At 65.0% G+C, this 228562-nt stretch carries 209 protein-coding genes and 2 tRNA genes (1 of these 211 cut by a window edge); 106 read left to right on the top strand and 105 right to left on the bottom strand.

What is annotated here, in order from left to right:
* The 6 genes from cpaB to V6M50_RS19635 all read left to right on the top strand — a co-directional run.
* On the top strand, positions 1-1004 hold the 3' portion of the coding sequence (gene cpaB / locus V6M50_RS19660; protein ID WP_332820272.1) for a Flp pilus assembly protein CpaB. The gene continues 31 nt to the left of window position 1, outside the view; only the last 1004 of its 1035 coding nucleotides appear in the window; its start codon lies beyond the left edge, outside the window; it ends in the stop codon at positions 1002-1004.
* A gap of 1 nt (position 1005) precedes the next feature.
* The gene (locus tag V6M50_RS19655) at positions 1006-2562 is read left to right on the top strand and encodes a type II and III secretion system protein family protein (protein WP_332820271.1); all 1557 of its coding nucleotides are present in this window, start codon (positions 1006-1008) and stop codon (positions 2560-2562) included.
* A gap of 25 nt (positions 2563-2587) precedes the next feature.
* Positions 2588-3232, top strand: a complete 645-nt coding sequence (locus V6M50_RS19650; protein WP_332820270.1) for a CpaD family pilus assembly protein — start codon at positions 2588-2590, stop codon at positions 3230-3232.
* Positions 3229-4500, top strand: coding sequence for a pilus assembly protein CpaE (locus V6M50_RS19645; protein WP_332820269.1), 1272 nt, complete (start codon positions 3229-3231; stop codon positions 4498-4500). Before V6M50_RS19650 ends, V6M50_RS19645 begins: the two co-directional genes overlap by 4 nt.
* A gap of 57 nt (positions 4501-4557) precedes the next feature.
* Complete coding sequence (locus tag V6M50_RS19640) at positions 4558-5526, top strand: type II secretion system F family protein (RefSeq protein ID WP_332820268.1); 969 nt, start codon at positions 4558-4560, stop codon at positions 5524-5526.
* Between the two features lie 102 nt (positions 5527-5628).
* The gene (locus V6M50_RS19635) at positions 5629-6576 is read left to right on the top strand and encodes a type II secretion system F family protein (protein WP_443030548.1); all 948 of its coding nucleotides are present in this window, start codon (positions 5629-5631) and stop codon (positions 6574-6576) included.
* A gap of 56 nt (positions 6577-6632) precedes the next feature.
* On the opposite strand, the gene V6M50_RS19630 is transcribed toward V6M50_RS19635, so the two are convergent.
* Positions 6633-7634 carry a fumarylacetoacetate hydrolase family protein gene (locus V6M50_RS19630; RefSeq protein ID WP_332820266.1) on the bottom strand — a complete coding sequence of 334 codons (1002 nt, stop codon included), beginning with the start codon at positions 7632-7634 and terminating at the stop codon, positions 6633-6635.
* A 58-nt stretch (positions 7635-7692) separates the two neighbouring features.
* Positions 7693-8106 carry a hypothetical protein gene (locus tag V6M50_RS19625; protein WP_332820265.1) on the bottom strand — a complete coding sequence of 138 codons (414 nt, stop codon included), beginning with the start codon at positions 8104-8106 and terminating at the stop codon, positions 7693-7695.
* Positions 8107-8201: 95 nt separating this feature from the next.
* On the opposite strand from V6M50_RS19625, the gene V6M50_RS19620 reads away from it, so the two are divergent.
* The 5 genes from V6M50_RS19620 (at position 8202) to V6M50_RS19600 (ending at position 10595) form a co-directional block, all read left to right on the top strand.
* On the top strand, positions 8202-9488 hold the full coding sequence (locus V6M50_RS19620; RefSeq protein WP_332820264.1) for a sensor histidine kinase: 1287 nt from the start codon (positions 8202-8204) through the stop codon (positions 9486-9488).
* Between the two features lie 188 nt (positions 9489-9676).
* A complete protein-coding gene (locus V6M50_RS19615; RefSeq protein ID WP_058538446.1) occupies positions 9677-9883 on the top strand; it encodes a cold-shock protein in 207 nt (68 codons plus the stop codon).
* A gap of 3 nt (positions 9884-9886) precedes the next feature.
* Positions 9887-10150, top strand: coding sequence for a translation initiation factor IF-1 (gene infA / locus V6M50_RS19610; RefSeq protein WP_056374851.1), 264 nt, complete (start codon positions 9887-9889; stop codon positions 10148-10150).
* A gap of 43 nt (positions 10151-10193) precedes the next feature.
* Positions 10194-10334: a hypothetical protein gene (locus V6M50_RS19605; protein WP_332820263.1), complete on the top strand. Its 141-nt coding sequence runs from the start codon at positions 10194-10196 to the stop codon at positions 10332-10334.
* A 48-nt stretch (positions 10335-10382) separates the two neighbouring features.
* Positions 10383-10595: a hypothetical protein gene (locus V6M50_RS19600; RefSeq protein WP_332820262.1), complete on the top strand. Its 213-nt coding sequence runs from the start codon at positions 10383-10385 to the stop codon at positions 10593-10595.
* Between the two features lie 13 nt (positions 10596-10608).
* Here V6M50_RS19600 and V6M50_RS19595 read toward each other — a convergent pair whose 3' ends face one another.
* Entirely contained in the window at positions 10609-11958 is a 1350-nt protein-coding gene (locus tag V6M50_RS19595) for an aspartate aminotransferase family protein (protein ID WP_332820261.1), read from the bottom strand.
* 129 nt (positions 11959-12087) lie between these two features.
* Here V6M50_RS19595 and V6M50_RS19590 point away from each other — a divergent pair, with 129 nt between their 5' ends.
* The 7 genes from V6M50_RS19590 (at position 12088) to V6M50_RS19560 (ending at position 20242) form a co-directional block, all read left to right on the top strand.
* Positions 12088-13434 carry a glutamine synthetase family protein gene (locus V6M50_RS19590; protein WP_332820260.1) on the top strand — a complete coding sequence of 449 codons (1347 nt, stop codon included), beginning with the start codon at positions 12088-12090 and terminating at the stop codon, positions 13432-13434.
* Positions 13435-13447: 13 nt separating this feature from the next.
* Positions 13448-14716, top strand: a complete 1269-nt coding sequence (locus V6M50_RS19585; RefSeq protein WP_332820259.1) for an NAD(P)/FAD-dependent oxidoreductase — start codon at positions 13448-13450, stop codon at positions 14714-14716.
* Positions 14717-14739: 23 nt separating this feature from the next.
* Positions 14740-16131: a glutamine synthetase family protein gene (locus V6M50_RS19580; RefSeq protein WP_332820258.1), complete on the top strand. Its 1392-nt coding sequence runs from the start codon at positions 14740-14742 to the stop codon at positions 16129-16131.
* Positions 16132-16234: 103 nt separating this feature from the next.
* Entirely contained in the window at positions 16235-17341 is a 1107-nt protein-coding gene (locus tag V6M50_RS19575; protein WP_332820257.1) for an ABC transporter substrate-binding protein, read from the top strand.
* A gap of 21 nt (positions 17342-17362) precedes the next feature.
* Positions 17363-18268, top strand: coding sequence for an ABC transporter permease (locus tag V6M50_RS19570; RefSeq protein WP_332820256.1), 906 nt, complete (start codon positions 17363-17365; stop codon positions 18266-18268).
* Entirely contained in the window at positions 18268-19110 is an 843-nt protein-coding gene (locus tag V6M50_RS19565) for an ABC transporter permease (RefSeq protein WP_332820255.1), read from the top strand. Before V6M50_RS19570 ends, V6M50_RS19565 begins: the two co-directional genes overlap by 1 nt.
* Position 19111: 1 nt before the next feature.
* Positions 19112-20242, top strand: coding sequence for an ABC transporter ATP-binding protein (locus V6M50_RS19560; protein WP_332820254.1), 1131 nt, complete (start codon positions 19112-19114; stop codon positions 20240-20242).
* A 38-nt stretch (positions 20243-20280) separates the two neighbouring features.
* On the opposite strand, the gene V6M50_RS19555 is transcribed toward V6M50_RS19560, so the two are convergent.
* The 4 genes from V6M50_RS19555 to V6M50_RS19540 all read right to left on the bottom strand — a co-directional run bounded on the left by V6M50_RS19555 (position 20281) and on the right by V6M50_RS19540 (position 24747).
* Positions 20281-21219 carry a DUF808 domain-containing protein gene (locus V6M50_RS19555; protein ID WP_332820253.1) on the bottom strand — a complete coding sequence of 313 codons (939 nt, stop codon included), beginning with the start codon at positions 21217-21219 and terminating at the stop codon, positions 20281-20283.
* 159 nt (positions 21220-21378) lie between these two features.
* The gene (locus V6M50_RS19550) at positions 21379-22752 is read right to left on the bottom strand and encodes an aspartate aminotransferase family protein (protein WP_332820252.1); all 1374 of its coding nucleotides are present in this window, start codon (positions 22750-22752) and stop codon (positions 21379-21381) included.
* A gap of 205 nt (positions 22753-22957) precedes the next feature.
* On the bottom strand, positions 22958-23698 hold the full coding sequence (locus tag V6M50_RS19545) for a gamma-glutamyl-gamma-aminobutyrate hydrolase family protein (RefSeq protein ID WP_332820251.1): 741 nt from the start codon (positions 23696-23698) through the stop codon (positions 22958-22960).
* A 77-nt stretch (positions 23699-23775) separates the two neighbouring features.
* Positions 23776-24747 (bottom strand): glucokinase, encoded by a 972-nt coding sequence (locus V6M50_RS19540; protein ID WP_332820250.1) that lies wholly within the window; start codon positions 24745-24747, stop codon positions 23776-23778.
* 152 nt (positions 24748-24899) lie between these two features.
* Here V6M50_RS19540 and V6M50_RS19535 point away from each other — a divergent pair, with 152 nt between their 5' ends.
* The 9 genes from V6M50_RS19535 to cobA all read left to right on the top strand — a co-directional run bounded on the left by V6M50_RS19535 (position 24900) and on the right by cobA (position 36458).
* Positions 24900-25760 carry a class I SAM-dependent methyltransferase gene (locus V6M50_RS19535; protein ID WP_332820249.1) on the top strand — a complete coding sequence of 287 codons (861 nt, stop codon included), beginning with the start codon at positions 24900-24902 and terminating at the stop codon, positions 25758-25760.
* A gap of 44 nt (positions 25761-25804) precedes the next feature.
* Positions 25805-26386 carry an ANTAR domain-containing response regulator gene (locus V6M50_RS19530; protein ID WP_332820248.1) on the top strand — a complete coding sequence of 194 codons (582 nt, stop codon included), beginning with the start codon at positions 25805-25807 and terminating at the stop codon, positions 26384-26386.
* On the top strand, positions 26383-27594 hold the full coding sequence (locus V6M50_RS19525; RefSeq protein WP_332820247.1) for a CmpA/NrtA family ABC transporter substrate-binding protein: 1212 nt from the start codon (positions 26383-26385) through the stop codon (positions 27592-27594). The genes V6M50_RS19530 and V6M50_RS19525 overlap by 4 nt, the downstream gene beginning before the upstream one ends.
* Positions 27595-27854: 260 nt before the next feature.
* Positions 27855-29063 (top strand): nitrate/nitrite transporter, encoded by a 1209-nt coding sequence (locus V6M50_RS19520; protein WP_332820246.1) that lies wholly within the window; start codon positions 27855-27857, stop codon positions 29061-29063.
* A 2-nt stretch (positions 29064-29065) separates the two neighbouring features.
* A complete protein-coding gene (locus V6M50_RS19515; RefSeq protein WP_332820245.1) occupies positions 29066-30268 on the top strand; it encodes a hypothetical protein in 1203 nt (400 codons plus the stop codon).
* Positions 30268-32745: a nitrite reductase large subunit NirB gene (gene nirB, locus V6M50_RS19510; RefSeq protein ID WP_332820244.1), complete on the top strand. Its 2478-nt coding sequence runs from the start codon at positions 30268-30270 to the stop codon at positions 32743-32745. Before V6M50_RS19515 ends, nirB begins: the two co-directional genes overlap by 1 nt.
* A complete protein-coding gene (gene nirD, locus V6M50_RS19505) occupies positions 32742-33083 on the top strand; it encodes a nitrite reductase small subunit NirD (protein WP_332820243.1) in 342 nt (113 codons plus the stop codon). The genes nirB and nirD overlap by 4 nt, the downstream gene beginning before the upstream one ends.
* Positions 33083-35680, top strand: a complete 2598-nt coding sequence (locus tag V6M50_RS19500) for a molybdopterin-dependent oxidoreductase (protein ID WP_332820242.1) — start codon at positions 33083-33085, stop codon at positions 35678-35680. Before nirD ends, V6M50_RS19500 begins: the two co-directional genes overlap by 1 nt.
* A complete protein-coding gene (gene cobA / locus V6M50_RS19495; RefSeq protein WP_332820241.1) occupies positions 35670-36458 on the top strand; it encodes a uroporphyrinogen-III C-methyltransferase in 789 nt (262 codons plus the stop codon). The genes V6M50_RS19500 and cobA overlap by 11 nt, the downstream gene beginning before the upstream one ends.
* Before the next feature lie 80 nt (positions 36459-36538).
* Here the strand turns inward: cobA and V6M50_RS19490 are convergent.
* The 6 genes from V6M50_RS19490 to V6M50_RS19465 form a co-directional block, all read right to left on the bottom strand.
* A tRNA-Arg gene (locus V6M50_RS19490) sits at positions 36539-36615 on the bottom strand.
* A 44-nt stretch (positions 36616-36659) separates the two neighbouring features.
* Entirely contained in the window at positions 36660-37187 is a 528-nt protein-coding gene (locus V6M50_RS19485) for a DUF1254 domain-containing protein (RefSeq protein ID WP_332820240.1), read from the bottom strand.
* A 1-nt stretch (position 37188) separates the two neighbouring features.
* Positions 37189-37764: a DUF1214 domain-containing protein gene (locus V6M50_RS19480; protein WP_332820239.1), complete on the bottom strand. Its 576-nt coding sequence runs from the start codon at positions 37762-37764 to the stop codon at positions 37189-37191.
* A gap of 5 nt (positions 37765-37769) precedes the next feature.
* Positions 37770-40430 carry a pyruvate, phosphate dikinase gene (gene ppdK / locus V6M50_RS19475; protein ID WP_332820238.1) on the bottom strand — a complete coding sequence of 887 codons (2661 nt, stop codon included), beginning with the start codon at positions 40428-40430 and terminating at the stop codon, positions 37770-37772.
* Positions 40431-40533: 103 nt separating this feature from the next.
* Positions 40534-42732 (bottom strand): glycine--tRNA ligase subunit beta, encoded by a 2199-nt coding sequence (glyS, locus tag V6M50_RS19470; RefSeq protein ID WP_332820237.1) that lies wholly within the window; start codon positions 42730-42732, stop codon positions 40534-40536.
* The gene (locus tag V6M50_RS19465) at positions 42729-43610 is read right to left on the bottom strand and encodes a glycine--tRNA ligase subunit alpha (protein ID WP_332820294.1); all 882 of its coding nucleotides are present in this window, start codon (positions 43608-43610) and stop codon (positions 42729-42731) included. Before V6M50_RS19465 ends, glyS begins: the two co-directional genes overlap by 4 nt.
* 275 nt (positions 43611-43885) lie before the next feature.
* Here V6M50_RS19465 and V6M50_RS19460 point away from each other — a divergent pair, with 275 nt between their 5' ends.
* From V6M50_RS19460 to V6M50_RS19420, 9 genes are all read left to right on the top strand, one after another.
* On the top strand, positions 43886-44215 hold the full coding sequence (locus V6M50_RS19460) for a UrcA family protein (RefSeq protein ID WP_332820236.1): 330 nt from the start codon (positions 43886-43888) through the stop codon (positions 44213-44215).
* A gap of 247 nt (positions 44216-44462) precedes the next feature.
* A complete protein-coding gene (locus tag V6M50_RS19455) occupies positions 44463-44675 on the top strand; it encodes a helix-turn-helix transcriptional regulator (protein WP_332820293.1) in 213 nt (70 codons plus the stop codon).
* The gene (locus V6M50_RS19450; RefSeq protein WP_332820235.1) at positions 44668-45099 is read left to right on the top strand and encodes a hypothetical protein; all 432 of its coding nucleotides are present in this window, start codon (positions 44668-44670) and stop codon (positions 45097-45099) included. Before V6M50_RS19455 ends, V6M50_RS19450 begins: the two co-directional genes overlap by 8 nt.
* Before the next feature lie 65 nt (positions 45100-45164).
* Positions 45165-46118: a TraB/GumN family protein gene (locus V6M50_RS19445; RefSeq protein ID WP_332820234.1), complete on the top strand. Its 954-nt coding sequence runs from the start codon at positions 45165-45167 to the stop codon at positions 46116-46118.
* A gap of 53 nt (positions 46119-46171) precedes the next feature.
* Positions 46172-47014 (top strand): TraB/GumN family protein, encoded by an 843-nt coding sequence (locus V6M50_RS19440; RefSeq protein ID WP_332820233.1) that lies wholly within the window; start codon positions 46172-46174, stop codon positions 47012-47014.
* A gap of 109 nt (positions 47015-47123) precedes the next feature.
* Positions 47124-47768, top strand: a complete 645-nt coding sequence (locus tag V6M50_RS19435) for a 50S ribosomal protein L25/general stress protein Ctc (RefSeq protein WP_332820292.1) — start codon at positions 47124-47126, stop codon at positions 47766-47768.
* 57 nt (positions 47769-47825) lie between these two features.
* Entirely contained in the window at positions 47826-48395 is a 570-nt protein-coding gene (gene pth / locus V6M50_RS19430) for an aminoacyl-tRNA hydrolase (protein ID WP_332820232.1), read from the top strand.
* Positions 48392-48832: a GNAT family acetyltransferase gene (locus V6M50_RS19425; RefSeq protein WP_332820231.1), complete on the top strand. Its 441-nt coding sequence runs from the start codon at positions 48392-48394 to the stop codon at positions 48830-48832. The genes pth and V6M50_RS19425 overlap by 4 nt, the downstream gene beginning before the upstream one ends.
* Before the next feature lie 129 nt (positions 48833-48961).
* The gene (locus V6M50_RS19420) at positions 48962-50839 is read left to right on the top strand and encodes a PhoX family protein (RefSeq protein ID WP_332820230.1); all 1878 of its coding nucleotides are present in this window, start codon (positions 48962-48964) and stop codon (positions 50837-50839) included.
* Between the two features lie 63 nt (positions 50840-50902).
* Here the strand turns inward: V6M50_RS19420 and V6M50_RS19415 are convergent, their stop codons facing one another.
* Positions 50903-51559 (bottom strand): CAP domain-containing protein, encoded by a 657-nt coding sequence (locus V6M50_RS19415; RefSeq protein WP_332820229.1) that lies wholly within the window; start codon positions 51557-51559, stop codon positions 50903-50905.
* A 133-nt stretch (positions 51560-51692) separates the two neighbouring features.
* Between V6M50_RS19415 and ychF the strand changes: the two genes are divergently transcribed.
* Positions 51693-52790 (top strand): redox-regulated ATPase YchF, encoded by a 1098-nt coding sequence (gene ychF, locus V6M50_RS19410; protein WP_332820228.1) that lies wholly within the window; start codon positions 51693-51695, stop codon positions 52788-52790.
* Between the two features lie 507 nt (positions 52791-53297).
* On the opposite strand, the gene V6M50_RS19405 is transcribed toward ychF, so the two are convergent.
* The gene (locus V6M50_RS19405; RefSeq protein WP_332820227.1) at positions 53298-53699 is read right to left on the bottom strand and encodes a MerR family DNA-binding protein; all 402 of its coding nucleotides are present in this window, start codon (positions 53697-53699) and stop codon (positions 53298-53300) included.
* A 32-nt stretch (positions 53700-53731) separates the two neighbouring features.
* Between V6M50_RS19405 and V6M50_RS19400 the strand changes: the two genes are divergently transcribed.
* The 3 genes from V6M50_RS19400 (at position 53732) to V6M50_RS19390 (ending at position 57364) form a co-directional block, all read left to right on the top strand.
* Positions 53732-54478 carry a MauE/DoxX family redox-associated membrane protein gene (locus V6M50_RS19400; protein ID WP_443030546.1) on the top strand — a complete coding sequence of 249 codons (747 nt, stop codon included), beginning with the start codon at positions 53732-53734 and terminating at the stop codon, positions 54476-54478.
* 81 nt (positions 54479-54559) lie between these two features.
* Entirely contained in the window at positions 54560-56125 is a 1566-nt protein-coding gene (locus tag V6M50_RS19395) for an alkaline phosphatase D family protein (protein ID WP_332820225.1), read from the top strand.
* A gap of 42 nt (positions 56126-56167) precedes the next feature.
* A complete protein-coding gene (locus V6M50_RS19390) occupies positions 56168-57364 on the top strand; it encodes a nucleotide pyrophosphatase/phosphodiesterase family protein (RefSeq protein ID WP_332820224.1) in 1197 nt (398 codons plus the stop codon).
* Here V6M50_RS19390 and V6M50_RS19385 read toward each other — a convergent pair whose 3' ends face one another.
* Together V6M50_RS19385 and V6M50_RS19380 are read right to left on the bottom strand one after the other, a co-directional pair.
* Complete coding sequence (locus V6M50_RS19385; protein WP_332820223.1) at positions 57365-57901, bottom strand: homogentisate 1,2-dioxygenase; 537 nt, start codon at positions 57899-57901, stop codon at positions 57365-57367.
* A 10-nt stretch (positions 57902-57911) separates the two neighbouring features.
* Complete coding sequence (locus V6M50_RS19380) at positions 57912-58223, bottom strand: winged helix-turn-helix transcriptional regulator (protein WP_332820222.1); 312 nt, start codon at positions 58221-58223, stop codon at positions 57912-57914.
* A 119-nt stretch (positions 58224-58342) separates the two neighbouring features.
* On the opposite strand from V6M50_RS19380, the gene V6M50_RS19375 reads away from it, so the two are divergent.
* Positions 58343-58669 carry a nuclear transport factor 2 family protein gene (locus V6M50_RS19375; protein WP_332820221.1) on the top strand — a complete coding sequence of 109 codons (327 nt, stop codon included), beginning with the start codon at positions 58343-58345 and terminating at the stop codon, positions 58667-58669.
* Positions 58670-58674: 5 nt separating this feature from the next.
* On the opposite strand, the gene mutL is transcribed toward V6M50_RS19375, so the two are convergent.
* A complete protein-coding gene (gene mutL, locus V6M50_RS19370) occupies positions 58675-60486 on the bottom strand; it encodes a DNA mismatch repair endonuclease MutL (RefSeq protein ID WP_332820220.1) in 1812 nt (603 codons plus the stop codon).
* 199 nt (positions 60487-60685) lie between these two features.
* On the opposite strand from mutL, the gene V6M50_RS19365 reads away from it, so the two are divergent.
* The 7 genes from V6M50_RS19365 to V6M50_RS19335 all read left to right on the top strand — a co-directional run bounded on the left by V6M50_RS19365 (position 60686) and on the right by V6M50_RS19335 (position 69063).
* Entirely contained in the window at positions 60686-61732 is a 1047-nt protein-coding gene (locus V6M50_RS19365; protein ID WP_332820219.1) for a rod shape-determining protein, read from the top strand.
* Positions 61733-61749: 17 nt separating this feature from the next.
* Positions 61750-62643 carry a rod shape-determining protein MreC gene (mreC, locus tag V6M50_RS19360; protein ID WP_332820218.1) on the top strand — a complete coding sequence of 298 codons (894 nt, stop codon included), beginning with the start codon at positions 61750-61752 and terminating at the stop codon, positions 62641-62643.
* On the top strand, positions 62640-63161 hold the full coding sequence (locus tag V6M50_RS19355; RefSeq protein ID WP_332820217.1) for a rod shape-determining protein MreD: 522 nt from the start codon (positions 62640-62642) through the stop codon (positions 63159-63161). Before mreC ends, V6M50_RS19355 begins: the two co-directional genes overlap by 4 nt.
* Before the next feature lie 6 nt (positions 63162-63167).
* Positions 63168-65075, top strand: a complete 1908-nt coding sequence (mrdA, locus tag V6M50_RS19350) for a penicillin-binding protein 2 (RefSeq protein ID WP_332820216.1) — start codon at positions 63168-63170, stop codon at positions 65073-65075.
* Complete coding sequence (rodA, locus tag V6M50_RS19345; protein WP_332820215.1) at positions 65072-66178, top strand: rod shape-determining protein RodA; 1107 nt, start codon at positions 65072-65074, stop codon at positions 66176-66178. Before mrdA ends, rodA begins: the two co-directional genes overlap by 4 nt.
* Positions 66179-66302: 124 nt before the next feature.
* Positions 66303-66378, top strand: a tRNA-Lys gene (locus V6M50_RS19340).
* A 501-nt stretch (positions 66379-66879) separates the two neighbouring features.
* A complete protein-coding gene (locus V6M50_RS19335; protein ID WP_332820214.1) occupies positions 66880-69063 on the top strand; it encodes a calcium-binding protein in 2184 nt (727 codons plus the stop codon).
* A gap of 40 nt (positions 69064-69103) precedes the next feature.
* Here the strand turns inward: V6M50_RS19335 and V6M50_RS19330 are convergent, their stop codons facing one another.
* Entirely contained in the window at positions 69104-73915 is a 4812-nt protein-coding gene (locus V6M50_RS19330) for a beta strand repeat-containing protein (protein WP_332820213.1), read from the bottom strand.
* 245 nt (positions 73916-74160) lie between these two features.
* Here V6M50_RS19330 and V6M50_RS19325 point away from each other — a divergent pair, with 245 nt between their 5' ends.
* Positions 74161-76314, top strand: a complete 2154-nt coding sequence (locus V6M50_RS19325; protein ID WP_332820212.1) for a type I secretion system permease/ATPase — start codon at positions 74161-74163, stop codon at positions 76312-76314.
* Positions 76311-77705 carry an HlyD family type I secretion periplasmic adaptor subunit gene (locus V6M50_RS19320; protein ID WP_332820211.1) on the top strand — a complete coding sequence of 465 codons (1395 nt, stop codon included), beginning with the start codon at positions 76311-76313 and terminating at the stop codon, positions 77703-77705. The genes V6M50_RS19325 and V6M50_RS19320 overlap by 4 nt, the downstream gene beginning before the upstream one ends.
* Positions 77706-77752: 47 nt before the next feature.
* Here V6M50_RS19320 and V6M50_RS19315 read toward each other — a convergent pair whose 3' ends face one another.
* From V6M50_RS19315 to V6M50_RS19295, 5 genes are all read right to left on the bottom strand, one after another.
* The gene (locus V6M50_RS19315; protein WP_332820210.1) at positions 77753-78565 is read right to left on the bottom strand and encodes a nuclease; all 813 of its coding nucleotides are present in this window, start codon (positions 78563-78565) and stop codon (positions 77753-77755) included.
* Positions 78566-78764: 199 nt separating this feature from the next.
* On the bottom strand, positions 78765-80000 hold the full coding sequence (locus V6M50_RS19310; protein ID WP_332820209.1) for a YdcF family protein: 1236 nt from the start codon (positions 79998-80000) through the stop codon (positions 78765-78767).
* 26 nt (positions 80001-80026) lie between these two features.
* Positions 80027-82477 carry a TonB-dependent receptor gene (locus V6M50_RS19305; RefSeq protein ID WP_332820208.1) on the bottom strand — a complete coding sequence of 817 codons (2451 nt, stop codon included), beginning with the start codon at positions 82475-82477 and terminating at the stop codon, positions 80027-80029.
* 232 nt (positions 82478-82709) lie between these two features.
* A complete protein-coding gene (locus V6M50_RS19300) occupies positions 82710-83993 on the bottom strand; it encodes a glycoside hydrolase family 130 protein (RefSeq protein WP_332820207.1) in 1284 nt (427 codons plus the stop codon).
* Positions 83994-84002: 9 nt separating this feature from the next.
* Positions 84003-86273 (bottom strand): glycosyltransferase family 4 protein, encoded by a 2271-nt coding sequence (locus V6M50_RS19295; protein WP_332820206.1) that lies wholly within the window; start codon positions 86271-86273, stop codon positions 84003-84005.
* A 303-nt stretch (positions 86274-86576) separates the two neighbouring features.
* On the opposite strand from V6M50_RS19295, the gene hutC reads away from it, so the two are divergent.
* Complete coding sequence (gene hutC / locus V6M50_RS19290) at positions 86577-87341, top strand: histidine utilization repressor (protein WP_332820205.1); 765 nt, start codon at positions 86577-86579, stop codon at positions 87339-87341.
* Between the two features lie 4 nt (positions 87342-87345).
* Here hutC and V6M50_RS19285 read toward each other — a convergent pair whose 3' ends face one another.
* The 8 genes from V6M50_RS19285 to V6M50_RS19250 all read right to left on the bottom strand — a co-directional run bounded on the left by V6M50_RS19285 (position 87346) and on the right by V6M50_RS19250 (position 96039).
* Positions 87346-88080 carry a hypothetical protein gene (locus V6M50_RS19285; RefSeq protein WP_332820204.1) on the bottom strand — a complete coding sequence of 245 codons (735 nt, stop codon included), beginning with the start codon at positions 88078-88080 and terminating at the stop codon, positions 87346-87348.
* Positions 88077-88781 (bottom strand): hypothetical protein, encoded by a 705-nt coding sequence (locus tag V6M50_RS19280; protein WP_332820203.1) that lies wholly within the window; start codon positions 88779-88781, stop codon positions 88077-88079. Before V6M50_RS19280 ends, V6M50_RS19285 begins: the two co-directional genes overlap by 4 nt.
* Before the next feature lie 11 nt (positions 88782-88792).
* Positions 88793-91486, bottom strand: coding sequence for a TonB-dependent receptor domain-containing protein (locus V6M50_RS19275; RefSeq protein WP_332820202.1), 2694 nt, complete (start codon positions 91484-91486; stop codon positions 88793-88795).
* A gap of 314 nt (positions 91487-91800) precedes the next feature.
* The gene (locus V6M50_RS19270) at positions 91801-92907 is read right to left on the bottom strand and encodes a copper resistance protein B (protein ID WP_332820201.1); all 1107 of its coding nucleotides are present in this window, start codon (positions 92905-92907) and stop codon (positions 91801-91803) included.
* A complete protein-coding gene (locus V6M50_RS19265; RefSeq protein WP_332820291.1) occupies positions 92904-94709 on the bottom strand; it encodes a copper resistance system multicopper oxidase in 1806 nt (601 codons plus the stop codon). The genes V6M50_RS19270 and V6M50_RS19265 overlap by 4 nt, the downstream gene beginning before the upstream one ends.
* Positions 94710-94769: 60 nt before the next feature.
* Entirely contained in the window at positions 94770-95336 is a 567-nt protein-coding gene (locus V6M50_RS19260) for an RNA polymerase sigma factor (RefSeq protein WP_332820200.1), read from the bottom strand.
* Positions 95333-95773, bottom strand: a complete 441-nt coding sequence (locus tag V6M50_RS19255; RefSeq protein WP_332820199.1) for a periplasmic heavy metal sensor — start codon at positions 95771-95773, stop codon at positions 95333-95335. The genes V6M50_RS19260 and V6M50_RS19255 overlap by 4 nt, the downstream gene beginning before the upstream one ends.
* Positions 95773-96039, bottom strand: a complete 267-nt coding sequence (locus tag V6M50_RS19250; RefSeq protein ID WP_332820198.1) for a hypothetical protein — start codon at positions 96037-96039, stop codon at positions 95773-95775. Before V6M50_RS19250 ends, V6M50_RS19255 begins: the two co-directional genes overlap by 1 nt.
* A gap of 149 nt (positions 96040-96188) precedes the next feature.
* Between V6M50_RS19250 and copC the strand changes: the two genes are divergently transcribed.
* Positions 96189-96566, top strand: a complete 378-nt coding sequence (gene copC, locus V6M50_RS19245; protein ID WP_332820197.1) for a copper homeostasis periplasmic binding protein CopC — start codon at positions 96189-96191, stop codon at positions 96564-96566.
* 4 nt (positions 96567-96570) lie between these two features.
* Positions 96571-97515, top strand: a complete 945-nt coding sequence (gene copD / locus V6M50_RS19240; RefSeq protein ID WP_332820196.1) for a copper homeostasis membrane protein CopD — start codon at positions 96571-96573, stop codon at positions 97513-97515.
* A 51-nt stretch (positions 97516-97566) separates the two neighbouring features.
* Here copD and V6M50_RS19235 read toward each other — a convergent pair whose 3' ends face one another.
* On the bottom strand, positions 97567-98508 hold the full coding sequence (locus tag V6M50_RS19235) for a hydroxymethylglutaryl-CoA lyase (protein ID WP_332820195.1): 942 nt from the start codon (positions 98506-98508) through the stop codon (positions 97567-97569).
* Positions 98509-98627: 119 nt separating this feature from the next.
* Between V6M50_RS19235 and V6M50_RS19230 the strand changes: the two genes are divergently transcribed.
* On the top strand, positions 98628-99803 hold the full coding sequence (locus V6M50_RS19230; RefSeq protein WP_332820194.1) for a CaiB/BaiF CoA transferase family protein: 1176 nt from the start codon (positions 98628-98630) through the stop codon (positions 99801-99803).
* Entirely contained in the window at positions 99800-100504 is a 705-nt protein-coding gene (locus tag V6M50_RS19225; protein WP_332820193.1) for a glutathione S-transferase family protein, read from the top strand. The genes V6M50_RS19230 and V6M50_RS19225 overlap by 4 nt, the downstream gene beginning before the upstream one ends.
* 3 nt (positions 100505-100507) lie before the next feature.
* Here V6M50_RS19225 and V6M50_RS19220 read toward each other — a convergent pair whose 3' ends face one another.
* Positions 100508-101233 (bottom strand): glutathione binding-like protein, encoded by a 726-nt coding sequence (locus V6M50_RS19220; RefSeq protein WP_332820192.1) that lies wholly within the window; start codon positions 101231-101233, stop codon positions 100508-100510.
* 1 nt (position 101234) lies between these two features.
* Positions 101235-101741: a DUF3237 domain-containing protein gene (locus V6M50_RS19215; RefSeq protein WP_332820191.1), complete on the bottom strand. Its 507-nt coding sequence runs from the start codon at positions 101739-101741 to the stop codon at positions 101235-101237.
* A gap of 122 nt (positions 101742-101863) precedes the next feature.
* Between V6M50_RS19215 and V6M50_RS19210 the strand changes: the two genes are divergently transcribed.
* Complete coding sequence (locus V6M50_RS19210) at positions 101864-104101, top strand: TonB-dependent receptor (protein WP_332820190.1); 2238 nt, start codon at positions 101864-101866, stop codon at positions 104099-104101.
* Positions 104102-104179: 78 nt separating this feature from the next.
* A complete protein-coding gene (locus V6M50_RS19205; RefSeq protein ID WP_332820189.1) occupies positions 104180-104890 on the top strand; it encodes a glutathione S-transferase N-terminal domain-containing protein in 711 nt (236 codons plus the stop codon).
* A gap of 98 nt (positions 104891-104988) precedes the next feature.
* Here V6M50_RS19205 and V6M50_RS19200 read toward each other — a convergent pair whose 3' ends face one another.
* Positions 104989-105756 (bottom strand): SDR family NAD(P)-dependent oxidoreductase, encoded by a 768-nt coding sequence (locus tag V6M50_RS19200; RefSeq protein ID WP_332820188.1) that lies wholly within the window; start codon positions 105754-105756, stop codon positions 104989-104991.
* Positions 105757-105865: 109 nt separating this feature from the next.
* On the opposite strand from V6M50_RS19200, the gene V6M50_RS19195 reads away from it, so the two are divergent.
* From V6M50_RS19195 to V6M50_RS19165, 7 genes are all read left to right on the top strand, one after another.
* Entirely contained in the window at positions 105866-107161 is a 1296-nt protein-coding gene (locus tag V6M50_RS19195; protein WP_332820187.1) for a spinster family MFS transporter, read from the top strand.
* Positions 107158-108045: an SDR family NAD(P)-dependent oxidoreductase gene (locus V6M50_RS19190; RefSeq protein WP_332820186.1), complete on the top strand. Its 888-nt coding sequence runs from the start codon at positions 107158-107160 to the stop codon at positions 108043-108045. The genes V6M50_RS19195 and V6M50_RS19190 overlap by 4 nt, the downstream gene beginning before the upstream one ends.
* Positions 108046-108056: 11 nt before the next feature.
* Positions 108057-108452: a nuclear transport factor 2 family protein gene (locus tag V6M50_RS19185; protein WP_332820185.1), complete on the top strand. Its 396-nt coding sequence runs from the start codon at positions 108057-108059 to the stop codon at positions 108450-108452.
* Positions 108453-108463: 11 nt separating this feature from the next.
* A complete protein-coding gene (locus V6M50_RS19180) occupies positions 108464-109111 on the top strand; it encodes a carboxymuconolactone decarboxylase family protein (RefSeq protein ID WP_332820184.1) in 648 nt (215 codons plus the stop codon).
* Positions 109108-110034 carry an SMP-30/gluconolactonase/LRE family protein gene (locus V6M50_RS19175; RefSeq protein WP_332820183.1) on the top strand — a complete coding sequence of 309 codons (927 nt, stop codon included), beginning with the start codon at positions 109108-109110 and terminating at the stop codon, positions 110032-110034. Before V6M50_RS19180 ends, V6M50_RS19175 begins: the two co-directional genes overlap by 4 nt.
* Positions 110035-110097: 63 nt before the next feature.
* Positions 110098-110715 carry a glutathione S-transferase family protein gene (locus tag V6M50_RS19170; RefSeq protein WP_332820182.1) on the top strand — a complete coding sequence of 206 codons (618 nt, stop codon included), beginning with the start codon at positions 110098-110100 and terminating at the stop codon, positions 110713-110715.
* 22 nt (positions 110716-110737) lie between these two features.
* Positions 110738-111331 (top strand): VOC family protein, encoded by a 594-nt coding sequence (locus tag V6M50_RS19165; RefSeq protein WP_332820181.1) that lies wholly within the window; start codon positions 110738-110740, stop codon positions 111329-111331.
* 224 nt (positions 111332-111555) lie between these two features.
* Here the strand turns inward: V6M50_RS19165 and V6M50_RS19160 are convergent, their stop codons facing one another.
* Complete coding sequence (locus V6M50_RS19160) at positions 111556-113121, bottom strand: long-chain-fatty-acid--CoA ligase (RefSeq protein ID WP_332820180.1); 1566 nt, start codon at positions 113119-113121, stop codon at positions 111556-111558.
* Positions 113122-113207: 86 nt separating this feature from the next.
* Here V6M50_RS19160 and V6M50_RS19155 point away from each other — a divergent pair, with 86 nt between their 5' ends.
* Positions 113208-114260: a cobalamin-independent methionine synthase II family protein gene (locus tag V6M50_RS19155; RefSeq protein ID WP_332820179.1), complete on the top strand. Its 1053-nt coding sequence runs from the start codon at positions 113208-113210 to the stop codon at positions 114258-114260.
* An 84-nt stretch (positions 114261-114344) separates the two neighbouring features.
* Here V6M50_RS19155 and V6M50_RS19150 read toward each other — a convergent pair whose 3' ends face one another.
* The 6 genes from V6M50_RS19150 to V6M50_RS19125 are packed head-to-tail and all read right to left on the bottom strand — an operon-like array spanning position 114345 to position 121023.
* The gene (locus tag V6M50_RS19150; protein WP_332820178.1) at positions 114345-115037 is read right to left on the bottom strand and encodes an alpha/beta fold hydrolase; all 693 of its coding nucleotides are present in this window, start codon (positions 115035-115037) and stop codon (positions 114345-114347) included.
* Positions 115037-115957: an NAD(P)-dependent oxidoreductase gene (locus V6M50_RS19145; RefSeq protein ID WP_332820177.1), complete on the bottom strand. Its 921-nt coding sequence runs from the start codon at positions 115955-115957 to the stop codon at positions 115037-115039. Before V6M50_RS19145 ends, V6M50_RS19150 begins: the two co-directional genes overlap by 1 nt.
* Positions 115954-117252: a phosphopyruvate hydratase gene (gene eno / locus V6M50_RS19140; RefSeq protein WP_332820176.1), complete on the bottom strand. Its 1299-nt coding sequence runs from the start codon at positions 117250-117252 to the stop codon at positions 115954-115956. Before eno ends, V6M50_RS19145 begins: the two co-directional genes overlap by 4 nt.
* Positions 117249-118229, bottom strand: coding sequence for a phosphotransferase family protein (locus V6M50_RS19135; protein WP_332820175.1), 981 nt, complete (start codon positions 118227-118229; stop codon positions 117249-117251). The genes eno and V6M50_RS19135 overlap by 4 nt, the downstream gene beginning before the upstream one ends.
* Positions 118230-119360, bottom strand: coding sequence for an alpha/beta hydrolase (locus V6M50_RS19130; protein ID WP_332820174.1), 1131 nt, complete (start codon positions 119358-119360; stop codon positions 118230-118232).
* A gap of 28 nt (positions 119361-119388) precedes the next feature.
* Positions 119389-121023, bottom strand: a complete 1635-nt coding sequence (locus tag V6M50_RS19125) for a long-chain-fatty-acid--CoA ligase (RefSeq protein ID WP_332820173.1) — start codon at positions 121021-121023, stop codon at positions 119389-119391.
* 151 nt (positions 121024-121174) lie between these two features.
* Between V6M50_RS19125 and V6M50_RS19120 the strand changes: the two genes are divergently transcribed.
* Positions 121175-121612 carry a MarR family winged helix-turn-helix transcriptional regulator gene (locus V6M50_RS19120; protein WP_332820172.1) on the top strand — a complete coding sequence of 146 codons (438 nt, stop codon included), beginning with the start codon at positions 121175-121177 and terminating at the stop codon, positions 121610-121612.
* On the opposite strand, the gene V6M50_RS19115 is transcribed toward V6M50_RS19120, so the two are convergent.
* Both V6M50_RS19115 and V6M50_RS19110 read right to left on the bottom strand, forming a co-directional pair.
* Positions 121609-122184 (bottom strand): NADPH-dependent FMN reductase, encoded by a 576-nt coding sequence (locus tag V6M50_RS19115; protein ID WP_332820171.1) that lies wholly within the window; start codon positions 122182-122184, stop codon positions 121609-121611. The two genes, V6M50_RS19120 and V6M50_RS19115, sit on opposite strands and share 4 nt — an antisense overlap.
* 74 nt (positions 122185-122258) lie before the next feature.
* Positions 122259-122765, bottom strand: coding sequence for a MarR family winged helix-turn-helix transcriptional regulator (locus V6M50_RS19110; RefSeq protein WP_332820170.1), 507 nt, complete (start codon positions 122763-122765; stop codon positions 122259-122261).
* 127 nt (positions 122766-122892) lie between these two features.
* On the opposite strand from V6M50_RS19110, the gene leuD reads away from it, so the two are divergent.
* Positions 122893-123477: a 3-isopropylmalate dehydratase small subunit gene (gene leuD, locus V6M50_RS19105; protein WP_332820169.1), complete on the top strand. Its 585-nt coding sequence runs from the start codon at positions 122893-122895 to the stop codon at positions 123475-123477.
* Here the strand turns inward: leuD and leuC are convergent.
* On the bottom strand, positions 123474-124892 hold the full coding sequence (gene leuC, locus V6M50_RS19100) for a 3-isopropylmalate dehydratase large subunit (RefSeq protein ID WP_332820168.1): 1419 nt from the start codon (positions 124890-124892) through the stop codon (positions 123474-123476). The two genes, leuD and leuC, sit on opposite strands and share 4 nt — an antisense overlap.
* A gap of 228 nt (positions 124893-125120) precedes the next feature.
* Here leuC and V6M50_RS19095 point away from each other — a divergent pair, with 228 nt between their 5' ends.
* Complete coding sequence (locus V6M50_RS19095) at positions 125121-125897, top strand: 2-keto-4-pentenoate hydratase (RefSeq protein WP_332820167.1); 777 nt, start codon at positions 125121-125123, stop codon at positions 125895-125897.
* Between the two features lie 38 nt (positions 125898-125935).
* Here V6M50_RS19095 and V6M50_RS19090 read toward each other — a convergent pair whose 3' ends face one another.
* Together V6M50_RS19090 and V6M50_RS19085 are read right to left on the bottom strand one after the other, a co-directional pair.
* Entirely contained in the window at positions 125936-127225 is a 1290-nt protein-coding gene (locus tag V6M50_RS19090) for an acyl-CoA dehydrogenase family protein (RefSeq protein WP_332820166.1), read from the bottom strand.
* A 10-nt stretch (positions 127226-127235) separates the two neighbouring features.
* The gene (locus V6M50_RS19085; RefSeq protein WP_332820165.1) at positions 127236-128588 is read right to left on the bottom strand and encodes a phosphotransferase family protein; all 1353 of its coding nucleotides are present in this window, start codon (positions 128586-128588) and stop codon (positions 127236-127238) included.
* Positions 128589-128789: 201 nt separating this feature from the next.
* Between V6M50_RS19085 and V6M50_RS19080 the strand changes: the two genes are divergently transcribed.
* Entirely contained in the window at positions 128790-129722 is a 933-nt protein-coding gene (locus V6M50_RS19080; protein WP_443030545.1) for an EamA family transporter, read from the top strand.
* 284 nt (positions 129723-130006) lie between these two features.
* Entirely contained in the window at positions 130007-131158 is a 1152-nt protein-coding gene (locus V6M50_RS19075) for a helix-turn-helix transcriptional regulator (protein WP_332820164.1), read from the top strand.
* A 141-nt stretch (positions 131159-131299) separates the two neighbouring features.
* Here V6M50_RS19075 and V6M50_RS19070 read toward each other — a convergent pair whose 3' ends face one another.
* Together V6M50_RS19070 and V6M50_RS19065 are read right to left on the bottom strand one after the other, a co-directional pair.
* Positions 131300-131992, bottom strand: a complete 693-nt coding sequence (locus tag V6M50_RS19070; RefSeq protein ID WP_332820163.1) for a UTRA domain-containing protein — start codon at positions 131990-131992, stop codon at positions 131300-131302.
* Entirely contained in the window at positions 131989-133338 is a 1350-nt protein-coding gene (locus tag V6M50_RS19065) for a formimidoylglutamate deiminase (RefSeq protein ID WP_332820162.1), read from the bottom strand. Before V6M50_RS19065 ends, V6M50_RS19070 begins: the two co-directional genes overlap by 4 nt.
* A 56-nt stretch (positions 133339-133394) precedes the next feature.
* Here V6M50_RS19065 and hutI point away from each other — a divergent pair, with 56 nt between their 5' ends.
* The 5 genes from hutI (at position 133395) to V6M50_RS19040 (ending at position 138945) form a co-directional block, all read left to right on the top strand.
* A complete protein-coding gene (gene hutI, locus V6M50_RS19060; protein ID WP_443030547.1) occupies positions 133395-134591 on the top strand; it encodes an imidazolonepropionase in 1197 nt (398 codons plus the stop codon).
* Positions 134588-136108: a histidine ammonia-lyase gene (gene hutH / locus V6M50_RS19055; protein ID WP_332820160.1), complete on the top strand. Its 1521-nt coding sequence runs from the start codon at positions 134588-134590 to the stop codon at positions 136106-136108. Before hutI ends, hutH begins: the two co-directional genes overlap by 4 nt.
* The gene (gene hutG / locus V6M50_RS19050) at positions 136108-136911 is read left to right on the top strand and encodes an N-formylglutamate deformylase (protein WP_332820159.1); all 804 of its coding nucleotides are present in this window, start codon (positions 136108-136110) and stop codon (positions 136909-136911) included. Before hutH ends, hutG begins: the two co-directional genes overlap by 1 nt.
* The gene (gene hutU / locus V6M50_RS19045) at positions 136908-138563 is read left to right on the top strand and encodes a urocanate hydratase (protein ID WP_332820158.1); all 1656 of its coding nucleotides are present in this window, start codon (positions 136908-136910) and stop codon (positions 138561-138563) included. The genes hutG and hutU overlap by 4 nt, the downstream gene beginning before the upstream one ends.
* 106 nt (positions 138564-138669) lie before the next feature.
* On the top strand, positions 138670-138945 hold the full coding sequence (locus V6M50_RS19040) for an HU family DNA-binding protein (protein ID WP_332820157.1): 276 nt from the start codon (positions 138670-138672) through the stop codon (positions 138943-138945).
* Positions 138946-139041: 96 nt separating this feature from the next.
* On the opposite strand, the gene V6M50_RS19035 is transcribed toward V6M50_RS19040, so the two are convergent.
* The gene (locus tag V6M50_RS19035; RefSeq protein WP_332820156.1) at positions 139042-139800 is read right to left on the bottom strand and encodes an AraC family transcriptional regulator; all 759 of its coding nucleotides are present in this window, start codon (positions 139798-139800) and stop codon (positions 139042-139044) included.
* Between the two features lie 176 nt (positions 139801-139976).
* Between V6M50_RS19035 and V6M50_RS19030 the strand changes: the two genes are divergently transcribed.
* Together V6M50_RS19030 and V6M50_RS19025 are read left to right on the top strand one after the other, a co-directional pair.
* On the top strand, positions 139977-140948 hold the full coding sequence (locus V6M50_RS19030) for an alpha/beta hydrolase (RefSeq protein ID WP_332820155.1): 972 nt from the start codon (positions 139977-139979) through the stop codon (positions 140946-140948).
* A gap of 67 nt (positions 140949-141015) precedes the next feature.
* Positions 141016-142023: a histone deacetylase family protein gene (locus V6M50_RS19025; protein ID WP_332820154.1), complete on the top strand. Its 1008-nt coding sequence runs from the start codon at positions 141016-141018 to the stop codon at positions 142021-142023.
* A gap of 49 nt (positions 142024-142072) precedes the next feature.
* Here V6M50_RS19025 and V6M50_RS19020 read toward each other — a convergent pair whose 3' ends face one another.
* Entirely contained in the window at positions 142073-144280 is a 2208-nt protein-coding gene (locus V6M50_RS19020; protein ID WP_332820153.1) for a TonB-dependent receptor, read from the bottom strand.
* A 261-nt stretch (positions 144281-144541) separates the two neighbouring features.
* Here V6M50_RS19020 and V6M50_RS19015 point away from each other — a divergent pair, with 261 nt between their 5' ends.
* On the top strand, positions 144542-146719 hold the full coding sequence (locus V6M50_RS19015; RefSeq protein ID WP_332820152.1) for a S9 family peptidase: 2178 nt from the start codon (positions 144542-144544) through the stop codon (positions 146717-146719).
* Between the two features lie 4 nt (positions 146720-146723).
* Here the strand turns inward: V6M50_RS19015 and V6M50_RS19010 are convergent, their stop codons facing one another.
* Positions 146724-147515 (bottom strand): sulfite exporter TauE/SafE family protein, encoded by a 792-nt coding sequence (locus tag V6M50_RS19010; RefSeq protein ID WP_332820151.1) that lies wholly within the window; start codon positions 147513-147515, stop codon positions 146724-146726.
* Positions 147512-148870 carry an ATP-grasp domain-containing protein gene (locus V6M50_RS19005; RefSeq protein ID WP_332820150.1) on the bottom strand — a complete coding sequence of 453 codons (1359 nt, stop codon included), beginning with the start codon at positions 148868-148870 and terminating at the stop codon, positions 147512-147514. Before V6M50_RS19005 ends, V6M50_RS19010 begins: the two co-directional genes overlap by 4 nt.
* A gap of 383 nt (positions 148871-149253) precedes the next feature.
* Here V6M50_RS19005 and V6M50_RS19000 point away from each other — a divergent pair, with 383 nt between their 5' ends.
* Positions 149254-150222 (top strand): GGDEF domain-containing protein, encoded by a 969-nt coding sequence (locus V6M50_RS19000; RefSeq protein ID WP_332820149.1) that lies wholly within the window; start codon positions 149254-149256, stop codon positions 150220-150222.
* Between the two features lie 123 nt (positions 150223-150345).
* Here the strand turns inward: V6M50_RS19000 and V6M50_RS18995 are convergent, their stop codons facing one another.
* The 21 genes from V6M50_RS18995 to coxB all read right to left on the bottom strand — a co-directional run bounded on the left by V6M50_RS18995 (position 150346) and on the right by coxB (position 174817).
* A complete protein-coding gene (locus V6M50_RS18995; RefSeq protein WP_332820148.1) occupies positions 150346-151638 on the bottom strand; it encodes a sugar MFS transporter in 1293 nt (430 codons plus the stop codon).
* 45 nt (positions 151639-151683) lie between these two features.
* Entirely contained in the window at positions 151684-154167 is a 2484-nt protein-coding gene (locus tag V6M50_RS18990) for a glycoside hydrolase family 3 protein (RefSeq protein ID WP_332820147.1), read from the bottom strand.
* A gap of 102 nt (positions 154168-154269) precedes the next feature.
* On the bottom strand, positions 154270-155466 hold the full coding sequence (locus tag V6M50_RS18985; protein WP_332820146.1) for an MFS transporter: 1197 nt from the start codon (positions 155464-155466) through the stop codon (positions 154270-154272).
* Entirely contained in the window at positions 155459-156523 is a 1065-nt protein-coding gene (locus V6M50_RS18980; protein WP_332820145.1) for a LacI family DNA-binding transcriptional regulator, read from the bottom strand. Before V6M50_RS18980 ends, V6M50_RS18985 begins: the two co-directional genes overlap by 8 nt.
* Positions 156523-157473 carry a glycoside hydrolase family 16 protein gene (locus tag V6M50_RS18975; protein WP_332820144.1) on the bottom strand — a complete coding sequence of 317 codons (951 nt, stop codon included), beginning with the start codon at positions 157471-157473 and terminating at the stop codon, positions 156523-156525. The genes V6M50_RS18980 and V6M50_RS18975 overlap by 1 nt, the downstream gene beginning before the upstream one ends.
* Positions 157470-158969, bottom strand: coding sequence for a tryptophan halogenase family protein (locus tag V6M50_RS18970; RefSeq protein ID WP_332820143.1), 1500 nt, complete (start codon positions 158967-158969; stop codon positions 157470-157472). The genes V6M50_RS18975 and V6M50_RS18970 overlap by 4 nt, the downstream gene beginning before the upstream one ends.
* The gene (locus V6M50_RS18965; RefSeq protein WP_443030544.1) at positions 158966-159997 is read right to left on the bottom strand and encodes a cupin-like domain-containing protein; all 1032 of its coding nucleotides are present in this window, start codon (positions 159995-159997) and stop codon (positions 158966-158968) included. Before V6M50_RS18965 ends, V6M50_RS18970 begins: the two co-directional genes overlap by 4 nt.
* Complete coding sequence (locus V6M50_RS18960; protein WP_332820142.1) at positions 159990-160709, bottom strand: SapC family protein; 720 nt, start codon at positions 160707-160709, stop codon at positions 159990-159992. The genes V6M50_RS18965 and V6M50_RS18960 overlap by 8 nt, the downstream gene beginning before the upstream one ends.
* 12 nt (positions 160710-160721) lie before the next feature.
* Positions 160722-162257: a tryptophan halogenase family protein gene (locus V6M50_RS18955; RefSeq protein ID WP_332820141.1), complete on the bottom strand. Its 1536-nt coding sequence runs from the start codon at positions 162255-162257 to the stop codon at positions 160722-160724.
* 105 nt (positions 162258-162362) lie between these two features.
* Positions 162363-165347 (bottom strand): TonB-dependent receptor, encoded by a 2985-nt coding sequence (locus tag V6M50_RS18950; protein ID WP_443030543.1) that lies wholly within the window; start codon positions 165345-165347, stop codon positions 162363-162365.
* A gap of 181 nt (positions 165348-165528) precedes the next feature.
* Positions 165529-165906 carry a PRC-barrel domain-containing protein gene (locus V6M50_RS18945; protein ID WP_332820139.1) on the bottom strand — a complete coding sequence of 126 codons (378 nt, stop codon included), beginning with the start codon at positions 165904-165906 and terminating at the stop codon, positions 165529-165531.
* A gap of 140 nt (positions 165907-166046) precedes the next feature.
* Entirely contained in the window at positions 166047-166925 is an 879-nt protein-coding gene (locus V6M50_RS18940) for a class I SAM-dependent methyltransferase (protein WP_332820288.1), read from the bottom strand.
* Between the two features lie 4 nt (positions 166926-166929).
* Entirely contained in the window at positions 166930-168327 is a 1398-nt protein-coding gene (gene thrC, locus V6M50_RS18935; RefSeq protein WP_332820138.1) for a threonine synthase, read from the bottom strand.
* A 27-nt stretch (positions 168328-168354) separates the two neighbouring features.
* Positions 168355-168996: an SURF1 family protein gene (locus V6M50_RS18930; RefSeq protein WP_332820137.1), complete on the bottom strand. Its 642-nt coding sequence runs from the start codon at positions 168994-168996 to the stop codon at positions 168355-168357.
* The gene (locus tag V6M50_RS18925) at positions 168989-169426 is read right to left on the bottom strand and encodes a DUF983 domain-containing protein (protein WP_443030542.1); all 438 of its coding nucleotides are present in this window, start codon (positions 169424-169426) and stop codon (positions 168989-168991) included. Before V6M50_RS18925 ends, V6M50_RS18930 begins: the two co-directional genes overlap by 8 nt.
* On the bottom strand, positions 169386-170261 hold the full coding sequence (locus V6M50_RS18920; RefSeq protein WP_332820135.1) for a cytochrome c oxidase subunit 3: 876 nt from the start codon (positions 170259-170261) through the stop codon (positions 169386-169388). Before V6M50_RS18920 ends, V6M50_RS18925 begins: the two co-directional genes overlap by 41 nt.
* 80 nt (positions 170262-170341) lie before the next feature.
* A complete protein-coding gene (locus V6M50_RS18915) occupies positions 170342-170899 on the bottom strand; it encodes a cytochrome c oxidase assembly protein (protein ID WP_332820134.1) in 558 nt (185 codons plus the stop codon).
* An 8-nt stretch (positions 170900-170907) separates the two neighbouring features.
* Entirely contained in the window at positions 170908-171057 is a 150-nt protein-coding gene (locus V6M50_RS18910) for a hypothetical protein (protein ID WP_332820133.1), read from the bottom strand.
* Positions 171054-171965, bottom strand: a complete 912-nt coding sequence (locus tag V6M50_RS18905; protein WP_332820132.1) for a heme o synthase — start codon at positions 171963-171965, stop codon at positions 171054-171056. Before V6M50_RS18905 ends, V6M50_RS18910 begins: the two co-directional genes overlap by 4 nt.
* 59 nt (positions 171966-172024) lie before the next feature.
* Entirely contained in the window at positions 172025-173698 is a 1674-nt protein-coding gene (gene ctaD, locus V6M50_RS18900; protein ID WP_332820131.1) for a cytochrome c oxidase subunit I, read from the bottom strand.
* 15 nt (positions 173699-173713) lie between these two features.
* On the bottom strand, positions 173714-174817 hold the full coding sequence (coxB, locus tag V6M50_RS18895) for a cytochrome c oxidase subunit II (RefSeq protein ID WP_332820130.1): 1104 nt from the start codon (positions 174815-174817) through the stop codon (positions 173714-173716).
* 231 nt (positions 174818-175048) lie between these two features.
* Here coxB and pyrE point away from each other — a divergent pair, with 231 nt between their 5' ends.
* Genes pyrE through V6M50_RS18865 form a run of 6 tightly spaced genes read left to right on the top strand, consistent with a single transcriptional unit; the run spans position 175049 to position 179821 of the window.
* The gene (pyrE, locus tag V6M50_RS18890) at positions 175049-175630 is read left to right on the top strand and encodes an orotate phosphoribosyltransferase (RefSeq protein ID WP_332820129.1); all 582 of its coding nucleotides are present in this window, start codon (positions 175049-175051) and stop codon (positions 175628-175630) included.
* Positions 175627-176694, top strand: coding sequence for a serine hydrolase domain-containing protein (locus V6M50_RS18885; protein ID WP_332820128.1), 1068 nt, complete (start codon positions 175627-175629; stop codon positions 176692-176694). The genes pyrE and V6M50_RS18885 overlap by 4 nt, the downstream gene beginning before the upstream one ends.
* The gene (locus V6M50_RS18880; protein ID WP_332820127.1) at positions 176691-177428 is read left to right on the top strand and encodes a pyridoxine 5'-phosphate synthase; all 738 of its coding nucleotides are present in this window, start codon (positions 176691-176693) and stop codon (positions 177426-177428) included. Before V6M50_RS18885 ends, V6M50_RS18880 begins: the two co-directional genes overlap by 4 nt.
* On the top strand, positions 177425-177826 hold the full coding sequence (acpS, locus tag V6M50_RS18875; RefSeq protein WP_332820126.1) for a holo-ACP synthase: 402 nt from the start codon (positions 177425-177427) through the stop codon (positions 177824-177826). The genes V6M50_RS18880 and acpS overlap by 4 nt, the downstream gene beginning before the upstream one ends.
* A gap of 7 nt (positions 177827-177833) precedes the next feature.
* The gene (gene lepB / locus V6M50_RS18870) at positions 177834-178688 is read left to right on the top strand and encodes a signal peptidase I (RefSeq protein WP_332820125.1); all 855 of its coding nucleotides are present in this window, start codon (positions 177834-177836) and stop codon (positions 178686-178688) included.
* An 11-nt stretch (positions 178689-178699) separates the two neighbouring features.
* Positions 178700-179821 (top strand): AI-2E family transporter, encoded by a 1122-nt coding sequence (locus V6M50_RS18865; RefSeq protein ID WP_332820124.1) that lies wholly within the window; start codon positions 178700-178702, stop codon positions 179819-179821.
* Between the two features lie 92 nt (positions 179822-179913).
* Here V6M50_RS18865 and V6M50_RS18860 read toward each other — a convergent pair whose 3' ends face one another.
* Entirely contained in the window at positions 179914-180468 is a 555-nt protein-coding gene (locus V6M50_RS18860; protein ID WP_332820123.1) for an FKBP-type peptidyl-prolyl cis-trans isomerase, read from the bottom strand.
* 348 nt (positions 180469-180816) lie between these two features.
* Positions 180817-181023: a 30S ribosomal protein S21 gene (gene rpsU / locus V6M50_RS18855; protein ID WP_037510267.1), complete on the bottom strand. Its 207-nt coding sequence runs from the start codon at positions 181021-181023 to the stop codon at positions 180817-180819.
* 291 nt (positions 181024-181314) lie between these two features.
* On the opposite strand from rpsU, the gene V6M50_RS18850 reads away from it, so the two are divergent.
* The 4 genes from V6M50_RS18850 (at position 181315) to V6M50_RS18835 (ending at position 185222) form a co-directional block, all read left to right on the top strand.
* The gene (locus tag V6M50_RS18850) at positions 181315-182079 is read left to right on the top strand and encodes a class II aldolase/adducin family protein (RefSeq protein WP_332820122.1); all 765 of its coding nucleotides are present in this window, start codon (positions 181315-181317) and stop codon (positions 182077-182079) included.
* Between the two features lie 27 nt (positions 182080-182106).
* Positions 182107-182652 (top strand): (2Fe-2S)-binding protein, encoded by a 546-nt coding sequence (locus tag V6M50_RS18845; RefSeq protein WP_332820121.1) that lies wholly within the window; start codon positions 182107-182109, stop codon positions 182650-182652.
* 134 nt (positions 182653-182786) lie between these two features.
* A complete protein-coding gene (locus V6M50_RS18840; RefSeq protein ID WP_332820120.1) occupies positions 182787-183788 on the top strand; it encodes an RcnB family protein in 1002 nt (333 codons plus the stop codon).
* Between the two features lie 153 nt (positions 183789-183941).
* Entirely contained in the window at positions 183942-185222 is a 1281-nt protein-coding gene (locus V6M50_RS18835; protein ID WP_332820119.1) for a metal-dependent hydrolase family protein, read from the top strand.
* Between the two features lie 13 nt (positions 185223-185235).
* Here the strand turns inward: V6M50_RS18835 and V6M50_RS18830 are convergent, their stop codons facing one another.
* A complete protein-coding gene (locus tag V6M50_RS18830; RefSeq protein WP_332820118.1) occupies positions 185236-187794 on the bottom strand; it encodes an EAL domain-containing protein in 2559 nt (852 codons plus the stop codon).
* 228 nt (positions 187795-188022) lie between these two features.
* Here V6M50_RS18830 and V6M50_RS18825 point away from each other — a divergent pair, with 228 nt between their 5' ends.
* On the top strand, positions 188023-189054 hold the full coding sequence (locus V6M50_RS18825; RefSeq protein WP_332820117.1) for a fatty acid desaturase family protein: 1032 nt from the start codon (positions 188023-188025) through the stop codon (positions 189052-189054).
* 37 nt (positions 189055-189091) lie between these two features.
* Here V6M50_RS18825 and V6M50_RS18820 read toward each other — a convergent pair whose 3' ends face one another.
* The 5 genes from V6M50_RS18820 to V6M50_RS18800 all read right to left on the bottom strand — a co-directional run bounded on the left by V6M50_RS18820 (position 189092) and on the right by V6M50_RS18800 (position 192795).
* Entirely contained in the window at positions 189092-189580 is a 489-nt protein-coding gene (locus tag V6M50_RS18820) for an asparaginase domain-containing protein (protein ID WP_332820116.1), read from the bottom strand.
* Positions 189580-190065: a DUF3291 domain-containing protein gene (locus tag V6M50_RS18815; RefSeq protein WP_332820115.1), complete on the bottom strand. Its 486-nt coding sequence runs from the start codon at positions 190063-190065 to the stop codon at positions 189580-189582. Before V6M50_RS18815 ends, V6M50_RS18820 begins: the two co-directional genes overlap by 1 nt.
* An 11-nt stretch (positions 190066-190076) precedes the next feature.
* Positions 190077-191678 carry a lysine--tRNA ligase gene (locus V6M50_RS18810; RefSeq protein WP_332820114.1) on the bottom strand — a complete coding sequence of 534 codons (1602 nt, stop codon included), beginning with the start codon at positions 191676-191678 and terminating at the stop codon, positions 190077-190079.
* 71 nt (positions 191679-191749) lie between these two features.
* On the bottom strand, positions 191750-192286 hold the full coding sequence (locus V6M50_RS18805; RefSeq protein ID WP_332820113.1) for a DUF4199 domain-containing protein: 537 nt from the start codon (positions 192284-192286) through the stop codon (positions 191750-191752).
* 98 nt (positions 192287-192384) lie between these two features.
* Positions 192385-192795: a response regulator transcription factor gene (locus V6M50_RS18800; protein WP_332820112.1), complete on the bottom strand. Its 411-nt coding sequence runs from the start codon at positions 192793-192795 to the stop codon at positions 192385-192387.
* Positions 192796-192896: 101 nt separating this feature from the next.
* Between V6M50_RS18800 and V6M50_RS18795 the strand changes: the two genes are divergently transcribed.
* Entirely contained in the window at positions 192897-193265 is a 369-nt protein-coding gene (locus V6M50_RS18795) for a PilZ domain-containing protein (protein ID WP_332820111.1), read from the top strand.
* A 3-nt stretch (positions 193266-193268) separates the two neighbouring features.
* On the opposite strand, the gene V6M50_RS18790 is transcribed toward V6M50_RS18795, so the two are convergent.
* Complete coding sequence (locus tag V6M50_RS18790) at positions 193269-193703, bottom strand: hypothetical protein (protein WP_332820110.1); 435 nt, start codon at positions 193701-193703, stop codon at positions 193269-193271.
* Between the two features lie 123 nt (positions 193704-193826).
* On the opposite strand from V6M50_RS18790, the gene V6M50_RS18785 reads away from it, so the two are divergent.
* Together V6M50_RS18785 and V6M50_RS18780 are read left to right on the top strand one after the other, a co-directional pair.
* The gene (locus tag V6M50_RS18785) at positions 193827-196550 is read left to right on the top strand and encodes an ATP-dependent DNA helicase (RefSeq protein WP_332820109.1); all 2724 of its coding nucleotides are present in this window, start codon (positions 193827-193829) and stop codon (positions 196548-196550) included.
* A gap of 57 nt (positions 196551-196607) precedes the next feature.
* Positions 196608-197159 carry a SixA phosphatase family protein gene (locus tag V6M50_RS18780; protein ID WP_332820108.1) on the top strand — a complete coding sequence of 184 codons (552 nt, stop codon included), beginning with the start codon at positions 196608-196610 and terminating at the stop codon, positions 197157-197159.
* Between the two features lie 45 nt (positions 197160-197204).
* Here the strand turns inward: V6M50_RS18780 and V6M50_RS18775 are convergent, their stop codons facing one another.
* The 5 genes from V6M50_RS18775 to rpmF all read right to left on the bottom strand — a co-directional run bounded on the left by V6M50_RS18775 (position 197205) and on the right by rpmF (position 200253).
* Positions 197205-197594, bottom strand: coding sequence for a MerR family transcriptional regulator (locus V6M50_RS18775; RefSeq protein WP_332820107.1), 390 nt, complete (start codon positions 197592-197594; stop codon positions 197205-197207).
* Positions 197595-197608: 14 nt separating this feature from the next.
* Positions 197609-197902: an integration host factor subunit alpha gene (locus tag V6M50_RS18770; RefSeq protein ID WP_332820106.1), complete on the bottom strand. Its 294-nt coding sequence runs from the start codon at positions 197900-197902 to the stop codon at positions 197609-197611.
* Positions 197903-198054: 152 nt separating this feature from the next.
* The gene (locus tag V6M50_RS18765; RefSeq protein ID WP_332820105.1) at positions 198055-199020 is read right to left on the bottom strand and encodes a beta-ketoacyl-ACP synthase III; all 966 of its coding nucleotides are present in this window, start codon (positions 199018-199020) and stop codon (positions 198055-198057) included.
* Positions 199017-200051, bottom strand: a complete 1035-nt coding sequence (gene plsX, locus V6M50_RS18760; RefSeq protein WP_332820104.1) for a phosphate acyltransferase PlsX — start codon at positions 200049-200051, stop codon at positions 199017-199019. Before plsX ends, V6M50_RS18765 begins: the two co-directional genes overlap by 4 nt.
* Positions 200052-200073: 22 nt before the next feature.
* A complete protein-coding gene (rpmF, locus tag V6M50_RS18755) occupies positions 200074-200253 on the bottom strand; it encodes a 50S ribosomal protein L32 (protein ID WP_011541714.1) in 180 nt (59 codons plus the stop codon).
* A 417-nt stretch (positions 200254-200670) separates the two neighbouring features.
* Between rpmF and V6M50_RS18750 the strand changes: the two genes are divergently transcribed.
* Positions 200671-201111 carry an MAPEG family protein gene (locus tag V6M50_RS18750; RefSeq protein ID WP_332820103.1) on the top strand — a complete coding sequence of 147 codons (441 nt, stop codon included), beginning with the start codon at positions 200671-200673 and terminating at the stop codon, positions 201109-201111.
* Positions 201112-201145: 34 nt separating this feature from the next.
* Here the strand turns inward: V6M50_RS18750 and V6M50_RS18745 are convergent, their stop codons facing one another.
* Positions 201146-201811: an MBL fold metallo-hydrolase gene (locus V6M50_RS18745; protein ID WP_332820102.1), complete on the bottom strand. Its 666-nt coding sequence runs from the start codon at positions 201809-201811 to the stop codon at positions 201146-201148.
* An 85-nt stretch (positions 201812-201896) separates the two neighbouring features.
* Here V6M50_RS18745 and V6M50_RS18740 point away from each other — a divergent pair, with 85 nt between their 5' ends.
* Positions 201897-202322 carry a GFA family protein gene (locus V6M50_RS18740; protein WP_332820101.1) on the top strand — a complete coding sequence of 142 codons (426 nt, stop codon included), beginning with the start codon at positions 201897-201899 and terminating at the stop codon, positions 202320-202322.
* Between the two features lie 28 nt (positions 202323-202350).
* Here the strand turns inward: V6M50_RS18740 and V6M50_RS18735 are convergent, their stop codons facing one another.
* Genes V6M50_RS18735 through ygfZ form a run of 3 tightly spaced genes read right to left on the bottom strand, consistent with a single transcriptional unit; the run spans position 202351 to position 204347 of the window.
* The gene (locus tag V6M50_RS18735; RefSeq protein ID WP_332820100.1) at positions 202351-202917 is read right to left on the bottom strand and encodes a retropepsin-like aspartic protease family protein; all 567 of its coding nucleotides are present in this window, start codon (positions 202915-202917) and stop codon (positions 202351-202353) included.
* Positions 202918-202968: 51 nt separating this feature from the next.
* Positions 202969-203589, bottom strand: a complete 621-nt coding sequence (locus tag V6M50_RS18730; RefSeq protein ID WP_332820099.1) for a hypothetical protein — start codon at positions 203587-203589, stop codon at positions 202969-202971.
* A 32-nt stretch (positions 203590-203621) separates the two neighbouring features.
* Positions 203622-204347: a CAF17-like 4Fe-4S cluster assembly/insertion protein YgfZ gene (ygfZ, locus tag V6M50_RS18725; RefSeq protein ID WP_332820098.1), complete on the bottom strand. Its 726-nt coding sequence runs from the start codon at positions 204345-204347 to the stop codon at positions 203622-203624.
* 56 nt (positions 204348-204403) lie between these two features.
* On the opposite strand from ygfZ, the gene pyrC reads away from it, so the two are divergent.
* Positions 204404-205429: a dihydroorotase gene (gene pyrC / locus V6M50_RS18720; protein WP_332820097.1), complete on the top strand. Its 1026-nt coding sequence runs from the start codon at positions 204404-204406 to the stop codon at positions 205427-205429.
* Here the strand turns inward: pyrC and rarD are convergent.
* The gene (gene rarD, locus V6M50_RS18715; RefSeq protein WP_332820096.1) at positions 205426-206343 is read right to left on the bottom strand and encodes an EamA family transporter RarD; all 918 of its coding nucleotides are present in this window, start codon (positions 206341-206343) and stop codon (positions 205426-205428) included. The genes pyrC and rarD overlap by 4 nt on opposite strands.
* A 28-nt stretch (positions 206344-206371) precedes the next feature.
* On the bottom strand, positions 206372-206593 hold the full coding sequence (locus V6M50_RS18710; RefSeq protein ID WP_332820095.1) for a hypothetical protein: 222 nt from the start codon (positions 206591-206593) through the stop codon (positions 206372-206374).
* Positions 206594-206771: 178 nt separating this feature from the next.
* Here V6M50_RS18710 and V6M50_RS18705 point away from each other — a divergent pair, with 178 nt between their 5' ends.
* From V6M50_RS18705 to V6M50_RS18695, 3 genes are all read left to right on the top strand, one after another.
* Positions 206772-207170, top strand: coding sequence for a glycine zipper 2TM domain-containing protein (locus V6M50_RS18705; protein WP_332820094.1), 399 nt, complete (start codon positions 206772-206774; stop codon positions 207168-207170).
* 152 nt (positions 207171-207322) lie between these two features.
* On the top strand, positions 207323-207877 hold the full coding sequence (locus tag V6M50_RS18700; RefSeq protein WP_332820093.1) for a GNAT family N-acetyltransferase: 555 nt from the start codon (positions 207323-207325) through the stop codon (positions 207875-207877).
* A gap of 136 nt (positions 207878-208013) precedes the next feature.
* Entirely contained in the window at positions 208014-208763 is a 750-nt protein-coding gene (locus tag V6M50_RS18695) for a hypothetical protein (protein ID WP_332820092.1), read from the top strand.
* Between the two features lie 116 nt (positions 208764-208879).
* Here V6M50_RS18695 and V6M50_RS18690 read toward each other — a convergent pair whose 3' ends face one another.
* On the bottom strand, positions 208880-209632 hold the full coding sequence (locus V6M50_RS18690; RefSeq protein ID WP_332820091.1) for a thiazole synthase: 753 nt from the start codon (positions 209630-209632) through the stop codon (positions 208880-208882).
* Positions 209633-209654: 22 nt separating this feature from the next.
* A complete protein-coding gene (thiS, locus tag V6M50_RS18685) occupies positions 209655-209855 on the bottom strand; it encodes a sulfur carrier protein ThiS (protein WP_332820090.1) in 201 nt (66 codons plus the stop codon).
* An 81-nt stretch (positions 209856-209936) separates the two neighbouring features.
* Here thiS and V6M50_RS18680 point away from each other — a divergent pair, with 81 nt between their 5' ends.
* From V6M50_RS18680 to V6M50_RS18665, 4 genes are all read left to right on the top strand, one after another.
* Positions 209937-210389, top strand: coding sequence for a type II 3-dehydroquinate dehydratase (locus V6M50_RS18680; RefSeq protein WP_332820089.1), 453 nt, complete (start codon positions 209937-209939; stop codon positions 210387-210389).
* A gap of 71 nt (positions 210390-210460) precedes the next feature.
* On the top strand, positions 210461-210934 hold the full coding sequence (gene accB / locus V6M50_RS18675) for an acetyl-CoA carboxylase biotin carboxyl carrier protein (RefSeq protein WP_332820088.1): 474 nt from the start codon (positions 210461-210463) through the stop codon (positions 210932-210934).
* A gap of 8 nt (positions 210935-210942) precedes the next feature.
* Positions 210943-212304, top strand: a complete 1362-nt coding sequence (accC, locus tag V6M50_RS18670; protein WP_332820087.1) for an acetyl-CoA carboxylase biotin carboxylase subunit — start codon at positions 210943-210945, stop codon at positions 212302-212304.
* Between the two features lie 72 nt (positions 212305-212376).
* Positions 212377-213738 (top strand): L,D-transpeptidase family protein, encoded by a 1362-nt coding sequence (locus tag V6M50_RS18665; RefSeq protein ID WP_332820086.1) that lies wholly within the window; start codon positions 212377-212379, stop codon positions 213736-213738.
* Between the two features lie 101 nt (positions 213739-213839).
* Here the strand turns inward: V6M50_RS18665 and V6M50_RS18660 are convergent, their stop codons facing one another.
* Complete coding sequence (locus V6M50_RS18660) at positions 213840-214547, bottom strand: murein L,D-transpeptidase catalytic domain-containing protein (protein ID WP_332820085.1); 708 nt, start codon at positions 214545-214547, stop codon at positions 213840-213842.
* A gap of 207 nt (positions 214548-214754) precedes the next feature.
* Here V6M50_RS18660 and V6M50_RS18655 point away from each other — a divergent pair, with 207 nt between their 5' ends.
* The gene (locus V6M50_RS18655) at positions 214755-215099 is read left to right on the top strand and encodes an arsenate reductase family protein (RefSeq protein ID WP_332820084.1); all 345 of its coding nucleotides are present in this window, start codon (positions 214755-214757) and stop codon (positions 215097-215099) included.
* Between the two features lie 142 nt (positions 215100-215241).
* Here V6M50_RS18655 and V6M50_RS18650 read toward each other — a convergent pair whose 3' ends face one another.
* Together V6M50_RS18650 and recF are read right to left on the bottom strand one after the other, a co-directional pair.
* Positions 215242-215562 carry a hypothetical protein gene (locus V6M50_RS18650; protein ID WP_332820083.1) on the bottom strand — a complete coding sequence of 107 codons (321 nt, stop codon included), beginning with the start codon at positions 215560-215562 and terminating at the stop codon, positions 215242-215244.
* A gap of 65 nt (positions 215563-215627) precedes the next feature.
* Positions 215628-216737 carry a DNA replication/repair protein RecF gene (recF, locus tag V6M50_RS18645; protein ID WP_332820082.1) on the bottom strand — a complete coding sequence of 370 codons (1110 nt, stop codon included), beginning with the start codon at positions 216735-216737 and terminating at the stop codon, positions 215628-215630.
* A gap of 112 nt (positions 216738-216849) precedes the next feature.
* Here recF and V6M50_RS18640 point away from each other — a divergent pair, with 112 nt between their 5' ends.
* Together V6M50_RS18640 and V6M50_RS18635 are read left to right on the top strand one after the other, a co-directional pair.
* The gene (locus V6M50_RS18640; RefSeq protein ID WP_332820081.1) at positions 216850-217122 is read left to right on the top strand and encodes a hypothetical protein; all 273 of its coding nucleotides are present in this window, start codon (positions 216850-216852) and stop codon (positions 217120-217122) included.
* A 57-nt stretch (positions 217123-217179) separates the two neighbouring features.
* Complete coding sequence (locus V6M50_RS18635) at positions 217180-217359, top strand: PspC domain-containing protein (protein WP_332820080.1); 180 nt, start codon at positions 217180-217182, stop codon at positions 217357-217359.
* 119 nt (positions 217360-217478) lie between these two features.
* On the opposite strand, the gene V6M50_RS18630 is transcribed toward V6M50_RS18635, so the two are convergent.
* From V6M50_RS18630 to V6M50_RS18610, 5 genes are all read right to left on the bottom strand, one after another.
* Positions 217479-217799 carry a 1-deoxy-D-xylulose-5-phosphate synthase gene (locus V6M50_RS18630; protein ID WP_332820079.1) on the bottom strand — a complete coding sequence of 107 codons (321 nt, stop codon included), beginning with the start codon at positions 217797-217799 and terminating at the stop codon, positions 217479-217481.
* Positions 217800-217899: 100 nt separating this feature from the next.
* The gene (locus V6M50_RS18625; protein ID WP_332820078.1) at positions 217900-218604 is read right to left on the bottom strand and encodes a TonB-dependent receptor; all 705 of its coding nucleotides are present in this window, start codon (positions 218602-218604) and stop codon (positions 217900-217902) included.
* A 115-nt stretch (positions 218605-218719) separates the two neighbouring features.
* Positions 218720-223003 (bottom strand): DNA-directed RNA polymerase subunit beta', encoded by a 4284-nt coding sequence (gene rpoC / locus V6M50_RS18620; RefSeq protein WP_332820077.1) that lies wholly within the window; start codon positions 223001-223003, stop codon positions 218720-218722.
* A gap of 55 nt (positions 223004-223058) precedes the next feature.
* Positions 223059-227237, bottom strand: coding sequence for a DNA-directed RNA polymerase subunit beta (rpoB, locus tag V6M50_RS18615; RefSeq protein ID WP_332820076.1), 4179 nt, complete (start codon positions 227235-227237; stop codon positions 223059-223061).
* A 445-nt stretch (positions 227238-227682) separates the two neighbouring features.
* The gene (locus V6M50_RS18610) at positions 227683-228351 is read right to left on the bottom strand and encodes a DUF4197 domain-containing protein (RefSeq protein WP_332820075.1); all 669 of its coding nucleotides are present in this window, start codon (positions 228349-228351) and stop codon (positions 227683-227685) included.
* Positions 228352-228562: the final 211 nt, after the last annotated feature.

Genomic DNA, 228562 nt, shown 5'->3' with positions numbered 1-228562 from the left:
GCGCGCTGGTCATTGCCATCGGCGCGGCGTTCGGGGTCAACCAGATGATGCGCGGGGCCTCGGCTCCGCCGGCTCGCGCAGCCGCGGCGCCGGACATTACCGGCCCGATGATCCTTGTCGCAACGCGCCAGCTGCCCCTGGGCACGATTATCGGCCCGGACAGCTTTCGTTTCCAGCCCTGGCCGAAGGAGCTGGTCGAAAAGGCCTATTTCCTGAAGGAAAAGACCGACGTCAATACGCTGGTCGGCACCGTTGTGCGCTATCCGATTACAGCGGGTCAGCCGTTGACGCAGGGCGCGCTGGTCCATCCCGACGATCGCGGCTTCCTCGCGGCGGCGCTTGGCCCCGGCATGCGCGCCGTGACGGTCAAGGTGTCGCAGGAACAGGGCGTCGCCGGTTTCGTCTTTCCGGGCGACCGCGTCGACGTGCTGCTCGCCCAGACCATCCAGGTCAAGGAAGGCAGCTCCTATCCCGACGAACAGCTTTACACGGCCGAAACGATCGTGCGCAACGTTCGCGTGCTCGCTACCGACCAGCGCTTTGACGCCGAAGACGAAACCGGCAAGACCCCGGTCCGCACCTTCGGCTCGGTGACGCTCGAGGCGACGCCCGAACTCGCCGAACGCATCGCGGTCGCGCAGAGCATGGGCAAATTGTCGCTCGCGCTCCGCCCGCTCGCCGAAAGCAGCGGCGAACTGGAATCGGCGATCGCATCGGGCGAAATCAGCGTTCCCGAAAAGGGTGGCGCCGCGGCCGAACGCCGCATGCTGGCGCAGGCCCAGGCTCGCCCGACGACCTCCAAGACGGCGACCACCGGCGGCGATGTTTCGCGCTTTTGGGTCCCGGTGCGCGGCCGCGTTGGTGGCGATGGGCGCCCGCAACCGATGGTAAACAGCGCCCCGTCGGCACCGTCTCGCAGCTATGGATCGGCATATGGTGGCGGACCGGTCGTTCGCGTCACGCGCGGCGACAAAGTCACCGAAGTTCCGGTTGGGGGTAAGTAAGATGAACAGCAAAGCCAATTTCAAGGCGGCGGCACTCGCCCGCACCCTGGCGATCGGCCTCGTGGCAGCCGCCCTGGTCTCTGCTCCGTCGCAGCAGGCGGCGGCGCAGGCGACCCAGAATGCGAACAGCAGCATCGACCTGTCGGTCGGCCGCGGCCGCCTGATCAGCTTGCCCGCCGCCATGTCCGACGTCTTCGTCGCCAATGACGAGGTTGCCGATGTCCAGGTCCGCTCGGGCCGCCAGCTCTATATCTTTGGCAAGAAGCCGGGTGAAACCAGCATCTATGCCACCGATGCCAGCGGCCGGGTCGTCTATTCGACCGTCGCCCGCGTCGGCAACAATATCGAGACGATCGACCAGATGCTGTCGCTCGCGATGCCCGATGCAAGCATCTCGGCCAACACGATGAACGGCTTTGTGCTGCTCACCGGCACGGTCCAGTCGCCCGACGATGCCGCCGAGGCCGAACGCCTGGTCCAGGCCTTTGTCGGCGAGGGGACGAAGGTGCTTTCGCGCCTGCGTACCGCGACCCCGCTGCAGGTCAATCTGCAGGTCCGCATCGCCGAGGTCAATCGCACGCTGGTCAAGGAAATCAGCGGCAATCTTTTGACCCGCGACAACGACGGGGCGCTGGGCAACGGCTTCCTTGGCGGTATATTCGGTGGTCGCTCCGCCGGGACGATCACCGATGTTCCCTACCCGACTGCGGTATTCCCGGGTAGCCCGGTTCCGCGGCCTTATGATCCGATTACCGGCCAGCCGGTCAACCGATCGATCATGAGCACAAGCTATGGGATCGCCAACGCTGCAGGCAAGCGGAGCCTCGCGGGCGCCGGGCGTCTGTTCGGGCTCGACCTGATCGCTTCGCTTGATATCGGGGAACGCTCCGGCATGGTCGTGACACTCGCACAGCCGAACCTGACCGCCATTTCTGGCGAAACCGCCGACTTCCTGGCGGGCGGCGAATTCCCGGTCCCGATCCCCGGCAACCTCGCCGGCACGACGATCGAATATCGCAAATATGGCGTCAGTCTGGCCTATACGCCGACGGTGCTGTCGAACGGCCGGATCAGCCTGCGCGTTCGTCCCGAAGTGTCCGAACTGTCGACCGAAGGCGCGATCGAGATGGAAGGGTTCCAGATCCCTGCGCTGACGATCCGCCGAGCCGAGACGACGGTCGAACTCGGATCGGGCGAAAGCTTCATGATCGCGGGCCTGATGAACAACCGTTCGATCGGCGCGATCGACAAGATGCCCGGCCTGGGCGACGTGCCCCTGCTCGGCATGTTGTTCAAATCGGACAGTTTCCGCCGCGGCGAGACCGAACTGGTCATCGTGGTGACGCCCTATCTGGTCCAGCCGGTGTCGGCGAACGACATCAAACTGCCCACCGACGCCTATCAAAACGCCAATGACCTGTCGCGGCTGCTGCTCAACCAGGAGAGCGAAGGCGTGACGGGCGGCGACCGGCCGAAACCGCGGCTCGACACCAATGTCGGCGACGCCGATCGCCCGCGGGGCAGCGGCGACGCGTCGCCCGGCTTCAGCATCAAGTGACGCGCTGGATTTCAGGAGCAAAGTGATGAAAAAAATCGCAACTTGGACGGTCCTGGCTCTGGCCACGTCGCTCGCCGGGTGCACCGGCGCCGCCCACAGCAATCGTAGCCTGGATTCGGTGCATCAGCCGGTCGTTCGCAACAATATCTACCAATTCGATGTTGCCGCTTCAAACGGCGAACTTGCGCCCAGCGAGCAGGGCCGCCTGCAGGGCTGGCTCGACGCGATGGGTGCACGCTATGGCGACCGCATCGCGATCGAGGATCCGTCGGTCTATGGCGCCGGTTCGGCGCAGGCGACCGTTCGATCGATGATCGAACGCCGCGGGCTCCTCCTGAGCGGCGATGTTCCGGTGACCACGGGGCCCGTGCCGCAAGGCCACCTGCGTGTGATCATCACGCGCGCCTCGGCCTTTGTGCCCGGCTGCCCCAATTGGGAAAGCAAATCGGCGATCAATGTAACCAACGCGACGTCGTCCAACTATGGTTGCGCGACCAACAGCAACCTCGCCGCGATGGTCGCCGACCCCAATGATCTGATCAAGGGTGCTCGCAACGACCGCCACGATCCGTCGGCCGCCACCCGGGCGATCCGTACCTATCGCGAGAAGCCTCAGACGGGCGCAGGCGAACTCAGCGGCGAAGAAACCAGCAACGGAGGTGGCAAGTGAACGCTCCTTTCAAAGCGGCAGGACTGCGTGATCCCTTCAACGCCTTTGTCTGCGACGACGATACGCTGGAGCTGATCCGCGCCGCAGCCAACGACATGGGCTGGCCGATCGAAAAATGTAACAAGGGCGGCCTGCGCAACGCCGTGCAGTCGCTGTCGGTGTCCGCCAGCCCGAACATCCTGTTCGTCGACATGTCCGAATCGGGCGATCCGATCAACGACATCAACGCGCTCGCCGAAGTCTGCGAACCAGGCACGGTCGTGATCGCGGCCGGCCAGGTGAACGACGTTCGCCTGTACCGCGACCTTCTGTCGAGCGGCATCCAGGACTATCTGCTGAAGCCGCTGTCGCTCGAGCAGGTGCGCGAATCGCTGACCATGGCGCAGGCCATGCTGACGGCGCCGAAACATGCCGACATGCAGGACGACAAGCCGCACCATATGATGGCCGTGGTCGGGGTCCGCGGCGGCGTGGGCGCATCGCTCGTGTCGACCTCGCTCGCCTGGGCGATCAGCGAACAGGCCGGCCGCCAGACGGCGCTGCTCGATCTCGACGTCCATTTCGGCACCGGCGCGCTGACGCTCGACCTCGAACCCGGCCGCGGACTGATCGATGCGATCGACAATCCCAGCCGCATCGACGGGCTGTTCATCGAACGCGCGATGGTGCGGGCGTCGGACAAGCTCAGCCTGCTGTCGGCCGAAGCGCCGATCCACCAGCCGGTGATGACCGACGGTTCGGCTTTCTTCCAGCTGGAAGAAGAATTGCGGGGCGCGTTCGAGATGACGATCGTCGACATCCCGCGCCAGGTCCTCATCCCCTTCCCACACCTGGTGTCGGAAGCGGGCACGATCCTGCTCGTCAGCGATGTGACGCTCGCCGCAGCGCGCGATACCATTCGCCTGCTGTCCTGGTTCAAACAGAATGTGCCCGGCGCCCGCGTGATTCTGGTCGCCAACAAGTTCCAGAACGCGGTCGGCGAACTGTCGCGCAAGGAATTTGAATCCTCGATCGAACGCCAGATCGATGTCGTCATTCCGTTCGACCCGAAACTGGTCAGCCAGTCGGCCAAGCTCGGCAAATCCTATGCCGAGATCTGCAAGGGAACGAAGTCGGCGCAGGTGTGGAACAATCTGATGCGCCTCATCCTCGACGGCGCCGACGTCGAAGCCGAAGAGGCGCAGGTTGTCGCAAAGGGCAAGTCGGGCGGATCGCTGCTCGGCAAGCTTGGTTTGATGAGCAAAAAGGGCGCGAAACAGGCGGTATGACGCTCCGCCTGACGGGTCGTCACCTCCACCAGCGATAGAAGCGGACATCAGCCGACCATGAATCTGCCAGTCATCCTTATCATCGCCGGGGCCTTCCTGGCCTTCGCCCTCCTCGTGATCCTGCTTGGCGGCCCGTCGGCCGGCAAGGCAAAGCTGCGGCGGTTGGCAACGGTCAAGGATCGTCACGCGGCGTCGACCGAGGCGGTCGTGGCGGCGCAGATGCGCAAGACCATTCAGTCGGTCGGCGGCGGCAATTCGACCTTGACCAGCCTGATGCCGCGCCGCGAAGAGATGGAAAAGCGGCTGCGCCGGACCGGTAAGGGATGGACGCTCACCCAGTATATGCTGGCGTCGATGGCCTTGTTCGTGGTCGCCACGGGCGGCATGCTCGTGGTGCGTGCCCCGATATTGCTGGCCGGAATGATCGGGTTGATGCTGAGCCTCGGCTTGCCGTACCTCGTCGTCGGCCGCGCCATCAAAAAGCGCGTCGCAAAGTTCAACGCCCGCTTTCCCGATGCCATCGACCTGTTGGTCCGCGGCCTGCGCTCCGGCCTTCCGGTCACCGAGACCTTCCAGGTGGTGAGCCAGGAACTTCCCGGACCCGTTGGCGAGGAATTCAAGGGCGTCATCGAACGCATCCGTATCGGCAACACGATGGAAGCGGCGCTGCAGGAATCGGCCGTGATGCTGGGGACACCCGAGTTCCAGTTTTTCTGCATCACGATTCAAATCCAGCGCGAAACGGGCGGCAACCTTGCCGAAACGCTGGCCAACCTCTCCGACGTTCTGCGCAAGCGCGCGCAGATGAAATTGAAGATCCGCGCCATGTCGTCGGAAGCGAAGGCGTCGGCCTATATCGTCGGGGCGTTGCCTTTCTTCGTGTTCGGCGTCGTCTGGTCGATGAATCCCAGCTATCTGGCGGGCTTCTTCTACGAACAGCGGCTCATCATCGCGGGATTGGGCGGCCTGGTCTGGATGAGCATCGGCGCCGGCATCATGGCCAAAATGATCAGCTTTGAAATCTGAGGGGCGGAACAAGTGAACAGCAGCCTCGTTCTTTCTTCCGCCTTCACCGGAGCCCAGAGCGGCCCGACGCTGCTCGGCGTCGATGTCGTCTGGGCCGGCACGATGCTGGCCGCGGTCGGTGTGTTCGCCGTCCTGTTCGCGATTTACAATGCGCTGACCGTCCGCAATCCGATGACCAAGCGGGTCAAGGCGCTCAACGAGCGCCGCGAGCAGCTCAAAGCCGGTATCACCGCCTCGACCGCGAAACGCCGTGCCAAGCTGGTCCGCAAGAACCAGACCGCCGACAAGATGCGCACCTTCCTCGGCAAGCTCCAGGTGCTGCAGGAAGAACAGATCAAGGACGTCCAGCAAAAGCTGGCGCAGGCCGGTATCCGGTCGAAGGATCTGGCGGTCGCGGTCATTTTTGGCCGCATGGTCCTGCCGATCATATTCGGCGGCCTCGCCGCCTTCCTGATCTATGGGGTCGAGATGTGGCCCGACCTGACGCCGTTCAAGCGCTCGGGCGCGACGATGGCCATGCTGGTGCTCGGCTATAAGGCGCCCGACCTGTTTGTGGCGAACAAGCGCACCAAGCGCACCGACGCGATCCGCAAAGGCCTTCCCGATGCGCTCGATCTGCTCGTCATCTGCGCCGAAGCGGGCTTGACGGTCGACTCTGCCTTTTCGCGTGTGTCGAAGGAACTCGGCCGCGCCTATCCCGAACTGGGCGAGGAATTTGCGCTGACGTCGATCGAACTCGGCTTTTTGACCGAACGGCGCCAGGCCTTCGAAAATCTGGCCTATCGCGTGAATCTGGAATCGGTGAAGGGCGTGGTCACGACCATGATCCAGACCGAGAAATATGGCACGCCGCTGGCCAGCGCACTGCGCGTCCTGTCGGCCGAATTCCGCAACGAGCGCATGATGCGCGCCGAAGAAAAAGCGGCGCGCCTGCCGGCGATCATGACCATACCGCTGATCCTGTTCATCCTGCCGGTGCTGTTCATCGTCATTCTTGGCCCGGCGGCCTGTTCGCTGAAGGATGCGATGTCCGGCGGCAGCTTCGGCTGACGGCCAAGCCGGGATTCCATGACTTCAAGGGGCGGGCCTCGACCCGCCCCTTGAAGTCATGCCACCTGCTGTTCGATCGCGCCGAAAATGCTGTGGTGCCGTTCGTCATCCATCCAGATGCGGACCGTATCGCCCTTTTGCATGAACGGCGTTTTCGGCTCGCCCTGCTGGATCGTTTCGACCGTCCGGACTTCGGCAAGGCAACTGTAACCAAGGCCGCCCGCCGCGATCGGTTTGCCGGGACCGCCATCGGCATCGCGGTTCGACACGGTGCCCGACCCGATGATCGTTCCGGCGCCCAGATCGCGCGTCTTCGCCGCATGGGCGACCAGCGCCCCGAAATCGAAGGTCATGTCGACGCCCGCGTCGGCGCGGCCAAGCGGCTGGCCGTTGAGGTCGACGCAGAGCGTTCCGTGCAGCTTTCCATCCTTCCAGCGTTCGCCGAGCGCACCCGGCGTCACGAACACCGGCGACATCGCGCTTGACGGCTTCGACTGGAAAAAGCCGAAACCCTTGGCGAGTTCGGCCGGGATCAGCCCGCGCAACGACACGTCGTTGGTGAGGCCGACGAGCAGGATCTTTTCTCGCGCGCCCGCCGCATCGATGCCCGCGGGCACATCGCCGGTCACGACGACCACTTCGGCTTCCATATCGCAGCCCCAGGCGGGATCCCCGAGCGGGATCGGATCGCGCGGACCCAGGAAGGCATCGCTGCCGCCCTGGTACATCAGCGGATCGTGCCAGAAGCTGTCGGGCATCTCGGCGCCGCGCGCCTGGCGTACCAGTGCGACATGGTTCACATAAGCGCTGCCGTCGGCCCATTGATAGGCGCGCGGCAACGGCGACGCCGCATCGCGCTCATGGAAGCGTTCCTTGGGAATGGCGTCATGGTTGAGGTCTTCGGCGAGCGCCGCGAGGCGCGGCGCGGCATAGGCCCAATTGTCGAGCGCGGCCTGCAACGTCGGAACAATCTGGCCGGCGTCGGCATACCAAGCGAGATCGTCCGAAACGACGACGAGGCGCCCGTCGCGACCCTGTTTGAGCGAAGCTAGTTTCACGAATTTTCCTTTGCCTGACGATGCGGCTGAACCGACGTCGCCTGCAAGGGAGCGAAAATCAGCGCGACGTCGTGATCGATGCGAAACAGGTAAAGCCGCTCTGCCCCGCCTGCAAGCGCCGGATATATTGGAGGTACGCCTGCGACTGATTATAGCTTGTTCCGGGCAGCGTCTGGCCGCGGAAAGCGCGCTTCACTTCTTCGCCCGTGAACGGTCGGGGCGACCCAGGAAATGCGCCCTTGGTTCCCGGCGGCACCAGCTTGCCCGCGGCGTCGATATATTTTCCGGCACCGGTCGGGCCCGGCACGGGGATCTGGCAATTCATCACCGACACGGCGGTCTGCGCAAAAGCGGGCCGGATCGTTAGCGCGGCCGACACGCCGACGGCGCCCAGCGCCAGCATCCGCCGCCGCGAGGGAATGGCTTCTTCCGTTTCCACGGGATTTTCGGCCGGAATGTCGCTGTTCTCCATGACCGGCGCATAACCCAATGAAGCGCCAAGGAAAAGCAAAAGACCGACCAGCAGGTTCTACATCCCTCTTTGGGACATTTGATTTTCAAGCGTTAATGGCCGCAAACATCCTTGCGCTCGCCCCTCGCTTTGTGCGAGGCGCGGCGGCGATGTTCGATCGCCTGTCCAGCCTTGTCATCGCCTTGACGCTGGTCGTCATCGCGGCAATTTTTGCCGCATTGACCGGGGGCGACCCCCTGTCGATCGCGATCATGGCGATCGCGGGGTTCGTCGCAGCCGCCACGGTCTATAGCGCGCTTCCGGCGGCGCGGCCCGATACGCAGGGCGCGGCCCCAACCCCGGCTGAAGCACCGCTCATCTCGCTCCTCCGTCACCCCGACTTCGCGCATTGGGTCGATCAGGAGAAGGAACCGCTGCTCGGCACCGCCGACAGTATCGTTACCATCGCCAATGACGCCGCGATCCGCTTGCTCGGCCGGCACATCGTCGGCGCCGACGTTCGCACCGCGATCCGCCATCCCGCCGCGACCGACTGGCTATCGCGGATCAGTGAAAACGCGCCGCTCGAAACGATCAACCTGATCGACTTTCCGCGCCCCGGCCAGCGCTGGACGATGCGCATCGCCGCGCTGTCGGGCAGCGAACATATCCTCTTCCTGTCCGACCGTTCGGCGATCGATGCCGCGGACCGGATGCGATCGGACTTCGTCGCCAACGCGAGCCACGAACTGCGCACACCGCTCGCCGCGATCCTCGGCTATGTCGAAACGCTGCAAGATATGAACGGCGAGACCGACGCGCCGACACGCCACCGCTTCCTCTCGATCATCGAACGCGAGGCGCGGCGGATGCAGCAGCTGGTGATCGATCTCCTTTCGATCTCGCGCGTTGAGGCCGACCGGTTTCGCCGCCCCACGACCCCGGTCGACCTTGCCACCATCGTCGGGACGACGATCGCGCAGCTCCGCGACAGCGAGCAGCCGCGGATGAAGGACGTGGTCGCCAAGCTGGGGGACGATCCGCAGCCGATGCTGGGCGACGAGGCGCAGCTGGGGCAGCTCGCGCACAATATCATTTCGAATGCGATGAAATATGGCCATGCCGGGACACCGGTGACGGTCGAACTGGTCCGCGAAGGCAGCCGCGTGCGGTTGTCGGTGAGCGACGAGGGCGACGGCATCGCGCCCGATCACCTGCCCCGCCTCACCGAGCGATTCTATCGCGTCGACGAAGCACGCAGCCGTTCGGTGGGCGGCACCGGCCTCGGCCTCGCGATCGTCAAGCATATCAGCGAGCGCCACCAGGGGCAGCTCGACATCGACAGCGAAGTCGGCAGGGGCACGCGGGTTTCGGTCACTTTCCCGCTGCTTGCCAAAGGCTGAGCGCCAGCGGCCCGAAGCGCGAATCCTAGCCTATCCTTGACTTTTCGCGCATCAAGGCCCATCTTCGGCAAGCTATCGTCGCCTACGACGGAATTTTTTGCCTGAACGGCGGACACTTCCATCCTCACGCTACCTGGCGCCATCGGCATGAGCCGGTGGTAACTCCGATTCCGTGAAAGGAACGACCCATGCCCATCGGCACCGTAAAATTCTTCAACACCGAAAAAGGTTATGGCTTCATCGCCAACGAGGATGGTTCGGGCGACAATTTCGTCCACATCACCGCCCTCGAGCGCGCCGGGATGACGACGCTGAACAAGGATCAGCGCGTTTCCTATGACCTGGAAACCGACCAGCGCGGCAAAGTCGCCGCCGTCAACATCCAGTCGGCCTGATCTTTGGCCAAAGAGGAACTACTGACCCTCGACGGCCAGATCGATGAGATTCTTCCCGACGGACGCTTTGGCGTCGTCTTGGAGAATGATCATCGCATCATCGCTTACACGGCAGGCCGGATGCGACGTTTTCGCATCCGGTCAGTCGTCGGCGATGCCGTCCGCGTCGAAATGACGCCGTATGACCTGACCAAGGGCCGCATCGTATATCGCGATCGCGGCGCCGGTCCGGCCGGCGGCGGCCCCCGCAAGGGCAACCGGCGCTGATTTTCAAACAACAGCAAAAATAGAATAACGAATACAGGATAATATGAATTTCAAATTACATGCTTTCCCCTCCCTCCTTCGGCCCTTTGCCGCCATCGATGCGCAGGCCGACAAGGCAGCACGGCGATCGCCGACGCTGTCGCGGCGCGAACTGCGCCGCCTGATCGCCCAAATGGTCGACTGATTTCTCCCGGACCGACTTTCAACCCACCACAGCCCAAGGATAGCCGCCATGTCGAACACCAGCGATTTCTACCTGATCCAGGCGGACAAATGCGCGGCCGACGCGGCGGAAAGCAGCTTGTCGCAGGTTCGCGACCGCAATTTGCGCGCCGAACAGGCGTGGCGCACGATGGCCGAGCGCCTGATCCAGACCGAAGCGACGCGCGCGCGCCAAGCGGCGCTCACAGCCGCTAAAGCCGAAGCGAACGCAACCGCCGACTGACGGGGGTTTCCCGTCAGTCGATGCGGTCGAGCAGCTCCGCAATCTTCCGGAACATCTCGTCGATCTCGGTCTTCTCGACGATCAGCGGCGGCGACAGCGCGATGATGTCGCCGGTTGCGCGGACGAGCAGACCATTATCGAAACAGGCATGGAACAGCTCCATCGCGCGCGCTGTCGGCGCGCCGGGGCGCGGCTCCAGCTCGATCCCCGCGACAAGACCGATCGTGCGAATGTCGATGACATGGCACTGCCCTTTCAGGCCGTGCGCCGCATCCTCCCAATAGCTGCCGAGTTCGGCCGCGCGGTCGAACAGACCGTCGCGCGCGTAGAGATCGAGCGTGGCGAGACCCGCAGCGCTCGCGAGCGGATGCCCCGAATAAGTATAGCCGTGGAACAGCTCGATCCCGCCGGGCGCGCTCTCGATCACTGCATCGTGCAGTTCGCGCTTCACCGCGACGGCACCCATGGGCACCGTCGCGTTGGTAAGCCCCTTTGCCATGGTGATGATGTCGGGCGTCACGCCCCACTGCCCCGCCGCGGTCGCGCCGCCGACACGGCCGAACGCCGTGATGACTTCGTCGAAAATCAGGATGATGCCGTGCGCGTCGCAAATGTCGCGCAGCCGCTGGAGATAGCCGACCGGCGGCACGAGCACACCGGTTGAGCCCGCCATTGGCTCGACGATTACGGCCGCGATCGTATCAGCACCGTGCAGGTCGACGAGCCGCTGGAGATCGTCGGCAAGCTCGGCCCCATGCTGCGGGAAGCCGCGGGTGAACGCGTTGCGCGCAAGATCGTGGGTATGGCGAAGGTGATCGACGCCCGGCAGCCCGCCGCCGAAGGCGCGGCGATTGTTGACGAGCCCGCCGACGCTGATCCCGCCAAAGCCGGTGCCATGATAACCGCGCTCGCGCCCGATCAGCCGGGTGCGTGTCCCCTGCCCCTTGGCGCGCTGGATCGCGAGCGCGATTTTAAGCGCAGTATCAACCGATTCGGAACCACTGTTGGTAAAGAATATCCGGTCGAGCCCATCGGGCATCAACGCCGCGAGCCGCTGCGCCAGTTCGAAGGGTAGTGGATGGCCGAGCTGAAATGTCGGGGCGAAATCAAGCGTCGCCGCGGCTTGCGCGATCGCCTCGGTGATCTCGGGCCGGCAATGCCCGGCATTGCTGCACCACAGCCCCGAGGTGCCATCAAGGATCGCCCGCCCGTCAGCGCTCTGGTAGTGCATGCCGCTCGCCGACACGAGCTGGCGCGGGTTCGCCTTGAACGCGCGATTGGCGGTAAAGGGCATCCAGAAGGACGCCAGCGGATCATTCTCACCCTTCACCACGCACTCTCCCGGCCAGCCGAACCCGCACATAGTGACCGCCGCCCGCTATGCTGGCAATCTCGAAAATGGCCGATAACAGCCCCTCTGGCGCTTCGTTCCACTTCACGATAGGCTGCCCCCCGCACAAACGGGCCGGCTCCGCGGCCCAATCGGGGGCTCATGTCAGTCAATCTGGAACAATGGATCAGCGACCATAAGATCGACGAAGTCGAATGTATCGTCCCCGACATCAACGGGGTCCAGCGCGGCAAGGTGCTGCCGGCCAAGAAGTTCCTGTCATCGGTCAAGGACAAGTCGCTGCGCATTCCGGGCAGCGTCTTCATCTGCACGATCGACGGCCATTACCCCGAGGACATCGACGACATCTGGGACAAGGATCCCGACAAGATTTTGATCGCCGACCCGAGCACGATCTGCGTCGCGCCGGGCTTCACCTCGCCCACCGCCTTTGTCATCGCCGACGCCTATAATGGCGATGGCAGCGAGGTCGATATTGCGCCGCGCACGATCCTGAAAAAAGTGCTCGGCCTCTACGCCGAAAAGGGCTGGAAACCGATTATCGCGCCCGAGGTCGAATTCTACCTCGTGTCGCAGAACACCGACCCCGATTTTCCGCTGACCCCGCCGGTCGGCCAGTCGGGGCGGAGCGAGACCGCGAGCCAGCCTTACGGGCTGGAGGCGATGAACGAATATGAGGACATCATCGATCATATCTATGACGATTGCGAGCTGATGGGGCTCGACATCGACACGATGATCCACGAGATGGGGGCCGCGCAGCTCGAGGTCAATTTCGAGCATGGCGACCCGCTACGGCTTGCCGACGAAGTATTCCTGTTCAAGCGTGTCGTGCGCAACGTCGCGAAACAGCACAATGTCTACGCGACCTTCATGGCCAACCCGATGGCGGGCCAGCCGGGCAGCGCGATGCATATCCATCAATCGGTGGTCGATGCGACAACCGGCAAGAACCTGTTTTCGACCGCGAACGGCCGCGATAGCGCGATGTTCCGCAGCTATATCGCCGGGCTGGTGCGCTATATGCCGCAAATCTCCCCGCTGTGGGCGCCCAATGTGAACAGTTTCCGCCGCATGCGCCCCGACAGCGCCGCGCCGATCAACGTCCAGTGGGGCGAGGACAACCGGTCGTGCGGGTTTCGCGTGCCGATTTCGGACAAGGCCAATCGCCGTGTCGAAAACCGCCTGCCGGGCGCCGACAGCAATCCCTATCTCGCGATCGCCGCCTCGCTGATCTGTGGCTATATCGGCGTTATCGACCGCATGGTGCCGGCCAAGGCGATCACGGGGAGCGCCTACAACCGCGCACGCACCCTGCCGCGCACGCTGGAGGCGGCGCTCGACCGATTCGCTTCGTGCAAGAAGGTGCGCAATCTGCTCGGCGACGATTTCTTCGAAATCTTCTTCGCCGTGAAGGATTATGAGCTGTTCAACTACCAGTCGGTCGTGTCGAGTTGGGAACGCGAACATCTGTTGATGCGGGTCTGACCCGCGCCCGGCCATGAGCGACCCGCTTGCCAACAGCTATTATGCCGCGACCGCGCACGAGTGGCGGCCACGCAGCGGTATCCGGGGCGACGCGCGCTGCGACGTCGCGGTGATCGGTGGTGGGTTCACGGGACTCAGTGCCGCGCTCGCCTGCGCGGAGCGCGGATTTTCGGTCATTCTCGTAGAAGCCGGGCACGTCGGCTTCGGCGCCTCGGGGCGCAACGGCGGGCAGCTCATTCCGGGCCTCCGCTGGAATGCGTCGGAACTGGAAGAAGAATTCGGTAGCGAGCGCGCTGACGCGCTATTCGACCTCTGTTGGCGCGCCAACCGCGTAAAGGCGCGGATCGCAAAGCATGGCATCGATTGCGATCTCAAGGCGGGGCATCTGGAAGCGGCGTGGACGCCAAAGGATTTCGACGCGATGCGACGCGAAGCCGGCTATCTGGCAACGCGGTTCGGCTATGAAAGCGAAGTCGTCGCAAAGGCCGACATGGCCGCGCATGTCGCGACCCCGCTTTATCACGGCGGCATCCACGACCCGCAGGGCGGACATTTCCATCCGCTGAACTATGCAATTGGTCTCGCGCATGCCGCCGAAGCTGCAGGGGTCAGCATCTGGGAAAGTCAGCGCGCCTACCAGATGGTGAATACGATCGATGGCCTCAGCGTATTGACCGACTGGGCGGACATCGACGCCCGTTACGTGATCAACGCGACCGACAGCTGGATCGGCGAGGTCGAACCCGACCTCGGCCGCTACACCGTACCGATCATGAACTATAATATCGCGACCGCGCCGCTCGCGAATGCCGATGCACTGCTGCCGAGCGATGCGGCGGTGGCTGACAGCCGGTTCGTGCTCAACTATTTCCGCCTGTCGGCCGACAAGCGCCTGATCTTTGGCGGCGGCGAGCGTTATTCGCAGACGCCGCCGCGCGACATCGCCGCCTTCGTTCGGCCTTTCATGGCGCAGGTCTTCCCACAGATCGCCGACACGAAGATCGACTTTGGCTGGGGCGGGGCGGTGGCGGTGACGATGAACCGCCTGCCCCACATCGGTCGCGACGGGAATATCTTCTACGCCCACGGTTTTTCGGGGCATGGCGCGCTGGTGACGACGCTCGCGGGCGAGTTGATCGCCGAGGCGATGGCCGGGACCGCCGAGCGGTTCGACGTGCTCGCAAACCTGCCCTCACGGCCCTTCCCCGGCGGAAAATGGCTCAGACGCCCCCTCGCTACGCTGGGATTGCTCTGGTATGCGCTGCGCGATCGGCTCGGATGACGCAGATTTCAGGAGGTTTTCATATGTCGAAGTCATCGGGCGTGATCGCGCCATGGTCGGAAGCCGAAGCTTTCTTCAAGGCCCATCCGGACGTCGATTCGATCGAGATGATCTATACCGACATGGGCGGGGTGCCGCGCGGCAAGCGGCTGCGCCAGCATGAGGTGCTCGCGGTGTATGAGAGCGGCCGCATGTTTCCGGGGTCGATCACGGTGGTCGACATCACCGGGCAGGACACCGTCGAAACCGGGCTCGTCTGGGAAGATGGCGACGCCGACCGGTCGATGAAGCCGATCCCCGGCACGCTTGTCCGCACGCCCTGGGGCGGCGAGAATGCCGCACAATTCCTCGTCGGCTTTTACGAACTCGACGGCACCCCGCACGACCTCGACCCGCGCCACGTGTTGGGGGGCGTCATCGACCGTTTCGCCGCCGATGGATTGACTCCGGTGCTCGCGGTCGAACTGGAGTTTTACCTCGTCGACCCGCGCCGCGCGCGCGACGGATCGATCCGTCCCGCTCGTCCCGGCTACAGCCGCGACGCGCCGCGCAATGTTGAAGTCTATGGCCTGCGCGAACTCGACGATTTTCGTCCCTTTTTCGACGCGCTTTACGCCGCGACCGATGCGCAGGACCTGCCGCTCGAAAGCGCGATTTCGGAGTTTGCGCCGGGCCAGTTCGAACTCACCCTGCGCCACAAGCCCGATGCGCTACGCGCCTGCGACGATGCGATCATGTACAAGCGGCTCGTCAAGGCTATCGCGCAGCAACATGGCCTCGAGGCGACCTTCATGGCCAAGCCCTTTGCCGAACAGGCGGGCAGCGGCATGCACATCCATGTCTCGGTCGACGACGTCAAGGGCAGCAATATCTTCGCGAGCGACGACCCCGAAGGCGCCCCGGCGCTGCGTCATGCGATCGGCGGGATGATCGGCACCGTCGGCGACGCCTTTGCGCTCTTCGCCCCGCACGCGAACAGCTATCGCCGCTTCAAGGCGAACAGCTATGCCCCGGTCGCCCCGACATGGGGCGTCAACAATCGGACCGTATCGTTCCGCATCCCCGCCGGCCCGCCACCGAGCCGCCATGTCGAGCATCGCGCGTGCGGCGCCGACGCCAACCCCTATCTGGCGGTCGCGGCGGTGCTCGCCGGAATGCACCACGGCATGGCCACCCAGGCCGATCCCGGCGCGGCGGTGGTCGGCAACGGCTATGATCGCGATGCCTCGGGCGACGACAAGCCGCCGTCGAACTGGTTCGCCGCAGTCGATCGCTTTCATGGATCGACGCTGATGCGCGATTATCTGGGCGCACGGTTCGTCGACATGTTCAGCATCGTGAAGCGCGTCGAACAGGACCGCTATTTCAGCGTTGTGCCGACGCTCGATTACGACTGGTATCTGCGCAACTCCTGAACCGGCGTAACAATCTTTCAAAGATTCGTGCTGCACCGCAAAATAACCTCTTTCCAAGCCGGTTTTATTGAGTCAGCTTGACGTCACAAACAGGGAGGCCGTCATGGATCTGAACGAACTGCTCGCACAAGGCCGAGGCCGCCGCTCACTGCTGCAGGCGATGGGGGTCGCGGCGATCGGGATCAGCTTCGGCGGCCTCGCGGCGTGCAGCAAGGGCGAAGGCAAGAAGCTCGCCAACGGCGAAGAGGCGCAGCTGAATTTCTATAACTGGGACACCTATATCGGCGAGACGACGCTCGACGATTTCAAGGAAACGACCGGCGTCGATGTGAAGATGGACCTGTTCGACAGCAACGACGTGCTATTCGCCAAGTTCAAGGCCGGCAATCCCGGTTACGACGTGATCGTGCCCTCGAACGACTTTGTCGAGCGCATGGCGCGGGCCGGCATGCTGCTGCCGATCGACCAAAAGCAAATCCCGAACATGAAGAATATCGACCCGGCCTTCATCGACGTCGATTACGACAAGGGTCGCAAATTTTCGATGCCCTATACCTGGCTCACGCTGGGGATCGGCTATCGCAAATCGAAGGTGAAGGCGAAACCCGACAGTTGGAAACTGCTGTTCGATAGCCCCGAATATGCCGGCCGTATCTCGTGGCTGTCCGAAGCCGGCGACATGTTCCGCCTCTATGGCAAATATCTAGGCAAGTCGGTCAATGCGCTCACCCCTGCCGACATCGCGACGATCGAAGCGATGATGATCAAGCAGAAGCCCAATGTGAAGAATTTCCATTCGGACGACGGGCAAGACTTGCTGATGAAGGGCGACGTCGACCTGGTGCTCGAGTATAATGGCGATATTGCGCAGGTCATGGCCGAGGACGACGATATCGACTTTGTTGTGCCGAAGGAGGGCAGCCAGCTCAATTCGGATAACCTCTGCATCCCGAAGGGTGCGCCGCATCCGAAAAATGCTCACGCCTTCATCAATTATCTGCTCGATGCCGAAGTCGACAAGAAGATCACCGAGACGATCCTTTTCCCGACGCCGAACGCCGCCGCGAAGGCGTTGATGCCCGCCAGCTACAAGAACAACCCGGTGATCTTCCCGCCCGCCGACGTGCTCGCGAAATGCGAATATGCGGCGTATAATGCGGAGCTTCAGCCACTCTACGAAGAAGCCTTCACCCGGGTGCGGGCGGCATAGGATAACGGGAGGCAGCGGGGGGTGGCCGAACAGGACTGGAAACAGAACAAGCGCGTGTTCGCCGCGGTTTCGCTGCCGACATTGTTCTGGGTTACCATCTTCTTCGTCATCCCGATGCTCATCGTCTGGCAGTATAGCTTTGGCGAAAAGGTCGGCGAAACCGGTTTCGAATTTTCGGGCACGCTCGACAATTACAAGCGCGCGACCGAATGGCTGTACCTCACCATTTTCGGCAAGAGTTTCGCGGTCGCGGCGCTCGTCACCTTGATCTGCCTGATCATCGGTTTTCCCGTCGCGATGGCGATCACCTTCGCCAGCGAGAAATGGCGGCCGTGGCTGCTGCTCGGCATCATGCTGCCCTTCTGGACCAACCTGCTCATCCGCACCTATGCGCTGATGATGCTGCTCGGCACGCAGGGCTATGCGAACAAGGGGCTCGGCGCCTTGTGGGAGGGGACGAGCTGGATCAAGACGCTCGCCGGGCTCCAGCCGCTCCCGACATGGGAACCGGTGCAACTGCTCTTCAACAATTTCGCGGTCGTCTTCGGGCTCGTCTATGTCCACCTGCCGTTCATGGTGCTGCCGCTTTACGCGGCGCTCGACCGGCTCGACCGCAGCCTGATCGAGGCGAGCCTTGATCTGGGCGCGGGACATTTCCGCACGATCATGCGCATCGTCGTCCCGCTCGCGGCACCGGGTATCGTCGCGGGGGTGATGATTACGCTGATCCCGGCGCTAGGCGCCTATCTCACCCCCGACCTGATGGGCGGGACCGACAGCCAGATGATCGCCAATGTCATCGAGCGCCAGTTCAAGAAGGCGAATGACTGGCCCTTCGGCGCCGCGCTGTCCTTCCTGCTCATCTATGCGATGTTCGCGCTGATCGCGATCCAGTCGATGCGCAAGAAAGTGCCGGAGGCTCCCTGATGGCGCTGTTTGCCAGCGCGCCGGTCGCGCCGCTCGAATATAGCCGCACGCTGTGGATGCGCCTGTGGGTCGGCACGGTGATGCTGTTCCTCTATGCGCCGCTGATCGTGCTGATGATTTTCAGCTTCAACGACAGCAAGCGCAACGTCGTGTGGCGCGGTTTCACGACCAAATATTATGAAAAGGCGATGGGCAACGATCAACTCGTCGAGGCGCTGGTCAATTCGCTGACCATCGCGGCGCTCGCGACGGTGGCAAGCCTTGTGCTGGGCGCGGTTGCCGCGGTGATGTTGTGGCGTTTCCGCTTTCCACTGAAAGCCGCGATCGACGGGACGATTTCGCTGCCGATCATCGTGCCCGAAATCTGCATGGGCGTTGCTTTCCTGATGTTCTTTGCCGCGGTCGACTGGCCGACCGACCTCGTCTGGCCTTTCAATCTCGGCGCGATCACCATCGCGCACATCACCTTCTGCTTCCCCTTCGTCACCATGGTCGTGCGATCGCGGCTCGCGACCTTCAACCGCGAGCAGGAGGAAGCGGCGAAGGATCTGGGCGCGAGCGAGTGGCAGGTATTCCGCGACGTGCTGATCCCGCATATCAAGCCAGCGCTCGTCGCGGGCGCATTGCTGTCCTTCACGCTCAGCCTCGATGATTTCGTCATCACCTATTTCACCAGCGGCCCCGACACGATCACCTTCCCGGTGAAAGTCTATTCGATGGTCCGTTTCTCGGTGACGCCCGAGGTCAACGCCGCCTCCACCCTACTCATCCTCCTCACCGTCATCCTGACCTTCGCCGCGCTGAAGCTTCAGGGCGTGAAGGCCATTGCGGAAACCCATTGATATGACCGACACCGCCCGCCCGATCATTCAAATTCAGAACGTCTCCAAACGCTTTGGCAGGGTGACCGCGGTCGATAATGTCAGCCTCGACATCCTCGCGGGCGAATTTTTCGTGCTGCTCGGGCCCTCGGGCTGCGGCAAGACGACCTTGCTGCGTATGATCGCGGGTTTCGAGCTGCCGACCGAGGGGAAAATCCTGATCGACGGGCAGGATATGGCCGGCATCCCGCCGAACAAGCGGCCGGTGAACATGGTGTTCCAAAGCTATGCCGTCTTCCCGCACATGAGCGTCGCCGACAATGTCGCCTATGGCCTGAAGATCGCCGGGGTAAGGGGCGGCGAGGTCAAGGACCGCGTCGCCGAGGCGCTCGAGCTGGTCAAACTCGGCGGGTTCGAGGCGCGCATGCCCGACCAGATGTCGGGCGGCCAGCGCCAGCGCGTTGCACTCGCGCGCAGCCTGGTGATGCGGCCCAAGGTGCTGTTGCTCGACGAACCGCTGTCGGCGCTCGACGCGAAGCTGCGCGCGCAGATGCAGTTCGAGCTGTCGGAATTGCAGGAAAAGGTCGGCATCACCTTCGTCACCGTCACCCACGACCAGGATGAGGCATTGTCGATGGCGTGCCGGATCGCGGTGATCAACAAAGGCGATGTGGCACAGCTCGCGACCCCGTCGGACCTCTATGAATATCCCGCCAACCGCTTTGTCGCCGATTTCGTCGGGTCGGTGAATATCTTCGAGGGCAAGCTGACCCTCGACGATCCCGACAAGGCGGCGGTCGATTGCCCGGGGCTGGGCAAGGTCTATCTCAACCACGGCGTTACCGGCCCGCACGGCGCCGATGTGTGGATCGCCCTCAGGCCCGAGAAAATCTACCTCCACGTTCCCGGCGAGGGCAAGGCGGTGCGCGCCGCGGCACAGGACGCCCCCGACGGCTATAATTTCGCGCGCGGCAAGATCAAAGGCATGAGCTACCTCGGCGACATCACCTTGTTCGATATCGAGCTCGAATCGGGCGCGCGCATCCGCGTATCGCGGCCGAACCTTTCGCGTCACGACCAGGAAGATTTCACCTGGGGCGACAAGGTCAGCATGCACTGGCGCGCGGATAGCCCGGTGGTTTTATTGGGGTAATTCTATCGTCACCCCGGGCTTGATCCGGGGTGTCGAAATTAGTGGGACTTCTTCTTGCCTGGCAACAGATGGAGCGCGCCGACGATCACCCCGCCGAGCACCAACCCGAACACGCCCGCCCCGCCCGCGTTGATCAACCATTCCCACACACTCGCGCCGGGCAAATTGCCCGCAACGGCATGCGCGAAATCGTGGAGGCCGTGGCCAATATTGCCGATGCGATATTCGTCGAGGCCGTGAATGAAGATCTGGCCGCCAACCCACAGCATCGCCGCGGTGCCGATCAGTGCGAGCGCCGCCAAAAGCTTCGGCATGAAATCGACAAGCCCGCGCCCGATTGCCCGCCGCGCGCTGTTGCCTTCCTTCGCCATATGCAGGCCAATGTCATCCATCTTCACGATCAGGCCGACGACGCCATAGACCGCAATGGTGATCGCCACCGCGACCACCGCGAGCGTCGCCGCGCGCATCGCAAAATGCTCGTCGAGCACTTCGTTCAATGCAATCACCATGATTTCGGCCGAGAGGATGAAGTCGGTGCGCACCGCACCCTTCACCATCGCCTCCTCATGATCCTTGTCGGCGACGATCGCCGCATCCTCGGCGAGGCTGGTCTTGTCCTCCTGCAACGAATGCAGCACCTTTTCGGCGCCCTCAAAGCAAAGATAGGCGCCGCCGATCATCAACAGCGGGGTGATCGCCCACGGGACGAAGGTCGACAGCACGAGTAGCGCGGGCAGGATCAGCACCAGCTTGTTGAAGATCGACCCCTTGGTGATCCGCCAGATGATCGGCAGTTCGCGATCGGGGGTGAAGCCGGTGACATAGCGCGGGGTCACCGCGGTATCGTCGACCACCACCCCCGCGGCCTTGATCCCCGCCTTCGACGCCGCGGCGCCGATGTCGTCGATGCTTGCGGCGGCGACCTTGGCAATGGTCGCAATATCGTCGAGCAGGGCAAAAAGGCCGGAGGGCATGGGGTCTTGGTCTTTCTTCTAATGCGAGCCTTCCCCCCTAAACCGTTCGCCCTGAGCTTGTCGAAGGGCTGTTCTTTTCTTTTGACGGCGCCAAGAGAAAGAACGGTGCTTCGACAACGCCGGATCAGGTCCGGGGACGAACGGATTGAGAAGGAAGCTCTATAACGCGCGGAGTTTCGGCAGCACCTCATCGAGAGATTTGCGGATGATGGCAACTATCTCGTCGATCTGTTCGGTCGAAATGACGAGCGGCGGGCACATCACCAGACTGTCGCGGATACCGCGCACCATCAGCCCATTCGCGATGCAGGCGTCGCGCGCCACCGGCCCTGCCGTGCCTTCGGCGCCGCCGAAGCGCGCACGCGTTGCCTTGTCCGCAACGATCTCGACCGCGCCGAGCAGGCCGATCGAGCGCGTTTCGCCGACGAGCGGATGATCGTTGAGCGTCGCCAGCGCCTTGGCCAGATGCGGGCCGGTGACGTTGCCGGTGCGCTCGACCAGCTCCTCGCGCTCGATGATCTCGATATTCTTGAGCGCCACCGCGGCACAAACCGGATGCCCCGAATAGGTGAAGCCATGGACGAAATCGCCGCCGGTCTTGAGCACCTCGACGACATGCGCCGCGACCGCGGTCGCCGAAATGGGCAAATATCCCGACGATAGCCCCTTCGCCATCGGCATCAGGTCGGGGGTGAAACCCATCGTCTCGTGGCCCCACATCTTACCGGTGCGGCCAAAACCGCAGATCACTTCGTCCGACACGAGCAGCAGGCCATATTTGCGCACCACCGCCTCGACCTTGGGCCAATAGCCCTTGGGCGGGATGATGACGCCACCCGCGCCCTGCACCGGCTCGCCGATGAAGGCGGCGCAATTTTCGGGGCCGACCTCGAGGATCTTGTCCTCGATCGCCTGGACGCAGGCGTCGCAGAACTCGTCCTCGTTCATCCCCTGCGCCTCGCCATAGGCATAGGGCTGGCGGACATGTTCGACGCCGGGGATCGGCAGGTCGCCCTGGACGTGCATCGCCTTCATGCCCCCCAGCGACACGCCCGCGACGGTCGAACCATGATAGGCGTTCCAGCGGCTGATGAAGACGGTGCGCTTCGGCTCGCCCTTCAGCTTCCAATAATGGCGCACCATGCGGAACACCGTGTCGTTCGCCTCGCTGCCCGAGGCGTTGAAGAAGATATGCGGCAGGCGATTGTTGGTGAGCGAGGCGATCTTCGCCGCGAGCGTCACTGTCGGCGGCGTCGCGGTCTTGAAGAAGGTGTTGTAGAAGGGCAGCTCGCGCATCTGCGTCGCCGCCGCCTCCACCAGCTCCTCGCGGCCATAGCCGACATTGACGCACCAGAGGCCCGCCATGCCGTCGAGGATGCGATGGCCGTCGCCGTCGTGGATGTAACAACCCTCGGCATGGGTGATGATGCGGCTGCCGCCGAGCTGTTCGATTTCGGCCCAGTCGGCCTGTGCCGGAAGGTGGTGCGCGACGTCGAGGCGGCGCAGTTCGGCGATGTCGTGATTGCGGGGCATATTTGGTTCTTCCTCAAACCCCCCTCCCGCTTGCGGGAGGGGTTAGGGGTGGGCGCGCGCGTCGGCGCGCCGGAAAGGACGAGAGGATGGAAGCTCGGCTGTGGCTCATCCCACCCCCAACCCCTCCCGCAAGCGGGAGGGGAATCCAGTCAGGGAGAAAAGCCCAGCCGCGCGAGGTAACGATTATAGCGGGTGACGCGTCGGTTCATAAGGCCCCCCTCAGCGCCTGCCCGAGCAGGCGAAAATAGGTCTGGCTTTCCGCATTGGCGTCGGTCGCCCATTCGGGATGCCATTGCACCGCGAGCAAGGGCGCGCCATTCGGCCGCGCGCTGAAGGCTTCGACGAGCCCGTCGGGCGCGCGCGCCTCGACATTCAGCCCGTCGGCGAGCCGGCCCACGCCCTGATAATGGACCGAATTCACGTCGAGCGAAGGCGTGCCATAGGCCGATGCCAGCATCCCGCCCTCGACCAGATCGACATGGTGGCGATAATCGAACATCGCATCAAATAGCGTGCCGTCGGGGGTGTGGTGGCGCAGCAGATCGCCGTTCGTCGCGGTGTCGCGGCGCAACGTTCCGCCAAGCGCGACATTGATGTCCTGAAAACCCCGGCAGATACCGAACAGCGGCCGCTGCGCCGCAATCACCGCCTTGACCAGGTCGCGCATCATGCGGTCGCGGTCGGGGTCGAACGGCCCTTCGCCCGTCTCATCCTCGCCATAACGTGCCGGCTCGACATTCGACGGCGATCCGGTGAGCAGCACGCCATCGAGCCGGCCGACGATCTCATCGGCGCGCATATAGTCGGGGAGCGAAGGAATGAGCAGCGCCGCGCAGTCGGCATGGCGCATCGCCGCCTTGGCATAGCGGTTCATCACCGCCTGCGCATATTCGGCGCCGACCTGCCGGTTACAGGCGATGATGCCGAGGACGGGGCGGGCGGACACGAGCGACGGAATCCTTCAAAAGATGAAGCTCCATTGCTGCCGATTTTCGCGCCGCTTCGCCAGCGGAATTTGCGAATTCAGGCGTATTGGCGCGCGAAAGCGGCGGCTGCGCCGAACAGGCCCGGTTGCGGATGGGTGATCAGCTTGACCGGGAGCGCGGACATGAAGCCCTCAAAGCGCCCCTTTTCGATGAAACGTTCGGGAAAACCCGAGCGCACGAGGCTGTCGCGGATGCGCAGTCCAAGGCCGCCCGCGATGACGACACCGCTCGCGCCTTGTGCCAGCGCAAGGTCGCCCGCGACGCTGCCCAGCGACAGGCAGAAACGATCAACCGCTGCCGCAGCGAGGCTGTCGCCGCCGCTCAGCGCGTTGGTCCAGATCGCTTTGTCATCGAGCCGCGGGATCGCGCGCCCTTCGAGGGCGGCGAGCGTTTCATAAATGTCAACGATGCCGGGACCCGAGACGATCCGTTCGATCGACACGCGCCGGTGTCGCTTGCGCAGCCGCGCGAGGATCGCATCCTCGATGCTGTCGAGCGGCGCGAAGTCGATATGCCCGCCCTCGGTCGCCTGCACGCGATAATCGGGGCCATCACGCCAGATATGCGCAACGCCTAGACCCGTACCAGGCCCGATGATGGTGATCGTACCGGTTACGGGAAGCGGTTCGTCGGGGCCGGTCAGCCGCTCGAAATAGCTGTCGTCCGCCTGGGCCACGGCATGGCCCACCGCCTCGAAATCATTGACGAGCACATAGCGGTCAACGTTCATCTTCTCGCCGATCAGCGCCGGGCGGATGATCCACGGATTGTTGGTGAAACGGATAATCTCGCCGCGCGTCGGCCCGGCGATCGCGATCGCCACCGCGCGCGGCAGCGCCCCGCCCTGCTGACGCTCGAAGTCCTGCCACGCGGTCTGGAAGCTCGCATGATCCTTGGTATGCAGTGTCGTCGCCTCGCCGAGCGACCTCACGCGGCCCGCCTCGATCTCGGCAATCGCAAAGCGCGCGTGGGTTCCGCCGATGTCGACTGTGACGATCCGTTCGCTCATGACTCTCCCTTGCCGGTCCATCGCGGCCGGCGCGTGATCCGGAATGTCGCATGGCCTCCGGCGATGCAACAAGGCATAGCTATGCGCGCGCCTTGCACTTTGCCCGCAACGAGCCTAGTTGCGAATTACTCGCAATAATGGAGATGGAACCGATGCCGGAGACCCAGACCGCGCCGACCCACGACTGGAACGGCGACAGCGGCGACCGTTGGGCAGCCAATATCGAGCGGTTGGACCTGATGCTGGAAGATTTCGGCGAGGCCGCGATCCTTGCCGCCGATGCCCGGCCCGGCGAGCATATACTCGACATCGGTTGCGGTTCCGGCACCTCGACATTCGCGCTGGCAAAACAGGTCGGACCCGCGGGTCATGCGCTGGGTGTCGACATATCCGAGCAGCTGATTGCAATCGCGCGCGCAGCGGCCCCGACCGCTGCGCCCGTCGCGTTTCGCTGCGCCGATGCAGCCAGCGCGCCGTTGCCGCAGCAAGCATTTGACCTGCTCTTCTCGCGCTTCGGTGTCATGTTCTTCGACGATCCGGTAGCGGCGTTCACCCATATGCGCCGCGCACTGAAACCCGGAGGCCGCCTCGCCTTCGTCTGCTGGCGCGGCGCGCAGGAGAATGACTGGGTCCGCCTGCCGATGGCGGCGATCCGCGACATCGTCGAGCCCGCCCCGGCCGACCCCTATGCCCCCGGTCCCTTTGCCTTTGGCGACCGCGACCGACTGGCGGGCATCTTGATGGCGGCCGGTTTTGCCGACGTCGACATCGCGCCGTTCGACGCCAAGCTCGCTTACGGGCACGGCGCCACGCGCGACGAGGCAATCGACGATGCGCTGGACATGGCCTTCCAGGTCGGTCCGCTGTCGCGCGCGCTGGCCGACCAGCCCGACGATATTCGCGCCCGCGCGGCGATGGCCGTCCGCGCCGCCTTTGCCGAACAGCCCGGCGACACGTCGGTGCTGATCGACGGCGCGGTGTGGATCGTGACGGCGTGTAATCCAGTCCCATAATCATCGAGCTGGCAGATTCGCGAACGGCGACGTAAGGCGCGGTCATGCGGATCGCGATCATCGACACCAGCACGACGCGCGCGGCCATCATCTCCGATGGTCTGCGCGAGGCTGGTCTCGATGACCTTGTGCTGATCGATCCGGCCGGTCCGCTGGTTGCCCAGGTCGAAGCGGCGAAACCCGAAGTCGTGCTGATCAACCTCGAAAACCCCAGCCGCGACCTGCTCGAGGATTTTTTCGCGATGTCGCGCGCACTCGCCTGGCCTATCGCGATGTTCGTCGACCAGAGCGATGCCGAGGCGACGGGCGCGGCGATCGACGCGGGCGTGTCGGCCTATGTCGTCGACGGGCTGTCGAAGCAGCGGATCAAGCCCGTCATCGATCTTGCCGTGCGCAGGTTCCAGGCCTTTTCGCGGCTGCAGCGCGAACTCGACGAGGCAAAGAATGCGCTCGCCGAACGCGCGACGATCGATCGCGCCAAGGCCATCCTGATGAAGCGGCGCGGGATCGACGAGCCCGCAGCCTATGCGCTGCTGAGGGGACAGGCGATGCGCACCAACCGCCGGATCGCCGAGATCGCAGAAGCGATTGTGACGAGCGATGCGCTCTTGGGAGACATGGAATGAGCGCCGAAACATTCCGCATCGGCTTCCTGCCGCTGGTCGATGCCGCGCTGCCGATCCTTGCACATGAACTGGGGTTCGCCGCGCGCGAAGGCGTGAATATCGAGCTGGTCCGCGACATGACCTGGGCGACGGTGCGCGACCGGCTGCTCTATGGCCATACCGACGCCGCGCATATGATCGCGCCGCTCGCGATCGCCACCGCGCTCGGCCGCGACCGGCCGGCGGTGTCGATGGCGGTGCCCTTCGTGCTCGGGCTCAACGGCAATGCGGTGACCTTTTCGACCCAGCTCGCAAAGGATGTGGGGCTTGGCGAAACGCTCGGCGATCCGGCGACCATCGGCGCGGCGCTGCAGCGGGTGGCGGCAGCGCGAAAAATAGCGGGAAAGCCACTACGCTTTGGCGTCGTGCATCGCTATTCCAGCCATAATTATATGCTTCGCTATTGGCTCGCGGGCGTGGGCATCCGCCCCGACACCCATATTGACATCGTCGTCACCAGCCCACCCTTTGCCGCCGATGCGCTCGCCGCGGGCGAGGTCGACGGCATCTGCGTCGGCGAGCCGTGGAATTCGATCGCGGTAGAGCGCGGTGTCGGGCATATCGCACTCGCAACCGCGCAAATCTGGCGCCGCGGCGTCGAAAAAGTCCTCGCGATGCGCGATGCGGTGATCGACGAGCGGCGCGATGCGGTCGAGGCGCTGCTGCGCGCGCTCCATGCGGCCGCCGCCCATTTCGTCGAGCCCGGCACCGCGGAGGAAAGCGCCGATATATTGGCGCGACCCGAATATCTGGGCGCCCCGCGCGATGCGATACTGCGCGCGATCACCGACCGCATCCGCCTCGTCCCCGGCGGCGAACCGATCCATTACCCCGATTTCATGTTCCAGCACCGCGAAGCCGCCAATTTCCCGTGGCGCAGCCAGGCCGCGTGGCTCTATTCGCAAATGCTCCGCTGGGACGGCGCGGCGTATTCGGCAACCGATGCCGCGACCGCGGCCGCCGTGTTCCGGCCGGACATTTACCGCGCCGCGCTCGCGGGCTCGGGCGCGCCGCTGCCGGGAGCGAGTTCGAAGCTCGAGGGCGGCATCGACACGCCGCTTGGCGCGGGTTCGGTGCAAGGCCGCCTGCTCCTCGGCAGCGACCGCTTTTTCGACGGGCGCGCCTTCGACCCCGACGATATTCAAGGCTATCTTGCTGATCTTCCCTAAGTTTTACCCGGCAGCGAATTTTATGCTGCACCTGCGAAATAACAGGTTGCACGGATAGGGCGAATCAGGCAGTTTAAATGCACTCGGCAGGGCTGCCGGGGCAGGACAAAGCGGCTACGGCTCCAACGACGGGGCCGGTCCGCGCGGCAGGCAGGGAGCCTTTTCCCTGCACTCCAACAGGCAATGAAGCCGTCAGGATGCGCCCGCGTGGCCGCCGTCCTGGCGGCTTTTTTATTGCCCGTCGTACAAGGGGACGGACGATGACGAATAAATCGAGTTTCTGGGCAAGCGGACATTGGCCGACGCTGGTCGCGGCCTTTCTCTATTTCGACCTCGCTTTCATGGTGTGGGTCATCCTCGGGCCGCTCGCTCCCGCCATTTCCCAGGATTTGGGGCTGACCCCGGCGCAAAAGGGGCTGATGGTCGCGCTGCCAACGCTCGCCGGGGCGGTGCTGCGGGTCGTCAACGGGTTGCTCGTCGACCGCATCGGCCCGAAACGCGCCGGCGCGATCAGCCAGGTCATCGTGATTGTCGGATTGTTCCTCGCCTGGCTCATGGGCGTTACGAGTTTCACCGGCACACTGGCGCTCGGCGTGGTGCTGGGTTTCGCCGGGGCAAGCTTTGCGATTGCCCTCCCGCTCGCGAGCCGTTGGTATCCGCCCGAGCATCAGGGGAAAGCGATGGGCCTCGCCGGCATGGGCAATTCCGGCACGGTGCTCGCCGCCCTGTTCGCGCCCGGTCTTGCGGTAATGTTCGGGTGGAACGCCGTGCTCGGCCTCGCCTGCATCCCGCTGACGATCGTCTTCTTCGTCTATCTCTTCATGGCAAAGGACGCACCGAACGCCCCGGCGCCCAAGAAGCTCGCGCATTATTTCGAACCGCTCAAGACCGCTGATGCCTGGTGGCTGATGGCTTTCTATTCGGTGACCTTCGGCGGCTTCGTCGGGCTTGCCGCCTCGCTACCGATCTATTTCACCGACCAGTTCCACCTGACCCCGGTCATGGCGGGATATTGCACCGCGGCGTGCGTGTTCGCGGGGTCGCTGGTGCGGCCGATGGGCGGCGCGCTCGCCGACCGGATCGGCGGAGTGAAGGCGCTGATGATGGTCTTCGTCGTCGCCGCGCTGGCGATCGCGGGGGTTCCGCAGGCGGACACGCTGCCCGCCGCGCTCGGTCTGTTCGTGATCGCGATGCTCGCGCTCGGAACGGGCAATGGGTCGGTTTTCCAGCTGGTGCCGCAACGCTTCTCGGCCGAGATCGGGGTGATGACGGGGCTCGTCGGCATGGCGGGCGGCGTCGGCGGCTTCTACCTCGCCTCCTCGCTCGGCTTCGCCAAACAGTGGACGGGCAGCTTTGCGCCGGGCTTCTATATCTTCGCAGGGCTCGCGGTGGCCGCACTCGCCGCGCTGATGTTCGTGAAGGGCCAATGGCGCGCGACATGGGGCGCGGCCGAAGGCGTGCGGATCTAGCCATGAACCGCACCCTTATCTTGCTGCTGGCGCTCGCGCCGGCCGGGGCGGCCCATGCCCAGGAGATCGTCCTCAAGCCGCTCGGCGAAGCGCGCCTACGCCATGAGAGCGTCGACCAGGACGGCCTTGCCGCCGACGCGGAGGCCCTGACGCTCCGCGTCCGCGCCGGGGTCGAGGCCAAGGCGGGTAGCTGGTCGGCGCTGGTCGAGGGGCAAGGCAATCTGGGACTTGTCGACGACTATTTCGACGGGCTCCACGGCGCCGCCACCCGTCCGCTGATCGCCGATCCCGACAACATCGCCCTCACCCGCGCGCAGATCCGCTATGCGTCACCCGCTTTCGCCCTCACCGCGGGGCGGCAGCGGCTGGGCTTCGACGACGAGCGTTTCGTCGGCAGCGTCGGGTTCCGCCAGAACGGCCAGAGCTTCGACGCGATGCGCGCCGAGATTACACCGATCAAGGGTGTGAAGGCCGATTTCGCCTATGCGTGGAGCGTGCGGACGATCTGGGGCATCGATGGCGCCGGCGCGCGGCAACAGGCGGTGTCGGGCGACAATTTCTTCGGCAATGTGGGTGTCGCCACGCCCGCCGGAAAACTCTCGGCTTTCGCCTATCTCGTCGATCAAGATGAGGCGGCGATGCAGGGATTCCGCATGTCGAGCCAGAGCTATGGCGCCCGCCTCGATGGAACGCAGGCGCTCGGCAAGGCGAAGCTGGCGTACCAGCTCAGCTATGCCCGCCAGTCGGATTGGCACCGCAATCCCAATGACTATGGCGCGGATTATTATCTCGCCGACGTCGCGGTCGATTTTGGAGGCCCCCGGGTCGGCGTCGGGTACGAAATACTCGGCGCCGACAAGGGGATAGCGCTCACCAGCTTCCAGACCCCGCTCGCGACGGGGTTCAAGTTCCAGGGCTGGGCCGACAAATTCCTGATCACGCCGCCCGACGGCATCCGCGATCTCTATGCGAGCGCGGGCTGGGGCTGGAAAGCGGTCGGGCCGCTGAAAGCCGTGACGCTGCAGGCGGCATACCACGACTATCGCAGCGACCGCGCCAGCCGCGCCTATGGCGATGAGATCGACCTGCTGGCGAGCGCGAAGCTCGGCAAAGTCACCGCCGCCGCGCGCTACGCGCATTACAACGCCGACGGTTTTGCGACCGACACCGACAAATTTTGGCTGCAACTGGACTGGATGCTTTGATGGAACACTACCCCCTCAAGCCCGAGGCCGACACGCGCGACCACCTCGTCGTGATCGGCAACGGCATGGCCGGCTGCCGCGCGGTCGAGGAACTCCTCGCGCGCGATCCCACGCGTTACCGCGTGACGATCTTTGGCGCCGAGCCGCGGGTCAATTACAACCGCATCATGCTCTCGCCGGTGCTCGCGGGCGAAAAGAGCTTCGACGACATCGTGATCAACGATGCCGACTGGTATGCCGCGAACGGCATCGCGCTGGTAGCGGGCGATCCGGTTGCAGCGGTCGATCGCGCCGCGAAGACGGTGACGACGCGCGGCGGCCTGATCGAAAGCTATGACCGCCTGTTGATCGCCACCGGTTCCGATCCGTTCATCATCCCGGTGCCCGGCAAGGATTTGCCCGGGGTGATCGCCTTTCGCGACATGGACGACGTCGACACGATGCTCGCCGCCGCGAATGCCGGGGGCGATGCCGTCGTGATCGGCGGCGGGTTGCTCGGGCTCGAGGCCGCGCACGGCCTGAGCCTGCGCGGGATGAAGGTCACCGTCATCCACCTGATGCCGACGCTGATGGAGCGCCAGCTCGACGAAGCGGCGGGGTGGCTGCTCAAGCAGGCGCTCGAAGCGCGCGGGCAGACGATCCTGACCGGCGCCGACACCGCCGAGATTGTCGGCGACGGCAAGGTCGAGGGGGTGAAGCTCAAGGACGGGACGCTGATCCCCGCCAGCCTCGTGGTGATGGCGGTCGGCATCCGTCCCTCGACCCAGCTCGCGCGCGAGGCCGGGCTGGCGGTCGGGCGCGGCATCCAGGTCGACGATCATATGGTCACCAGCGACCCGCATGTGCTCGCAGTCGGCGAATGCGTCGAGCATGACGGGCAGGTTTACGGCCTTGTCGCACCGCTGTGGGACATGTGCCGCAGCCTTGCCGACGGGCTCGTCGAAAAGCCGACGGGCTATCGCGGATCGGTGACCTCGACCAAGCTCAAGGTGTCAGGGATCGACGTCTTCTCGGCGGGCGACTTCTCCGGCGGCGACGGGTGCGAGGACATCGTGCTGCGCGACGCCAGCCGCGGCGTCTACAAGCGCGTGATCGTGAGGGACGACCGCATCGTCGGCGCAGTGCTCTATGGCGATACCGCCGACGGTAGCTGGTATTTCGACCTGCTCAAGAAACAGGAGGATGTCTCCGACCTTCGCGAGCTGCTGATCTTCGGCCAGGCCTTCGCCTCGGGAGGGGGCGCGGCGGACCCTAAGGCGGCCGTTGCAGCGCTCTCGGACGATGCCGAGATTTGCGGCTGCAACGGCGTCACCAAGGGCCAGGTCGTTTCGTGCATCGCCAAGGGCGCGCACAGCCTCGATGCGGTGCGCGGCACCTGCAAGGCGTCGGCGAGTTGCGGTTCGTGCACCGGCCTCGTCGAAACCCTGCTCGCGCTGACACTCGGCGACGAGGTGCAGGCGGGGCCCAAGACAATGTGCAAATGCACGAGCTTCGGCCACGACGATGTCCGCCGCGAGATCGTCGCGCAAGGCATGCGTTCGATTCCCGAGGTGATGCAGCAGCTGCACTGGACGACCCCCGACGGTTGCTCTTCGTGCCGCCCGGCGCTGAATTATTATCTGCTCTGCGCACTGCCCGGCGATTATCTCGACGACCAGCAGAGCCGCTTCGTCAACGAACGCCTTCACGCCAATATCCAGAAGGACGGCACTTACTCGGTCGTCCCGCGCATGTGGGGCGGGCTCACCAATCCGACAGAGCTGCGCGCGATCGCCGATGTCGTCGAGAAATATGATGCGCCGATGGTCAAGGTGACCGGCGGCCAGCGGCTCGACATTTTCGGGATCAAGAAGGAGGATCTGCCCGCGGTGTGGGCCGACCTCAACGCTGCGGGGATGGTGTCGGGGCATGCCTATGGCAAGGCGCTGCGCACGGTGAAGACCTGCGTCGGGTCCGAATGGTGCCGCTTCGGCACGCAGGATTCGACCGGGCTGGGCGTCAAGATCGAGCGGATGAGCTGGGGCAGCTGGATGCCGCACAAGTTCAAGATCGCGGTGTCGGGATGCCCGCGCAACTGCGCCGAGGCGACGATCAAGGACTTCGGCATCGTGTGCGTCGACAGCGGTTACGAACTCCATGTCGGCGGCAACGGCGGCATCCACGTCCGCGCCACCGACCTGCTCTGCAAGGTCGCGACCGAGCAGGAGGCGATGGACCATTGCGCCGCCTTCATCCAGCTCTACCGCGAGGAGGCGCGTTACCTCGAGCGCACCGCGCCTTGGATCGAGCGCGTCGGCGTCGACTATGTGAAGGCGCAGATCGCCGACGATCCGGTCGGCCGCGAGGCGCTGCGCGCGCGTTTCCTCTACTCGCAGAGCTTTTCGCAGGACGATCCCTGGGCGCAGCGCGCCGAGGGCGCCGAGGCCGAGCATCATGCGCCGATGGCGCGCTTTACCCCGCAGGAGGCACTCGTATGACCACCGCAGAATGGCTCGACATCGGCTGGGTCGATCAGATCCCGGTGCGCGGCAGCCGGACGGTGCAGGTCGCGGGCGGCGACGACATCGCAGTGTTCCGTACCGCCGAGGGCAAGGTTTTCGCGCTGCTCGACCGCTGCCCGCACAAGCATGGGCGCCTCAGCCAGGGCATCGTCCACGGCGGCGCGGTCGCCTGCCCGCTGCACAATTGGCGGATCAGCCTGTCGACCGGCGAGGCGCTCGGCGAGGATAAGGGTTGCACCCCGACGGTGCCGGTCAAGATCGACAGCGGCCGCGTCCTCATCTGCCGCGCGAGCACGTTGAAGGCCGCCGCCTGATGGTCGAGGCCGTCCGCACCACCTGCGCCTATTGCGGCGTCGGCTGCGGCATCCGCGCGACCGTCACCGGCGCGCGCCAAGTGGAGATTGCAGGCGACCCCGATCATCCGGCGAACCGCGGGCGGCTCTGTTCGAAGGGCACGCATTTGGGCGAGACCGTCGGACTCGACGGCCGCCTCCTCCACCCCATGATCGGCAAGAAGCGCGCGAGCTGGGACAAGGCGCTCGACCTCGTCGCGAAGAAGTTCAAGGACACCATCGCGCGGCACGGCCCGAACAGCGTCGCTTTCTACGTCTCGGGCCAGCTCCTCACCGAGGATTATTATGTCGCGAACAAGCTGATGAAGGGATTCATCGGCACCGCGAACATCGACACCAATTCACGCCTCTGCATGTCGAGCGCGGTCGCGGGCCATATGCGTGCCTTCGGCGAAGACATCGTCCCCGCGACCTACGACGATCTCGACGCCGCCGATCTGATCGTCCTTGTCGGGTCGAACACCGCCTGGTGCCACCCGATCGTCTATCAGCGCATCCGCGCGCGCTGCGAGGCGGGGGCGAAGCTGGTCGTCATCGACCCGCGCCGCACCGAAACCGCCGAAGAAGCCGACCTTCACCTGCCCGTCCGCCCCGGCAGCGACATCGCGCTGATGAACGGGCTGCTGCAATATTGCCGCGAAGCGGGCGCGACCGACGAGGAGTATCTTGCCGCGCATGTCGCGGTGCCCGCCGATTTCTGGGACCAGCTTGGAGAGGGGAACGACCTGTGGTCGGTGGCGCGCACGTGCGACGTGCCCGCCGCCGACCTCAGGCGTTTCTATGAGCTGTTTGCGGCCACTCCGCGCACGGTCACGATGTTCAGCCAGGGGATCAATCAGTCGACGTCGGGCACCGATCAGGTGAACGCGATATTGAACGTCCATCTCGCCACCGGCCGCATCGGCAAGCCCGGAGCCGCGCCCTTCTCAATCACCGGCCAGCCCAACGCGATGGGCGGGCGCGAGGTTGGCGGGCTCGCCTCGACCCTCGCCGCGCATATGGATTTCGCACCCGAGAGCCGCGCGCGCGTCCAGCGCTTCTGGGCCGCGCCGGCGATGGCAGAAAAGCCCGGGTTGAAGGCGGTCGATCTGTTTCGCAGTATCGGCGAGGGGCGCATCAAGGCACTGTGGGTGATGGCGACCAACCCCGCGGTGTCGATGCCCGACGCGAATCGCGTGCGCGAGGCGCTGGCGGACTGCCCCTTCGTCGTCGTCAGCGACGTCATCGAGCAAACCGACACCGGCGCTTTTGCGCATGTCCGCCTGCCCGCCGCCGCGTGGGGCGAGAAGGACGGCACCGTCACCAACAGCGACCGCACGATCAGCCGCCAGCGCGCGCTATTCGCGCTCCCCGGCGAGGCGATGCCCGACTGGTGGATCGTCAAGGAGGTCGCGCGGCGCATGGGGTGGAAAAACGCCTTCACCTACGATCGGCCCGCCGACATCTGGCGCGAGCATTGCCGGCTGTCGACCTATGACAATGACGGCGCACGCCTGTTCGCGCTGCCCGGCGGGGGACAAGGCGGCAATGCGGCTTATGACGCGATGACGCCGTTTCGCTGGGGCGGTGACCATATCTTTTCCGACGGACGCTTTCCCACCGACGACGGACGCGCGCGGCTGGTTTCGATCGCGCAAAAGCCCCTGCCCGCGCCGCTCGTCAAATGGCCGCTGACGCTCAACACCGGCCGCTATCGCGACCAGTGGCACAGCATGACACGCACTGGCCTTGCCCCCAAATTGGCGCGCCACCGCGAGGAACCGCTGGTCGAAGTGCATCCGGGCGATGGCGCGCGGCTGGGGCTGACCGATGGCGGGTTGGCGCGCGTCGCGACGCCGCAGGGCGACAGCATCTATCGCACCATCTTCAGCAGCGGCCAGCGGCCGGGCGAATTGTTCGTGCCCATTCACTGGACCGACCGCACGAGCAGCGGCGGGCGCACCGGCCTGCTCTCGCGCCCGCTGGTCGATCCGATTTCGGGCCAGCCGGGGTTCAAGTCGACCCCCGCCTCGATCGCGGCGGTCGCGACAAAATGGCGCGGCTTCCTGTTGCTGGCGCGCGAACTCGCCGCCCCCCCCGCCTGTCTGTGGGCCACGCGCGTTGCGGTTCCTTCGGGCGCGTTGTGGGAGCTCGCCGGCAACGGCGACCTTGGCCGCATCGAGGCGCTGCTTCCGAGCGGCGAACGGATCGAAGCGCGGGACGCGGCGCGCGGCACACGCCGCGTCGCCGTCGTAGCGGGCGGGCGCCTCGCCGGCGCGCTGTTCGTGACCGAAAGCGGCGAGTTGCCGCCGCGCGACTGGCTGATCGCGCAGCTGACCGCGCCCGACGTCGCTCCGACGCTGCTCGCCGGGCGGGCACCGGGAGTGCAGGCCGATCGCGGGCCGATCGTCTGCGTCTGCTTCGACATCGGATTGAAGACGATCGCCGCGGCGATTCGCGACCAGAGCCTCACCGACGTCGCGGCGATCGGCGGCGCCCTGGGCGCCGGGACCAATTGCGGTTCATGCCGCCCCGCGCTGGCGCGCATATTGGCCGAGGAGACAAGCGATGCAGCCTGACGATTTCGCGCCGGGCACCGTGTGGCTGGTCGGCGCCGGCCCCGGCGATCCCGAGTTGCTGACCCGCAAGGCCATCCGGCTGATCGAAACTGCCGATGTGGTGTTCACCGATGCGCTGGTCGGCCCCGCCGTAGTGGCCCTGATCCCGCCGCATATCGAGCGCGTCAGCGTCGGCAAGCGATCGGGACGTCATTCGAAGGATCAACGGTCGATCGACGCGCTACTTGTGGCCGCCGCGCTGTCCGGACGGCGCGTCGTGCGCCTGAAGGGCGGCGATCCGTCGCTGTTTGGACGCTCGGCGGAGGAAATGGCGGCGCTGCGCGCGGCGGGCTGCGCCGTCCATGTCTGCCCTGGCGTAACCACCGCCAGCGCCGCGGCGGCGTCCGCGGGCATATCGCTGTCGCTGCGCGGCGTCGCACGCGATGTCCGCTTCGTCACGGCGCATAGCCGGCGCGGCGCCACACTCGACCTCGACTGGACAGCGCTGGCCGCCTCTGGATCGACGCTCGCCTTCTACATGGGACGCGACGCCGCGCCCGAAATCGAGCGCGGCCTGCGCGCGGCGGGAATGCCCGCCGCGACGCCCGTGCTCATCGCCTGCAATGTGAGCCTGCCCGACGAAAAGCAGCTCGCGACGCGGCTCGATCTGCTCGGCCTCGCCACCCGGGCGCTGGCCGCCGATGCGCCGACGCTGATCCTTGTCGGCGAGGCGGTGGGGCAAACCGGGCGCCCGGCGGCGATCGTCGCCGTTCCGGAAACGACTGCCCGCTGCAAATAGGCCCAAACGGCACCGCCACGGCTGCGCGATCGTCAAAAAACTCCCCTTAGGGGGAGGTTTATTGCAGTTTTGAGGGGAAATGGCGCACCCGGAACGATTCGAACGTCCGACCCCCAGATTCGTAGTCTGGTGCTCTATCCAGCTGAGCTACGGGTGCGTGGAGAGGCGCCTTTAAGGGGTGGGGCGCAGGGGCGCAACCCCCTATTTCAGCTTTGTGACCGTGGCGCAGGATGACTGGCGGCGCGCGGCATCGAGCGCACCGATTTCCGCCGGATCCTTCAGCAACAGCCGGATCAGCGCGATGCCGCGATCATAGTTCGTGCGCACGACTTCGGCGCCCTTGGGCACCGCCTGTCCGCCCCGCGCCAGAACGATTCGATACGGCTTGCCGCCCGCCTCGACATCGTTGCGCACGAAGATGACGTCGGTCGCGGCATCGAAGATGCTGAGCGAGCTGTAGCGCCCGGGCACCGGCGTCACATCGACCGCGAGCGGCCCTGCCGACAGGTCATAGGGGCAGGTCGAATAAGCAAGGTCAGGGCTCGGCCGCACGACCGGCTGGCGCTCGGGCGTCGCGAGATTGCCATAGGCCATGCGGTTGATGCCGCCCTGCCCCAATCGGTCGACCGCGACATTCATCAGGCCATAAGGGATGGCGGCGATTGCCGCGTAGCCCGTGGCGACAGCGACGAGGAGGCCGAAGGCGAGCGGGCCAAGCCAGTTACGCATCTCAGCAGCCCTCCTTCACGATTTGGGGAAGCGCGGCCTTTTTCGGATCGGCGCGGAAGCCCTTGCCGGGATTGTACATGCGCAAGGTCAGATGGAAGGGCTGGCCTTTCGCTCCGGGGAGCCATGCGCCCTCGGCCGGTTTGGTCGGCGCTATGGTAACGCGCCATTCGCCCCTGGCGTCGAGCGCGACATTGGCGCCGTTGACCGACCAGATCTTCGCCGGGTTGGCGACGAGATAACCCGCCTCGTCATAAATGGTGACGCTCCACCAGCGCGCATCGAGCGGAGTGCCGGAGAGGCGGTAGCGGCAATTTCCGTCGAGCGGTCCGCCCGCGGCGTCGGTCTTGGCCGACCAATAGACGGTTTCCTTTGCCGGGAGCGCGAGGAGGCCGGCGCGCGCGACGGCGGCACGAGTGACCGGATCGGTCGCCTTGGTGCCGTAGCCGAGCGAGGTCGTCCACGGACCGTTGACGATCGCGCCGCTGCTGAGGCCGCTGCCGGTCATCCACCAGGCGGCGCCGAGACCCACCGCCAAGCCGCCCACCAAAGTGATCGTATAGCGGTGCCAGCTCTTCATGCGCCCTATCCCCGTTTCAGTGCCGCCTGTGCTGCCGCCAGACGTGCGATGGGCACACGGTAGGGCGAGGCGCTGACATAGTCGAGGCCGGTTTTTTCACAGAAGTGGATGCTCGGCGCGTCGCCGCCATGCTCGCCGCAAATGCCGAGCTTGACGTCGGGGCGCGTCTTACGGCCGCGTTCCGCCGCGAGCTCGATCAGCTGGCCGACACCCTCGACGTCGAGGCTGACGAACGGGTCGGTCAGGAATATCCCCTTGTCGACATATTGCGTCAGGAAGCGGCCCGCGTCGTCGCGGCTGATGCCGATCGTCGTCTGCGTCAGGTCGTTGGTGCCGAAGCTGAAGAATTCTGCGGTTTCGGCGATCTCGCCCGCCATCAGCGCGGCGCGCGGCAGTTCGATCATCGTGCCGACGAGATAGGCGATCTCGCGGCCCTTTTCGGCGAACACCGCCTTGGCCTGGGCGTCGACGACCGCCTTCATCAGGTCAAATTCGCGGCGCGTCGCGACCAGCGGGATCATCACCTCGGGGATCGGCGCGGCGCCGGTTTCGGCGGCGACGTCGCACGCCGCCTCGAAGATCGCGCGCGCCTGCATCTCGTATATTTCGGGATAGGTCACGCCAAGGCGGCACCCGCGATGACCTAGCATCGGGTTGAATTCGTGGAGTTCGTTGGCGCGTGCTTTCAGCGCCTCGATACCCACCCCTGCAGCCTCGGCCACGTCGGCAAAGTCCTCTTCGCGCGTCGGCAGGAATTCGTGGAGCGGCGGGTCGAGCAGGCGGATGGTGACGGGCAGACCCGCCATCACGCCGAAGATCGCGGCAAAGTCGCCGCGTTGCTCGGGGAGCAATTTCGCGAGCGCGACGCGGCGGCCGGCTTCGCTGTCGGCGAGGATCATCTCGCGCACCGCAGTGATGCGCGCGGCGTCGAAGAACATATGCTCGGTGCGGCAAAGCCCGATGCCCTCGGCGCCGAAATCGCGCGCGACCTGGGCGTCCTGCGGCGTTTCGGCGTTGGCGCGCACCTTCATGCGGCGGACCTTGTCGGCCCACACCATCAGCGTGCCGAAATCGCCGACGAGTTCGGGGAGCAGCGTCTTGACTTCGCCCGCCATCACTTCGCCGGTCGAGCCGTCGAGGGTCAGGATGTCGCCTTCGCGAAGTTCACGTCCGGCGACGCGGAGCACGCGCGCGTTGCCGTCGATCGACAGCCCGCCGGCGCCCGAGACGCAGGGACGCCCCATGCCCCGCGCGACGACCGCGGCGTGGCTGGTCATCCCGCCGCGCGCGGTCAGGATGCCCTTTGCCGCGTGCATGCCGTGGATGTCCTCGGGCGAAGTTTCGACACGGACGAGGATCACCGCTTCGCCCATTTCGGCGGCTTTTTCAGCGCTGTCGGCGGTGAACATGATCTTGCCCGACGCCGCGCCGGGGCTGGCGGGCAGCCCCTTGGTCAACACGTCGCGCGGCGCATCGGGATCGAGCGTCGGGTGGAGCAACTGGTCCAGCGCTCCCGGATCGACGCGGCCGACGGCTTCCTCTTCCGAAATCAGCCCCTCGGCCGCCATGTCGACGGCGATCTTCAGCGCTGCCTTCGCGGTGCGCTTGCCCGAACGCGTCTGGAGCATCCAGAGCGTCCCGCGCTCGACGGTGAATTCGATGTCCTGCATGTCGCGATAATGGCGCTCGAGCGTGTCGAAAACCTGGCCGAGTTCGGTGAAGGTCTCGGGCATCGCCTCTTCCATCGAGAGCGGCTTGGCGCCCGCTTTCTCGCGCGCAACCTTCGTGAGATATTGCGGGGTGCGGATGCCCGCGACGACGTCTTCGCCTTGGGCATTGATCAACCATTCGCCGTACCAGGCGCGCTCGCCGGTCGCGGGGTCGCGCGTGAACGCCACGCCGGTCGCCGAGGTGTCGCCCATATTGCCGAACACCATCGCCTGTACATTGACCGCGGTTCCCCATTCGGCGGGGATCGAGTTCAGCCGGCGGTAGACTTTCGCGCGATCGCTTTCCCAGCTCGCGAAGACGGCGCCGACCGCGCCCCACAGCTGGTCGTTCGGTTCCTGCGGAAACGGCGCGCCGGTCTCGCGCTCGACGATCGCCTGATATTCCTTGACGAGCGCCTGCCAGTCTTCAGCCGACATCTCGGTGTCGAGGTAGAAACCCCTGTCTTCCTTGGCAATTTCCAGCGCTTCCTCGAACTCGGCATGGTCGAGGCCCATGACGACGTCGGCGTACATCTGGACGAAGCGGCGATAGCTGTCCCATGCAAAACGCGAATCGCCCGACGCGTCGGACAGGCCGACGACGGTCTTGTCGTTGAGCCCGAGGTTGAGGACAGTGTCCATCATCCCCGGCATCGACACGCGCGCGCCCGAGCGAACCGAGACGAGCAAAGGATCGGCGGGATTGCCGAACTTCTTGCCGGTGATGCCTTCGATATGCGCGATGCCCGCGGCCACCTCTTCGATCAGCCCCGCGGGGAATTGCTCGCCATTGGCATAATAGGCGGTGCAGACGTCGGTGGTGATCGTAAAGCCCGGGGGCACGGGCAGGCCGATCGAGGCCATTTCGGCGAGGTTAGACCCCTTGCCGCCCAGCAATTCCTTCGAGCGTTCGGCCGTCGTCGCGTCGCCGCCGAAAAGATGCACCATCGTCGTCATATGTAGCTCCTGCTGCCCCGGGGAGGAGGTTGCGGCTGGATAGGGTTGAGAAGGCTTATCGTCGATTCAGTTTTACTTCGTTCGCTGCAATGCGGCCGGTGCGTCAGCTCTCGATCTTCGAGAAATCGGCGACGCCATGCACCGCGCCGGTAAATCGCGCGAGCAGGCCGAGGCGATAGGCGCGGACCGCTTCATCGGGGTCGTTTACCATTACGCCGTCGAAAAAGGAGTCGATCGGGCCGCGGAGCGTTGCGAGCGCGGCCATGGCGTCGGTGAAGCGTTCTTCGGTGACGGCAGCGGAGGCCGCGGGTTCGGCGGTGTCGAGGGCCTTGAGCAAGGTCGCATCGGCATCGGTCGGCGGCGACGTGGCCGCGGTGGCGGTCATCTCGCCCGCCTGTTTCAGGATATTCGCAGCGCGCTTGTAGCCTGCGAGCAGGTTGGTGCCGTCCTCGGTCGCCATGAAGGCCTGCAACGCCTTCACGCGGGCGAGAAGACGAACGAGATCATCCTCGCCGCCGAGCGCGAACACCGCGTCGATCAGGTCATGGCGGACGCCGGCTTCGCGCTGCTGGACCTTTAGACGATCAGCGAAGAAATCGAGGAGTTCGGTAGTCCCTTCCCCCGCCTTCATCACAATTTTGTGGCCCTCTTCAGTTGCGCTCGGCAATGAAGTTCGCAAAGCCGCCACAAGCGCCGCGTTCGCAGCGGATTCTCCAAAGCTGGACTTCAGCTGAGTGAACAATCCGGCAGCGACTTTGGTGAGCGAAGGTTCTGATCTTTTCAGCAAATAGATGGCATGCTGAAATAGCGGTTCACCTAGCTGCATACGAGTATTTTCAGCCATAAGCAGTTGGATTACCCCAATAGCAGCCCGTCGAAGGGCAAACGGGTCTTTTGATCCGGTTGGCTTCAAATCGTATCCAAAAAACCCAACCAGCGTATCCAGCTTATCCGCCAGCGCCACGGCCACCGTCACCGGCGCAGTCGGTACGTCGTCGCCCTGCCCGACCGGCTTGTAATGGTCGCGGATCGCATCGGCGACCGCGTCGGGCAAGCCTTCGGCGCGGGCGTAATAGCCGCCCATCAGGCCCTGCAATTCAGGAAACTCGCCGACCATTTCGGTGACGAGGTCGGCCTTTGCCAGCTCTGCCGCCTGCCGCGCGAGCGCGGGATCGCAGTTCGGGACGATGCCTTCGCTCGCCAGCCATTCGGCGAGCTTCGCGACGCGCTCGACCTTGTCGGCGACGGTGCCGAGCTTTTCGTGGAAGGTGATGTTCGCCAGCTTCTCGGCGTGCTGCGCGAGCGTCTTCTTCTGATCCTGTTCCCAGAAGAAGCGCGCATCCGAAAGCCGCGCCGCCAGCACCTTGCGGTTGCCCGCGACGATCTCCGCGCCGCCATCGACCGCGTCGATGTTCGCGGTGCAGACGAAGCCGTTCGCCAGCTTGCCGCCCGCATCGTTCACGACAAAATATTTCTGGTTCACGCGCGCCGTCAGCTGGATGACCTCGGGCGGCACTTCCAGAAACGCTGCGTCGAAGCGGCCGAGCAAAGGAACCGGCCATTCGGTGAGGCCGGCATTCTCGATCACCAGCCCCTCGTCCTCGACGAGGCTCAGCCCGACGTCGGCCGCGGCCTTGGCGGCGCCGTCGCGGATGATCGACTGGCGTTCCTCATGGTCGACGATGACGTGGCAGGCGCGGAGCTTCTCGGCATAGTCGGATGCCGAGCCGATGGTTATCTCGCCCGGGCAGTGGAAGCGGTGGCCGCGCGTCGCGAAACCCGCCGAAATCCCGCTAACTTCACACGGAATCAGGTCTTCGCCGAAGATTGCGACGATGCCCGATAGCGGGCGCACCCAGCGCAGGCTTTCGCTGCTGGCGCTTTCCTTGCCCCAGCGCATCGACTTGGGCCAGGCGAAGGCGCGGACGATCGCGGGGATTGCGTCGGCGAGCAGTTCGGCGGTTGCGCGGCCGGGTTTGTCGATGACGGCGAAGTACACGCCGTCGCGGTCTTCGAGCTGATCCTGCGTCAGCCCGGTCTTGCGCAGGAAGCCCTCGAGCGCCTGCGGCGGCGCGCTGCTACGCGGGCCTTTCAGCTCCTCGCTGACCGCGGCGGTCGCTTCGGGCAGGCCCTTGGCGATCAGCGCAAGGCGGCGCGGGGTCGACCAGATGGTGAGTTCGCCGGCTTCGATGCCCGCAGCGGTCATCTGGGCGCGGAACTGCTTGTCGAGCTCGGCGCGCGCGCCGGCCTGCATCCGGGCGGGGATTTCCTCGCTGCGCAGTTCGAGAAGAAAGTCGGTCACAGCGTCCACCCCGGATATTTAGCGGTCCAGCGTTCTGACTGGCTGTCGATCCACGCCTTGCAGCTGCCCTTTGCGAGGTCGCGGACACGCGCCATATAGTTGGCGCGTTCCTGCACGCTGATCACGCCGCGCGCCTGAAGCAGGTTGAACAGATGGCTCGCCTCGATCGCCTGGTCATAGGCCGCGAGCGGCACGCCGGCTTCGATCGCGCGCTGGCATTCCGCCTCGGCGGCCTTGAAGCCCGCGAACAGGCTATCGGTGTCGGCGACCTCGAAATTCCATTTCGAGAACTGCTTTTCATTCTCGAGGAAGACGTCGCCATAGCTGATCCCCGATACATCGCCGACGGGATCGGAGAAGCGGAGGTCGTACACATTGTCGACATTCTGGATATACATGGCGAGGCGTTCGAGCCCGTAGGTGAGCTCGCCCGCGACGGGCTTGCAGTCGAAGCCGCCCATCTGCTGAAAGTAAGTGAACTGGGTGACTTCCATCCCGTCGCACCAGACTTCCCAGCCAAGCCCCCACGCGCCGAGCGTCGGCGATTCCCAGTCGTCCTCGACGAAGCGGATGTCGTGGAGCAGCGGATCGATGCCGATCGCCGCGAGGCTGCCCAGATATTGGTCTTGCAGGTCGGCGGGCGATGGCTTCAGGATCACCTGATACTGGTAATAATGCTGGAGGCGGTTCGGGTTCTCGCCATAGCGGCCGTCGGTCGGCCGGCGGCTCGGCTGGACATAGGCGACGTTCCACGGCTCGGGACCGAGGCTGCGCAGCGTCGTTGCCGGGTGAAAGGTGCCCGCCCCGACGCGCATGTCATAGGGCTGCAAAATCGCGCAGCCGCGCGCACTCCAATAGGCATGCAGCGTCAGGATCATGTCCTGAAAGCTGAGTGGTGTCTTGTCCGCCCCTTCGGCCACGGCCGCAATTCCTTCGCAGGTGCAAAATCGTCGCCGCATTGGCGCAGCGGGGGCGCAGGGTCAAGGCTCCCCGCCGCGCGCTTCATCACGAAAATGCGCGACTTTGTCAGGGTTCCAGAACTTTTTGTAAGGCGTTGTTGACATAGTCAGCGAATCGCGACATATAGTCATGGAAACCTGACATAAAGACAGGTGGACGTGACCCATACCAAGCGATCCAAGGAGATATAGATATGTTGACCCGCACGATGATCCTCGCCCTCTCGCTCACCATCGGCGGCCTTCCCGCCGTCGCGGCCGAAACCGAAAGCGCATCCGCCACCGTCCGCGTCGACGACCTGGACCTGACCCGCGCAACCGATCGCGAACGCCTCGACGTCCGCCTGAAGAATGCCGCGCGCCGTGTTTGCCACTCGGGTCTTCGCGGCCTGACCGAAGCCACCCGGACGTCGCTGTGCGTTTCCGCAGCCCTCGCGCACGCCGAACCGCAGGCCGCACGAGCGATTGCCCAGGCGCAGGGCGGCACCAGGCTGGCGCTCCTGATGGTTCAGGCCGCCCGGTGACGGGCCGGATAGCCATTCGACGGTTTCGTCCTGGCCACACCTCCCCGGTAGCGGCCGACGACCTGAGCTGGAGCGCTCTCGCGGACGATGGCGCTCCAGTCTCCTGCTCCACGAATGACCGCCCCCGATCGTCCGCCGCGAACCCGGTCACGCCGAACCCATCGAGACAAAAAATTCCCCTTCCCCGACATTTCAATGCTCTATGGGACGCGATACGGGTTCGGGTGAAAATGCTGGCGAGGCGCCGATGAACAACAAATTGAAAGTGCTGCGCGCGATGCGAAACTGGAGCCAGGCCGAGCTGGCCGACCGGCTCGATGTTTCGCGGCAAGCAGTGAATGCGATCGAAACGGGAAAATACGACCCGTCGCTCCCGCTCGCTTTCAAGCTCGCGCGGCTGTTCGAGATGCCGATCGAGGAAATCTTCGATGATGAATTTGAAGGATCCAACAATGTCTGAGCGCGAAAAAGCTAAGCGCCCGATGTCGCCGCGCCGCAAGCGTTACCTGACGGCGATCGGTCTTTCCGGACTGATCGGCATCATCATGGGGGCGTGGTCGCAAGTCGACAATTTCGACGAACACGCAAGGTTTGCATTACTCAACAATTCGCCACTGACGCCCAGTTTCGCGATCGGCGCGTCGATCCTCTGGATTGTCGGGCTGATTGTGTGCCTCTTTATCTATCACCGCGCCGTCGATGACCATGAAGAGCGCGCTTATCTGTGGGCGGGCCTCGCTGCCTGGTACACGTTCGTCCTGTCGGCGCCGACATGGTGGGTGCTGCATCGCGCCGACCTTGCCCCGCCCGTTGACACGATGCTGCTGTTTTTGGGCGCCATGCTCGTCAATTGCGCCGTATGGCTGTGGCTCAAGTACCGCTGATCTTTTCCCTCTCCCCTTCCCCATCCCCTCCGGCCATAAGGCCAGCAATGAAAGGTGATTTCTCCATGAAAACCTGGTTCAAGATGCTCGCCACCACCTGTGTGGCCGTCCCCTTCGCGCAGTGCGCACTGATCCCCGGCGGCAATATCGCCTCCGCCGCCGAACCTGCCGCAACGGTCGCGCCGGCGGCGAGCGCCCCGGCAATGACCGACGCCGACCCCGCGCTGTGGGTGGTCAAGGATGCGGACACGACCATCTACCTGTTCGGCACCGTCCATGTGCTGAAGCCGGGCCTGAGCTGGTTCGACGAAGCGGTAAAGACCGCCTTCGATAAATCCGACCAGCTGATGCTCGAATTGGTGATGCCCGACGATCAGGCGGCGGTCGCGAAAATGATGATGCCGATGGCCATGGACACGACTGGCAAAACCATCCCGTCGCGCCTGACCGAAGGAGAGCTGAAAGCCTATCAGGCGGCGATCACCGGTTTCGGCCTGCCCGCCAACGCCTTCGACACCTTCGAACCCTGGTTTCCGGCGATGACCTTGTCGGTGCTGCCGCTGACCAAGCTCGGTTATGATCCCGAGCAGGGCGCCGAGAAGCTGCTGACGAAATTTGCCAAAGCGGACGGCAAGCCGATCGCGGGGCTTGAAACACTGGAAGAACAGCTCGGCCTTTTCGATACTTTGCCCGAAACGCAGCAGGTCGCCTTCCTCAATTCGGTGGTCAAGGATCTCGACAAGCTCGGGCCGACGCTCGACAAGATGGTCGTGCTGTGGGCCAAGGGCGATCCCGACGGGCTGGCCGTGGCGATGAACGAAAGCATGGCCGCGACCCCCGAGCTCGCCAAGACGCTATTGTGGGACCGCAACGCCCGCTGGGCCGACCAGATCAAGACGCGAATGGACCAGCCCGGCACCGTCTTCGTCGCGGTCGGCGCGGGGCACCTCGCGGGCGAGAAGAGCGTGCAGGATTATCTGAAGGCGCGCGGGCTGACCGCAACGCGGGTCCAATATTGAAGCGCGACAGCCATCTTGGCCGGCATCGGGGTCGCCGTTTTGCGGCGGCCCTTTTGCCGTGCCTGCTTCTGGGCTGCAGCACCGCCGAGCCAGGGCCGCAGGCGCGCCCGGCGATGTGGCTGGTCGAGGATGCCGACACGCGCATCTATGTGCTCGGCACGATGCACGCGCTGCCCCGCGGCACCGACTGGGACGAGGGCAAGGTCGCGGGTGCAATTCGCGAGGCCGACGAACTGGTGGTGGAATTGTCGCCCGCCGAACTCGCCGCCGCCGGCGATATGTTCCAGAAACTCGCCCCCCGCAACGCGCCGCTCGCGATGGAAGCCCGGCTCTCGGGCGCGGCGCTGACCCGCTATCGCGCGCTGGAGGCGAGCGGGGACGGATTCGGTGGCGAGAGGTTCGACGACTGGGCGGTGATGGTGCTGATGGGACAGCGCGTCGCCCGCAATGCCGAACTGTCGTCCGCCGACGGCGTCGAAACCAGGCTGACCGCCGAATTCGAGGCGGCGGGCAAGCCGATCGGCGGGCTTGAGACCGCAGAGGCCCAATTGATGCTGTTCGAAACGCTCGACGCCGCGACGCAGCGCGCGCTGTTGACCCGCGCCGCCGAAGAATCGGGCGACGCGGTGAAAGAGGTCGGCATCCTGACCGCCGCCTGGGCCTGCGGCGATGTCGCGGCGCTGGACAGGGTGATCAACGAGGATGTCGACGCCGTGCCCGCGGCGCGCAAGGCGATCATCACCGACCGAAACCGGCGCTGGAGCGCGTGGGTGAAGACGCGGATGGGGCGACCCGGAACGGTTCTGATGGCGGTCGGCGCGGGGCATCTAGTGGGGAGTGACGGGGTTCCGGCGATACTGGAGGCCGAAGGGATGAAGGTCAGCCGTGTGCAATGAACGCACCTACGCTTGCATTTCTGCCACTTCCCCGCTAAGCGCCGCCGCTTCCGTCCATGGTCATCCCTGGAGGCGTGGCGGACTGTGAAATCTGTTTCGGAGAAAAATGATGAGCGACCAGCTGGTGCTGTCGGCCGAGACGCGTGATCGCGGAGGCAAGGGAGCCTCGCGTGAACTGCGTCGTAATGGCCGCGTCCCCGCCGTTGTCTATGGCGGCAAAGAAGAACCCCTGATGATCCACGTCGAAGAAAAGCTGCTGATGAAGCAGCTGATGACGGGTCACTTCATGAACTCGATCGTGATGATCGAAGTCGATGGCAAGCAGGTGCGGACCCTGCCGAAGGACGTCGCTTTCCACCCGGTCAAGGATCGCCCGATCCACGCCGACTTCCTGCGCATCAGCAAGGATGCCAAGGTCCAGGTCGCGGTTCCGGTGCTGTTCATCAACGAAGAAGCCTCGCCGGGCCTGAAGCGCGGCGGTGTGCTCAACATCGTTCGCCACGAGCTGGAACTGATCTGCGATTCGGACAAGATGCCCGACGACATCCAGATCGACGTCACCGGCTATGATGTCGGCGATTCGATCCACATCAGCAACGTGACGCTGCCCAAGGGCAGCGAAAGCGCGATCACCGACCGCGATTTCACCATCGCAACGATCGTTGCCCCCTCGGCGATGAAGTCGAGCGAAGGCGACACGACGGTCGATAGCGGCGAAGAAGCTGCCGCTGCCGAAGGCGGCGAAGAAGCCTGATCTTATTCGGGTGGCCCCTCCCCCGGCGGGAGGGGCCTTCCACGAAAGGCACTAGCGATGCAGCTCTGGGTCGGCCTTGGCAATCCCGGGCCCCAATATGCGATGCACCGCCACAATGTCGGCTTCATGGCCGCCGATGTCATCGCCGATGTCCATGATTTCCCCACGCCCGCGAAGAAATTCCAGGGCTGGATCCAGGACGGGCGCATCGGATCGCAGCGCATCCTGCTGCTCAAACCCGGCACCTTCATGAACGAAAGCGGCCGCAGCGTGCGCGCCGCGCTCGATTTCTATAAATTGACCCCGCAGGACGTCACCGCCTTCTACGACGAGCTCGACCTTGCGCCGATGAAGGTCAAGATCAAACAGGGCGGCGGCGCGGCGGGCCACAACGGCATTCGCAGCATGATCCAGCATATCGGCGATGATTTCCGCCGCGTGCGCATCGGCATCGGCCATCCGGGGCACAAGGACCGCGTGACCGGCCATGTGCTGGGCAATTATCACAAGAGCGAGATGGAGCCGCTGATCGACCTGCTCGGCGCGATCGCCGCCGAAGCGAAGTGGCTCGCCGACGGCGACGATGTGCGGTTCCAGAGCGATCTGGCGCTGCGTTTGCAGCTGTGATCTCCATCCGACCGGCAACGGCAGCCGATCGCGATGCCGCGGTCGGGATTTGGGAAGCATGCGGGCTCACCCGTCCGTGGAACGACCCTTTTGCAGACTTCCAGCGAGCGCTGGATCATGTCGCATCGACAGTTATCGTGGCGGAACAAGACGCGCGGATTGTCGGCACTGTCATGACCGGCTTTGACGGGCATCGCGGGTGGATTTACTATCTGGGGGTCGCACCGGATCGGCGCGGGCGCAGCGCGGCGCGACAATTGCTCGAAAGCGCCTGCGACTGGTTGCGGCTTTGCGATTGTCCGAAAGTCGAACTGATGCTTCGCGCGGGCAATCCTGCCGAACAATTCTATGAACATCTTGGCTGGGAACGACAGGATGTCCACGTGTTTGGCCGGTGGCTGGACCGGGCGCCGATCGGTGGCGAGCCGCCCCTGTAACACGAGCGTCACGCAAATCCTGTTTTCCCGACATGGTGAAGCCACGGAGCTGACACCTCTCTCTGCAATCGGTGCGCCACCTCATAGCCGGGCTGTCCAGCCCGGGGCTCAACCGAAACAGGGGACTGCATGTCACATCTTACCGACGAAGCCCGCGCGCCTTATCGCGGCGAAACCACCGACCTTTGTGCGCCCGACAGCCTCGAGGCGATCGTAGCCGAAAATCCGTCGCGGCGGACGCTGCTGCGGAACGGCCTGCTCGGGCTGTCGGTGCTTCCCGCCGCGGCGCTGGCGGCGTGCGGCGACACCAGCGGCGATCCCACCGTCACGCTTCCGCCTGCTCCGACCCCCACCCCCACACCGACCCCGACGCCGACGCCGGGCAGCTTTGTGGTGACGTTCGCCGCGGTCGCCGCCAACCAGAACGACGCCGTGACGGTTCCCGCCGGTTATACGGTCGATGTGCTGCTGAAGGCCGGCGATTCGGTCGAGGCAGGCACGCCCTATTCGGGCAGCTTCCCTACCCCCGCGGTCGCCGAGAAATGGGCCGGCGGCAACCATGACGGCATGGAATATTTCGCCTTTCCGGGCGTCGACGCCAACAACCGTGGCATCCTCGCGATGAACTACGAATATCCCGATTTCAACATATTGATGGCGGGCAGCTATAACGCAGCGACCGCCACCGCCGACCAGAAAGCGATCGCGCTGTCGGCGGTCGGGATCGGCGTCGTCGAGATTTCCAAGGGCAGCGACGGAAAATGGGCGGTCCAGGCCGGATCGACCTATAACCGCCGCTATACCGGCAACAGCAGCTACCGCGCCGGCGGCCCCGCCGCGGGCCTGCTGTCGGGGTCGATCAAGGGCATGCTGAACAATTGTGCGAGCGGCCGCACTCCGTGGGATACATACCTGACCTGCGAGGAGACGACCGACAATTATCTCGACCCGACGCAGCCCGCGCGCGATTATGGCTGGGTGGTCGAGATCGATCCGCTGCGCGAACTGGCCGCGCCGACCAAGCGCACCGCGATGGGTCGCTTCAGCCACGAGAATGTGGCCTTCATGACGAACAGCGACCGCCGCGTCGCCTTTTACATGGGCGACGATTCCACACCGGGCTGCATCTATAAATTCGTGCCCGACCGGGCGTACAGCGCATCGAACCGCGCGGCGAACACCGACCTGCTCGACTATGGCACGCTGTATGTCGCGCGTTTCAACGGCAACGGCACGGGCGAGTGGCGCGCGCTGGTCGTCGGACAGAACGGCCTGACCGCGGGCGCCTCGGATCCGGGCAATGTCAGCCAGAGCACGACGCCGCCGGCACCGACGATCGTCAATTTCAACAATCAGGCCGATGTGCTGATCAACTGCCCGTCGGCAGCCCGCGTCGCCGGCGGCACCGTGATGGATCGTCCCGAATGGGTGACCGTCGCCCCCGACAACAAGGCGGTCTTCGTGACGCTGACCAACAACAGCGGCCGCCGCGTCACCGACCCGATGAACCCGCGCGTCACCAACCTGCACGGGCACATCATCAAGTTCCGCGAAGAAGGCGATTCGCCGCTGGCGACGAAGTTCAGCTGGGAAATCTTCCTCACCGCCGGCGATCCGTCGCTGGCGTCGGGGGGCAGCAACCTGGTCGGCAATATCAATGGCGACACCTTCTCCAGCCCCGACGGGCTGCGCATCGACCCGCAGGGCCGCATGTGGGTGCAGACCGACCATAGCGTGCCGGGCAACTCGGGTGTCGCGGGCCGCACCATCGACCAGGCCTTTGGTCACAATGCGATGTTCTACGTCGACCAGGTGAGCAAGCAGTCGAAGCGCTTCCTCGTCGGCCCGCTGGGCTGCGAGATCACCGGCCTTGCCTATACGCCCGACCTCAAGACCTTCTTCGTCAACATCCAGCATCCGACCGGCAACTGGCCGGTCGCCGGCCAACAGCCGCGTTCGTCGACGATCGTCGTGCGGCGGACCGACAGCCAGCCGGTTGGCGCCTGATTGAAATGCGCCGCCTACCCCTCCGACGGGGGTGGGCGGCTGCGTTTTTTCCAATGCGGAACGTCAGCCGCCGGCCCTTTTCGGGGGCGGCGGCGGCGATCCGTCGGGGGTTTGCGACATCAGTATCACGCACATCGTCCGGTGCACCCGGTGCGTCCCGCACCCGACGCCGGCGTAGCGGTGCGTCGGACGGAGCAGGCTGTGGCGGTGGCCGCGGCCGGGCACACCGTCATCGATCAGCAATTGATCGACCACCCCCTCCGGGCTGTGGTGGCCATAGGTGATGACCTCGTTGACATAGGGCCCGCCGCCGCGCGCCTTCATCCGCTCGCCGGGGCCGCGGCCATTCGTGTAATGGCCGACCGCGCCCGAGCGCGACTGGGCCGCAACATGGTCGGCGGCGGCGCGCGCCAGCGTATCGCTCCACGTCATTTCAGGCAGCGGCTTTTCGTGGCGCAAATCGCGGATCGCCTCGTCGACCGCGGCGACCCCCTCGTTCGTCATGATGTCGATTTCGCTGCCTTCTTCGGCGATCAGCAGCTTGCCCTCAAACCGCGGACGATAGTCGCGCAAGAAATCGGCATAGGCGGCGGGGTCGCTGCGAAAGTGATTGAGTTCGGCAAGGACGCCGGCCTCGAAACGGCTGGAGGCGGCAGCGGCGCCCGCCGCGCCAAACGCCAGCGCCAGTGCGGCGGCCGCCCATCGATAGTGTTTCGTCATAATGCAGACGATAAAGGCGCAAGGCTGAACCTGCCGCAACCATAATCTGGCGCGTGCCAAAGACTGGCGTCGGGGCCAAGTTGGCGCTAGGGGCGCTGCAACACCGGCCGCACGCCGGCTACACGGAGTTTTTATGGGTTTCAAATGCGGGATCGTCGGATTGCCCAATGTCGGCAAGTCCACCCTGTTCAACGCGCTGACCGAAACGGCGGCGGCGCAGGCGGCCAACTATCCCTTCTGCACGATCGAGCCGAATATCGGCAATGTCGCGGTGCCCGACGCGCGGCTCGAAAAGCTGGCGGCGATCGCGGGCAGCAAGAAGATCATCGCGACCCAGCTCGCCTTCGTCGACATCGCCGGCCTCGTGCGCGGCGCGTCGAAGGGCGAAGGGCTGGGCAACCAGTTCCTCGGCAACATCCGCGAAGTCGACGCGATCGTCCATGTCCTGCGCTGTTTCGAGGATGACGACATCCAGCATGTCGAGAACAAGGTCGACCCGGTCGCCGATGCCGAAACGGTCGAAACCGAATTGCTGCTCTCCGACCTCGAAAGCCTCGAAAAACGCGTCCCCGCGTTCGCCAAGAAAGCCGCACAGGGCGACAAGGAATCGAAAATCGCCGCCTCGGTGCTCGGCCAGGCGCTCGAGCTGCTGCGCGAGGGTAAGCCCGCGCGGCTGACCGATCCCAAGGATGAGGAAGAGGCCCGCGTGCTGCGCACCGCGCAACTGCTGACCTCGAAACCCGTCCTCTATGTCTGCAACGTCGACGAGGGCAGCGCCGCGAACGGCAACGCCTTTTCCGAAAAGGTCTTTGCCAAGGCGGCCGCCGAAGGCGCGCAGGCGGTCGTCGTTTCGGCGGCGATCGAAAGCGAGCTGGTGACGATGGACATGACCGACCGGCTCGAGTTCCTCGAAGAAATGGGCCTCCACGAAACCGGCCTCGCGCGCGTTATTCGCGCGGGTTACGAGCTGCTCCACCTCATCACCTTCTTCACCGTCGGGCCGCAGGAAGCGCGCGCATGGACGGTCCACACCGGCGCCACCGCCCCCGAGGCCGCGGGCGAGATCCACAGCGATTTCCAGAAGGGCTTCATCCGCGCCGAGACGATCGCTTATGACGATTATGTCGTGCTCGGCGGCGAAGCGCGTGCGCGCGAAGCGGGCAAGCTGCGCGCCGAGGGCAAGGCTTATGTCGTGCACGACGGTGACGTCATGCATTTCCTGCATAGCTGATCCGGCTTCTTATTCCCTTTCGACTGCCTGCCTGCGGCAGTGGCTGAGGACGGGGTGGTTCGATATCCCGCGCGCGGCGGCATGCGCCCTGGATCGGGCCGGCTTATAGGCCGTTGCGACAGCCCGGCCGACGCGGAAATATATTCCAAAGTTCAGGAAAATTCACGCTATCCGCTCCCTGATTTGCCTCCCTGGGCGTGCTGGACGCGATCGGCGGTCCCACCGTTGCCACTCCCGCACGCCGGGCAGCGACCGCTTTTGTCCACATATTGAAAGAGCCGGATGAAGGCTGACACAGCCAGATAATGTAGGACAGCGTTTATTTTGGCGAGCGGCCGATGACGGCCTTGGCGTGGGAAGTGGTCGGTTGTTATCCCGGCTTCGCCATCCCGGACCTGATCCGGGATCCATAGCCGCGCCGTCGTCATGGATCCCGGATCAAGTCCGGGATCCATGACGATGAAGGGAAGGGCAGCTTCCGGTCGTTAGCCGAGGTTGCGGAACGGTTTACGGTTCGAATGCCGCCAGGATCGGGCATGGTCCCTTGTCGCTCGCCGCGCATTGGTCGGCGAGGCGTGCGAGGGCGGCGCGCGTTGCTGTCATTTGTACGATCTTTTCGTCGAGCACCTCGATCCGCTGCCGCGCCAGCGTCCGCACGCGCACCCGGTCGTCGCTGGCCTCCAACGCGAGCAGTTCGGAAATTTCATCGAGCGTGAAGCCCGACGCCTGCGCCGATCGGATGAATTTCAGCCGCCTGAGGTCATCCTCGCCATAGCGGCGGATCCCGCCGCCCCAGCCGTCGCCGCCGCTGCGCGCGGGTATATCGAGCAAGCCGCGGCGCTGGTAATAGCGCACCGTTTCGACCCCGACGTCGCCCGCCTTCGCCAATTTCCCGATCGTGAGCTGCACCGCTTGACTCCGTACTATGGTACGGACGCTATATGGGGTGCATGACAAAACAAGCAACACTCCATCGCATGGTCATGCCGGGTCACACCTGCCCCTATGGCCTCAAGTCAAAACATCTGCTCGAAAGGAAAGGCTTTACGGTCGACGACCAATGGCTGACCACGCGCGAGGAAACCGACGCGTTCAAGGCCAGGCATGGCGTCAAAACGACACCCCAGACCTTCATCGACGGCGTGCGCATCGGCGGCCACGACGATTTGCGCCGTCATTTCGGGCTGAAGGTCGCCGACCCCGATGCGGTGAGCTACACACCCGTGATCGCGCTGTTCGCGATGACCGCGCTGATGGCGCTTGCGGCGAGCTTTGCCGTCGAGGGCGACGCTTTCACGTTGCGCGCAGCCGAATGGTTCATCTCGTTCAGCATGATCGTGCTCGCGCTGCTCAAATTGCAGGATGTAGACAAGTTCGCGACGATGTTCCTGAACTATGACCTGCTCGCGAAACGCTGGGTGCCCTATGCGAGCATCTACCCCTTTGCCGAGGGACTCGCCGGCGTGCTGATGACCGCGCACGCGCTGCCCTGGCTGTCCATCCCGGTCGCGCTGTTCATCGGCGGGATCGGCGCGACGTCGGTGTTCAAGGCGGTCTATATCGACAAGCGCGAACTTAAATGCGCTTGCGTCGGCGGCAGCAGCAAGGTGCCATTGGGCTTCGTCTCGCTGACCGAAAATGTGATGATGGTCGCGATGGCGCTGTGGATGGCGCGGATGTGGGTGTAACCGGCGCAGCCATCGGTCATTGATGAAACGCATGGCTCGGCTATCGAGGGGCATCGATTCGCGCCCTTACGGAGCCCAGCCATGTATAACCGCCGCCACTTCCTTGCCGGGGCGACCCTCGCCGGCCTTGCGGCCCCCGCGATCGTCCGCGCGCAGGGCATATTGCGCGACTTCCCCTTCAAGCTGGGCGTCGCGGCGGGCGATCCGGCGAGCGACGGTTTCGTCATCTGGACGCGCCTCGCCCCCGAACCGATGGAGCGCCACGGCGGGATGCCGCTGGCGAACGTGCCGGTCGAGTGGGAAGTCGCGAGCGATACGGGCTTTCGCGATGTCGTGGCGAAGGGCACCGAACTCGCACGGCCCGAGCTCGGGCACAGTGTTCATGTCGAGGTCGCGGGGCTCCAGCCCGATCGGCCCTATTATTACCGCTTCACCGCCGGCGGCGAACGCAGCCTACGCGGCCGCGCGCGCACCCTGCCCGCGCCCGGCGCGCGCACCGATGCGCTGAAGTTCGGCGTCGCGGGCTGCCAGCATTTCGAGGCGGGCTTTTTCGGCGCCTATCGCCACCTCGCGCGCGAAGATCTCGCCTTCGTCTATCATTATGGCGACTTCATTTACGAATATAGCGAGGAATATCTGTTCAACACGGGGCTGCCGACGCGGCCCGTGCGCCAGCATGCGTTTCGTGCGCTTGTCGACCTCGACGATTTCCGCACCGCCTATTCGCAGCAGCTTGGCGACATCGACTTGCAGGCGGCGCGGTCGGTTCACGCCTTCCTGTCGAGCTTCGACGATCATGAAATCCGCAACGACTGGGTCTCGGACCTCGACAACTGGAAAATGGGGCTCGACGGCAACGATCCCGACGCGGCTTCGCCCGAAGTCTTCATGCTGAAGAAGCAGGCGGCGATGCAGGCGTGGTACGAGCATATGCCGGTGCGCAAGGCGCTGCTGCCGCGCGGCGGGATGGTCGCGCTGAACCGCGAGCTGCGCTACGGTGATCTGATGGCGATGCAGTTGCTCGACACGCGGCAATATCGCACCGACCAGCCGTGCGGCGACGGGTTCAAGCCCGCATGCCCCGATGTGTTCGCCAAGGACGCGCAGGTGCTGGGCCGCGCGCAGGAGGAATGGCTCGGCCGCAACCTCGGTGCCGGCGGCGCGACGTGGAACGCCTTTGCCCAGCAGATCACGATGATGTCGCTCGACCGGCGGCGGAAGGACGACGAGCCGAAGAAGATCGTGAACCTCGACAGCTGGGCGGGTTATGAGGCGCCGCGCGAACGCGTGCTGTCGCGCATGGCGGGGCTCAAGAATAATGTCGTGCTGACCGGCGACGAGCATCAGAATTTCTGCGGCGACCTCGTCCGACAAGACAAGGTCGTCGGCGCCGAATTCGTCGCAACGTCGATTTCGAGCGGTGGCGACGGCAGCGACAAGCGGGGCGGCACCGATACGTTCCTGGCGCTCAACCCCGAGCTCAAATTCGCGAACGACCAGCGCGGCTATATCGTGTGCGACGTCAACCGCGAGGCGTGGCAAACCCATTTCATGGTCGTCGACAAGGTGACGACCCCGGTCAACACGCTGTCGAAGCGCGCGACGGGCGTCGTCGAAAATGGCGTCGCCGGGATCAAGATGGCGTGAGCTGTCGCCGGGGCGTCACACAACGGCCATAGCGGAGCAGCCATGATACGCTTTGCCTCGCTACTACTGTTCTCGCTGCTGCTCACCTCCGCGCCCGCGCAGGCGCAGGAGGCGCGCAAGCCCGTCACCATATTGATCTCGATCGACGGCTTTCGCGCCGATTATCTCGATCGCGGCATCACACCCAACCTGTCGCGGCTCGCGGCCGAGGGTGCGCGCGGCAAGCTGCGCCCGTCCTTCCCGACCAAGACCTTTCCCAACCATTATGCGATCGTCACCGGTAAGCGGCCCGACAATAATGGCATCACCGGCAACAATATGCTCGATCCGCGGCGACCGGGGGTGAAGTTCAGCCTCGGCGATCCGAAGCAGGCGCTCGATCCCTTTTGGTGGGACGAAGCCGAACCCGCTTGGATCACCGCGGGCAAGGCGGGGGTGCGCAGCGCGACGATGTTCTGGCCGGGGAGCGAGGTTGCGATCCACGAGGTACGGCCGCCCGACTGGCTGCGCTATGACGAACATGTCGGCTACGCACAGCGGGTCAACACGGTACTCGACTGGATGCGCCGCCCCGCCGACATCCGTCCGGCCTTTGCCACCCTCTATTTCGAAGCGGTCGATGGTGCGGGGCATGAATTCGGACCCGATAGTGCCGAAGTGAATGCCGCGATTTCGAACGTCGACGCCCGCATCGGCGATCTCGTCGCCGGGCTCGCGGCGATGGGCCAGCCCGCGCAGATCATCGTCGTCGCCGATCATGGTATGCGCGCGATCGACGAAAGCCGCGTGATCCAGCTCGCCGACATGATCGATTTGCCGAGTATCATCGCGGTCGAAACCGGCCCCTACGCCGCGATCGAGCCCGCTGCCGGCACCGACGACCGCGTTGCAAAGGCACTGCTGAAACCGCACGACCATATGACCTGCAACCGCCGCGAAGAGCTGCCCGAACGGCTCCATTATGGCCGCAACCCGCGCGTCGCCGCGATCATCTGTATCGCCGAACCCGGCTGGTCGATCCTCGCGGGTCCACCGACATGGCCCGTCAAGGGCGGCGCGCACGGTTATGACAATCAGGACCCCCAAATGCTGGCGCTGTTCGTCGCGTCCAACGCCGGGCTGTCGGGCGATGTCGGCATCATCGACAATATCGAGGTCTATCCGCTGCTGATGGAGCTGGTCGGCGTCGCGCCGCTGCCGAGCGACGCGGCGGGCGTGCTCGTCAAGGCGCGGCGCTGATCAGTCGCGCAGCACCGCCATCGCGTGGATCGATGCCGTCGGCGCGTTGACAATCTGGAGCAGGTAACGCCCCTGCGTCACATCGAATTCGACCATCTTACGAATGCCCGAGCAGGCGGGACCGTGCCCGTGCGCGACCGATTTCACCCTGGCGCCGTCGCGCACCATGTCGATCCACGCCCCGGCATCGAGGGCAACGACCAGCCGCCCCGGCTTTTCGACCGCGATCGGGATCATGCCGCCGAATTTGTGAACGTCGGGCTTGCGTTCAGAGGCGATGCCGTAGCGCAGGCTTTCGAAGCGATGCAGCGGCAGTTCGGTCTTCGCCGGCCCCAGGAGTGACCAGTCGGCCGCGAGATCGGCGCCATAGGCATAGATCGTCCTGCTCGACGCGGCGCGCGCCCAGTCGGCGAGCTCGGGCGGCAGGACGGGTGTGGCGGGGCATGCAGCGGGAGCTTCGGCAGCAGCAGCCGGGTCCATGGCCGGAATGCTGCCGATCATGGCGGCCAGTGCCGGAATTCCATACCAAAGCCGCATCTCCAACCTCCTATTGCCGTTCGGGTCGCTGCTCCGCCCAGGTGAGGATGGCGTCGAGCGCGGGGCACAGCGCCTGCCCCCAGTCGGTGATGCCATATTCGACCTTGGGCGGCACCTGATGGTGCACGATCCGGCAGACGATGCCGTCGCTTTCCATCTGTCGCAACTGCTGGATCAGCATTTTTTGCGAGATGCCGGGGATCGCGCGTTCCAGATCGGAAAAACGCAGCAGCTTGCCGCCAAAAAGATGGAAGAGGATGATGAACTTCCAGCGTCCTTCCAGCATGCGAAAGGCCTGCTCCACACCGGCGGCGGCGCTCATGGCGGTATATCCGGCCTTACCCAAAGGTCAGTACCTTACTTTTTCGTGTGTTCTTGTCATTTGGAAAGCTTAGAAACATCTAGGGGCAGAGACAATCAACGATGCAAAAGGACCCCGCCATGCCGCTTGATATTCCCAACCCCATCGCCGCCTATTTCGCCGCCGACCGCCACGATGCCGAGGCGGTAGCCGCCTGTTTCACCGACGGCGCGATTGTGAAGGATGAAGGACGGACGCATAGCGGAAAAGCCGAGATCGCGGCTTGGAAGCGCGATATTGCGGCGAAAATCAGCTACACCAGCACGCCCATCGCAATCGCCGCGCAGGACGGAAAAACCGTCGTCACCTGTCACATCGTCGGGAATTTTGCGGGCGGTGAGGTCGACCTCCGGCACTTCTTCGTCACCGACGGTGAAAAGATCTCGTCGCTGGAAATCATCCCCTGAACGGGTCACTTCCTCCCGAACAATTTCTCGACATCGTCCATCGCCAGCTTCACCCAGGTCGGGCGGCCGTGATTGCACTGGCCGCTGTGCGGCGTCACCTCCATCGTGCGGAGCAGCGCGTTCATCTCGGCGACGCTGAGCGTGCGGCCGGCGCGGACTGAGCCGTGGCATGCCATCGTTGCCGCCACCAGTTCGAGGCGTTCGCTGAGGCCGAGCGCGGCGTCGTAACCCGCGAGGTCATCGGCGATGTCGGTGACGAGTTTGCGGCAATCGATCGCGCCAAGCATCGCCGGCGTGGCGCGGACCATTACCGCGGCGGGGCCGAAGCGTTCGAGTTCGACGCCGAGCGCGGCGAGCTGCGGCGCGGCGGCTTCGAGCCGGTCGCACGCGGGCTCGTCGAGTTCGACGACTTCGGGGAGTAATAGCCCCTGCGAGGACACCGCCTGCCCGCTCATGCCGCGGCGCAGTTGCTCGAGCACGAGCCGCTCGTGCGCGGCGTGCTGGTCGACGATGACGAGGCCGTCCTCGGCCTCGGCGACGATATAGGTGCGCGCGATCTGGCCACGCGCGATACCGAGCGGGTGGGCTTCGACTTCGGGCGGCGGCGCGAACGCGACCTCAGCGCGGCCGGCGAGCGGCGCGGCCGACGCGAAGGGCGTGATGCGGTCATAGACGCGCGCGACATCCGCGGCGGCAGGCGCGATGTCGGCGCCGAACAGATGCACCGCAGGCTCGGTACGGTGGCCGAACAGGAAACCCGTCGCAGGCTCAGGCGCGACCGGTTCCTGCTGCCACGCCGCCAGCGCGGCTTCGGCGGGGCGCTGGACGCTGCGGAAACCATGCTCGTCGAGCGCGCGGCGGAGGCCGCCGACGATCATGCCGCGAATGAGCTGCGGGTCGCGGAAGCGCACCTCCGTCTTGGCCGGATGGACGTTCACATCGACCTCGCCGGTCGGCACGTCGAGGAAGAGCGCGACGACCGGATGGCGATCGCGCGCGAGCAAATCGGCATAGGCGCCGCGCAGCGCCCCGACGAGCAGCCGGTCCTTCACCGGGCGGCCGTTGACGAACAGATATTGATGGTCGGCGATACCGCGATTGTAGGTCGGCAGGCTGATGACGCCGCCCAGATGCACCTCGCCGCGGTCGACATCCACGCCAATGCTGTTCGCAGCGAGATCCCGCTGCGTCAGCGCTGCGACGCGCGTCAGCTGATCCTGTCCGCCCTGCACGTCGAGCACGCGGCGCCCGTTATGCTCGACGGTGAAGCCGACGTCGGGCCGCGCCATCGCGAGCCGTTTCACCACATCGATGCACGCGGCATATTCGCTGCGTCCGCTGCGCAGGAATTTGCGCCGCGCCGGTACGCGCGCGAACAGATCCTCGACGACGACGCGCGTGCCTTTTGCGAGCGCCGCGGGCCCTTCGGCGGTCACCGCGCCATTGTCGACGACGCGCCGCCAACCGTCGCCGCCCGCCACGCGGCTTTCGAGCGTCAGCCGCGCAACGCTGGCGATCGAGGGCAAAGCCTCGCCGCGGAACCCCAATGTCGTAACGTCCTCGATCGCATCGTCGGGCAGCTTCGACGTCGCATGGCGTTCGAGTGCGAGCGCCATGTCGGACGCGGTCATTCCGCAGCCGTCATCCTCGACTTCGAGCCGCGAAATCCCGCCCTCGGCGATTCGCACCGAAATGCGAGTCGAACCCGCGTCGATAGCGTTTTCAACCAGTTCTTTGAGCGCTGCGGCGGGTCTTTCGACCACTTCACCGGCTGCGATCCGATTTACGAGCTTTTCGGGCAGGCGACGTATTGACATGGAGCCTCTCCTAGCGCAGTCGGACGCAAATCGCGACCCACCCGCACAGCCCGATCTTCCTGTCCAGCCAGCCGTCCTCGGCAGAGCCGGAATCTCCCCCAGATTTGGTCCTGTTGTCGGCACGGGAACGCACAATATTTTGACGACGGTGGTGCGGCCCGTTCGAAAGCCGCGCTGTCGATGACAGGAAGCAGTATCGATGTCCTTCTTTTCCCGCTGGTTCAAATTCAATTCCCAAGACATGGCAATCGACCTCGGCACCGCGAACACCGTGGTCTACGTACGCGGTAAAGGGATCGTCCTGAACGAACCTTCGGTCGTCGCGGTCGAGACGATCAACGGGATCAAGCGGGTCAAGGCAGTCGGCGACGACGCCAAGCTGATGATGGGCAAGACCCCCGACAGCATCGAGGCGATCCGCCCGCTGCGCGATGGCGTCATCGCCGACATCGACGTCGCCGAACAGATGATCAAGCATTTCATCACCAAGGTGCACGGCGGCAAGCCCAACGCGTTTCGCAGCCCCGAAATCGTGATCTGCGTGCCCTCGGGCTCGACCAGCGTCGAACGCCGCGCGATCCGCGACGCGGCATCGAACGCCGGCGCGAGCGAAGTGTGGCTGATCGAGGAGCCGATGGCGGCCGCGATCGGCGCCGACATGCCCGTCACCGAACCGATCGGTTCGATGGTCGTCGACATCGGCGGCGGCACGACCGAAGTCGCGGTGCTTTCGCTGCGCGGCCTCGCCTACACCACGTCGGTCCGCGCCGGCGGCGACAAGATGGACGAAGCGATCGTCTCCTATGTCCGCCGACACCATAATCTGCTGATCGGCGAAGCGACCGCCGAACGGATCAAGAAGGATTTCGGCATCGCGCGCACCCCCGCCGACGGCGTCGGGCTGACGATCCACATCAAGGGCCGCGACCTGGTGAACGGCGTGCCCAAGGAAATCTCGATCAACCAGGCGCAGATCGCCGAAGCACTGTCCGAACCGATCGGCACGATCGTCGAGGGCGTGCGCATCGCGCTGGAAAACACCGCCCCCGAGCTGGCGGCCGACATCGTCGACCAGGGCATCGTGCTCACCGGCGGCGGCGCGCTGATCGCCGAGCTCGACGAACTGCTCAAGGACGCGACCGGGCTGCCGGTCACGGTGGCGGACGATCCGTTGACCTGCGTCGCGATCGGCACCGGCCGCGCGATGGAGGATCCGGCCTTCCGCGGCGTGCTGCAGCAAGCCTGATCGGGTAAAGCTGAACCATGGTCCGCCCGGCACATCAACGTCCGGGGCAATCCCGAAAGGCCCAGTACAGCCTGTTCGTTGCCTATGTCATTGCGGTGACCGGGGCGGTGGCGGGTTTATTGCTGGCGATCCTGTCGGTCGTTGACCCCATCGGCTTTGCCCAGCTGCGCGTGGCAAGCCAGGAAGTCACCGCGCCCGTCGCGCGCATTTCGCGCTCGATCATCGGATCGATTTCGGGCATCGACGACACCGTCGGCGCCTATGTCAGCGCCGGGACGCAGAACCGGCGGCTGCGCAAGGAGCTCGCCGACACCCGCCGCGAGCTGGTCGCGACAAGTTCGCTGCAGGAAGAAAACCGCCAGCTGAAGGCGCTGCTGAAGCTGCAGGAAACCGACAAGACCGCGCTCGCAAACGGCTATCTCCTGACCTCGACATCGACGAGCAGCAAGCGCATCGCGCTGCTCAGCATCGGCCGCAACCTGGGCGTCGCCTCGGGCCAGCCGGTGATTGGCGCCGACGGGCTGATCGGCCGCGTATTGAGCGCCGGGCCATCGGTGTCGCAGGTGCTGCTGCTGACCGATGTCGACAATATCGTCCCCGTCCGCCGCGCGCGCGACGGCCTGCCCGCGCTGGCCAATGGCCGCGGCAACGGCGACCTCGACATCCGTACGCTCAATATCGCCAACAACCCGTTCAAGCCCGGCGACATCCTCGTTACCTCGGGCACCGGCGGGCTCTATCCGCCGAATATCCCGGTCGCGATCGTCGTGCGGCGGCAGGATGACGGCGCGCTCGCACGGCCGCTCGCCGACCCGGCAAAGGTCGACGCGGTGTCGGTGCTGCGCCCCTATACCCCCGACAATATCGAGGCCCAGGCCGCGCCGGCTCCCAACCCGGGCGGCGTGCCATGAACAAGGCCGCAGCCCGCCTCGGCGAGCCGGCGTCGCTGTGGCGGATGCGGATGGTGCCCGTGGCGACGGTGATGTTCGCCTCGGCGCTGCCGCTGATGCTGCCGCTCGTTGCCAACTCGCCGGTGCTTCCGCCGCTGGGCCTCCTGTTCTTCCTCTGCTGGCAGTTGCTGCGCACCGAAATGTGGCCGGTGTGGATCGGGCTTCCGCTCGGGCTATGGGACGATCTGTTCAGCGGCCAGCCGATCGGCACCGCGGTCGGCCTGTGGACCCTCGCCAGCATTGCGATCCATTATTCGTCGCAGCGCATCTATTGGCGCGGTTTCCTGCATGATTGGGCGATCGCCGCGCTGCTGGTCGCGATCGTCCAGTCGCTCGCGGCGTTGATCGTCCATCCCGACGCACCAACGGGCCGCGTGCTGGGCCTCGTCGTGCCGCAGATCGTCGTTTCGGCGCTGCTGGTGCCGCTGTTCATGCGACTGACGGGCAAGTTTGACAATTTCCGACTGAGACGCCGATAATCCCCCATGCCGCGCAAGAAGAGTCCACCGATCACCGAAGCTTTTAGGGGCATTACCTTCACCCGCCGCGCGCTTGTCGTTGGCGGGGCGCAAGCGGCCGTCGGCGTCGCGCTCGCGGCGCGCATGGCCTATATTTCGATTGTCGACAACGACCGCTACGTCCTTGAATCCGAAAGCAATCGAGTCAATTTGACGCTGGTGCCGCCGCGGCGCGGCTGGATCGTCGACCGCCACGGCAAGGCGCTGGCGAACAACCGTGTCAGCCTGCGCATCGACATCATTCCCGACCGTCTGCACAACAAGGACCTGGTGCTGGGGCAGATCCAGACATTGCTGCGGCTCGACGGCGACACGATGGAGCGGATCAACCGCGACCTGAAGGCGGCATCGGGGTTCCAGCCCGTCGCGGTCGCCGAGGACATGACCGAGGCCGAATATAGCTCGATCCTCGTTCGCCTGCCTGAACTGCCCGGAATCGCGCCGCAGCGCGGCTTTGCCCGCAACTATCCGACCGGTGCCGCGGTCGGCCACCTGATCGGCTATGTCGGCGCCCCGACCGCCGAGGAATATCGGCAGGTCAAGGATCCGCTCTACATCACGCCCGGGTTCAAGACCGGCAAGGACGGGCTCGAGAAATATTTCCAGCCGATGCTGCGCGGCGACCCCGGTGCCAAGCGCGTCGAGGTGACCGCGCGCGGCAAGGTGGTACGCGAACTGGGCGTCAAGCCCGACGCGCAAGGCAAGACCGTGCACCTGACGATCGACGCCGACCTGCAGGAATTTGTCGCGCGGCGCATGGGGCGCGAGTCGGGCGCGGCGGTCGTGATCGATTGCCAAAACGGCGACATCCTCTCCTTCGTCTCGATGCCCAGCTTCGACCCCAACAGTTTTTCGGACGGCATCAGCAACAGCGAATATAGCTGGCTGCGCGCCGACGATCACCAGCCGCTGATCAACAAGGCGACGCGCGGCCTCTATCCGCCGGGATCGACGCTGAAACCGATGGCCGCGATTGCGGCGATCGAACATGGCGTCGATCCCAGCGAGCGCCATACCTGTGTCGGCGGCTATCGCCTCGGCAGCCGCTTCTTCCGCTGCCTCGGCGTGCACGGCAGCCTCGACATGCCCTCCGCGATCATGAAAAGCTGCAACAGCTATTTCTACTGGCTCGCCCACCGGCTCGGCTATGACGCGATCGCTCCGACCGCGAAGCTGATGGGCCTCGGCGAGGAGTTCCAGCTCGCGGGCAGCAATCAGCGTTTCGGCACCATCCCGGACAGTGCGTGGAAGATGCGCAAATATGACCAGCCATGGTCGGCGTCCGATTCGCTCAACGCGGTCATTGGACAGGGCTATGTCAGCGTGAACCCGCTCCAGCTCGCGGTCATGGCGTCGCGGATCGCATCGGGTCGCCGGCTTTATCCGCGCCTGATCAATCGCGAATTCAAGAACGAGCCCCTGCCCTTCTCGCCCGAAGCGCTCGCGGTCGCGCGCCACGGCATGGACCTCGTCGTCAACGGCGCCGGCACGGCGGTGCGCAGCCGCCTGCCGCTCGACGGCATCACGATGGCGGGCAAGACCGGGACGGCGCAGGTACGCGGGCTCGGCACGGGCAATGGCAAAGGCGGCACCTGGAAATTTCGCGATCACGGCCTGTTCATCGGCTTCGCGCCGGTCGTCAATCCGCGCTATGCCACCGCCGTCGTGATCGAGCACGGCTTGGGCGGTGCGCGCGCCGCCGCGCCGGTGGCCAAGGATTTCATGACGTTCCTCTTTGACCGCGAAAAGGCGATGGCGGCGCTCGAGACGTTCGAGGCCGGTTGGGGCGGCACGATCAAGGAGCGGATGGACCGCGACTATGCCGCATGGAAATCGGGCGCGTCGAGCGATCCCGAGCCCGGGGTGCCGCAATGATCCCCGTCCCGCCAGCCATCCAGCGGATCCCGTGGAAACTGATCGCCATCCTCGGCGGCATCACCGGTTTCGGGCTGCTCGTCCTCTATTCGGCGGCGGGCGGCAACTGGTCGCCATGGGCGTTACAGCAGGGCATCCGCTTTCTCATTTTCCTGACAGTGGCGCTTGTGATCGGGCGCTTCCCGCTCCGTATCTTCGAGGATTTTTCCTATCTCGCCTATATCGGCGTGCTGATATTGCTGATCGCGGTCGAGCTTTTGGGCTTCGTCGGCGGGGGCAGCCAGCGATGGCTCAATCTCGGCTTCATGAACCTGCAGCCGTCCGAGCTGATGAAGGTGGCGATCGTCGTCGCGCTCGCGCGCTTCTATGCGCAATTGCCACCGGGAAATATGCGGACCTTTACCGCGCTTTGGCCCGCGCTGGTGATGATCGGAATTCCGGCTGCGCTTGTCATGCTGCAACCCGACCTTGGCACCGCATTGTCCATCTGTATCGGCGGCGTGATCGTGATGTTCGTCGCCGGCCTGCCCTTCTGGTGGTTCGGGAGCGCCGCGGTCGCGGGCGCGGCGGCGCTGCCCATCCTTTTCTCCTTCCTCCACGACTATCAGCAAAAGCGCGTGCTGATCTTCCTCGACCCCGAAAGCGATCCCTTGGGCGCGGGCTATCATATCAGCCAGTCGAAGATCGCGATCGGATCGGGCGGCATCGGCGGCAAGGGCTTCCTCAACGGGTCGCAAAGCCACCTCGACTATCTGCCCGAAGGCCACACCGACTTCATCTTCGCGACCATGGCGGAGGAATGGGGGCTGATCGGGGGCCTTGCGCTGCTGTTCGGCTTCTTCCTGCTGCTGCGCTGGTCGACGCGTGTCGCGCTACGCGCGCGGACGCGTTTTGGCCAGCTGACCGCGGCGGGGCTGACCATGACGATCTTTTTCTACATCGCGATCAACCTGATGATGGTGATGGGCCTGGCGCCGGTCGTCGGGATCCCCCTGCCGCTCTTTTCCTATGGCGGCTCGTCGATGCTGACGATCATGACCTGCGTCGGCATCATCCTCGCGATCGAAAACGACAGCAAAACGGGCACGCGGCGCTTTCACTGACAAAAAACTTCGGGAAAAAAGATGCCGGGGCATTGCCATCCCCACAGAGCCATGATAGCGGGCCGCTCGCTTCGCAGCAAAGAGGGCTTCTTCTTCGCTGCAGGGCACGCCGAAAACCGGCAGTGGACGCATAGCTCAGTTGGTAGAGCAGCTGACTCTTAATCAGCGGGTCCTAGGTTCGAGCCCTAGTGCGTCCACCATTATTTTCAAAGACTTAGGCCGCGTTTTTGATCTAGATTTCGTGCTGATTTTATGCCCGTAATCACCGGGCAATCACGCTCAGTTCGCTCAAATCCCTGCGCCTGATGTCGGACAGCTTCATATTTCCCAGTGCGGGAACGGCATGCTGGATCAACATCGCTCGCATCCGTTGCCAATCCTTCCAACGTCGTTTCAGATAGCCTTCGGTAAAGGCTTTCGCGTAGGTGGCGAATCTAGTTCGACCTCGCGACGTCGGCGTTCACGTCTTTTGAGGACAGGATTCTTGCCCTTGTCGATCTGTCCCCCAAGCGCTGGATGAGGTTACACCCCAGCGAATTTCCCTGCCAGGCAGCAAGCCCCGCAATCGAGTCAGAATTCCACGACGGTCCATCGCAATAACCTCTCCGATGGTCAGGATAATGCTGGCTTAACCATATCGCAGTGCAGCATGGTGACTTGATCGAGGTTAACCTCGTCGCAACAGTAAGGGGTCGTTCGCCATGCCAAGCCTGTACATCTCGCCTGCCGGATCCGGGGACAAAAGCGGCAGCGATATCAACAACGCAGCGTCGATCGGTTCGCTCAACACAATGATCGGAAAGGCGGGGCCGGGGGGCGAGGTGCTGCTGCTGGCCGACCAGGGCGACTACAACGTCACCGGCATCCTCGGCATCACCCGCGGCGGGGCGGAGGGCCAGTCGGTAGTGGTGCGCGGCATCGATTCCGGCGGTAATGCCATGGCCGCGCATTTCGCCGGCTCGCGCCCGGCCGATTGGCAGGCGGGCGATGCCTCCGGCAACGAGCTGTTCAAACTCGGCACCGGCGCGGACAATCTCGAATTCCGCGACCTCAGGATCGACAATGTCGGCACGGCCTTCCGCGTCACCGCCGATCTCAGCAATCTCCATATCGAGGATGTCGACGCGAACAATGTCCGCCGCTTCTTCGAGGATTATTCCAGCGCGCCTTCGGGCACCGCGACGATCACCGGGCTGACGATCCGCGATGTCGACGTGCAGGGCTTCTCGAGGGTCGCGATCCGCCTCCAGTACGACACCAACAATGTGGTGATCGACAATGTCACGGCGGACATGGCCGGGCAAACGGGCGACGACCTGCCCGCGGGCGTCCATCTCGACGGCACCGTCCATAACGTCACGCTCAGCCAGGTGGTGATGGAGAATATCCAAAGCACCGCCGGCGCCTATTTCAACGGCGACGGCTTCGCGAGCGAGCGCGGCGTCTATGACGTGCGCTTCATCGACACGGTCGCGCGCGGCAACAGCGACGGCGGCTATGACCTCAAGTCGAGTGGCACCCTGGTCGTCCGCGCACTCAGCGAGGAGAACGGCCGCAACTACCGACTCTGGGGCGATGCGACGCTGATCGACTCGGTCGGCCTGAACCCGGTGCTGCGCGGCGGCATCTCCGAGCAGAACCAGCTCTGGCTCGACGACGACGCCAACGTCACCGTGATCGGCGGGCGCTTCGATGATGCCGGATCGCGCACCAAGGTGATCTCCTCGCTGGGGCAGCTCAATTTGCAGGGCGTCGAGATCACCCGGTCCGAACTCTCGACGCTCGCCACGCGCGATTCGCTCCCCGGCCTCAGCGGCGCCGAGACGATCCGCGAAACGCTGACCGTCGATCAGGGTGGCGCCTCGCCCGGCGCGACCGACTATATCGCGCTGCTTCCCCTGCCCGCCACCGCCACGGCGGATGCGCTGCAGGGCACCGCAGGCGACGACATCTTCCTTGTCGACGACACCGGCGACCGGATCATCGAGGCGGCCGACGCCGGGTTCGACCGGGTCGAGACGACGCTGGGCAGCTACACGCTCGCCGGCAATGTCGAGCAACTGATCCGCCGCGGCGCCGCCGATTTCACCGGCAATGGCAACACGCTCGCCAACGCGGTGATCGGCGGCGCGGGCAGCGACACGCTGGGCGGGCTCGGCGGCAATGACGACATCGCGGGCAATTCGGGCGACGATTGGCTCGTGGGCGGCAATGGCGAGGATCTGCTCCGGGGCCAGTCGGGCGCCGACATGCTGCTCGGCGGTTGGCAGTCGGACACGCTCACCGGCGGCACGGGCGCGGACCGGCTGGTCGGCGACCAGGAATGGCTGAGCAGCCAGGGCGCCAACGACCGGCTCGACGGCGGCGACGACGCCGACCTGCTGATCGGCGATGCGACCAATGTCTATGGCAGCGGCAAGGGGGGCAGCGACCGGCTGACCGGCGGCGCGGGCGACGACATCCTGATCGGCGACGGTGACGTGATGACGGACAGCGCCAGGGGCGGCGCCGACACGCTGGAGGGCGGCGACGGCAATGACTGGCTCTATGGCGACAGCCGGGAGTCGACCGCGACGGTAGCCGGCGGCGCCGACAAGCTCTATGGCGGCGACGGCCCCGATCACTTGATAGGCGGCGGCGGCAACGACCTGCTTGCGGGCGGCGCGGGCGCCGACTGGTTCGTGTTCGCGCCCGGCTCGGGCGCCGACGAAATCAGCGACTTCATCTCGGGCGCGGACCATATCGATCTCAGCGCTTTCGACATCGCGTATGAGCAACTCGGTTTCACGACGAGCGCGGACGGCGTCCGCATCACCATGGGCACGGACAGCATCTTCGTCCGCGGCGCGCAGGCGTTTTCGCCCAACGATTTCGTCTTCGGCTGACGCGTGCGTGCGGAGGCGCGCCGCACGGCTGGCGCGCGGCTCAGCCGAAGACGAAGTCCGCCTGATCGAGCGCGGCGACGCCGCGCACGAAGATCGTATCGGTGCCGCCCAGCTGGATCGTCACCCCCGCGCTGCTGGTGGTGAAGCGCAGCGCCTCATAGGCGATGTCGAAGGCGCTGAGGTCGATCCGGTCGGCCTCGGCGCCGCCGCGGGTGAAATCGGTGATCTCGTCGGCGCCCGAGCCCAACGCGAAGACGAACCGGTCAGCGCCCGCGCCGCCGGTCAGCTTGTCCGCCCCGCCCCGCGCGCCAGCCGCCATGTTCACCGCGTCGCCGTAGAGCACGTCGTTGCCGAGCCCGCCGATCAGCGTGTCCGCGCCGCCGACCCCGTTCACCGTCATGCTCATCCCGTCGCCGACCAGCACGTCATCGCCATCGCCACCGTCCAGCGTGTCCCTGGCGACGAGCGACGAGATCCATTCAGTATCGCCAACCAGAAGGTCGTTGCCCGCGCCGCCATATAGCCGGTCGGTCTGCTGCCCGCCGTACAGCGTGTCGTCGCCGTCCTCGCCGAAGAGCATATCCTCGTTCTTGCCGCCATCGAGCCGGTCGGCGCCAATGCCTCCCCGCAGCGTGTCGTTGCCGTCGTCGCCGGAGAGCGCGTCGTCGCCTTCGCCGCCGGTCAGCACATTGGCCCCAACGCTGCCCAGCAGCACATCCGCAAAGGCCGAGCCCTGCGCATTCTCGATACTGACCAGCCGGTCGCCCATGGCATCGCCGCCCGTCGCGGTCTGGGCGCGCAGGTTGACCAGCACGCCGCCGAGCGAGCCGGCATATTCCACCGTGTCCGATCCCGCGCCGCCATCGAGCACATCGCCGCCCGCCCCGCCACGCAGCACGTCCGCGCCGTCTCCGCCGGCCAGCCGATCCTCGCCGCCGCTGCCAACGACGAAATTGTCGAGCGCATTGCCGGTCATCGTAGCACCGATCGTCCCGGTATAGACCAGCTCCTCGATATTGGCGCCGAGCGTGTAGCTGGTCGCGGCGGTGCGGATGCGGTCGCGTCCCTCCCCCGCCGCCTCGATCACCTGGTCGCCCGCCTCATAGACGACATAAAGGTCGTTGCCGATGCCGCCGCGCATCACGTCATTGCCGCCGCCGCCGTCGAGCTGGTCGTCGCCCGCCCCGCCGACCAGCAGATCGTCGCCGCCGCGCCCATAGAGCATGTCGCCGGCCAGCGGATCGTCGCTGCCGGTGATGCTGTCGGAATAGTTGGAGCCGATCACCGTCTCGATGCCGAGCAACCGGTCTCCCTCCGCCTCGCCGCCGTGATTGACGTTGGTGACAAGGTTCACGGTGATCGCGGCGGACTTGGTATAGTCGACCTGGTCGCGCCCCGCCCCGCCGTCGAGCAGGTCCGCGCCCGCGCCGCCCACCAGCTTGTCGTCGCCGTCGAGCCCGTAGAGCGCGTCATTCAGCGCCTTGCCGTAAAGGCTGTTATCGAGCGCATTGCCGGTGCCGGAAAAGCCGCCGCCGCCGGTATAGCTGAGGTCTTCGACGCCATCGGCGAGCGTCAGCGACGACAGGCCCGTGCGCACGATATCGAGCCCGCCGCCGACCGCCTCGGTCACCTGGTCGCCTTCATTGTCGACCACATAGGAATCGTCGCCCATGCCGCCGATCATCACATCCGCGCCCGCGCCGCCGTCCAGCGTGTCGTTGCCCGCGCCGCCCTCGATCCGGTTGGCGTTCGCGTCGCCCGTCAGCGTGTCGGCGAAGGCGCTGCCCACTACGCCTTCGATCCCGGCGATATTGTCGCCCTGTGCATCGCCGCCCGAGAGGACATTGGTCGCCAGGTTGACCTTCACTGCCGCGGCGCTGCCCGCATAGACCGCGATGTCGAACCCGCCGGCGCCGTCCAGCCGGTCGCCCCCTGCGCCGCCGGCCAGTATCTGGTCCGCCCCGTCGCCGACGATCGTATCGGCGAAGCCCGTGCCGATAAAACGCTCGATCCCGTCGAACCGGTCGCCTTCGGCATCGCCGCCGCTGCTCGCACCGGTCTGGAGGTTGATCGAGACGGCACCCGCATTGGCGCTGTAGTCGACCGTGTCGATACCGTCCCCGCCGATCAGCACATCGGCGCCCGCGCCGCCCTGGAGCAGATCGTCACCGCCGCGCCCTTCGAGCCGGTCCGCGCCCGCGCCGCCGTACAGCGCTTCGGCGGCGCCCACCCCCACCAGCGAATCGCCGAAAGCCGAACCGACCAGCGCCTCGATGCTCGTCAGCCGGTCGCCCGCCGCATCGCCGGTGCCGCCCTGCACCGACAGGGCAAGATCGACCTGCACCGCCGCCGCCGAGCCCGAATAGTCGGCGGTATCGAGGCCGTCGCGCCCATTGATCAGGTCCGCGCCCTTGCCCCCGACCAGCCGGTTGTCGCCCGCATCGCCGTTCAGCGCATCGTCGAACGCCGAGCCGATCAGGCCTTCGATCGCGACGAGGCTCACCCCGCCCGAAGCCGTGCCCGCCTCAAGGTCCGCCGTCACGGCGCCCGCGCTGCTCGAAAAGTCGGCAACGTCAGTGCCCGCTCCACCGTCGAGCCGGTCCGCCCCGCCTTTGCCGGCCAGCCGGTCGTCCCCGGCGCCGCCCGACAGCGCATTGGCCGCGCCATCGCCGACCAGCACGTCGCCAAAGCCGCCGCCGACCAGATTCTCGATCCCCGCCAGCACATCGCCCTGGGCATCGCCGCCGCTGCCGGTGCCGCCCAGCACCGCGTTCACCGCAGCGCCGCTCGCCGAATAATCGGCGGTGTCGATCCCGGCGCCGCCGGTCAGCCGGTCCGCGCCCGCACCGCCGATCAGCACATTGTCGAAGCCGTCGCCGGTCAGCACATCGCCGAGGGCCGAGCCGATCAGCCGCTCGACCCCCTGGAGCCGATCGCCCTGGGCATCGCCGCCGATCCCGGTGCCGGCGACAAGGTCGATCGTGACCGCGCCGCCGCTGCCCGAATAATCCGCGCTGTCGAACCCGGCGCCGCCGATCAGCGTGTCGGCACCTGCCCCGCCGACCAGCAGATCGTCGCCGCCGCGCCCGTCGATCCGGTCGTCGCCCGCGCCGCCGCCGATCGAGTCCGCGCCGTCATCGCCCGACAGCGTATCGGCAAAGCCCGAGCCGCGCACCGCCTCGATCCCGATCAGCCGATCGCCCGCCGCCTCTCCGCCGCTTGCCGCGCCATTGGCGAGATCGACGACCACCGCCGCGCTGCTGCTGCCATAATCCACCCGATCGATCCCGGCCCCGCCATCAAGCAGGTCTGCGCCCGCGCCGCCATCGAGCATGTCATCGCCGGCACCGCCCGAAAGCGTATCGTCGCCCGCGCCGCCGAACAGCAGGTTCGCGCCCGCGTCGCCCGCAAGGACATCGGCGAAGGCCGAGCCTTTGACACCCTCGAACCCGTCGAACAGGTCGCCCGCGGCATCCCCGCCACTGGCGGTGAGGCGCAGCAGGTCGATCCGCACCCCGGCGACGCTGCCGGTATAGCTGAGCAAGTCGTATCCCGCGCCGCCGACCATGATGTCCCGCCCTGCGCCGCCTTCGACATGGTCGTCGCCGGCATTGCCGACCAGCATATCGCTGCCCGCGCCGCCGATCAGCGCATCGGCGCCCGCCGGGCCGCCGATCAGGTCGTCTCCGGCCGTCCCAGCGGCCACCACCACGCGCTGCCCGTCCAGGGTCAGCACCGATCCCGTGCCTTTCTTCGAGGTCACCGTGCCCGCACCGGTGGCGAGGCCATAGTCGCGCACCGTCAGCGCGCCATTCCTCTCGGCGAGGTTGAACAGCGTCGGCGAGCCGGGATCGGAGAAGAACGCCCCGTCGATCGTCGCGCTCGCGCCTTCGGCCAGCCAGATATGCTCGCGATTGCCCCCGGCGAGCGGCGCGCCGGCGTCGAGGCTGACGATGTTGCTGAGCTGCGCGCCCGTGCCCCACAGCCGGATGTTGCGGCCGTTGCCAGAGACGATCGCGCCGTCGACCACGATATTATCGCTCTTCAGATCGAGCCCGCCATCACTGTTGCCCGTGGCGATCACGTCGCGGAGCGTGATGTCATAGGTGCCGCGCTCGGTCGCGAAACCGTCGCCGTTGCGATAGTCGTTCACCGTGTCGAGCGTATTGCGCATGGCGACGCGATCGATCGTCACGTCGTGCGCGGTGCCGGTGATGTGGACGCCGATCGCGAAATTGTCGCCGTCCTGAAACTGGCTGTCACCGCGCACATCCTCGATCAGCACGTTGCTGCTGTCGTACTGGACGCGGATCGCACCCTTGGAATAGCCGTTCACCGCGACGTCGCGGATCGTCAGTCCGGTGATCGTCGCGCTGGCATTGGCCCCCGAGACCATATTGTCGAAGAAGCGGGCGACGTTCGCGGCGTCGACATGCTCGATCGCCAGGTTACGCACATCCGCGCCAACGCGAAAGGCCGTGCCGACATTCTCGAAGGCCAGGTCGCTGAAGCGCAGATTGTTCGCGCCGCCGAGCAGCCGAAAGACCTCCTCGCCCGAGGGACTGGCCGGATCGAACGGTTCAGCCCTGGTGCCGGTGATCGTCGCCGCCATCGCATTGCCCGCGCCATCGACCCCGCGGATCGTCACCGGCGCGCTCGCCGTCCCGCCCGCGACGATCGCCAGCGCCCCGGTCGGCGCGGTATAGGCCCCCTGGTCGGCGAGCAGCAGCACCTGTCCGCCCGGCCCCGCCGCCGCGATCAGCTGCGGCAGGTCGTCCAGCGTCGCGGCGTTCGCGGCGCTCGAGCCGTCGCCCGAACCGCTGCCGGTCGGTGAGATGTAGAGCGTAGGCATGATAAGGCTCCCGTCATAGGCCCGAAAAGTCGCCCCCGCGCAATCGCGACCAAACAGCCCGCGACGGCACCCGGGTCAACCATATGCTGCACCTGCGAAAGCCGAATCGCCCCTTTGCTCCGACGACCGGAGCCGCTGGCGCCTTCGCTCTCCGGGCTTTGGCCGCTACCAAGGATCGCGCCGGACGATTCACTTGCCGCACCCGCAGATTGTCGACGCCTGAAGAACCCGATCGGAGACGCACTGTGCAGCAGGACCTGTCCCTCGGTACGTCGGAGCCGCCCGCGGACGACGGGCTCGCTGCCTTCGCCCTGATCCTCGCCATGCACCGCATCGCCGCAGACCCCGCCGAGCTGCGCCACAGCCTGGGCCATGCCGACCCCGTCACGGCATCCGATCTGGTGCGCCTGGCAAAGCGCATCGAAGGCGTCCGCGCCCGCGCCACGACCGGCGATTTCGAGCGGTTGAAGCGCCTTCCCATGCCGGTTATGGCCAGCGGCACCGAGGGCTGGTTCGTGATCGGCCGCGTCGGCGAGGATGCCGTGGCGATCCAGCGTCCCGGTGCTGCGATCGAGCGCTGGGACCGCGCCGCGCTGGAGGCCCGCTGGTCGGGCGCGCTGCTCCTCGTCGCCACCCGCGATTCCGCGCAGGTTGCCGCGCCCGCTTTCGACATGACCTGGTTCGTCCCCCAGATCGTCAAATATAGAAAGCTGATCGGCGAGGTCCTGCTGATCACCCTCGCGCTCAACCTGCTCGGCCTCGCCGCGCCGCTCTTCTTCCAGAACGTCGTCGACAAGGTGCTGGCGCACAATAGCCTGGCAACGCTGCAGGTGCTCAGCATCGGGCTGGTGATAGTCTCGCTCTGGGAAGTTGCGTTCGGCTGGCTGCGCACCCGGCTCTATTCGGAGACCAGCCAGAAGCTCGATGTCGAGCTGGGCAGCCGCCTCTTTCGCCACCTGCTCCGCCTGCCGCTCGCCTGGTTCGAGAATCGCCGCGTCGGCGACACCGTTACCCGCGTCCGCGAGCTGGAGACGGTACGCGAGTTCATGACCAACGCCTCGCTCACCGTGCTGGTCGATCCGCTGTTCACGATCGTCTTTCTCGTCGCGATGTGGCTCTATTCGCCCCTGCTCTTCTTCATCGTCGCGCTCACCCTCCCCGCCTACGTCATCGTCTCGCTGTTCGTCACCGGTCCCTTGCGCCGCCGGCTCGACGAGAAATTCGCGCGCGGCGCCGCCAACAACGCGCTGCTCGTCGAGAGCGTCTCGGGCATGCAGACGCTCAAGGCGGCCGCGGTCGAGCCGCAATGGCAGGACCGCTGGGAACGCCAGCTCGCCGCGTACAGCGCCGCCAACCAGCGGGTGATCAACCTCGGCAATTCGGGCAGCCAGGCGGTCCAGCTCATCTCCAAGCTAAGCCTCGCCGCGATTCTGTTCTTCGGCGCGCAGCAGGTGATCGCCGGCGCGCTGACCATCGGCGGGCTGGTCGCGTTCAACATGTTCGCCCAGCGCGTCTCCGGCCCGGTCATCCGCATGGCGCAGCTCTGGCAGGACTTCCAGCAGGTCCGCCTCTCGGTCCAGCGGATGGGCGACATCCTCAATACCGGCCCCGAGCCCGGCGCCGGATCGCGCACCGCCCTGCCTGCGCTCGCCGGCCATGTCCGCTTCGAGAATGTCCGCTTCCGCTATGCCGCCGACGGCCCCTGGACATTGGACGACATCAGCTTCGATCTGCCCGCCGGCGCCACGCTCGGCATCGCCGGCGCCTCGGGCTCGGGCAAATCGACACTCACCAAATTGCTCCAGCGCCTCTATCTACCCGCAAGCGGCCGCGTGCTGGTCGATGGCGTCGATGTCGCGCAGATCGACCCCGCCTGGCTGCGCCGCCAGATCGGGGTGGTGTTGCAAGAGAATATCCTGTTCAACCGCTCGATCCGCGAGAATATCGCGCTCGCCGATCCCGTCACGCCGATCGAGCGGGTCATGACCGCCGCCCGCCTCGCCGGCGCGCACGACTTCATCCTGGAGTTGCCGCGGGGCTATGACACGATCGTCGAGGAGCGCGGCGTCAATTTCTCGGGCGGCCAGCGCCAACGCCTCGCCATCGCCCGCGCGCTGATCACCAACCCGCGCCTCCTGATCCTCGACGAGGCGACCTCGGCGCTCGATGCCGAGAGCGAGGAGATTGTTCAACGCAACCTCAAGGCGATCGCCGCCGGGCGTACCGTACTGATCATCGCGCATCGTCTCTCCGCGATCCGCCAGTGCGACCGCATCCTGACGCTCGACAAGGGGCGCATCGTCGAGAGCGGCACGCATGACGAGCTGCTCGGCCTCGGCGGCCGCTATGCCGCGCTCCATCACCGCCAGATCGGCGTTCAGGCGGGGGCCGCGGCATGAACGCGCTCACGCGTCACTGGACGGCCATCCGCGATGCGCTCGACAATGAGCGCGCGCGGTCGCGCGGGGTTCTGCGCACCGAGGAGGCCGACTTCCTTCCCGCCGCGCTCGAAGTGATCGAGCGCCCCGTGTCGCCGACCGCGCGGGTCACTAGCTGGCTATTGCTCGGCCTGCTCGCGGTCGCGCTGCTCTGGCTGGTCCTTGGCCGGGTCGACGTCGTCGCCTCGGCGCCGGGCAAGCTGGTCCCCGCCGACGATGTGAAGCTGATCCAGCCTGGCGCGGCGGGGATCGTCCACGCCATATTGGTCCGCAACGGCCAGAGCGTCCGCGCCGGCCAGCCTCTGGTCGAGCTCGATCCCACGGTCTCGGATGCCGACACGGCGCAAGCCAGCAACGCGCTGGAGACCGCCGCGCTCGACGCCGCGCGGCTGCGCGCTGTGCTTTCCGCGCTCGACGGCCAGGGTCTGCGCTTCACCCCGCCCGCCGGAACCACGGCCGACGTCGCCGCCACCCAGATCGCGCTCGCCCGCGCCCAGCTCGCCGAGATCCGGGCGGGTAGCCAGACGCGCGCCGCCGACACCGAATCCGCCCGCGCGGCCCGGGCCGAGGCAGAGATCCAGGCGGCCAAGCTCGCCGAGACCCTCCCGCTGCTCGACGAGCAGATCGCCGCCAACGAGACGCTGCTCGAAAAGGGCTATGTCTCGAAGCTGCGCGTGATCGAAATGCGCCGCCAGCGCCTCGTCGCCGCGCGCGACCGCGACGCCGCCCTCGCCACCGCGCGCAAGGCGGAGGCGCAGATCGCGGTGGCCGGCGGCAATTCGAGCCAGTCCACCGCCGAGGCCCGCGCCCGCATCCTCGCCGATCTCGCCAGGGCCGAGAGCGACGCGCGGCTGCGCAAGGAGGAGCTGACCAAGGCGACCAGGCGCGGCAGCCTCCAGCGCCTCGTCAGCCCCGTCGACGGCACGGTCACGCAACTGGCCGTCCACACCGTCGGCGGCGTAGTCGAGGCGGCCAAGCCGATCATGGTGATCGTGCCGGCGCGCGGGAAGCTGGTCGCCGAAGTGGCGATCGCCAACAAGGATGTCGGCTTCGTCCGCGCCGGCCAGCCGGTCGCACTCAAGATCGAGGCCTTTCCCTTCACGCGTTACGGCGCCGTGCCGGGCAGGCTCGAGCAGATCAGCTCGGACGCGGTACAGGATGAGAAGCGCGGACTGATCTACACCGCGCGGGTGACGCTGGACCGCGCGACGATCGTGCGGGATGGTGCAACGATCCCCCTAACTCCCGGCATGGCGGTCACCGCCGACATCCGCACCGGCCGCCGTTCGCTCGCCTCCTATCTGCTGAGCCCAATCGACGAGATCCGCACGACGGCGGCGCGGGAGCGCTAACGCCTTCTCCCGCGCGAAGCGGCCAATCGCACCGCATGTGAACGCGCTCAGAGACTGGGCGCAGAACCGGTTGCCGGATTGTAGCGAGGATTTGCAGGATCAAGCGGGGACGGATTCACCTGAGCGGGCGGTTCGGCGCTCTCGGTCCATGCGCGGTAGATCATGTCCCTCAGCATCGCAGCGCCTGCTGCCGCCCGGCCGTAGACCAGAGCCCGCGCGTCCCGATCCTCCGGATTGCTAAAACCACCTCTCTTCTCGATGATGTAGACGGTTTCCATATGGCTCCCTGCCTCGTCGAGGAAGGACAGGACGGCATCGAACAAATCGCCTCGCTGCCGAGCCGGTGCGCCGATCCGGTCGGCGAGGTTCTGTGGCTCCAGCGCGATCGCATCGACGAACTCGCTCTCGAACCGGCCATGGATGCTTCGGTCGGTCGTATAGTTTTTCGGATTGGCGCCCAGCCATCCATCGCTGTTGACCGAAGCGTGGAGCGGCTGCGAACCGTCGCCGATATAATGCCCAAGGCGCGCAACCTGATAGGCACAGTTCTGTTCCGGCACACTGGCGTCGGCACCCGCTTTTTGCGCCGCGCGAATCTGGCGCATGCAAACGACAAGGCGCCCATAGCTTTCCATTACCGCATAGGGCAGCGTGCCGGTCCAGCGCACATTGGTCCGCTTGGCCCGCTCCGGATCGCTGTCCTTGATCCGCAGATACTCGTCATGCAAGGCGAGGATAAACTCGTAGCGCGAGCGCGGGATAGGGCTCAAAAATGCGAACTGCTCCTTGAACCATCCATGGTTGGGATCCTCCTCGATCTTTGAAAAGGGTTCGGAGGCGTTGCGCCAACTGTCGGGCATGGTCGAAGACGCCGCGATATAGTCGGCATATTTGTGAAGGAATACAGGCCCGTCGGCGGGCAGCGCAGCAATGGCCGCTCTGTCGATTGCTGCGTGGGCGCGTTCGCCCCAGGCAAGGACGGGGACAGGAACGGCGGCGCATGCGGCCGCGGCAAAAGCGAACAGGAAATGGCGCATGGACTTTGCTCCGAACAGGAAGTCAGGGATCGAGCGGATCGGCCGGTTCGACGTGGAACGCGATTGGATCGGGTACGAAGCGTAGCGTGAAGCGATCGGGGCCTGGCGCCAGACGACCCGGCTGCACCCCCATTTCCTTGAGGTTGCGAAGCACCAGTTCCTCGCCGCCGATATATTGGATCGTGCGATGGTCCGAGACGATCAGCGCCGGCCGATCCTCTGGAAAGCCCGCGGCGAGCAGAAGGCGCGCGCAGTTGCGCAGGTTAGTGGTGGTATGGCGCGCATGCGGCTCCATCAGGATGCGGTCGGCCGGAATGCCATATTGCGTGACCAGCAGGCGTTTCATCTCGACCGCTTCGTTGAACGGCGTGCGGTTGGGGTGCACATTGCCCCCTGATACGATGATGAAAGGGGCGGAACCGCGCGCGAACAGATCGGCCGCAATGGCCAGCCGGATATGACCCATCACGCCCGTGCGCGATTGCACATCTTCCGGCCCATGGCCGAACACCAGCAGCGCGGTATAGGGCTTTGCGCGCCAGTTCATCCTGGCGACCGCCCGGGCCGTGTCGGCATTATCACCGCCCAGTAGAGGCCGGTGGCTACCCGCATCGATGCGCTCGTTCATCTGGAGCAGGCCCGCCGCGTAACGCAACGACGGGTCGAAGAAAAGATCGTCGGCCTTGGCCTGCGCGGCCGTGGCGACGCCGTGCGCACCCAGCACATCGGCCATCTTGGGGTCGGTAATATTGAAAATGATGGAGTCGACAACGGGATAACGCGGCGATGCCCCTTTGGCGTAGACGGCGATGACCTGGTTCACCGCCGCCGCGGTTTCGGCCCAGGCCGTGGCGACAAGGTCCGCATCGGACAGTGCAGCATAGCGGGCGAAGCGCCCGGAAGGTCGCATTTGCCGCGTCACAAGCGCCTTGGCGCGCTTTTTATCACTCATCATGAGCCGCAACCGCGCCTGCACCAGGGCGATATCCGCCTCGGTCCATATCCACGCATCGGCCAGACATTGCGGGGACGGCGTACAAGCGTTGTCCGGCACACGCGCGGCGCGCGCGGCTGCAAGTTCCACCAGAACGGGATCGTCACGCAGCGCCTGCGCCCAATCAGGCGTCCGCATCATTGCCAACAGCGGAAAGATGCGCGTCGTCAACGTGTCGGCAAAGGGTGATGCGTAGCCGGCGGGATCCTGCGCCGCCGCCATTCCCGGATGAAGGGATGAGGCGACGGCCAGGCAGATACTCAAGGCTGTTGCGCGAATTGCGCGCACCCTTACCAGCTCCGGCTGAGGATAAAGCGGAAGCTGCGGCCGAACACCGGCCGTCCATAGATCGCATCGCTCGCGCCCTGACCGGCGAGCTGGTCGGTCCGCGGGTTCCCCTCGGTCAATCCCTTGGCGTTGCTCAGATTGTCACCGACCACCTGGAAGCGCCAGTTGCCAAAGCTCGCCGACGCGCTCGCGCCGAACGTTTGATAAGCGGGCAATGCCGTCAGGTTGAAAAGGTCCACATAGCGGCGGCCCACCCATTCGTAGCGTCCCGCGATCTCCACTTCGCCTCCGCCGACCGGGAAACGGACAGACGGACGGACATTGCCGAAGAACTTGGGCTCGCGGATGATCTGGTTGCCGTTCACGGCAGTTGGATCGGCGCCCGACGTATTCGCGAGATTACGATATTGGGGGTCGGCCCAGGTGACCGAACCGGCCAGTTCGAACCAACTCACCGGCTTGATTCGACCGTCAACCTCGACGCCTTTTGCGACAGCCTCGCCGATGAACGGCACGGACTGGTCATTGCGGCCGGTCACCGGGTTGAACGCGATGAACGACGCGTTGAAAGGATCGAACTTTGTGTAAAAGCCGGTGACGTAGAGGTAGGCCGGCCCGAAGCTGGCCTTGACGCCCAGTTCATACTGCCGCGCCTTGGTTTTGATGATTGTAGGTGCGGTGCTGGATACCACGCCCATCTGGGGCGGCACTTCCAGGTTCGAAACGCGACCGTAAGCGCCGAAATTGTCTGTGAAGTCATAATTGGCGCCGACCGTCCAGTTGGTCGCCGAGGGTTTGAGCTTGTTCGAAACGATCGCCCCGCTGAAAGCGCGGGTGGCGTTGTCGGCCAGCGTCGTCGTATCGCCCAGATCAGCGGCGGTCGACAACAGCGCGAAGCCTTCATAGTCATACCATTCCTTGCGGATGCCGCCGTCGACCCGCAGTCCGTCGGTAATTTCCCAAGTATCATTGGCGTAGACGGCGATCATCTTCGCATCGGCCTCGCCCTGGTTCAGCGTGGTGGTGTAGCGCAACACGCCGTTCTGGGTGACCGAGCCGAGCACAGCGCCTGTCGCAGAATAGGCGACAAGATCGATCGTGCGCGGCTGGCTCTGCACTTCGATCAGCATGTCCTGATAGGCCTGGAAGAGGGTATTGCCATAGGCCGACGCATAAACGCCTACGCGCAAGTCATGTGTACCAAAGCCCGTCTCAAACTTGCGGGTAACGCTGAGATCGGCCTGTCCCGAATAAAACTCCGATTCGGAAACGCGATACTGCCCGGACATGATGAGGCCCGAAGCAGCGTCGGGATCATAAACCGTCGCGCCGTTGGTGCCTGCAACAGCATAGCCGAGCCGCGCCACATTGGCCCCGAAAGCGGTGCGAGCGGCAGTCAGATAGCTGGCTGCAAACGTGGCCGCGCTGACCGGGTTGGTGGTCGAATAGAAAGCGTCGAAGCTGCTCTTGCCTTTGGTGAAGCCGCCCTTGGCCGAAACCAGCCAGCCATCGAAATCGCCTTCATATTGCAGGCCGACGTTGAAGAAGCGCATGTGCCGGCCATCGGCAAGATCCCGGTTCAAACCCTGCAGTACGCCGGCACCATCGCGATATTTGACGTTGACGTTGCGTAGCGCCGGAGAGTTCAGCGTACCCGTGTGATAATCGATATAGGGATCGAGCGAGATAGAGGGGTTGCGCGGATCGGCGACCGGGATCGGAAGGTAGAAGATATTGTGGTCGTTGGTATATTGCAGCGATACCTTGACGAAGCCATTGTCGAGGTCGTGCTTCAGGTTGGCGCGGATCTGCCCCCCCTTGTCGCTGGGAAAGCCGCCGTCGCGATAGCCGTCATGCTGGCGCAGGAAGCCGCCGATGGCGAAATAGGTGCGCTCGCCGATCGGTCCCGACTGCATCGCGTCGAGCCGGTACAGGCCGGTGTCACCCAAAGTTAACTGCGCCTTGCCGCGCGCGTCGGGTCCACCCGATACGGTGATGTTATTGGCGATCGCCGCGGCACTGCTGGCATAGATCGGCGCCGGACCGCCGCGCACGATTTCGACGCGCTCGGTCATCAGGTCGAAACGGTTCATGCCTTCGCCGGAGTTGAAAAATACGCCGTCAATCTCATGATAGAGCGGCAGTCCGTCCTGCTGGAAGATCAGGTATCCGCGATCGGTAGGAATACCGCGGACGCGCGTGATGTTCTGCACTTCCCCGCCAGTCGCTTCGACCTGGATACCCGGAACGGTGCCCAGCAGGTCGGCGAAATTCTTGGGTGCGATCCGCTGGACTTCTTCTTGCCCAAGCGAGTTCACTGCATAGGATACATCGAACCGGCGCTGGGCGCGGGCGCTTCCCGTCACGACGATGTCCGATTGCGCCGTTTCTTCTGTTTCTCCTTCCGGAGCAGCCGTTTGCGTTGGATCCTGTTCCGCAGCGATGCTGGGCATTGACCATGCCAGCGCGGTCAAAGAAGATAGCAGCGTCAGAGCGTAAGTCTTTTTGTGTGCGAGTTGCATTGTCCGAGTCCCCTTGTGGAACTCGGCCGGTTAGGGGCGCTTCGCGTCAATGCGGTGACACGCTGTCTATTCAGATTCTGACAGGAGCGGAAATTTCCTATCCGCGCAGGCTGATGGCCTGCAACCCAGCTTTGGCTATGAGTTACTCATGGGTTTCAAAACCCTAGGTCATCGCCCCAAGAATTTCGGAAATCGCGACGAAGGCGAAACACACCGAACTGTCCGCCACGCCATAGGGAAGGAATATATCGTCGCCGACCCGGATCGCGCCGCAGGTATAAACGACGTTGGGGACATAGCCTTCACGATCCTCGTCTGCAGCGGACAGGATGGGATTGGACGTCCGGCCGATCACCTTCGAAGGGTCGGCCTTGTCGAGCAGCACCGCGCCGATCGCATATTTGCGCATCGCGCCGACGCCGTGGGTCAGCACCAGCCAGCCTTGGTCGAGTTCGATCGGCGCGCCGCAATTGCCGATCTGGATCAATTCCCACGGGAAACGCGGCTCTAGCAACAGTTCGCCGCCCTCCCATTGGTCGATCGCATCGGACCGCAGGAGATAGAGATTCTTGCCATCCTGCCGGCCGATCATGCAGAACTGCCCATCGATCTTGCGCGGGAACAAGGCCATGCCCTTGTTACGCCCGGCGCCGCCCTTGATCGGGGTCAGCGTAAAATCCTTGAAATCACGCGTGCGCAGCAGTTCGGACTGGATGTCACGGCCGCTATAGGCGGTGTACGTACCGATCCATTCGCTCTTGCCGCTGTCGCGCTCGAACTCGACCAGCCGCAAATCCTCCAGGCCGTTGCGCTGCGCCTCGGTGATCGGGAAAATCACGGTGCCCGAAATGCTGCTGTCGCGCTGGCGATAGAGCGAAACGACGTCTTCGGGCTTGTCGTCGCGATGCGGACCAAGCATCGCCGCCGTTGCGACCGCCGGTTGCGGCATCAGCGTCAATTCGCGATCGTGGGTGATAATCCCCTCACGAAATGCAATCGTCGAAATATGGCCCTCGCCCACCGCGCGCAACGACAGCAGGATGCGAACGCTGCCGTCTTCCAGACCGCTCTGGTCGGGGTGGCGCACGACGCTGGGATTCATCAGAGCCGCCGCGGCATAGCTATATTCATGGCAGAAATAGGCGCCGATCAGCAGCCGCATTTCACGTTTGAGCGCGAGGCCCTTCAAACCGAGCTTGGGCTCGATTTCGTCGAAGCGATCCTCGAATACCTTTTCGATCTGCCAGTGCCGGTCGGCGAAATCGCGCAGCACCACGCCAAGTTCGGCACGCACCGTGCGCGGATCGAACGCGACGATTTCGCGCGCAAGCCGTTGCACGCGCTCAAGGTCGGGACCCGAAGCCTGCCATGCCAGATGAAACGGCCGCACGACGACGCGCGTGGGGTCGGCGTGCAACCGCAATTCGTGCTGGATCAGTTGAGCCATGGAAAGTCCCTACCCGGCTTTGGCGATGAAGTCCCGGATCGCGTAGGTCGCGTGCTGATAGGCGAGCACCGACTCCGCCCCCTCGTTCAGGTTCAGCCCGCGCGGGTTGATCCCGTCCCTGCAGGTGCCGCTGACGGGATCGGCGACCGCCACGCCGCGATCGTTGCGCCCGGCGAACCAGTTGTAGGCGCGCTGCGCGTGCGCCAGCCAAATCTCGTCGGCGGTCACATCATAAGCAGCCGATGCAGCGTCGATGGCGGCCCAGATTTCCACCGGCTGCTGATCGAACGCGCGCGGCAATTCATAAGCATGCCCAAAACTGTCGGACCCCACCGGGCGATAGTGGCCGCGCGGTGCAATCTGGGCATCGTTGATCCAGCGCAGCGTTTCGAGCCCGCACGCGACGACATCGGCGCGCTCGAGCCGCACGCCGGCGCGCAGCATCGCTTCGGGCAGCCGGCAATTGTCATAAGCGACGACGGGTTCGAACCATTGCCAGTCGCGACGCGCCGCCGCGGCATATAGCATGATCAGCCGATCCGCACCTTCGCGCAGGATCTGCAAGGCAAGTGCATGCGCCTTATCGGTCGAGAGCAGGGCGTCGGCGCCGAGCATGGCAAAGGCGATGGCCCGCGGCGATTCAAACGTCAGCGCCGAAGGAGCCGTTCGCGCGAACAGCTTGTGCGCCCATTGCCGCAAACCGGGGCTCCGCGCGCCCTGTGCCGTCACACTGAGCGCCCAGAGCGTCCGGCCGCAGCTGTCCTCGGAACCGACGTCCTCCAGCCAGTTGCGGCCGAAACCCATGAAGTTCCGGAACTCGCCGCGATCTTCGTTCCAGGCATGCTGCACAAAGGAGGCGAAGACGGTCGTCAGCTGACCGCATTGCCCGAGCGCATCATTATCGAGGCGATGCATCAGCATCAGCGCGCGCGCATTGTCGTCGACGCAATAACCATGCGCCCGGTCGGGAACATCATGGACGCTGTGCTGGAGGATGCCGGTGTCGTCGCAAATGCGCAGCAGGCCATCGACGCCGATTTTGTCCGGAACCGAGGCAGGCTGGGGCGCTATCCGGCATTGTTCGATCAACTCGTGGCTCCGTGCAGCAAACACCGGCCAGATCATTTCCCTGCCGCGACCATAGGCGCGTTTTTGAAGCGTCAGCAGCCGGTCGGGATCGCCCAGCAGATATTTGATCTCGGCGGCGATCGCCGCGCTGTCGTGAAACGGCACCAACACGCCATGATCGTCCGCCAGCAACTCGACCGCGTGAACATAGGGCGTCGAGACCACCGCCTTGCCGAGCGCCATCGCATAGGACAGCGTCCCCGACGTGGACTGCTGCGCGCCGGTATAAGGTGTTACATAGATGTCGGCGGCCTCCAACAGATCGAGAAGCTCTTCGGTTTCCAAAAAGGCGTCGATCCAGCGGATATGCGCCTCGACGCCGAGCGTGACGGCAAGCGCCTGGAGCCGCTCGCGATAGGATTCGCCTTCGCGCGCAAGCAGATTGGGATGCGTCGCGCCGGCGATACAATAGATGACATCGGGATGATCCTCGACAATCGCGGGCAGCGCCTCGATGACCGCCTCTATCCCCTTGCCGGGTGAGAGGAGTCCGAAGGTCAGGACCACGAGCTTGCCGTTAAAGCCGAACCGCGATTTGAACTGATGCGACCGGCCGAACGGGCGATCGGGCACGCCATGGGCGATCAACGCGATCTGATCCTCGTCGGCGCAATAGACCGTTCGCAGCAAATTGCGTGAGCGTTCGGACATGACGACCAGCTTGCTTGCCCGCGCGATCAGACGCTCCATGACGCGCCGCTGATCGGCGTCGGGTTCCGCAAGGACCGTGTGGAGCGTGACGATCAACGGCGCGGCCACGCGGTCGACAAGTTCCAGCACCATGTCGCCGGCCAGTCCGCCAAACAGGCCAAACTCGTGCTGGAGCCAGATAATATCGGCGCAGCTCGCCTCAATCTGCCTCGCCGCATCGACAAAGCTGTTGGCGTCGCCTTCGGTAATGGCGGTGCGGACCACCGGATCGAACATCGTCGGGACCGAGGCCGGCGCCATCGCATAAACGTCGACCGCGAGATCCGGAGCGGCCGCTTTGAGTGACGCATATATGTCGGTGGTGAAGGTCGCGATGCCGCAGCGCCGCGGCAGGAAGCCGCCGATCAGCGCTAGCCGGACAGGCGCCGCAACTTTGGGACGGAGCAATAGCCACGCTTCAAGGCCTTCATCGAACGACGTGCGATCGGGAGCTTCGTACACAGGCGTATACCTTCCAAAATGAAGCAACAGAAGGCCTCACCCAAATAAGAATTGATTGTTTTGGGACGCGCGGCGAGCCGCAGAACGTCAGGAAATAGAACAAATCAGCGGCGCTTTGGTTCCGCCAGGCCGGCATTCTGCGCACGCCCGCCACGGCGTTTTGGCCGAAGCCGCCTGCTCGCCGCCGCCATGACCGCAGATCCTGGGTTCGGTTCCCAAGCGCGTGCGTGGTTGGAATTTGCGCATGGCCACTTGTATATACGAGCGATGAACTCTGAATCGCCCTCGCCATTCCGCAAGAGCATGGCCACGAACGACACCCGCATAGACCGAAAAATTGCGCCATCGGTCGAGGACGACCGCTCACCCCCTCGCTATGCCGCGATCAAGCAAAGCATATCGGACGCCGTACGCGACGGCCTTTTGAAACCCGGCGACCGTGTTCCGTCCGAAGCCGAACTGGTCGAGCAGTTCGACGTGTCGCGCATGACCGCAAACCGCGCGCTGCGCGAGTTACAGGCATCGGGCATCGTCGTTCGCCGCGCCGGTGTCGGGTCCTTTATTGCGGAGCCCCGGCCGATCGGCCAGATGATCGAGATCAGGAACATCGCAGAGGAAGTTCGCGGACGCGGCCATATCTATCGCGCCCGCGTCGTGCAGAACCTCGAAGAACGCGCGGGCGCCGAGACGGCGGCGCTGCTCGAGGTTCCGCTGGGCACCCGCATCTTCCATTCGATCATCGTGCATCACGAAGCCGAGTTCCCGATCCAGCTCGAGGAACGCTTCGTGCTCGCGTCCGCGGCGCCGGACTATGGCAAGATCGACTTCACGCAGATGACGCCGAACGAGTATCTGACGCGCACCGCCCCGCTCGAACGGGTCGAGCATCGCGTCTGCGCGATGATGCCCGACGAACGGACGCACGGCATGCTCGGGCTGGCCGACGGCGAGCCGGTATTGCGGATGACGCGGCGGACATGGAGCCGCTCACGCCTCGTCAGCCACGCCTGGCTGACGCATCCCGGCACGCGATTCGAGCTGTCGGCCGCCTTCTCGATCGACGACTGACGCGTCAGGCGGTGCTTCGCGTGACGACAGGCTTGCGGCGCCGGCGCAACCAGCGGAAGTCGGCGCGGCTGAAGCTTTTGAACAACAGATAGAATCCGGTCCCCGAAAGCCATGCAGCCCCGAAAGCGACGAAGATGATCAGCGGGTGGTTGAAGCTCTTCCGGTTGAGATAGTCCATGTTGTGGAGCATCCAGAAGAAGTCCCACGTCCGCCAAGTGTCGCCGCGCATCACGAGGAAACGCGCGGTGTCGAGCGAGACATAGGCGCTGCTGTTCTCCGCATCGGCGAAATCGACGCGCCACATCGCGCCTTCATGATCGCGCGCTTCGAGGTTCGGCTTTGCGAGCACGCTCACTTTGCGGATCGGCGCCTCGTTCATCATCGCCGCGATGTCGCGGGCAAGCGCCGCGTCGACGCGAACATCCTCGCCGCTCGTCGCGTCGACGAGGCGCACCCCCTTGGTGGAGCGGAGCTCGTACACCGGCCGGGCGCCGAGATCGCGCAGGACCACCCCGGTAACGGGTTCGCCGCGCGGCAAGGCGGCGACGTCGAAATACTCCCCCGCCGGCAAGGGATGCGCATGCGACATCCCCCCGCCGTGGCCGCCGACCTTGTCCTTGTCGAGTAGCGCCATCACCGATCCGCTCAGGGCCCAGAGCAGGAACTGGAGCCCGAGGATCAGGCCCACCCATTTGTGGATGCGGCGGAAGAAAAGCGGCGTGAGGCGAATTTTCTTCATGCCTTCTTCCTTTTGCGGCGCTGGAAGGACCAGATCAGCAGCCACGCGCCCGTCAGCGCCATCGCAAAGGCGCTCCAGGTCGCGACGCGGAGCAGCGGGTTGTTGACGTCGGTCCGCTCGTCATAATCCATGATGTGGAGCATCCAGACGAAGTCGAAGACCCGCCATAACGCATGGCGCCGCGAGATCAGCTCGCCGGTCTGCGGCGACAAATAGAGCGTCGGGCGGTTCCAGCCTTCGAACTCGACCTGCCAGAAGGGGGGCTTGCGCGACTGCATTTCCAGCGGCGCCGTGGTGAGCAGGTGCGCCGAGACGATCGCGCCGTCGCCGGCGTAGATGCGCCGCGCCTGCTCGCGGACCTGGGACTCGGTCAGGGCAGGCAGCGGCGCGCCCGAGCGGGCATCGTATAACCTCGGTCCCTCGGGCGTCTCGGCGCGCCACACGGGGCGGTCGAGGAAGCGCTGCAGGCGAATTTCCGACACGCCGGGGGCGGCCGCCACGACCCGCGACGGCGGAACGAGACCAGCAAGGTCGAACGCTTCGGCCGCCGGCGCGCGCACCAGATGGTCGCCGTGGATGATGTCGATATGGACAACGACCATATAGAGGCCGGTCAGCGTCCAGAGCAGCGCCTGGACGCCGACCACCAGGGCCAGCCATTTATGCGTTCGCCGAACAAGCAGCGGCCAACGAATTGCCATGACCGAACCCCTCAGAACGCCGTACGGAAACCGACATAGAAACGCCGGCCGAGCAGGTCATAGGTCATCGTGTCGGTATTCGCATCGGTAAAGCTCTGGATGTACGGCGCCTTGCGATTGAAGAGATTGTCGACCCCGAGCTGGAACCGCGTCTTCTCATCGATCTCATAGGCGAGCTGGAGGTTGTGGTAGAAGATGTTCGGCGTGCGATAGCCAATGTCGCCGGGATCGGCATTGAAGTCGGTCGCCTTGCCGATCCATTGGGTCGACCAGGTCGCACTGATGCCGTCCTTTTCGGCGGTCAGCACGCCGTAGCCGCGCCACTTCGGATAGCCGCCGTTGCCGCCGCCGATGAACCCGTCGAAATCGATCGGTGCGCCGCCGGGGAAGGGATAGACGACATATTTGTTGAGATAGGTCAGGTTGACGTCGAACGAGATATTCACGCCGCCGATGTCATTGTTGTAGACGAGGCCGAGGTCGAGACCGTTCATCTCCTCGCGCCCGGTGTTGATCGGCTGCGCCGAGAGAAAAGTAACTTCCCCGGTCAGCGGGCTGCGCGTGAAATCGTCGCAGAAGGGATGCGAGAGATTCGCGCTCGCGTAGCAGATGGCGAGCTTGGTCGATCCCGGGATCGCGCGGATCGCATCCTTGATCTTGATGTCGAACCAGTCGGCGGTGAGCGAGAGCCCAGGGATCAGCCCCCTGGGCGAGACGACCGTCCCAACCGTCCAGGTGGTCGAGCTTTCGGGTTGCAAGTTTTCGTTTCCGCCCACCGTCGTCAAAATCGTCGAACCGAGCTGGACATAGTTCGCCGGCACGCCCGACGCCTGGCAATTGGCGATGAGGGTCGCGTTGCCGCTGGCCGAATAGCGCGAACAGGGGTCGGTCGTGGTCAGATTGCCTTCGGATACGCCGCCGAACAGTTCGGGAACGTTCGGAATGCGAAAGCCGGTGCCATAGGTGCCGCGCAGGCGGACGCTGTCGTTGATGACCCAGTCGAGGCTCGCCTTGTAGTTCCAGTCGCTGCCGAACAGATCATAGTTCGAATAGCGGACCGCGCCGCCCGCCGTCAGCGCCTGAAAGAAGGGCGTATCGGCAAGGATCGGCACCGACAGCTCGAGATAGGCTTCCTTGGCGGTGCTGGTTCCCGAGATCGGGCTCTGCTGGTTGGTGTTGGCGATGCCGAGCACGGTCAGCGGATCGGGATCGCGCCAGCCCTTTTCCTTGCGATAGACGACGCCCGCCGCAAAGGAGACGGCCCCCGCAGGCAGCTTGAACAGATCGCCGTTGAGATCGGCGGTGACCGTCGCGAGCTCGTTCCCGCCGCGGTCGCGCGAGGTAAAGAGGATATAGTCGAGCACCTCAGGCGTCAGATCGCCGAAGCCGAGATAGTCGGCGCACGGGATCGAAGCTCCCGCGGCGAGGCTGCACTTGCTGGTGTCGAGCGTGTTGCGGACGCGCTCGAGGTTGGCGATGTTGGTCGACCCGTCGACCGCGGTATTGCGGCCAAAGGCGCCCGCGACTTCCCAACCCCAATCGTTCGACAGCTTGCCGCGCAGCCCGAAGATGCCCTGCCAGGTGTCGGTTTCCTGAAAGAACTGACGCGCCCCCGGCTCGGCGAGCCGGCGCTGGATCAGGACGATATTCTGCCCCGTCGGGTTGGTCGGATTGCTCGCCGCGATCGACAGGTTGCGCAGCGTTCCCGGGGTCGCGATCTGGTTCGACTTGCGGAAGGTATAGAGAAATTCGCCGAATGCCTCGATGCCGTCGGTCAGGTCGTAGTCGGCAAAAAAGGCCGTGCTTATGCGCTCGACCGGGCTCACCGCATTGAGGAAAGGCGCGGAGTTGAAGTTATGCTTGGCGGCATTGTACGGCTCGAAGAAGTTGCCGTTGCCGCCCAGCACCTGGTTGAAATTGATCTGCTGGCCGTTCGGCAGCACCGCGCGCCCGCCGATCGTCGAAGCGCTGTTGATGCAGCTCAGCGCACCCGGGGTCGTTTCGGCGAGCGAGCAGGGCGCGCGGCTCGCCATGTTGACTGCGCTGGTCTTCTGGTACGTCACGGCCGCCATGAAGCCGCCGCGGTCGTTCCGCATCCCCCAGATCAGGTCGGCGGTGAAGTCCGATCCGTCGCCCTTTCCGGTGATGCCCTGCCGCGCGCTGATCCCGAGGCCTTCATAGTCGGTCCGCGTCACGAGGTTGACGACGCCCGCCATCGCGTCGGCGCCATAGATCGCCGATGCGCCGTCCTTGAGCACATCGGTGCGCGCGAGCGCGACGACCGGGATCATGTTGAGGTCGGGCGACGAGTTTGCGCCGGTGCCGCCCGCGACCAGGCGGCGGCCGTTGAGCAGCACGAGCGTGCGCTTGATGCCAAGACCACGCAGATTGACCTGTGCGGTGCCATAGCCGTTGCCCGTCCAATACGCCGAGGTCTGGTTGCCCGCAAAACCGGCGTTCGCCGGCAAGCGCTGCAACACCGTCTCGATATTGACGACGCCGGTGTTTTCGATCTGCTCGGCCGACACAACCGTCGCCGGACCGACGCCGGCAAGGTCCTGCCGACGGATGCGCGATCCGGTCACCACAATATCGTTGGCATTGGTGGCGCCCGCGTCCGCTGCCGTGGCATCCTGCGCGACCGCCGGCGTGGCGAGGCAAGCGACGGCTGCGGCGCCGGCAAGCAAGTTGATTTTGATCGTCATGGCGAAACCCCCTTTTTGGTTCATGCTTCGCACTAGACAGCATTAATTGTATATACAGGTCAATAGAAATTTTTCCTATATATCAATAGTTTATATATCTATCCGGAGTACGCAACGCACTTTGGATATACGCACGGCAGCGTCCCACCCCTCACGGCATTTGAATTTTCTTGTGCATATGCGGGTGAGGCATGCGCCAAGGCGTCTTCGCCTGCAGAAAACACGTAATAAAATTGCGCGAGTGTCACCCGGCTGCACAGCCAAGCCCCGCCGCCAACGCGTGCTTTCGGATGGTGCGGATTTAACGCACGGCGCTAGAACCAGGTCTTCACCCCGACCACCAGGCTGACGCTGTCGGCATCGTCGCCGTCGGCCCGCGCAAAGCGCGCGGCGTCGCCGATCTTGCGCGCCCATTCGACGCCGACATAAGGCGCGAACTCCTTGACGACTTCATAGCGCAGCCGGAGGCCGAGCTCGACGTCGGACAGGCCCGAACCGATGCCGCTTTCGGGAACATCCTGCAGCGCGAAATTAAACTCGGCCATCGGCTGGAGGATCAGCTTCTGGGTGATGCGCTGGTCGTAATAGCCTTCGAGCCGGGCCAGGACATCGCCCTTGTCCGACAGGAACAGCGAGCCCTCGACCTCGAACCAATAGGGCGCCAGCCCCTCAAACCCGACGGTGGCATAGGTGCGATCGGGGCCAGGCCCCAGATCTTGCCGGAGACCCGCCTGCGCATTGAAATAGGGGCCGATCGCCCGGCTGTAGAGAAATTGCAGTTCGGCGCTTTCGACGCCTTCGCCGAAGACCGCTTCGCCTTCGCTCTTGACCGTCAGCCGATTGATGTCGCCGCCATACCAACCTTCGCCGTCCCACCGGAAGCCGTCGCGCCCCTTGCGCGCCTGATATTCGGCGAGGTTGAAGCTGATGAACCCGGTCGCCTGCCCGCCATTTTCCAGCATCATCGCATGGCGCGCATGGTCCATCTCCGCCTTCGGGTAGAGCCGATCCGCGTACCAGTCGCCGGGCGATGCCGGAGCAGGCGCGTCCCCTGCGGGCAGATCGGTTCCGGTCGCGCCCGATGGTTCGGCGGATGGCGCGGCGCCCGGCGCCGGCTTGGGGGTGCAGTGACCCATGGCCGCATGTTCGGGCGGGCAATCGGGATCATCGGCCGGCGGCGGCGCGGGCTCGGCCGATTTTGGCGTGCAATGCCCCATCGCCGCATGCTCCGGCGCGCAATCGGGATCGCTGGTCGGCGGAGCCGGTTCGCGATGGCCGTCATGGTCCATCGGCTCCATTTTCTCCGGGGTCGGCGGGGCGGCGAGCTGCACATCCTGATGCGCGCCATGCTGTGCCTCGGCTGCGGCCGGGGCGGCAAAGGCGAGGACCGACAGGCCAGCGAGCAGCGTCGCGCGCATCATGCCGCCTCTCCGCGCGGGCGCACGCTGACGACGCGCATCATCCCGGCGTGCATGTGATACAGAAGATGGCAATGGAACGCCCAGTCGCCGAGCGCGTCGGCGGTAAGGTCGAAGGTCGCGATCCCGCCCGGCTGGACGATCACCGTATGCTTGCGCGGCGCGCGGTCGCCCTTGCCCGTCACTAGCTCGAAAAAGTGGCCGTGGAGATGGATCGGGTGACTCATCATCGAATCGTTGATCAGGTTCACGCGCACCCGCTCGCCCTCGATGAAAGGGATGGGTTCGTGATGGTCCGACATCTTCACGCCGTCGAACGACCACATGAAGCGTTCCATATTGCCGGTGAGGTGGATGTCGAGCGAGCGTTCGGGGGCCCGGACATCGGGATTGCGGTCGAGCGCGACGAGATCGCGATAGGTCAGCACCTTGTGCCCGACATCCTCCAGCCCCTGCCCCGGCTCGCCCATCCGATCGACGGGCATCGGTGAGATCGTCTGGACGCTCGGGTCACGCTTGACCTGCGGCGCGACATCGAAGTCGCGCATGCTGTGATCCATGCCGCCGGCGCCATGCCCCATCGCGGCATGGTTAGGCGCGGCTGCATCGCCGCCCGCCAGCGTGCAATGCCCCATCGCCGCATGCTCGGCGGTGCACGACGCATCGCCGCCGCCGGCGCCGCCGGACATTGTGCCCATGCCCATGTCCTTCATCGTCGCGAGCGGGCGTTCGCGCAGCGGCGGAACCTCGGCCGCCATGCCGGCGCGCGGCGCCAGCGTCGCGCGCGCCATTCCCGACCGGTCATTAACCTCGGCGACCAGCGTATAGGCGCGGTCTTCGACCGGGGTGACGATGACGTCATAGGTTTCGGCGACGCCGATCTGGAATTCGTCGACCGCGATCGGCACCACGTTGAGCCCGTCGGCCTGCACTACCGTCAGGCGAAGGCCGGGAATGCGGACGTTGAAGATCGACATGGCGGATGCGTTGACGATGCGCAGCCGGACGCGCTCGCCCGGTTTGAACAGCGCCGTCCAATTATCGCGCGGTCCATGGCCGTTGACGAGAAACTGGTAGGTCGAGCCGTTGACGTCGGCGACGTCGGTCGGGTCCATGCGCATCGCGCCCCATTCGACACGTTCCTTCAGTGGCTGGTCCTTGCCCGCGAGCAGCCCCGAAAGCGTCTGGCGCTGCATGTTGAAATGCCCCGGGTCGACCTTGAGCTTGCGAAAGATCGCCTCGGGCGACAGCCGGCTATGGTCCGACAGCACGACGACATGTTCGCGGTCGTAGCCGATGGGGTCGGCACCCGCGGGGTCGATGACGATCGGGCCATAATGGCCAAGCTGCTCCTGCAGGCCCGAATGGCTGTGATACCAATAGGTGCCCGACTGGACGACGGGGAATTCATAGACGAAGGTCGAACGCGGTTTGATGCCGGGAAAGCTGACGCCCGGGACGCCGTCCATCTGGAAGGGCAGGATCAGGCCGTGCCAGTGGATCGAGCTATCCTCGTCGAGGTCGTTAACGACCGTGAGCCGCGCGGTCTGCCCTTCTTTCAGCCGCACAAGCGGTCCCGGAACGGTGCCGTTGATCCCGATCGCGCGGCTGACCTTGCCGTCGATCCGCATCGTCTGCCGCGCGATGCGCAGGGTGATGTCGTTGCCCGAAACGGTCGGCAGCGTCGAAGCGATGCCGGGCGAAACCGGCTGCGCCCACGCCGGGAACCACGCCGCCAATGCGGCCAGCGTCCCCCCACCCAACGCGCCGTTCACGAACCCACGCCTGTCAATCTGCATAAAAATCCCGGCTGTTGATGTTTGTCTCTCTAGGGGCATACGCGATGCCGGCGCCCGCCCCTCACTTCATTTTTCACCCAGCAACGCGCGCAGCTTCGCTCTCGCGCGGTAGAGCCGCGTTTCGACGGTCTTTTCGCTGACCTTCAGCAATTCGGCGGTTTCCAACTGGCTGAGTTCCTCCACGCCGCGCAGGACAAGCACCTCGCGCAAATTCTGCGGTAATCCGGACATGGCCTTTCGCACCCGCGCCAGCTCTTCGCGGTCACCGGCTTCGACATCGGGCGCCGGGGCATCGATCGCCACATCATGCGCATTTTCGAGCGGCAGCGCGCGCGTGAAAAAGGATCGCACCGCGCGCCGGCGCGCCCAATCGCGGCACTTGTTGAGCGCGATGCGCGAAATCCAGATCCGGAACGGCCGCTCGCCATCGTAGCGCGCGAGTGCGGCAAACGCGGCAACAAAGCTTTCCTGCGTCAGGTCCATCGCCTCGTCCGCATCGCCGACATGATGACGGATCAGGCGAAAGACCGGCGCCTTGTAGCGCGCGAGCAGCTCGCGATAAATGTCATCCCGCCCGGTCCCGGCGAGTGCGGCGAGCTCGCGGTCGCTACACTGCGATAGGTCGAGGGTCACCTTGCATCGGCGGTCAGCGCCTTGACCACGGTCTTGTCGAACATCGCGGCCTGGTCAGGGTCGAGCACGCCGCGCATCGCGAACAGATGCTGGAGCGTCTCCTTCTGCAGCTCGCCCATCACCTCGTGCGTCTCGTCGATCGCCTTGGTGACGCGGGGGCCATAACCATGTTCGGCCTCGATCGCCTGCGCCAGCCGGATATTGGCCGCGCGCATCTCGAGCTCGAGCGCTTCGCGCCGCGCCGCGAACCGAGCTTCGATCAGGTGGAGCTTTTTCTCCTGCCCGGCGGACAGCTTTGCCTCGCGGTGCAGGAGCGCGTGGAGCTCGGTCTCGTTCGCGCGCGGTGCGTCGACGAGCATCCTGCCAACGAACACGCCCGCGACCGCAGCCAGGAACGCGATGAACCCGACGATCAAAACACGGCGCAAAGGCGTCATCAGCGCGAATCCAGGAGCGTGGACGGTGCCAGCGGGCTGACGGGGACAAGCGGCGTGAGCGGGCTTGCCGCCACCGCTGCCGGAACGAAGGCGCTGCCCGCGACGACTCCGCCGCCGAGCGACACAAGCGCCGCGACCGCCATCGTGCGGCGCATGGCAGCGCTCTCGCGCCGCCGCGCCGCGAGCGCATGCAGGACGCGCCCGTCGAGCGCATCGAGTGCCGCCGGCATTTCCGCCGCGTTCAGGATCCGAAGTTCGTCGTCCATTGGCCTTTTCCCGCCAGTCATTTCAAAGGATGATACGCGCCTGGCCCCGTCACCCCTCAACGGTCGCCTGATCTCGAAAGGATTGTTATTCCGAGGGCGCCCGCATTGCCATGCGTATTAGCAGGACAGACATTCAGTTGGAGTTTTTTATGTATAAGTCGCTTCTCCCCGCCGTTGCCGCCGTGCTGGCGCTGATGCCAGCCCCCGCGCTGGCGCATGCCAAGCTTGTCGGATCGACGCCTGCGGCAAATGCCACCGTTTCAAAGCCGACCGCGATCCATCTGAAATTCAACGAAAAGCTCGTCGCTGCAACCGTGAAAACCGAACTGGTGATGACCGGCATGCCCGGCATGAAAGACCATCCGCCGATGAAGATCGCTATCACCTCGGCGATGGGCAAGGACGGCAAGTCGATGACCCTGACCCCGAAACGCGCGCTCGTCCCCGGCACCTACAAGGTCAAATGGTCGGCCGCGGGCGCCGACACGCACCGCATGGGCAGCGAATTCGGCTTCACCGTGAAATAGGACCATGGCCGACGTCCTCACAATAAGCGTCCGGTTCGCGCTTTTCGTGGATCTGATGCTTATTGTGGGACTGGCGGCTTTCCTCTTCTACGCGCTCGGGCGCGAAGAGCGCCGGAATGCAGGTGTCGCCGCGATTCTCTTCCGACCGCTGCCTTGGCTTTGCGCTTTGGGATTGGTCATTTCGCTGGTGGGCATCATCGCCCTGACCGCCAGCATGCAGGGTGTCGGACTCTTCGCCGTCGATCACACGATGCTGGTGACGATGATCTGCGAGACCGACGTTGGCGCGGCGTGGGTGTATCGCATGACGGCGCTCGCCGCTGGCTTCGCCGCGGCGACCCAGCTTGCCAAACGGCCAACCATCGCGGCGACGATTTTGATGATTGCCGGATCGGCCGCGCTCGCCACATTGATCTGGGCGGGTCATGCGGGCGCGAGCGAAGGCCTGCCCGGGACGATCCATCGCGCGAGCGACGCGCTCCATATGATCGCCGCCGCGCTATGGCTCGGCGCGATCGCCGCCTTCCTGATCCTGCTATCGCCGCGCCGCGGCGGCCTAGCGCCCGCGCAGATGGCCATTGCGGCGCGCGGCCTCGACCGCTTCGCGTCTGTCGGGACGATTTGCGTGCTGGTCGTCGCGGCGACAGGCCTGGTCAACGCGCAGATGATCGTGGGCGCCGCCAATCTCGGAGGCTCGCTTTCCGTGCCCTACGGGCAGCTTCTGCTCGCCAAGCTGCTGCTCTTCGCTTCGATGCTGGTTCTCGCGGCCGCCAATCGCTGGCGCCTGACCCCGGCCTTGACCGTGTCGCTCGCTGATGGCGATCCCCGCATCGCCATTATCGCGATGCGCCGGAGCCTTTTGTTGGAGGCGTTTGCCGCCGCCGCGATCCTCGCGCTCGTCGCCTGGTTCGGAACGCTTGAGCCATTTCCTGCTTCGCCAACGCAATGATCCGCGGTCCGGGCATCTCCGCCGCCGACGAAGGATCGCCACGTCAGCATCTCAAGCCTTTGGCGCCTGATCCCCAAAGGGCCGGAAATCCATAGGAAAGCCGGGCGCCTTGCTCACCATGGCGGGGAGCGGGCGATCCATGGCTTCGGTAAGCCAGGCCGCCGCCTCGACCACCTGCGGAAGGGCAAGGCCGGTCGACACGCCGCATCGCTCGAGCAGATAGACGACATCCTCGGTCGGAACATTGCCCGCGGCGCCCGGTGCGAAGGGACAGCCGCCGAGCCCGCCAAGCGACGCATCCACCGTCGCCGCACCCGCATTCACCGCGGCCCAAACATTGGCGAGGCCGGTACCCCGCGTATTGTGGAAATGGACGCGGACCGGCAAGTTGCCGATCGCCTCGCGCACCCGGCCCACCATGTCCGCGACCTGTGCCGGCGCACCGACGCCGATCGTGTCGGCCAGCGCGATTTCGCGTGGCATCGCGTCCGCGGCGCGTTTCGCCATGTCGACGACGCGGTCGATCGCAACCTCCCCCTCGAAGGGGCAGCCAAAGGCCGTGGCGATGGTGATCTGGCCGCCGCGCCCGGCCTGTTTCGCCAGCGCGACAATCTCCATCGCCGCCGCGAGCGATTCATCCGAGGTCTGGCCTTGATTGCGAATGCCGAAGCTGTCGCTCGTCACGCATACCGCGCCCAGTTCGTCGATCCGGCCGGTCGCCAGCGCGCGTTCGGCGCCGCGGCGATTGAGCACCAGTCCAATGTAGGTCACGTCACCGCGCTCGGGCAGCATTGTGACCAGTTCCTCGGCATCGGCGAGCTGCGGGACGCGGCGCGGATTGACGAAACTCGTGACCTCGATGCGGCGCACACCATAGGCTATGGCGCGGCGGATCAGTTCGGCCTTGTCGACGGTCGAAACGATCGTCGATTCATTTTGCAGGCCGTCGCGCGGACCGACCTCGACCATTTCCACCCGTCGATTTTTCAACATCTTGCGTCCTGATTTGCCCGAGTCATTTAGCAGGTTGAAAATTACATAGCATTCTAAGTATAGATTGACCATGGGCGGCGCGACCTGTCTCTAGCAGAGTCGGCCCCGAAAGGAACGATATGACAGAAAAGAGCGGCGGCAGGGGAGCGCTGGAGGGTATCCGGGTCGTGGAAATGGGGCAGCTGATTGCCGGCCCCTTCTGCGGCCAGTTGCTCGGCGACATGGGCGCCGAGATCGTCAAGCTCGAGCCGCCGGTGACCGGAGACCAGATGCGCAACTGGGGCCAGGGCGACAAGCCCAGCTGGTGGCGGGTGATCGCGCGCAACAAATATTCGGTCGCGGTCGACCTGCGCTCCGAAGAGGGGCAGGCGCTCGCGCGCGAGCTGATCGCCAAGGCCGACATCCTTATCGAGAATTTCCGCCCCGGCACGCTCGAGAAATGGAAACTCGACCCCGCCGAGCTGCGCAAGGCGAACCCCGGGCTGATCGTCGTGCGCGTGTCGGGCTATGGCCAGACCGGCCCCTATTCGGCGCGCGCGGGCTTTGGCGGGATCGGCGAGGCGATGGGCGGGTGGCGCGGCATTGTCGGTTACCCCGACTTTCCGCCCGCGCGCATGGGGGTATCGATCGGCGACACGCTCGCCGCCACTTACGGCTGCATGGGCGCGCTCGCCGCGCTGCATCACCGCAGCAAGACCGGCGAAGGCCAGATCGTCGATTCGGCGCTCTATGAAGCGGTGCTGCAGGTGATGGAATCGACGGTATCGGACTATTCGGCGAGCGGCGTGAAGCGCCGTCGCACCGGATCGACGCTGCCGGGTATCGCGCCGTCGAACGTCTATCCGTGCCGCGACGGCGAATATTTGATCGGCGCGAACCAGGACGGCGTCTTCACGCGTCTTGCCGCCGCAATGGGCCGTCCAGACCTCGCGAACGACGAGCGCTATGCGACACACCGCGCGCGCGGTGCGTCGCAGGAAGAACTCGATGCGCTGATCGGCGAATGGACCGCCACCATGACAATCGCGGAGCTTGAGGCGAAGATGATCGAAGCGGGCGTCCCCGCCGGCCGCGTCTTCGATGCCGAAGACATGATGACCGACCCGCATTTCGCCGCGCGCGATGCGCTGGTGACCATCGAAGACGAAGAATTCGGCGAAGTCACGATGCAGGGGGTTTTCCCCAAGCTATCGGCAACCCCGGGCAGCATTCGCCGCCCCGCCCCGCTCACCGTCGGACAGGATGGCGCCGAGGTGCTCGAACGCTGGCTGGGCCGGACCGGAGGCGCGGCATGATCACGCTCTATGGCGGCCCCACCCCCAATGCGCGCAAGATCGCAATCGCGCTGCTCGAAATGGGGCTCGAATGGCGGCTCGAATATATCGATATCCTCGCGGGCGATCAGCTGACGCCCGAATTCCTTGCGCTCAACCCGAACAACAAGACCCCGGTAGTCGTCGATGACGAGGGACCCGACGGTCCCGGCTTCATACTGTGGGAAACGGGCGCGATCCTGCTCTATCTTGCCGAAAAGACCGGGCGCTTCTTGCCCACCGACCCGGTGAAGCGCGCGGTCTGCTGGCAATGGCTGATGTTCCAGGTGTCGGGGGTCGGCCCGATGTTCGGGCAGGAAGCGCACTTCACGCACTATGCCAAGGACCGGCACGATTATGCGATCGAGCGTTACGGCCGCGAGGTTGACCGGCTGATGATGGTGCTCGACAAAAGGCTGGGCGAAGCCGAGTGGCTCGCCGGCGACGAATATACGATCGCCGACATGGCAACCCTGCCCTATCTGCGCCGCCAGCTTATCGAAAAGGCCGGGCGCTTTCCGAACGTCGACCGCTGGGGCGCCGCGATGCTCGAACGCCCCGCGGTGGCCGAGGGGATGACGGTCGGGGTCGTCCGCGCCGAGACGATCGAGGGTGGCCTGACCGGCTTCACCGACGAGCATCGCGCGATCCTGTGGGGCGACCGCCAGCACGCCGCGCGCTGATCGTCAGTCTTTGTCGACCGCGGCGTGGTTCGCGTCGCCGAACATATTCGACCATTCCTTGTCATCGAGCGTCTGGTGGCGGCCGATGTATTTCGCCGGAGCCTTCAGATCCTCACGGGCCATCGCCCGCGCAACCGCGGGCCGTTCGCGGATCCGTTCGAACCAGCCGCGCATCGCGGGCCATTCGTCAAGTCCCATCCCCATGACGAACGCCGAAGCGCGGCCGGGCCAGATCGCGATGTCGGCAATCGTATAGTCCTCGCCCCCAACATAGGCGCTTTTCTCCAGCCGCTTTTCGAGCACGGTGAGAAGGCGTTTCAGTTCCTTCGTATAGCGTTCGACCGCATAATCCTGCCCGGCCGGAGCATAGCGCAGGAAATGGCTCGCCTGCCCGCCCATCGGCCCGAGCCCCGCGACCTGCCAGGTCAGCCACGACAGCGCCGCGGCGCGCGCCGCGCCCGATGCGGGCAGGAAACGACCGCTCTTCTCGGCGAGATATTGCAGGATCGCGCCCGATTCAAAAACGGTCACCGGGTCGCCGCCTTCCGCCGGATCGAGGTCGACGATCGCGGGCAGCTTGTGGTTCGGATTGATCCGCCCGAACGCGGGCGCCAGCTGGTCGCCGTCGAAGATGTCATAGGGAATGACGCGATAGGGCGCGCCGATCTCTTCGAGCATGATCGCGATCTTCTGCCCGTTCGGGGTCGCCGAATAATGAAGGTCGATCATTTCACAATATCTCGTGGATCACGTGGCGCACCCCGAAATCGGTGCGTTCGCCGACTCCAACCGCGAGTACACCGTTCAGCCAGCCATGTTTCGCGCTCGCGGTTTCGAACACCGGGGCGATTCGCAGATAATATCGCGACGGGTCTACGTCGGGTGCGGCCGGATCGGCAAAGGCGGCGCGCACATCGTCGGGAATGATGTTGCGGCCGGTATAGCTCAGGTAAATGAGTGCGCCATCGTCGGTCTGCCACACCGCGCGGGCGTCGAATGTACCGACCGAGGCTGCGTCGCCAAGCCGCCCGCTGCGCGACCAGTTGCCGCCGCCGGGTAGGACTATGCCGTTGATCCGCGGTCCGAAAAACCGGCCGCCGCTGATATAGCCAAGCCGCTGATCGCCGAACGGCGAAGCGCCGATCGCGATCAGCCCTCCCCCGACCTCGAACTCGACGGTGCACAGATGGCGGGTCGCCAGCGCCGTCGACGCCGCATGCTGATTTTCTTCGTTCATGGCACGAATCCTCCTTCAACCTATAGACAAGCATAAAACCATTAGTATACTAAGGGTCAATCAGATTGACGGATCGGAAAGCCTTCCGGGACCGGCGACATACACTCAATGGGAGGGTGAACATGAAGGCTCGTAACCAGTTTCTGCTGTCCGGCGTCGCGACGATCGCGATGCTTGCAACCGCCGCGCCGGCCATGGCGCAGGCGGCCGCGGATGACTCTGCTACAGTAGACGACAGCAACACGAACGAAATCATCGTCACCGCGCAGAAGCGCGAGCAGAATCTGCAGGACGTGCCGATCTCGATGGAGGTCGTCAGCGGCGAAAGGCTCGACGATTTCAACTCGAACGACATCAAATCGGTGATGAACTACACGCCGAACGTCTTCGTCCAGTCGACCGCCGGTAACGACGTCATCTATATTCGCGGTTTCGGTTCGCCGCCGGCGAACTTCGCCTTCGACCAGTCGGTCTCGCTCTATGTCGATGGCGTCTATGCCGGCCGTTCGCGCCAGGCGCAGGCGCCCTTCTTCGACCTCGCGCGCGTCGAGGTGCTCCGCGGCCCGCAGGGCGCGCTGTTCGGCAAGAATACCGCCGCCGGCGCGGTCAGCGTCGTGTCGGCGGGGCCGACCAAGGACTTTGAAGGCAAGATCACCGCCAATTATAATTTCGATTTCAAGGGCACCGATTTCTCGGGCTATCTCGCGGGGCCGATCACCGACACGCTCGGCGCGCGCCTCGCCATGAAAGTCGTCAACCAGGACGGCTATATCCGCAACCTCGCAACCGATCACGACGACCCTGAGGTCAAGCAGCAGCTGCTGCGCCTGACGCTCCGGTGGGAGCCCTCGTCGAACTTCGATTATACCGCGAAGGTCGAATATGCGAACCGCGACGTCATCGGCGGCATCACCGTATCGAGCCCGCTGACCAGCGGGCAGGATCCACAGCGCACCCGCTTTCTTGAAAAATCGGCGCTCGGCAACGAAGGCATGAAGACCAAGTCGATCATGGTCTCGGGCACCGGCAACCTGTCGATCGGCGACTATACGCTGACCTCGGTCACGGGTTACAGCTGGTTCAACGCCAATATCGTCAACGGCTTCGACCAGACGATCCCGAACAGCGGCGGCGCCCACACCAATAATTCGGTGTACAACAGCTTCCCCGAACGGTTCGAGCAGGTTTCGCAAGAACTGCGCATCCTGTCACCGACCGGGCGCACGTTCGAATTTGTCGCGGGCGCTTACTACGACCATTCGAAATACCGGCTCGACCAGCTGCAGGGCTTCAACATCCTGAACCTGTTCGGCAATCCCTATTTCGGCCGGATCGACAGCCGCTTCAACCAGACCGCCGAATCCTGGTCGGTCTTTGGCCAGGGCACGCTCAACCTGTCGGACGCCTTCCGCGTCATCGGCAGCCTGCGCTATTCGCACACCAGCAAGGATGGCGATTTCGCGTCGCGGCTCGTTTATGGCCCCTTCGCGATCCGTCCGATCTCGAGCGCCGTGGGTTCGATCAGCGAGGGCAATGTCGATCCGTCGGCGACGATCCAGTACGACATCACGCCGCGCATCATGGCTTACGCCACCTATGGCCGCGGGTCGAAATCGGGCGGCTTCGTCTCGAACACGCTGGGCACCACCAACCCCACCTTCACCTTCAAACCCGAACGCTCGCGCAACTATGAAGCCGGCATCAAGTCGACGCTGTTCGATGGCAAGGTCGTCGCCAACGTCTCGGTCTATGACACGCAGTTCAAGAATCTGCAGGTTTCGGTCTATCAGCCCGCAACGTCGAGCTATCTGACCGGCAACGCCGCGAGTGCGACGTCGAAGGGGGTCGAGGGATCGCTGGCGCTCTATCTGTCGCCGAACTTCGACATCACCGGGTCGGCCGCCTATTCGGACATCAAATATGATGATTATCCGGGCGCGGCCTGCCTTGCCTCGCAGCCGGTGACCTGCCTGCCCGCGACCAACAACCTCGCCGGCTACCGCGTCGCTTATTCGTCCAAATACACGGGCAATATCTCGGCGCATGGCCGCTTCGATTTCGGCGACGACCTCAAGCTCGACATCACCGGCGTCGCCGCGGGCCGCTCCAAATATTTCAACTCGGACAACCAGAGCCCGATCTTCGGCGTGCAGAAGGGCTATGTGAAGCTCGACCTGCGCGTCCAGCTCGCCGATCAGGACGATCGCTGGTTCGTCGCCTTTGTCGGCAAGAACCTGACCAACGAGCTGACCACGGGCAGCGCGTTCAACCTGCCCGCGCCGATCACCGCGGCACCGCGCGCGATCCTGTATCTTGAGGCCCCGCGCAACCTGTCGATCGAGGCCGGGTTCAAATTCTGACGATGTCCCAGGGATCGGCCGCGGCAAGCATTACCATGCTGCCGCGATCGTGACCTGCATCAGGGCGCGAGGTGCGGCATGATCGACGTCTATTTCACCCCCACCCCGAACGGCCATAAAGTGTCGATCATGCTCGAAGAGACCGGGCTGCCGCACCGGTTGATCGCAATGAACATGCTCGACGGCGAGCATCTCACCCCCGAATATCGCCGCATCAACCCGAACGGCCGCCTGCCCGCGATCGTCGATCATGATCCGATCGGCGGCGGCGCGCCGCTACCCGTGTTCGAGTCCGGCGCGATCCTGCTCTATCTCGCCGAAAAAAGCAGCCAGCTGCTCCCCGAAAGCCCGAGGCGCCGCAGTCAGGCTCAGCAATGGCTGATGTGGCAGATGGCGAGTTTCGGCCCGATGCAAGGCCAGGCGCATCATTTCATCCGCTATGCGCCAGAGGGGCAGACCTACCCGGTCGAACGCTACCGCAACGAAACGCTGCGCCTGCTCCACGTCCTCAACGGGCGCCTCAGCGAAGCCGATTATCTGGCCGAGGAATATTCGATCGCCGACATCGCGTGCTGGCCGTGGACGCGCGCGATCCGCGCGATCGGGCTGACGCTGGGCGATTATCCCGCGGTCGCCGACTGGTTCGCGCGCATCGGTGAACGCCCCGCGGTGATCGCCGGCACCGACGTCAAGAACGCCGCGAACCTGTCGAGCGCGCGTCCGGCGCTGACCGAGGCGCAATGGTCGAATTTGTTCGGGAAGAATATGCTGGAAGCGCCGAGGCGCTGAACCACGCCCTATGTTTCGTCATTCCCGCGAAAGCGGCAACCCAGTAGCGACGGTTGCTCGCTGGGTTGCCGCTTTCGCGGGAATGACGAATGGGTGAGTCATACGGTATCGGCATGCCCCCACTGATACTCGACCCTGCCATCCAGCCGCCGCACTGCAACCCAGTCGCCGCCCGCGAGGCTGTCGTCCTCGATCAAGGCGGCAACACCCTCGGCGATGTCTTCGGGCCGGCACGCCTCATTGTTCGCAAGCACCGTCTTCATCCATTCGGACTTGCCGCCCGCGCCGGTCGTGTCGAGGATCGGCGTATCGACCAGCCCCGGCAACATGCCCGCGACACGGACATTGCATTCGTCCTTGAGCGGCGCACAGCAGCGCGTGAACATCATCACCGCCGCCTTGGTCGTTGCGTACATCGCATCGTAGAAACCGGTGCCCAGCGCGACCGTCGAAACGGTATTGATGATCACGCCGCCGCCGCGTTTTCGCATCGCCTGCATCGCGATCTGGGTAGCGGCGACGAGCGAGGTGATATTGACGTCGATGATCCAGCGGATCCGCGCGGCATCGACATCGGGGAATTGCGGCAAGCCCGACACGACGCCCGCATTGTTGTGCAGGATGTCGACGTCGCCATGCGCGCGGAACCACGCTTCGGTCGCCGCGATGTCGGAGAGGTCGAGCCGGTGGACGCTTGCGCGCGCACCCGCAGCCTCGACCAGCCGCGCGGTTTCCGCAAGACCCGCTGCGTTGACGTCGACCAGCGCGATCTCCGCCGCGCCGCGCGCCGCCAACATCACCGCGGTGGCGCGGCCGATGCCGCCCGCCGAACCCGTCACGATGGCGGTCTTGCCGTTGATCTCCATGCTCTTCTCTCCCGTCGATCTTGCCGTTACCGTAAAGCACATTGACAGATAAACTTAAATACCTAAGTATTTTTGGAACGGGAAGACTCGTACGTTTTTGGAGAGTGTGATGACAGAGGCTACAGCCCTCGATGGAGGCGCCGCAGCGTCCGACAGCGGCCTTGCCGTGCGCCGCAACGTCGCACTTGCCATGCTGTTCGTGGTCGGCACGATCAACTTCGTCGACCGCCAATTGCTGTCGGTACTCGTCGAGCCGATCCGCGCCGAGATGCAGTTCAGCGATACCCAGTTCGGGCTGCTCACCGGCCTCGCCTTCGCGCTTTTCTATGCCGCGATGGGGGTCCCCGTCGCGATGGTCGCCGACCGCTGGAACCGCATCAAGCTGATCGGCATCGCGTGCGTCGTGTGGAGCGGCTTCACGGCCGCGTGCGGCATGGTGTCGAACTTCTGGCAGCTTGCAGCGATGCGTTTCGGGGTCGGCGCGGGCGAAGCCGGCGGCACCGCGCCGTCGCTTTCGGTCATCGCCGACCTTTATCCGCCCGCGCAGCGCCCGCTCGCAATCGGTCTTTTCACGCTGAACGGCCCGTTCGGCGTTTTCGTCGGTGCGGCCTTCGGCGCGTGGGCGGCCGCCAATATCGGCTGGCGCAACGCCTTCGTCGTCATCGGCCTTGTCGGTATCCTCGTCGCGCCTTTGCTCATCTGGCTGGTCCGCGAACCCGCGCGCGGCCAGATGGACCTGCACAAGCCCGCCGACGAGGTCGTGCCGTTCAGCCAGAGCCTCGCAATGTTCATCCGCCGCCCGTCGCTGCGCATGGTGATGATCGGCAGCGGGCTTGCCGCCTTTGTCAGCTACGGCATGCTCAACTGGATCCCCGCCTTCCTGATGCGCACGCAGAAGATGCCATTGGAAGCGATGGCGACCTGGTTCGCGCCCGCCGCGGGCATCACCTTCGGCATCGGCATCCTCGGCGGCGGCTGGCTCGTCAGCCACCGCGCGAAGCATTCGGCGCGCGCCTATGGCATCATCCCCGCGCTCGCGACCGCGGTGCTGATCCCGACTTTCATCGCGGCGCTGCTTGTCGACACCTGGCAGCTCTCGCTCGCGCTGATGCTGATCCCGATGGCGGCGTGTACCGCCTATGTCGCGCCGGCGCTCGCGCTGGTGCAGAATCTCACCCCGCCGCGCAGCCGCGCGACCGCCGCCGCGGTGCTGATGCTGATGTTCAACATCGTCGGCCTCGGCCTCGGTCCGCTGTTCGCCGGGATCGTCAGCGACGCGCTCAAGCCCGAGCATGGCGTCGACAGCCTGCGCTGGGCGCTGATGGCGCTGATGCCCTTCGCTGCCGCCGCGGGCATCGCGCAATATGCGATGACGCGGCACCTCGAGAAGGATTTTGCCGAGTGACCGAGGTCGCCGGCAAAACCGCCTTCATCACCGGCGGCGCGAGCGGGCTTGGTTTCGCCACGGCACGCGCGCTCGCCGCCAGGGGCGCAGCGGTGATCCTCGCCGACATCGACGCCGCGCGCGTCGAGGAAGCCGCCGCCACCTTGCGCGGCGAAGGCGCCAACGCGCTCGGCATCCAGCTCGACGTCACCAGCGAGGAAAGCTGGGCTGAAGCGGGCGCGAAAGCGCGCGAATTCGGTCCGGTGCGTATCCTGTTCAGCAATGCCGGGGTCGGCGGCGGATCGGGACCCTTCGAGCAATATGACACCGACGTCTGGCGCTGGAACTACGCCGTCAACGCGCACGCGCATCTTTACGCCTGTCGCACCTTCCTCGGCGACATGAAGGCGAGCGGCGAGGCGTCGCACCTCGTCATCACCTCATCGATGGTCGCGATCGTGCCGCCGCCGATTTCGGTCGCCTATATCAGCTCCAAATATGCGACGCTCGGCATTGCGATGGCGCTGCGCAACGAGCTGGCGGGGACCTGCGTCGATATTTCGGTGCTGATGCCCGGCATGTCGGCGACGCGGATCGTTGAGACGACGCGCGACCTGCGCCCCGTCGAGGTCGAAGTCGGCAAGGCTGCAGCGACGAGCCAGGCGATGCAGGGCGTGCTCGCGAGCGGCATGGCGCCGGACAAGATCGGCGCGCGCGTCGTGGAGGCGATCGAAGCCGGCGAATATTGGATCTTCACCCACCCCGAATGGAAGGCGATGACCGAACTGGTGACGCAGGACATGCTGTCGTCCTTCGGCCCCTCGGCCGATCCCGCGTATAAGGGCGACGACATCGACGGACTGATCGCCGCGAACGGCGGCCGCATGTTCGGCGCCAAGGTTTAAGGAGAGTATTCATGGCAGAGCAGGACGATATTCGCGCGATGGCGCAGCGCTTTTTCGACGCGATCGAGGCGGGCGACATCGAGACGATGCAGGGCAGCTTCACCCCCGATGCCGAAATCTGGCACAACACCGACGAGTTGATCGTCACCCCCGCGCAGACCGCGGCGACGCTGGCCGGCATGGTCGCGCGGATCAAGGACCGCGAATATGCCGAGCGCCGGCTGACGACTTTCCCCGGCGGCTTCGTCCAGCAGCACGTCCTGAAGGGCAAGCGCGTTCATGATGACGGCGAGGTCCGCCTGCCCTGCGCGATCGTCTGCAAGGTCGAGGGCGGCAAGATCACGCGGCTCGACGAATATTTCGACAGCGCGCACGTTGCCGAATTCCGCAAATTCGCGAACGCCTGAGGAGTTAAGCCATGCCCGTCCTGCGCCAGGTTCCCCGCTCCGAAGTCACCGATGAAACCGTCACCGCCTATTACAACCGCCTGTTCGGCGACCGCGACCCGGTCGCCGAACCCGGCACCGCGACCGGCACGCCGGGCGACTGGTGGACGGTCTTCGCGCTCGCACCCGACATCTTCAAACATGCGGTCGACGGTTTCGCGGTTTACCGCCACCCGGCGCGCAAGATCGATCCGGTGCTCCGCGAACTCGGCCAGACCCGCGCGGGCTGGGTCAAGGGCAGCCAGTTCGTCTTTTCGCAGCATTGCAAATCGCTGCGCGGGCTTGGCGTCAGCGAGGAGAAAATCGCGGGCATCGCCTATTGGCAGGTCGCCGACTGCTACAACGAGCGGGAACGCACGGTGCTCGCCTATGCCGACTGCCTCGCGCAAGCCGGCGGACGCGTCCCGCTCGAGGTCTTCGACAAGCTCAAGACCTTCTGGGACGACGAGCAGATTTTCGAATTCACCTACATCACCTGCCTCTACGACATGCATGCGGTGATCACGCGCGCACTGCGCATGGAGTTCGACGCGCGCGAGGACCCGATCGTCGAAGTTGCCGCGCCCGAAGGCTTCAGCGCCGCCGACTTCCTCAGCGCGCCGCGTCCCGCAAACGGATGAGCGGTTACGGGCCGCCCGAAGTCTTCGCGACGGGGCTGGGCTTTCCCGAGGGCCCGGTACCGATGGCGGACGGATCGGTGCTGCTCGTCGAGATCGCGCGCGGCACGCTCACGCGCGTTGCGCCCGATGGCAGCCTGTCGGTGGTTGCCGAGCTTGGCGGCGGACCGAACGGGCTCGCGATCGGTCCCGACGGCGCGGCCTATGTCTGCAACAACGGCGGCTTCGCGTGGATCGAGGCGGGCGGCCTGCTTTTCCCCGGCCATGCCGCGAACGCCGAAGCCTGCGGATCGATCCAGCGCGTCGACCTGACGACCGGCGCGGTGACGACGCTCTACGACGGCTTCGAGGGCGAGCGGCTCAAGGGGCCGAACGACATCGTCTTCGACGCGAGCCAAGGGAATGGGGGCGGCTTCTGGTTCACCGACCATGGGCAGGTTCGGCCCACCGGCCGCGACCATGGCGCGATCTATCACGCCGCCGCCGACGGATCGCGGATCACCCGTCAGCGCGCTGAGATGATCGGTCCCAACGGCATCGGCCTCTCGCCCGACGGCAAGACGCTCTATGTCAGCGAAACGATGACCGCGCGCGTCTGGGCGATGGACGTGATCGCGCCGGGCGAACTGGCGCCGCCGCCGCCATGGGCGCCCGGTCGCTTCGTCGGCACTCCGCCCGCCTTCCGCCTGCTCGACAGCCTCGCGGTCGAGGAGAGCGGGCGCATCTGCGTCGGCACGATGGTCGAGGGCGGGATCACGATCTTCGACCCGGAAGGCGGCGGCTCGGAATTCATGCCGCTGCCCGACATCGGCGTCACCAATATCGCCTTTGGCGGTGCCGACCGGTACGATGCCTATATCACCGCTTCGACCACCGGTGTGCTCTATCGTGTCCGCTGGCCGCGCGCGGGGCTGAAATTGCATTAATCGTCAACTTAATTGACGATTTGCTCCTTTGATGCTAGAAGAGACTTAAGAAAGAGGATGGGCATGAAATTTTATAACTCCATCGGCCCCAACCCGCGCGTCGTGACCCTGTTCATGGCCGAAAAATGTATCGAGATCCCGCAGGTCACGGTCGATCTACGCGGCGGCGAGAACCGGCGCGCGCCCTATAATGTCGATGTGAACCCGGCGGGACAGACCCCGGCGCTCGAACTCGACGACGGCAGCGTCCTCTGCGAAATCACCGCGATCTGCGAATATCTCGAGGAACGCTTCCCCGAAACGCCGTTGATCGGCACGACCGCGGAGGAACGCGCGAACACCCGCATGTGGACACGCCGCGTCGACATCAAGATTTGCGAGCCGCTGACCAACGGCTTCCGTTTTGCCGAGGGCCTGCCGTTGTTCGAGACGCGCATGCGCTGCCTGCCCGAAGCCGCGGCGGGGCTGAAAGCGGTCGCGCAGGACGGGATCGCATGGCTCGACCCGCCGATCGCGGACCGCGAATTTATCGCGGGCGATACCCTGTCGCTCGCCGACCTGGTGCTCTTTGCTTTCCTCGATTTCGGGGCCTCGGTGGGTCAACCGCTCGACCCCGCCTTCACCAACGTCCAGCGCTGGTACGAGCGGATGAAAAGCCGCCCCAGCGCGAACCCGAACTGAGTTACAGAACAGGAGACGGATCATGGCTGCAACCAACAAAGAATTCGAATTCTGCGGGGTCAATCACCTCGCACTCGTATGCAAGGATATGGCGCGGACGGTCGAATTCTACCGCGACACGCTCGGCATGCCGCTGCTGAAGACGCTCGACCTGCCGGGCGGTCGCGGCCAGCATTTCTTCTTCGACATCGGCAATGGCGACAGTCTCGCTTTCTTCTGGTTTCCGAACGCGCCCGAAGCGGTCCCCGGCATTTCGGCGCCCGAGGCGCTACCGACGCGGGGTAATTTCATGTCGGCGCACGGATCGATGAACCACATCGCGATCAATGTCCGCGCCGAAAAATTCGACGAATATTACCAGCGGCTGGTCGACAAGGGGGTCGAGGTCACCCCGATCCTCAACCACGACAATTCGCCGACCCAGTCGTCGCCCGAGATGAACGACGATGTCTATGTCCGCTCGGTCTATTTCTTCGACCCCGACGGCGTCTGCCTCGAATTCGCGGCGTGGACCAAGATATTCGACGAAAGCGACGTCGCGCACGATCCAGTCCAGGCCGACGGCACCAAGCGCGAAGGCTTCATCACCGGCCGCACGACGGTGCCCGCCGAATAGAAATTCCCAAGGTACCAATGGGAACTCCTCCTGGACCCGGCTTCGGCCGGGTTCTTTTTTGGCAATCCGGGGAATGCGGGTTTCGACCGGAAGCTGCCCCATTTATCATCGTCACCCCGGACTTGACCCGGGGTCCACGACTTCAGCGCCGCGGTGGATCCCGGATCAAGTCCGGGATGACGAACGGGAGGAATGGCAGCCTCATACCGAAACAGTCCTCCCGACTACCCCACCGCCCGGTCGCGCCCTTCCCAATAGGGCGCGCGCAATTCGCGGCGCAACACCTTACCCGACGGGTTGCGCGGCAGCGCTTCGATGAACTCGACGCTTTTGGGGATCTTGTACGCCGCGATCCGTTCGCGCGCCCAGGCGACGATGTCGGCGGGGTCGAGCGTCGTGCCCGCCGCGGGCACGATCAGCGCCTTCACGCTTTCGCCCCATTTGTCGTCGGGCACGCCGATCACCGCAACGTCGGCGACCCCGGGACAGCCCATGATCGCGCTTTCGACCTCGGCCGGATAGACATTTTCGCCGCCCGACACGATCATGTCCTTGATCCGGTCGTGGACGAAATAAAAGCCATCGGCATCGCGATAGCCGACGTCGCCGGTGTGGAGCCAGCCGCCGGCGAGTGTCTCTTCGGTTGCGCTCGCGCGGTTCCAATATTCCTTCATGACGATGCCGCCGCGGATCGCGATCTCGCCGATCTCGCCCTCGCCAAGCTCGCTGCCATCGCCGCCCAGGATCGCCATCGCGGCGCCCGGCCAGGGCTTGCCGCACGAGGTGAGTTTGCCCGGCAGATCATGCGCGCTCGGCGACAGATACGACCCACCACCGCTTGACTCGGTCATGCCGTAGAATTGCACGAAGTCGCAGCCGAAGGTCGCGCGTGCGCGGCGCAGTACATCCTCGGCGATCGGCGACGCGCCATAGGCAATCGACTTGAGCGCGGGATACGCCCCCTCGCCCGCCGCAGGTTGGAGCAGCATCATCTGGATCATCGCGGGCGCAAGGAAGGCGTGCGCGACATCCTCCTCGCGCATCATGCGGATCGCGTCGGCGGCGGTGAAATCCTTGACGAGGACCAGCCGCCCGCCCTGCGCCAGCCCCGAAAAGCTGACGTTCGTGCCCGCGACATGGAACAGCGGCATGACGATCATCACCGTCTCGTCCTCGCCATAGGCGAAACCATCGACCTCGGTCGCGGCTTCGAGGAAGCTGCGGTAATTGGCGTTGGTGAGCACGACACCTTTCGGCAGCCCGGTGGTGCCGCTGGTGTAGAGCTGGAGCACATCGTCGGTCAGTTGCGGGCGATCGGCGAGGGGTTCCGCAGCGGCGTCGCCAAGCCACGCGTCGAACGGCTCGAAAGCCGGATGCGCGCCATAGAGTGCGATGAGTCGCGGCGGCGCGGCAAGGTCGGCGACCGCGGCGAGCGCGCAGTCGAAGAAATCTTCGCCGACGAACAGCAGCTTCGGCCCCGCGTCGCCAAGGATGAAGCCGATCTCGGCGGGTGCGAGACGACAGTTGATCGGCGCGAAACAGGCGCGCGCCCGCGCCGTGCCAAAGAAGAGCGGATACCAGCTGTCGTGGTTCTTGGTCAGCGCCGATACGCGGTCGCCGGACCGCACACCCGCTGCGATCAGCGCATGTCCGACGCGGTTTGCTTGTGCATCGAGCTCGGCGAAACTCGTCTCGCGCTCGCCGAACTTCACTGCGGTCGCCTGTCCCCGCACGCGCGCCTGTGCCGCCGGAATATCCGCCAGCGTCCGGATGGCCTCCAGATCGATCATTTTACTCTCCCAATCGTCGTTTCGACTTGAATTAGATAGAATACTAAGCAAATGCTTGGCCAGCCCAAAAATCGAGAGGACAGGCCTTGTTCAACCACCCCATCCTGCCGACAACCATCGTTGGAAGCTACCCCCAGCCCGACTGGCTGATCGACCGCGAGCGGCTGAAGGCCAGCCTGCCCCCGCGCGTCCGTGCCGAGACGCTGTGGCGCATCCCCGAACCCTGGCTCGCCGATGCGCAGGAGGCCGCTACGCTGATGGCGATCCGCGACCAGGAGGAGCTGGGTATCGACATCGTCGGCGACGGCGAGATGCGCCGCGAAAGCTATTCGAACCGCCTCGCGACCGCGCTGTCGGGGATCGATCCCGACAAGCATGGCAGCGCGGTCGACCGCACCGGCAAGGCGAACCCGGTGCCGCTCGTCTCGGGCCCGATCCGCCGCGTCGCGCCGATCGAGGCGCAGGATGCCGCCTTCCTCCGCCGCCATTCGTCGCGCCCGGTGAAGCTCACCCTCCCCGGCCCGTTCACGATGACGCAGCAGGCCGAAAATGGCTGGTATCCCGACACCAAATCGCTCGCGATGGACTATGCCGACGCGGTGAATGCCGAGGTCAAGGATCTGTTCGCCGCGGGGGTCGACGTCGTCCAGCTCGACGAACCCTATCTGCAGGCGCGCGCGGACGACGCGCAATATTATGCGATCGAGGCAATCAACCGCGCATTGGACGGCGTCGACGGCACGACGGCGCTCCACATCTGTTTCGGCTATGCGATGGTCCACCACGGCGCGGGCTCGACCAAGCCGAAGCCGAAGGCGTACGACTTCCTCGCCGAACTCGAAGCCTCGGCGATCGACGTCATCTCGATCGAGGCGGCGCAGCCCGGCCTCGATCCCGCGATCCTCGCCGAGCTGCCGACGAAGACGATCATGTACGGCGTGCTCGACCTGTCGATCCCCGAGGTGGAAACCCCGGAAATTGTCGCGGGCCGCATTCGCGAGGCGCTGCGTTATGTCGATGCCGAACGTCTATGGATCGCGCCCGATTGCGGGATGAAATATCACAGCCGCGAACATTCGCAGGCGAAGTTGAAGGCGATGGTCGACGGCGCGGCGCTGGTGCGGGCAGGGTTGAAATAACCAAGCTCGTCATTCCCGCGAAAGCGGGAACCCAGCCCGCAACAGTGGTTCACTGGGTTCCCGCTTTCGCGGGAATGACGAAGGCTATTGATCCACAAACGCGCTCAGCAATCGCACCACCACTTCGGGCGCCTCGACCGTCGGCAAATGCCCCGCCCCGGCAACGATCTCCAGCCGCGCGCCGGGGATCGCATCCGCAATCTCGTCATGGTGCGCACGGGTAGTGATGCCGTCCTTTTCGCCCCATATCAGCAGCGTCGGGACCGCGATCTCGCCCAAGCGCGGCCGGCTATCGATCCGCGCCATGATTGCGTGCTGCTGTGCAAGGAAGGTTTCCGCACCGGTGTCCGACGCCATCTGCCGCGCGATGCCGAGCAGGCGCGCGTCGTTTCGCTTGTCCTCGGGGAAGAGGATCGGGATACGCTCCTCGACCACCTGGTCGAACTGGCCGCTTTCGACGAGGTCGATATAGCCCTGCCGCCGCGCGGTCTGCGCCGGGCCGTCGGCCGACGCGAGGGTCGAAATCAGCGCGAGCTTCGCGACGCGTTCGGGCGCGCGGCGCATCACCTCGAACGCGACGAAGCCGCCCATCGCATGGCCGATCAGCACGAACTTCGGCGGCGCGCTATCGAGCAGGCGCTGCGCGAAGCCGGTGATCGTGTCGTCGCTCTGGTTGTCGGCGACGACGACAGTGCGAGCCGCCCATGCGTCAAGCAGCGGCTGCCACACCGCGTCGGTCAAAAGCTGGCCGGTAATCAGAACAATGGGAAGCGACATTAGACCACCTGATGCAAAAGCGCCTCGCCCGCGGCGAGACGGCGAATATTTTCGTGCGCAACCGTCAGGCTGCGCATCAGCGTTTCGGGCGTCAGCCACGCGATATGCGGCGCGAGCACCGCATTGGGCTGGTCGAGCAGCGGATGGCCGGGCGGCAAAGGCTCTGCGGCGAAGACGTCGAGCCCGGCGCCGCGCAAATGCCCCGACGCCAGCGCGCCGACCAACCGCACTTCATCGACCAGCTCGCCGCGCGCCGTGTTCACCAGCACCGCGCCCGGCTTCATCGCGAACGGATCGATGAGCCCGCGCGTCTCGTCGGTCAGCGGGACGTGCAACGATACAATGTCGGCTTCGGCAACCAGCCGGTCGAGCGGCCAATATTCATACGGCACATCGCGCGCGCCGCGCGCCGTATAAACGACCTTCGCCCCCAGCGCCGCGAGCACCGGTGCGAGCAACTGCGCCGAATGGCCGAAGCCGACCAGCCCGATGGTGCGGCCGCCGATCTCGCCGACACTGTCGAGTTCGGACGGATCGGCGGTCCACCCCTCGCTCGCACGGGTACGCGCGTCGAAAAAGCAGGTCCGACGCAGCACCGCCATCATCAGCGACAACGCCATTTCGGCGACCGCCTGGCTGTTGGTGCCGGGCATGTTGCAGACGGCGACGTTATGTTCGCGCGCGGCGTCGAGCGCGATCGTGTTCACCCCGACGCCGAGTTTCTGGATCAGCTTCAGCTTCGGCGCCGAAGCGATGAATTCGGGCGTCACCGGGGTCAGCACATGGAGCAATGCGGTGATCGCGGGCGCAACGTCATCGAGCGGCTGAGCCTCGTCGACATGCGTCACCACGCCGGGACCGAAGATCGCGTCGACGGCCTCGCGGAAGCCGGGACTCGGGCGCGCGTGAAGCACGATCATGCCTGCACCGCCCCGACCGAACCGGCGAAGGCCGAGAAGCCCGCGAACACAGCGTCGCCGCCCATCGCTTCCTCGATGCGCAGCATCTCGTTCCACTTCGCCATGCGCTCGGAGCGCGTAAAGCTGCCGACCTTGAGCTGCCCGGCGTCCCACCCCGTCGCCAGATGCGCGACCGTGACATCCTCGCTCTCGCCCGAGCGCGCCGAGACGATCGCGCCCCAGCCGCGCCGGATCGCGGCGTCGAGCGCCGCCTTCGCCTCGGTTACCGTGCCGACCTGATTGACCTTGATCAGCGCCGCATTGCACACCGCCGCCTCGCCGGCGCGCGCCACGCGCTCGGCATTGGTCACGAGCACGTCGTCGCCGATGATCTGGACCTTGTCGCCGATCGCCGCGGTGACCGCCGCCATTGTCGCCCAATCGTCCTGCCCCGCCGGATCCTCGACCGACAGGATCGGATAGAGCTTCGTCCACTCGACGATCCGCGCCGCCATTTCCTCGCCCGACAACCGTCGGTCGTCGAGCGCGAGATGATAGCCATCGGCATCGCCAAGCTCGTTCGCGGCGATGTCGAGCGAGATGAACACCTCCTCGCCCGCGCGGTGCCCACTCGCCTCGATCGCGCGCGTCAGCGTATCGAGCGCGTCCTCGTTCGATGTGAAATTGGGCCACCAGCCGCCCTCGTCGGCGACTCCGGAGAGCGGACCCTTCGCTTCCATCAGCCGGCCCGCGGCGCGATAGACGTCGTCGGTGATCTCGAGCGCGCGGCGGAAGCTTCCCGCCTTTGGGCACATCACCATGAAATCCTGCACGTCAGTACGCCGTCCGGCGTGCGCGCCGCCGCCAAAAATCTGGATCTCGGGGAGCGGCACGCGCACCTTGCGGCCTTCCGCCAGATAACGCCACAGCGGCTCATGCGCGTGCGCGGCGGCGGCGTGCAGCACCGCCATCGACACAGCGACCACCGCATTCGCGCCGAGCCGCGCCTTGTTCGGCGTGCCGTCGAGCGCACACAGCGCGGCATCGACCGCCGCCTGATCGCGCGCATCCATGCCGGTCAGCACCGGGGCGATCTCTGCCCCAATGCCTGCGACCGCGCCGTTGACACCGAAGCCGCCGAAAGCCGCGCCACCGTCGCGCAGGTCGACCGCCTCATGCGCGCCGCGCGACGCGCCGGCGGGAGCGATGGCGCGCCCAATGGCTCCCGACTCCAGGACGACCTCGGCCTCGACGGTAGGCCGGCCCCGCGAATCCCAGAGCTGTCGACCGGTGACGGAGGCGATACGCGAGGTCATGCAAGGATCCTTTTCCAGTTGGCGACGAGCGCGTCGATGGGCTGCGGCGCGACGATCAACGCCCGCGCCTGTTCGCGCACGATATGTTTGTGTTCGGGGTCGGTGAGATAGGGCGCGGGCGACTTGCCCTCGACGCGCGCGAGCAGCAGCGCGGCGGTGAGTTTGCCCGCGCGCAGCAAGAGGCCATCGGCATCTTCCCAGTCGATACCCGCGCTATAAGCCACGACCAGCGCGGCCGCCGCCTCACCCAGCCGCGCGTCGGCGAGCCACACCGCTTTCAGCAGCAAATGGGTAGTGCAAAAGGCCAGATCGAAGGCCGGATCGCCATAAACGGCGCATTCGGCGTCGAGGAAAACCGGCCCATCGGCGCCGACGAGGATATTCTTCGGACTGACGTCGCCATGGACGAGCGCAATCTTGCACGCGACGAGGTCGTCGGCGAGCGCGTAGAGCGCCGGTGCGAGTTCGGGTTCCCTTTGCGCGACGTACAGGAGAAACGGATCGACACGTAGCGCGCGAAACATCGCGTCGGTCGGAAAGGCATCACGGTCGGCGGTGTCGTTCGCGGTCGCGGCATGGACGGCCGCGATCCCGCGTCCGACAGCCGCAGCGAAATCCGCGTCGACGCGCCCCGCGATCAGCTCATCCTTCCACACCGGACAGCCCGGCAGGAAACGCATTGCGAAACCATATCCGGGCAATTCGGCCAGCACCTCGGGCGCGAGGCGCGCATCGACGCCGCGTGCGCGCCGGAGCCAGCGGACCTCGCTCGCGCCCCGCTCGATCGGCGCGTGCCATTCGGCGGCGACGCGCAGCTGTTCGAGCGGCCGCTTGACGACGATCGGACCGCCGGGGGTCTCGACCTTCCAGACGTCGCACGACACGCCGCCGGTCAACGGCTCGAGGGCGACGTCGCCCGCCCCGATCAGGCCGGCGCCGCGCAATCCGTCGATGATGTCGGCGTCGGCCTCACCCACTTACAATTTCTCCCGGATCCACGCCCCGACGAGGTCGGCGGCATTCTGGCGCTCTTGAATCGAATCCTCGAAATAATGCGCGCCAGGGATCAGTTCGATCTTCTTGTCCTTGCTGCCCAGAAAGTCGAATATCTTGCGTGCATCGCTCGGAAAGACGCCGGTGTCGGCCGTCCCCTGCACGACCAGCGCGGGCGTGTCATGCTTGGCAAGATGCGGCTCGCCCTGGCACGGCGAGGTTTCGAGGCTCCACATGTTGAGCCACGTCTTGATCGTGTTGGCGCGGCCGATGCTCGGCGTGCGGTTCGCGACCGCCGGATCGCCGCGATAGCACCAGTTGGGTTTGCGGTCCGACGGGTCGATCGCGGGATCGACGCAGCGAATGTCGCCCCAACAGCGGAACATCGGGAAAATCCGGTCGGGAATCCCGGCATCGTTGAGCCGCTTCAACTCGGCTTTCGCCCAATCGGTGATACGCTGGTTGCGCGCGCGCTGACCGGCGCGATATTTGGCGATGAAGGCATCCGAATAGGGCGGGCCGTTAGCGGAGTTGAACGGGTCGAGTTCGGGGTCGGTAGCGATCGGGTCATTTTCGTCGATCACCGATGCGTCCATCCAGTCGGTCAGCACTTCGGGCCGCCCCTGGTGCGCGTTGAACGAGATATAGAGGTCGCCCTTGATGAGCTGCGCGAGCGCATCCTGCCCCGCCGACGGCAACCGGTCGGTGAGCGTCGGCGCGATCGCTTCGGCCTGGTAGGCGCCCATCAAGGATCCGCCGCCCGAATTGCCGAGGATGACGATCTGCTCGACCCCGGCTTCTTCCTTGAGCCAGCGCATGCCGACGCCGATGTCGAGTAGCGCATGTTCGAGCAGGAACTGGTCCTCGAACCCGCGATAGCGCGTGTTCCAGCCGAGAAAGCCGAAGCCCTGCCGCGCGAACCAGGGCGCGATATAATGTTCCTTGAAATCGACGTTATAATGGGTGGCGATGATCGCGATCTTCGGGCGCTTGCCACTTTGCGTCCAGTAAATCCCCTGGCACGGATGCCCGCCCGCGTGGATGCGCGGCGCGGTCGGCGACACGCGGCCGATGAATTGCGCGTCCAGTCCTTCGATCCCGTTCGGATCCATCATCGTCTCTCCTGTTTGTCGATTATCTGATTTAACGCGTGGCCTCGAAGGGCAGTTTATAACCCTCCAACCCTGCACGGATCGCCTTCTTGTCGATCTTGCCCGTCGGCCCGAGCGGGATTTCGTCGACGAAGAGCACATCGTCGGGCATCCACCAGCGGGCGATCTTGCCGTCGAGCCAGGTTTTGAGGTCATCGGCACAGGCGCTCGACCCGGCCTTGAGCTGGCACAGCAGGATCGGCCGCTCATCCCATTTGGGATGTGCAACGCCGACCACCGCCGCATTGGCGACCGCGGCATGCCCCATCGCGATATTCTCGATCTCGATCGAACTGATCCATTCGCCGCCCGACTTGACCACATCCTTGGCGCGGTCGGTGATCTGCATATAGCCCTCGGCGTCGATCGTGCTGACGTCGCCGGTGTCGAAAAAGCCCTCGCCGTCGAGCACGTCGCCGCCCTCGCCGCCATAATAGCCGCGCGCGATCGTCGGGCCCTTGATCATCAGCCGCCCCGGAGTCTTGCCGTCGTGCGGCACGCGGCTCCCCGCATCGTCGACCAGCTTCATTTCCAGTCCACACAGGAGGCGCCCCTGTTTGAGCTTATACGCCATCTGCGCATCATCGGGCTTCGCCGCGATCGCCGCATTGGGCACCGACACCGTGCCGAGCGGCGAGGTTTCGGTCATGCCCCAGCCCTGGATGACGTCGACGCCATAATCGTCGCGGAAGGCGCGGATGATCGATTCGGGGCACGCCGACCCGCCGATGGTGACGCGTTCCAAGGTCGAGAAGCGCTTCCCGTTTTCCTGCATATAGGTGAGCAGCATCTGCCACACGGTCGGCACTGCTGCGGAGTAAGTAACGCCTTCGTCTTCGATCAGATTGTAGATCGATTCGCCGTCCATCCGCTGCCCCGGCAGCACCAGTTTGGCGCCGACCGCGGGCGCTGAATAGACGACACCCCAGGCGTTGGCGTGATACATCGGCACGACGAGCAGCACGGTATCGCGCGCCGACAGCGCAAGCGCATCGCGCTGCAGCGTCATCAGCGCGTGGAGATAGTTCGAGCGGTGCGAATAGAGCACGCCCTTCGGATTTCCGGTGGTTCCCGACGTATAGCAAAGCCCGCACGCGGCATTTTCATCGAAGCCACCCCAGGCATATTCGGCGGGCTGCCCTGCGATCCAGTCATCGAAAGCGACGACTTCGAAGCTGGTTTGCGGCATCGAGGCCCGGTCGCAAAAGAAGATGACCTTCTCGATTGACGGCGCTTGCGGCAGCAGCTCCTCGACGAGATCGGCGGTCGCGGGATCGGCGATCAGCAGCCGGTCGCCCGCATGGTTCGCGATATAGGCGATCTGTTCGAGGAAGAGCCGCGGGTTCAAGGTATGGAGCACCGCGCCCATCCCGGCGGCCCCATACCAGGCCGCAAGGTGCCGCGTGCCATTCCATGCCAGCGTCGCGACACGGTCTCCCGGCTTCACGCCCTCCGCCGCCAGCGCATTCGACACGCGCTTCGCATCGGCGTGGATGTCGGCATAGGTTGAACGCATGACGCGCCCCTCGGCATCGCGCGACACCACTTCGCGTCCGCCATGCCAGTTCGCCGCATGGTCGATGATCCGATCGACCGTCAGCGGCACATTCTGCATCAACCCATCCATATGGCGCGCCTCTCCCTGCGTCTTGCTAGAAAGATAGTATACTAAGCATTTTATCTTTGCAACGCCACTCTGCCTTGCTTCGCCCGCACCGCTCTTCTAGCGTGGCGGTGCCGGCGGACCGCCGGCGACAGGGGTATAACGTCAGCGTCCTATGCGCACCAACCAGCTTATCATCGCCCTTTTCCAGCGTTTTTGCTGGCTCGACGAGGGGTTGCAGGCGCGGCTGCACGATCGCGGCTGGCCCGACATCAGCCGGCCGCAATCGATGGTGATGACCAATATCGTCAGCGGCATCGTCCGCCCGTCCGACATCGCCCGCAACCTGGGCATATCGCGGCAGGCGATCCACAGCACCATCAACCAGATGGTGAAGCTCGGCATGGTCAAGCTCGACCCCGATCCCGACGATCGCCGCCACATGATCGTATCGCTGACCGAAACCGGCGCCCGGATGCGCCAGGATGCCCAGCGCGCGATGGATGCGCTGGCCGATCAACTGGCCGAGAGACTGGGCAAGGAGCGGTTCGACGCGCTGCTCGCCACGCTCGAGGCCGATTGGGGCGACAATATCGAACCGAAGTCCGCCTAGGCGGCAATTGCCCCGGCGACCTTGACCAGCCGCGCCGCCGTCATCCCGATCAGCGTCGCGGGCAGCGCTTCCTTCAACGCGCCATCTTCGTCGAAAGCGGCATGGGCATTGGGGACCAGCACCTGTTCGGGGATGACCAGCATCTGGATCGTCGCGAGGATCTGGCGCAGGTGCATCAGCCCGCGCAGGCCGCCGAACGGACTGATCGAGGCCGACATGATCGCGGCCGCTTTTCCGCGATAGGCGCTGAGCGCGACGAGCGATTCCTCGCCGGTCGGGCGCGAGGCCCAATCGATCGCATTCTTCAGCAGCGGCGAAACCGAGCCATTATATTCGGGCGACACGAACAACAGACCGTCCTGCGCGGCGAACAGCTGCTTCAACCGTTGCGCGTCGGCGGGAAAGGCCTCGGCCTCCAGCGCCGCCGAATAGAGCGGCAGGTCGAAGGTCGCGAGATCGACGTCAGCGACGATCGCACCCTGCGCCTCCAGCGCCTTGATCGCGAGACTCCCAAGCGCACGATTGAACGACCCCTCGCGCGTGCTTCCAACGATAACTGCAATCTTGGCCAATTTTGTCCCTCCCGGATAATTGATTAGAATACTAACCTATTATCCGGTGCGACCGCAACTCCCCATGGCGGCTGCTACGCCTTGACGTCGGACAGGACCGAAAGCTTTGCGGTTTCATCGGCCAGATTGTCGATTACGCGCCGCATCAGCAACTGCAGCGTCTCGACCTCCGCATCGGTCATCCCGCGGGTCGCGACCTCGTGCACCTCGGCGTTCATCGGGGCGAGTATCAGTTCGAGCTTTTTCGCATGCGGCGTCAGATGGATGAAGGTCTTGCGACGATCGTCCGACGTCTTCTTGCGCGTGATGAACCCCGCCTTTTCAAGGCCCTTCAGCGCAACGACCGTCGTCGGCTCGCGCATTCCGACCCGTTCGCTGAGCTCGCGCTGCGTTATGCCGTCCTCGCGCCATAGTTGGCGCAGGAAGCGCCATTGCCCTGCCGACACGTCATGCTTCAGCGTCCCGCGCTCGAGCAGGCGCGAAAAGGACCGGAAAACAATGCGGGCGAGATAGCCGATGCTGTTTTCGGGATCGGTGTAATATTCGGCCGGGTGCCGAAAGACCTGGTTCTTTTTCGCCAACGAATTTTCCCCTTTGTCCGAACCTTAGAGCCCTATGATTCGCCCGGCAATATCCTTCGGTGCATCCATATCATTGCGCACAGGCATTTTTCTATATACTTAGAATACTAAGCCAATGGAAAGATCGATGGAAAAATTCACACGCCTCACCGCCGTCGCGGCGCCGCTGCCGCTCGCCAATGTCGACACCGACATGATCATTCCCGCACAATATATGAAGGCACTCTCGCGCAGCGGGCTCGGCCGTCACCTGTTCCAGGAGCTTCGCTATACGATGGACGGGGCCGAGCGCGGCGACTTCATCCTGAACCATAACGCGGGCCGCACCGCACGGATCCTGATCGCCGACCGCAATTTCGGCTGCGGCTCGTCGCGCGAGCATGCCATATGGGCGCTTACTGACTTTGGTATCCGCTGTGTCGTCGCCCCCAGTTTCGGCGACATATTTTCGAACAATGCGCGCAAGAACGGGCTGCTCCTGATCCGCCTGCCCGACGACGTCTGCGTTCGGCTGCGCGAAGCGGTTGCACTGGCGCAGTTCGCGCCGATGACCGTCGACCTCGCCGAGCAGCGGATCACACTCGCTTCGGGCGAGAGCATCGCGTTCGACGTCGACCCCGACGACCGGCGAACCCTTATCGAAGGGCTCGACGACATCGACCGCACGATGCGGCACGAAGCCGCGATCGCGCGCTTCGAGGCAAGCTTCTAATCGAGGTTCGCCGGATCGGCGATGCACCCTGCAATCGCGCTTGCGGTCGCCAGCGCCGGACTCATTAGATGCGTTCGTCCGCCCCGCCCCTGCCGGTTCTCGAAATTGCGGTTCGACGTCGCGGCGCAGCGCTCGCCGGGCAGCAGCCGGTCGGCGTTCATGCCGACGCACATCGAACATCCGGGCTCGCGCCAGTCGAACCCCGCGGCGCGCAAGATCGTATCGATCCCTTCGGCCTCGGCCTGCCGCTTGACCAGCCCGGACCCCGGCACCACGATCGCCCGGATATGCGGTGCGACCCGGCGGCCGCGCACGATCGCCGCCGCGACGCGCAGATCCTCGATCCGGCTGTTGGTGCAGCTGCCGATGAACACGCGGTCGAGCCGCGTACCGGCGATCGGCTGCCCGGCGACAAGGGCCATATAGGACAGCGCCCGTTCGGCCGCGGCGCGCGCTTCTGGACTTGCCAGCGTACCGGGATCGGGAATGCGGCCGCCGATACCGACAACCTGTGACGGGTTCGTTCCCCAACTGACCATCGGTCCGACATCGGCGGCGTCGATCCGCCATTCGCGATCGAACACTGCCCCGGCGTCGGTCGTCAGCGCGCGCCAGCGTATCAGCGCCGCGTCCCATGCCTCGCCCTCGGGCGCTGCGGGACGCCCCTTCACATAGGCAAAGGTCGCCTCATCGGGCGCGATCAGGCCGGCGCGCGCGCCCATCTCGATGCTGAGGTTGCACAGCGTCATGCGCGCCTCCATCGACAGCGCACGGACCGCCGGCCCGGCATATTCGATGACATGGCCGGTAGCGCCGTCTACCCCGATCACCGCGAGCAAATGCAGCGCAAGGTCCTTCGCATGAACATGCGGGGCGAGCCGCCCCTCCACGCCGATGCGCATGTTGCGCGACCGACGCTGGCGGATCGTCTGGGTCGCCAGCACATGTTCGACCTCCGACGTGCCGATCCCGAAAGCGAGCGCGCCGAAAGCGCCATGGGTCGAGGTGTGGCTGTCGCCGCAAACGATCGTCATTCCGGGCTGCGAACGCCCTTGTTCGGGGCCGACCACGTGCACGATACCGCCGCGCGGGTCGCCCATCGGGAAATTCTCGACCCCGAAATGCCGCGTGTTGGCCACCAGCGCCTCAAGCTGCGCCCGCGCCTCGACATCGGCGACGCCTGCCGGTCCGGCCGCCTGCCCGATCGTCGGCACATTATGGTCCGACAGCGCCAGCGCGCGCTCGGGACGCCGCACCGCCCGCCCCGCCGCGGCTAGCCCCGCGAAAGCTTGCGGCGAGGTGACCTCGTGGAGCAGGTGCAGGTCGACATAGAGCAGCGTCTCGCCATCGTCGTCGGCGACGGCGTGGGCATCCCAAATCTTGTCATGGAGCGTGCGCGGGATTGGCCGCGTCATTCGACCGTCACTCTCGTCGCCATTCGCAATTTTCGGATTCGATCACGGCCCATCCCTTCGAAGCCCGCCATCCGCGGAGGCTGGAAAATACTTAGATATCTAACTTATAGTCGTCAAACCGTCGATTGAGCAAGGATTTTCGGGGCCGAGAAGGCCCTTACGCGGTGGACAGGTGAATTTTGTTTAGATAGCTAAGCATTATCCCAGCAGCTGTTCATGAGACATGTCTTGATCGATTACCAAGTTTATGCCGCGCGCATCCGCACCGCCTATGCCGGCCCTGCCATCACCCCGATCCGCCACGCCGAACCGCTGGCGACGATCGACGACGCCTATGCGATCCAGACACTGAACCGCGACCATTGGGTACGGGAGGGCCGGCGGATCGTCGGCGCCAAGATCGGCCTCACCTCAAAGGCGGTGCAGCAGCAGATCGGGGTCGACCAGCCCGATTTCGGCGTCCTGTTCGCCGACATGCAGGTCGGCGAAGCGGACGCTGTGACGACAGGCCGGTTGCTGCAACCGAAGGTCGAAGCCGAAATCGCCTTCTGCCTCGGCCGCGACATCGCTTCGGTTGGCGACGATCCGGCCGATCTTAAGGGCGCCATTGCCTATGCGCTCCCCGCGCTTGAAATCGTCGACAGCCGGATTGCCGAGTGGGACATCAAGATGGTCGACACCATCGCCGACAATGCCTCGTCGGGATTGTTCGTGCTGGGCACACAGCGGGTGGACATTCGGGACATCGACCTCGCCGCCTGCACGATGCGGATGGAGAGGAACGGCGCGCTCGCGTCCGAAGGCAGCGCCGCCGCCTGCCTCGGCAACCCGCTGAAGGCGCTCTCATGGCTCGCCTCGATGCGGATCGAGCGCGGCGAGCCGCTGAAGGCAGGTGACATCATCCTGTCGGGTGCGCTCGGCCCGATGGTCCCCGCGGCGCCCGGCGATAGCTTCCACGCCGAAATCGTAGCCATCGGCAGCATCGGCGTCCGCTTCGGTTCCTGATCCCGTCGCCCCAGCGAAGGCGGGGGCGACGGATGATATTACCCCAGCGTGCCCTTTCGCGGCCCGAGATACCCGAACAGATAGGCCGCGACTTTCCGCATCTGGATTTCCTCCGCGCCCTCGGTGATGCGGTAGCGGCGGTGATGGCGATAGATATGCTCGAACGGCTTGTGCCGCGAGTAGCCGATGCCGCCGTGCACTTGCATCGCGCGATCGGCGGCCTCGCACACGAGCCGGTTCGCCCAATAATTGCACATGCTGACCTTGTCGGAGAGCTGGTGCTCAATCTCCTTATGCGGGGTCTGGTCCATGTCCCACGCGGTCTTGCGGATCAGCAGCCGCAGCATCTCGGCCTGCGTCGCAAGCTCGACGAGCGGGAACTGGATCGCCTGGTTCTTTGCCAGCGCTTCGCCGAACGGCTTGCGCTGGCGGGCATATTTGACGCTTTCCTCGATGCAGAACACCGCCGCGCCGAGCGATGAGGCCGCCTGCCGGATGCGGTTCTGGTGGACGAAGCTCTGCGCGATCGACAAGCCGCCGCCCTCGAGCCCGAGCCGCGCGCTGTCGGGCACCCAGACATCGGTGAAGGTCATCCGCGGATGGTCGGTCGGCATGTTGAACGTCCACATATATTCATCGACCGTCATCCCCGGCGTGCCCGTCGGCACGAGGAGGCAAGTGATGCCCTTTGCGTCGCCGTTGTTGCCGCTGGTGCGGCAGAAGGTCGCGCAGTGGGTTGCGACGTGCATGCCGGTGATCCACATCTTGCGCCCGTCGATCCGCCAGCCGTCGACCCCGTCGCGGGTCTCCCGCACCGCGTGGGTTTCCATATGCGTCGCGTCGCTGCCGTGATCGGGCTCGGTCAGGCCAAAGGCGGTGCGCCGCTTGCCCTCGAACCCGCCGAGGATGAACTCCTGCTTCTGTTCCTCGCTGGTGCCGAACTGCTCGAACATCTCGACGAACGGGAAGTTGCCGACGATGCTGTGCTCGTTCTGCAGATCATTGTGGAGCCCGAGGCCTTTCGCGGCAAAATGCTCGCGGATCACCGCCATCCATAGGTTCGACCCGTCCTGGCCGCCATATTTCTTCGGCGCCGAGAAACGCCAATGCCCCGCGGCATCGGCCAGCCGCGTCGCCTGACGCAAAAGCTGCTCCCACTCATGACGCGGCAGCCCCTGATTGTCCCAGTCGGTGCGGCTATGCTCGCGGCGGTGGTCGAAGAAGCGGATATTGTCGTCCGCCTCCTCCAGCGGCTTGATCTCGGCTTCGATAAACGCATCGAGCTCGTCCAGATACGCCTGCAAATCGGCCGGCAGCGCAAAATCCATTTCTCTCTCCCTAATTTTTCTGTTCGCCCCAGAGATTGCGCGCGCGGGCGAGCGCGGCATATTTGGGACTGTCGACCGCGCATTTGTCGAGCACCGCGCGCCGCAACTTCGCGAGCAGCCCGGGTTCGGCCAACGTCGTCGCGCCCGACAGCAAAGCCTCGGCAAGCGCCCCGTCCTCGGCCCGCACCGCCGCATCGAGATCGCGCATCACGATGCCGAGCGCGTTCATCGCGACCACCACCTGGAACTTGCCATGTCCTTCGGCCGTCGGCTTGATGTCGCCTTCCAGCCAGTCGCGCACCGCCTGCACCATCTCGCGGTTTGTCGGCTCCCCCGTCGGGTCGGGCCGCGAGGGCCGCGATGGCGGCAGCGCCCTCCCCCGCTCGGCATCCGGCGCCTCCGCCTCGAGCAGCAGGATGAGGTCGAGCTCCTGCTCGGCGGTCCGCCGCCCGACGACGACGCGCTCGACCGTCGTATCGGCGCCGCTGCGCCACGCCTGCCCCATTTGCAGGCAGCCAAGCGCCCACCAGAGGGTGCGATAGACGAGCCAGAAGCGGAAGCGTGCGGGGTCGACCTTGCCGCCCCCCGCCGCTTCATAGGCGGCAAAATAATCCTCGACGCTGCCGACCCCGAAGGCCGGCCGATCGAGCGCGCCAAAGCGCCACACGGTCATGCAGCCGAACGCCAGATCCTCATGCCCGTCGCCCCGATGCGCAAGTTCCCAGTCGAGTACGGCGGCCAACCCATTCGCGTCGACCATGATATTGCCCATGCGATAGTCGCCATGGACGAGCACCGGTTCGGCCGGCACCGGCAGGTGATCCTCGCACCACCGGATCGCGAGCGCGATCGCGGGCCGGTCGCCGCCATAGGAAAGAAAGCGCGCCTTGAGTTCGGCCAGCGCCGTGGCGGTGTCCATCAGCGGAATCGCCGCGGGAATCGCCGCGCGTGGCAACGCGTGGATGCGCGCCAGCTCGCGCCCCAGGTCGGCAAGCAGCGTCGGCGGCGGCGCGGCGAGTATTTTTGCCGGGCTCACTTCGGCGACGATGCGGCGCATCACATATCCGGTGCCCATGCCGTCGCTCGCGCCGAGCACGCCAACAACCTCGGGCGCCATGACCCCGGCGCCATGCGCCGCCATCACCAGCGCCGCTTCGTCGGCATGGCCAAAGGGGCGGTCCGCCATATAGTCGGCCGACGGCGCGCGGCGCAGCACATAGGCTCCAGAATCCTTTGACCCGGCCCAGTCGAACGCCCAGCTTTCCATGTTCGCACCGCCCGAAAGCCGCATGAGCCCGGCGAGTTCGCCGGGTCCCGAAATGCGCGCCATGAAGGCGGCCAGCGCGGCGGAAAGATCGGTCATGCGCAGCCCCCTCGTTGAAAGACTTGTCCGGACAAAAGCCGCCTGCACAACATCGCCCGCCCCCTCAGCCATTGCAACGCGTTTCGAAATTACTTAGTATACTAATTATATAAGATCGAAACGGGTCCGGCAAGTGGCCGCGCGTGGGGGACGCAATATTCCGCAATATCCAACCAAAGCCGCTGGTAACGCCGTAACGATATGCGGATCGGGACGGACGGCATGAATCCGATCTGGCTTCCTGCCTCGTTATTGGGAGGGCTGTTCCAGGCCTGGCGGACGGCGCTTCAGCAACGCCTGCGCGCCGAACTCAGCGTGAGCGGCGCGGGGCTCGTTCGCTACCTCTACGGCCTGCCCTTCGCTTTCGGGCTCGCGGGCATCTGGCTGTGGCTCCAGGGCGCGCATCTTCCGCCGCTGGGATTTGCATTCCTTGGCCTCGCTGCTGCAGGCGGGATGGCGCAGATGGCGGGGACAATCTTGCTGATCATGGCATTCGGCCATCGCGGTTTCGTCGTCGGCACCGCTTTTTCCAAGACCGAAGCCATGCAGGCGGCGCTGGTGACCGCGCTTCTGCTCGACGAGCATCTTCCGCTGCTCGCCTGGCTCGGCATCGTCGCGGGTGTCACCGGCGTCCTGATGCTCGCGCTGACCGGAAGCGGCATTACGGTCCGTCAGATCTGGCGGGCATTGGGGCAACCCGCGGCGCTGTGCGGTCTTGGCGCCGGGTCGATGTTCGCGTGCGCCGCGATCGCGATCAAGCTCGCGACCGCCGAATTGGCGAATGTCGATCTGGTATCGTCGGCGCTGGTCACGCTGGTCGTGGTCATGGCGATCCAAAGCGGCCTCCACCTCGCCTGGATCATCGCGCGCGACCGTCCAACACTAACTTCCGCGCTCCGATCGTGGCGTACTTCCACGCAAGTCGGCCTGCTTTCGGCGCTCGGTTCGGCTTGCTGGTATATCGGCTTTGCCGCCGCGCCCGCCGCGCTCGTGCGAATCGTCGGCCAGGTCGAGGTTATTTTCACGATAGCCTTCGCGCATTTCTATCTGCGCGAGCCCATAAGATGGCACGAGGCCGTCGGGCTGCTGCTGGTCGTGGTCGGCGTCATCCTCGCGCTTCTCACCACGACTTGAGATACCCGCCGGCCCGCTGCGCCAAAAAAGAAGCCCGCCGGATCGAAAACCGACGGGCAGAAAGCGAACAGGATGGCCTTGTGGGACCATCCTGCCCTTGGGTCGCATCCGGTGAATGGCGCATTTGGCGTGCCATTTCGCTACCCACTTGGGTAGCATTTCGATTTTTCTTGCGCTTTTTCGGGCGTTGCTTTGCTATGTCACGACTGCTGTCTATCAAAATGCGTCGCGGCCAATCGTCTCAACCGGGGATATGTGTGTCGATTGATCATGCTCCGATCATTGTGCAGGGTCATAATGAGCCCGCCGAATGGGAAACACTCAACGCGTTGATCGGGCGCATTTATGATTCCGTGCTGCAACCCGAATGCTGGAATGAAACGCTCGCACGGATAACCGGCGCCTTGTGCCCCTTGAGTTGGGAAGCCGCCTTCATCCTGTGGGAAAGCAGCAGCCCGCCCCGCGCGCGCTTCGTCGCCGCTACCGGGCTCGCCGCCGGCGTCCAGGAAATCTACACCGCCGTTTATGCCGGAAACCATCCATGGTCGCGCAAATTGATGCGCTATGGCAATGGCAGCGTCGTCGACAGCTATGACATCATGACCCGCGACGAATTTCTGGAATCGGCCTTTTTCCGCAATTTCCTGGAACCGTGGGGGATCGACCGCCTTGTCGGTGTCCTGCTCGACCGGCGCGGGGGAGAACGGCTGGGGCTGATGCTGCCCGGCCCCGGCGATCGCGATGTCGAGACGCTCAAGCGCGGCCTTCGCGTCCTTGCGCCGCATATCCAGCGCGCGATGCGGATCAGCGATCGCATCGCGACATTGGAGCTCGCCGCCGGCGCCGCGCGCGCCGCGACGGATTTTGCGCCCTTTGCCATCTTCAGCCTCGACGATCAGCTGAACATCCTCGCCGCCAACAGCCGCGCCGCGCAATATGAAAAGGCGGGGTTCATCCGCCTGGCGCAGGACCGCTTCGGTTTTTGCCATCCCGCCAGCCAGAAAAGACTGCTCGATCTTGTCAGGAGTCCGACACCGACCGGGCTCGCCTTTCAGACCGTCGGCAGTTCGGGCGCCGAATGCCCGGTGCTGGTTGCCCGCATCACGCGGCAATCGGCGCAGCAGATCGGCGGGTTCAGTGATGGTGCGTCGCTGATCATCACCCTGGGCAGCGCGCCGGGCGAAACGCCGGTGGTCGAGATCGACCGGGTCGCGCAATGGTTCGCCCTGACCCCGGCCGAAGCGCGGCTGGCCGTCGGGCTCGCCGCCGGCAAATCGCTCCAGGATTATGCTGCGGAGCGCGCGGTCAGCCTGAATGCCGTCCGCTTCCTGCTGAAGGGCATTTTCAGAAAAACGGGAGCGACCAGTCAGGCGCAGCTGGTTGCGACGCTCGCGCGGCTACCCTCCGCAGGCGAAAGTTGGAGCGGCGAGCGTTAAATGAGCATCGCCACCCAAACCCGTTTGTGCTGAGCTTGTCGAAGCACCGTCCTTCTTCGGCGGCGCCGAAAGAAAGAACAGCCCTTCGACAAGCTCAGAGCGAACGGTTCATATTTACGGCTCGCCGCTCTAGCGGTCCAACTAACCTTCGCCCTTCATGCCGGCGTTGAATTCGGCAACGAGATCGAATCGGTCGCCGCGGAAGAGTTGCCGAACGTGGGTCACGATGCGCCCGGCGCGCCAGGTCGTGCGGTCGAGCTCGAGGCACGCGGCCGTCGTGCCGACCCCCAACAGCGCGGCTTCCTTGCGATTCGGCGACACCGCCCGGATGATATGGCGCGCCTCGGTCCACGGGATATGCGCGAGCAACCATGTGCCCGGCGCCTCTTTTTCGAAATCGACCCCGCGCGCGTCGGGAACTTCCGCCAGCGAGATCAGCCGCCGCTCGAAGGCAAAGGGTTCGCCCGCGGCCAGATGGACGCCTTCGATGCACAGGGCCGGCGCCGGGATCGCCGCTTCGCTCCGCTTTGCAGCTTCGATCGACGAAGCCTGCCAGCGATAATTCTCGCCCCGCGCGGCGATCAGCTCGGCCAGATCGGGCACGGTCATCACCGCCGAATGGACCGGCGGATGCGCGACGAACGACCCCGCCTTGCGGCGGCGTTCGATCAACCCCGACGCGGCGAGTTCGCTCAGCGCCTTGCTCACCGTCGCGCGCGCGCAGCCATGCTGCGCCGCAAGCTCCTGCTCGGTGGGAATGCGGTCGCCGGGACGCCACGCGCCTGAGCGGATCAGCCCCGCAATCTCGTCGCGAATGCGCCTTGCGGGGTTCAAGCGAGAATCCGTGCGACACAGGCGCGGTAGGCGGCGCCGATCTTCCCGGCGTCGACATGGCGTCCCTTTTCGACATATTTGACGCCCGCGCGCCAGACACAGTCGATCGCGCCAGCCCGCGCGGCAAAAATCCAGCGGTCGAGCAGCGTGTCGTCGTCGGTGCCGGCAAAGGCGGGATGATCGAGGTCGAACGAAACGAAATCCGCCGCCTGCCCCACCGCGAGCCCGGCCGGAATGCCGAGCGCCCGGGCGCCGCCGTGCAACGCGCGGGCGAACAGGTTCGCGCCGACAAACGGCGCCTCCTCGCTCGCCATCAACGCGCGGGCGCGCTGCGACAGGCGCTGCGAATATTCAAGCGACCGCAGTTCCTGCGCCGCATCGATGAGAATGTTGCTGTCGGTCCCGATCCCGAAACGTCCGCCCGCGGCGACATAGCCGGTCGCCGGAAAGATGCCGTCGCCCAGATTGGCTTCGGTAACCGGGCAAAGCCCGGCGACGGCGCCGCTCGCGGCCAGCGCGGCGGTTTCGTCCTCGTTGATGTGGGTCGAGTGGATCAAGCACCAGCGCGCATCGACCCCGGCATTGGCGAGCAGCCATTCGACCGGCCGCGCGCCGCTCCACGCGACGCAATCCTCAACCTCCTTCACCTGTTCGGCGGCGTGGATATGGACCGGGCCGGTCGGCGACATCGACAGGAGTTCGGCCAGCTGGCCGGACGACACGGCGCGAAGCGAATGCGGTGCGACGCCGATATTGGCGTCGCCCGAAAGCTTGGTTCGCGCTGCTTCGAACAACCTTGAAAAGCCGTTGATATCGCAAAGGAATCGCCGCTGACCAGGGCTCGGCGCCGCGCCGCCGAAATTGCCATGGGCATAGAAAACGGGGAGCAAGGTCAGGCCGATGCCGCTCGCGGCGCTGGCCGTGACGATCGCGCCCGCCATTTCCGCGGGGTCGGCATAGGCGGCGCCCGCCGGGTCGTGGTGCAGATAATGGAACTCGCCCACCCGCGTAAATCCGCCCTCCAGCATCTCCACATAGGCCTGCGCAGTGATCGCCGCGACATCCTCGGGCGTGAGCCGGTCGAGGAAGCGGTACATGATTTCGCGCCAGCTCCAGAAATTGTCGTCGGGTCGGCTGCGCCTTTCGGAAAGGCCCGCCATGCCGCGCTGGAAGCCGTGGCTATGGACGTTGCAGAGCCCGGGCAGGCCGGCTCGGTGCCGCTCGTCTCCGTCCATGGTCGCGACGCCGGTTTCGACCGACGCGATCCGGCCATCGGCGACAAGCAGCCGCACGCCTTTCTGCCAGCGATCGTCGATCCACGCACGTTCGAACCAATATGCCGCCATGTCCTGTCCTCATATTATGTCTAGACATAATGACGCGTTCGGACGAAAGTGTCCAGATGGACAATATCTGGACGAACGCTCGACTCGCGACGATGGCCGGCCACGACGCCAATGGCGATCTGGGTCTCGTCGAGGACGGCGTCGTCGCCGCGAAAGACGGCCGGATCGTCTATGCGGGACCAGCGGATGGCGCGCCTTCGGGTGCCGCGCGGATCATAGATTGTGAGGGCCGGCTGGTCACACCGGGCCTGATCGACTGCCACACCCATCTCGTCCATGGCGGCAACCGCGCGGGCGAGTGGGCGATGCGCCAAGCCGGTGCGAGCTATGAGGATATTGCGCGCGCGGGCGGCGGCATCGTTTCGACGATGCGCGCGACGCGGGCAGCGAGCGAGGCCGAGCTGGTCGAGAGCGCGCTCCCGCGCCTCGACGCGCTGATCGCCGAAGGCGTCACGACGATCGAGATCAAATCGGGCTATGGGCTCAGCACCGACGCCGAGCTCAAGATGCTGCGCGCCGCGCGCACGCTTGCCGACCGGCGCCGCGTGCGCGTCGAGCCGACCTTTCTCGGCGCGCATGCGCTGCCGCCCCAATATGCCGGCGAGAGCGACGCCTATATCGACCTCGTCGTCGGCGAGATGATCCCCGCCGCCGCGTCGCTCGCGACCGCAGTCGACGCCTTTTGCGAAGGCATCGGTTTCTCGCCCGCACAATGCGCGCGCGTGATCGTCGCGGCGCAGGCGCACGGCCTCGCGGTCAAGCTCCACGCCGAACAATTGTCGGCGCTCCACGGCAGCGCCCTCGCGGCGCGCGCGGGTGCGCTGTCGGCCGACCATCTCGAACATGCGACCGACGACGATGTCCGCGCGATGGCCGAGGCGGGCACCGTCGCGGTGCTGCTCCCCGGCGCCTATTATTTCATGCGCGAGACCAAATTGCCGCCGATCGACGCGATGCGCCGCCATGGCGTGGCGATAGCGCTCGCGACCGACTGCAACCCCGGCACCTCGCCGACGACATCGCTCCTCCTCATGCTCAATATGGGCGCAACGCTGTTCGGCCTGACGGTCGCCGAGGCGCTGCGCGGCGTAACGGTGAACGCCGCCGCCGCGCTCGGCCTCGGCGCCGAGATCGGGACACTCGAACCCGGCAAGGCATGCGACCTCGCGATCTGGGACGTCGGCGACCCCGCCGAGCTGGTCTACCGCATCGGTAGTAACCCGCTTCACCAACGCATCAAGGACGGACAATGATCATCGAGCCCGGGCATATGACGCTCGCCGACTGGCGCGAAATCTATGAGGGCGCGAGCGCCGAACTGAGCGCCGGTGCATGGAGCGCAATTGACGCCAGCGCTGCCGCAGTCGCACGGATCGTCGCCAAGGGCGCCCCCGTCTATGGCATCAACACCGGCTTCGGGAAGCTCGCGAGCGTGCGCATCGCCGACGACGATCTGGCGACGCTCCAGCGCAACATCGTGCTCAGCCATGCCGCGGGCACCGGCGCACCCTCGCCCACTCCCATCGTCCGCCTGATGATGGCGCTGAAGCTCGCAAGCTTCGGCATGGGCGCCTCGGGCGTGCAGCGCGAAACGGTCGCGATGATCGAGGCGATGCTGGCAAAAGGCCTCACCCCCGTCGTCCCGTCGCAAGGCTCGGTGGGTGCGAGCGGTGACCTGGCGCCGCTCGCGCACATGGCCGCGGCGATGATCGGCGTCGGCGCAATCGAAGTCGGCGGCACGACCTTGCCTGCCGCCGATGCGCTCGCGCAGGCCGGCCTTGCCCCGCTCGATCTCGGCCCCAAGGAAGGCCTCGCGCTGCTTAACGGCACGCAATTTTCGGCCGCCAACGCTCTCGCGGGCCTCTTTCGTGCCGAGACCGTGTTCCGCTCGGCGCTGATCACCGGCGCGCTCTCGACCGAGGCCGCCAAAGGTTCGGACGCGCCCTTCGACGCGCGTATCCATGCGCTACGCGGCCACACCGGGCAGCGCGAGGTCGGCGACGCCCTGCGCACCCTGATGGCGGGGTCGGCGATCCGCGCGTCGCACGCCGTCGACGACCCGCGCGTACAGGATCCCTATTGCCTCCGCTGCCAGCCGCAGGTGATGGGCGCCGTACTCGACCTGCTGCGGCAGGCCGCGACGACGCTCGGCATCGAGGCGAATGGCGTTTCGGACAATCCGCTGATCTTCGCCGACAGCGACGAGGCGCTGTCGGGCGGCAATTTCCACGCCGAACCCGTCGCCTTTACCGCCGACATGATCGCGATGGCTTTGTGCGAGATCGGATCGATTTCGGAGCGCCGGATTGCAATGCTTGTCGACCCGGCGCTGTCGGGCCTGCCCGCCTTCCTGACCCCGCGCCCGGGGCTCAACTCGGGCTTCATGATTCCGCAGGTCACCGCCGCCGCACTGGTCAGCGAGAACAAGCAGCGCGCCTATCCCGCCAGCGTCGATTCGATCCCGACGTCGGCGAACCAGGAGGATCATGTGTCGATGGCCGCGCACGGCGCGCGCCGCCTGCTCGAAATGGCCGATAATGTCAGCGCGGTGATCGGGATCGAACTGCTCGCGGCATGTCAGGGCATCGATTTTCACGCACCGCTGAAATCGAGCGACGCGCTGGAGGCAGCGCACAAGCATCTCCGCACCGAGGTGCCGACACTCGAGGACGATCGGCATTTCCACCCCGATATGGAAGCCGCGACCGCGCTGATCCGTTCGGGCAGCCTCGTCGCCGCGGTTCCGGCAGACCTGCCGGGCCTCGCCTGATGGACTGGCTGCGCGTCCATCGCGGCGACGCGCCGCTCGTCGTCGCCTTCCCGCACGGCGGCATCGGCCTGGCCGGGCTCGACGACCAGTTCGTCTCGCCGTGGCGCGCACGGCTCGACACCGACTGGTGGATCGCCGATCTTTACGCCTTCGCCGCCGATATGGGCGCAACATTGGTCGCGACCGATATTTCGCGCAGCGTGATCGACATGAACCGCGATCCCTCGGGCACCTCGCTCTATCCCGGACAGGCGACCACCGAGCTGTGTCCGACGACCACCTTCGACGGCGCACCGCTCTATCGCTTCGGCGAACCCGACGAGGCCGAGATCACCCAGCGCCTCCATCTGTACCATCGGCCCTATCACGAGGCGCTGACCGACGAACTCGAACGCCTCGGAGCCGCGCACGATCGCGTCGTCCTCTACGACGCGCATTCGATCCGCAGCCACGTCCCGCGCCTGTTCGAGGGCGAGCTGCCGCAGTTCAACATCGGCACCAATGGCGGCACGACCTGCGCGCCCGAACTCGAAACCATCGTTGCCGGCATCTGCGCGACGAGCGGCAAGAGTCTCGTCGTCAACGGCCGCTTCAAGGGCGGCTGGACGACGCGGCATTATGGCCGCCCCGAAGGCGGTGTTCACGCGATCCAGATGGAGCTCGCGCAGCGCGGCTATATGACCGAGCCTGCCACGCCCACCGAAACCAACTGGCCTTCCCCTATCGATCCCGACCCCACGATCCTGGCCGTGCTGCGACAAGCGATCGCCGCCGCCCTCAATTTTGCGAAAGGACAGACATGACCCGCCTCGATAACCAGCGCCATATCGTTGCCCCGACCGGCACGGAATTGAACGCAAAGAGCTGGCTCACCGAAGCGCCGCTGCGCATGCTGATGAACAATCTCGACCCGCGCGTTGCCGAAGCACCGCAGGAACTGGTCGTCTATGGCGGCATCGGCCGCGCCGCGCGCGACTGGGAGAGTTTCGATCGCATCGTCGAGGTGCTGAAACGGCTTGAGGAAGACGAGACACTGCTGGTCCAGTCGGGCAAGCCCGTCGGCGTGTTCAAGACGCACAAGCACGCGCCGCGCGTCCTCCTCGCCAACTCGAACCTCGTTCCCAAATGGGCGAACTGGGATCATTTTCACGAGCTCGATAAAAAGGGCCTGATGATGTACGGCCAGATGACCGCGGGCAGCTGGATCTATATCGGCAGCCAGGGCATCGTTCAGGGCACCTACGAAACCTTCGTCGAGGCGGGGCGCCAGCATTATGGCGGCGACCTGTCGGGCCGCTGGATCCTCACCGCGGGCCTCGGCGGGATGGGCGGCGCGCAGCCGCTCGCGGCGACGATGGCGGGCTATTCCTGTCTCGCGATCGAATGCCAGCCGAGCCGGATCGCGATGCGGCTCGAAACCGGCTATCTCGATGTCGAGGCGAAGACCCTCGACGAAGCGCTCGATCTCGTCACGAATGCGAAGACGCCGCTGTCGGTCGGGCTGTGCGCCAATGCCGCCGACATCTATCCCGAACTTGTCCGGCGCGACGTACGTCCCGACATCGTCACCGACCAGACCTCGGCGCACGATCCGGTGAACGGCTATCTGCCGCAGGGCTGGAGCCTCGAACAATGGTTCGCCGCGCGCGAGAGCGATCCCGCGTCGGTCGACAAAGCCGCGCGCGCGTCGATGGCGGTGCATGTGCAGGCGATGCTCGATTTCTGGAAAGCCGGCGTGCCGACGGTCGATTATGGCAATAATATCCGCCAGGTCGCCTTCGACGAAGGCGTGACCGACGCCTTCGCTTTCCCGGGCTTCGTCCCCGCCTATATCCGCCCGCTTTTCTGCCGCGGCGTCGGCCCTTTCCGCTGGGCAGCGCTCTCGGGCGACCCTGAGGACATCTACAAGACCGACGCCAAGGTGAAGGAATTGCTGCCCGACAACAAGGAGCTGCACCGCTGGCTCGACATGGCGCGCGAGCGTATCCAGTTCCAGGGCCTGCCCGCGCGCATCTGCTGGGTCGGCCTCGGCGACCGCCACCGTCTCGGCCTTGCCTTCAACGAAATGGTCGCGAGCGGCGAACTCAAGGCGCCGGTCGTGATCGGCCGCGATCACCTCGATTCGGGCTCGGTCGCCAGCCCCAATCGCGAGACCGAAGCGATGAAGGACGGCACCGATGCCGTGTCCGACTGGCCGCTGCTCAACGCATTGCTTAACACCGCGAGCGGCGCGACCTGGGTCTCGCTGCACCACGGCGGCGGCGTCGGGATGGGCTATTCGCAGCACGCCGGCATGGTGATCGTCGCGGACGGCAGCCAGGATGCGGCCGAGCGCCTTGAACGCGTACTGTGGAACGATCCGGCAACCGGCGTGATGCGCCACGCCGACGCGGGCTATGACGAAGCGATCGCCTGCGCACGCGAGCAGCAGCTCGATCTCCCCTCCATCGCGTGAGGATGAAGGCGGCGGCGCTCGATATTTGGCCGATGGCGAACTCGGAAACCTCCCCCTATAGGGAGTGCCCGGATAGAGTGACTGTCCGCACCAAAGGAGAAAATAAATGAATCACGCCGAACTGTCGGATAGCGTCGCCGCCTCGCTCGACCTGAGCAAGACCGACGCGCGCAAGGCCGTCGATGCGGTCTTTGCCGCTATTGCCGATGCCGCCGCAAAGGGCGACGAAGTTTCCGTGAACGGCTTTGGCAAGTTCAAGGTGAAGGCGACCGCAGCACGCGAAGGTCGCAATCCCTCGACTGGCGAAACGATCCAGATCAAGGCCGCGAAGAAGCTGGCCTTTGCCCCCGCCAAGGCGGTCAAGGATCGCCTGAACGGCTGATCGGGTTTTGAGCCATGTCCCGTCGGCACCCGCCGGCGGGGCTGCGCTCGCGGCGGCAGAACCAAGCGCCGGCAAGCAGGATGCCTCGACGGCGGGTCAGTGCTTCAGATACTGGCTCGGCGGAACGCCAAAGGCGCGGCGGAACATTGCGGCAAAGCCGCTGGGGCTGTCGTAACCGACATCATAGGTGACCTGGGTGATCGACGCACCCGCTGCGAGGAGCGACAGCGCCTCCATCAACCGAACCTGCTGCCGCCAAACCGCGAGCCCCATCCCCGTTTCCTGCTTGAAACTGCGGGTGAAGGTCCGCCGCCCCATCGCCGCGAGCGCTGCCCAGTCGTCGATGTCGCGCGGATCCGAAGGGTCGGCGAGGATCGCGTTGCAGACGCGAAGCAAGCGCGGATTGGCCGGCATCGACACCTGATAGGGCGCATTGGGCATCCGCCCGATCTCGTCGAGCAGCAGGCCGATGATCCGCCCTTCGCGTCCGTCGACATCGTAGAGCGCGGGAAAATCGACGACCTCGAGGATCAGCGATTTCACCAGATTCGACACTTCGAAAACGCGGCATTCCTGCCCGGCGTTACCGCGCCCGCACGGCAGGTAGAGCGTGCGCAGCGAGACGGGTCCGCGACACGCGACCTCATGCTTCGTCCCCGCCGGCAACCATACGGCGCGCTGCGGCGGGATCACAAAGCTGATCTCGGGGGTCCGCACCGACATCACCCCCGCCGATGCATAAAGGATCTGTATGTGCTCGTGGCTGTGCATCGGATCGACAAAGCCCGCAGGATACTCATCCTGCAGCGCAATGACCGGACGATCGTTCCTCAGAACATCGATGCTGTGCTTCATGGCCCAATCCTCGCAAATATCAGCCAACTACACAATATAGGCCGTGAAGGCGACTGGCCAGCCATCATGCACCCGCTGGCCTGTCCGGCGTGGTGATTGGCCCGAACGGGCGATAGGCGCGCGCGCGTAAAAGCTATCAGGCTATCCAAGACCGGTTCGGGGAAGGATGTGCCAATATGTCGAAGGGCTTAAGCGCCGTGCAGGACGATATGGCCGACCCCGATATTCGCTGCTTCGCCGATGCGATCAAAGCCTCCTATGCCGCGCACGCACCCTCGGCGGGAGCCAGCCTCGCGGTGCACCGCGACGTCGCCGAACGCGTGCGCAAGCCCTGGCGTGACGGTGGCCCGATCATGGCATCGTGCATCGAATTGGACATGAGCGGCATCCGGTTACGGCTGCACCGTCCCGTCGCGGACGAAATACTACCCGTCATGCTCTATATCCACGGCGGCGGCTGGCGGCTGTTCAGCATCGACACGCACGACCGCCTGATGCGCGAATATGCGGCGCGCGCCGGCATCGCTGTGATCGGGATCGATTACAGCCTGTCGCCCGAAAACAAATTTCCAGCGGCACTGGAGGAATGCGCGGCGGCGCTCGACTGGATTCAGGCGCAAGCCGAAACCCTCGGCCTCGATGCCGACCGCGTCCTTATCGGCGGTGACTCAGCGGGCGCGAACTTGTCGGTCGCGGCCTGCCTGCTGCAGCGCGAGCGGGGCCGTCCGTTGCCGACCGCGATGCTGCTCAATTACGGCGCCTTCGCGCCCGAGCATACGCCGGGCTACGCCCGTTTTGGCGCGGGCGACTATTCGCTCGATACCGACGAAATGGACGGTTTCTGGCTCGACTATGTCGATGGTCCAGAGCAATTTTCCGACCCGCTCGTCGCCCCGCTGCGCGCCGACCTGACCGGCCTCCCACCCGCCTTTCTGGCGATTGCCGAATGCGACATATTGGCCGATGGCAATCATGACTTTGCCCAAAAACTCGCGGCGGCAGGCGTTCGGACCCGCGCGGTGACCTATCGCGGCGCGACGCACAGTTTCCTGGAAGCCGTGTCGATCGCGGCCCTCGCGGACCGGGCACTCGATGAGCAGGCCGCGTGGATCCGCGAATGGCAGTTTGATACGCCGGACGACAGCTGATCGACACGGCGCCCCGGCCCGCGCTATGGCCGATGCTCGCGAAAGCGATGGAAGGACAGGCTCAACGGTGAAACTCTTCTTCGACGACCGTCAGACCGCCCATGCGCCGCTGCGCGAGCTGCACAATGGCGACTGGGTTCCCTATGCAGAGAATATCGAGCGCCCGCGATCGATTCTGAAGCAATTCACTGACTGGCAGCATGTGCGCGATTTCGGCATGGCGCCGCTGCTCGCGGTGCATGACCCCGATTACCTCGCCTTCCTCGAGCGCGCGCATGGCGCCTGGCTCGCGGCGGGACGCAGCGGCGACGCCATCGGCTACACCTTTCCGATCAGACGCCGCCGGCCGCTCGCCTTCGGACGTATCGATGCCGAGCTTGGCGCGTATAGCTATGATTCCGGGACACCGATCGCGGCGGGAACATGGGAATCGGCCTATTGGTCGGCGCAATGCGCACTGTCGGGGCTCGACGCGCTTGCCAGGGGTGATACCGGACATGCCTTCGCGCTGTGCCGCCCGCCGGGCCATCATGCCGGTCGCGACTATATGGGCGGCTATTGCTACCTCAACAACGCCGCGATCGCGGCACGCGAGGCGCAGAAACGCGGGCTCGGCCGCGTGGCAATCCTCGACATTGACTATCACCACGGCAACGGGACGCAGGACATCTTCTACGAAGATCCGGGCATCTTCTTCGCGTCGATCCACGCCGACCCGCGCACAGACTATCCCTTCTATTGGGGTCATGCCGACGAACGTGGCGACGGCGCGGGCGAAGGGAGCACGCTCAACCTCCCCCTGCCCCGCGGCACCGACGGTCAAGCCTACGCCCCCGCGCTCGAACAGGCGCTGGGTGCGATTTCGGACTGGGGGGCGCGGTTCCTGATCGTCTCGTTCGGCGCCGACACCCACAGCAGCGACCCGATTTCCAGCTTCGCGCTCGAACGCGAAGACTATGTCGAGCTGGCCGGGCGGATCGCCGCCTTGGGCATCCCGACGCTGATCGTGATGGAGGGCGGCTATGCCGTCGGCGACCTCGGCCTGAATGTCGCCGCCTTTCTTTCGGGCTTCTGAATCGAACAGCGCCGCCCCGCTCGTCGAGCGCGGCGGCGCTTCGATCTTCTCAGTTCAGGCTGAAGCGCACGCTCGCGCCGATCGTGCGCGGGCGCGCCACCGACCCTGCGAAGGAAAAGGGCGCGTTCAGGATGCCGTACTGATTGAACAGATTCTTGGCGAACAATCCCAGTTCGATCCGCTCCGCCACGGTGACCGAGGCGTTGAGATCGACGATATGGAAATCGCCTTTCTCCAACGTCGCCCCGAACGCCACGGGCGCGGCCGACAGGTAGCGATGCGCAACCCCGAACCGCGGCTTCAACGGCGAATCCGGGAAGTTCAGGTCGATCGTATTCGACAGCGTCCAGTCCGACGCGCCAGGCAACTGCGTTCCCTTGCCATAGCCGCCGCCCGGCGCGAAGCTGTCGGGGAGCAACGACGACAGGCGCGCGTCATTATAGGCGATGTTCGACGCAAAGGTCAGGCCCCGCGTCGGCCGCAGCGTCAGGCTGAGCTCGATGCCGTCGATGTCCGCGCCGCCGCCGTTGATCGTATAGGCGTCGAAGTCGACCGGCGTGAACAGGCGCGCCTGAATATTGCCCCAGTCGATGTGATAGACGGTCAGGTCGACGCTCGCCGCGCCGTCGATAAAGTCGAACCGCGTGCCGACCTCGTAATTCTTGGTCGTATCGCTTTCAAAGGTGAGCGGCAGGCCGGGCGTCGCCGCCGCATAGACGTTCACGCCGCCGATCCGAAACCCCTCCGAATAGAGGGCATAGACCATGAAATCATCCGACAGCTTGTAGGTCAGCGACACCTTGGGGATGAAATCCGAATCCTTGCTTGCCGCCGGCGCGAAATCGAACGGCGCGATCAGATTGGCGTTCGGCAGATATTGCAGCCGCGGCTGCGTCTTATATTCGAACAGGCGCCCGCCGAGCGTCAGCGTCAGCGTATCGACAAGGTCGAACGACGCTTCGCCAAAGATCGCCTTTTCGATCACGCGATTGCTGCTGACCGTCCGCGTCGCGAGGTCGTCGGGCGCCAGTTCGCTGCCCGGCCGGCCGCCGAATTGACCCGGATTGGCATCGATGTAATCGGCGATCCCTTCGATGAAGGTCCCATCGGTGCTCGTCGAGCGCAGGCGCGTATAGTTGGCGCCGAGCAGCCAGCGGAACCGTCCCTCGTCGGGCGATGCAAGCCGGAGTTCGGCATAATCGGTCTTCGACTTGCCGCGGCTGCTCGCCAGTTCGGGCGTATTGGTGCGCGGGTCGTTGCCGCCGAATATCGAATTGTCGAAGGCCAGATCGGCGTTCTTCTCGGTATAGCTGCCGACCGCGGTCAGCGTCGCAAAGCCCAGGTCCTGCTCGATCCGCAGGCTGTGCAGCATGACGTCGGTGTCCTGAAATTCGGCGACGTTGGTCGCACGGTCGAATGTCTTCGGCGGACCGAACAACACATAGGTCTGATCGTCGAGATCATATTCCTGATACATGCTGAGCACCGAGATGCGCGTGGTGTCGGTGGGCGTAAAGACGATCGAACCGCGCAGGCCGCGTACGCGCAGGTCGTTGCTGCCCTTCTCGCCGAGCAGCGTGTTGTTGAGGTAACCCGCATCGACACGCTGGAGCGCAACGAGGCGCACCGCGAGCTTGTCGGTAACGATCGGCAGGTTGACCATCGCCTTGGCGGCATAGCTCGCCTCGCCGGCGCGCTTGGTCGAGGCGACCTGCCCTTCGGCGCCGACATCGAAGCCGCTCGCATCGGCCTCGTTGACGACATAGTTGATCGCGCCGCCGAGCGACGAGGACCCGAACAGCGTGCCCTGCGGCCCGCGGAGCACCTCGACGCGGCTGACGTCGAAGCTGTCGATATCGGGGATGAGCAGCGGAAAGCCGGGCTCGATCAACGGGATTTCGTTAAGATAATAGCCCGTCGTCGCCTGATTCGCCTCATGATAGGTGGTCGAGGCGATACCGCGGATCACGACTTCGGACACGCCCGGCTGATAATCGTTGAAGACGACGCCGGGGACGCGGGTGATATAGTCGGAGAGGCTCTGGGCGTTGAGCTTTTGCAGCGTCGCTTCGCTGACCGCCGACACCGAACCCGAAACGTCGCGCACCGACTGCTCGCGCTTCGACGCGGTGACGACGATTTCGCTGTCGTCGGTGACCTCGGTCGGCGCGCCTTGCGCCATCGCGCTCGTCGCCTGCCCGATGGCCAGCACCGAAATGCCACACGCCACGACCCGCCTTATCGATGCAAAGCCCATTTTCGCCTCCCTATTGATATTGCCCATTGGTAGGAAAATCCGATGCTCAAGCTATCATGTTGATCTGGCGTGACGGCGATGGTCGGGCCAGATTCCAGCCGGATCGGGCCAGCGCGCCGACGCGAAAAAGGGACGGATTCATGGGGTCTCCCGGCCATTTTTGCCCGATCGATGGATTGGGCGGCCTGACCGGCGCAGTAAGCCAGTCGGGGTACCATACACTGGACGCGGCAATCCGCATCGGGTCAGAAGAGGGTCGGCATGCGCAGCATCGAGAATGAGGGTCGGAGACGGTTTCTGGGCGGCGTTGCCGTCGCGACGCTGCTGTTGGGGGACCGCGCGGCATCGGCGCTCGATCCCAAACCGGGTGCGAACCCGCGCTGGCCCGACGTCCCGCCGCCGCAGTCGCCGCGCATTTCGCATATGATCGAACAATTGGGACGCAAGCGCGACGATGCCTATAGCTGGATGAAGTTCATCCCCGCCGACAGCGAGCGCACGCGGGACAATCTGCCCAAAGCGGTCGGCGCGATGCTGAACGCCGAAAATCGCTATGCCGACGCCATGCTACAGCCGCTGGCGGACGCCCGCGCCGAATTGCTCGACGCGATGCTCGCGCGCGGTGCGGACGAGACGGCCGCACCCGCACTCGAAAGGGACGGGTGGGACTATGGATCGGCGCGGCCCGCGGGCGCAGCGCATACGGTCTACACCCGCCGCAAAACCGGCGGAAAGCCCGAGCTGCTCGTCGACGAGGCCGTGCGCGCAAAGGGGCATTCCTATTTCCGCAGCACCGGCCACCAGCCGAGCCCCGACCACCGCGCTTTCGCCTGGGCCGAAGATGTGATCGGCAACGATCGCCACCGCATCTGTGTCCGCGACAACCAGAGCGGCGAAGTCCGCACGATCGTCGACAAGGACGCTTATGGCTATGGCGGGCTGGTTTTCGCCCCCTCGTCGCGCTGGCTGTTCTGGATCTGGCGCGACGCGCGAAACCGGCCGACGCGGCTCTATCGCACCTCGGTCGACGGTAAGGTCACCGACCTGGTCTATGAGGAGAAGGATCCCGCCATCTTCATGTCGGTCAAGCGGACCGCGGCGGACGGCTTTATCGCGCTGACCCTCGCGGGACCCGAAACCGCCGAAGTCCGGCTGGTGTCCGCGGCCGACGAAACAGCGATGCCTGCTGTCGTCTGGCCGCGCAAGACCGGGGTGCTGTATGAAATCGACGAGTGGAACGGCCGCCTAGTCGCGCTAACTGATGCCGACGACGCCTTCGACATGCAGCTGCTTCGCCTCGACCCCAAGAGTTTCCGCACGCTCGGGGTCCTCGTGCCGCACCGCGCGGGAACGCCGATCCTCTCGATCCTGCCCTTTGCGGCGGCGCTGGTGCGGCTCGAGCGCGTCGATGGGCTGCACCGGCTCGTCATCCTCCGCCCCGATGGGTCCGAAGAAGATATTGCCTTCGACGATCCCGCCTATGCGATCGAGGTGCCGGCCGAACAAAGCTATGCTGCGCCCACCGTGATGATCGTCCACCAGTCGCCCAAATCGCCGCGCCGCTGGATTTCAGTGGATTTGGTGAGCGGCAAGCAGAAGACCGTCCAGCAACAGGCGGTGGCGAATTTCGATCCCGACGATTATGAGGTCGAGCGGCTATTCGCGCCCGCCCCCGACGGCGAAATGGTGCCGATCACCCTCTTGTCGCGGCGCGGGGCGCCGAAGGACGGCAAGGCGCCGCTGCTTCAATATGGCTATGGCGCCTATGGTGTGCCAAGCGATCCCGAATTTTCGATCCCCGCGCTCGCGCTCGTCGATCGCGGCTGGCGCTATGCGATCGCGCATGTTCGCGGCGGATCCGAAAAGGGACGGCGCTGGTTCCTCGGCGGCCGCAAGTTTACCAAGCGCAACAGCTTCACCGATTTCATCGCCTGCGCCGAATATCTCGCGGGACAAGGCTATACCGCAAAGGGCAAGGTCGTCGCCTATGGCCTGTCGGCGGGCGGCCTGCTCGTCGGCGCCAGCATGAATATCGCGCCGGCTCTGTGGGGCGGCGTGATCGCGCAGGTGCCGTTCGTCGACATGCTCAACACGATGAGCGACGGCGCGCACCCGCTCGTGCCGCTGTTCCGCCCCGACTGGGGCGATCCGCTCGCGGATCCCAAGGCCTATGACTATATCGCCTCGATCTCGCCCTATGAGAATGTTGGCACGGCGGCCTACCCGCCGCTGCTTTGCACCGCGGGCTTCAAGGACGACCGCGTCGCTTATTGGGAACCCGCGAAACTCGTCGCGGAAGTGCGCCGCCGCTCGACGAGCGGCAACCCCGCGATCCTGCGCACCGATATGGACAGTGGCCACCAGGGCAGCGCCGGCCTCAAGAGCGAATATCAGCAAAAGGCGCTATTCTGGGCCTTTGCGATGCGCTGCGTCGCCTGACCGATCAGAAGCCGGGGAACGCCGGCGCCGGATCGAACATCAGCGCGAGGAAGCCATAAGCGCTGGCGAGGAGGAGGAGCACACCCGCGGCGGCAATCAGCCAATCGGCGCGGAGGCGGCGAACGAGATAAGCGCCGATCGGCGCCGCGACGACCCCGCCGATCAGCAGGCCGATCGCGGCGGTGCTGAAGCTTTGCCATCCCATCGTGCCGATGAACCCGGCGGCAATGGTGACGGTCACGAAAAATTCCGACGCATTCACCGTCCCGATGACGGTACGCGGCTCGGCGCCCTGCGCGAGCAGGTTCGCGCTGACGATCGGCCCCCACCCGCCCCCGCCCGACCCGTCGACGATCCCGCCGATCAGGCCGAGCGGCCCAACCAGCTTGATGCTGCGATAGGTCTGCGGACGCCGTCCGCCGCGCCAGAGCAGGTAGATGCCGACCGCGCCGAGATACGCGAGCACCACAGGCCGCGCGATGCTGTTGTCGACATTGGTCAAGATCCAGACGCCGATCAGCCCGCCAACGATGCCCGGAACAACCAGCCGGCGAAACAGCCGCCAGTCGACGTTGCGCTGCATCGCATGGCTGAGCCCCGATACGCCGCCGGTAAAGCTTTCGGCGACATGGACTGCCGCCGACGCCGAGACGGGCGGCAATCCCATGACGAGCATGAGTGCCGTGCCGATGACGCCGAACGCCATGCCAAGCGCGCTGTCGATCAACTGCGCGGTAAAGCCGATCAGGATGAAGGGCAGCAGCGCCCAGAGCGTCAGCCCGTCGAACGCTGTCATCGCGCGGCCTGCGGCCCGCGCGCCGTTTTGCCCGTCCGGCGTGTAAACAGGAAAACCGCCGGAAAACCGAGCGCGATCAACGACAGGGCGCCCGCGAATACGGGCTCACCGCCTGCGAGCCACGGCAGGACGGCAGCCCAGATCGATACGCCGAGCACGGTCAGCAGCGTCTGTTCCTGGTCGAGATCGGTATCGACCGCCAGCGGCACGCCCCGCGCATCGGCGCGCAAGGCTTCCAGGCGCCGCGCGACCGGGCTGTGCGGCGCCGACCGCCGGCCGGGGATCAGCGACGACAGGACCGACCCCAGCCCCGCCCCGACGAGCCGGACGCCGACCGCGCGTGCAAAGGCGCGCGGCTCCTCGAGCCGATCACCGACCGCGCGCAGGCTGAGCCGTCCGCCGAACACCAGATCGATCAGCGCCTCGCCGGTCACCGCCTTGATCGGCCGCGCCTGCACGTCGTGGCTCGCCTCGATCCAGTCGAAAATCGCGTTGGGCACGTCGATGCTGCACGCGCGTTCGAGTCCCTGGAACCCCGGCGCGCTGTTCGCTTCGCAAATCCGGTAGTCCTCGTCGTCGAACAATATGTCGATGCCCGCGACCTCAAGCCCCAGCGTATCGGCGGCGCGCGCGGCGAGATCGGCCATTTCGCCGGTCGGCGTATAAGCGATACCGACCCCGCCGAGCGAGACGTTCGATTTGAAATGGCCGGCGGGCGAGCGCCGCTCCATCGCGGCGATCACGCGTCCGCCGATCACGAGGACACGCACGTCGCGGCCGTGGCTCGACCGGACATAATGCTGGAACAAGAAATCGGCCTTGGCCTCGGCGCTCGCGAGCAGGCCGGCCAGATCCTCGAACTGGGTGCGGTCTTCGCATTTGAGGACGCCGGTACCGCGCGTCCCGCGCAGCGTCTTGACGATCACCGGAAAGCCCAGCTCCTCCTCGACGACGTCGACGTCCATCGGGAATTTGCCAAGGATGGTCGCGGGTATTGGAAGGCCCGCGCGCGCGAGCCGCTGCATCGTGTGCAGCTTGTCCGCGACCAGATCGATCGCTTCGGGGCCGTTGACCAGCCGAACCCCGCGACGTTCGAAGTGGCGAAGCACCGCAAGGGTGAAATAGTCGGTTTCGGCGCCCGTCCGGCACAGGATGAAATCGGGCCGGGCGAGCGAATGCCCTTCATAATGAACCGACCAGCCATCGACCGGCGCGGCTACGATGTCGAAATTATGCGGTTTCAGGACGTGCAGCTCGACACCGCGTTCGGCCGCGGCCTCCTGGAACCGCAGGATTTCGGGGACCTCCGGCAGGGCCGGATCGAGATCGCGTCCGAAGAAAATCCAGCCCAGCAACGATCGGCTCCTTCAAAATCTGGTCGAACCCGTCTTCTCAGTGCCAGAGAATGTGCCGCTCGCGCAATCGTTCAAGCGGCAGGATGGCCTAAGTTCCTGTTTTGCTGTTTCGATTGGGCCAATCGCTCCGAACCAGACCATGTGCGGCCGAAAATTCCCGCCATTGGCGGGCGAATCCGCCTTAAATCTCGCTTGCCCGACACGTTAAATGTCGCATGACCACTAAAGCGACACGATCGAACGAGCCGGTAGGACGGCTCCTGGGTTGGCTGGGACTTCGCCGCTCTCGCGGCAGTTCCCCCGGAGCACCTGCGCTCCCGGGAGGCGGCGGCGGGACGCACGATCTCACGCGTCTCGCCCGACATCAGCTTCTTGGTACGATCATGGCCTTTCTGGTCGACAATGATCTCGATATTTCGCCGGCAAATCTGTTGCTGGCGCATGGCGCGTTTTCGGGCACGAATCCGCATCTGGCACGGCAGATTTCAACCCGCTCGCAATCGCCCGAAGGCATCAGCCAGCAATGGCTCGACCAACTGGCCGAGCAGGATAGCAGCCAGCCCGACCGCGCCGACCTCGACCGCCTGATTACGCGGCTCGAAACCAATCTCGAATCCTTCCACAGCAACACCAAGGAAGCCCGCACCGTCGCCAGCGATTATGGCTCCGAACTCGAACAGCATGTCATCGACCTCGAGCAGCTCCAGAAAACGGGGCGGATCGTCTCGAGCCTCGCCGATCTGGCCAAGGTGATGCTCGATCGCACGCGCAAGGCCGAGGACGACATGCGCAAGAGCGAGGACGAGGCAAAGGCGCTGCGCCGCAGCCTCGCGCGCGCCAAGCGCGACGCCGAGGTCGATTATCTGACCGGCCTGCCCAACCGCCGCGCCTTCGAAGTCCTGCTCGAAAAGCATTACAAGGAAGCCCGCGAGGCATGCGAGCCGCTGAGCGTCGCCTTCTGCGACATCGACGAATTCAAGCGGGTCAACGATGTTCACGGCCACGAAGCCGGCGACCGCGTGATCAAGGCGATCGCCGACACGCTGGCGCGCATATCGAACGATCACTGCCATGTCGCGCGGCATGGCGGCGAGGAGTTTGTCATGCTGTTCCGCGGCCTGACACCGACGCAAGCGGCCGAGCGGCTCGACGAAGCCCGCGAGGCGCTCGCCGAACGGCGCCTGATCAACCGCAAGACCGACGAGCCCTTTGGCCAGATCACCTTCTCGGGCGGGGTCGCCGACGTCTTTGGCTATGGCGAGACGCGCGGCGCGCTGAAGGCGGCCGACGATGCGCTCTACAAGGCGAAGGCGGGCGGCCGGAACCGCGTCGAGATCGCCGACCCGGCATAAAGATCGAGCTTCCCGCGAGGGGGCGGGAGAGCCGCGGGCGATGGCGCACCAGAGCGCGATCGCCCGCGGTTTTAATCGTCAGGCCGCCGAAATGACCGCATCGCCGGCGACACCGCTTGACCGTTACCTGGTTGCCGGGCGCGCCGCCCACAACCCGAAACCGGCGATGATCGCATAGCAGATCAGCGGCACCGCCAGCGCGAGCCGGATGTTGCCGCTGATGTCGGCCACCGTTCCGAACAGATAAGGGACGATCGCCCCGCCGACGATCGCGGTGCACAGGATGCCCGAGCCCTGCGGCGTCCGTTCGCCCAACCCCTCGGTCCCAAGGCTGAAGATCGTCGGGAACATCAGCGAATTGCAGAAGCCGACCAGAATCAGCGCCCAACCGGACAGCGCTCCGGTGGTCACTGCCGACAGGATAATCAGCGAAATCGCACCCGCCGCAAAGATCGCGAGCACCCGTCCCGGCTTCGCCAGTCGTAAGATGAAACCGCCAAGCAAACGGCCGATCAACGCTCCCAGCCAGTATATCGCGACCAGCTTGCCTGCCGCCTGGAGATCCAGTCCCATCACACTCGGATCGCTGAGATACGCGATAAGGTTCGAGCCAATCGCCACTTCGGCGCCGACATAAGTGAAGATGCACAGCGCGCCGAGCTGGACGCGGCGGTTGTGGGTGAGCAGGCTCCAAGTACCCTCGAGCTTCACATCTTCGGTCTTGGCATGGTCGAGCGCCGACCGAAACATCCAGAACACGGCCGCGATTACCAACATCAGCACGCCGAGCCACATATAGGCGGTGCCGATCGACGCCCCCTCGGCGACGCGATAGGCCTGAATTTGCGCCTCGCTCGCGGTGTCGGCGTCGAGCGGCTGCGAATCGCCGAGCAGGAAGGTTGCGCCGCCGTAGACCATCAGGAACACGCCGATCGAATTGAACGCCTGAGCAAAGGTCAGGCGGCTGTGCGAGGTCTCGATCGGCCCCAAGGTCGTGATCACCGGATTCATCGCCACCTGCAGGACCGTAATCCCCGCGCCGATGCAAAAAAGCGCGGCGAGGAAGCCAGGGTAAGACGCCGCCGCCGAAGCCGGAACGAACAGGAAAGCCGCTGCCGCAACGAGAATGAATCCGAGCACGAAGGTGCGGATATAGCCGAGCTTCGACATGATGATGCCGGCGGGGATTGAAAAGGCAGCATAGGCGATGAAAAACGCCATCTGCACCAGGTTCGCCTGCGCATGCGTCAAGTGGAACATGGGCTTGAACTTGCCGACCAGCAGGTCGTTGATGTTCGTCACCCCACCCAGCAGGAAGAACACCGCAAAGGCGAGGATCAGCACCACCCGCGTGCTGTTACCGCCCTTGCCCGGCTGTTCGACTGCGTTCGTCGCGACGTTCGGCGCCAATGCCATGTCTCTCTCCCATTTTTTATCAGGTCAACCCGTTTGCGGGTCTTGTCATTTTGAGGCGGGCGGGCAAGGCAGATTCTCCCCGACCGCCTCTACATTCGTATTCAGCAGCGTCGCGGCAAAACCCTTGTAGCCTTGCACCGTCACGGCATAGTCGACCTGCCGTAGATTGGCGCCGGCGTCGGCGAAGCAGCGCAGCGGCACCTTGATCGTCGACACCTGCCCCTTGGGCGCGGCCTTGACCAAGCCGGAGATGTCGAAGCTCTTGCCGCCGAGCGCGAGCCCGACCGGCCCATCACCAGTCGCGTCGATCCGCCAGTCGATCCGCAGTGCAAAGCTGTTGTTGAGCTGGCGTGACAGATCGGCATAGGGGCCTGACAAGTGCAGCGCGGCGGGACCGGTCCAGACGAAGGACTTGCCATCCTCCTGCGCCCGGACATCGACCGAGCGGGTCGCGATCAGGCCGTTCGGGCTCGAAACCGGCGGCGATTCGACGGGGCGCGAGCCCCCCGCGTCGGTGACGGTCAGCGCCCATGGCGCGCGCGCACGGCCGCCCGAGAAGAAATTCTCGACGTTCAGCGCGGCGCCGATGTCGACGCCGAGCGCTTCCGAAAGCTGTGGCACTTTGCTGGTGTCACCATATTTCAGGCCGTAGCCGACCGCGAACAGGGGCTTTTCGACCGGCGAGCGCGCGTCGGCGGGCCAGGCGAAAGGTAAGGTGCCGGTGAAACCGCGTGCAGCTTTGCCATCCTTGCCCGCGATCAGCACGTCGGCGACACCGGCGCCCTGCGAGCCGGGCAGCCAGCCGGCGACGAAGGCATCGGCGGCGTTGATTTCGGGGCTGGTGAACATCGGCCGCCCTGACAGAAACAGCGCGACCACGGGTATCCCCGTCGCCTTCAGCTTCTTGAGCATGGCAAGATCGGTCGCTTCGGACGGCTGGTAATCGAGCGTCGGAACATCGCCCTGGAATTCGGCGTAGGGCGCCTCGCCGAACACGACGATCGCGACGTCGGGTTTTTCCTTGAAGGCGCCATCGGCCGACAGGCTGGCGACGCCGCCCGCATCGCGGACCGATTTGTTCAGCGCTTCCCATATCGTCTGACCGTTGGGAAAGTCCGAGCGGACCACATCGGTGCCCTGCCAGCTGATCGTCCAGCCGCCCGACTGGATCGCCATATTGTCGGCGGCGGGGCCGGCGACGAGCACCCGAGCGCCGGGTTTGATCGGCAGAATGTTACCATTGTTCTTCAAAAGAACCAAAGACTTGGCGACCGCTTCGCGCGCGATGGCAAGATGTTCGGGCGCGCCGATCGCGGCAAAGTTACCGCGGTTAACATGGCCCTCGCCGAACAGCCCCAGCTTATATTTCACCCGCAGGATACGGCGCACCGCATCGTCGAGCCGCGCCGCCGGAATCGTGCCGTCCCTCACGTGTTTCAGCGTCGTTTCGTAAAGCCCCTTCCAGCTGTCGGGCGCCATGAACATGTCGAGACCGGCATTGATCGACTGCGCGCAATCGGTGACGCTGCACCCCGTGACCTGCCCATGGCCGTTCCAGTCGCCGACGACAAAACCGGCAAAGCCCATCCTGTTCTTGAGCGCATCGGTCAGCAGCCCCTTGTTGCCGTGGTGCTTGACGCCGTTCCAGCTCGAGAAGCTGGCCATGACGGTGAGCGCCCCGGCGTCGATCGCGGCGGGATAGCCCTGCGCATGCTTGGCGATCAGTTCCCTTTCGTCGACCTTGGCATCGCCCTGGTCCTTGCCGTCGAACGTGCCGCCGTCGGCGAGGAAATGCTTGGCGGTCGCCGCCACGTGCCGTGCATCGACCGTGCGGCCCGCGACGAGCGGCCCCTGCAGCCCAAGCACCATCGCCCTAGCATAATCGGCAACCAGCTTCGGGTCGGACGCATAGCCTTCATAGCTGCGGCCCCAGCGCAGATCCTGCGGCACCGCCAGCGTCGGGGCAAAGGTCCATTCGATCCCGCTGCCCGCGATTTCGGCGCCGGTCACCGCACCGATGCGCTGGATCAGTTCGGGATCGCGCGCCGCGCCGAGGCCGATATTATGGGGAAACAGCGTCGCGCCGGGGATATTGTTGTGCCCGTGCACGGCATCGACGCCAAAGATGATCGGGATCGCAACGCCGTTCGCCTGCGGCTTCAACGAAACCGCGCGAAAATCGCCGACCAGCTTTGCCCAGTCGGCCGCGCTCGAGCGCTCATTGCCGCCCGGGCCGCTGTTGCCCCCCGCAAGGATCGAACCCAGCGGATAGGTTTCAAGATCCTTGGGCGTGATCGTGCTGATGTCGGCCTGGATCAGCTGGCCGACCTTTTGCTCGACCGTCATTTTCTTGATCAGCGCAGCGATCCGCGCCTCGGTCTTGGGATCGGAAATCGCGGGCGGGCTCTTCGCCGCCGGCCAGAGATCGGGATGGACCGCGGCCGCATCGGCACCGGTGGTTTGTGCGGCGGCTGCTGCGGTTCCTGCAAAAAGCAGCGCGGTCACCATGACCATTGCCTGTCGGCGCATCGTCTCTCCCATCGCATTATGTGAACACAGTGAATGTGAACGTTATCAAATTCCGTTTCGCATAGTGGATGAATGAAATCAAGCGCCCTGTTTCCCGGTGACTTAGCGGGGGCGCGGCATCGTCGCGAGCAGGATCACGGCGATGCCGGTCAGTGCTGCAAGCAGCAGGAAAAGGGCGTCAAAACCGAAACCGGGGACGAGCGAGATGGTCAGCCACGGCATGATCAGCGAGGGCACGGTGTTGGTGAGGTTGAAGATGCCAAGGTCGCGCCCACGCCGATCCGAGCGCGGCAGGATACGCAGCGTCTGGCTGGCGTGGAGCGACAGGAATACCGTCGTCGCGATACCGAAGACAAGATAGTTCGCCTTGGCAACGTCGGACGTGGTCGCCAGCGCCATGCCGATCATTCCCGTCCCCGATACCGCCGCGCTGACCACCAGCGGAAAAAAGGGCCGGTCGGTGCGGTCGGCCCATCGCCCGCTCGCGAGCGCAATCGGCACGGCAAGCGTCAGCGCCAATCCAAAAAGCCGCGCCTTTTCATTGTCGTGCATGTTGGGATCGATCGATCGAAACCAGAAATAGAGATAAGCGAACAACGCGGCTTCGGCGATCTGGACGAGCAATCGTGCGAGCCACATCCGCACTGCGGGGCCCGTCGGTCGCGGGGCCCGGTCACCCGCGACGCGCGCGGGCGGCGGCGCGGTAAGATCGGCGAAGGATCGCGGCCGGCCGAACAGCAGCACCGGCAGAACGGCGGTTGCCACCAGCAAGGCGATGACCCCGAGCCGCCCTTCGGCCGATACCAGCCCGGGCCAGGTAACGAGCGCGCCGGACCAGGCGCCAAGCGCGGGAGAGAAAGCGAGCAGCCCGCCGAGCAGGCCCTTCTGCTTATCAGGCACGAGGTCCCCTGCCCATGCCGCGAGCGGCCCGAGCATCATGTTGAGCGCGAGCTGCCACGCGAAGATGACCGCCACCAACATCCAGAGATCGTGCGCCAGCGGAACCGCGAGCAGCAAGGCGATGGTCAGCACCAGCCCGGTCAGGACCCAGCCCCGCCGGTTGCCGGTGATGTCGCTGAGCCAGCCAAAGCCGATGCCGCCGACACTCGCGGCGATCGCACCGAAAAAGGTGACATAGCCCAGCGTCTGCACATCCGCCGGGCCGGCCAATTGCGTCATCCGCCCCGGCAGCCAGATGGTCAGGAAGGGCACATAGGCCATCGCCCCGCCGGCGGAGGCCAGCGCGTAAAGCAGGAGGAAGCCGATGGACTGGCGGGGCGCGGTGCCGGTCTCAGCCATGGACGGCGACAGGCGGCGGCGCGGTCGACCCACGCTGGACGAGACCGCCCTGCACCCGCGTCGGTTCGGTCGGACGCGGGGCGCCGCGCTGCGCCGCGATGATCAGTTCGACCGCGCGCGATGCGGTTTCGGCGACAGGCTGATCGACCGCGGTCAGCGCCGGCTGGGTGAAGCGGACAATCGGGGTGTTGTCGAAACTGACGATCGACAATTGCCCCGGCACGTCGAAACCCATCTCGCGCGCGATCTCGAGCGTCGCGAGCGCCATCTGGTCGCTGCTCGCGATGATCGCGGTGGGTGGGTTGGCGCCGCCGAGCAGGTGCCGAGCGGCGGTCGCCCCCGACGCATAGGTAAAGTCGCCCTCGGCGAGCAGGCCGGCGGTGGCGAGGCCGGCGGTGGCCATCTCGCCCTCCCAGCCATCGATACGCCAGCGGCTGAGGCTATATTCGGGTGAGCCGGCAATGAAGCCGATACGCCGGTGACCGAGGTCAACCAGGTGCCGCGTGGCGCGCCGCGCCGATCCTTCGTCGTCCATCGTCAGTGCGATACCCACGTCCCCGCCCCGCGAACCGATGCGGGCAAAGGGGATCTTCTGTTCGTCGAGCAGGCCGACGATCAGCGGGTTGTCCGAATGCGGCGGGGTCAGGATCACCCCGTCGGGTTGCAGCGCGGCGATCGCCCCGCCAAGTTCGCGTTCGACATGGTCGTTGTGCGTGTCGACCAGCTCGAAGATCATGCGATAGCCATATTCGGCGCATTTCAGCATCCCGCCGAGCAGCATCTGGTCGACCCAATCGACCCCCTGCCGCTCACGCCAGTCGGCGATCGTGCGTTCGCGGTCGTTGATCGCGAGGATCAGATAGGATCGCGACCCGCTCATCCGCTGCGCGGCAATCGAGGGGACATAGCCGAGCTTGTCGATCGAGGCCTGGACGCGCTCTTTCATCTCGGGACGGACGTTGGGCTCGTTATTGATGACGCGGCTGACCGTCTGCAGCGACACCCCCGCGTCGGCCGCAACATGCTTGATCGTAACCGACTGCCGCCGACGCCCCATTATTTCGCCTGACCCCCTGTCTTGCTGCAATCGCTAACCGCATCGCCGTTGCATTGCCAGACGCGAACCCAATCTATTTCCATAATTTTCGGGTATCCGCGGTCGTCAAAACCCTTGAGCCCGCGGTCTTCGGCAAGCCCGCCGCCGACGGCGAGGTTCAGGATCAGATGAAAGGGGCGGTCGAACGGCGCGGCGGGATCGGTCGATCCGCTGCTGCTCCATTCGCTGGCGACGCGCGTGGCATAGGGCTTGCCATCGACCGTCCAGACGATCTTTCCCTTTTCCCAGACGATGCCGAAGACATGGAAGCCGTCGACCGGCGCCGGCAGCGCGGTTTCATCGCCCTTATGCTTGTTGGCGGGCCATTGCCCCCCGAAATGCAGCGTGCCGAGGATGCGGTTTTCGATCCCGCCCTCGCAGGTGTCGCACCGCACGCCGAGGTTGACCGCCTCCAATATGTCGATCTCGCCCGATGCTGCCCAGGTGCCGTAGCGATTATCCTCGGGCAGCATCCAGATTGCGGGCCATGTCCCCTGCCCCTGCGGCAGTTTCGCGCGCACCTCGATCCTGCCATAGGTCCACGCCGCCTTGCCGCGCGTGACGAGGCGGGCGGAGGTGAAGTCGCGCGTTGCCTGCGCATTCGCCTTGCCCGGCTCGCGGCGCTGCGACAGCGGGAAAGCGGGGCCGGTCGCTTTCTCCTTCCGCGCGGCGATGACCAGCTTGCCATCCTCGACAACCGCATTGCGCCGCTTGTCGGTGTAGCATTGGCGCTCGTTGTTGCCGCCGCCCCAGCAATCGACGTCGAAATCCCATTTGGCGCGGTCGATTGCGGCACCGTCGAATTCGTCCGACCAGACGAGCCGCCAGCCCTTTTCAGCGCGCTCGCTCGCCGCCGCGCTACCGCCAGCCAGCACCGCCGATAGCATCAGGATCAGCGCCGCCCACCTCATGCGGGTTGCGGCACATCCGCCCCGCAATAGCGCGCGACATAGGCGTGATGCTCGGGCAGCGTCGCGACCGTCTGCGCGATATTGTCGCGGATCGTCTGGAACAGCCGCTCGACCTCGTCGTCGCGCAGCTTCTCGGCGATCGGGTGATAGCTTTGCGGCTCGATCCCCTGCCCCATCATCACCTGCACCCAGCTGTTTTCGGCGAACAATTCCTCATATTTGCGGAACACGCGGCCGGTTTCGCGAAACAGCTCGATCTTTTGTTGCAGCGAGTCGGGGATCGGCATGTTCGCGACATGGCGCCAGAACGGGCTGTCGCGGCGGTTCGTCGCCTTATAGTGCAGCACGACGAAGTCGCGGATCTGCTCGATGTCGAGCCGCTGCTGGTCGTTGAACTCGGCGGCGTCGCGCTCGCTGACGCGTCCGTTCGGCATCATGCGGATGAAACGCAGCACGGCGCGCTGGATCAGGTGAACCGTCGTCGCCTCGAGCGGTTCGACGAAGCCGCCCGCAAGCCCGACGGCGACGCAGTTGCGGAACCATTGCTTGCGCCGCACGCCGCCCTTGAACTTGATGTCGAAGGGTTCGATCAGCGGCTCGCCGACGCTGCTCATCAACCGGTCATAGGCTGCATCACGCGACAGATAGCCGCTCGAATAGACGATGCCCGCGCCCATGCGATGCTGGAGCGGGATGCGCCATTGCCAACCGGCATCGTGCGCGATCGCCTGCGTATAGGGTTGCGGCGTGCGAAGATGCTTCGACTGCACCGCGATCGCGCTGTCGTTGGGCAGCCAGTGGCTCCAGTCCTCGAACCCGGCATGCAGCGCGCCATCGATCAGCAGGCCGCGAAAGCCCGTGCAATCGACGAACATGTCGCCCTCGACCCGCCGGTCGCCGTCGAGCAGCAGCGCGGCGATGTCGCCGCTTGCCCCGTCGAGTTCGACCCGCGCGATTTTCCCCTCGACGCGTTTGCAGCCATCGGCCTCGGCCAATTTGCGCAGATAGCGGCCGTAAAGCGTCGCATCGACATGATAGGCATAATTCATCCGGTCTTCGGGCAAATGCGCAAACTTGCCCTCCATCGCCGCGACGAGTTCGAGGCAATAGTCGCTGTACGGCTGCTGATGTCCGCGCTCGCGCGCGTTCAGCCAGAAATGCTGGAAGCCCGCCGACCAGTGATCCTTCCCCGACAGGCCGAAGCTGTGAAAATAGCTGTCGCCGTCGTGTTTCCAATTGTCGAACAATATGCCCAGCTTGAAGGTCGCCTGCGTCGCGCGCATGAATTCGGGCTCGGGGATGCCGAGGATACGGTTGAAGTTGACGAGCGGCGGGATGGTCGACTCGCCGACCCCGATCGTCCCGATCTGTTCGGATTCGACAAGCGTCAGGTCGACGGTGTGGCCCATCGTTCGCGCGATAGCCGCCGCCATCATCCAGCCCGCGGTGCCGCCGCCCGCGATGACGACGCGCTGGACAGGTTTTCCTTCAATCATTGGCTTAACGTCCTGAGCAGGAAGGCGCGCAGGCGTCCCGCGCTCTCGGGCGTGAGAGGGGCGAGGATGCTGCGCGCGTTTTCGGGGATATGATCGGTCGAGCTGGCGTCGTTCTCGAAGACATAATGGTCGAACAGTTCGCGCCAGATCGCCTTGTCTTCGGGCGGCAGGTCGCGAATGGCGAGGATCGCGTGGTTGAGCGCCACCTGCGGCTGTCCCAGCCAGGCGGGGGTGCCGCGCCACCAGTAATTGACCAATATGTTAAAGGCTTCGAGCCCCTCGACATGGTGCCACCACATCGACGGGATGAAGATCGCGTCGCCGGGCTCGAGCACGGCGGTCTGCGCCGCGGCCGTCGCATCGACGAAGCGCGGATGCGCGGCGAGATCGGGCGCATCAAAATCGACCATGCTGACCGCACGACCCGCGGGCGTATTGTCGATGGGCCCCAGATAGAGATTGCGGAACTCGCCGGGTGGAAACAGCGTAAAGCGCCGGCGGCCCGCGGCGCAGCACGCGAGATTGTCGGGAAAATCATTATGCGCCGCGATGCGCGTCCGCGTCCCGATCCAGATGCTTTTGAGCGGATCGCGTGCCCCGAGGTCGATAGGGTTCGCCGCGTCGAGCCCGTCGAAATGCGAGGGGATGTCGATCGAGGCGAGATAGACGGTGCGCGCTTCGCCGAGCTCCTCGGCCGTGTCTATCCCAGAGAAAATATCGGCGAGCTTGCCCGTGCCGACGCGGAAATTCATCGCCATATCGACATCGTAGAAGAGCCGTCCGTCATGCCCCGGTGGGCCGATCGATACTTTGAAGGGCCGATCGCGGGCGTGATCGAGCAGGTAGTGCCGCACGTCGCGCGCCGAGCGCCTGCCTGCCTCGACCAGCGGCCAGTCGGCGACGAGTCCGCGAAGGACGAAGGGCTCGCGCGCGCCTTCCAGCAACGCGTCGAGCCCCGCCCCCTTTTCCCATTCGCGCTCGGGCACCCGCGCCAGGCGGTCGTAAAGGACGCCGCCCGGCTCAGCCACCGGCGAGCCTGCGGTTCTTGCGCTCGACAAGCACCGACAATTGCGACAGCGACGCCATCGCCATGAAAATCGGCATCAAATGCCCCGCCGCGTGCAGCGCCCCGAGCGCTTCGGCATCGAGTGCGCGGAGCCTGGCTTCGTCGATGATGTGGAATCCGACGAGCGAATGGAGCGATCCGTCGTCGAGGGTGACTTCGAGGCTGAAAGGTTCGAGCAGGTCATAGGCGCTGAGCGCATCGTAGAACGCCCTGCTTTCGCGATAGCCTTCGTCGAGATCGCCCAACCGGCCGGCGATTTCGTCCAGATAAGGCGTCGCCATGCCGTCGGCGTCGAACAATCGCACCCCGTCGACGGCGTCGGCGATGCGCGGGTGATCGAGGTCGATATGGACCTGACCCGGACCGTCGTCGCTTGCCGGACGCCCGATAAGAAAGGGTTGGATCGCGAGCGACAGCGGGCGATAGCGCGCATCCCAGCGGTCGCCGTCGAGAAACAGATTCTCGCCGCTCTCGAAACCGAAAAGCGCCATCGCGGCGAAATCCGCGCGCCCTGTTTCGCGGCGGAACAGGATCGGGAAATGGGCCTGCACGCGGCGGAACTCGCTCGGCACCGTCAGCGTCGCCATGATGTCGTCGCCCAGCTCGGCGCCCGCGTCGGTGCGAACGCGCAATTCGCGGTGAACATTCTTGTCGAGCACGGCGTGACGGGTCATCAAAACTCTTTCCTATCGCGCTGCCGCAGCACCGGCGTCCGGCCGCAGCGCATCGAGATAATCGCGGTTGCGCGGAAGCGCGGCGGCGAGCGCGCGGGCGCGGTGCCCATTTTCGGCGAGCAGCGCGCCCGCCCGCTCGCCCGGCGTCAGGCCCGCCGGCACCGGATAGCCCATGCCATAGAGGATATACTGGTGGCTTTCGGCCGAAAAAATCTCATCGACACGTGGAAAATCCCAGGCCGACGGCGGCTGGTCGCGCCACAGCCGCAGCATCTCCGCCAACCGCGGCGGGACCGACGTCGCTTCGCGCTGCGCCTGCCAATAGGGCTCATCGCGCCGGCTAAGGACATAGTGGAGCTTGAGAAACTCGACGATACGATCCCAGCGATAGCGGAAGAGTTCGTTGAAGCGACCGGCGTGGATCGGCATCGCATCGCGGCTCGCGGGAAAGTTTTCGGCGAGTGCACGCAGCGACAGTTCGATCATCACGATCGCCGATGCCTCGAGCGGCTCGATGAAGCCCGCCGACAGGCCGATCGCGACGCAATTGCCTTCCCAGAAGCGCGCGCGGTGTCCGGTCGGGAAGGTCAGGCGGCGGACCGGAACCTCGGGCGCGTCGGGAAGGACGCGCGCGATATAGGCGCGCAGGGTCGCCTCGGCCGCATCATCGTCCACGAAGCGGCTGGCATAAACGCAACCGATCCCGCGCCGGCGCGGCAGGCCGATGTCCCAGATCCACCCCGCGGCGTGCGCCGTCGACACCGTCTGCGACGCGATGAGGCTCTCCGGCGCCACCGGCACCTGTGCCGCGAGCGCGCGGTCGTTGAACAGCGTGTGACTGCGGTCGATCCATTCGACGCCGAGGTGATTGCCGATCAGCAGCGCGGCGTGACCGCTGCAGTCGATAAACAGGTCGCCGGCAACTTCGCCGCTCTGCCGTGTCGATAGCGAGGCAATACCGCCGCGACCGTCATCGATCACGCCCACGACATGGTCCGAAATATGCCGCACGCCGAGCCGCTGCGTCGCATGCGTCGACAGCAGCGCGGCAAACTTTCCCGCATCGAGATGATAGGCGTAATTGGCGGCGCCCTGATAGTCGGGCATCGTCCGCTGGCGCGGCGCGAGATCGAGGTCGCAGACGTGCGCCTGCGCGGTCATCGCGGCAGCGAACGAACGGTCGCTCGCGGTGGCTTGCCATGCTGCCAGCAACTCGCCGATCGGTGCCGCGGGCGGCGGGGTGAAAGGATGGAGATAGCGGTCGGCCGCCGATCCATCGACCCAGCCGTCGAAACGCGACCCTTGCTTGAACGCGCCGTCGCACGCGGCGAGAAATTCGGCCTCGCCGATGCCGATCGCGGCGAGGGTGGCGCGCATCGTCGGCCAGGTGCCCTCTCCCACCCCGATCGTCGGGATGTCGGGTGCTTCGATCAGCACCACGTCGAGTGGTCGACCCGCGGCGTGCCGCGCGCTTGCAAGGACGCACGCCGCCAGCCAGCCGGCGGTGCCGCCGCCAACGATGATCACCCTCTCGACCACGCTACTCATTATCCGGGATCCTAGGCCAACCGCCCGTCCGCGTCACGCGAAAGAGCCGCACCCCTGGGAGGTGCGGCTCCTTCGCCAGAAGACCGTGGGACGAAGCCATCTGCCTTAGAAACTGAACCGGACCCCCGCCGCGTATCGGGCAAAGCCCGGCTGTACGAAGGTCACATTATTCTTGTGCCGAAGGTGCCCGCGCCGGCCCTCGCCGGTCAGGTTGATCGCCTCGACAAACGCCGTGAAGCCCGGGATGAATTCGTAGCTCGCGCTGGCGTCGATCTGCCAATATTCCTCGGTATAGAAGGGGTTTGGCCCCGTTCCCGCGAGGAATTCATCGCGCCAGTTCCACGCGACACGCGCCTGGAGCCCGTTCTTGTCGTAATAGGCGACCGCGTTGGCGCTGTCGCTGAGGCCGGTCAGCGCGAACTGCGGCACCGTCGATGGCTGCGTGTTGTCGTACGTCGCGCTGCCGTCGACTTTGGTATAGTTCAGGATCACGCCGAAGCCCGTATCCCAGAAGCTGTGCTGGAGCGCGAATTCCCAACCCTCGATCGACGCGGTCTGATCGCTGTTGATCGGCGTCGTGATTTCGAAATTGACCAACGGATCGCCCGGCGCGGCGTTGATGATATTGCCGGTCACCGTGCTCGGGAAGTTGGTGATGATATATTGCCGGATTTGTCCGACCGTCGCGTTCGCGCCGAGCGCCGCCAGCGCAGCATTCCAGCGCGGCCCGCCTATCGGGGTAGTAAGCCCGAAAGCGTTGGAGTCGATGCGCGTCGTCGATATGAAATTGCTCACATCCTTGTGAAAATAACCCACCGAAACATAGCTGTCGCGCGCGTAATACCATTCCGCCGACAGGTCGATATTCTTGGACTTATAGGGAATCAGGCCCGGGTTGCCCTGCGCCCCCGTGCCGCCGCCGACGCGGAACAGCGTATCGATCGTGCGCCCGCCCTGCATGCTGGCATAGTCGGGGCGCGTGATCGTGTGGCTGTAGGACGCGCGTAGCTTGACATTCTCCATCGGCGAGATGTCGAAATCGACCGCGGGCAACCAATTGTCGTACGAGCCCTTGAACCGTGTGAATTCGCTGTCGCCCGAAAAGACGACGTTGAGTTCATTGTCGCCCACCCACCGGGTGGTCACGGGCACCGGCACCAAGGCCGCCGACGAAATATCCGTGGTCTCGTAACGAATACCTGCAACGAAATGCGCCGGGTTCTGGAACAGATCGAACACGGTCGCCACTTGCAGATAGGGCGCCAGCGTTTTTTCCGAGATGCGCCGGTCGGTATTGAAATTGGCAAGGCAGGTGCCCGGCTGGGCCGAACCCGTCGCGGGATTGCTGCATGTCTGGAAATTCTGCTCGACCAGATCGGCCATGCGCTCGAAATCAAAGGCATAGAAGCTCTGGATCATCCCCGACTGGGCGAGACCCGGAAATTTGTCCGGAAGCGTCACGAGCGAAAAAATGTCGTCGGGAATGGTCGATGCCGGACCCGCACCGCCCCAGGTATCGTCGTTCTGGATCGTGCCAAAGGCCGACCGCACCTTGCTGTCGACATAGGATACACCGAAATCGATGCTGTCGAGGAAGCCGCCATCATGGTCATATTGACCGCGGACCTGCACCTGGTTGATCCGGTTCCGGAAATAGGCATTGCGAAAGGCGTTGCCGGTCGGCGTGATCAGCGCGGGATTCAGCGGATCGATACCGGGGTACATTCCATAAGAGATGACCGGCAGATCGTTCTCGAAATTGACCGTCTGATTCTGAACGCCGAACACGGCGTTGCCCAGCGACATGCTCGACCCGAAGCGGTTGACCGGGGTCACCTCTGCGGTCGAATGATGACCGTCGAGTTCGAAGGTTACCCCGCCCGGGCCTTCCCATTCGAGGTTGACGCCCAGCGAGTTGTTCTCTGCGCGATTTTCGATCAGCGCGCCGCTGTATGACAGATCCTTGCCGCCATAGAGCGCATTCGGCCCGGGAACGCCGGTCGGCGCCGCGAACCGCTCGGTGTAAAAGAGCGGGCCGGCGACCGGGCCATCGGTCCACGCGCTCGACGTGTCTTCGTGGTTGAACCACACGCCGACGTTGCTGTTCCGTGTTTCGACGGTATTGCGCGAATAAATATAGTCGACCGTCGCGGTGAAACTGTCGCTGGGGCGGAATTGCAGCACCGCCTGCCCGTTGATGCGTTCGCGATTGATGTCTTCGAGGTTGTAAGACGCGCTTTGCGGTACCTGGTAGACATCGGTCGGGTCGGGCCGGTTGGTGATGTTCGCGGCGCGCGGCGTGCCCGGTTGCGCCAGCGAACCCCAGTTGTTTTCGCTGCCGAGATAGCCGTCGCGCCAGCCGACGCTGGCGGTGTTCGTGCTCGATTTGCGCTTTTGGTATGAGCCAACGAGCACAATGCCGATCGTATCGTCGGCGAAGGTGCTGCTGAAGATGCCCGATACTTCGGGCGTGATCGGTTTGCCCTCGTTGCGCGAGCTATCATACACGCCCTTCACCGACAGGCTGCCGCGCATCCCCGGATTGTCGAGCGGGCGCGGCGTGCGAATATTGATCGTCGAGCCGATGCCGCCCGATTCAATCGTCGCGCGGCCGCTCTTGTAGACTTCGACCGCTGCAATGCCTTCGGAAGCAAGGTTGGCGAAGTCGAACGAACGCGAAGACGGCGGACCGCCACCGTCGCCGATGAGCGCCGTCGGCATCTGACGGCCGTTCAAGGTCACGAGGTTGAATTCGGGACCGAAGCCGCGGACGGTGACCAGCGAGCCTTCACCATTCGAACGATCGATCGACACGCCGGTGATGCGCTGAAGCGACTCGGCGAGGTTGGTGTCGGGGAATTTGCCGATGTCTTCGGCGGAAATCGCGTCGACGACGCCCTGCGCCTCGCGCTTGATGTCGGCCGATGCGGCAAGGCTGGCGCGGATGCCGGTCACGACGATTTCGTCGGGGTTGGCGGCGTCGCCGGCCGGGGCTTCCTGCGCGATGGCGGTTTGCGCCATGCCCATCAAGGCAAATGCCGAAGTGCCCGCCAATATCCTGGCCAACCGAAGCTTGTGCGAAGCCCGCATCCTTTTCCCTCCCAACAAGCCGCTCGTTTTCGGCGGCATTTGTTCAATGTGAACGTTATCTAAATGGGAACGTTCTCATTGTCAACGCGATCATGACTGCATTCCTATGCAATCGGAAGAATATCGGGCGCTAGCGGGCCGGCCGCCCCGGCCGGCCGCGCGTCTTTTGTGTCGGCCATTATTACAGCATCGGATAGGGATAGCTGAGCCCGTAATAGCCGTAGACGGTCCGCCCATATTCGTCGGTATATTCGGGCGTGTCATCGCGCGCATAGCGCGGGGCACCGGTCAGCCTGTCCTTGGCGATGTCGACCACATAGCCGCCCTGGTCGGTGTCATAGGTCAGCATGTCCCAGGGGATCGGATAATGGTCGGTGCCGAGGCCGAACAGGCCGCCGAATTCCATGACGGCATATTCGCTTTTGCCCGATTTTTTGTCGATCATGACATTGGCGATCGTGCCGAGCTTTTCGTTCTGCGGATTATAGACCTTGGTCCCTTCGACCTTGTCCGACGAAATCAGGCGATGGGTTTCGGTGCGTTCGAGCGTGTCGGCCATGAGAATTTCTCCTTTGGCGTCGAGGGCGAAACACAGGCCGGAGGAGCCGGCCGCGCCGCCCCTGTCCGAGCAACGACGCCCGCGCGCCGGAGTTGCTCGGCTCATCGCAAAGGAGGATCTGCTCGAAGTGCGCCGGCCGGTCAGCGGCTCCAGCGTGCGAAGATCGCGGTCGGGAGCAAAAGACCTCGCGCTTCCTCGCGCACCGCGAGTTCGCCGCATTCGACCGTGCCCGGCAAGTCGGCGAAAAGCTGCGCCAGCAACTCGCCGATCGCCAGTGCCGACATGCGCACCGCATAGACGGTGAGGAAGAGCGCGCGGCTGTCTTCGTCGAGGAGCTGGCGGCAGTCGGCAAGCAGCGGCGCGAGCCCCTCCTCGATCTGCCAGCGTTCGCCCCCGGGACCGCGGCCGAACTTCGGCGGGTCGAGCAGGATCGCATCGTAACGCCGCTCGCGCCGCACTTCGCGCGCGGTGAATTTGCCCGCATCGTCGACGATCCAGCGCACCGGCTTGTCGGCCATGCCCGCGAGTTCGGCGTTCTCGCGCGCCTGTCCGACCGACTTCTTCGAGGCATCGACATGGGTGACCGACGCGCCCGCCGCCGCGAGCGCCTGGCTGCCGACCCCGGTATAGCCGAACAGGTTCAGGAAGGCTGGATCGCCCTTGTCGGCGATACGCTCGCGCAGCCAGTCCCATATCGGCGCCATGTCGGGGAAAAAACCGAGGTGGCGAAACGGCGTGCATTGCGCGGTGAAGCGCGTCTCGCGCCAGCCGAGCGGCCAGCCTTCGGCCGGAACCGGCTTGTTGTAATACCAGCGGCCGCCGCCATCGTCGTCGGACGCGGGAATGAACTCGCCGTCGGCGGCTTCCCATTCGCTGGGCGGCAACGCCCGTTTCCACATCGCCTGCGGTTCGGGGCGGATGAAACGAAAACGGCCATAGCGTTCGAGCTTGCGCCCGCCCCCGCTGTCAACCAGCCCATAATCGTCCCACGCTTCGCCGACGAGCGTGACGAGGGGCAGAAGATCAGCCACGCGCCGCTTCCGCGAGGACAAAAGCCTTTACCGCATCATAATCGCCCGGCAGACGTTCGTAGCGCTCTTCGCGGTCGAAGAGGTTGCCGAGCCGCGCGGGGAGCGGCGGACGCATCCCGGTCGCGCGCTCGACCGCTTCGCGGAACTTCGCCGGATGCGCGGTCGCGAGCGTCACGACGGGAATATCGGCATCGATCTCGAGCGCGCGCGCCGCTGCCAGCCCGACGGCGCTGTGCGGATCGATCACCTGCCCGCCATGCTCTTGCGCCCAGCGCAGCGCGAGCGCCATCGCATCACCGTCGATGCTCGCGCTCGAGAAAAGTCCGCCCGCGCCCGCGAGCATGTCGGCGGGAATCGTCATCGCGCGTTTCGCGTCGAACTCGCCCATCATGCCGGTAATCGCGGCGCCATCGCGGCCCGACAGGTCGAAGAGCAGCCGTTCGAAATTGCTGCTGACCTGGATGTCCATGCTCGGCGTCGCGGTCGGCGTCACCGTCCCCGCACTATAGTCGCCGCTGGTGAGCGCGCGGTGGAGGATGTCGTTGACGTTGGTCGCGACGACAAGCCGCGCGATCGGCAGGCCCATCTGCGCCGCGACATAGCCCGCGAACACATCGCCGAAATTGCCCGTCGGCACGCTGAACGCGATCGGGCGGTCGGGGCCGCCGAGCCGGACGGCGGCGTAGAAATAATAGACGACCTGGGCCATCAGCCGTGCCCAGTTGATGCTGTTCACCGCCGACAGGGTCAGCTGGCCCCGCGCCTCTTCATCGCCGAACAGCCGCTTCACCATCGCCTGCGCGTCGTCGAAGCTGCCGTCGATCGCGATATTGTGGACGTTGGGGGCGAGCACCGTCGTCATCTGCCGCCGCTGGACGTCGCTGACGCGGCCTTCGGGATGGAGCATGAAGATGCGGATATGCTCGCGGCCCGCGACCGCCTCGATCGCCGCCGACCCGGTATCGCCCGAGGTCGCGCCGACGATCGTGATGTCGGTATCGCCGCCGCTAAGGAATTTCTCGAACAGCTGGCCGAGCAGTTGCAGCGCGACATCCTTGAACGCCAGCGTCGGGCCGTGGAACAGTTCGAGCAGCCAGTGGCGATGATCGAGCTGGACGAGCGGGGTCACCGCATCATGACTGAAACGACTATAAGCGGCGCGGCAAAGCTCACGTAGCTCGTCCTCGGTCAGCACGCCCTCGACGAAGGGCCGCATGACGCGCACCGCGGTCTCGGCATAGTCGAGGCCCGCAAGCGAATGAATTTCCTCCGCCGACATCTGCGGCCATTTCGCCGGCACATAAAGCCCGCCGTCGCTGGCGAGGCCGGCGAGCGTTGCGGCACGAAAGTCGAGGGTCGGCGCAGAGCCGCGGGTGCTGATATATTCCATGGCGACCCAGCGCCTAGCGGCGCGCCGTCACGCCTGCAAGCGGCGGCGGACTGCGAGAACGTAGATAATCAGCGCGACGAGCGCGAAGAAGAACCATTGGAAGGCATAAGCGAGGTGATTGTTCGGCGTATCCTCAGCCGAGGGCACCGCGCTGGCGCGAAGGCCCGGAGCCGGCGCGTCGGCGATCAGCATCGCGCGCGCGGGCGCCGCCTTGCCCATCAGGCGCTCCATCACCGTCGGCTGTTCGGGGCCCGGAACGATCGTTCCCTGCACGGTGCCGCCCGTCCATTTGGGCGGTGTGAAATCGTCGCCGATCCCGACGTCGACCAGCACGCCCGGCCCCTCGGCGCCGGTCCGGCAGTCGGCGATCATGCGGATGCCCGCCCGCCCCTTCTGGTCGGTGCCGCTGCGCGGATCCCAACGCACGGGTTCGAGGCAGACGATGCTGCTTTTGCGATAGAGAAAGGCGTCGGCAACAGGCGGCAATTCGGGATAGGCGACCATCGACGACATCGCCATGTTGCGTTGGAAGAGCGCGATCAGCGCTTCCTTGTCGCCCTTGCGCTGCAATTGCCAGACGCCGAGCGCGATCATCACTGCGACCGCCGCCAGCACGAGCAAGGTCGGGATCAGCGGCCAGCGCCGCACGGGGGGGGCTGGTTCAGTCATGCTTGTCGTCCATTTGGCGGCCCTCCGCGGCCTGACGCTGATGTTCGCTTGCCAGCAGCGCGCCCTTGCCGACGCGGAGGCCATAAACCACGGCGGCGGCGGTGAGCGGCACCCACAGCACGACATGCACCCACAATGGCGGCCGCACCGCGAAATCGAGCGTCAGCGCGAGTGCGATAAGCAGCGCGCCGATGATGAGGGTCAGGAAGGCGGCAGGGCCATCGCCGACATTGTAGCGGCTGTAATCGAGCCCGCAGGCGCCGCATTTCGCCCGAAACTTCACCGGCCCTTCAAACAAGGTCGATGCGCCGCATTCGGGGCAGAGACCAAAAAGGGCAGCGCGCCAGACCGGCGGCTGCCCCTTTTGGATTTGGCTATCGCTGGGCAATTTAGTGCGCGGCGACCGGCGCGCCCCAGCCGCCCCAGACATAGACGATGATGAAGAGGAACAGCCACACCACGTCGACGAAGTGCCAGTACCAGGCGGCAGCTTCGAAACCGAAATGCTGCTGCGGGGTGAAATGGCCCTTATAGGTGCGGACGAGGCAGACGATCAGGAAGATCGTGCCGACAAGCACGTGGAAGCCGTGGAAGCCGGTCGCCATGAAGAAGGCCGAGCTATAGTTGCTCTGGCCGAAGGCGAACGGCGCCTCGGCATATTCATAGGCCTGGATCGACGAGAAGATCGCACCGAGGATGATCGTCGCCCACAGGCCTTTCTTCAGCCCTTCGCGGTCCCCGTGAATTAGCGCGTGGTGCGCCCAGGTGATCGTCGTGCCCGAGCAGAGCAGGATCATCGTGTTGAGCAGCGGCAGCGAGAAGGCGTCGATGACGTGGATGCCCTTGGGCGGCCACATGGTCATCGCCGCGGCGCCGTCCTGGCCGAACAGCGAGGTGACCGCGCCGTCGACATATTCGATCGGCACCGGGAAGAGCGAGAAGTCGAACCAAGCCCAGAACCAGCCGACGAAGAACATCACTTCGGACGCGATGAACAGGATCATGCCGTAGCGCAGGTGCAGCTGAACAACCGGGGTGTGGTCGCCGGCGTGGGCTTCGTTGATGACGTCCGACCACCAGCTGAAGAAGGTGGCGATCACCCCCATGAAACCGAGGCCGAGAACCCACTTGCCGATCCCGCCGAAATGGTCGGCGTGCATCGACATCACGAGCCCGAAGAACATCACAAGCGCAGCGACCGAGCCGATGAGCGGCCAGACGCTGGGGTTTACGAGGTGGTAGTCATGATGTTTCGCACCGGACATGGCGTTTTTCCCGTTTTTAGCAGCCCCAGCATGACGATTCCCCATCATCTGCCGGTCTAGTTAGACTCTTGTTCGCGGCCTTAGCTCGCCTTTTTACCCCCGTCTACTGGCTCTACAGGGTGGAAGGTGTAGCTCAGCGTGATTTCCTGCACGTCGCGCGCGTCGGGGTCGTCCATGATCTTGGGATCGACGAAGAACAGCACCGGCATGCGGACCTGCTGCCCCGGCTCCAACCGTTGTTCGGTGAAGCAGAAGCACTGGATCTTGGTGAAATATTTGCCCGCCTGGTCGGGCGTGACGTTGAAGCTGGCGGTCCCGACGACGGGGTGCGCCGAATTATTCTCGGCAATGAAGATCGCCATGTCGCGCGCGCCGATACTCACCGTATCGGTCGGATGTTCGGGGTAGAATTTCCACGGCAGGTTCGGCGAGACATTGGCATCGAAGCGGATCGAGATAGTATCTTTCAATATCGCCGGTTCCGCCGCCGCAGCGACCGGATCGAACCGCTGCGTCGTCCCGCCAAAGCCGGTGACGCGGCAGAAGAGGTCGTAAAGCGGCACCGCTGCGAACCCGAGGCCGGTCATCGCGAGCGCGAGCAGCGCTGCGAAGCTGGCGGTCTTCGCGTTCGGGGACATACGCGCGATCACGAGAATATCTGCATCTTTGCGATGGTGATGAAGAAAAAGAGGATCGCGAGCGCGCCGAGCATCCACGCCATCAGATTCGCGCGGCTGCGCTGGCGGCGGCGATATTCGGCCTCGTCAAAGGGTTCTTGATTCGGTTCGTCGGTCATAGCGGCCACCAATGGTCGGCAACAATGGCGCCGAACAATATGAAAAGATAGGCAATCGAATAGGCGAACAGGCGTTTTTCGGGCTGCATCAAATCGCCCTCGCCCGTGGTGCGCGTGCCGACCTGGACCGACAGCACCACGAACAGTGCCGACAGGATCGCGGCGGTCCAGCCGTAGAGCGCGCCGGTGTAGCCGAGCGGCCAGGGCGCTATCGCGGCAGCGGCCATGATCAGCGCATAGAAGAGAATCTGGCGCCGCGTCGACTTCTCGCCCGCAACGACGGGCATCATCGGAATGCCCGCGGCGGCATAGTCCGAGCGCATGAACAGCGCGAGCGCCCAGAAATGCGGCGGCGTCCACAGAAAGATCAGCAGGAACAGCATCACCGGCAGCGGCGCGATCGAGCCCGTCGCGGCAACCCAGCCGATCAGCGGCGGAAACGCCCCGGCAGCCCCGCCGATGACGATATTCTGCGGCGTCCGCGGCTTCAGCCACATCGTATAGACGAAGACGTAGAAGAGGATCGACACGGCAAGCAACAGCGTCGCCTGCCAGTTCGACGCGAACAGCATCAGGAACAGCGAAAAGGCCGCCAGCCCGACGCCGAACTGCAACGCGGTCTGCGGATCGAGGCGTCCGGCGGGAAGCGGCCGGTTCGCCGTCCGCTTCATCTTCGCGTCGAGCCCGGCCTCATACCATTGGTTGAGCGCGCCCGAAGCCCCTGCCCCCAGCGCGATCGCGAGAATCGAGGAGAAAGCGAGCACCGGATGGACAGACACTGGCGCCGCGAGCAGGCCGCACAGCGCGGTGAACACCACCAGCGACATGACACGTGGCTTCGTCAGCGCGAACAGGTCGCGCCAATCGGCGGGTAACGCCGTTTCGCCGTGGGTCAGGCTCTGTGCCATGATAACTCCGGCCTGTAGGGCAACGCCCCCTGCCGGATGTCAGCAGGGGGAGAAACCGGTCAGGCGATACGCGGCAGTTCGTTGAACTGGTGGAACGGCGGCGGGCTCGACAGCGTCCATTCGAGCGTCGTCGCGCCTTCGCCCCACGGATTGTCGGCGGCCTTTTTGCCGGCGAACAGCGAGTAGAGGATGTTCGCGAAGAAGAAGATCATGCCGACGCCCATGATGACATAGCCATAGGACGAGATCAGGTGCCAATAGGCATAGGCTTCCGCATAGTCGGGATAACGGCGCGGCATGCCCTGCTGGCCCAGGAAGTGCTGGGGGAAGAACAGGACGTTGACGCCGATGAAGAAGACCCAGAAGTGGATCTGGCCGAGCGCCTCGTTGTACATCCGGCCCGACATTTTCGGGAACCAGTAATAGAAGCCGGCGAAGAGCGAGAAGACCGCGCCCAACGACAGCACATAATGGAAGTGCGCGACGACATAATAGGTGTCGTGCAAGCTGGTATCGACGCCGCCGTTGGCGAGCAGGACGCCGGTCACACCCCCGACGGTGAACATGAAGATGAAGCCGAGCGACCACATCATCGGCGTCTTGAAGCTCAGCGAGCCGCCCCACATGGTGGCGATCCAGCTGAAGATCTTGATGCCCGTCGGGACCGCGATGACCATCGTCGCGGCGGTGAAATACATCTTCAGGTTCACGCTCATGCCGACGGTGAACATGTGGTGCGCCCACACGATGAAGCCGACGACGCCGATCGCGACCATGGCATAGGCCATGCCGAGATAGCCGAACACCGGCTTTTTGCTGAAGGTCGAGATGATCTGGCTGACCATGCCGAAGCCCGGCAGGATCATGATGTACACTTCGGGGTGGCCGAAGAACCAGAAGAGATGCTGGTAGAGGACGGGGTCGCCGCCGCCGGCCGCATCATAGAAGGTGGTGCCGAAGTTCCGGTCGGTCAGCAGCATGGTGATGGCTGCCGCCAGAACCGGCAGCGCGAGCAGCAGCAGGAAGGCGGTGACGAGCACCGACCACACGAACAGCGGCATCTTGTGCAGCGTCATGCCCGGCGCGCGCATGTTGAAGATCGTGGTGATGAAGTTGATCGCACCGAGGATCGACGCCGCGCCAGCGAGGTGGAGCGAGAAGATCGCCATATCGACCGCGGGTCCAACCGAGCCGCTGGTCGACAGCGGCGCATAGACCGTCCAGCCGGTGCCTGCGCCATTGCCGCTACCCCCGGGTACGAACATCGATCCGCACAGCATGATGAACGCAACGGCCGTCAGCCAGAAGCTGACATTGTTCATGCGCGGGAAGGCCATGTCGGGCGCGCCGATCATCAATGGCACGAACCAGTTGCCGAAGCCGCCGATCATCGCCGGCATGACCATGAAGAACACCATGATCAGGCCGTGCGCCGTAATCATCACGTTCCAGAAATGCTTGGCCGCGGTGATGTCGCTGGCGCCGCCCAGCCACTGTGACATGTAACCCAGATACTGGATGCCGGGATGCGCCAGTTCGAGGCGCATCATGCCCGAAAGCGCGCCGCCGATGATACCCGCGAAGATCGCGAAGATCAGGTAGAGGGTGCCGATGTCCTTGTGGTTCGTCGACATGAACCAGCGGACGAAGAAGCCCGGGGTGTCGTGATCATGGTCGTCATGCGCGTGATCGGCATGGCCATGGGCGGGTGCAGTTGCAGCAATATCGGTCATCTGTCGGACCCCTTATTATTTCTTGGCGGCCGGGGCGGCGGCGGGAGCCGCTGCGGGCGCAGCGTCGGGTGCGGCTTGGGTCGGGGCGGCTGCCGGTGTCGCGGCGGGAGCCGCGGCAACGGGTGCCGGCGCGGCTGCGGCAGGAGCCGCGGCCACCGGGCCAGCCGGATTACCGCCCTTCGAGCGGACCCAGGCTTCCCATTTGTCGACCGGGAGAACCTCGACGGCGATCGGCATATAGCCATGATCGACGCCGCACAGTTCCGAGCACTGGCCGTAGTAAACGCCGACCTTGGTCGCGGTGAAGGTCGTTTCGTTGGCGCGGCCGGGGACCGCGTCCATCTTGGTCCAGAACGCCGGAACCGCAAAGCTGTGGATCACGTCGGCGCCCGTGATGATCAGTTTCACCTGACGGCCGACGGGGACGACCATGCGGTTGTCGACGGCGAGGTGATAGGGTTCGCCGGCGGCCTTGGCCTTGTCCTCGGGCAGGATCTTCGAGACATATTCGGCGATACCCTGATCGGGATAGGCATAGCCCCAATACCACTGATACCCCGTGACCTTGATCGTCAGCGCTGCCTTCGACGGCGGCTCATATTGCGCCGCGAGCAAGCGGATCGACGGGACCGCGATCACCGCAAGGATCAGCACCGGAATGGCGGTCCAGATGATTTCGATGAAAGTGTTGTGGGTCGTTTTCGACGGCACCGGGTTGGCGCCCTCCCGAAACCGGAACGCGACATAAATGAGCAGCCCGAGAACCAATACCGAAATGCCGACCATCACCCACAGCAGGATATTGCTGGTGAACCAGTAAGCCTGCTCGCCAATCGGGCTGACCTGCGGCTGGAAATCGATGCCCGCGTCGACCGGCTGGCCAACCCCGGCGGTCGGCTTCATCGGAACGTAAGTGGCGTCGCCGGCCGGAGCGGCAGCCGTCGTCGCGGCGGGCGCCGTTGCCGGCGCTGCGGTCGGAGCAGCCGTCGGAGCCGGATTCGCCGCTGTCGTTGCGACAGGGGCTTCGGCCGGGGCCGTCGCGGGTGCCTGCGCATGACCGGCGCCGATCGCGCCGAGCGACAAAGCTGCCGCAATTACAAGGGTTTTCAAGCTCTTCATAAGGATAGTGCCGCCCGTTGCCTGTTGTTCTTATGATGCTTCATCCCCCCTGCTGCAGCGGCCGGACATAGGTCCGGGCAGCCGGCGGAGGGGCTGAATCTCGCGGGCGCTATAGACCCGCTTGCCGCTTGCCTCAAGCATCTCTAACACTATTTTGCGGCAGGCAAATCTTCGCCGCCAAAACCCGGTCGCCCGCAACGGGCGACGCACTGGATAAAAGAACAATCCCCGATGACCGATGATGAAATCCTGGCCGAATTCCGCGCCGCCGAGGCCTTGCTGCAGGGCCACTTCCTTCTCTCCTCCGGCCGCCACAGCGAATATTATCTGCAATGCGCGCGCGTGTTGATGGATACCGAACGCGCCGGGCGGCTCGCCGTGGCGCTTGCCGCGAAGCTGCCGCGCGAGCTCAAGCAGGCGATCGATGTCGTGGTTTCGCCCGCGATGGGCGGCGTCATCATCGGGCATGAAATGGGCCGTGCGCTCGGCAAGCCCGCCATTTTCGTCGAACGCCCGACGGGCACCTTCGAACTGCGCCGTGGCTTCACGATCGACCCCGGCGCCAAGATACTGATGGTCGAGGATGTCGTGACCACGGGCCTGTCGTCGCGCGAAGCGATGGACACGGTGCGCGCCGCGGGCGGCGAGATCCTCGCCGAGGCCGCGCTGGTCGATCGATCGGCGGGCAGCGTCGACCTCGGCGTTCCCTTCTACCCGCTCGTCGCGATCAATTTCCCGACCTATGCCGAGGACGAGCTTCCCGAAGCGCTCGCGGCGACCTCCGCAATCAAGCCGGGGAGCCGCGCGAATTGATCTTGCGCCTGCCCGTTCTGGCGGCGCTGCTGCTCGCCGCTGCGCCCGCGATGGCCGCGCCTGGCGGAACGGACAGCATCAAGACGCGGGCCGAGGCGGCCGCCTTCGATGGCACGATCCTGATCGGCGAGTCCGACGGCACCTACAGGATCGTGACCGTCGGCGCCGACCCGGTGACACCCGGCGCAGTGTGGCGCTGGGCATCGATCACGAAGCAGCTTGCCGCTGTGCTGACGATGCAGGAAGTCGCCAAGGGCACGATCGACCTCGATGCGCCGGTCAGCCGCTATTGGCCCGAATGGCGCGCGCCAGAAGCATCGCGCATCCGCATTCGCGATTTGATGCTGCATGACAGTGGCCTGCCGCAGCCCGACGAAAGCAGTCCGGATACCCAGGGCATCCCGTCTTTTTATCGCACGGCGGCCGCGTCGCCGCGCGAATCTGCGAACGGATACTGCGCCGGGCCGGCTCGCGCCCAGCCGCCGGCCAAGTTCGAATATAACAACTGCGACACGATCGTTATGGCCGAGGTCCTGCGCCGGGTGACCCGAAAGGATTTCGAGGCGCTGGTCGCAGAGCGGCTCGCAAAGCCGCTGCGCCTTGAAAGCCTCGGCATCTATCGCCTGAGCGAAGACGCGGCGAAGCATGTCCGCCCGACCGGCGAATATGCCAGCCTCGACCCGCTGCTGAACATGGGGGTCTATGGTGCGTCGGGCGGTGCCTATGGCACCATCGCCGACCTATGGCGCTTCGACCATGCACTGATGCGCGGCGACCTTCTTTCCGCCGAAGCGCGCGAAACGATGTGGACAAGCGAGAAAAGCAACGGCTTCTACGGCTTTTTCCAGTGGATTTTCCCAGCCAGGCTAGTGGGCTGTCCCGGAGAGGTTCGCGTCGTCGAACGCCAGGGCCTGATTGCCGGAATCGAACTTCGCAACTATCTGCTCCCCGAAAGCGGACGCGCCGTGATCTTTTTCTCGCGCCACCGTCCCGCCGATTATGGAGATCCCTGGGAAGCCAAAGGTTTCGCCTTTGACATCCTGTCGCAGGTGCAATGCAAATGACCCAACGGTTACGGCTCGGCGTCAACATCGATCATGTCGCGACGATCCGCAACGCACGCGGCGGCGAGCATCCCGATCCGGTGCGCGCGGCGGAGATCGTCGCGGCGGTCGGCGGCGACGGGATTACCGCGCATCTGCGCGAAGACCGGCGCCATATCCGCGACGACGACCTGGCGCGCATCCAGGCGGCGACCGACCTGCCGCTGAACCTCGAGATGGCGGCGACCGACGAGATGGTCGAGATCGCGCTGCGTCATAGCCCGCACGCCGCCTGCATCGTCCCCGAAAAGCGCGAAGAGCGCACGACCGAGGGCGGGCTCGATGCGGCGGGGCAGCATAATCACCTCGCCCCCATGGTCGCGCGGCTGAACGACGCGGGCATCCGCGTCAGCCTGTTCATCGAGCCCGACGCGCGGCAGATCGAGGCCGCGATGCGGCTGCGCGCGCCCGTCGTCGAATTCCACACCGGCCGCTACGCGCATGTCGAAGGTGAGGAGCGCGCCGTGGAACTCCGCCGCCTCGCCGATGCCGCCGCGCTCGCGTGGAAGAATGGCATCGAACCGCACGCGGGGCACGGCCTGACCTATGACAATGTCGTGCCCGTCGCAGCGATCCCGCAGCTCGCCGAGCTCAACATCGGTCATTATCTGATCGGCGAGGCGATCTTCACCGGGCTCGATCCCGCCGTGCGCCGGATGCGTGCGCTGATGGATGAGGCGCGAGGCGCGTTGTGATCATCGGCCTCGGCTCCGACCTCTGTAATATAGAGCGTATCCAGGCGTCGCTCGACCGCTTCGGCGAGCGGTTCGAAAATCGCGTGTTCACCGAGGTCGAGCGCGCCAAGGCGGCGCGGCGCCCCTTCACCCGCGCCGGCACGTACGCCAAGCGCTTCGCCGCCAAGGAAGCCTTCTCGAAAGCCGTCGGCACGGGCTTCAAGCGCGGGGTGTTCATGAAAGACATCGGCGTCGTCAACGCGCCGTCGGGCGCGCCGACGCTGGCGCTGACCGGCGGCGCCGCCGCGCGGCTCGCGACGATGATCCCGCCCGGCCACACCGCACATATCCATTTGACGCTGACCGACGACCATCCGTGGGCGCAGGCCTTTGTCATCATCGAAGCAATCAAGGACTGAAATCGAAATGGCGAAAAGCGGCGCGAGAAAAGGGGCAAAGGATGACGGGGGCTGGGGCAAGCTGATCCGCGATGTCGTGGTGATTCTACTCCTCGTGCTCGGCATCCACAGCTGCGTCGCCAAGCCCTTCTATATCCCGTCCGATTCGATGATGCCGGTGCTGCGCAACGGCGACCGGCTGATCGTCAGCAAATATCCCTATGGCTGGTCCTATTCCTCGGTCAGCTTCCACCTCGCGCCGAAGGTGGCCGGCCGCTGGTTCGCCCAGCTGCCCGAACGCGGCGACATCGTCGTGCTCGAGCATCCGGTAACGCGGATCGACTATATCAAGCGCGTCATCGGCCTGCCTGGCGATACGATCGCGCTCCGGAACGGCGAACTCAGCATCAACGGCAAGCCGGTGAAGCGCGAGGTCCAGCCGATGCTGTCGATCCCGGTCGACCCGAACCTGCCCGGGCCCGACAGCAGCCTCTTCCGCTTCGTGACCCGCAGCCCGGGCGGAAAGGAAATATTGGAGCTTCCGATCGTCCGCGAAACGCTACCCGGCGGCGCGACCTTCGACACGATCGATATGGGGCCGGGTTACTCGACCGACGATTATGCGCCGATTAAAGTGCCCGCCAATCATCTGTTCCTGATGGGCGACAACCGCGACGGCAGCGCCGACAGCCGCGTCGCGACCGAGCTCAAGGGCCTTGGCGGCCCCGTCCCCTTCGACGCGATCGCAGGACGCGCCGAGATCATCAGTTTTTCGACCGACGGAACGGCCGAGTGGTATAACCCGCTCAGTTGGTTCAATGCTTTGCGTTCGGGGCGCGCGGGAACCGACCTGCGGCCCGAACGCGACAGCAATACAAAATAGGGAGTGAGGGCATGGCGGCCACGAAAAGAACAGCCGGAACGCGCGCCGCAGCCCCCGCCGACACGCACACCGAAGCGCCCGGCCCCACCGAGATTCGCAGCCAGCTCGTCCGCATCGAGCTTTTGAAGGCTGGCGTCTGGCTGGGCCTCGCGCTCTTGATCGGCATCTGCATCATCCTCGTCCAGCCGATCCTGCTGATTTTTGCCGGCATCGTCATGGCATCGATGCTCGACGGCGGGGCGCGCCTGCTCGGCCGTGTGTTGCCGATCGGGCGCGGTTGGCGGCTGCTGATCGTCTGCCTGACGCTCGTCGCTTTCCTGCTATGGACCGTGATGTTCGCGGGCTCGCAGATCGCCGATCAGGCCGCGACCTTGCAAAAGGTCGTGATGGCGCAGGTCGAGCGCATCGCGGCGTGGGCGAGTGCGCATGGCATGGGCAATCTGCAGCTCGACACGAAAACGATCACCGACAACCTCGCCGGCACGTTCGGACGCGTCACCGCCGCGGTCGGCACGGTGCTGGGCGGGCTCACCAGCCTCGTCATGATCCTCGTCCTCGGCATCTTCATCGCGATCGAGCCGCGGCTTTACGAGCGCGGTGTCGCCTGGATGCTGCCGATGAAAGCTCGTGAGAATTTCTATATCACCACCGCGCGGATGGGCTTCACGCTGCGCCGGCTGATGGCCGGGCGCCTGCTCGGCATGCTGGTCGAGGGGATCGGGACGTGGCTCGCGTGCCTTGCGGTCGGTATTCCGATGGCGGCGCTGATGGGCCTGCTCACCGGGCTGCTCGCCTTCATCCCCAATATCGGCGCGATCGTATCGGGCGTACTGCTCGTGCTCGTCGGTTTTTCGGCGGGGACCGACACCGGCCTTTACGCGATCCTGATCTATTTTGTCGTCCAGACGGTCGATGGCTATCTGATCGTCCCGATGGTCGCGAAGAAGACGGTCGACCTCGCCCCCGCGCTCGTCCTCGGCGCGCAGATCCTGTTCGGCGCGCTGCTCGGGCTTATGGGGTTGTTTCTTGCCGATCCGATCATCGCGATGATCAAGGTCGCGCTGGAGCGCGAGGCCGAACGCAATGCCGGGGCGCAGGCCGATACGAAAACGGCGGCGATAAATCCAACCTAGCCAAATGCCGTCGCCCCCGCGAAGGCGGGGGCCGCTATCGGCCTAGCGCCAGGTTGCCAGCGGCCCCCGCCTTCGCGGGGGCGACGGCTATATTACGGCTGCGGTGCGCCGGGCGGAGGCCCGGCCGGACCACCGGGCGCGCCGCCGGGGCCGCCCTGCATCATCTGTTGCTGCTGCATCATCTGCTGCTGTTGCTGCATCTGCTGCTGCATCGCGCGAACCTCAGCCTCCGAACGGAAATCGAGCAGCGTCACGGCGAAATGCAGCGTGCTGCCCGCGGGGATCGGTCCGACGGCGCGATCGCCATAGCCGAGCTGCGCCGGGATGGTGATTTTGTACTCGCCGCCCTTCTTCATGCGGGTCAGCGCTTCGGAAAAGCCCGGAACGACCTGTGCGACCTGCATCGGCGCCTGTTCGTTCGCATCGAAGACAGTGCCATCGTCGAGCTTGCCTTCATATTTCACCAGCACGACGTCGGCCTTGGTCGGACTGTTCCCCGTGCCTTCCTTGACGACCTCGAACCCGATGCGCGGGGTCATATGCCAGGCAAAGGCCGCGCCGAGGGCGAGCAGCGCCGCGAGGCCGAACCACATCAGCCATAAGCCGCCCTTGCTTACCGGGCGCAATGGAACTGTCGTCACGCTCATTTCAGCTGATCCTTCCGCAGGCGCCCGCGGGCGCAAATGTTGGCGAGGCCTATAGGCGGTGCGGCGAGGAACGGTCCAGAGGCAATTAATCGTAAGCCCGAATGTTCTCTTCGGGGTGGAGAAGCTGCCACCCCCTTTCGTCATCCCGGGCTTGACCCGGGATCCCGCTTTTCTGACGCCAGGCCAAGCTTTGACCTCAAGCGGGACCCCGGATCAAGTCCGGGGTGACGAGATATGAAATGTCGCCGGCCGGTCGCAAACCGCCAACCACGCCTCGACCCAACGAAAAAGGGCGCTGCGTTGCCGCAGCGCCCTTTTCACGATCAGGATCCCGAACGGGAGACGGTCTTACTTGATACCGTCGCGCTCCATCCGCTTGCGCTCCATCTTGCGGGCGCGGCGGACAGCAGCGGCGTGCTCGCGCGCGCGCTTTTCGCTGGGCTTCTCGTAATGACGGCGCAGCTTCATTTCGCGATACACGCCCTCACGCTGCAGCTTCTTCTTGAGCGCGCGAAGGGCCTGGTCGACATTATTGTCGCGAACGATGATCTGCATACGCCGTGTCGTCTCCTGTTCGTCAAAACGGTCGCGGCCACCGGATGGATCCGGTTCGCCATAAACCGCCGATATTCGGGCAATAAAAAGAGCGCCGCGATCACGCGACGTTCCGATGCGCCGCCAACTAGAGAGATTCGCGAAAAAATGCAAGCCCTCGTGCGGCGAACCGCGCTTGCCGCGCCCCAGTCGCACCATGAGACCGCCCTGCCCGCTGACGGGATTGTGCCGGGCCCTTACCTTATGGCATAGGTAGCAGGACGAAACTAACATCATAATGAGGGACAGGCCATGGCGACCCAGCTCAAGCGCAACAGCAAATATAGCGAAGCCGAATGGACGGCGCGGCAGGAGCTTGCCGCCTGCTACCGCATCTTCGCGATGATGGGCTGGGACGAGATGATCTTCAACCATATCACGGTGAAGGTCCCCGACGAGGAAGGCGCCTTCCTGATCAACCCCTATGGCCTGCATTTCAGCGAAGTGACCGCATCGAACCTGATCAAGATCGACATCGACGGCAACAAGGTCGACGCGGATAATCCCTGGCACGTCAACAAGGCCGGCTTCGTCCAGCACAGCCTGTTCCACCGTGTCCTGCCCGACGCGCACGCGATCATCCACACGCACACCACCGCGACGGTCGCGGTCTGCGCGCTCGAAGGCGGGCTGCAGCCGGTCAATTTCTATGCCTGCAATTTCGCCGGCCAGCTCGCCTATCATGATTTCGAGGGCGTGACGGTGCGCGAGGAGGAGGGCGAGCGGCTGGTCCAGAACCTCGGCGACAAGCGTATCCTCATGCTCAAGAACCACGGCCCCGTCGTGATGGGCAAGACGCTGAGCGAAGCCTTCATCAAATATTGGGCGCTGCAGCGCGCGTGCGAGATCCAGCTCGCAACGATGAGCATGGGCAAGCCGATCACCGTCCCGAACGAGGTGATCGCGGTCCACCAGCGCGACCTGTTCATGGCCTCGATCCCCGGACAGGCGGGCAAGGCCGAATTCGACGCGATGGTGCGCAAGGTCGACAAGATCGACACAAGCTGGCGTGACTAATCCAGCCGGTGCGCTAACAGAGGGCGCATGACGCGATTCTCGGTCAACGACCGCCCGGTCGAATATCGCATGGAACCCGAAACGCCCCTGCTGTGGGCGCTGCGCGACGCGTCGAACCTGACGGGAACCAAATATGGCTGCGGCACCGGCGAGTGCGGCGCGTGCACCGTCGACATCGATGGCGAAGCGATCCGCAGCTGTATGGTCACGATTGCCGAGTGCGAGGGGCGCTTCGTCACGACGATCGAGGGACTGTCGCGCGATCGCAGCCACCCGGTGCAGCAGGCGTGGGTCGCCGAGCAGGTTCCGCAATGCGGTTTTTGCCAGTCGGGGATGATCATGGCCGCGGCCGCGCTGCTGCGGTCGAACAGCAATCCCAGCGATGCCGACATCGATGCCGCGGTGACCAACATTTGCCGCTGCGGCACCTATCCGCGCATCCGCACCGCGATTCGCCTCGCCGGGCGCGTGCTGCGCGGCGAAGAACGCATCGCTGCCGCGCCGCCGCCGGGCATCCGCCCCGAAGACGCCGCGCGCGCCGTGCCCGCGCTGCGCCTGCCGCCCGGGACCTGAACGCTTCCGTTCATCTAGGTGAACCGCAGGCAACAGCTTGGTTCAGCCATCGATCATCTTGCCTCCGGTAACACCTGATTCATCATCCCGGCTGGCGTCTCCAGCACGCGGGACATGAGTTGGAGTATGGCGAGATGAAGAAGATGTTCGGAGGGTTGCTGATCGCGGCAACGATCCTGACCCCGATTGCCCCGGCCGCCGCGCAGGCGTCGGGCGAACGGGTGCAGATCGCGCAGCGCGGCGATCGCGGTGACCGAGGCGACCGTGGCCCGCGCGGTCCCGAAGTGCGCCGCGGCGGCAACTGGAACGGCGAAGCGCGACCCCAGCGCCAGCCGAGGCAGCAGGGCGAGCAGCCGCAGGTCCAGCGCCAACCGCGCGGCGAAATGCGCCAGCAATGGCAGCAACGCGGCAACGACCAGCAACGCGAGGCCCGGCGTCAAGAGTGGCAACAGCGTGGCAACGACCAGCAGCGCGAGGTGCGACGCCAGCAGTGGCAGCAGCGCGGTAACGACGAACAGCGTCAGGCCCAGCGTCAGCAGTGGCAACAGCGGCAGGCCGAGCGCCAGCGCGGCGGCAACTATGATCGCAACCGCGACGGCCGCATCGATCGTCAGTGGGACCGCAACCGCAACGGCCAGGTCGATCGCCAGTGGGATCGCAATCGCAATGGTCAGGTCGACCGGCGTTACGATCGCAACCGCAACGGCGACCTCGACCGTCGCTGGGACCGCAACGACAACAACCGCGTCGACCGGCGTTACGACCGCAATCGCAACGGCTATGTCGACCGGCGCTATCGCGACAATGATCGCCGGGATCGCGGCCACAGCTGGAACCGTTCGTGGCGCGACGATCGCCGTTACAACTGGCGCGACTATCGCCAGCAGTATCGCAGCTATTACCGCATGCCGCGCTATTATTCGCCGTACCGCAACCATCATTATACGCGGTTCAGCATCGGTTTCAGCCTGAACTCGCTGTTCTACAGCCAGCGCTACTGGATCAACGATCCCTGGTATTATCGTCTGCCCCCGGCCGACGGCGGGTATCGCTGGGTCCGCTATTACAACGACGTCCTGCTCGTCGACACCTACAGCGGCGAAGTGGTCGATGTGATCTACGATTTCTTCTGGTAATTCCTTTCGGTTATCAGACGACAAACTGAAGGGGCCGGCTTGTCCGGTCCCTCTTTTTTTAAGCGCTGCCGGCTTGTCCGGCCCCTCTTTTTATGCGCTTGCCCTCCCCCGTCCGACACGCCACGATGCCCGGACAGAAACTGGGGAGCAGACATGCGAAAATCGGGATTGGCGACCGCCGCGGCGGTAACGTTGGCTTTTTTGGGCGCGGTATCGGCAGAGGCGCGCACCACGGTCGTTTACGCCGGGCGCGTCATCACCGACGCCGACAAGCCCGCCCAAGGCCCCTCGACCATCGTCATCACCGATGACCGCATCACCTCGATCGCCGCTGGCCGCACCGAGCCGCCCGCCGGGGCCGAAGTCGTCGACCTGGGCGACAAGACCTTGCTGCCCGGCCTCATCGACCTGCACGTCCACCTGACCGGCGACCCGGGCGACGATTATCGCGCCGCGACGGTCGACCCCGACGAATGGGGCGTCGTCGTCGGCGTGAAGAACGCGGGCATCACGCTGCGCGCGGGCTTCACCACGGTGCGCGAGGCGGGGTCGGCGCAATATACCGCTTATTCGCTTCGCCGCGGCACGACCGCCGGTTTCATCACCGGGCCGCGCATCATCGCCGCCGGCCCGGCGCTGTCGATCGTCGGCGGACATGGCGACGTCACCGGTTTTCGCGAGGATGTCCACGGCGTGCTCGATCAGGGCTATACCTGCACCGGCCCGGTCGAATGCGCCGAAAAGGTCCGCAAGGCCTCGCGCGCCGGCGCCGATATCATCAAGATTACCGCGACGGGCGGCGTGTTGTCGCAGCAGGGCCGCGGGCTCGGCGGGCATTTTTCGCCGGCCGAGCTACAGAGCATCGCCGACACCGCGCATTCGCTGGGGCTGAAAGTCATGGCGCATGCCCATGGCGCGCGCGGTATCGAGGATGCGGCGGCAGCGGGGATCGACACGATCGATCATGGCACCTTCGCCGACGATGCGGCGCTGAAGGTCATGAAGGCCAAGGGCACCTATCTCGTCCCGACGCTGATGGCGTTCGAGGGGATTCGCGAGCGGCTCGGCAAGGGCATCTACACCCCCACGGTCGAGGAAAAAGTGCGCATGACGCTAGGCAGCGTTGGCCAGGCGGTCGGCCGCGCCAAGGCGCTGGGCGTGCCGGTCGCGTTCGGGACCGATGCAGGCGTGTTCGAACATGGCCGCAACGGCAGCGAGTTCGCGCTGCTGGTCAAGGCCGGGCTCACCCCGCGCGAGGCCTTGGCCAGCGCAACGAGCGTCGCGGCGCGCGCGCTGTCGATGGAAAAGGAAATCGGCCGGATCGCGCCGGGCATGTCGGCCGACGTGATCGCGGTGTCGGGCGATCCGCTGACCGACGTCACGGTGCTCGAAAAGATCGACTGGGTGATGGCGCGCGGCCGGATCGCCGACTGAGCCGGCTGCATGGTCAGGCGGCGCGGCGGACACGTCCCCGCGCCGGCGTGACCGTCTTCGGACCGATCAGCGCGTCGATGTCGACCGCTTCGGCAAACCGGACGCCGACGCGGTTGCCCGACGACCAGCGCGCCTCGGCATCGAAGATATGGCCGGGGCCGAATTCCAGAACCAGCGGCGTCCCGGGCGGGACGTTCCACAATCCTTCGACCAGCGCACCGCGTGACGACATGTTGCGGACGATCGCTTCATATTGATAGCCGCCGCTGGTGGCCTGGATCGTGCGGAAGATAGTGAGCCGCGGCTCGCGCGCGCTCTTGTATCCGTTTGCCTGGGCCCTGCCGCCGCCTTCGCGCAGGAGCGCGAGCACCTCGACCAGATCCATCGGACGCCCATAAATATAGCCCTGGACATGGCTGCACCCAAGCCCGCGGATCAGCGCGAGATCGTCGTGCGTCTCGACCCCTTCGGCGGTCGTTTCCATATTCAGCGCGGTCGCAAGCCCGACGATCGAGGAGATGATCGCCGCGTTCATGCTGTTCGGATCGGCGGCGCCAAGCACGAAACTCTGGTCGATCTTGATCTTGTCGAACGGCGCTTTCTTCAGATAGCCGAGCGCCGAATAGCCGGTGCCGAAATCGTCGAGCGCGAGGCGGACGCCGGTGCGTTTCAGTTTCTGGAACATCGCCAGATTTTCCGCGCTTTCGTCGAGAAAGACGCCCTCGGTGATCTCGAGCTCGAGCTGTTCGGGACGGATCCCCGCCGCCGATACCGCGCTGAGGATCGTCGCGGGCAGCTTTTCGTTCGCAAACTGTCGCGGCGAGACGTTGACCGCGACGCGGTATCCGGGACCGAGATGCGCGATCGTTGCGCAGGCGGTGCGGATGATCCATTCGCCGATCGGGATGATCAGGTTCGATTCCTCGGCTACGGGTATGAATTTCGACGGGCTGATCATGCCGCCCGACGCATGGTGCCAGCGGATCAGCGCCTCGAACCCCGTGATCCGCTCGGTCCCGACGTCGACGATCGGCTGATAAAGCAGCCTCAGTTCGTCCTTTGCCAGTGCGTCGCGCAGCGCATCCTCGATCGCCTTGCGCTCGCTCGCCTGGTTGTGCATCGCATCGGCATAGAAGCGATAGACACCGCGCCCGGCGTCCTTCGCGGCATAAAGCGCCAGGTCGGCGTTGCGGACGAGCGCCGACGCCGACACCCCCTGCCCGTCCGACACCGCAATGCCGATCGACGATCCGACGCGCACCTGCTCGCCCTCGATCGCGAACGGCTTTGCGAGGCTGAGGATGATCGCATTGGCGATGCCGGCGAGCTTTTCGGGCTGGTTCAACTGCGGCACGACGATCTGGAATTCGTCGCCGCCCAGCCGGCCGACTTGCCCCTTGTCGCCGACGATCTGGGTCAATCGCCCCGCGACCTGCTGCAACAGCTGGTCGCCGACCGGGTGCCCCAGCGTATCGTTCACCGCCTTGAAGCGGTCGAGATCCAGCAGCAGCAGCGCGCAGGGCTGCGGCTGGCCGCTATGGCTCTTGAGCGCACGCTCGAGCAGGTCGGTGATGTGGCGCCGGTTCGCAAGGCCGGTGAGCGTGTCGTAGCGGGCAAGCTGGTTGATCTCGCGCTCCGACCTCTTCATGTCGGTGAGGTCGGTGCCGCTGCCGCGGAAGCCCTGGAAATTGCCGAGTTCGTTGCTGATCGGATGGCCAGAGATCGACCACCAGCGCTCCTCGCCCGGCACCGCGGCCTGCACCGTCAGCTCCTTGAACGGCGTGCGCGACGACAGGCTGAACCCCAGCGTGCGCTCCTCGCTCTCGTCATTGCCGATCCGCTTGCGGATGATGTCGGTAAAGGGCTGCCCGAGCAGCTCGGCCAGCGGCCGCTCGAGCCGCGCCGCAACGGTCGGCGAGATATAGACGAGTTGGCCGTGACGGTCGGTTTCCCAGAACCAGCCGCGCCCGGCGCGCTCGAAATCGCGCATCAGGTTGAGCGCGCGCTGCTGGTCGCTGATGCTCAGCCGTGCCGTGCGGGTCGCGCGGCGCTGATGCCGAATATCCTCGCGCATCATGACGATCAGCAGCCCCAGGAAAACGAACCCCGCGACCGCGAACGGCCACGACGCGATGCCGATGGCGCCGCCGAGCGCGGTCGCGCCGGCGAAGGTGAAGAAGGCGGGGCGGACGATCGCGACCGCCGAGGCAGCGACAAGCAGCGACCCGATCAGGATCGCGGTAAAGGCATCGAAATGGGGGCTTCCGTCGGGAACCGCGATGGCGGCAAACATCGCCGCGGCATTGAGCAGCGTGCCGAGCGCGATCAGCACCATGCACAGCGCGACGATCAACCGCAGTCGCCGTTGCGACACCGGGCGCGGCCTGCGCATCGCCTGCCCGATCACCGTCAGCACGAGGTCGCAGGGAAGGCCCGCCGCCATCACCATCCATTGCGACGGGTGATCGAGGAAGCCGGTGAGCCCGGGCACGAAGGCGCAGGTGAGGAACGCGAGGACGCGGCCGATAAGCACATAGTGCCACAGCTGCGCCACGCGCATCAGGCGCGTCACAAATTCCGGTGACTCGAGCAGCGATTCGCCCAATGACAACTCGCTGGCCGCCGGCCTGATGATGTTATGCCGAACCCCCAATTTCCCGATATTCCTGCTCGTCTGGTCGCACGGGATCAGTGTCGAAAAGGGGTTTCCAAATCCTTACCTGCGCCCGCCCGTTCACCCCGTTATTGTGCCATAACGGAAGCTATTCCGTTTCGGTTCGCAACTTGTTATAGATGAACCATGCCTGCTGTACGCCTTTTGCCGCCCGACCGCTTCTTCGACCGCAGCGAATGGTCGGCGATCACCCGCGCATCGTCATGGCGCGGGATCTGGCTCGTCGCGCACGCGTGGATCGTCAGCATCGCGCTGATCGGCCTCGCCGCCTGGTCACAGAACCCCGCCGCTTGGGCACTCGCGATCGTCCTTGTCGGCGGGCGCCAGCTCGGGCTTGCGATCCTGATGCACGACGCGGCGCACGGCGCGCTGCACCCGAATCGAAAACTCAACAATTTCCTTGGCCAGTGGCTGACGGGCGCCGCGGTCGGCTCGGACCTGATCGCCTATCGCACCTATCATCTGCAGCACCATAAATTCACCCAGCAGCCCGAAGATCCCGACCTGTCGCTGTCGAAGCCCTTCCCCACCACGCGCGCGAGCCTGGGGCGCAAGGTGCTGCGCGACCTGACCGGCCAGACCTTTTTCAAACAGCGCGCCGCACAATTCGGCCTTGCCTTCGTCGGCCTGAAAGCCATGCTGCGCGGCGAAAAGGTCGAGAAGGGGCGCGCGAGCACGAAGGCAGGAACCCCGTTCAACAAGCAATCCGACGACGGCATGACGTCACCGACGGTCGACGTCGCGGGCGCAATGGCGGTGGCGCGCGCAGTCGGCCGCTTTCTCGTCGTACAGGCGGTGCTGCTCGCGGCGTCGCTCGCGCTCTATGGCTGGACGCCCTATCTGCTCTGGCTCGCCGGGCTTGCGACGACCTTCCAGCTTTACCTTCGCGTCCGCAATATCGCCGAACATGCGTGCACGACGACGGGGAGCGACGATCCGTTCACCCATGCCCGCACCACGAACGCGGGCTGGCTGGCGCGCGCGACGGTTGCTCCATATTGGGTGAATTATCACGCCGAGCATCACCTGTTCATGGGGGTGCCCTGCTATCGCCTGCCAGAGGTCCATGCCGCGCTCGGCCGCGCGGGACGGTATGAGTCGATGACGATCGCGCCGAACTATGCCGCGGTACTGCGGCAGGTCACCGCGAAGGGCTGAGCCCTCCCCCATCGAGGGGGAGGATATAGTAAGCCCCCTATTGCCGGACGAAGCGCGCTCCGGCGCGGTCCTTCACCGTCGTTTCGGGATCGAAGATCATCCCGTTCATCGCGACATAAACGCCGGGCGGCAGCGTCTGCACCGCCGCCAACGCGAAGCCGACGTTGAATTCGGCGTCGCTCGCGCGCACCGAAGCCGGCTGCATCGCGCCCGTCATCACGATCGTCTTGCCCGCTATCCCGGCCAGCACGCGCCCGGTGACGACCATCGTGTCGGTACCATGGGTAACAAGGATGCGCGTCGCTTCGCTCGCCTCGACCGCGGTACGGATCGCGGCGCGGTCGGCATCGTCGAGTTCGAGGCTGTCCTTGCGCATCAGCTGCGTCACGCGGTGCGGGACATGGACATTATTTTCGCGCAGCAGGTCGGGGATCGCGGCGGGGCCGATCTGGAATTCGCTCAGCGCGTCGAAATAGACTTTATCGATCGTCCCGCCGGTGGTGAAGATGTCGATCGTCTCGCGCATCAGGCGCACTCGTCCTGGATCGGCAGTGCCGGCATGCCGTCGGGCGCGGCGAAGGGCTGTTTGAAGGTGAAGGCCTCGGCCGTCGGCCCGTTCGCTTCGAGCATCGCGATCCGCGCCATGCCTTCGGCAACGGTCGGGCGATGCCCCGCGGGGACCCACCAGAGCACCTGATAGACCGGCATAGGCTCGAACCACTCCTTGCGCCGCTTCATGACCGTCAGATGATCGGGCGTCCGATAGACGAACGCCGCGAGCGCATCGATATCGCGCCACACCGACATGTTGGCGAGGAGATGCGGATCGTCGGTGACGGGCACATCGGTCGCATTGTTACCCTCGCCCACCAGCCGCCAGATAAAGCCGTCGGCGGCCTCGGCAACCGCGTTGACATGGTCGAGCGCGTCCATGAAATCGCGGTTCGCGACATGATCGGGCGGCAAGCGGAAGCGTCCGATGTTGATCTGCGCCAGTTCGTAAGCCGCCATGCCGGTCTCCTTCAGGCCAGCGCCTCGGCGATCAGCCGGCGCGTGTTGTCAATTCCGAACAGCGCAATGAAGCTGCCCATGCGCGGCCCCGCGCTCGATCCGAGCAGGGTCTCATACAGCGCCTTGAACCAATCGCGCAGATTTTCAAAGCCATAGGCCTCGTTCTTGCCGATCGCATACACGATATTCTGGATGTCGTCGGCCGAGGCATCGGCGGGCAGCGCCGCAAGCTCACCGTCGAGTTCTTTCAGCGCCGCAACTTCGCCGCCCTGCGGCTTGCGGCGGTTCAGCGTCGGCGCGACATAGTCGCGGTTATACGCCATCGCATTGTCGATCAGCCGGTCGAGCTCGGGATAGGTCGCGGCATCGGCGCCCTCGACATATTGGCCAAGATAGCGCCAGATCTGATCCTTCGACGCATCGGCGCCCATCACTGCGACGAGGTTGAGGAGCAGCCCGAAGGTCACCGGCAATTCGGCCGCGGGAATCTGCTCGCCGCGTGCGACATGGACGTGATGCACCGGATTACCGAGCCGCTTGTCGGCCTCCTGCGCCGGATAGCTGCCGCGCATCTGCAGATATTCGTCAATCGCCTTCGGGATCACACCGATGTGCAACTGCTTCGCCGCCTTGGGTTCGCGATAGGCGAAAAAGGCGAGGCTCTCCTCGCTGCCATAGTCGAGCCATTGCTCGAGGCTGAGGCCATTGCCCTTCGACTTCGAGATCTTCTCGCCCTTTTCGTCGAGGAACATCTCGTAGATCAGCCCTTCGGGCTTGCGCCCGCCAAGCGCCTTCGCAATCTTGCCCGACTGAACGCCGCTGTCGGTCAAATCCTTGCCGTACATCTCATAATCGACGCCCAAAGCGACCCAGCGCATCGCCCAGTCGACCTTCCACTGCAGCTTCGCACCGCCGCCGAGGATCGAATGCGTGATCGTCTCGCCCTCATCCTCGAACGATACGAGGCCCTTGTCGGCATCGACGACGGTCACCGGGACCTGCAGCACGGTCCCCGACTTGGCGCTGACCGGCAGGATCGGCGAATAGGTCGCCGCGCGCTCGGCGCGCAGCGTCGGCAGCATGATGTCGAGGATGTCCTGGTTGTGGCGGAGGACATTCTTCAGCGCGTCGTCGAACGCGCCCGACGTGTACCGCTCGGTCGAGCTGACGAATTCATATTCGAAACCAAAACGGTCGAGAAACTCGCGCAGCATCGCATTGTTATGGTGCGCAAAACTTTCGAACTTGCCGAATGGATCAGGGATCGCGGTGAGCGGCTTGCCGAGATATTCGCGCAGCATGTCGCCGTTCGGGACATTGTCGGGAACCTTGCGCAGCCCGTCCATATCGTCGCTGAATGCAACGAGGCGCGTCGGCGCGCCGCCGGTCAGCGCCTCATAGGCGCGGCGGACCATCGTCGTGCGCAGCACTTCGTTGAAGGTGCCGATATGCGGCAGCCCCGACGGGCCATAGCCCGTCTCGAAGATGATCGCCTCGCCGCCGGGCTTGCCATCCGGATAGCGTTTGACCAGCTTGCGCGCTTCCTCGAACGGCCAGGCCTTGGACGTTTGCGCGGGTTCGCGCAGCGAAGGGTGAAGGTGCAAGTCAGTCATGCCGCGCCCATAGCGGCAAGAAGCGAGGATGGGAAGAAGACCGGACGCGGCGGCGCCCTTCTTCCCTTCGATCACCCGCGCGGCTGCGTCGCCGGCAGGAAGCTGCTCTTCCTGAGCAGCGCCGCCGACGCGATCGATACCAGCAGCGCGACGGGGAATATCTCGGTCAGCGTCAGCGCCATGCGGAAGAGCGGATTTTTATACTGCTCCGCCATCGCGCCCATCTCCGCCGAAAATTTTGCGATCTCGGCGGCGGGTTTGCCGGCGGCACGCATATCTTCAATGCTCTTGGCAATATAGTCGGCCATGAAGGTTCCGCCGGTCTGCCACATATAGATTTCCCAGCCGAGGATGTAGAAAAGCGACGCGACGAGCCCGATACCGAGGCCGACGCCAAGCGCCTTCCAGAAGGTGATGACCCCGCCCAGATTCACGTCGCGATAGCGCTTCACGCCGATGAAGACGAAAAGCAACGCGACCAGCATCGACAGATAGCCGGCGACCATGCCCATCGTGCCATGATCGGCGACTAAGGTGATGCTGATAGACATGCCGATAATGACGATCACGCCCGCGATGGCGCCGTAGACTGCAATGATCCTGCCCATGATCTGTCTCCCCATAAGGTGAATGCCACGCGGGATGGACCGGAACAACGGCCGGAATCTATCGCCCAAAAGGGTGATTTGATGCCGGTCGCCCGATTTTACGGCAGGATGTCGAGCGTCCGCGCCTTCTGCACCGCCTGCGTGCGGCTGGCGACCGTCAGCTTTTCATACACCCGCGCAACATGCGTCTTCACCGTGTTGGGAGAGATATCGAGCTGGCGCGCGATCACCTTGTTGGCGTGCCCTGCTGCCAGCATTTCCAGCACCTCGCATTCGCGCGCGCTGAGCCCCAGCGCCGCGATCGCCGCATCGTTGCGCACAAAGGTCTGACGCGGCCGCGCGGTCAACCGGTTGCCGGCCCATATGCCGAGCGCGATGCAAAGGACGGCGATGATCGCTATGTAAAATTCGGTCGACCAGCGATGCACGACATGTTTGTAGTTCAGCCACTCGAGCAGAAACGCCGCGGCGGCAAGGGCAATGCCGTAAAGGATGATCGGGCGGGCCATGATCCGCGTAGACCATTGTCGGTCATCGCTTGCAACATTGTCCCGGCGCGAACCAACATCGTTACCGGAAAATTTACCATGAGGGGCATAGTGTCCCGGACATGGACAATTTTCGCACCCCCGCCGCCCGTGGGCACAAACGCGCCGCCGTTGCCATCGACGTTACCGTCAACGGCGTGCTCAACTTCGTCGACGGTCGGATCACCGACCTGTCCGAAGGTGGGGCGCGGATCGACGGGGCGAGTATGCCCGCGCGGTCGCGATGCGAGATCCACTATGGTGGCGAGGTTACCTATGCGGTGGTGATGTGGTCCGAATTCGACCGCATGGGCGTGCGCTTCCCGTACGAACTCACCCACGGCGCGCTTTATAAGGCGCTGAAACGTGCGCGGACGGCTTCGATGGTTCAGCCCGCGCAGATATTCATGAGCAATCGCCCTTCGGCTTTCGGACGCCGCGGCCTCAGTTAGGGATCAGAAGGGCGCGATCGCGACGCCTTCGCGCTCATTGTCCCAGATCATCGCCATGATCCGCCAGCCAAGATCCGGATCCTTGAACAGCTGGATCGAATTGATCCCCCGCCGTTCGGGTTCGGCATCGCCTAGCGACGCGCGCGCCTCATAGGCGCTCCAGACGTGGGCGATGTTGCCGAACAGGTCGATCCGCCGCGCAATCTCGATCTCGAAAAAATCATTCTCCGCGAAAAAAGGCGTCGTGTTGCGGGCATAGTCGGCGAGCCCCATGCTCAGGAATGTCGCCCGCCCGTCGGCATCGATCCACGTCCGGATCTGCCGCGCCTCGGGGTGAAAGCAATTCGCCTGCCGCGACCAGTCGCGCGGCCCCTTCGGGCCAGAGATCATCGCATACATCTCGTCAATCACCGCGCCGATCGCCTGCTCTTCGCTCATCCTGACTGTCCTTTCGTGTTGGTTGGGTCCAGCGTTGTCGAACCTCCCCGCCATCGCAAGAAGAAAGCAGGCGGTCGTCCGGATCGCCTTGCCGCGTTCGCCTTTTGTCCCTAGCTTGGGGTGATGGCCCCCGACCTGCTTTCCCTGCCCGCCGTCCATGCGAGCCATATCGGCATCTGGATCGCCGATGCGCACGGGCGCGTGCAGCGTGTCGGGCGCGGCGAAGCGATCGCCGCGGTCGCCGCCACGCCGCATCTGTTGCTGGGTGCGACGTTGACCGGCGACCGGCTTGGTTATCCCGAGCTGTCGGGGCTCGACCTGCTCGAACTTTTCGCTTTCCTCTATCCCGCGCGCTTCGCGGTTCCGACTCCCGCGGGCCTGGCCGCCGCGATCGGGCTGGCACCACCCAAGAGCGAGGAGGACATCGCGGCTTTCCTGCCGCAGGCGGCCGCGGCGATGCTCGCCGGCCTCGACGATCCCGACTGGCCCGAGCGCGAGGGCGCGTGGCACGGGGTGCAGGCGCTGGCGCGCCAGCGCTGGTCGTGGGCGTCGCTGATCCAGCCGCGCCTGTCGGCGCCCGAGGGTAATGAACGCTGGCTCTTCTCGCGCCTGCCCGAATGGGAGGAGGCGCCGCCACGCGGGGCGCCGCGGCAAGTGACGATCAATGCGGACGATGTCGCGGCGCGGCTCGATCGGCTGACCGGCGACGGCGCCGAACGCCGGTCGGGGCAACAGGATTATGCGCGCGCAACCACCGCGATCTTCGAGCCACGCGAGCGCAAGGATGCGCCGCAGATGCTGGTCGCCGAAGCCGGAACGGGGATCGGCAAGACCTTGGGCTATCTCGCCCCCGCCAAACAATGGATCGACCAGTCGGCGGGCGCGGTCTGCATCTCGACTTTTACCAAGGCGCTGCAGCGCCAATTGGCGCGCGAGACCGAGAAGCTCTACCCCGACGCCGCGACGCACCGCGAAAAGGTGGTGGTGCGCAAGGGCCGCGAAAATTACCTCTGCCTGCTCAACCTCGAAGACGCCTTGCAGGGCGGTTTTTCGGGGCGCGCCGCGATCCTCGCGCAGCTCGTCGCGCGCTGGGCGGCGTACACCCGCGATGGCGACATGGTCGGCGGCGACCTGCCCGGCTGGCTCCCTGCCCTGTTCCGCCGCAACGGCACCACCGCGCTGACCGACCGGCGCGGCGAGTGCATCTATGCGGGCTGCCCGCATTTCCGCAAATGCTTCATCGAACGCTCGGCGCGCGCCGCGACGCAGGCCGACATCGTCATCGCCAACCATGCGCTGACGATGGTGCAGGCGGCGAGGCCGCGCGACGGCGGCGCCCCCGCGACGCGGCTGATCTTCGACGAAGGCCATCATCTGTGGGACGCCGCCGACAGCATGTTCGCCGCGGCGCTGACCGGGCAGGAAGCGGTCGAGATCCGCCGCTGGGTGCTCGGCCCCGAGGGCAAGTCGCGCGGGCGGCGGCGCGGGCTCGCCGCGCGGCTTGCCGATGTCGCGAGTTATGACGAAGCGGGCGACCGCGCGATACAGGCGGCGATCACCGCCGCCGCCGAGCTACCGGGCGACGGCTGGCTCGGCCGATTGGCCGAAAACGACCCGTGGGGCGCGATCGAGCGGCTGCTCGTCGCGGTGCGCGGGCAGGTTTATGCGCGCGCCGCCGACACCAAGGGCGCCGACAGCGGCTATGGCCTCGAAACCGAGCTCGCCGACCCCGACGCCGCGCTGGTCGCCGCTGCCGCGGGCGCAAGCGACGCGATCGAGGCGCTGCTGCGCCCGCTGATGGCGCTCGGCAAGCGGCTCGATGCGCTCGTCGACGATCCGCCCGACTGGCTCGACGGCCAGGCGCGCGCGCGCGTCGACGGCGCGCGGCACAGCCTCGGCACGCGAATCGACACATTGGGCGGCTGGCTGTCGCTGCTCGGGCGCGTCGGCGGCCCCGCCGACCCCGATTTCGTCGACTGGCTCGCGGTCGACCGCTATGACGGGCGCGAGTTCGATACCGGGCTGCACCGCCACTGGCTCGACCCGGCCAAGCCGATCGCCGACATCGTCTACCGCCCCGCGCAGGGCGTGCTGGTGACGTCGGCGACCTTGCGCAGCGGCAGCGGCTGGACCGACGCCGACATCCGCACCGGCGCGCGGCATATGGACGGCGGGGTGAAGCATTTCGCGGTCCCCAGCCCGTTCGATTATGCGCGTCAGTCGGAGGTGTTGATCGTCACCGACATCGCGCGCGGCGACCTGCCCGCCCTCGCCGGCGCCTACAGCCGGCTGATCGAGGCCTCGGGCGGCGGCGCGCTGGGGCTGTTCAGCGCGATCCGGCGGCTGCGCATCGTCCATGCACGCATCGCCGACCGATTGGCGCGCGCGGGGCTGCCGCTTTATGCGCAACATGTCGACCCACTCGACACCGGGACGCTCGTCGACATCTTCCGCGCCGACCCGCATGCCTCGCTGCTCGGCACCGATGCCTTGCGCGACGGCGTCGACGTCCCCGGCGAATCGCTGCGGCTGGTGGTGATGGAGGGCGTGCCATGGCCGCGCCCGACGATCCTGCACGCGGCGCGGCGCGCGGCGCAGGGCGGCGGCGCCTATGACGACATGGTCATTCGCGGCCGCATCGGCCAGGCGTTCGGCCGCCTGATCCGCCGCGCCGACGATTTTGGCCAGTTCGTGATGCTCTCGCCGTCCTTCCCGTCGCGCCTGCTCAGCGCCTTTCCCGAAGGCACCCCGATCCGCCGCCTGCCGCTCGACGAGGCGGTGAACCATGTCGCGGCGGCGAATGTCGAACGCAGAAAAAGCGCTTATGCCGCCTTTTCACCGTCATAAGATTGCGGCACAAGGCCAGCGCATTTCGGGGATAGCGCAACGGCGCGGGGAGTAATTTTGAAGACTTTGACGATCCTGCGCCACGCCAAATCGGGCTGGGATGCCCCCGTCGAGCGCGATTTCGACCGGCCGATCAACAAGCGGGGGGCGCGCGGCGCCGACCTGATCGGGCAATGGCTGAAGCGCCAGAAACTGCCGATCGACCGCATCGTCGCCTCGCCCGCGGTGCGCGTGACCGAAACGCTCGACATTTTTCAGCTCGCAGCGGACCTCGACAGCATCGAACCGCATTGGGACCGGCGCATCTATCTCGCGTCGGCCGCGACGCTGATCGACGTGATCCGCGACACCGGCCGCGATGCCCGGCATTTGCTGATCTCGGGGCATAATCCGGGGCTGGAGGATCTGATCCTGATGCTCGTGCCCGAATCGGCCGACGATGAATTGCGCGCGAAGGTCGAGGAAAAGCTGCCGACCTCGGCGCTGGCACGGCTCGAGATCGATATCGACGACTGGCACGCGCTCGATACGGGGAGCGCTCGTTTTGCGGCCTTCGTCCGCCCGCGCGATCTCGACCCGATGCTTGCGCCGGCAATGGACAATGATTGAAAGCGAGCCACCAACCGATATGGGTAAGGCGTTAGCCTGGAGTATTTAACCGAGCGCCACGGCGAGCCGCCGGCGCAGCGCGATCAGCGCCTCGACCGGAATCCCGGTCGCACCATCCGGCAGATTGTCTGTGCGCGTCGGCGCGCGCGCCGGACCATCGGGCGTGGCGCCCGCGTCGGACAACGCCTTGCGCGCGCCCTCGACGGTAAAGCCCTGCACATGCAGCAGATGGTGGATCCGCTCGGCGAGCGCGACGTCCTCGGCGCGGTAATAGCGGCGGCGGCCCGAGCGCTGGAGCGGCTTCAGCTGCGGGAAACGCGTTTCCCAATAACGCAGCACATGCGTCGGAACGCCGATACGGACGGCGAGTTCGCCGATGGCGAGCATGGCGCCCGTCGCCTTGCCGCCATCGCCGGACACGTCAAAGCCTGCCATGGGCAAAGCCCGGCTTATTTGCCTGCGACGCGGGCACGCATCGTCTGGCTGGCACGAAAGGTCATCACCCGGCGCGGCAGGATCGGCACTTCGATGCCGGTCTTGGGGTTGCGGCCGATACGCTGCGCCTTGTCGCGCAGCACAAAGGTACCAAAGCCCGAGATTTTGACATTCTGCCCGCCCGCAAGCGCGTCGGACATATGATCGAGAATCGATTCAACGATCGTCGCCGATTCGTTACGCGACAACCCGATCTGTTGGTTGATCCGCGTTGCAATGTCGGCCCGGGTGAGCGTCCCTGCTGTCATGATGATCCCTTCCCCCTCACTGAAGCGAAATGCTATTCCAAGTCTCTGACAGCCCCCACCATCACGAGTCCCGTGCATCTATGTAACAAAAGCGAATTAATCCGCCAATCTGAAAAGGATGGAGCGAGAAGTTGACGCGCCAAATCGAGACATCACACGCGCAGGACCGCGGCGCCCCATGTGAAGCCACCGCCCATCGCCTCGAGCACCACCAGGTCGCCGCGCTTGATGCGCCCGTCGCGGACCGCAAGGTCGAGCGCCAAGGGAACCGACGCCGCTGATGTATTGGCGTGCTGATCGACGGTCAGCACGACGCGTTCGGCCGGCAAACCCAGCTTTTTTGCGGTTGCATCGATGATCCGCTTGTTCGCCTGGTGCGGCACGACCCAGTCGATCTGGTCCGCCGACAGGCCGATGTCGGCCATCACCTCGCCCAGCACCGAGGCGAGGTTGGTGACGGCATGGCGGAACACTTCGCGCCCCTGCATGCGGACATGGCCGACCGTTCCGGTGGTCGACGGCCCGCCATCGACATAGAGCATGTCCGAATATTTTCCCTCGGCATGGAGCCGGGTGGCGAGGATGCCCTGATCGTCTTCGACATCCTTCGCCGACAGCACAACCGCGCCCGCGCCGTCGCCAAAAAGGACACAGGTCGTGCGGTCTTCCCAGTCGAGGATGCGGCTGAAGGTTTCCGAACCGATCACCAGCGCATGTTCGGCCGCACCGGTGCGCAGCATCGAATCGGCGACCGAGACGGCATAGAGGAAGCCCGAACAGACCGCCGCGACGTCGAACGCGATGCAGTCGGGGACGCCGAGCAGCGCCTGCACCTTGGTCGCGCTCGCGGGGAAGGTGTTGTCGGGGGTCGCGGTGGCGACGATGATCAGGCCGATGTCCGACGGCTGGAGCCCGGCGGCTGCCAGGGCCTGCTGCGCGGCGGCCGCGCCCAGCGTTGCCGTCGTCTCGTCGGGCTCGGCAATATGGCGAAAGCGGATGCCGGTGCGCTCGACGATCCATTCGTCGCTGGTGTCGACACGCTTGGCGAGTTCGGCGTTCGATACCCGCGTGCGCGGCAGGGCCGAGCCGGTGCCGGCCAGAATCGCGCGGCGTGTCATGCCGCGTCGCCGCGGCGGAAATTCGCGAGATCCTCGGTCACCTGACGCGTAATATCCTTCTCGATCAGCTCGGCGCAAAGGTGGACGCAGTTCGCGACCCCCTTTGCATCGGCGCTGCCATGGCTTTTGAGCACAACGCCGTTCAGGCCCAGGAACACCGCGCCATTATGGTTGTTGGGGTCGAGGTGATGCCGCAGCAGCTCGGTGGCGGGGCGCGAGATCAGGAAACCGATCTTCGAGCGCGCCGAACTGGTGAAGGCACGGCGAAGCAGGTCGGTCACGAAACGCGCCGTCCCCTCGATCGTCTTCAATGCGATATTGCCCGAAAAACCGTCGTGGACGATGACATCGACATTGCCGCGCGACAATTTGTCGCCCTCGATGAAGCCCGTGAACTCCATCGGCAGCCCCTTCGCGGCGCGGAGCATCGCGGCGGCATCGCGAATCTCGTCGGTGCCCTTCATTTCCTCGGTGCCGATGTTCAGCAGCGCAACGCGCGGGCGTTCGAGCCCCATCGCGGTGCGCGCATAGGCGGCGCCCATCACCGCGAACTGCGTCAAATTGGTCGCATCGCACTCGGTGTTCGCGCCAAGGTCGAGCATGACGACATCATTGTCGCCGAGCGTCGGCAGCAGCGCCGCGAGCGCGGGGCGGTCGATCCCCGGCATCGTGCGCAGCGCGACCTTGGCCATCGCCATCAGCGCGCCGGTGTTGCCCGCCGACACGGCGCCGCCGGCATCGCCGCGCTTCACCGCGTCGATCGCGAGCCCCATCGAGCTGTGGCGCGCCTTGCGCAGCGCCTGGCTCGGCTTGTCCTCGCCCGTCACCACGCCGTCGGTGTGGATGATGTCCGACGCCGCGCGCAGATTGGGGTGATTTTCGAGCGCCGCCTTGATCTGCACCTCATCGCCGACGAGGATGAAACGCAGGCCGTCGTGCTTGTGGCGCGCCATGGCGGCACCGGCGAGCATCATCCGCACGCCGACGTCACCGCCCATCGCATCAATCGCGATTCGCGGTGTCAGTGCCATCAAATTGCGCTCCGGCTAGGGATCAGGCGCCGACCGACACCACTTCACGGCCATTATAATGGCCGCAGGCGTTGCAAAGGTTGTGCGGACGCTTCAGCTCGCCACAATTCGGGCATTCCTGAAAGGCTTCAACCTTCAGGCTGTCGTGGCTGCGACGCATGCCGCGCTTCGAGGGCGAGGTTTTTCGCTTGGGAACGGCCATGTTATTTCCTGCATTCTCAATAGTGTGTCACGAATCGGCTACCCGGATTTGTCATCGCCGTTGCCGGAAATGACTGGCCCGCCCGCCGCGCCGAAGCCCATTCCTGCCTATATTTGACAAGAAAACCTTCCGCCGGAGGGTGCCTCAACGCCAGAAGGTGTCGGGTGCCGGATCGGGCGGGGCTATAGCGTTTTTGCCCGCAAAGGCAAGCCCTGTGGCATGCCGATCTACGACATTGGTTGCTCCGTTCCTTCGCCATGCCGGACTTGATCCGGCATCCACGCCGGCGGCGACGTCATGGACCCCGGATCAAGCCCGGGGTGACGAGGCTGAAAACGGCGCGCTTGCCCTGCTTTGGCAGGGATGCCACATCACCCCCACGCCGGAACGCTGGCCAACAACATACAGGGGGACCAAATGATAATCTTGCCGATCAGCCTGACCATCGCCGCCGGGGCGGCGCTACTCAACCTGTGGCTTTCGATGCGGGTCGGGCGCGTGCGGACCAAGGAGAAGGTTTTCGTCGGCGACGGCGGCAACGAGCCCCTCACGCGCCGCATGCGCGCGCACAGCAATTTCGTCGAGAACACCGCCTTTGTGCTGATCCTGCTCGCGCTGGTCGAACTCGGCATGGGATCGTCGATGTGGCTGTGGGGCGCGGGCGCGCTCTACCTTGTCGGCCGTATCCTCCACGCGCTCGGCATGGACGGCATGATGTGGGGCCGGATGGCGGGCACCGCGATCACCATGCTGACCCAGCTCGGCCTCGCGATCACCGCGCTGACCATCGTCTACCTGACGCCGACGAGCATCACGATGACCGAGGTCGAGGAAACGGTGGTTTCGGCGCCGAGGTGACCTTCTTTTACCGTCATACCCCAACCTTTTACCGTCATCCCCCCAACGCCATATCGCTGACGAACGGATTGGTGCGCCGTTCGTGCGCGAAATTGCTGTGCGCGCCGTGCCCCGGCAGGAAAGTGGTGTCGCCACCGAGCGGCCACAGCTTCTGCGTGATCGAATCGAGCAGTTGCTGGTGATTGCCGCGCGGAAAGTCGGTGCGGCCGATCGACCCCTGGAAGATCACGTCGCCGACGATCGCGAGCTTCGACGGGCCGTGATGAAAGACGACGTGGCCCGGCGTGTGCCCCGGGCAATGGATGACATCGATGCTGAGGTTGCCGACGGTCACCGTATCGCCGTCGACCAGCCACCGATCGGGCTCGAACGTCTCGCCGACCATGCCGAAACGCGCACCATCCTCGGCGAAAGCCTCGATCCAGAATCGATCATCCTCGTGCGGTCCCTCGATCGGCACGCCCAGCTCCTTCGCGAGCATCCCCGCCTGCCCGCAATGATCCATATGGCCGTGGGTGACGAGGATCTTCTCGACCTCGACCCCGGTCTGGCGCGCGGCCTCCTTCAGCTTGTCGAGATCGCCGCCGGGATCGACGAAGGCCGCCTTGTTGGTCTCGGTGCACCATAGAAGGGTGCAATTCTGCTGGAAGGCAGTGACGGGCACGATTGCGGCGCGAAGCGGAGGATTGGGAGCGTTCATGGCGCTCGATGTGGGCAAAGCGGGCGGATTTGGCAAGAGCGGGCCCCTTTTCCTGCATGGCAAGGGATGATAGTCTCGATGGTCGATGGAACGGCACGCCTCCTGTCATTGCGGTCAGCTCGTACTCCGATGCACGGGCGAGCCGACCAAGGTTTCGCTTTGCCATTGCCTCGACTGCCAAAGACGAACCGGGTCAATCTTCAGCATCGCCGCATTCTTTCCGCGCGAGCAGGTCGTGGTGACAGCCGGGGTGGCGAAGGTGTTCAGCCGCGCGTCGGCCAGCGGCTTCGGCGTTTCCTTCCACTTTTGTCCCGATTGCGGATCGTCGCTCTGGTGGGAACCGGAACGCCTTCCCCATCTGATCGGCGTCGCCGCTGGCACGTTTGCCGATCCTAGCTTTCCCGCCCCGGAACAGGCCGTATGGTCCGAAGACCAACATCCATGGTTTGAGCTTCCACCCGGGATCATCACGCATCCGGGGAACCCAGCCCATGCCGCACGGCGTGAATGACTCGTCCCGACCCGATAGCCGACGCGCCTCAGCGCAGCGTCATCGTGTCGCCTTCGACATTCACCGCAGCGAGTTTCGAGAGGAAGCTCTGCCCAAGCAGCGACACGCCCATGTCGGCGTCGACCACCGCGGCCTCGACGGACCGGACTTCGATCCCGTCGATTTCGACGCTGTCGAGCATGACGGTGCGCATCGGAACATCGCCGCCCGCGGTGCGCGCGGTGCCGCTGACGGGCAAGCCGTCGACGTCGATGCCGATCGCTTCGGCATCGCGGCGCGTCAGCGCGACGATCGATGCGCCGCTGTCGACCATCATCCGGATGTTGGTACCGTCGATTTCGGTGTCGGCATAGAAATGCGAATCGCCGGAACGATCGAGCAGCACTTCGCCCCGTGAGCCCGAACGGCCCTCCGCTTCAGCCGTCGCCATAGCCCGGTCTTTCCGAAGCTTGTGCGTCGTCCAATTGTCGTGATTGCCGGAAATCGTGGCGGTCGTTTCGACAACGTCACCAGGCGCCGAGCGGCTAGCGATTCCCGCCATGCCGACCGACACCACCGCAATGATCGCGGCCAAACCAAGAAAGCGCCCCATCATGACGCGCCTTTTCGCAGACACTTATTGGTTATTCGTTAAACGCGGATGCGCTCAGCCACGTTCAACAAAGGCCCGCCAGCTCGGCGTGCCGTCGCGCATCGAATAGGCGATACGCGCGCAGGCATAGGGGCGGTCGGCACTGTTGTCCGCTTCGGCAGCGGTGCGCGGCCAAACGGGTTCGCCGCCCCGCCCCGCCGACCAGCAGACAAGCGCTTCGGCTTCGGGCCTGGCCGCGATCGCGGCGCGGTCGGCGGCGCTGTACGACGCCGGCAGGCTCCAGCCCAAGATCCGGCGTTCGATGGGTCCGGGGGCCGCGAGCAGCGAAGCAAAGGCCGCGCATTGGTCATCGAGCAGCGTGGCGACCGCCTCGCGCTCCGTCGCGCCAAGCCAGTGGCCGCCGAGCAGCGGCTGCCAACGGTCAGGCTGGCGTGACTGGAGCGCTGGGAGCAGTTCGTCCGCCGCCGCCTCGAAGCGGGTGCGCCAGGGCGAATCCTCGGCGAGCGGGGCGAGCGGCGAAGGCGTGGGCGCAGCCTCGGGTGCGATCGGCACCAGCGGCGCCGAAGCCGCTGTATCATCTGCGGATTGGGGCGACGCGGGACAGCCACTCTGAGCGGCGACCGGCATGGCAACGAAAGCGGCGGCGAGCGCCGACGAAATCAGGAGAGCGCGCATGGCGGGCAGTGTAGCAGCAAAGGCTGCACCTGTCATGAACCGGCAGCGAGCCCCTCGCGCATCCATGCGGGCGCGATCCCCGAGCCGATCGTCTCGGTGCGGCGATGCTCGACCGACCAGCCGAGGTCGGGATAGGCGACGACCTGGCGCTTTTCGTCGGCCTCCGCGATCGGCACGACGACCAGCCGCCGGTTGACCTTTTGCCGCCAATTCATGCGCGCGGTATTTTCCTGCCCGACGTAGCAGCCCTTGGTGAAGCTGACCCCGTTGAGTTCGGCGGCATTGCATTCGAGCCACAGCGTCGTGCCATCACCGAGTTCGGCGCGCCCTTCGGTAACGCCTAGCGCCAGCCGGTGCGCGCGCCACGCGGCGTCGGCGCCCTCGCCTTCCTCGGCGGGCGCCAGCCAGCGCTGCCCGAGTTCGGGCAGGCGCGGATCGACGACGCCAAGGTCGCCCTCCGGCGCCCAATGCACCGCGAGGTCGGGTTCGGGGGCGATGGTGATCGCGCGGCGCAGGCGATAGAGCGTCAGCCGCTTCGCCAGCGCCTCGGCGGCGTCGCGCTCGCAATCGATCAGGACATCTGCCTCGTCGCCCCAGATCAGGAAATCGAACAGCGCCTTGCCCTGCGCCGAGAGCAGCGCCGCCCACACGGGGAGATTGCCCGACGTGTCGTTGGTCACCAGCCCTTGCAGGAAACCGCGAACGTCCTCCCCCGACAGACGGATGAGGGCGCGGTCGTTGAGGGTGGTATTGGCCATGGCGATAATCTAGGGACGCCCCAGCCAAAACCAACCCCAAGTTGACGAGTCTATCCATGACCGACCGCCTGACGATCCGCCGCCCCGACGACTGGCACGTCCATCTGCGCGATGGCGCGATGCTGGAACATGTCGCGCCATATACCGCGCGCCAGTTCGCGCGCGCGATCGTCATGCCCAATCTGTCGCCGCCGGTGACGACCGCCGAGGAAGGCCGGGCGTATCGCGACCGGATCAACGCCGCAGTGCCGGCGGAACTGGACTTCACTCCGCTGATCGTCGCCTATTTGACCGACCACAGCGATGCGGACGAGGCGGTGCGCGGCCATGCCGAGGGGGTGTTCACCGCGGCGAAGCTCTATCCCGCGCACGCGACCACCGGCAGCGCGCATGGCGTCACCGACGTCGCGAAGATCATGCCGGTGCTCGAACGCATGGCAGAAATCGGCATGCCGCTCCTGATCCACGGCGAGGTCACCGACGCGCACGTCGACATCTTCGACCGCGAGGCGGTGTTTATCGAACGCACGCTGAAAGGCCTCGTTCGCGACTTGCCGAGCCTCAAGATCGTGTTTGAGCATATCACGACCTCCGAAGCGGTCGATTTCGTGACGGATGCACCCGCCAATGTCGCGGCGACAATCACGCCGCAGCATCTGCACATCAACCGCAACGCGATGCTCGTCGGCGGCATCCGCCCGCACGCTTATTGCCTGCCCGTCGCGAAGCGCGAGCATCACCGGCTCGCGGTGCGCAAGGCCGCGACCTCGGGATCGCCCAAATTCTTCCTCGGCACCGACAGCGCGCCGCACGCGGTGCATACGAAGGAAGCCTCGTGCGGCTGCGCGGGGATCTTCAACGCGCCCTATGCGCTCGAAAGCTATGCGACCGCGTTCGATCAGGACGGGGCGCTCGACAAGCTCGAGGGTTTTGCGAGCGAGCATGGGCCGCGCTTTTACGGCTTGCCGCTCAACGCCGGCACGGTGACGCTGGAACGCGCCGAAGTCGTGGTGCCGGACAAGGTCGGCGACGTCGTCCCTTTCCACGCGGGCGAGACGCTGGGGTGGCGGCTTACCGCTTAAGCCGCCGGCATCATCCGCTCGGCGCGCATCTTGCGCCACATGTCGAAGCTGAACACCGCGATGCTGGTCCAGATCAAGAGGAAGCAGACGAGCTGCGCGGGCTTCAGCGGCTCTTTGAATATGAACAGGCTGAGCAGGAAGGCGATGCTGGGCGCAAGATACTGGACAAAGCCGAGCGCAGCATAGCTCATCCGCCGCGCCGCGGTCGCGAACAGCAGCAGCGGGATTGCGGTGACGACGCCCGCGGCGGCGAGCAGCCAGCTGATGTCGGCCCCCGACCCGAAACCGCGCCCGTCGCCGAGCCAGATATAATATGCGGCGGCAGCGAGCGACAGCGGCAGCAGCAATGTCGTCTCGATCGCAAGGCCCGGCAGCGATCCGACGGGCACGATCTTGCGGATCAGGCCATAGGTGCCAAAGCTGAACGCGAGCGTCAGGCTGATCCACAGCGTATCGAGCGCACCCGCGAGCAGGATCGCGACACCTACGCCTGCGATGACCACCGCGAGCCCCTGCAACCGGCTCAGACGCTCGCCAAGGAAGATCATCCCCAGCATCACGTTGACAAGCGGGTTGAGGTAATAGCCAAGGCTCGCCGCGAGCACATGGTCGGTGAAGACCGCGTGGATATAGACGAGCCAGTTCAAGGCGATCAGGATCGAGCTCGCGAGCAGCATGCGCAGCACGCGCCAGTCCTTGAGCGCGGTCAGATATTCGCCGATCTGGCGGCGGAAGAGCATGATGAGGAAACAGAGCGGCAGCGACCAGACGATACGCTGCGCGAGCACCTCGACCGGCGGCACGCTCGACACCAGCTTGAAGAACAGCGGGACGAAACCCCAGATCGCATAAGCGCCGAGTGCATAGGGCAAGCCGCCCTGATTGCTCCCCGTGGGGGCCGTGTCCTTATTCATGATGCGAAGACTGCCTTTCGGCCGAAGATCAGATGATGCCGCCGCCCAGCATCAGGCGGATGACGCCGATGACGATGACGACGATGTTCAAATTGCGCCCCGAATTGCTGTTCGACATCGCGCCGAGCGCGAGACCGACGACCGCAAAGGGCACGATCACCCAGTTCGCCCAGCCCAGCAAGGGGATGAAGGCGAAAACGGCCAGAACCAGCGCGATAGCACCGATGACGAGCGAGGCGATATTGAGCATGGGCGAGTTGTCGCATGCCTCCGCCTACGCGGCAAGAGCCTTTCGGTTCGTCGACGCTGACACTCGTTTCGTCTTGTTGCTTTGGGTTAATGCAACGGGAGAGAGGCGCCGCTCGTTCCCACATCGAAGCGCCCGAGCCGCAATGCGGTCGAGGCGTTGAACCAGGAAAGGACTTGTTATGCGTAATCTCACCAAGGGCCTGATGGGCGCTTTTGTCGCCGCCAGCGTCACGCTCACCGCGCCAGCCTATGCCGCGATCGCGGCGCCCGCGAAGGCGCCGGGCTATCACCAGTTCGAACAGTCGTCGGACTTTTACCGCAAGCGCAAGGATCGCCGCTATTATGCCCGCGACGAGCGCGTCGGTTCGGACACCCGCATCTGGCGCGACAATGATGGCCGTTATCGCTGCAGGAAGGACAATGGCACGACCGGTCTGCTGATCGGCGGCGCGGTCGGCGGCCTTGCGGGCCATGAAATCGCGGGCGGCGGCGACAAGCTGCTCGGCACCGTGCTCGGCGCAGCCGGCGGCGCGTTGCTCGGCCGCGAGATCGACCGCAGCAAATATCGCTGCCGCTAAGCCGTAGCTAACCGTCTCGGGTGTGGGTCGAGACCCTCCGCCCGCGCACGCGATGGAGAGGACACCGGACTAACCGCCGGTGTCCTCACGCGTATCCGCTTGCCCCGCGACTCCTCTTGCCGCAGAAGCATCGGCCATTGCTGCGGAGATAGATGATGCTGAACGGCCCCCTGCTCGTGACCGAGCGCCTGATCCTGCGTCCGCCCGCGACCGAGGATTTCGACGGCTTCGCCGAAATGTGCAGCGAGGCCGACACGATGCAGTTCATCGGCGGCACCTGTCCGCGTTCGCAGGCGTGGCGCCTGTGGTGCACGCTCGCCGGTGCGTGGCACATTCGCGGCTTTTCGATGTTTTCGGTGATCGAGCGCGAAACCGGCGAATGGGTCGGACGGCTCGGCCCGTGGGAACCCGACGGCTGGCCCGGGGCCGAGATCGCTTATGGCGTGCGCGCCAAATTCGCCGGCAAGGGCTATGCCTTTGAGGGCGCCGTGGCGGCGTGCGATTTCGCGGTCGAGTTCCTGAAATGGCCCGAATTGATGCACAGCATCGACCCCGCCAATACCCGCTCGCAGGCGCTGGCAAAGCGGCTCGGCGCGACCAACAGCGGCCCGACCCGCCTGCCCGCCCCCTTCCAGGACGCACCGGTCGATGCCTGGACGCAAAGCGCCGACGCATGGCGGGTGAAGCGCAAGGAATTCCGGCCGTGAGCCAGCGCCATATCCCGAAAGCGTCTCGGTCCGAGACAGTTTTTGGCTAACAAAGTCTTACCCGTTAACGCATTTTCTTTGCGCCTTTTTAACCAGGATCGGGCAATCCGGGTGAAAGATTAAGGGAGTGTTAGCGATGATGTTGCGCGGAAAATGGCTGGTCACCGGCTTGCTGATGGCGGCGGCACCGCTCGCCGGCTGCCGGGACAATCCCGACGCCAAGGCCGAACTCGCGCCGCTCGACGACGGGCTGACGGGCGGCGACCCGGCGATCAAGGGCTCGCTCGAAGACAAGATCATGGTCGACCCCAAGCTGGCCGGCCAGTCGAACCAGAATGCCCTCGGTCCGGGCAACAAGCCGGTTGACGGTGGTGTCCCCGGCATCGCGGGCGGCAAGGCCGCAACCGCCGCCGAAGCCGCGGCGGCGCAGGCCGCGGGCAAATTGCTCACCGCGCCAAAGGCCCTGCCCTATGAAGCCGGGTGCAACGGATGCGAGGCGCAGAAGCGCCCCGTCACCATCGGCGCGCTCGCCCGCGACCAGCAAAAGGGCGGCTGCGACGCCAAGCTGACCTATAGCAACGCGTGGGCCGACCGCCTGCCCGCCGCCTTCAAAGTCTATCCGCGCGCGACGCTGCGCGAAGCGGCGGGGATCGCCGGCGGCAAGTGCAACATCCGCGTCGTCAATTTCCAGACCGCGGCGTCGATCCAGGGCGTGCTCGATTATTATCACACGATGGCGGTCCGTGCCGGCTACACCAGCGACCACCGCGTCAACGGCACCGAACATATGCTCGGCGGGACAAAGGGCGATCTCGCCTATGTCGTGATGGCGCGCCGCGACGGCGGCATGACCGACGTCGACCTGGTGGCGTCGGGCGGGAAATAGCCTACAAATCCTCCCTGTGGCGAAGGGGTGGGGAGTAGATATTTGCCACGCCACAGAATTATCGTCGCCCTCGCGAAGGCGGGGACGACGGCCAGGTCCAACCGATCGCTAGCGACCTAAATCAACCCCGCCAACGGGCTCGACGGATCGGCATAGCGCCGCAATCCCATCCGCCCCGACAGATAGGCATCGCGCCCCGCCTCGACCGCCAGCTTCATCGCGCGCGCCATGCGGATGGGGTCCTTGGCTTCGGCGATCGCGGTGTTCATCAGCACGCCGTCGCAGCCGAGTTCCATCGCGACCGCGGCATCGCTAGCCGTCCCGACGCCGGCATCGACGAGCACCGGCACCGACGCGCCCTCGACGATCAGGCGGATGGTGACGCGGTTCTGGATGCCGAGCCCCGATCCGATCGGCGCGCCGAGCGGCATCACCGCGACCGCACCGGCATCCTCGAGCTGCTTCGCGGCGATCGGATCGTCGACGCAATAGACCATCGGCAGGAAGCCCTCTTTGGCGAGCACCTCGGTCGCGGTCAGCGTCTCGCGCATGTTGGGATAAAGCGTCTTCGCCTCACCCAGCACCTCGAGCTTCACCAGATCCCAGCCCCCCGCCTCGCGCGCGAGGCGCAGCGTGCGGATTGCGTCGTCGGCGTTGAAGCAGCCCGCGGTGTTGGGAAGATAGGTGATCTTTTTCGGATCGATATAGTCGGTAAGCATCGGCGCCGTCGGATCCGACACATTGACGCGGCGCACCGCGACGGTGACGATCTCGGCGCCCGACGCTTCGACCGCGGCCGCGTTCTGCTCGAAATCCTTGTATTTGCCGGTGCCGACAATCAGCCGCGACGTGAACGTCCGCCCGGCCACACTCCACTGATCCGCTGACAATTCAACCGCCTCCCACAAAATGCACGATTTCCAGCGCGTCGCCCTCGGCGAGCGTCACGTCGGCGAGCGTCGAGCGCGGCACAATCTCGCGGTTGCGCTCGACCGCGACCTTCTTCACATCGAGGCCGAGCGAGGCGACGAGGTCGGCGATGCTGCCTTCGCGCACCTGCCTTGGATCGCCGTTGAGGATGACAGAAATCACCGCGTACCCGCCTTGCTTTGCCTTTTGCCGAGCAGCCCATATAGGGGGAGCGAGCCTTGCCGCAACCGAAAGACCGCGCCCTTGACCAACGAGCGTTCCGACCTGCCGACCGTCTTTGTCCTCTCGGGCCCCAATCTCAATCTGCTCGGCACGCGCGAGCCCGAGATTTACGGCCATGACACGCTGAACGACATCCACGCGCGGCTCGAGGCGCAGGCGGCCGGGCTGGGGCTGCGCGTCGAATGCCGTCAGACGAACCACGAAGGCGTGCTGATCGACTGGCTGCACGAGGCCTATGTCGCGGGCGCCAAGGCGGTGCTGCTCAACGCCGGCGGCTATACGCACACCTCGATCGCGATCCACGATGCGATCAAGTCGATCAAGGTGCCGGTGATCGAGGTCCATCTGTCGGACCCGATGAAGCGCGAGGAATTCCGGCATTTGAGCTATGTCGGCATGGCGGCGGCCCAGCATTTTGCAGGGCATGGCGCGAACAGCTATACGCTGGCGCTGGACGCCGCCGCCCGTCTCTGACAATAGGGCGCATCAAAAATCGGGGTCAGAGTGTCCTTTGAATGGACGTCGCAACAACAGGAAAAATTCTCATGGGTGACCATAAAGACAATGGCATCAACATCGATCCGGCCTATGTGCGCGCGCTCGCCGAGCTGCTCGACGATACCGGGCTCTCCGAAATCGAGGTCGAGGACGGCGAGCGCAAGATACGCGTTGCGCGCACGCTGAGCGCCGCACCCGTCACCTATGCGCCGGCGCCGGTTGCCGCGCCCGCCGCCGCAGCCCCGGCTGCTGCACCCGCAGCCGCCGCGCCTGTGGCCGACAATTTCGCCGACGCGGTCAAATCGCCGATGGTCGGCACCGTCTATCTCTCGCCCGAACCCGGCGCGCCCAATTTCGGCACCATCGGCTCGGCGGTGAAGGAAGGCGAAACGATCCTGATCATCGAGGCGATGAAGGTCATGAATCCGATCGTCGCCCCCACATCGGGCACGCTGAAAGCCGTGCATGTCGAGAACAGCCAGCCGGTCGAATTCGACCAGCCGCTGTTCACCATCGGCTGAGCCAAAACATGACGATTGAAAAGCTCCTGATCGCCAACCGCGGCGAGATTGCGCTGCGCATCCACCGCGCGTGCCACGAAATGGGCATCAAGACCGTCGCGGTCCATTCGACGGCCGATACCGACGCGATGCACGTCCGCCTCGCCGACCAGGCCGTCTGCATCGGGCCCCCGGCTGCGAAAGACAGCTATCTCAACATCCCGGCGATCATCTCGGCCGCCGAGATCACGGGCGCCGACGCGATCCACCCCGGCTACGGCTTCCTCTCCGAAAACGAGCGCTTCGCCGAGATCATCGAAGCGCATGACATGATCTTCGTCGGGCCGAAGCCCGAACATATCCGCACCATGGGCGACAAGGTCGAGGCGAAGCGCACCGCGGTCGCGCTCGGCCTGCCCGTCGTTCCGGGTTCGCCCGGCGCGGTCACCTATGGCGACGAAGCGCGCAAGATCGCCGAGGGAATCGGCTATCCGGTGCTGATCAAGGCCGCGTCGGGCGGCGGCGGGCGCGGCATGAAGGTCGTCCCCGACGCCGACAGCCTCGAAAGCCTGATGGGTCAGGCGTCGAGCGAGGCGGCGGCGGCGTTCGGCGACCCCACCGTCTATATGGAAAAATATCTCGGCAACCCGCGCCACATCGAATTCCAGGTGTTCGGCGACGGCAAGGGCAATGCCATCCATCTGGGCGAACGCGACTGCTCGCTCCAGCGCCGCCATCAGAAAGTGCTCGAAGAAGCCCCCTCGCCGATCATCTCGGCCGAGGAGCGCGCACGCATGGGCAAGGTCTGCGCCGACGCGATGGCCGCAATGCACTATCGCGGCGCCGGCACGATCGAGTTTCTGTGGGAAAATGGCGAATTCTTCTTCATCGAGATGAACACGCGCATCCAGGTCGAGCATCCGGTGACCGAAATGATCACCGGTTTCGATCTCGTCCGCGAACAGATCCGCATCGCCGGCGGCATGGGCCTGTCGGTGAAACAAGAAGACCTCGAGTTCCGCGGCCATGCGATGGAATGCCGCATCAACGCCGAAGATCCGCGCACCTTCATGCCCTCGCCGGGCAAGGTCACCAACTATCACGCCGCGGGCGGCATGCACGTGCGCGTCGATAGCGGGCTTTACGCCGGCTATTCGATCCCGCCCTATTACGACAGCATGATCGGCAAGCTGATCGTTTACGGCCGCACGCGCGAAAGCTGCATGATGCGGATGCGCCGTGCGCTCGAGGAAATGGTGATCGGCGGGGTCAAGACCAACATACCGCTTCATCAGGCGCTGCTCGCCGATCCCGATGTGATCCACGGCGACTATACGATCAAATGGCTCGAGGAATGGCTCGCGCGACAGGATGAAGAAGCGAAAGCCTGACATCTATTCTTGCGACGGAGTGTGCGGCAGCTCACTTTAACTGTGGATGGTTTTTGGCTATGGGCTTTGACCATGGTCAAAAACTCTCCCTTTTCGGCGCGGCCTGCTGCGGCGCTTTTCCTCCCGCTGAGCCTGTTCGCAGCGCCTGCGCTCGCGCAGACAGGTGTCAAAGAGGATTCGGTGGTCCTTCAGCCCGACAAGGTGAAGGACGACGCGCCCGTCGTCGAAACCGCGGCCGAAGCGAACCTGCCGAGCTGGTCGAAGCAAAATGCCGAGGCGCTGCTGTCGGTGATCGAGGGCGTCGGCGCCGAGGGCCTGTTCGCGAAGGATTATAGTCCCGATACGCTGGCGGCCGCGATCATGGGCGAAGATCAGGCGCGGCTCGACCGCGTCGCGACCGATACCTTCCTGCTGCTCGCGACGCACCTGCGCGACGGGCGTACTCCGAACGCTGCGCGCAAACAGTGGTTCATGGTCGACAGCGATGGCGACAGCGAACCTTTGCTCTCGCTGCTCAGCACCGCGCTGCTCGCGGGATCGGTCCCCGAAACGCTCGCCGCGCTCGACCCCGTGCATCCCGATTTTCTGGCGCTCAAGGCCGCGCTAGCCAAAGCGAAGGCGCCCGCCGACGCCAACGCCATCCGCGTCAATATGGAACGCTGGCGCTGGATGCCGCGGACGCTGGGCGAACGCTATGTTGTCAGCAACGTGCCCGAATATCTGACCCGCGTCGTCCACGGCGGCACGATCATCGCGACGCACAAGGCCGTCGTCGGCAAGGCGGCGACCCCGACGCCGCAGCTCAACCCGATGGCGACCGGGATCATCGTCAACCCGACCTGGACGCTGCCGCGCAGCATCATCAACGAAGGCATCGGCGCGACGATCGCGCGCAGCCCCGGAAGCGCCCGCGCGCAGGGCTACACCTGGACCGGCAGCGGCAAGACCTTGTCGGTCGTGCAAAAGGCCGGCCCGGGCAACGCGCTGGGCGTGATGAAGATGGAGATGCTGAACCCGCACGCCATCTATCTGCACGACACCCCGTCGAAGGGCGCGTTCGGCGCCGCTGCGCGCGCGTTCAGCCATGGCTGCATCCGCACCGAACGCGCGCTGCATTTTTCGGGCCTGATGGCGGTGATGTTTGCGGGCAAGAGCCCCGAAGAATTCGGCGAAGCGATCGCCAGCGGCGCGACGACGCGGTTCGGGTTCGACAACCCCTTCCCCGTCTATGTCGCTTATTGGACCGTCATTCCCGACGGCAAGGGCGGCGTGAAGAAGCTCGCCGACATCTATGGCCGCGACGCGCCTGTGGTGGCGAGCTTTGCCAAGCCGGGCCGGCCGACCGCAACGATCATCGCGCCGACCCCGCCCCCCGTCGTGCCAACGGTCACGACCGCGCGGACGACGACGCCGGGGACCAGCGGGATTTATTGAGAACTCACTTCGTCATTCCCGCGAAAGCGGGAACCCAGCGAGCAACCGTCGCTACTGGGTTCCCGCTTTCGCGGGAATGACGATATTTGGGTTAGCCAAGCTTAATCCGCCGTCGTCGGCAACGGCCCACTAACCGAGTTCGCGCGGCGCAGATTCTCCATCCCCGGCAACGGATCGGCCGGCGGCAGTTCGAACGGCTTGGGCATCGGCGGCGGCGCGCTCAACCGGTCGGCAAAGAGCAGCCGTCCCGGCCCGAGCTTGTAGAGGATCATCGGCAACAGCTCCTCGCCAAAGACGAAGCAGCCTTCGCTGCGCCCCAGCTTGCCCTGCGTCGCGATCAGCGCCGGGTCGGCGTACCACGCGCCATGCACGACGATCGCGCGCGCATCGGCCGAATAATTATCGGGCTCCAGCCCCGCGAGCCGCATCGACGAGCCGTTGGCGCCCCAATAATAGTCGCTGGTGCGATAGGCGCCGCGCGAGGTGGCGAGCGACCCCATGCGGTTCGAAAAGCTCTTGAGCCAGCCGTCATGCTGCGGGTCCGACCCGCGGCCGTGCGTTACCGGGAACATGTCGACCCTGCCCGCGACCATGTCGACCAGCGCAAAGCGCGGGCGCGCCGACGGCAGGCCGAAATCGACGACGCCGACGCGGTCGGTTTGCGATATGTTGCGGCCCTGCATCGCGAGCTGCCTCTTCGCCACGGCCAGATAATCGACCGGTGGCGGCAAAGGCCCCACCGGCTGTTGAATCCAGTTGGGCAGCTGCGCGCGCGCCGGAACAGCCGCCATCGCGCCCGCCCCAGCCATCGCGGCCAACAATGCCCTGCGATCGATCAATTCATTCACTTGCAACCCAACCCCGCAATTGGCCGCCTTTACCGGTCCTCGACTTTGCATAAGTCGTATTTTGGCCGCGAAAGGCAAGCAGGTCATTCCCCTTCATGCGGGCAAATGTGCCATATATGCTATGAATAGCGAGTTTACGGTGCGGAAAGCCTGCGTTAGGACCGCGCCATGAACGCAACCATCTGGCACAACCCCGCGTGCGGCACCTCGCGCAAGACGCTGGCGATCCTGCAGGAAACGCCGGGCGTCGACCTCACCGTCGTCGAATATCTGAAGACGCCCTGGACGGCGGACAAGCTGCGACAGCTGTTCGCCGACGCCGGCCTGGCCGCCCGCGACGCGCTGCGCCTGCGCGGCACCGACGCCGAAGATCGCGGATTGAAGGATGCCGGCGAGGACGAAATCATCGCCGCGATGGCGACCAACCCCGCCTATGTCGAGCGTCCGATCGTCGAGACCGACAAGGGGGTCCGGCTGTGCCGCCCGCAGGATCGCGTGCACGAGATACTCTGATACCGACCTGGCCAGATGTGCCAGGGACTGGATAGAATCGATCGCCGGCCGATCGAGCCACGGGCGCGAAAAAGGACCCCGATGCAGAAAGGGCCCCGGACTAGGTCCGAGGCCCCTCGTGAAAATCGAATCGCCGACCCGATTACGGGCTGGTCGGGCTGTCGTCGTCGTCGTCGCCCGTCAGAACCACGATGGCAACGATGATGCCGACCGCTGCCAATGCCATGATAATCCAGCCGCTGCTGCCTTCCAGCTCGTTCTCGCCATCGACGGTCGACACAGCGCGAGCAGCTTCGACGGCCTGAGTAGCCGATGCCGCCACCGGAGCAACAAGCATCGACGATGCCGCAAGGCAAATCGCAGTCTTCTTAAGCAGGTTCATAATATACTCCCTTTTTTTGGAAATCTCGTTGAGAATCAACCGGGCAATTCTCTTACCTGACTGTTCCAGTTGCAGTTTCATATGCGCGGCGGGTCAATAATGCAATGCAGGCGCTACTGCTTCGCATCAGTGGGATGAAGAAAGTCTTAACCCGCGCCAATCCGTCCGCCCGCGATCCGGAAGCGCGTTACCGGCCCCGGCATGTCGGCAAACAGCGCTGCCTCGGTCCCGGTGAGCCACGCCTGTCCGCCCTGCACCGCCAACCGCTCGTAGAGAGCCGCGCGGCGCAGCGGGTCGAGATGCGCCGCCACTTCATCGAGGAGCAGCACCGGCCGCTGCCCGCGCAGGCGCGCGACGCAGTCGCTATGCGCCAGCACAAGCGACAACAGCATCGCCTTCTGCTCGCCGGTCGAACAGCGGGCGGCCGCACGGCCCGTTGCGGCATGAACCGCCAACAAGTCGTCGCGATGCGGCCCCGCGGTCGCACGCCCCGCGGCGGCGTCGATTCGCCGGCGCCCGGCGAACAGCGCCTTGAGCGCCTCGAGCTCATAGGGAGCGGTGCGCGCGGCGCCCTCGCCGTCGACAAGCGTCAATAGCGGCCGGGCAAATGGCGTCTCGGGCAGCCCGCCAAGTTCGGCCGACAAGGCCGCGAGCATATGCTGCCGCGCCATATCCATCGCGGCGCCATGTTCGGCGAGCTGTGCCTCGAGGCTCGCCAACCATTGCGCGTCCGCCGCCGGCAGGTCGGCGAGCAGTTTCCCTCGCGCACGGAGCGCGGCTTCATAGCGATTGCTATGCTGCGCGTGCCGCGGGTCAAGCGCGAGCACGAGGCGGTCGAGGAAACGCCGCCGGTTGCCCGCGGTTTCGACAAACAGCCGGTCCATCGCGGGGGTCAGCCACAGCACCGCGATCCATTCGCCGAGCGAGGCAGCCGCGGCGCTGCTGCCATTGATCCGCACGATACGGCGTCCGGGGTGTGCGGGCTCGATCCCCGTGCCCAGCGCCACCGGTGGCAGGTCGGCGGTCGGCTGGACCTCGGCAAAAACGGCAAAGCCGCCCGTCGCGCCATCGCGCACCATATCGGCCAGCGCGGCGCGGCGCAGCCCACGACCCGGCGCGAGCAGCGAGATCGCCTCCAATATATTGGTCTTGCCCGCGCCATTGTCGCCGTGGAGCGCCACGAGCCCGGGCCCGGCCGCCAACTCGGCGCCGGCATGATTGCGAAAATCGGTCAGCGAAAGGCGGGTCAGCGTCATCTGCCTTTGCGCGTAGGATATTTCTTATGCCGAGGGAAATAGCTCTTTCCCCTCCCGCCTGCGGGAGGAGACAAGAAGAGAAATTTTCCGACTAACGGGAAATTTCACCATCATGCCGCATTTTTCGCGATGGAATAATATGCCGGAAATCGAAAAACCGCGCTTAACCGCCAGTGAACGAAATTGGCACGCTCCCTGCAACAGTATCGGCATCCACCGGACGGTCCGGATGGAAGGTTCAAGGAAGGAAAATATCATGGCCCATTTCAACGTCGAATCGTTCAAGAGCTACGCGATTGCCGCTGTTGCCTCGCTTTACTGCTCGATCATGTTTGTCGCCGCTGCCGGCGCGAACGGTGCGGAACTCGGCCGGCTGGTCATCTGACCAGCCGACCCCACCTCTTCAAAAACGCCGGCCCCGGCCGGGACTGAAAGGAAAGAAATGAAACAGGGTTTTCGCAAGAATCGTCGCGACGGCGTGATCTTCGGCGTGTGCGCCGGGATGGCAGACCAGTTCGGCATCGACGTCTTGTGGACGCGCGTCGGCTTTGTCGCCCTGACGCTCCTCGGCTTCGGCCTCCCTCTGCTGCTGTACCTCGCCGTCGCGATCCTCGCGCCCTAGGACAGCCCGGGCCGGCCGCCTTACAGGCGCAATCGCACCGGCCCGCATATTCCCAGGACCAAGGGCTCACCGGCCACCCGGTGGGCCCTTTTCTATTGTTGGCTAGCGACCGAGAGTGATCATCGTGCAGTAGTGCGGCCTCGGATGTCGTTCCAATATTCGTCATGCACGTCGGCGTCGATTTCGATCGGCATCGAGCTTGATGGATATAGTCGATCCTTGCCATCCTTTCGGGGACCCGAAATCCAAAACTGATCGCCGTTTTCAGCATCAAAATAATTGGCCTTGAAGCCGTCACCTCCTAACCGCTGAAAAGTGCGGCCTTGGTAGTGGATCGATTGGCCTGATTTCGAGAATGTGACACGACCGATCCGCGCTGGACCGTTGAGACCAGTCGACTTGTCTTCGATATACATGACCCGCGTCTTCTTGGCACTCATTGCATGGGCCTCCCTTGCGCCCATCAATACCAAGGCGACGGCTGCTCTCCACCCCAAAAGCCGACACCCTTTTTTGCCGGCCGATCGCTCCTTGTATTGGTCAGCCCTTCGGCCGCACCGTGAAGCGATAAGGGATGTACAGAAACACCTCGGTCGCGCTCGCCTGTGCCCAGATCAGCTGTTCGTTCAGCCCCGCAACCTCGACGCCATAGTCGGAGCCGAAGGCCCCCGCCGTCTTCAGCGCCTCGGCCGCGACCAGCTTGACGATTTCCGGGCGATACTGGTCAGGATTGATGATCGTCAGCGTGATCCCGCCGCGCCGTTCCATCAGCGCGCGCCCCTCGGCCGGCACCGCCTTGATGAAATTGTCGATCCGCGATTGCGCGCTGCCGACCGAGCCCGCCAGCTTCGCCTTCACAAACACCGAAATTTCGCTGGTGTCGGGGCGGCCGCCACCCGAAAAAGCGAGGTCGCGATAATTGGCGGCGGTCACCTTTGTCAGTTCGAACTCGCCGGTGACCAGCTCGACCCCGGCGGCGTCGGCGCGGCGGATCGCCGCTTCGATCATCGCGTGGATCTCGCGCTTGCGGACCGCCTCGTCGCGCGAATCCGAGGTGAATTTCACCGGCTGGATCGCGCTGTCGGCGGGACGCCGCAGCCCGACGACGGTCTGTTCGTCGGACAGATAATCGGCCGAGGCGCGCTGCCCCGTCACCACCACTTCGCCCTGAATATTGCTGTTGTCCTGTGCCATCGCCGGCAGTGCCCCGGCAATCAGCGCTATCCCCAAAAGACCGATACGCATCGTCCCTCTCCTTCCCCATTGAGGAGACCAAGCTAACAGCTTGGCGCCAAAGAAAAAGCCCCGCCGGATCGCTCCGGCGGGGCCATTTTCTGTCAGGTTCCGAAGAGCGGGGGGCTTATTCCTCGCCTTCGCCTTCGGGGCGCTCTTCCACCATCACATCGTCGGTGGTGAAGTCTTCGCCCTGGACCTTGCCCAGCGGATCGTCGCCGATCGCGGCTTCGGGGCCCTGCGCCAGTTCGGCGGCATGCTCTTCGGCGGCGGTCGTCGGAGCGATCAGATGCTCCTGGTTCGCGGCGCGCATCGCGGCACGAAGCGCGGCATCCTTGCTCGACGCGGTGACGCGGACGCGGTTCATGGCAGCGCCGGTACCCGCCGGGATGAGGCGGCCGACGATGACATTTTCCTTGAGGCCCTGCAGCGAGTCGATCTTGCCCTGCACCGAAGCCTCGGTGAGCACGCGGGTCGTCTCCTGGAAGGATGCGGCCGAAACGAAGCTGCGCGTCTGCAGGCTCGCCTTGGTGATGCCCAGCAGGACCGGGCGCCCTTCGGCGTGCTTGCCGTTCTTCGGCAGCTTGGCGTTATATTCCATCATCTCCAGATAATCGAGCTGCTCGCCCGGCAGCAGCGTGGTGTCGCCGCCGTCGGTGATCTCGACCTTCTGCAGCATCTGGCGAACGATCACCTCGATGTGCTTGTCGTTGATCTTCACGCCCTGCAGTCGATAGACTTCCTGGATTTCCGCGACGAGATATTCGGCCAGCGCCTCGACGCCCATGACGTCGAGGATGTCGTGCGGGTTCGGCGAGCCCGAAATCAGCGCGTCGCCGCGCTTGACCTGGTCGCCTTCCTGCACTTCCAGAACCTTCGACTTGGGGATCAGATACTCGATCGGATCGCCTTCTTCCGGAACGATCGCGATCTTGCGCTTCGCCTTGTAATCCTTGACGAATTCAATGCGGCCGCTGATTTTCGCGATAACGCTGTTGTCCTTCGGAATGCGCGCTTCGAACAGCTCGGCAACACGCGGCAGACCGCCGGTGATGTCGCGCGTCTTCGAGGCTTCGCGGCTGACACGCGCAAGCACGTCGCCCGCCTGCACCGTCTGGCCGTCCTCGACCGACAGCATCGTGCCGACCGCGAGCAGGTAACGCGCGGCTTCGCCCGACTGGTCGTCGAGCAAGGTCAGGCGCGGCTGAAGGTCTTCCTTCTTGGCGCGGCCCGCCGAACGATATTCGATCACGACGCGCTGGGCGATGCCCGTCGCTTCGTCGACCTGTTCGACCAGCGTCTTGGTATCCTCAAGATCCTGATACTTCACGACGCCCTGCTTTTCGGTGATGAGCGGCATGGTGAACGGATCCCATTCGGCAATCCGCTCGCCCTTCTTCACCTTCTCGCCGTCCTTGTGCAGGATCTGCGCACCATAAGGCAGCTTGTGCGACGCGCGTTCGCGGCCTTCGCTGTCGATGATCGCGATTTCGCCCGAACGCGACAGCGCCAGACGGCGGCCACGCTGGTCGACGATCGTCGCCATGTCGCGATATTCGATCGTACCGTCCGAAATCGCTTCGGCGTTCGACTGCTCGTTGACCTGCGCCGCACCACCGATGTGGAACGTACGCATGGTCAGCTGCGTGCCCGGCTCACCGATCGACTGCGCGGCGATAACGCCGACAGCTTCACCGATGTTGACCGGCGTACCGCGGGCAAGGTCGCGGCCATAGCATTTGCCGCAAACACCCAGCACCGCTTCGCAAACCAGCGGCGAACGGATCTTGACCGACTGAACCTCAGCCTCCTCGATCCGTGCGGTCGTCGGTTCGTCGAGCAGCGTGCCGACGGGGGCGATGATGTTACCGTCCTTGTCGACCACGTCTTCGAGCGTGGTACGGCCGAGGATGCGCTCGCCCAGCGAGGCGATCGTCGAACCGCCCTGGATGATCGCGCGCATTTCCATGCCGCGTTCGGTGCCGCAATCTTCCTCGATCACGACGCAGTCCTGCGACACGTCGACCAGGCGGCGGGTCAGGTAACCCGAGTTTGCCGTCTTGAGCGCCGTATCGGCCAGGCCCTTACGCGCACCGTGGGTCGAGTTGAAATACTCGAGAACGGTCAGGCCTTCCTTGAAGTTCGAGATGATCGGCGTTTCGATGATCTCGCCCGACGGCTTGGCCATCAGGCCGCGCATGCCGGCAAGCTGCTTCATCTGCGCCTGCGAACCACGGGCACCCGAATGCGCCATCATATAGATGGAGTTGATCGGGGCCAGACGGCCGTCGGGCAGCTTTGGCGTCGCACGGATTTCGTCCATCATGGCGTTCGCGACCTTGTCGCCGCACTGCGACCAGGCGTCGATCGCCTTGTTGTACTTTTCCTGCTGCGTGATCAGGCCGTCCTGATACTGCTGCTCGAAATCCTTCACAAGCGCGCGGGTTTCGTCGACCATCCCTTCCTTCGACGCCGGAATGATCATGTCATCCTTGCCGAACGAGATGCCCGCCTTGAACGCGTTGCGGAAGCCCAGCGCCATGATGGCGTCGGCGAACAGCACGGTCTCTTTCTGGCCGGTGTGACGATAGACCTGATCGATCACGTCGCCGATTTCCTTCTTGGTCAGAAGGCGGTTGACGACGTCGAAGGGCACGGTGTGCGACTTCGGCAGGCATTCGCCGATCAGCATGCGGCCCGGCGTGGTCTCAAAGCGCTTGAGATACTCGTTGCCCTGCTCGTCGGTCTGCGGGACGCGGCTGATCACCTTGGTGTGCAGCGTCACCGAACCGGTGAACAGCGCCTGATGCACTTCGGCCATGTCGGCCAGCAGCATGCCCTCGCCCGGCTCGCCTTCGCGCTCCAGCGACAGATAATAGAGACCGAGAACCATGTCCTGCGACGGAACGATGATCGGCTTGCCGTTCGCGGGGCTCAGGATGTTGTTGGTCGACATCATCAGCACGCGCGCTTCCAGCTGCGCCTCGAGGCTCAGCGGGACGTGAACGGCCATCTGGTCACCGTCGAAGTCGGCGTTGAACGCGGCGCAGACCAGCGGGTGCAGCTGGATCGCCTTGCCCTCGATCAGCACGGGCTCGAACGCCTGGATGCCAAGGCGGTGAAGCGTCGGGGCGCGGTTCAGCAGGACCGGGTGCTCGCGAATGACTTCGTCGAGGATGTCCCAGACTTCCTTGCGTTCCTTTTCGACCCACTTCTTCGCCTGCTTCAGGGTCATCGACAGACCCTTGGCGTCGAGGCGCGCGTAGATGAACGGCTTGAACAGCTCGAGCGCCATCTTCTTCGGCAGGCCGCACTGGTGCAGCTTGAGTTCGGGACCGGTCACGATGACCGAGCGGCCCGAATAGTCGACGCGCTTGCCGAGCAGGTTCTGACGGAAGCGGCCCTGCTTGCCCTTGAGCATGTCGGACAGCGACTTCAGCGGACGCTTGTTGGCGCCGGTGATGGTGCGGCCGCGACGGCCGTTGTCGAACAGCGCGTCGACGGCTTCCTGCAGCATGCGCTTTTCGTTGCGGACGATGATGTCCGGCGCGCGCAGTTCCATCAGGCGCTTCAAACGGTTGTTGCGGTTGATCACGCGGCGATACAGGTCGTTCAGATCCGACGTCGCGAAGCGGCCGCCGTCGAGCGGCACCAGCGGGCGCAACTCGGGCGGGATCACGGGGACGACTTCGAGGATCATCCATTCGGGGCGGTTGCCCGAATCGATGAAGCTTTCGACGACCTTGAGGCGCTTGATGATCTTCTTGGGCTTCAGCTCCGACTTGGTCGTCGCGAGATCTTCCATCAGATCGGCGCGTTCCTGCTCCAGGTCGAGATTCTCGAGGAGCACGCGGATCGCCTCGGCGCCGATGCCGGCCGAGAAGGCGTCTTCGCCATATTCGTCCTGCGCGTCGAGCAGCTCGTCTTCGGTCAGCAGCTGGAACTTCTCGAGCGGGGTCAGGCCGGGCTCAAGAACGATATAGGCTTCGAAATAGAGGACGCGCTCAAGCTGCTTGAGCTGCATGTCGAGCAGCAGGCCGATGCGCGACGGCAGCGACTTCAGGAACCAGATGTGCGCGACCGGCGCGGCGAGCTCGATATGGCCCATGCGCTCGCGGCGGACCTTGGTCACCGTGACTTCGACACCGCATTTTTCGCAGACGATGCCCTTGTATTTCATGCGCTTATACTTGCCGCACAGGCATTCATAGTCCTTGATCGGACCGAAAATGCGCGCGCAGAACAGGCCGTCACGCTCGGGCTTGAACGTGCGGTAGTTGATGGTTTCGGGCTTCTTGATCTCGCCGAACGACCACGAGCGGATACGCTCGGGGCTCGCAATGCCGATCTTGATCATGTCGAAGGTTTCGGGCTTCGCCACCGGGTTCATGAAGTTGGTAAGCTGGTTCATATTCTAGCTCCACTCTTCCCCCCTCGCCGCGGGCGAAGGGGGTGAGGAAAAGATATTATTCGGCGGCTTCGGGAAGGGCGTCGGGCGCCTCGTCGGGATCCGTTTCCGCATAGGAAGACAGTTCGACGTTGAGGCCCAGCGAGCGCATTTCCTTGACGAGCACGTTGAAGCTTTCGGGAATGCCGGCCTCGAAGGTATCGTCGCCCTTGACGATCGCTTCGTAAACCTTGGTGCGGCCGATCACGTCATCGGACTTCACCGTCAGCATTTCCTGGAGCGTGTACGCCGCGCCATAAGCTTGCAGCGCCCACACTTCCATTTCACCGAAGCGCTGGCCACCGAACTGCGCCTTACCGCCCAGCGGCTGCTGGGTGACGAGGCTGTAGGGGCCGATCGAACGCGCGTGGATCTTGTCGTCGACCAGGTGATGGAGCTTCAGCATATAGATGTAGCCCACGGTCACCTTGCGATCGAAACGATCGCCGGTGCGGCCGTCGTACAGGTCCGACTGACCCGATTCATGCAGCCCCGCGAGGGTCAGCATGTTCGTGACGTCGGCTTCCTTGGCACCGTCGAACACCGGGGTCGCGAACGGCACGCCAACGCGCAGGTTGTCGGCCAGTTCGATGATGCTTTCGGCATCGCGTCCCTTGATGTCGTCGGCATATTCGGCGCCATAGACATGCTCGAGCGCGTCGCGGACGGCTTCGGGCATCTGCCCGCCGACCGCATCGGGATTGGCATCGCGCCATTCGTCGAGCGCCTGCGTGACCTGACGGCCCAGACCGCGCGACGCCCAGCCAAGGTGCGTTTCGAGGATCTGCCCGACGTTCATGCGCGACGGCACGCCCAGCGGGTTCAGCACGATGTCGACATGCGTGCCGTCTTCGAGGAACGGCATGTCCTCGACCGGCAGCATGCGCGAGATGACGCCCTTGTTGCCGTGACGGCCGGCCATCTTGTCGCCCGGCTGCAGCTTGCGCTTCACCGCGACGAAGACCTTGACCATCTTGAGCACGCCCGGGGCGAGTTCGTCGCCGCGCTGCAGCTTTTCGACGCGATCTTCATACTTCGCGTTGATCCGCTTGATCGCGTCGTCATACTGCGCCTTGATCGCTTCCAGCGCCGTCTGGGCGTTGTCTTCGACCACCGCGAGCTTCCACCAGTCGGCGCGGTCGAGTTCGACCAGCATCTCTTCGGTGACCGTATCGCCCTTCTTCAGGCCCTTCGGAACCGCGCTGGTCGTCTGACCGATCAGCAGGTCCTTGAGGCTCGAGAAGGTCGCACGGTTGAGGATCGCGCGCTCGTCGTCGGCATCCTGCTTCAGACGCTCGATTTCTTCGCGTTCGATCGCGATCGCGCGTTCGTCCTTGTCGATACCGTGACGGTTGAAGACGCGGACTTCGACGACCGTGCCCGACACGCCCGGCGGCAGGCGAAGCGAGGTGTCGCGCACGTCGCTGGCCTTTTCGCCGAAGATCGCACGCAGCAGCTTTTCTTCGGGCGTCATCGGCGATTCACCCTTGGGGGTGATCTTGCCGGCCAGAATGTCGCCCGGGCCGACTTCGGCGCCGATATAGACGATGCCCGCTTCGTCGAGGTTGCGGAGCGCTTCCTCGCCGACGTTCGGGATGTCGCGCGTGATGTCTTCGGGGCCAAGGCGCGTGTCGCGCGCGGTGACTTCGAATTCCTCGATGTGGATCGAGGTGAAGACGTCGTCCTTCACGATGCGTTCGCTGATGAGGATGCTATCCTCATAATTATAGCCGTTCCACGGCATGAACGCGACGAGCACATTCTTGCCGAGCGCCAGTTCGCCGAGCTCGGTCGACGGACCGTCGGCGATGATGTCGCCGCTGCGGACCACTTCGCCCACCTTCACCAGCGGACGCTGGTTGATGCAGGTGTTCTGGTTCGAACGCTGGAACTTCTGGAGGCGATAGATGTCGACGCCCGACTTGCCGGGTTCGACCATATCGGTCGCACGGATGACGATACGCGTCGCATCGACCTGGTCGATCACACCGCCGCGGCGCGCCGCGATGGCCGCGCCGGAGTCGCGTGCAACGGTTTCTTCCATGCCGGTGCCGACGACCGGCGCCTCTGCACGCAGCAGCGGCACAGCCTGACGCTGCATGTTCGATCCCATGAGCGCGCGGTTGGCGTCATCGTTTTCGAGGAACGGGATGAGCGATGCCGCGACCGAAACAAGCTGCTTCGGCGACACGTCCATCAGCGTGATCTGGTCGCGCGGGGCCATCAGGAACTCGCCCGCTTCGCGCGCCGAGATCAGCTCGTCGATGAAGCTGCCGTCGGCGTTGAGATCGGCGTTCGCCTGCGCAACCGTGTGCTTCTGCTCTTCCATCGCCGAGAGGTAGACAACGTCGGTCGTCACCTTGCCGTCGATGATCTTGCGGTACGGGGTTTCGATGAAGCCGTACTTGTTCACGCGCGCAAAGGTGGCGAGCGAGTTGATCAGACCGATGTTCGGGCCTTCGGGCGTTTCGATCGGGCAGATACGGCCATAGTGGGTCGGGTGAACGTCGCGGACTTCGAAGCCCGCGCGCTCGCGCGTCAGACCGCCCGGCCCGAGCGCCGAGACGCGGCGCTTGTGCGTCACTTCCGACAGCGGGTTGGTCTGATCCATGAACTGGCTGAGCTGCGACGAACCGAAGAATTCGCGAACCGCGGCAACCGCGGGCTTCGCGTTGATCAGGTCGTTCGGCATCACGGTCGACACGTCGACCGAGCTCATGCGCTCCTTCACCGCGCGCTCCATGCGGAGCAGGCCGACGCGATACTGGTTTTCGAGCAGCTCGCCGACCGAGCGGACACGGCGGTTACCGAGGTTGTCGATGTCGTCGATTTCGCCCTTGCCGTCCTTCAGGTTCACCAGTTCCTTGACGACGGCGAGGATGTCCTCGCTGCGCAGCGTGGTGACCGTATCCTCGGCATCGAGGCTGAGGCGCATGTTGAGCTTGACGCGGCCGACGGCCGACAGGTCGTAGCGCTCGGGATCGAAGAACAGGCCGCCGAACAGCGCTTCCGCGGTTTCGCGCGTCGGCGGTTCGCCGGGGCGCATCACGCGATAGATGTCCGAAAGCGCCTGGTCGCGGTCTTCGGCCTTGTCGGCCTTCAGCGTGTTGCGGATCCACGGACCGGTGTTGTTGTGGTCGATGTCGAGCAGCTCGAGCTTCTCGATGCCCGCGCTGTCGATCTTTTCGAGATTTTCGGCGGTCACTTCGTCGCCGGCCTCGATGTAGATTTCGCCGGTCGCGTCGTTGACGAGGTCATAGGCGCTGTAACGGCCGAAGATTTCCTCGGTCGGGATGAGCAGCGTGTCGAGACCGTCCTTCGCGGCCTTGTTGGCAAGGCGCGGGCTGATCTTGTGGCCGGCGGCGAAGACGACTTCGCCGGTCTTGGCGTCGACGACATCGAATGCGGGCTTCGAACCGCGCCAGTTTTCGACCATGAAAGGCACGCGCCAGCCGTTCTCGGCGCGCTCGAAGACGAGGCGGTCATAGAAATGGTTGAGGATTTCCTCGCCCGTCATGCCCAGTGCGTAGAGCAGGCTGGTGACCGGCAGCTTGCGCTTGCGGTCGATACGGACGTTGACGATGTCCTTGGCGTCGAATTCGAAGTCGAGCCACGAACCGCGATACGGGATCACGCGCGCGGCGAACAGGAACTTGCCCGACGAGTGAGTCTTGCCGCGGTCGTGGTCAAACAGCACACCCGGCGAACGGTGCATCTGCGACACGATGACGCGCTCGGTGCCGTTGACGAAGAAGGTGCCGTTCTCGGTCATGAGCGGCATGTCGCCCATGTAAACGTCCTGCTCCTTGATATCGAGCACCGAACGGGTGTCGGTTTCGCTGTCGACTTCAAAGACGATCAGGCGCAGCGTGACCTTCATCGGCGCCGCATAGGTGATGCCGCGCTGACGGCATTCGTCGACGTCATATTTGGGCGATTCAAGTTCGTAATGGACGAAGTCGAGCTCGGCGGTGCCGGCGAAATCGCGGATCGGGAAAACGCTGCGCAGCGTCTTCTCGAGGCCCGAGACGTAACCGACCGAGGGGTCGGACCGCAGGAACTGTTCATAGGATTCGCGCTGAACCTCGATGAGGTTGGGCATTTCCACCGCTTCGTGGATGTTACCGAACAGCTTGCGGATTCGCTTGGTCGCGGTTGCTTCGAGGGCCTTGCCCACCGACTTCGCCTTGGTCGCCATAAGTGATTGTCTCGCCTGTCAAAAAACCATGTCGCGAGCGCATCGACGCGAAAAAAGCCGCAGGCAACCGTTGCCGGTTTACCGCAGCTTTCCAACGCTGTCGAAATCCCCGCCGCCCTATCCGTACAGCCCGTTGCGCAAAGTCAGGCTCTATCTCGGACGATGGGGTATGGGGGCAATATAGGATTGGGGGTGCGCGGTGTCAACGGGGCTGGTCCGACGCCGCACGATTACGAGGTCGGCTTTGGGGCGGCGAGCGGATGTTCCCTATTCGTCATCCCGGACTTGATCCGGGATCCGCCTTCCTTCTTCCCAACGGCGCACGGATGGCGTTCCATTCTCGCATGAAGAGACAAGGCAGGCCCCGGGTCAAGCCCGGGGTGACGAGAAGTGGGAGGTGTGCTTCCGGTCGAAACCACCCAATCCGCCGTTTCCGGGCCGCGCCCTAGAAGATACCCTTGAGCAAACCCGCCGGGTTCCTGCGCAGCGCTGCCTCCTCTCCCGCCATATAATGAAAGATGCCTTTCAGCGCCTGCTCGGTCACCGAGCGCGTCAGCCCGTCGCGCGTCAACCCGGCCGACGCCATCAGCTGGTTGCCCTTCGACAGCTGGTCGAGCTGGCGATAGGCGCCGACATTCTCCAGCGCCGACCCGATCAGCGGCGACACCTTTGTAAAAAGCACGCTGCCCGCGCTCGTCTGGAGATAGCGCGTCGCCCCGTCGTTCTTCGTCACCAGCGCGGGCGCATCGGTCCAGCGCAGATTGTCGATCGCGGCGCGAAAGACCGGCTTGGCCTCGCCCGCGGCTTTGCCGCCGGCATCGTTCAGGCTCCTGGTCAAATTGGTCGTGAGGCCTAGCTTGTCGCCCATGCCGAAGAGTTTCGAGGCGAGCTTTCCGCCCGCGCCCGGCAACAGGATGCGCACCGCGGTATCGCGGTAAAAGGCGCCGGGCTCCGACAATTTGTCGAGCGCCCCGTCGGAGGCGCCCGCGATCAGCCCCTTCACGCCGCTCTTCGGCAGTTTCGCCATCGCCCACGGCGCATGCGCCAGAGCGAACATCCCCGCCGCGCCCGCCAGCAGCATCCGCCGCGCCATCATTGCCTCGTCCGATTCCATGACGCATCCTCCGCTGCCCTGCGATCCGGTGCCAAGGTCTAACAGCAAAGTTGTCGCCGCCAAAGCGCGACAACTGCTTTGGGGTGGAAGCGGACAAAGGATCCCCTCCCGCTTGCGGGAGGGGCAGCGAGGCTTGTCAGCTTGCTGGCTAGCCGCAGCGGGGTGGGCATGGTCGCCACGTCGCTGCCCACCCCCGACCCCTCCCGCAAGC

This window comes from Sphingopyxis sp. (genome assembly GCF_036675685.1).
In the GTDB taxonomy this organism is placed as follows: Bacteria; Pseudomonadota; Alphaproteobacteria; order Sphingomonadales; family Sphingomonadaceae; genus Sphingopyxis.
The sequence above is the reverse complement of the archived record's forward strand: the minus strand, read 5'-3'. Positions and strand labels throughout refer to the sequence as shown.

What these genes read in the sequence shown, in the direction of transcription:
- V6M50_RS19655 (WP_332820271.1), top strand. Translation starts at nt 1,006, where the DNA reads ATGAACAGCAAAGCCAATTTCAAGGCGGCGGCACTCGCCCGCACCCTG.
- V6M50_RS19650 (WP_332820270.1), top strand. Translation starts at nt 2,588, where the DNA reads ATGAAAAAAATCGCAACTTGGACGGTCCTGGCTCTGGCCACGTCGCTC.
- V6M50_RS19640 (WP_332820268.1), top strand. Translation starts at nt 4,558, where the DNA reads ATGAATCTGCCAGTCATCCTTATCATCGCCGGGGCCTTCCTGGCCTTC.
- V6M50_RS19635 (WP_443030548.1), top strand. Translation starts at nt 5,629, where the DNA reads ATGCTGGCCGCGGTCGGTGTGTTCGCCGTCCTGTTCGCGATTTACAAT.
- V6M50_RS19625 (WP_332820265.1), bottom strand. Translation starts at nt 8,106, where the DNA reads ATGGAGAACAGCGACATTCCGGCCGAAAATCCCGTGGAAACGGAAGAA.
- V6M50_RS19620 (WP_332820264.1), top strand. Translation starts at nt 8,202, where the DNA reads ATGGCCGCAAACATCCTTGCGCTCGCCCCTCGCTTTGTGCGAGGCGCG.
- V6M50_RS19615 (WP_058538446.1), top strand. Translation starts at nt 9,677, where the DNA reads ATGCCCATCGGCACCGTAAAATTCTTCAACACCGAAAAAGGTTATGGC.
- V6M50_RS19605 (WP_332820263.1), top strand. Translation starts at nt 10,194, where the DNA reads ATGAATTTCAAATTACATGCTTTCCCCTCCCTCCTTCGGCCCTTTGCC.
- V6M50_RS19600 (WP_332820262.1), top strand. Translation starts at nt 10,383, where the DNA reads ATGTCGAACACCAGCGATTTCTACCTGATCCAGGCGGACAAATGCGCG.
- V6M50_RS19595 (WP_332820261.1), bottom strand. Translation starts at nt 11,958, where the DNA reads ATGTGCGGGTTCGGCTGGCCGGGAGAGTGCGTGGTGAAGGGTGAGAAT.
- V6M50_RS19590 (WP_332820260.1), top strand. Translation starts at nt 12,088, where the DNA reads ATGTCAGTCAATCTGGAACAATGGATCAGCGACCATAAGATCGACGAA.
- V6M50_RS19585 (WP_332820259.1), top strand. Translation starts at nt 13,448, where the DNA reads ATGAGCGACCCGCTTGCCAACAGCTATTATGCCGCGACCGCGCACGAG.
- V6M50_RS19580 (WP_332820258.1), top strand. Translation starts at nt 14,740, where the DNA reads ATGTCGAAGTCATCGGGCGTGATCGCGCCATGGTCGGAAGCCGAAGCT.
- V6M50_RS19575 (WP_332820257.1), top strand. Translation starts at nt 16,235, where the DNA reads ATGGATCTGAACGAACTGCTCGCACAAGGCCGAGGCCGCCGCTCACTG.
- V6M50_RS19565 (WP_332820255.1), top strand. Translation starts at nt 18,268, where the DNA reads ATGGCGCTGTTTGCCAGCGCGCCGGTCGCGCCGCTCGAATATAGCCGC.
- V6M50_RS19560 (WP_332820254.1), top strand. Translation starts at nt 19,112, where the DNA reads ATGACCGACACCGCCCGCCCGATCATTCAAATTCAGAACGTCTCCAAA.
- V6M50_RS19555 (WP_332820253.1), bottom strand. Translation starts at nt 21,219, where the DNA reads ATGCCCTCCGGCCTTTTTGCCCTGCTCGACGATATTGCGACCATTGCC.
- V6M50_RS19550 (WP_332820252.1), bottom strand. Translation starts at nt 22,752, where the DNA reads ATGCCCCGCAATCACGACATCGCCGAACTGCGCCGCCTCGACGTCGCG.
- V6M50_RS19540 (WP_332820250.1), bottom strand. Translation starts at nt 24,747, where the DNA reads ATGAGCGAACGGATCGTCACAGTCGACATCGGCGGAACCCACGCGCGC.
- V6M50_RS19535 (WP_332820249.1), top strand. Translation starts at nt 24,900, where the DNA reads ATGCCGGAGACCCAGACCGCGCCGACCCACGACTGGAACGGCGACAGC.
- V6M50_RS19530 (WP_332820248.1), top strand. Translation starts at nt 25,805, where the DNA reads ATGCGGATCGCGATCATCGACACCAGCACGACGCGCGCGGCCATCATC.
- V6M50_RS19525 (WP_332820247.1), top strand. Translation starts at nt 26,383, where the DNA reads ATGAGCGCCGAAACATTCCGCATCGGCTTCCTGCCGCTGGTCGATGCC.
- V6M50_RS19520 (WP_332820246.1), top strand. Translation starts at nt 27,855, where the DNA reads ATGACGAATAAATCGAGTTTCTGGGCAAGCGGACATTGGCCGACGCTG.
- V6M50_RS19515 (WP_332820245.1), top strand. Translation starts at nt 29,066, where the DNA reads ATGAACCGCACCCTTATCTTGCTGCTGGCGCTCGCGCCGGCCGGGGCG.
- nirB (WP_332820244.1), top strand. Translation starts at nt 30,268, where the DNA reads ATGGAACACTACCCCCTCAAGCCCGAGGCCGACACGCGCGACCACCTC.
- nirD (WP_332820243.1), top strand. Translation starts at nt 32,742, where the DNA reads ATGACCACCGCAGAATGGCTCGACATCGGCTGGGTCGATCAGATCCCG.
- V6M50_RS19500 (WP_332820242.1), top strand. Translation starts at nt 33,083, where the DNA reads ATGGTCGAGGCCGTCCGCACCACCTGCGCCTATTGCGGCGTCGGCTGC.
- cobA (WP_332820241.1), top strand. Translation starts at nt 35,670, where the DNA reads ATGCAGCCTGACGATTTCGCGCCGGGCACCGTGTGGCTGGTCGGCGCC.
- V6M50_RS19485 (WP_332820240.1), bottom strand. Translation starts at nt 37,187, where the DNA reads ATGCGTAACTGGCTTGGCCCGCTCGCCTTCGGCCTCCTCGTCGCTGTC.
- V6M50_RS19480 (WP_332820239.1), bottom strand. Translation starts at nt 37,764, where the DNA reads ATGAAGAGCTGGCACCGCTATACGATCACTTTGGTGGGCGGCTTGGCG.
- ppdK (WP_332820238.1), bottom strand. Translation starts at nt 40,430, where the DNA reads ATGACGACGATGGTGCATCTTTTCGGCGGCGACGCGACGACGGCCGAA.
- V6M50_RS19465 (WP_332820294.1), bottom strand. Translation starts at nt 43,610, where the DNA reads ATGATCCTGACGCTGCATGCCTATTGGAGTGCGCGCGGCTGCGCGATT.
- V6M50_RS19460 (WP_332820236.1), top strand. Translation starts at nt 43,886, where the DNA reads ATGTTGACCCGCACGATGATCCTCGCCCTCTCGCTCACCATCGGCGGC.
- V6M50_RS19455 (WP_332820293.1), top strand. Translation starts at nt 44,463, where the DNA reads ATGAACAACAAATTGAAAGTGCTGCGCGCGATGCGAAACTGGAGCCAG.
- V6M50_RS19450 (WP_332820235.1), top strand. Translation starts at nt 44,668, where the DNA reads ATGTCTGAGCGCGAAAAAGCTAAGCGCCCGATGTCGCCGCGCCGCAAG.
- V6M50_RS19445 (WP_332820234.1), top strand. Translation starts at nt 45,165, where the DNA reads ATGAAAACCTGGTTCAAGATGCTCGCCACCACCTGTGTGGCCGTCCCC.
- V6M50_RS19435 (WP_332820292.1), top strand. Translation starts at nt 47,124, where the DNA reads ATGAGCGACCAGCTGGTGCTGTCGGCCGAGACGCGTGATCGCGGAGGC.
- pth (WP_332820232.1), top strand. Translation starts at nt 47,826, where the DNA reads ATGCAGCTCTGGGTCGGCCTTGGCAATCCCGGGCCCCAATATGCGATG.
- V6M50_RS19420 (WP_332820230.1), top strand. Translation starts at nt 48,962, where the DNA reads ATGTCACATCTTACCGACGAAGCCCGCGCGCCTTATCGCGGCGAAACC.
- V6M50_RS19415 (WP_332820229.1), bottom strand. Translation starts at nt 51,559, where the DNA reads ATGACGAAACACTATCGATGGGCGGCCGCCGCACTGGCGCTGGCGTTT.
- ychF (WP_332820228.1), top strand. Translation starts at nt 51,693, where the DNA reads ATGGGTTTCAAATGCGGGATCGTCGGATTGCCCAATGTCGGCAAGTCC.
- V6M50_RS19400 (WP_443030546.1), top strand. Translation starts at nt 53,732, where the DNA reads ATGGGGTGCATGACAAAACAAGCAACACTCCATCGCATGGTCATGCCG.
- V6M50_RS19395 (WP_332820225.1), top strand. Translation starts at nt 54,560, where the DNA reads ATGTATAACCGCCGCCACTTCCTTGCCGGGGCGACCCTCGCCGGCCTT.
- V6M50_RS19390 (WP_332820224.1), top strand. Translation starts at nt 56,168, where the DNA reads ATGATACGCTTTGCCTCGCTACTACTGTTCTCGCTGCTGCTCACCTCC.
- V6M50_RS19385 (WP_332820223.1), bottom strand. Translation starts at nt 57,901, where the DNA reads ATGCGGCTTTGGTATGGAATTCCGGCACTGGCCGCCATGATCGGCAGC.
- V6M50_RS19380 (WP_332820222.1), bottom strand. Translation starts at nt 58,223, where the DNA reads ATGAGCGCCGCCGCCGGTGTGGAGCAGGCCTTTCGCATGCTGGAAGGA.
- V6M50_RS19375 (WP_332820221.1), top strand. Translation starts at nt 58,343, where the DNA reads ATGCCGCTTGATATTCCCAACCCCATCGCCGCCTATTTCGCCGCCGAC.
- mutL (WP_332820220.1), bottom strand. Translation starts at nt 60,486, where the DNA reads ATGTCAATACGTCGCCTGCCCGAAAAGCTCGTAAATCGGATCGCAGCC.
- V6M50_RS19365 (WP_332820219.1), top strand. Translation starts at nt 60,686, where the DNA reads ATGTCCTTCTTTTCCCGCTGGTTCAAATTCAATTCCCAAGACATGGCA.
- mreC (WP_332820218.1), top strand. Translation starts at nt 61,750, where the DNA reads ATGGTCCGCCCGGCACATCAACGTCCGGGGCAATCCCGAAAGGCCCAG.
- V6M50_RS19355 (WP_332820217.1), top strand. Translation starts at nt 62,640, where the DNA reads ATGAACAAGGCCGCAGCCCGCCTCGGCGAGCCGGCGTCGCTGTGGCGG.
- mrdA (WP_332820216.1), top strand. Translation starts at nt 63,168, where the DNA reads ATGCCGCGCAAGAAGAGTCCACCGATCACCGAAGCTTTTAGGGGCATT.
- rodA (WP_332820215.1), top strand. Translation starts at nt 65,072, where the DNA reads ATGATCCCCGTCCCGCCAGCCATCCAGCGGATCCCGTGGAAACTGATC.
- V6M50_RS19335 (WP_332820214.1), top strand. Translation starts at nt 66,880, where the DNA reads ATGCCAAGCCTGTACATCTCGCCTGCCGGATCCGGGGACAAAAGCGGC.
- V6M50_RS19330 (WP_332820213.1), bottom strand. Translation starts at nt 73,915, where the DNA reads ATGCCTACGCTCTACATCTCACCGACCGGCAGCGGTTCGGGCGACGGC.
- V6M50_RS19320 (WP_332820211.1), top strand. Translation starts at nt 76,311, where the DNA reads ATGAACGCGCTCACGCGTCACTGGACGGCCATCCGCGATGCGCTCGAC.
- V6M50_RS19315 (WP_332820210.1), bottom strand. Translation starts at nt 78,565, where the DNA reads ATGCCCGACAGTTGGCGCAACGCCTCCGAACCCTTTTCAAAGATCGAG.
- V6M50_RS19305 (WP_332820208.1), bottom strand. Translation starts at nt 82,477, where the DNA reads ATGCCCAGCATCGCTGCGGAACAGGATCCAACGCAAACGGCTGCTCCG.
- V6M50_RS19300 (WP_332820207.1), bottom strand. Translation starts at nt 83,993, where the DNA reads ATGGCTCAACTGATCCAGCACGAATTGCGGTTGCACGCCGACCCCACG.
- hutC (WP_332820205.1), top strand. Translation starts at nt 86,577, where the DNA reads ATGGCCACGAACGACACCCGCATAGACCGAAAAATTGCGCCATCGGTC.
- V6M50_RS19285 (WP_332820204.1), bottom strand. Translation starts at nt 88,080, where the DNA reads ATGAAGAAAATTCGCCTCACGCCGCTTTTCTTCCGCCGCATCCACAAA.
- V6M50_RS19280 (WP_332820203.1), bottom strand. Translation starts at nt 88,781, where the DNA reads ATGGCAATTCGTTGGCCGCTGCTTGTTCGGCGAACGCATAAATGGCTG.
- V6M50_RS19275 (WP_332820202.1), bottom strand. Translation starts at nt 91,486, where the DNA reads ATGACGATCAAAATCAACTTGCTTGCCGGCGCCGCAGCCGTCGCTTGC.
- V6M50_RS19270 (WP_332820201.1), bottom strand. Translation starts at nt 92,907, where the DNA reads ATGATGCGCGCGACGCTGCTCGCTGGCCTGTCGGTCCTCGCCTTTGCC.
- V6M50_RS19255 (WP_332820199.1), bottom strand. Translation starts at nt 95,773, where the DNA reads ATGACGCCTTTGCGCCGTGTTTTGATCGTCGGGTTCATCGCGTTCCTG.
- V6M50_RS19250 (WP_332820198.1), bottom strand. Translation starts at nt 96,039, where the DNA reads ATGGACGACGAACTTCGGATCCTGAACGCGGCGGAAATGCCGGCGGCA.
- copC (WP_332820197.1), top strand. Translation starts at nt 96,189, where the DNA reads ATGTATAAGTCGCTTCTCCCCGCCGTTGCCGCCGTGCTGGCGCTGATG.
- copD (WP_332820196.1), top strand. Translation starts at nt 96,571, where the DNA reads ATGGCCGACGTCCTCACAATAAGCGTCCGGTTCGCGCTTTTCGTGGAT.
- V6M50_RS19235 (WP_332820195.1), bottom strand. Translation starts at nt 98,508, where the DNA reads ATGTTGAAAAATCGACGGGTGGAAATGGTCGAGGTCGGTCCGCGCGAC.
- V6M50_RS19230 (WP_332820194.1), top strand. Translation starts at nt 98,628, where the DNA reads ATGACAGAAAAGAGCGGCGGCAGGGGAGCGCTGGAGGGTATCCGGGTC.
- V6M50_RS19225 (WP_332820193.1), top strand. Translation starts at nt 99,800, where the DNA reads ATGATCACGCTCTATGGCGGCCCCACCCCCAATGCGCGCAAGATCGCA.
- V6M50_RS19220 (WP_332820192.1), bottom strand. Translation starts at nt 101,233, where the DNA reads ATGATCGACCTTCATTATTCGGCGACCCCGAACGGGCAGAAGATCGCG.
- V6M50_RS19215 (WP_332820191.1), bottom strand. Translation starts at nt 101,741, where the DNA reads ATGAACGAAGAAAATCAGCATGCGGCGTCGACGGCGCTGGCGACCCGC.
- V6M50_RS19210 (WP_332820190.1), top strand. Translation starts at nt 101,864, where the DNA reads ATGAAGGCTCGTAACCAGTTTCTGCTGTCCGGCGTCGCGACGATCGCG.
- V6M50_RS19205 (WP_332820189.1), top strand. Translation starts at nt 104,180, where the DNA reads ATGATCGACGTCTATTTCACCCCCACCCCGAACGGCCATAAAGTGTCG.
- V6M50_RS19200 (WP_332820188.1), bottom strand. Translation starts at nt 105,756, where the DNA reads ATGGAGATCAACGGCAAGACCGCCATCGTGACGGGTTCGGCGGGCGGC.
- V6M50_RS19195 (WP_332820187.1), top strand. Translation starts at nt 105,866, where the DNA reads ATGACAGAGGCTACAGCCCTCGATGGAGGCGCCGCAGCGTCCGACAGC.
- V6M50_RS19185 (WP_332820185.1), top strand. Translation starts at nt 108,057, where the DNA reads ATGGCAGAGCAGGACGATATTCGCGCGATGGCGCAGCGCTTTTTCGAC.
- V6M50_RS19180 (WP_332820184.1), top strand. Translation starts at nt 108,464, where the DNA reads ATGCCCGTCCTGCGCCAGGTTCCCCGCTCCGAAGTCACCGATGAAACC.
- V6M50_RS19175 (WP_332820183.1), top strand. Translation starts at nt 109,108, where the DNA reads ATGAGCGGTTACGGGCCGCCCGAAGTCTTCGCGACGGGGCTGGGCTTT.
- V6M50_RS19170 (WP_332820182.1), top strand. Translation starts at nt 110,098, where the DNA reads ATGAAATTTTATAACTCCATCGGCCCCAACCCGCGCGTCGTGACCCTG.
- V6M50_RS19165 (WP_332820181.1), top strand. Translation starts at nt 110,738, where the DNA reads ATGGCTGCAACCAACAAAGAATTCGAATTCTGCGGGGTCAATCACCTC.
- V6M50_RS19160 (WP_332820180.1), bottom strand. Translation starts at nt 113,121, where the DNA reads ATGATCGATCTGGAGGCCATCCGGACGCTGGCGGATATTCCGGCGGCA.
- V6M50_RS19150 (WP_332820178.1), bottom strand. Translation starts at nt 115,037, where the DNA reads ATGTCGCTTCCCATTGTTCTGATTACCGGCCAGCTTTTGACCGACGCG.
- V6M50_RS19145 (WP_332820177.1), bottom strand. Translation starts at nt 115,957, where the DNA reads ATGATCGTGCTTCACGCGCGCCCGAGTCCCGGCTTCCGCGAGGCCGTC.
- eno (WP_332820176.1), bottom strand. Translation starts at nt 117,252, where the DNA reads ATGACCTCGCGTATCGCCTCCGTCACCGGTCGACAGCTCTGGGATTCG.
- V6M50_RS19130 (WP_332820174.1), bottom strand. Translation starts at nt 119,360, where the DNA reads ATGATGGATCCGAACGGGATCGAAGGACTGGACGCGCAATTCATCGGC.
- V6M50_RS19125 (WP_332820173.1), bottom strand. Translation starts at nt 121,023, where the DNA reads ATGGATGGGTTGATGCAGAATGTGCCGCTGACGGTCGATCGGATCATC.
- V6M50_RS19120 (WP_332820172.1), top strand. Translation starts at nt 121,175, where the DNA reads ATGCGCACCAACCAGCTTATCATCGCCCTTTTCCAGCGTTTTTGCTGG.
- leuD (WP_332820169.1), top strand. Translation starts at nt 122,893, where the DNA reads ATGGAAAAATTCACACGCCTCACCGCCGTCGCGGCGCCGCTGCCGCTC.
- leuC (WP_332820168.1), bottom strand. Translation starts at nt 124,892, where the DNA reads ATGACGCGGCCAATCCCGCGCACGCTCCATGACAAGATTTGGGATGCC.
- V6M50_RS19090 (WP_332820166.1), bottom strand. Translation starts at nt 127,225, where the DNA reads ATGGATTTTGCGCTGCCGGCCGATTTGCAGGCGTATCTGGACGAGCTC.
- V6M50_RS19085 (WP_332820165.1), bottom strand. Translation starts at nt 128,588, where the DNA reads ATGACCGATCTTTCCGCCGCGCTGGCCGCCTTCATGGCGCGCATTTCG.
- V6M50_RS19080 (WP_443030545.1), top strand. Translation starts at nt 128,790, where the DNA reads ATGCGGATCGGGACGGACGGCATGAATCCGATCTGGCTTCCTGCCTCG.
- V6M50_RS19065 (WP_332820162.1), bottom strand. Translation starts at nt 133,338, where the DNA reads ATGGCGGCATATTGGTTCGAACGTGCGTGGATCGACGATCGCTGGCAG.
- hutI (WP_443030547.1), top strand. Translation starts at nt 133,395, where the DNA reads ATGGACAATATCTGGACGAACGCTCGACTCGCGACGATGGCCGGCCAC.
- hutH (WP_332820160.1), top strand. Translation starts at nt 134,588, where the DNA reads ATGATCATCGAGCCCGGGCATATGACGCTCGCCGACTGGCGCGAAATC.
- hutG (WP_332820159.1), top strand. Translation starts at nt 136,108, where the DNA reads ATGGACTGGCTGCGCGTCCATCGCGGCGACGCGCCGCTCGTCGTCGCC.
- hutU (WP_332820158.1), top strand. Translation starts at nt 136,908, where the DNA reads ATGACCCGCCTCGATAACCAGCGCCATATCGTTGCCCCGACCGGCACG.
- V6M50_RS19040 (WP_332820157.1), top strand. Translation starts at nt 138,670, where the DNA reads ATGAATCACGCCGAACTGTCGGATAGCGTCGCCGCCTCGCTCGACCTG.
- V6M50_RS19035 (WP_332820156.1), bottom strand. Translation starts at nt 139,800, where the DNA reads ATGAAGCACAGCATCGATGTTCTGAGGAACGATCGTCCGGTCATTGCG.
- V6M50_RS19030 (WP_332820155.1), top strand. Translation starts at nt 139,977, where the DNA reads ATGTCGAAGGGCTTAAGCGCCGTGCAGGACGATATGGCCGACCCCGAT.
- V6M50_RS19020 (WP_332820153.1), bottom strand. Translation starts at nt 144,280, where the DNA reads ATGGGCTTTGCATCGATAAGGCGGGTCGTGGCGTGTGGCATTTCGGTG.
- V6M50_RS19015 (WP_332820152.1), top strand. Translation starts at nt 144,542, where the DNA reads ATGCGCAGCATCGAGAATGAGGGTCGGAGACGGTTTCTGGGCGGCGTT.
- V6M50_RS19010 (WP_332820151.1), bottom strand. Translation starts at nt 147,515, where the DNA reads ATGACAGCGTTCGACGGGCTGACGCTCTGGGCGCTGCTGCCCTTCATC.
- V6M50_RS19000 (WP_332820149.1), top strand. Translation starts at nt 149,254, where the DNA reads ATGGCCTTTCTGGTCGACAATGATCTCGATATTTCGCCGGCAAATCTG.
- V6M50_RS18995 (WP_332820148.1), bottom strand. Translation starts at nt 151,638, where the DNA reads ATGGCATTGGCGCCGAACGTCGCGACGAACGCAGTCGAACAGCCGGGC.
- V6M50_RS18990 (WP_332820147.1), bottom strand. Translation starts at nt 154,167, where the DNA reads ATGCGCCGACAGGCAATGGTCATGGTGACCGCGCTGCTTTTTGCAGGA.
- V6M50_RS18985 (WP_332820146.1), bottom strand. Translation starts at nt 155,466, where the DNA reads ATGGCTGAGACCGGCACCGCGCCCCGCCAGTCCATCGGCTTCCTCCTG.
- V6M50_RS18980 (WP_332820145.1), bottom strand. Translation starts at nt 156,523, where the DNA reads ATGGGGCGTCGGCGGCAGTCGGTTACGATCAAGCATGTTGCGGCCGAC.
- V6M50_RS18975 (WP_332820144.1), bottom strand. Translation starts at nt 157,473, where the DNA reads ATGAGGTGGGCGGCGCTGATCCTGATGCTATCGGCGGTGCTGGCTGGC.
- V6M50_RS18970 (WP_332820143.1), bottom strand. Translation starts at nt 158,969, where the DNA reads ATGATTGAAGGAAAACCTGTCCAGCGCGTCGTCATCGCGGGCGGCGGC.
- V6M50_RS18960 (WP_332820142.1), bottom strand. Translation starts at nt 160,709, where the DNA reads ATGACCCGTCACGCCGTGCTCGACAAGAATGTTCACCGCGAATTGCGC.
- V6M50_RS18955 (WP_332820141.1), bottom strand. Translation starts at nt 162,257, where the DNA reads ATGAGTAGCGTGGTCGAGAGGGTGATCATCGTTGGCGGCGGCACCGCC.
- V6M50_RS18950 (WP_443030543.1), bottom strand. Translation starts at nt 165,347, where the DNA reads ATGCGGGCTTCGCACAAGCTTCGGTTGGCCAGGATATTGGCGGGCACT.
- V6M50_RS18945 (WP_332820139.1), bottom strand. Translation starts at nt 165,906, where the DNA reads ATGGCCGACACGCTCGAACGCACCGAAACCCATCGCCTGATTTCGTCG.
- thrC (WP_332820138.1), bottom strand. Translation starts at nt 168,327, where the DNA reads ATGGAATATATCAGCACCCGCGGCTCTGCGCCGACCCTCGACTTTCGT.
- V6M50_RS18930 (WP_332820137.1), bottom strand. Translation starts at nt 168,996, where the DNA reads ATGACTGAACCAGCCCCCCCCGTGCGGCGCTGGCCGCTGATCCCGACC.
- V6M50_RS18925 (WP_443030542.1), bottom strand. Translation starts at nt 169,426, where the DNA reads ATGTCTGGGGCGGCTGGGGCGCGCCGGTCGCCGCGCACTAAATTGCCC.
- V6M50_RS18920 (WP_332820135.1), bottom strand. Translation starts at nt 170,261, where the DNA reads ATGTCCGGTGCGAAACATCATGACTACCACCTCGTAAACCCCAGCGTC.
- V6M50_RS18915 (WP_332820134.1), bottom strand. Translation starts at nt 170,899, where the DNA reads ATGTCCCCGAACGCGAAGACCGCCAGCTTCGCAGCGCTGCTCGCGCTC.
- V6M50_RS18910 (WP_332820133.1), bottom strand. Translation starts at nt 171,057, where the DNA reads ATGACCGACGAACCGAATCAAGAACCCTTTGACGAGGCCGAATATCGC.
- V6M50_RS18905 (WP_332820132.1), bottom strand. Translation starts at nt 171,965, where the DNA reads ATGGCACAGAGCCTGACCCACGGCGAAACGGCGTTACCCGCCGATTGG.
- ctaD (WP_332820131.1), bottom strand. Translation starts at nt 173,698, where the DNA reads ATGACCGATATTGCTGCAACTGCACCCGCCCATGGCCATGCCGATCAC.
- coxB (WP_332820130.1), bottom strand. Translation starts at nt 174,817, where the DNA reads ATGAAGAGCTTGAAAACCCTTGTAATTGCGGCAGCTTTGTCGCTCGGC.
- pyrE (WP_332820129.1), top strand. Translation starts at nt 175,049, where the DNA reads ATGACCGATGATGAAATCCTGGCCGAATTCCGCGCCGCCGAGGCCTTG.
- V6M50_RS18880 (WP_332820127.1), top strand. Translation starts at nt 176,691, where the DNA reads ATGACCCAACGGTTACGGCTCGGCGTCAACATCGATCATGTCGCGACG.
- lepB (WP_332820125.1), top strand. Translation starts at nt 177,834, where the DNA reads ATGGCGAAAAGCGGCGCGAGAAAAGGGGCAAAGGATGACGGGGGCTGG.
- V6M50_RS18865 (WP_332820124.1), top strand. Translation starts at nt 178,700, where the DNA reads ATGGCGGCCACGAAAAGAACAGCCGGAACGCGCGCCGCAGCCCCCGCC.
- V6M50_RS18860 (WP_332820123.1), bottom strand. Translation starts at nt 180,468, where the DNA reads ATGAGCGTGACGACAGTTCCATTGCGCCCGGTAAGCAAGGGCGGCTTA.
- rpsU (WP_037510267.1), bottom strand. Translation starts at nt 181,023, where the DNA reads ATGCAGATCATCGTTCGCGACAATAATGTCGACCAGGCCCTTCGCGCG.
- V6M50_RS18850 (WP_332820122.1), top strand. Translation starts at nt 181,315, where the DNA reads ATGGCGACCCAGCTCAAGCGCAACAGCAAATATAGCGAAGCCGAATGG.
- V6M50_RS18845 (WP_332820121.1), top strand. Translation starts at nt 182,107, where the DNA reads ATGACGCGATTCTCGGTCAACGACCGCCCGGTCGAATATCGCATGGAA.
- V6M50_RS18840 (WP_332820120.1), top strand. Translation starts at nt 182,787, where the DNA reads ATGAAGAAGATGTTCGGAGGGTTGCTGATCGCGGCAACGATCCTGACC.
- V6M50_RS18835 (WP_332820119.1), top strand. Translation starts at nt 183,942, where the DNA reads ATGCGAAAATCGGGATTGGCGACCGCCGCGGCGGTAACGTTGGCTTTT.
- V6M50_RS18825 (WP_332820117.1), top strand. Translation starts at nt 188,023, where the DNA reads ATGCCTGCTGTACGCCTTTTGCCGCCCGACCGCTTCTTCGACCGCAGC.
- V6M50_RS18820 (WP_332820116.1), bottom strand. Translation starts at nt 189,580, where the DNA reads ATGCGCGAGACGATCGACATCTTCACCACCGGCGGGACGATCGATAAA.
- V6M50_RS18815 (WP_332820115.1), bottom strand. Translation starts at nt 190,065, where the DNA reads ATGGCGGCTTACGAACTGGCGCAGATCAACATCGGACGCTTCCGCTTG.
- V6M50_RS18810 (WP_332820114.1), bottom strand. Translation starts at nt 191,678, where the DNA reads ATGACTGACTTGCACCTTCACCCTTCGCTGCGCGAACCCGCGCAAACG.
- V6M50_RS18805 (WP_332820113.1), bottom strand. Translation starts at nt 192,286, where the DNA reads ATGGGCAGGATCATTGCAGTCTACGGCGCCATCGCGGGCGTGATCGTC.
- V6M50_RS18800 (WP_332820112.1), bottom strand. Translation starts at nt 192,795, where the DNA reads ATGGCCCGCCCGATCATCCTTTACGGCATTGCCCTTGCCGCCGCGGCG.
- V6M50_RS18795 (WP_332820111.1), top strand. Translation starts at nt 192,897, where the DNA reads ATGGACAATTTTCGCACCCCCGCCGCCCGTGGGCACAAACGCGCCGCC.
- V6M50_RS18790 (WP_332820110.1), bottom strand. Translation starts at nt 193,703, where the DNA reads ATGAGCGAAGAGCAGGCGATCGGCGCGGTGATTGACGAGATGTATGCG.
- V6M50_RS18785 (WP_332820109.1), top strand. Translation starts at nt 193,827, where the DNA reads ATGGCCCCCGACCTGCTTTCCCTGCCCGCCGTCCATGCGAGCCATATC.
- V6M50_RS18775 (WP_332820107.1), bottom strand. Translation starts at nt 197,594, where the DNA reads ATGGCAGGCTTTGACGTGTCCGGCGATGGCGGCAAGGCGACGGGCGCC.
- V6M50_RS18770 (WP_332820106.1), bottom strand. Translation starts at nt 197,902, where the DNA reads ATGACAGCAGGGACGCTCACCCGGGCCGACATTGCAACGCGGATCAAC.
- V6M50_RS18765 (WP_332820105.1), bottom strand. Translation starts at nt 199,020, where the DNA reads ATGACACGCCGCGCGATTCTGGCCGGCACCGGCTCGGCCCTGCCGCGC.
- plsX (WP_332820104.1), bottom strand. Translation starts at nt 200,051, where the DNA reads ATGGCACTGACACCGCGAATCGCGATTGATGCGATGGGCGGTGACGTC.
- rpmF (WP_011541714.1), bottom strand. Translation starts at nt 200,253, where the DNA reads ATGGCCGTTCCCAAGCGAAAAACCTCGCCCTCGAAGCGCGGCATGCGT.
- V6M50_RS18750 (WP_332820103.1), top strand. Translation starts at nt 200,671, where the DNA reads ATGATAATCTTGCCGATCAGCCTGACCATCGCCGCCGGGGCGGCGCTA.
- V6M50_RS18745 (WP_332820102.1), bottom strand. Translation starts at nt 201,811, where the DNA reads ATGAACGCTCCCAATCCTCCGCTTCGCGCCGCAATCGTGCCCGTCACT.
- V6M50_RS18740 (WP_332820101.1), top strand. Translation starts at nt 201,897, where the DNA reads ATGGAACGGCACGCCTCCTGTCATTGCGGTCAGCTCGTACTCCGATGC.
- V6M50_RS18735 (WP_332820100.1), bottom strand. Translation starts at nt 202,917, where the DNA reads ATGATGGGGCGCTTTCTTGGTTTGGCCGCGATCATTGCGGTGGTGTCG.
- V6M50_RS18730 (WP_332820099.1), bottom strand. Translation starts at nt 203,589, where the DNA reads ATGCGCGCTCTCCTGATTTCGTCGGCGCTCGCCGCCGCTTTCGTTGCC.
- ygfZ (WP_332820098.1), bottom strand. Translation starts at nt 204,347, where the DNA reads ATGGCCAATACCACCCTCAACGACCGCGCCCTCATCCGTCTGTCGGGG.
- pyrC (WP_332820097.1), top strand. Translation starts at nt 204,404, where the DNA reads ATGACCGACCGCCTGACGATCCGCCGCCCCGACGACTGGCACGTCCAT.
- rarD (WP_332820096.1), bottom strand. Translation starts at nt 206,343, where the DNA reads ATGAATAAGGACACGGCCCCCACGGGGAGCAATCAGGGCGGCTTGCCC.
- V6M50_RS18710 (WP_332820095.1), bottom strand. Translation starts at nt 206,593, where the DNA reads ATGCTCAATATCGCCTCGCTCGTCATCGGTGCTATCGCGCTGGTTCTG.
- V6M50_RS18705 (WP_332820094.1), top strand. Translation starts at nt 206,772, where the DNA reads ATGCGTAATCTCACCAAGGGCCTGATGGGCGCTTTTGTCGCCGCCAGC.
- V6M50_RS18700 (WP_332820093.1), top strand. Translation starts at nt 207,323, where the DNA reads ATGATGCTGAACGGCCCCCTGCTCGTGACCGAGCGCCTGATCCTGCGT.
- V6M50_RS18695 (WP_332820092.1), top strand. Translation starts at nt 208,014, where the DNA reads ATGATGTTGCGCGGAAAATGGCTGGTCACCGGCTTGCTGATGGCGGCG.
- accB (WP_332820088.1), top strand. Translation starts at nt 210,461, where the DNA reads ATGGGTGACCATAAAGACAATGGCATCAACATCGATCCGGCCTATGTG.
- accC (WP_332820087.1), top strand. Translation starts at nt 210,943, where the DNA reads ATGACGATTGAAAAGCTCCTGATCGCCAACCGCGGCGAGATTGCGCTG.
- V6M50_RS18665 (WP_332820086.1), top strand. Translation starts at nt 212,377, where the DNA reads ATGGTCAAAAACTCTCCCTTTTCGGCGCGGCCTGCTGCGGCGCTTTTC.
- V6M50_RS18660 (WP_332820085.1), bottom strand. Translation starts at nt 214,547, where the DNA reads ATGGCTGGGGCGGGCGCGATGGCGGCTGTTCCGGCGCGCGCGCAGCTG.
- V6M50_RS18655 (WP_332820084.1), top strand. Translation starts at nt 214,755, where the DNA reads ATGAACGCAACCATCTGGCACAACCCCGCGTGCGGCACCTCGCGCAAG.
- V6M50_RS18650 (WP_332820083.1), bottom strand. Translation starts at nt 215,562, where the DNA reads ATGAAACTGCAACTGGAACAGTCAGGTAAGAGAATTGCCCGGTTGATT.
- recF (WP_332820082.1), bottom strand. Translation starts at nt 216,737, where the DNA reads ATGACGCTGACCCGCCTTTCGCTGACCGATTTTCGCAATCATGCCGGC.
- V6M50_RS18640 (WP_332820081.1), top strand. Translation starts at nt 216,850, where the DNA reads ATGCCGCATTTTTCGCGATGGAATAATATGCCGGAAATCGAAAAACCG.
- V6M50_RS18635 (WP_332820080.1), top strand. Translation starts at nt 217,180, where the DNA reads ATGAAACAGGGTTTTCGCAAGAATCGTCGCGACGGCGTGATCTTCGGC.
- V6M50_RS18630 (WP_332820079.1), bottom strand. Translation starts at nt 217,799, where the DNA reads ATGAGTGCCAAGAAGACGCGGGTCATGTATATCGAAGACAAGTCGACT.
- V6M50_RS18625 (WP_332820078.1), bottom strand. Translation starts at nt 218,604, where the DNA reads ATGCGTATCGGTCTTTTGGGGATAGCGCTGATTGCCGGGGCACTGCCG.
- rpoC (WP_332820077.1), bottom strand. Translation starts at nt 223,003, where the DNA reads ATGAACCAGCTTACCAACTTCATGAACCCGGTGGCGAAGCCCGAAACC.
- rpoB (WP_332820076.1), bottom strand. Translation starts at nt 227,237, where the DNA reads ATGGCGACCAAGGCGAAGTCGGTGGGCAAGGCCCTCGAAGCAACCGCG.
- V6M50_RS18610 (WP_332820075.1), bottom strand. Translation starts at nt 228,351, where the DNA reads ATGGAATCGGACGAGGCAATGATGGCGCGGCGGATGCTGCTGGCGGGC.